This is a genomic window from Serratia sp. CY33802, from assembly GCF_052169095.1.
GTDB classification, from domain to species: domain Bacteria; phylum Pseudomonadota; class Gammaproteobacteria; order Enterobacterales; family Enterobacteriaceae; genus Serratia; species Serratia bockelmannii.
The window spans coordinates 396,455-627,140 of sequence record NZ_JBJNLL010000001.1 but is presented as its reverse complement, the minus strand read 5'-3'; the positions used below and the strand labels follow the sequence as shown (position 1 = coordinate 627,140).

The window sequence follows — 230,686 nt, the reverse complement described above, 5'->3', positions numbered from 1 at the left end:
GTCTTCCGCCAAAAGCGTGCCGTCGCGTTACAGTCTGGTGTTTGACGCTGACCGCCAGGTCAACGCCGCCGCCGGCGCGCAACCTGCGCCGATCAAAATTCGCGTGCTGCTGCTGCGCTCGGATGCGGAATTCATGGATGCCGACTTCTTCAGTCTGCAAAACGACGCCAAAAGCGTGCTCGGCAACAGCCTGCTGGACAGCGATCAGTTCTTCCTGACGCCAGGCCAGACCGGCAAGAAGCTCGGTGGGCAAAGCGCATTGGACGCACGTTACATCGGCGTGATCGCCGAATATCAAAATCTGGACGGCAAGACCTGGCGCATGTCACTGCCGCTGCCGGAACCTACCGAAACCAATTTCTACAAGGTATGGCAATTCTCGCCGGATGAGCTGGAAGCGCATATCGTCGCGGGCGTGAGTGGCCTGCGCCCCGTAAAAAAGGTCGACTGACCTACCGCTGCGCTGAAGCGAAGTAACTATAGGTGTGATGATGAAAGATGCTCATAAGGTTGTCTGGACTGAGGGGATGTTTTTGCGCCCTCACCATTTCCAGCAGGCGGAAAACTATCTCGAAGGCTATATGCGCAACTGGGGCCAGGCCCACAGCGGCTGTTTCTGGGGGTTCCTCACCCTGGATCTGGACCAAACGCTGCTGCGCCAGGGCAAGATTGCGCTCAACGCCGCCAGCGGCATCATGCCGGACGGCACGCCGTTTCGCTTCTCCGGCGCCCAGCAGGCGCCCGCGCCGCTGACCATCGCTGAAAACAAGACCGGTGAAAACGTGGTGCTGGCTCTGCCGACCTACCGCGCGGGGCGTGAAGACGTGATCTTTCAGGAAAGCCCGGAGGCGCTGGCGCGCTATCTGGCTTATGAGAACGAAGTCGACGATCTCAACGCCGTCTCGGTGGGCAGCGCGGCCTTGCAGTTCGGTCGCCTGCGCCTGCGGCTGATGCTGGAGAGTGAGCTCAACGCCGAATGGACGGCGCTCGGCGTTACCCGCGTGCTGGAAAAGCGCGGTGACAACAGCCTGCGTCTCGATACCACGCAGATCCCGCCGATGCTGAACTGCCAGGGCAACCCGGTACTGAAAACCTTCATCAACGATCTGCAGGGCCTGCTGCAACAGCGCAGCCAGCAGATGAGCCAGCGCCTGCTGCAGCCGGGCCGCGGCGGCAGTTCCGAAATGGTCGATTTCATGCTGCTGCAGTTGATCAACCGCCATCTCGGCCAGGTGAGCCACGCCTACCACCTCGATCATCTGCACCCGGAGCGCCTGTTCGCCGATTGGCTGCAGTTCGCCACCGAGCTCGCCAGCTTCTCGGCGCAGCGCACCCCGGAAGGCCGCCTGCCGGTGTATGACCACGACAACCTGGCGCTGTGCTTCGGCAAGCTGATGCTGTTGCTGCGTCAGGGGCTGTCGGTGGTGCTGGAAGACAACGCCATTCAGCTGACGCTGGTCGAACGCTCCCACGGGCTGAACGTCGCCACCGTGCAGGACGCCAAAATGATGCGCGACTTCGGCTTCGTGCTGGCAGTGCGCGCCGATGTGGCCGCCGAGGTGTTGCTGACCCACTTCCCGGCGCAGATGAAGATCGCCCCGGTCACGCGCATCCGCGATCTGGTGCAGCTGCAGCTGCCGGGCATCGGTCTGCGCACCATGCCCGCTGCGCCGCGCCAGATCCCCTATCACGCCGGCTACACCTACTTCGAGCTGGAAAAAGGCGGCGACCTGTGGAAACAGATGGAGAAATCCAGCGCCTTCGCCCTGCACCTGGCCGGCGAATTCCCGGGGCTGGATATGGAATTTTGGGCGATTCGCAGCCATACGGACCGGTAACCTATGACTCAGGAAAATAGCATGGCGCCGGCGGCCAACCCGCTGGTAGACGCCGCCAACCCGCTGCTGAACGCCATTTCGCAGATCCGCCAGTCGGCCACGCACGCCAACCCGGCGCAGCTGCGCCAACAGCTGATTGACGAAATGCGCCGCTTCGAGATCCGCGGCCAACGCGCCAACCTGCCTTACGAGGTGATCATCGGCGCGCGTTATTGTCTGTGCACCGCGCTGGATGAAGCGGCGGCGCTGACCCCGTGGGGCAGCAACAGCGTGTGGTCCGGCAGCGGGCTGCTGGTGACTTTCCATAACGAAACCTGGGGCGGCGAGAAGTTTTTCCAGCTGCTGGCCAAGCTGTCGCAAAGCCCGCGCGAGCACATCAACCTGCTGGAGCTGATCAATTATTGCCTGCTGTTGGGCTTTGAAGGCCGCTACCGGGTGATGGAAAACGGCCGCTCACAGCTGGAAACCATGAAGCAGCGCCTGCTGCAGCTGATCCGATCGGTGCGTGGCGGCTATGCCCCGCCGCTGTCGCCTCATGCGCTGGATCTGCCGGTACAGCAGAAGCTGTGGCGGCCGCTGGTGCCGCTGTGGGCCTGCGTGGCGCTGACCGGCTTCCTGGCTTCGCTGCTGTTCATCGCCCTCAACTGGCGACTGGGCGACAACACCAGCCCGGTGCTGGCGGCGATTTACCAAACCAATCTGCCGCAGGTGGCGATCGGTAACCCGGCGCCGGCTGCGCCGCCGACGCTGAGCCTGAAAAGTTTCCTGCGCAAAGAGATCGCCGAGGGGTTGGTGGTGGTGCGCGACGAAGCGCAGCAAAGCGTGGTGATCCTCAAAGGCGACGGGCTGTTCGACTCTGCCGCCACCACGGTACGCGCCAACTATATTCCGGTCATCGACCGCATCGCCGCCGCCATGAACGGCGTCAGCGGCAAGATCCTGGTCACCGGTTACAGCGACAACGTGCCGATCCGCAGCGCCCGTTTCGCCTCCAACTGGGAGCTGTCGCTGGCGCGCGCCGAAGCGGTCAGCGCCCGCTTGCAAAAACACCTCGCCAACCCGCAGCGGGTCAAGGCCGAGGGCCGCGGCGAGAGCAACCCCGTCGCGCCGAACGATAACAAAGTGAACCGCGCGTTGAACCGCCGGGTAGAAATTACGCTGTTGGTCGCCCCTGAAAACACCCAGGCGGAAATCAACGGCTTGCCGCAAGGAACCGGAAAGTAATGCTCAGTACGTTATTCTCCATCATCACCAGCCGCCTGCTGTGGGGCTTTGTCGGCATCACCGCGCTGGCGTTCATCATCTGGACGATCGGCCCGCTGGTGGCCATCGGCGACTATCGCCCGCTGGAGCCGGAACTCAACCGCCAGATCGCCATCGGCGTGATTTACCTGATCTGGTTCCTGTGCCGCCTGATCCCGCGCCTCTACAGTGCCTGGTTCAACAGCCGCCTGCTGAGCAATCTGCGCGCCGCCGAAGCGGTGCCGGCGGAAGACGGCAAGCCCGAGGTCAAACAAGACGATCAGTTGGCGCAGCGTTTCGACGAAGCGGCGCAGCTGCTGAAAAAGGCGCGCTTCGCACCGGGCCAGGGCGACGGTAAACATCGCTGGATGACCCGCTTCAGCCGTCAATATCTGTACCAGTTGCCGTGGTATGTGATCATCGGCGCACCCGGCGCCGGCAAAACCACCGCGCTGGTCAACTCCGGCCTGCACTTCCCACTGGCGGATCGCTTCGGCAAAGCCGCGCTGCGCGGCGTGGGCGGCACCCGCAACTGCGACTGGTGGTTTACCAACGACGCCGTGCTGCTCGACACCGCCGGCCGCTACACCACCCAGGAAAGCCAGCGCGAAGAAGACGCCGGTGAATGGCAAAGCTTCGTCGCGCTGCTGAAAAAATACCGCACCCGCCAGCCGATCAACGGCGTGATGGTGACCATCAGCGTCGCCGATCTGCTGAGCGACAGCGCCGAAGCACGCGCCGCCCAGGCCAGCGCACTGCGCAAACGCCTGATTGAACTGCACGAACAGTTGGGCATTCACTTCCCGGTCTATGTGCTGGTGACCAAAACCGACCTGCTCAACGGCTTTATGGCCTACTTCGGCAGCTTCGATAAAGCGCAGCGCGACCAGATCTGGGGATTCACCTTCCCTTACGAGCGCTCACGGCAGCCGGACTTCAACCTGAACGCCGCCTTCGAACAACAATACGCCCTGCTGCAACAACGGCTGGATGCGGCGCTGCCGGATACGCTGCTGATGGAGCACGACGCGCGCCAACGCGCCGAAAGCTACCTGTTCCCGCAGGAGTTCGCCGCGCTGCGCCCGCTGCTCGGCCAATATCTGGAACAGGTGTTCGCCACCTCCAGTTTTGAAACCCGCTTTACCCCGCGCGGCATCTATTTCACCAGCGGCACGCAGGAAGGTCTGCCGTTTGACCGGGTGATGGGCGAACTGAACCGCTACCTGCAGCTGCCGACGGCCAACTCAGGGGTGCAGGCCAACGCGGCCTGGGACAGCGTGGGGCAGGAAACGCCGATCCCGGCAGCCAAAGGCCAGAGCTTCTTCCTGAAAGAGACGCTGGAATCGGTGGTCTTCCAGGAGTCCGGGCTGGCGGGCAGCAACCGCTGGTGGGAATACCGCAACCGCGCCCTGCACTGGGCAGGGTACATCGCGCTGGCGGTGATCCTGGCGGTGCTGGCGATGTTGTGGTTCACCAGCTACGGCAACAACAAGGCCTATCTGGCGGAAGTGGCCGCCAAGGTGCCCGGCGTCGAGCGACAGGGGCAAAGCCTGACCCAGTTGGGCAACGGCGACATGTTCTCGCTGCTGCCGTTCCTCAACAGCCTGCTGCATCTGCCGGACAGCCAGAACTTTTCGCTGGACGATCCGCCGTTCACCTACCGCATGGGGCTGTTCCGCGGCGATCAGGTGGGCGACGCCGGCAATGCGTTGTACCAAAAAGCGCTGAAAGAGCTGCTGCTGCCGCAGGTGGCGCAACAGATCGCCACCACGCTGCGCAACGACAACCACGGCGACGCGGACTTCAGCTACGAAGCGCTGAAGGCCTATCAGATGCTGTATCTGCCAAAGCAGTACGACGGTAAATTCCTGCGCGCCTGGGTGATGCTCAACCTGCAACGCAACCTGCCGCAGGGCAGCACGCAGAAACAGCTGCAGCAGATCGAATGGCACCTCAGCCAACTGCTGGATGCGCAGATCCAGGCCTCGCCTTACGCCAAAGACGAACAGCTGGTGGCGCAGGCGCAGGCCGCACTCAATCGGGCGCCGCTGTCGCAGCGCGTCTATGGCCGCCTCAAGCGCCTGCTGCTGAAACAGACCGACATCAAGCCGGTCAGCCTGGTCGATTTGGCCGGCCCGCAGACCGAACTGGCGTTCAGCCGCAAAAGCGGCAAACCGGTCACCGACGGCGTACCGGGCCTGTTCACCTCACAAGGGTACTGGAAAGCGTTCAACGACAACATCGACCCGGTGACCGACACCTTGCGCAAGGAAGACGTCTGGGTGTTGAACAGCCAGACGCCGGAGCAGAAAAGCGCCGATCTGACCAAGACCATCCGCCAGCTGTACATGCAAGATTTCATCAGCGCCTGGGATGAGCTGCTGGGGGATATCCAACTGGCCAACATCGGCAACCTGACCCAGCGCATCAGCAGCGCGCGCCTGCTGTCCGGCAACCCGTCGCCAATGCGCAATCTGCTGGTCAACGTCAGCAAAAACGTCACCCTGCGCGACGAAAAAAACGACGCCGATTCGCGCTCGCTGCTGGCAAAAACCGAAGATAAGCTGAACCAAAATGCCAACCGCACGCTGGAAGCGCTGTTCACCAACCGGCCGGCCAACGCCGACGGTGACGTGTCGGCCCAGCCGGAACAGCTGGTGATGGCGCACTTCGCGCCGCTGCTGGAACTGGCGCAAAGCCAGGGCGAAGGCAATAAGGCGATCCCTTTCGACAGCGTGCTGAAACAGGTCGATGAACTGTACAGTTACCTGACGGCGGTGCAGGGCGCGGCCAACAGCGGCATGTCGGCGCCGCCGAGCGACATTATCCCGCGTCTGCAGGCCGAATCCGGCCGCTTGCCGGTGCCGTTCAAACAGATGCTGCTGTCGCTGGCGATCGGCGCCAGCAGCGATACCCAGCGCAAAGAGATGGAGAACGTGAAAAAGCGCATCAGCTTCGAGGTCGGTAGCTTCTGCCGCCAGGCGATCGCCGGCCGTTATCCGCTGGTGGCCCGGGCGCGGCAGGAAGTGACGCCGGACGATCTGGCGCGCATGTTCGCGCCGAACAGCGGGCTGATGGACAGCTTCTTCCGCGACAATCTGCAGGGCAAGGTCGATACCACCCGCGCCAACTGGCGTTTCACGCCCGGCGTGGACGGCAAGACGCTGCCCGGCGGCGAAGGCATCCTGCGGTCGTTCCAGCAGGCGCAGCGCATCCGCGACGCCTTTTTCGCCAACGGCACGGCGACGCCCTCCTACCGCGTGACCGTGCGGCCGGTGCGGATGGATAACGACATCCTCAACCTGACGCTGGATATCGACGGGCAGCTGTTCAAATACAGCCACGGCCCACAGGTACCGCTGGTGGTCAGTTGGCCGGGCACCCGCAATACCAACCAGGTGCATCTGCAGCTGGCGCTGGCCAACGGCACCACCGCCAGCCTGGTGACCAGCGGACCATGGGCGCTGAATCGCCTGGTCGACATGGCGCAATCGTCGGGCACCGGCGGCCTCGGCCGCCAGGCGACGTTCAATCTCGACGGCCACCGCGTCACGCTGGAGTTCACGCCCAACAGCATCCGCAATCCGTTCCAACTGCCGGCCTTCTCGTGCCCGTAGCCCCGAAAGGACATGACCATGAGCACTGATTCAAGCGCCCCGACGAGCATCGGCTGGTACGGCAAACTTCCTTCCGCCGGTGACTTCCTGCAACGCCGTTTGCCTGACCCGGTGGTCAACAACTGGGCCCACTGGTTCCATAACGGGCTGGTGAATTTACAGCGCGATGCACAGGGGCCGAACGGCCACCCGTTCAGCAACGCACCGGTGTGGAACTTCGTGATCCCCGCCACGCTCGGCAGCCCGTACGTGCAGATGGGTTGCCTGTTGCCGGCGCGCGATCGCGTCGGGCGGCGCTACCCCATCTGCGCACTGCGCCTGTTCAGCCTGCAAGAATGGCGCCCGCAACAGCTGAACATGGCGGCGAGCTGGTATCAACAGCTCGGCCATACCCTGCTGAACGGCGTGCGCAACGGTTTCTCCGTCGAGCAGATCGACCGCACGTTGCAGGCGATCCCGGCGCTGCCCAGCCCACCGGCGGAAGCGGATTCCGAGATATTGTCGATTATCGGTTTCCAGCATCCGGACGTACCGGGCCTCGGCTGGCAACAGGCCGCCGACTGCTTCGATCCGGCGCAGTACACCAGCTTCTGGTGGACCAATCAGGCCGACGGACATCCGCTCTACACCCACGTGCACAGCGGCAACCTCACCGTGCAGCTGTTTTCACTGCTGTTCGAACCCAACGGCTGGGCGCGCCCCGGCCGCGGCGGCCAGTACCCGCAAATGTTTGATTAACATCGTTCGTTGAAGGAAATTCTATGGCTATCGATACCGATACCCTGCTGGCCCCGGTTGACGCGGACAATCCCTGCGGCGACAACCTGGAATACGACGCCGACTTTCTGGCGATGGAACAAGCCGCCACCGGCAAGGCCGAACAACAGTTCGGCAGCACCATCATTCCGGAAGAAGCGCCGGATTGGGTGCAGGTCGAGCGCCTCGCGACCTCGCTGCTAACGCGCACCAAAGACCTGCGCGTCATGCTGTATCTCACCCGCGCCTGGACCCAGCTGCGCGGGTTGCCGGGCTACGCCGACGGGCTGACGCTGGTCCACCAGTCGATGACCCGTTACTGGAACACCCTGCAGCCGCCGCTGGAGTTCGATGGGGAAGCCGACCCGCTGTTTCGCATCAACGCGCTGGCCGACCTTGGCGACAAAGCGGCGCTGGCCGCCAGCGTACGCGCCGCGCCGCTGCTGAAAAGCGCCGCCGGAGAAATCTCGCTGCGCGATGCCGGTGCCCTGCTCGACGGCAGCAAACAGGAGTGCCCCAACTTTCCCGGCGGCCGTGCGCGGCTGCAGGATGAACTGGCGCAGCAGGATCGCCCCGAAGGCGCCCTGGTGACGCGCATCGCCAACACCCTGAGCGCCATTCGCAGCGAAGTGACCCGCCATCTGGGGGAAAGCGCGCTGCCGGAAATGAGCGCGCTGACCAAGGTGTTTTCTCTGGTGGCGCTCGCCGGCCAGAGCGATGCCCCGGCCGCCGACGAACCAGACGCGACGCCTGAAGCGGCTGCCATGCAGCAACCGGCCGCCGTACAAAGCGCCACCGCTCCACTCAACTGGCGCAGCGCGCAGATCCAGTCGCGCGACGACGCCCAGTTGATGCTGGACAAGGTGAAAAACTATTTTCGTCTTCATGAACCGAGCCACCCGGCGCCACTGATGATCGATCGGGTCCAGCGACTGATTACGCTGGACTTTATGCAAATCGTCCGCGATTTGGCGCCCGATGGGCTTAACCAACTGGAGACCATTCTCGGTCGCCCCGACAACGAGGAGAACAGCTAGCCGCCGACCTTTGTTCTCTTGACGCATCCGATACCGTCTGCCCTGCGCAGACCCGAATCAGAACCTGACTCTCCCAGCCGGACGAGGCGCGTTCCCAATCGCCATTAGATGGAGTAAATCATGTCAAACTCGAAATCCCGCAGCGGGCAGAAATTCATCGCCCGCAACCGCGCGCCGCGCGTACAGATTGAATACGATGTCGAAATTTATGGCGCAGAGCGCAAAATCCAGCTGCCGTTCGTGATGGGCGTGATGGCGGATCTGGTGGGGAAAGCGGTCGATCCGCAAGCCAGCGTGGAAGAGCGCAAATTCATGGAAATCGACGTCGACAACTTCGACGAGCGTATGAAATCGCTGAAGCCGCGCGTCGCTTACCAGGTCGACAACACCCTGACCGGCGAAGGCAAGCTGAACATCGATCTGACCTTCGAAAGCATGGAAGACTTCTCCCCCGCCGCTATCGCCCGCAAGGTCGACGCGCTGGACAATCTGCTGGACGCCCGCACCCAGCTTTCCAACCTGCTGTCCTACATGGACGGCAAGAACGGCGCCGAAGAGCTGATCTCCAAGATCCTGCAAAACCCGGCGCTGCTGCAATCCCTGACCGACGCGCCGAAGCCGGCGGTTAACGACGACAACAACGAGCGTGAGGATTAATCGATGAGCAACTCGCCTCAGCAACAGAATGCGTTGCAAACCACCGAGACTTTTTCCAGCGATGAGTTCAGCGCGCTGCTGAACAAAGAGTTCCGGCCGAAGACCGATCAGGCCAAAGAAGCGGTCGAGAACGCGGTGAAAACCCTGGCGCAGCAGGCGCTGGAAAACACCGTCACCGTTTCTTCCGACGCCTATCGCACCATCCAGGCGCTGATCGCGGAAATCGACGAAAAGCTGTCGCAGCAGATCAACCAGATCATTCACCACGACGACTTCCAGAAGCTGGAAGGCGCCTGGCACGGCCTGCATTATCTGGTCAACAACTCCGAAACCGACGAGATGCTGAAGATCCGCTTCATGAGCATTTCCAAGCAGGAGCTGGGCCGCACGCTGAAGCGCTATAAAGGCGTGGGTTGGGACCAGAGCCCGATCTTCAAGAAAGTCTACGAAGAAGAGTATGGCCAGTTCGGCGGCGAACCGTTCGGCTGCCTGGTGGGCGACTACTACTTCGATCACAGCCCGCAGGACGTGGAGCTGCTGGGCGAAATGGCCAAGATCGGCGCCGCCTCGCACTGCCCGTTCATCGCCGGTACCGCGCCGAGCGTGATGCAGATGGAGTCCTGGCAAGAGCTCTCCAACCCGCGCGATCTGACCAAGATTTTCCAGAACACCGAGTACGCCGCCTGGCGCAGCCTGCGCGAATCGGAAGACGCGCGCTACCTGGGGCTGGTGATGCCACGCTTCCTGGCGCGCCTGCCGTATGGCATCCGCACCAACCCGGTAGACGAGTTTGACTTCGAAGAAGACACCGACGGCGCGACCCACGGCAATTACACCTGGACCAACGCCGCCTACGCCATGGCCGCCAACATCAACCGTTCGTTCAAAGAGTTCGGCTGGTGCACCGCCATTCGCGGGGTGGAATCCGGCGGTGCGGTGGAAAACCTGCCGTGCCACACCTTCCCGAGCGACGACGGCGGCGTGGACATGAAGTGCCCGACCGAGATCGCCATCAGCGACCGCCGTGAAGCCGAGCTGGCCAAAAACGGCTTTATGCCGCTGGTGCATCGCAAAAACTCCGACTTCGCCGCCTTTATCGGCGCGCAGTCGCTGCAGAAGCCGGCGGAATACTACGACGCCGACGCCTCCGCCAACGCCCAGCTTTCCGCGCGTCTGCCGTACCTGTTCGCCTGCTGCCGCTTCGCGCACTATCTGAAGTGCATCGTGCGCGACAAAATTGGCTCCTTCCGCGAGCGCGACGACATGGAACGCTGGCTGAACGACTGGATCATGAACTACGTGGACGGCGATCCGGCCAACTCCTCGCAGGAAACCAAGTCGCGCAAACCGCTGGCCGCGGCGGAAGTGCAGGTGGAAGAGATCGAAGACAACCCGGGCTATTACAGTGCCAAGTTCTTCCTGCGCCCGCACTACCAGTTGGAAGGCCTGACCGTCTCCCTGCGCCTGGTGTCGAAGCTGCCTTCGCTGAAACAAAACGACGCGTCCTGATGGGCTGAAGTCAGGCCGCGGTAGTGCGGCCTGGCTGATACATTAACCTCATCACAGGGAAAGAAAGATGAAGACAAAACGGTTTTATCTGGCATCGCTGTTGGCAGTCGTCTGCTCGCTCTCCGCCGCGCCGCCAGCTTTCGCAGAGCAGACATCGATAGCGCATTTGACGTCCGATGATGTCAATCTGCCAGGCAGCGACTTTTTCCGTTTCTATCGCAGTGCAGATAAACAGGAAAAAGAGAAAGCGCGGATTTATTTGCTGGGCGTGCTGGACGCGACGGAAGGAAAAAGCTGGTGCCAATACAGCCAGCTACAAACCGTCACTCTGCAGGAGTTTGTGTTCGAATTCTTTAATAAACTTCCCGCTACGCGCCTGCACGAAAGGGCTGCCCCCCTGATTGAAGAGGCTCTGGCGACTCGCTTCCCCTGCAAAGGAGGCAAAGCATGAAACCTTTATATCGTCAGCTAAAAAGCAGCCATTACTCCTCTGATTACTCTAGCCCGGGATATTTGGCAGCAGAAGCCGTTTACGCTGAGATTGGCTATGAGCTTGATACGCTTCTAAAGCAAAATCCTGGTTATGCCAATACCTGTGCCGTCCGCATGAGCCTGGCGCTGTTGAAAACCGGTATCAGCTTCAAAGGCCGCCTGCCAATCAAGAAAGGCGCCTATAAGGGTAAAACGATTGAACCGGGAGCCAAATTGCTGGCCGATCAGTTGCATCGCTCCAGTAGTTTTGGCAAAGCCAAAATTTTCTTTAATGCTCCAGATGCAGAGAAAGGTATTGGCAATAAAAAAGGAGTCGTGTTCTTCAATAAGATCACCAACTATGATGGCGGACACATTGATCTTATCGAACCAGAAAACTCGCTATTAACCTGCCATTCCCATTGCTATTTTAACTGCAAAGAGGTCTGGTTTTGGGAGTTGAGCTAGTGTTCCATCGGCTTATCAGTAAATGCATGAGGTTTGGTTTAACTGCATGCTTGCTTATCACCTCATTAAGGCTGCAAGCAGCGCCGATTCAGGATCCGGTGGCATTTATCAAACAGATGCCTTATCACCAGGTCGTAAAAGAACTGGCATTGTCACGCTGCCTGGCACAGGTCTCCGATTCGGATAAAGCATTCTCTCTTGATGCAGCCAGAACGGCGAATGCGATGAGAGAATGGATGCCATTCGATATCGAATCAGGTGATGAGAAAATCAATGTTCTCATCGACAAATATAAATCCAGAATCAATGAGTTTCACAGCGAAACTAAAGACAAGAGTCAAGGTGTCACCCTAAACTGCCTGCGGTTGTACCATAGCCCTGAATTGGACAAGCTTTCTCGACAGCTCATAGCAGGCAACCCAGATCGCACGTGGAATCAAGATAACGCGAAATAATTAAGCATTGAGCCATTAGCACTTAATAGTGGCTCGGTAACCCGTACCGATAGTTTTCGGTATTTAAGAAGGTGCATGGCACAAGGATATAAATTGGTAATGCATTACCACACTTGCAATTCCTGCTGCTATTACCTGAGTTTTTCAACGTAACGTTAATACTACTGTTAACCCTTAATAAAGAGTGAAGAAACTATGGCTATTGATATGTTCCTGAAAGTTGAAGGTGCCAGCGGCGAATCTAAAGATTCGAATCACAAAGGCTGGACCGACATCACTTCTTTCTCCTGGGGCGCTTCTCAACCGGGCAATATGGGCGTTGGCGGCGGCGGTGGCGCCGGCAAAGTGTGCTTCAACGATCTGCACGTTAACGCGCTGGTCGACAAGTCAACCCCGGCGCTGCTGAAGCACTGCTCCAGCGGTAAGCACCTGACCAAGGTTGAGTTGTCTGTCTGCAAGGCGGGCGGTACTCAGGTTGAGTACGTTAAAATCACCCTGGACGACGTGCTGGTCACCGCCGTGCAGTACACCGGCGCAGGCGGCGAAGACACCGTGGGCGTCACCTACTCCTTCCAGGCGGCGAAAGTGAAACAGCAATACTGGGAGCAGAGCGACAAAGGCGGCAAAGGCGCCGAAAGCAGCGCAGGTTGGAACATCAAGGAAAACCGCGAAGCTTAATTGTTATACAACCTCCCCGTTATGGGGAGGTTTATTAGCAAGCAAAGGACAGTTCTCTGCAGAAAGAAGGGCATCACTCTATTGAAAAAAAATAAACTTCTAATCAGCGGCGTCTTATTATCGTTCAGTGCATATGCAGCAGAAAAAAACGTTAATGCCCCAACATCATCAACTATTGATGGCTTATGGCAAGTAACTCAGGTCAACATAGACAATGAGACTACCCGCACACTTAACTATCAACTCAACGACCCTCGATTACTAGGAAGGGTAATCACTATTTCCACTAAATCAATAGAAAACAATCTGCCGGAAAAAGACGTCTGCACAGCGCCAACCTTAAGTATTGAGAGAAGCACGCTAAATCAATTCATCGGCAAGTCGATGGGCGGAGATAAAAGCATCTCGGCTAAAAACTATTCATTGAAAGAAAACGGCCAAGCAGAAGTCTCTCTTTTCAAGATCGCGTGTCACTCCGGATCATTCGGCCCATCCGATAATGGTGTAGGCTCCAGTTTTGCTGCTCTCAATCCACAAAAAATGCTGGTTAATTGGTACGATGGCTCGCTACTGCAATTAGAACGGTTACCGAAAGCTCCTAAACCTGCAGCGTCTTTCGACTGCGCTAAATCTAAAAGTATTGTTGAAAAAACTATCTGCTCAGATTTCAATTTATCCGCCTATGATAAAAGCGTTTCCCAAGCTTGGCTGTTGGCAAAAAAGCAGGCGACCGATGCAGGAGATAAAAAGCTGGCAGCCTCTTTAAACAGCACGCAAAAATCTTGGTTACTGCAAAGGGATAAATGCCGAGATGACAAAGACTGCCTGGCCGATACGATGCAAAAACGAATCGATGAACTCACATCATACGATTAAAACTGTATTCCTACTCACGTTGGCGGTATTGAATACTGAAGCTTCCGCCAACGGAAAGTACTCCTCTGCCGAGTACCTCAAAAACTACGCGCTTAGCGTTTGCATCGCCGAGGGGTACTCAGCAAAAGAAGTCAAAAACGATGCCGCCGCCGCTCGGGGTTACACGGAATTCGGCGATTATTCTCTGGAAGCGCATACCGCCGTCAGGGCGCTGGCAAAAGAATTTCTGGCAAAGCCCTATGACAGTATGTCAGGGGAGCCGATGACGATGGCCAAGTGCATCGATCTTGTACACAGCCAAGCGCTGCAAGCCATCATCAAGAAATACCAAGGGAAAGACGACAACTGAGAGTAAATCCGCATCCCTTCACAGAGTAAATATTGGTATAAAGAATAGGAAAGGAATCCTTATGCAATACAAAACAAAAGTAGATCTGGATAGATCTATCGATGAACTCAAAAAACTATCAAGAACGTTTTCACGACAGTATCTATACACCAACGAATCAAGAGCTAATTTCTCACTGGAAATAGACCAACTTATTCAGTTTGCAAAAAGGGATATCAGTATACACTGCACATCCTACGCTGGGGCAATCAGTATAATCGAAGAAGAAATCAACAACCTCAGACGACAAGAATTCAACATTAATACAGGTAAAGCCAAGCTCTTTGTCGCAATAAAAAAAGAAAAAAGAGAAAGATTTTCAAACCTGGTGATGAAACAAGTTGGTTTTGTCAGTGGCGGCTCTCAGATATTTGCCGGAATCGGAACCTGTGCACTTTCTGCAGGCATGGCCTGCGGGGGCGTTGGCGTACCGTTAATGGCTCAAGGAGCAAATAATTTTTACGAAAGTGGCTATTATTTACTTTTCAGAAAAGATAAGGTTGGCAGTATAAGAGAGGCATACCACTACGCGGCTAACTATCTAGGCTATAATAAAAATGAAGCTGACATCGTTTATAGTTCCGTTGACATCTCACTATCTGGGTACGGTATATTTAGCAAGTCATTAAGACCAGACTCTTGGCGGTTGTTTAAACACATAAATAGCGATTATATTATTGGATGGAAAAAGCTTGGCACGGTTCCATTAGGCACAGAGGTTTTTTCCAATGCCATAACCGGCTATGGAATTTACAAATTAATCGATGAGGAAACAAAACAGTGAGCGATGACGTCACGCTTTCCACCTACTCTTACTCATTTGTGTTTTTATACTTTTTCCTGTCAGTTGTAGTTTTTGTCGGGCTGTATCACCTAAAAAAGAAAGTTAACAATAAAAAATCTTATTCTCTTTTTGTGATAGTTACCATAGTAAATCTATTTGCAAGCATCACCCAAGGTTTAATATTTAACTATGGTTCTGAGATACTGGATTCAATGCTCAATATAAAATTCCAAGATTATGACGAGGTATGGTACGCCAGTATTATATTCGCCCTAATTTACTTGTCTCAACTACCGACTAATCTCTATTACAAGAAAAAGGGTAAGAATAATGCTAGCAATAGCAAAGGCATCACCTGACACATACAGCCTCACGTTATTACATTGAAGTTTTCGACCATATAATGCGTTAACCAAAAAAAATTTAGTCACTCACGTTCAAAGTTCTCTCTTAGGAAAGAAATAAAGTCGAACTCATCCCGTTATTGAGTTCCACTGTCTAGCCATAAGATCTTATCAGCAGGAATGCCTTATGCGATTTTCCATTGTAAAAAATAAAAGCGGCCAGGTTCCGCCGCAGAGCAGTTGCGATTTTCTGCCGCCGGGCGGCACCATCGGCCGCAGCGTGGACAACAACCTGGTGCTGCCGGACGAAGAGCGCGCCATTTCCCGCCTGCAGGCGATCGTGCACATTTCCGCTGACGGCGAATGCCGCATCACCAACCGCGGCAACGTTACCCGCGTGCTGCTGAACGACATTCCGCTGGAACGCGGCCGCCAGGTTGAACTGCAGGATGGCGACGTACTCGGCATCGACGATTACCAGATTGAAGTCAGCGCGCTGCACCAGCACGCCGCGCCGCAGGCTCAACCGGTGGCCAAGGCCGCCGCCGTTGCCGCTGCTGCGGCCCCAACAGCCGCCGCCAAAGAAAAATCTGCTGCGCCAATCCCCAACGAAATCTGGGACAGCCTGGTGGAAGAATTTACGCCGAATGCGCCGGCCGCCGTCACGCCGCCGCCAGTCGCCAATCCAGACAGCCATCCACTGCTGGAGACCCCCGCTCGCGAGCTGAACCCGGCCGATCCGCTGGCGCAGCTGGCGGGCGATGTCGATCTGCGCCAATTGCAGCAACAGCAAACCGATCCGGCCGCCTTATTCAACACCGACACCACCTTTGAGCGTGAGCATATCCTGGCCGACACCACCCCCAGCGCGCTGCTGGCGGAGCAGGCTGCGCCACCGCGCCCTGCTCCCCCCGTCCAGAATGCGCAGCAACCGGAACAAGAGCTGGATCCACTGGCGCTGTTCGGCGGTTCATCCGCGCCCGCTTCGCCAGAGACGTTAAACAGCAACGATCCGCTGGGGCTGCTGATGGGCGGCGCCGTGCCGCTGGCCCAGCCGGAGGAGCCGGTACAGCCGCCCGCACCGCCGTCGCCGTCACCGGCGCCGATCGCCGCACAACCGGCGGCGCCGCGCCCACAGCCGACGCCGCCGCCCGTGCAGACGCCTGAGCCACAGCCCCAACCTGCGCCGCAGTTCAGCCAGCAGGAACCGCCTGCACAGCCGCCGCGCCCGCGCCAGGGCAACCGCCTGGGCATCGATCCAGTTGCCTACCAGTCTGCCCAGCGGCAGCACGCCGCCGCGCCAAGTGGCGACGCATTGGAAGGGCCGTTGCTGGCGGCGCTGCTGCAAGGCATCGGTCTCGACGATCTGCAACCGCAGCCGCACTTTGACGAACAACAGATCCGCCAGGCCGGTCGCCTGTTGAGCCTGTTCTCGCAAGGCACCGTCGCCCTGCTCTCATCCCGCTCGATCCTCAAGCGCGGCGTGAAGGCCGAGATGACCATGATCCTCGACGAAGCCAACAACCCGTTCAAGCTGCTGCCTTCGGGAAAAACGGTGCTGATGCAGATGTTCGGCAGCCAGATGCCGGGCTTTATGCCGCCGGAGCAGGCGGTGCGCGACGCGCTGATCGACCTGCAGGCGCACCAGCTGGGGATGATCGCCGGTATTCGCGCCATCATCGCCGCCATGCTGCAGTCGTTTAACCCGGAGCGTCTCGAAGAAGAAGCGCGCAAGGAAGGCGTGGCGCCGCGTCTGTCGCTGCCCGCCAACCGCAAGGCCGCGCTGTGGGACTACTTCGTAAAGAACTATCAGCAAACCTCCGGCGAAATCGAGGACGATTTCCACACCCTGTTCGGCGAAGCCTTCCTGCACGCCTATGACGTTGAAGTGAATCAATACAAAGACTCACAGACCAAACCGGACGCGTAATGAATATCACCATAGCCTCTACCTCCAACCAGGGCGGCCGCGCCTCCAACCAGGATCAGACCGGCGAGGTGCTCGGCAACCGCGCCGCCTGCTTCGTGGTGTGCGACGGCATCGCCGGTTTTCCGGGCGGCGATATCGCCGCCAAACTGGCACGCGACACCATTTTGCAAAACTTCGACGGCGAAAAGCACCTGAACGCCCAGAGCATTCGTCAGCACATCACCAGCGCCAACGCCGCCATCCACCAGCAGCAGCGGCAGTCGGACGAATACAGCAAGATGGGCACCACGCTGGTCAGTCTGTTTATCGATCGCGATTACCAGCTGGCCTACTGGGCGCACGCCGGCGACAGCCGCCTGTACCTGTTCCGCCGCGGCTACCTGCATACCGTCACCACCGACCACAGCCTGATCCAACAGATGCAGGACGCCGGCTACCAGACCAACGGCATCAACAGCAACCTGCTGTATTTCGCGCTGGGACTCAACGAAGAGCGCGACGCCACCTACAGCGACGTGCTGCAGCTGGAAGACGGCGACGTTTTCCTGCTGTGCACCGACGGCTTCTGGCACAGCTTCAGCCAGGCCGAACTGGAACAGTCGCTGCATATGGTCAACTCCCCCAGCGAGTGGATCGCCCTGATGCAGCAGGCATGGAAGAAAAACAATAACAGCGATAACTACAGCGCTATCGCCGTCTGGATTGGCTCACCGCAGGAAACCACCCTGCTGCATTCGCTGGCGGATGCGGAGCGGTTTCTGAGCCGCGACTGAGCAGCGCACATTCACAGCAAGGTTCACTATGAAATATTGGATGCCGGGGCTCGTCGCCCTGATGGCGGTGCCGACCGCGCAGGCGATGAACTATCGCCTGGTTTACTCCCCCAGCCAGAAGCTGGAAGTGTTTATCGATGACGTCAAAAACAGCAATCCGGCAAGCTGGTGCGGCAAGAGCATCCCGCTGCGCATCGTCTCGGCGCAAAGCCAGGATCCGGCGGTGCTGAACGACTTCCTGCCGCGCGTCGGCAATCTGTTGGAAAAGCAGTGCCCGAAAGCCGGCCACCTGCCCTGGACGCTGACCGACAAGCGCGGTGAGAAGCTGGCCAGCGGCGAAGCCGCCAAAGCGCGCGGCTGGAAACCGGTGGTCAAACAGGAGGCCGTCGAGCAGCCGGAAACCCCGCCGCAGCCGGCTATCCCTGCTGCAGTGGCCGTGACTTCTCCGCAGGCGGACACCGCGCCGCCTCAGCGTTTCAGCCTGCCGCAGGGCTGCCACTTCCGCACCTTCTGGGGTGACGAAGCCAACGGCGGCGCGCTATTCATTCCCGCTGGTGAAGCGCTGCGCTGCGGCGAGGACGGCTGGCTGCAGGGCAGCGGCGCGGTCACGCTGCAACAGGGCGGCCAAACCCTCTCGCCGACGCTGTGGTTCCTGCAAGGTTACCCGCTGGCGAAGGTGAACGGCGGCGATCGCGCGCTGACCGTCGTCAGCGCCAACGCCCAACGGCTGGTTTTGGGCGGCAACCCGCAGGCGCCGGGCAGCTTCCTGCTGCTGAGCTTCGAACCGAAGCTGCACGCCTGGGCGTTCAACGGTGAAGCGATCGTTGAAATGCCGCGTGTCGATGCCGCCGACGAGAACAAGGTCAAACAGCGCGTACAGCAGGCGCAAACCGCCTGGCAGCCGCTGCTAAGCGCCCCCGCCCCGCTGACCTTCAAGCTGGTGGAAAAGCTGGTCGCAGACCGCGTCGATCCTGCCAGCGGCAGCTACCTGTCGGTTAACGGCGCCACTCACTGATTATAAGGAAAGCCTGTGAAATCATTAGCAAGCATGCTGCAAGGCCAGTCGATCGCCGCGGCCATCACCGCCGTCGAAAACGATATCAAGGCGAAACCGGCGGATGCCGACCTGCGCGCTGCGCTGGTGCAACTGCTGTGCCTGAGCGGCAACTGGACGCGCGCCAACGCGCAGCTGAAATCCTGGCAGGCGCTGAAACCGATCGCTCAACCGACCACGCTGCTGCTGATGCAGTCGGTCAACGCCGAGCTGCAACGCCAGGCGGTGTTTGCCGGCGCGGCCGCGCCGGCGCTGCTGCGGCAGGATCAGCCCTGGCTGCAACTGCTGGTGCAGGCGCTGCATCAGGATGCGCAAGGGGCGGCCGAACAGGCCCAGACGCTGCGCGACGAAGCGCTGGAGGCCGCACCGGCCGGCGCCGGGCAGTTAACGCTGGCTGAAGGGAACCAAGAGCGGCAGCTGAGTTTCGACTGGCTGACCGACGGTGACGGCCGCCTCGGGCCGGTATGCGAGCTGGCGCTGAACGGCGTTTACTACTGGCTGCCGTTCGCCGATATCGCCGCGATCCAGTTCCAGGCGCCGCAGAGCGCCATCGATCTGGTGTGGAGCCATGCACTGGTGCGCCTGACCGACGGCCGCGAACAGGTATGCCAACTGCCCGCCCGTTACCCGCTGGCCGAAGGCAGCGACGACGCGCTGCTGCTGGGCAAACGCACCGAATGGCAACCGCTGGGCGACGGCACCCACTATGCGGGGCTAGGCCTGAAGACCTGGCTCAGCGAAAGCGACGAATTCCCGCTGCACAGCCTGCGGCAGCTGAGCTTCGACGCGAGCGCCTGAACATGAACGATAAACACCCACCCCACTACGACGGCGGCGATCTGCGCCGCCAGGGCTATCGCAATCGTCAGGACAGCGAGCGCCTGACTTCACGCGACAAAATGCAGCCGGTGCTGCTCGACATGCTGACCGACGACGAACCGCAGAAAAAACAGGAGGCGCAGGTGCGCAACCTGGTGTCGCACAGCGAGTTGCGCCGTCGGGTGCTGCGCGATTTGCAGTGGCTGTTCAACTGCGTCAACAGCGAATCCAATCTGGATCTCGGCGATTTTCCGCAGGTGCGGCGCTCCACGCTGAATTACGGCATCGCCTCGCTGGCGGGCAAGCGCATGTCGGACATCGAATGGCTCGACATTCAGCGCGCGCTGACCGATTCCATCCTCCATTTCGAACCGCGCATTCTGCCCGAAGGGCTGCAGGTGCGCTGCATCTCGGACACCGGTTCGCTGGAACTGCACAACGTGCTGTCGATCGAAATCAAGGGCCGCCTGTGGTGCGTGCCCTATCCGCTGGAGTTTCTGTTCCGTACCGACGTGGATCTGGAAAACGGCCACTTCGATCTGAAAGACATAGGGTAAGGCGATGGACAGTAAACTGTTAGACTATTACAACCGCGAGCTGGCCTATCTGCGTGAGATGGGCGCCGAGTTCGCCGAACAGTACCCGAAGGTCGCGGGCCGTCTCGGCATGCGCGGCATCGACGTGGCGGACCCTTATATCGAGCGCCTGATGGAAGGCTTCGCCTTCCTCACCTCGCGCGTGCAGCTGAAAATGGACGCCGAGTTCCCGCGCTTTTCTCAGCGCTTGCTGGAGATCATCTACCCCAATTACCTGTCGCCGACGCCGTCGATGGCGATCGCCGAGCTGCAGCCGGACAGCAGCAAAGGCGACATCAGCAACGGTTTCGTGGTGCCGCGCGGCACCATGATGGACAGCCAGACGCTGAAGAAAAGCGGCATCACCTGCAGCTACACCACCGCCCATGACGTCACGCTGCAGCCGGTGCGCATCGCCGGCGTCGAGCTGGGTGGCATTCCGGCCGATATCCCGCTGGCCTCGCTGGGGCTGCAGCACAGCGGCTGCGTCAGCGCGCTGCGCATTCGGCTCGAGTGCTACGAAAGCGTAACGCTCAACAACCTGCAGTTGGACCAATTGATGTTTTACCTGGCCGGGCCGGACATGCAGGCGCAGCAGCTGCTGGAGTTGCTGATGCAGCACAGCGTCGGGCTTGTCTGCCAAACGGTGGAGGCGCAACCGCAGCGGCGGGCGCTGGCGCTGGACGGGCTGCGGCAGGAGGGCTTCGCCGCCGAGCAGGCGCTGCTGCCCAACGACCTGCGCAACTTTGAAGGCTACCGGCTGCTGCAGGAGTATTTCGCCTTCCCGGCGCGCTTCCAGTTTTTCAGCGTCAACGGCCTGCGTCCGCTGCTGCAGAGCGTGCGCGAAGGGAAAAAAGCGCTGCGCCAGTTCGAGATCGTGGTGCTGCTGGATCGGCACGACGCCGCGCTAGAACGGGTGGTCGACGTTGCCCATTTGGCGCTGCACTGCACGCCGGTGATCAACCTGTTTCCGAAGATCGCCGAACGCATCGCGATCAACGAAAAAAACCACGAATACCATCTGGTGGTCGACAATATCCGGCCGCTGGATTACGAAGTGTTCTCGGTGCAGCGGCTCGGCGGCAGCGCCAGCGAAAAACGCTACGAGCAAGAGTTTCGGCCGTTTTACAGCACCCTGAGCGCGGACGACGGCAACTATGGCGCCTACTTCTCGCTGCGGCGCGAACAGCGCACCCTGTCGGAACACGCCCGCCGCTATGGCACCCGCACCGGCTATGCCGGTTCGGAAGTGTTCGTATCGCTGGTGGACGAACGGCAATCGCCGTGGCACAGCGATCTGAAATACCTCACCGCCGACGTGTTGTGCACCAGCCGCGACCTGCCGTTGATGTTGCTGCAGCAGGATCAGGGCAACTTCGTGATGCCCGATTCAATCCCGATCAAGCAGGTCTCGCTGCGCAAAGGCCCCACCCCGCCACGCCCGGCGCTGGCCGAAGGGATGATCACCTGGCGGTTGATCAGTCAGCTGCAGCTGAATTACCTCAGCATGATGGACGGCGATCCGGAACAGGGCGCCGCCAGCCTGCGCCAGTTGCTGGGGCTGTATGGCAACCTGAGCGAGCCGGCGATCGCCAAACAGATCCAGGGCGTGCGCCACTGCAACCTGCGGCCGGTCTATCGGCGAGTGCCTGAACCCGGCCCCATCGTGTTCGCGCGCGGCATCGCCATCGATCTGACGGTCGATGAGCAGGCGTTCTCGGGCAACAGCCCTTACCTGCTCGGCAGCGTGCTGGAGCGCCTGTTCTCGCGCCTGGTGGCGATGAACACCTTCACCGAGATGACGCTCTCCAGCCAGCAACGCGGCGAAATCGCCTACTGGCAGGCGCGCATGGGCAAAAGGACGCTGATATGAACGCGGAGATGATCGCCACCGAATTGGCGCCGCCGCAGATCAACGCGCTGTATCGCCTGCCGGACGACTTTTGGCCGCGGCTGCGCAGCGCGCCTTACAAGCACGATCTGTTTCAGCTGCTGCGCCGCATCGACGCCCAGGGCGGCCAGCCCTACCTGCTGGGACGCGCGCCGCTGCCGCGCCACGAGATGCTGCGCCTGGGGCAGGAACCTTCGCTGTCGTTCGCACCCTCCACGCTGGCGCAGGTGACGCCGCGCGCCAACAGCCCGCTGCACGACGTTTCGATCTTCAGTTTCGGTCTGTTCGGCCCCAACGGGCCGCTGCCGCTGCACCTGACCGAATACGTGCGCGAACGGGTGTATCACCATCAGGACACCACCCTGCTGGCGTTCACCAATCTGTTCCATCACCGGCTGACGCTGCTATTTTACCGCGCCTGGGCCGACGCGCAACCGACGGTATCGCTGGATCGCCCGGACAACCGGCGCTTCGACGAGTACCTGTCGAGCCTGATCGGCCTCGGCCAGCCGGCGCAGCAAGAGCGCGACAGCATCAACGCCCACGCTAAACATTTTATGGCCGGTCATCTGATTCGCCACAGCCGCGATCCGGAAGGCCTGAGCAAGATTTTGCAGCAGTATTTCAAGGTGCCGGTGCGCATCGTCGAGAACGTGCCGCACTGGCTGCGGGTAGAACCGCGCGAGCAGGCGCGGCTCAAGGCCGGACGCGGCGCGCCACGGCTCGGCGAGTCGGCTTTTCTCGGCATCGCGGTGCGGGATATCCAGCACAAGTTCCGCATCGAGCTGGGGCCGATGCCGCAGCGGGACTATGACCGCTTTCTGCCCGGCGCCGATCTGTGCCGGCAACTGCGCGACTGGGTGCGCCAATACTTGGGCATCGAGTTCGTCTGGGAAGTGCGCCTGATCCTGGCGAAGGAACAGGCGCACGGCATCCAGCTCGGCGGCGCGCAGCGGTTGGGCCTGAGCAGTTGGCTGGCCGACCATCGGCGACAGCGCGATCTCGACGATCTGATCTTCAGCCCTGAACCGCTGGAAAACCCGTTCTGACCCTATTTCGGCCGGCGCCCTGCGGTGCCAGGCCACTCTGAGACCTGAGGAAAACCATGTCTGAAATCAGCCGCTCGGTATTATTTGGCAAACTGGATAGCCTGTTATTCACCTCTCTGGAAAGTGCGACGGCGTTTTGCAAGCTGCGCGGTAACCCCTACGTCGAACTGGCGCACTGGCTGCATCAGCTGATGCAATCGCCGGACGGCGATCTGCAGCAAATCGTTCGCCACTTCGCGCTGGACGAGGCGCAATTGGCGCGCGACATCGTCGAGGCGCTCGATCGCCTGCCGCGCGGCGCCAGCGCCATTTCCGATCTGTCCGAGCACATCGACAGCGCAGTAGAACGCGCCTGGGTCTATGGCTCATTGAAATTCGGCGCGGCGCGCATCCGCGGCGGCCACCTGCTGCTCGGTATCCTGAAAACCTACAGCCTGCGCCATCTGCTGAAGGCCATTTCCCCGCAGTTCGAGCGCATCAACGCCGATCTGTTGATGGATCAGTTCGCCGCCATCACCGCTCACTCGGCGGAAAACGCCCAGGATGCGCCGGCGGAAAGCGGCGCCGAGAACGTATCCGGCGCGCCGCGCAGCGGTGAAAGCGTGCTGGCGCAGTATGCCCAGGATCTGACCGCCAGAGCGCGCAACGGCGAGATCGACCCGGTGGCCGGCCGCGATGAGGAAATCCGGCAAATCATCGATATCCTGATGCGCCGCCGCCAGAACAACCCGCTGCTGACCGGCGAGGCCGGCGTCGGCAAAACCGCGGTGGTGGAAGGCCTGGCGCTGCGCATCGTGGCCGGCGACGTACCGCCGCAGCTGCGCGACGTGAAACTGTGCCTGTTGGACATCGGCATGCTGCTGGCCGGCGCCGGCGTCAAAGGCGAGTTTGAAAAACGGCTGCAGGCGGTGATCGACGAAGTGCAGTCCAGCCCGACGCCGATCATCCTGTTTATCGACGAAATTCACACCCTGATCGGCGCCGGCGGCACCCAGGGCACCGGCGACGCCGCCAACCTGCTGAAACCGGCGCTGGCGCGTGGCCAACTGCGCACTGTCGGCGCCACCACCTGGTCGGAATACAAGAAATACATCGAGAAAGACCCGGCGCTCACCCGCCGTTTCCAGGTGGTGCAGGTGCACGAGCCAAGCGAAGACAAGGCGCTGCTGATGCTGCGCAGCACCGTCAGTCCGCTGGAACAACACCACCGCGTGCTGCTGCTGGATGAAGCGGTGGACGCCGCGGTGCGGCTGTCGCATCGCTATATTCCTGCCCGCCAGCTGCCGGACAAAGCGGTGGCGCTGTTGGATACCGCCTGCGCGCGCGTGGCGGTCAGCCAACACGCCGAGCCTGCCCAGGTCGAAGACTGCCGCCACCGCATCGATGCGCTGCAGATAGAGTTGGATATCGCCCGCCGCGAGGCCAAAGTCGGCATTGGCGATCCCCTGCGCCCGCAGGAAATTGAAACCCAGCTGACCGCGCTGCGCCAGGCGCTGGAACAGCTGACCGACCGCTGGCAGCAGGAGCTGGCGCTGATCCAAGAGATCATCACGCTACGCGCCCAGTTGCACCAGCAGGAAGCGGAGCCTACCGGCGAAGAAACAGAGGCGGCCCCTGACGCCGACGCGCTGCGCGCCCAGCTGGGCGAACTTCAGCAGCAGCTGAGCGCGCTGCAGGGCGAAGCGCCGCTGATCTTCGCCGCCGTCGACGCCAACATCGTGGCGGCGGTAGTGGCCGACTGGACCGGCATCCCGCTGGGCCGCATGGTGAAAAACGAGATTGAGGCGGTGCTGCAGCTCTCCGACACCCTGAACCAGCGTGTGATCGGCCAACGCCATGCGCTGGATCTGATCGCCCGCCGGGTGCGCACTTCGCGGGCGCGGCTGGACGATCCGAACAAGCCGGTCGGGGTGTTCCTGCTGGCCGGGCCGTCCGGCGTCGGCAAGACCGAAACCGCGCTGGCGCTGGCGGAAACCCTGTACGGCGGCGAGCAGAACGTCATCACCATCAACATGAGCGAATTCCAGGAGTCGCACACCGTTTCGACGCTCAAAGGCGCGCCCCCCGGCTATGTCGGCTACGGCGAAGGCGGCGTGCTGACCGAGGCGGTGCGCCGCCGCCCTTACAGCGTGGTGCTGTTGGACGAAATCGAGAAGGCGCACCCGGACGTGCATGAGATCTTCTTCCAGGTGTTCGACAAGGGCTGGATGGAGGACGGCGAAGGCCGCCATATCGATTTCCGCAACACCATTATCATCCTGACCTCCAACGTCGGCACCGATCTGATCGCCGGGCTGTGCAGCGATCCGGAGCTGCTGCCGGAGCCGGAGGCGCTGAGCGGCGCGCTGCGCCAGCCGCTGCTGTCGGTGTTCCCGGCCGCCTTGCTCGGCCGCCTGCTGGTGGTGCCGTATTACCCGCTGACCGACGCCACGCTGGGCAACATCGTGCGCCTGCAGCTGGGGCGCATCCAGCGTCGCCTGGCGGAGAATCACGACATCGTCTGCACCTTCGACGACGCGGTCATCGAGCAGATCGTCAGCCGCTGCACCGAGGTGGAGTCCGGTGGCCGCATGGTCGACGCCATCCTGACCAACACCCTGCTGCCGCAGATCAGCCACACCCTGCTGACCGGCAGCGCCAACGACCAGCGCTATCGCCAGCTGCATATCGCGCTGCAGAACCACGAATTCATTTGTCAATTTCAGGCATAACGCCGCGGCCGCCGAGACGGCGGCCCTTTGAACACAGAGAGTCATCACTATGTCGGGAACCGGGATAACCAAACCGAATTCGAACAGCCTGCCGAGCGGCTATCGATTCAATGAATTCGAGATCCAGGAAGCGATCGGCGAAGGCGGCTTCGGCATCGTCTACCGCGCCTACGATCACCAACTGGAACGCACCATCGCCATCAAGGAGTACATGCCAACCTCGCTGGCGAAACGCAACGACGATCTCAGCATCGGGCTGCGCGGTGAACGCTTCAGCAAAACCTTCCAGGCCGGGCTGAACAGCTTTATTCAGGAGGCGCGTCTGCTGGCGCGCTTCTCGCACCCCGGCCTGCTGCACGTGTTGCGCTTCTGGGAAGAGAACGGCACCGCCTACATGGGCACCCAGTTTTACAGCGGCACCACGCTGAAGAACCTGCAGGCGCAGCAACCGGAGAAAATCGACGAGGCGTGGATCCGGCGGCTGCTGCCGCCGCTGTTCAGCGCCATCAACACCATCCACCAGGAAGGCTATCTGCACCGCGACATTTCGCTGGATAACATCCAGATCCAGGAAAGCCAGCTGCCGGTGCTGCTGGACTTCGGATCGGCGCGTAAAGAGATCGGCAACCTGTCAGACGAAACGGAGATCATGCTCAAACCGGGCTTCGCGCCGATCGAGCAGTACACCGAGAACAGCGACGGCGAACAGGGGCCCTGGACCGATATCTACGCGCTGGGCGCCGTGCTGCACACGCTGATCGTCGGTTCGCCGCCGCCGGTCAGCGTGGTGCGCAGCATCGAAGACAGCTACCAGCCGCTGGCCGAGCGCCGCCCCGCCGGTTACTCGCCGGAGCTGCTGCGCACCGTCGATCGCGCGCTGGCGCTGAAGCCGGAAGACCGCCCGCAGACCATCGATGAAATGGCCGAGCTGCTGCATCTGCCAATCGCCGATGAGAACGAAATCATCAGCACCCCTGCGGCTGCGCCGGAGAACCTGCTGGTCGCCGCCAACCCGGCTGCCGCTGCGGCCGCCGCCGGCGCCGTTACCGCGCGCGGCACCCAATTCTCGCGGCCGATGATGGCCGGCGCCGGCGTCGCGGCGCTGCTGGTGATCGGTGCCGTCGCCTGGCTGAGCGGCGGCGAGGACGATACCCAGGCCGTGGCCCAAAACACTGAGGCGTCACCGGCGCAGAAAACCCTGGCGGAACAGCCGAGCGCGCCGCAAACCGCGCAGCCTGCAGCCGCGGAACCTGAAAAGGTGGCACCGCCACCGCAGCCGGTGGCGTTGGTGTACTTCAAACTGCAACCGGGCGAACAGGTCAGCCTCGACGGCAAGCCGCAGCAGGTGACGCCGGGCGCAAACGGCTTCGCCAGCCTGAACCTGGCGCCAGGCCGCTATCAGCTGGAAATCCGCCACGACGATCGACTCCGCCGCCAGCAGCTCAGCATCGACACCGCCGGCACCTGGCTGGTCAATCCGGCCACCGCCGGTTAATCCCGTTCTGAAACTCCGCCTCGGCGGGGTTTCCCTATTTCATGAGACTGACGCACCACTGCCCATCCTCATTGGCCGCGCGGCAAGGCCGCTGCAACGCCGGAGTATGCAGGGCATGACGTCAATCACAGAGGACGTTCTCATGTTGGACCGCATTATTGCGCACACGCCGCTGGGCCAGGAACAACTGTTGTTCCGCTCACTGGACGGTATCGAAGCGCTTTCCACCCCTTTTGACTTCTCTATTGAATTGCTGAGCACCGACGCGCGGCTCGATCGCAAAGCGCTGCTCGGCCAACCGCTGACGCTGGAGATCCCAACCCAGGGCTTCCTCAGCGCCCCGCGCTACCTGAACGGCAAGATCACCGCCATCGCCGTCAGCAGCGAAGAGATCGGCGGCACGCGCTACGCGGTGTATAACCTGCACGTGCAGCCGGATCTCTGGCCGATGACCAAGGACCGCAACTTCCGCATCTTCCAGGAACAGACGGTGCCGCAGATCGTCAAGACCCTGCTGGCGGAGCACAACGTGCAGCTGGAAGATCAGCTGACCGGTGACTATCGCCTGTGGGGCTACTGCGTGCAGTACAACGAAAGCAGTTTCAACTTCATCAGCCGCCTGATGGAGCTGGAGGGCATCTATTACTATTTCAAACACGAGATGGGCAAACACACGCTGGTGCTCGGGGACGCCCCCCACCACCACCAGCCCTATCCCGGCTATGAGATGATCCCCTACCACCTGACGCCGTCCGGCGGCAGCACCAGCGAGGAAGGCATCAGCCAGTGGACGTTGTCCGATCGCGTCACGCCGGGTATCTACAGCCTGGACGACTACGATTTCCGCAAGCCGAACGCCTGGCTGTTCCAGGCACGGCAAAACCCGGTCTCGCCGACGCCGGGGCAGATCGACGTTTACGACTGGCCGGGCCGCTACACCGAGCATCAGCAGGGGGAGTTCTACGCCCGCGTGCGCCAGGAGGCCTGGCAGGCCGAACATCAGCAGATCCGCGGTACCGCCACCGCGCTGGGCATTGCTCCCGGCAGCACCTTTACGCTGTATAACGCCCCGCACGCCGACGACAACCGCGAGTACCTGACGCTGCAGGCCAACTACCATCTGAAAGAGAACCGCTATGCCAGCGGCGACGATCAGAGCAGCGAACACCGTATCGACTTCATCGTGCTGCCGGCGGACGTGCCCTGGCACCCGCCGCAGCAGGCCACCTGGCCGAAAACCCACGGGCCGCAGACCGCCCGGGTGGTCGGCCCGGCCGGCGAATCGATTTGGACCGACAAATACGGCCGTATCAAGGTGAAGTTCCACTGGGATCGCTTCGGGCCGAAAGACGACGGCAGCTCCTGCTGGGTGCGCGTCTCCAGCGCCTGGGCCGGCCAAGGCTACGGCGGCGTGCAGATCCCGCGCGTGAACGACGAAGTGGTGGTGGACTTTATCAACGGCGATCCGGATCGGCCGATCGTCACCGGGCGCGTCTATAACGAAGCCAGCATGCCGCCTTGGGCGCTGCCGGCCGCCGCCACCCAGATGGGCTTTATGAGCCGCACCAAGGACGGCACCGCCGACAACGCCAACGCCCTGCGTTTCGAAGACAAGGCCGGCGCCGAACAGGTGTGGATCCAGGCGGAGCGCAACATGGACACCCAGGTGAAAAACGATGAAAGCCACACCATCGCTAACGACCACACGCATCTGGTGGGCGGCAACCAGATCAAACGGGTGGTGCTCAATCAGGCAACCGGCGTCAAAGGCGAATCCTCCGCGCTGACCGGCAAAACGCGCAGCGACGCCGTGGTTAACGCCTTTACCCTCGGCTCCGGCGAATCGCTGCGGCTCGAGTGCGGCGAAAGCGTGATCGAGCTGCTGGCGAACGGCCAAATCAACATCACCGGCACCAGCTTCAATATCACGGTGAAAGAGGACGGAGAGATCAATACCGGCGGCCAACTGGATCTCAACCAGCCTGGCGGCGCCGCGCGCACCGCCGCACCGGGCGGTGGCCATCAGGCGGCAATCCAGAGCGCCGTCGATCAGCTGTTCCCGAAATCCTGATGCCGACGCGGCCCTGCGCCGCGTCCTTTCCCCTGATTACTTGCAAGGACATCCATGGATTACCTTTTCCAGGAAGGCCATTTCACCCTCCCCGCCATCGCCTGGCAGGACTGCACGGTCAATATTCTCAAAAACCCGCAAACCGGCGCCTCGCTGGTCATCACCCGCGGCATCATTCCGCAAGGTGCCACGCTGGAGGACGAATTCGAGAAGCAGTGGCAAGCACTGCTGCCTCAGATCAGCGATTTGCAACAGTCGCCGCGCCGGCGCATCAGCGCCGGGCCGCAGGGCCATCTCAAGGCGATTGAAGTCACCAGTCGCTTTATCCGCGCCGGACACCACCATCATCAGCATCAGTTGGCGGTGCAGCCGGACGAGAGCCAGACGTTACTGATCGTCACCTATGCCGCCATGCGCCCCTTCACCCCCGAGGATGACGCTCACTGGCAGCAGGTGAAAGCGTCGCTGGTCTTGACCGAACACAGTGAACAATAGCCATGGCTGAGATCTGGGCAGCAAGAAAGGATGATGAACTGATCCACACCAGCGCGTTGGCGGACATCGCCAGCGCCGTCGCCGAAGTCGCGGTGTATGCGGTGGCGACCGCCGCCGTGTCCGCAGCAGCCGCCGCCGCAGCGCCGGCATTGGCAGGGGTGGCGGTGCTCGGCGCAGCGGCGACGGCGGCCTCCGGCTGCGTCGGCGCCGGGCTGATCGTCGGTTTTGCCACCAGCCTGACCGGCGTCGGAGAACATATCAGCAACGGCTGCGACGCCGTGGCCAACTGGCTCTTCCCGCCTTCCGTCTCCGGCGTCATTCTCACGGGCTCCCCCAACGTCTTCACCAACGCCAAACCGGCGGCACGCGCCGCAGGTCGTTTACTCACGCCCGCAGAGATCAAAGCGTTACCGGCGCCACAGCCGCCGCAAAGCTTCTGGGATTATGGCGCCGAGCTGCTGGCCGCCGGCGGTAATATCCTCTCGCAGCTATGGCAGCCCGGCGTCGCCGGCCCCAGCCAGCCCAGCCAACCGCTGGAAGAAGATAAAATCAGCTGCGACAAACACCCGCTTCCGCAATACCTGGCGGAAGGCTCCAGTAAAGTATTTATCAACGGCCAACCGGCCGTACGCAGCAATGACCGTTCAACCTGCGAGGCGAAAGTCTCGACCGACGTCTCCAAAAATGTGCAGATCGGCGGCGGCACGGTGGTGGTACGCGACATCAAGAGCGGCAAGCTGCCGGGTATCGGTTTGGCGCTGACCGTGCTGCCGCTGCTGCTCGGTAATCCGGCCAAGCTGGTTAAGAACCTGCCTTGCATGTTCGGCGGCGGTCTGGCGGCGGCGGGCGTTAACGCCCTCGGCGAAGCGATCCACGCCGCCTTTAACCCGGTGCATGCCGCCACCGGCGCCAAGGTATTGAACGACGAAGAAGATCTGGACCTGTTGCTGCCGGCGCGCTTTCCGCTGATCTGGCAGCGCAATTACAACAGCCGCAATGGCTATCAGGGACTGTTTGGCCACGGCTGGCGCACGCCTTTTGAAATTTGGGTCGATCTTAACGACCGGGACGGCGTCATTGAGTGTTGCCTGCATGATGAAACCGGTCGTGAGCTACGCTTCCCGCTGCCTGAGGTGAACCAGCCGAGCTTCAGCGCCGGTGAAGGGCTGATGTTCCGCCGCGGTGAAGAGGGACAGCTGCTGATCGCCGACACCGACGGCAGCGTCTGGCGGCTGTTCGTGCCGCTGCCGCAGACCCCTTCCCGCCTGAGGCTGGTGTCGTTGAGCGATGAGTACGATAATGCGCTGCTGCTGAACTACGACGAACGACAGCGCCTGAGCCACATCGTCGACAGCGCCGGCACCATGACATTGCGGCTGGAATACGGCGATCCGCGCTTCGACGATCGCGTCACCGCCTTGCGGCATAACGACGAACCACGCGTGCGCTACCGTTATGACGGCGGCGGCGATCTGCATCAGGTGATCGACGCCGGCGGCTTGGTCACGCGTGAATTTCACTATAACGCCCAACATCTATTGACCCGCCACCAACAGGCCGGTGGGCCCAGCTTCGCGTATCGCTGGGCGATGTTCGACGACTGGCGCGTGGTGGAACACCGCGACAGCGCCGGCGGCGGCTGTACAATCGACTACGATTTGGCCGCCGGGTTAACGACGGTCACCGAGTATGACGGCTTGCGGCACCAGCACCGCTGGAACGCCCAACGGCTGATCGTCGAATATACCGACGAGCGTGGTGAGGTCTGGCATTACCAATGGAATGACGAAGACATGCTGATCGCCACGCGCGATCCGCTCGGCCACGGCTGGCATTTCCGCTACGATGAAGCCGGTAATCTGGTCGAGGAAGAGGATCCGCTCGGCCATATCCGCCTCACCGGTTGGCTACCGCAGCGCGCACTGCCGATCAGCGTCAAGGAGCCCAACGGCGCCACACAGCATTTCTACTACGACGAGCGCCATGCCTTGATTGCCGAGATCGATGCGCTCGGCCATACCCAGCGCTACCTGCGCGATGGCTATGGCCAGGTGGTGCAAGCCGTCGACGCCAACGGCGGCATCAGCCATTTCGCTTATGATGAGCACGGGCAATTATTGCGCGCCCGCGATTGCTCCGGCAAACAAACCCTCTACAAATATACGGCTCAAGGCTGGCTCAGCGAGGTGACCGACGCCGCCGGCGAACGCGTCCATTACCGCTACGATGCCGCCGGCCGCCTGACACAGCTGCAGCGCGCCGAGGGCTGGCAAGAGACGCTGAGCTGGAACGCGCAGGGCCAGCTGGATCGCTATCAGGGGGCCGATGGGCGCCTGACGCATTATCGCTATGACGCAGCCGGCCGCCTGCTGGCCACGCGCAATCCGCTCGATGGCGAGGTGGTGCGCCACTACGACGCCCGCGGCAGATTAACGGCGCTGCGCAACGAGAATGCCGAAAGTTACCTGTTCCATTGGACGGCCTGCAATCTGTTGCAGGAAGAAATCGGGTTGGACGGCGTCAGCACCCGCTATCGTTACGACGAATGCCGCCGGGTCGTCGAGCGCCGCTTCGCCGCCAATACCTCCGCCGCCTTCTCGCACTATTTCAACCATGACGGCGCCGGCCAACTGGTGAGCAAACAGACGCCCGATGGAGAAACCCGCTGCCGCTACAGTCCGCTCGGCCAACTGCTGCATGCCGCCAGTGACCGCGGCAACGCATGGCATGACGAGCCGACAACGGCTCAGAGCGAGGTCAGTTTTGACTATGACTTGCTGGGGCGGGTAACCCGTGAACAAGGTGCCAACGGTACGCTGCGCTATGATTACGATCCGATGGGTAACCGCACGCAAACCACCTTGCCCGACGGACGCGCGCTGCGCGCGCTGTACTACGGCAGCGGCCACCTGCTGCAGCTGGCGCTGGACGATATCACCCTCAGCGAGTTCGAGCGTGACAATCTGCACCGCGAGCTGAGCCGTACGCAGGGTCGCCTGACCAGCCGAGTGCATTATGATCGGCTGGGGCGCAAAGACCGGCGGGAGATCTTCAATGACAACCGCCAGCGCCCGGCGCCGGCCAGCAGCTCGCGCCAGTGGTCCTACGACTATCAAAACAACCTGACGCGCGAAGAACACAACGCCAACCCGTTCTCCTACCAGCGTTATCAGTACGATGCCACCGGTCGATTGCTGAGCCGGGACGGCACGCTGCCGGATACCGAGCGCTACCGGTACGATCCGGCATCCAACCTGCTGGATGAGGGGCAATTCCGCCAGCGGCACAACCGCGTACTGCATTATCAGGGAATTGATTACCGATACGATGTCTTTGGCCGCACGGTGGAAAAACGCAAAGGCCACTACCGTTGGCAATATCTCTACGACGCCGATCATCGCCTCTGCGAGGTGGTGCGCTACAGCCAACATCGCAGCGAAGCCCAGCAGCATGTGCAGTTCCACTATGATCCGCTCGGGCGGCGCACGCAAAAGCGGGTGTGGCAGCAAAGTCAGGATCTGCGCCAACCGGCCGGCAAATGCCAAACCACCACGTTTTTGTGGGAAGGTTTCCGGCTGCTGCAGGAAACTCGCGACGGCATGCCCCTCACCTATGTCTATGCCGATCAGGGCAGCTATGAACCTTTGGCGCGCATCGACGGCCACACGCCGGCCCAAGTATTTTACTTCCACACGGCGCCGAACGGCGAACCGGAAAGCCTGACCGACAGCGACGGAACGCTGCGCTGGCAGAGTCACAGCAGCGCCTGGGGCCGCATAAAGTATGAGGAAAATCAGCAAGATCTGGATTATTCCCAAAACCTGCGCCTGCAGGGGCAATACCTGGATCGGGAAACGGGATTGCACTACAATTTGTTCCGCTATTACGATCCGGATATCGGCAGATTTACCCAGCACGATCCGATAGGTTTGGCCGGCGGGATCAACCTGTACCAATACGCGCCGAATCCGCTGGGTTGGGTGGATCCTTGGGGATGGAAGCCACGATGCGCAGCAACCAAAGCCAACGATCATAATCAGGCAGCTTTTGGTCGACAATGGCAAGGTCGAGGTATCTACAAAGGACGAGACTCTTGGTCAAATATCATGTTGAAAGAAGGTGACATTGTTTATGGCGGCGCTCCAGGGCAATCTGGTTTTTACTTCAACAAGGCGACGCTAGATGCTGCAGGTGGCAGTAGAGCCAAGCTATGGGAAAGTTTGCAGGTGCTTCCACATGAAAAATTTGGTTATAGATCTAAAATACAAGCATATAGAGTAAAAAGAGAAACGATTGCAGGAACAGGTAAAGCGATATCTCAAGACCCAACGAGATTCGGCGAAGGCGGAGGAACTCAATTTTTCCTTTCTAACTATAAAACTGTTCTTGAGCCAATTGATAAGCCTTTTGAAATTGGATTGTAAAATGCAACTAGATACTTATGACGGAACACTAGAACTCGCGGGAATAACGCTAGGTACAGCGACAACCCGAGAAATGCTAATAAAAGGCTCCAGATTGTGGGAGGGTTGGCCAGAAAAGTCAGATGGTAGGACTACATCATACAGAACAATAATCAGTACAAAAAAAGAAAAAGCCGGCGATATATATATAATTGCCGACTTCTCCGGGGCCTTCATTACAGATGCAGTGCTTTGCAGTTGGCGTTTTGCGCCTGAAAAACTCATGATGGGAATACAAAAAAAAGTAGAAGGTGCTATTACCAAAAATCTTCGAACATGGTTTTATGAAAAAACTCATATACAACTTCCAGTTAGTGGTTCATGGGGGCATATTGACGCTGCTTATGACCCACATAATTTAACGGGAACAATAGTATGCAACTATCGCAGTGCATTTCATACTGAGGATGAATGGCGAAAATATTGCAAAAGGAATAACATAATTTATTAAAAAAGAGGAAACTCATCCACATTATTATATAAAAATTCACACACTCATTCCATAATGCAGAGTGTGTGTGATTTTTCACCCCCCCTCGAATATCGCAAATAACTACATCTTCACTTCGCACACTAACAATCAATAAAGGCATGAATCATTTATTCACTAGATCTATTTAAATATTATGAACAAAGAGAAAATTGTCATTACCCCATCAAACAGGCAACTATTTGATGATAACGAAGAGCAGTTTCGTTTATTTAAAAAAGAAGTATCCATCCCTAACTCTAACGAAAAAGTACTTTATGATAACAGCTCTGCGATACCCATATGGGATATAGATGAAAACATCAGGAAGGCGATCGCAGAAAAAATAAGCGGGATAAAAGTCATAGAGTACCCATATGACCCAATACCTTCATATAAAAATGAAAATCTGGATATCTACATTCAGAATGTAGAGTCGGAAATGCACAAAAACAGAATAACAATAATCACGGCGACGGGTGAATCACAACCAGCAAGATATAAGATAAAGTTGCTGGGTTTCATTTTTCACTGGCGCTCTATTAGGGGCGCTTGCTGAAAACAGTAGGTTTATAAAAACCTTAAATATACATTCTATGATATAGACATGGAATAATTATCTTATGACTGTTCCTCTTTTAAATGAATCTTTAAATATCCCATCAAAAGGCTCCCAAAGAGCCTTTTGATACGCTACCGCGCCGTCTCACCACTTCTTCACCGTCTGGTAAATATCGAGGTCGAAATAGCCGTCGGCTTCGCAGTCGTTGAGATAGTGCTCATAGCTCACCCCCTCAACCGGCTGGTAGCCGCTGGCCGGCAGCAGCTTCTGATAGAACTCGCCCCACACCCGCTCGAAATCGCCATCGCTGATGCGCACGTGGTAGACCGCATACTGCCCGGCGGGCAGCGTCTGCACGGTCACGCCCTCGCTGCCCGCCGGCAGCGCGAAATCGTCCGCCACGCTTATCACTACGTCGGCACGCAGCTTTTCCGGCGCCACTTCCGCCGGATCGTCCCAATACAGCACCAGCCATTTGCCAAACGGCACGCCGTGGCGTTTCCGCCATGCCAGCAGTTGCTGCGAGCCCTGCGGGATGGTCTGCGGATACGGCCCCACGACTCTCACTCCCACCACCTTCTCCGCCGCTTTATCGATAATCCTCACGCTCATCGCCCTTATCCTCCCACGTTATTTCAGGCGCCGATTTCGGTGCGCACGTCCAGCAGCTCGGGGAAAAAGGTCAGATCCAACGCCTTTTTCAGGAAGCTGACGCCGCTGGAACCGCCGGTACCTGACTTAAAGCCAATGATCCGCTCCACCGTTTTCATATGGCGGAAACGCCACAGATGGAAACTCTCCTCGATATCCACCAGCTTCTCCGCCATTTCATAGGCTTCCCAGTAGGTCTGCGGGTTGTCGTAGATCACTTTGAACGCCGGCAGCAGATCCGGGTTGCGCTGGTAGGGCTGCGTCCAGTCACGCTCGAGGCACTCCTGCGGGATCGGCAGGCCGTGGCGTGCCAGGTACAGCAAGTATTCGTCGTACAGGCTCGGCGCTTCGAGGATCGCCTTCAGCGCGGCGTGCTTTTCCGCATCGCTGTTAAACACCGCCAGCATCGCCGCATTCTTGTTGCCGAGCAGGAACTCGATCGACCGGTATTGGTGCGACTGGAAGCCCGATGAGCTGCCCAGCACGTCGCGAAACTCGACGTACTCCGACGGCGTTAGCGTTTCCAGCACCGCCCACTGTTCGAACAGCAGCCGCTGGATCTGTTTGACGCGCGCGAGGATTTTGAAACAGTGGCTGAGTTTGTCCTGTTGCACCAGCCGCACCGCCGCCTGCAGCTCGTGCAGCATCAGCTTCATCCACAGCTCGGAGGTTTGGTGCTGTATCACGAACAGCATTTCGTCATGATGCGGCGGGTTGGAGAGTGGGTGCTGGCAGTCCAGCAGCGAGTCCAGGCACAGGTAGTCGCCATAGCTCATGCGTTTGGAAAAATCGGTGACAATCGCGCTTTCTAATTCCCGTTTGTTCATCTGTTCTCTCCGTTGCGCCCAGCGCCCCATCGGCCTGGAACGTGCCGCAAAGAGAAAACAATAGTACAGAACCCGCCGCCCCGAAGGGCGATAAACGAGAGGTGCTTCGCAGATCTCACTCATCTGCGTTAACACATTGCCCCTCTCCCCCTGTGTTGTTTAGTAAACAACACGGCTGCCGCCTGACGATTCTCACAAATGCGCAATCCCATGTGCGCAGCGCCCCGGTTCCAGCTTGCCTGCGGCCGGCTTCCCTTATAGATTGCAGGCTAACGGCAGGCAGCAAGGTATCGGTAAATGGCAAATATTCGTGATGTGGCGCGGTTGGCCGGCGTGTCCATCAGCAGCGTGTCGAACCTGCTGAACAATCGCAGCCACCAGATGAGCGCGCAGACCCGTGAGCGCATCGAACGGGCGATGGAAACCCTGGGATACCGGCCGGCCCGAGCGGCGGTGCCCGCGCCGCAGGCGAAGATCATCGGCCTGCTGCTGCCGTCGATCGTCAACCCGAGCTTTTCGGCGCTGGCGCATGCGGTCGACGGCGCGGCGCGGGTTCACCGTTACCGCGTTTTGCTCGGCAACGCCTACCGCCAGGAACAGGAAGAAGCCGCGTTTATCGACGATATGTTCCTGCACGGCGTGCGCGGCATCATCGTAGCGGCGAGCGACATTCGCCAGACTCATTTTGTTCGGGCCGCCGAGCGAGGCATGAAGATTGTCAGCTACGACAGCCCGTTCGCCGAGCCGATGGCCACCGATACCCGACTGTTCGACAGCGTGTCGATGGACAATATCGCCGCCGGGCGCCTGGCCGCGCAGCACCTGCTCGAGCGCGGCTGCCGACACATCGTGTTCGCCACCGAAGCGACGCTAACCGTCGGGCGCAGCCACAAGATCGACGGTTTTCTGAGCGCGCTGGGGCACAGCCTGAGCGAACGCCAACGGGTGATCGAAGGCAAAGCCAACAGCGCCTACGGCGACACGGAAATGTTCGAATTGGGGCTGACGCTGGCGCCGCGCGTTCTCGCGTTGGCACCGCGCCCGGACGGCATCGTGGCGATTAACGATGCGCTGGGCATCGGGCTGATGGTGGGCCTGCGTGCCGCCGGCATCCAGGTGCCCGCAGACATCTCGGTGATCGGCATCGATAATATCGCGCTGGCCGGCCTGGCCGAACCGGGGTTGACGTCGATTGGCCCACCGCTGGCGGAGATGGCGCAGCTGATGGTCGAACGCCTGATCGGCCGTATCAACAATGATTTGCAACCGCCCGGCGAGTTTCTCTTCCCGCCGTCGGTCATCAGCCGGCGCTCGGTCAAAGCCGCCGGTTAATACGGTAAAAAACGACTTTCCCAGACGATGCGCAGCCGGCATCGTCCGGATCGTCACAGCTAAAAGCAGAAAAAATAGAATCGTCGCAATAAATAAACGGCGCGACGCTTTTATGCACGCAACGTCGTTATTCAGCACGCCGCTCATGACTTTGAGCCGGGCCGCTATTATTCCGATTAACCACATGGGAAAAACCATGATGAAAAAAACAATGCCAACGGATATTGAACGCAGCGCTATCAGGAAGTTGACGTTGCATATCGTCCCCCTCATGATCTTATTGTATTTCCTGGCCTTTCTCGACCGCAACAATATGGCCTACGCCGCCAAAGCGTTGGAAGATAATCTGGGATTGACCGCCTCGGCTTTCGGCTTCGCCTCCGGGATTTTCTTTATCGGCTATTTCTTGTTTGAAATACCCAGCAACGCCGGCACCATTAAATTTGGCCCGCGCATCTGGTTCGCCAGAATATTAATTTCCTGGGGCATCTTCGCGACCCTGCTCGGTTTTGTGCGCACGCCGCTGGAGCTGTATATTTGCCGTTTTATGCTGGGCGTGTGCGAAGCCGGTTTCTTTCCCTCGGTGGTGTATTACTTCACGGTTTTCTTTCCGGAGAAATACCGCACCAAAATTCTCGGCATGTTTATCATCGTCCAGCCGCTGTCCAACGCGGTCGGCTCGCCGATTTCCGGCTTTATTCTCAATATTCAGCATGACTGGTTCGGGTTCGCCCCCTGGCAGCTGCTGTTTATCCTCGAAGGGCTACCGCCGATCGTCATCGGCCTGCTGATCCCGTTCCTGATCAAGAACTCCCCCAAAGACGTCGGCTATCTGAACGTGGAGGAAAAAGCCTGGCTGATGAGCAACGCCGGCCGCTCCAAATCCGGCTCTAAAATCACGCTGGCTGACTTCCTGAAGGGGATTAAAAACAAGAAATACCTGCTCTACGCGCTGCTCAACTTCGGCATGGTGTGCGGCATTTATGGCTTCGGCACCTGGCTGCCGTCGATCATCAGCGCCCTCTCCGGCGGCGATATCTTCCGCGTCAGCCTACTGGCGCTCATTCCCTACGGCCTGGCCGCGCTGCTGGTCTATCCGTGGAGCCTGTGGGCCAGCAAAACCAAAAAGCTCGGCGTATTTGCCGGCCTCAGCATGGTGGTTGCCGCCATCGGCCTGATGGGGGCGGTGACGTTTTTTAAATACGACCCGCTCGTCGCGCTGTCGTTCCTGTGCATCGCCGCCATCGGTATCTACACCGCCGTGCCGCCGTTTTTATCCATGCCCGCCAATATCTCCACCGGCGCGGCTGCGGCCGCCGGGCTGGCTGTGGTCAGCTGCATCGGCAATATCGGCGGTTTTGTCGCCCCCTATGCGGTGGGCGTGCTGAACGATCTGACCGGCAGCAGCGCGCCGGGGCTGTTTTTCCTGGCCTCGTGCCTGCTGGCCACCGGGCTGATCTGCATTTTCTACTGCGCCAAACAGCGTGAAGGCGTCATCAATTCTTAACGAACCAATAAGGAGTCAATCATGGGCGATCTTGCGGGCAAAAAGGTCTTTATCACCGGAGCGGAACAGGGCATTGGCCGCGCCACTGCGGAGCGGCTGATCAAGGCCGGTTGCGACATCTATTTTCACTATCACAGCGACGAAAGCGGCCCCAAGGCGCTGGTGGCGCTGGCCCATTCTCTGGGGCAAAAAGCCGCTTACGGCTACGCCGATCTCATCGATACCGACGAAACGCTGCGCTGCGTCGCGGCCGGCGCCGAGTTTCTCGGCGGCATCGATATTCTGGTCAATAACGTCGGCGGCATCGTCGGGCGCAAATGGCTGGGCGAGATCGACCGCGCCTTCTGGCAAACCGTGATCGACGTGAACATGACCACCATGCTGAACGTGACGCAGAGCGCGCTACCGTTCCTGAAGGCGGCGGCAAACGGCGCCAGCATCGTCAACCTGGCCTCGCAGGCCGGCCGCGCCGGCGGCCACTCCGGCTCGCTGGTCTATTCCGCCACCAAGGGCGCGGTGCTCACCTGGACGCGCTCGCTGGCGGCGGAGCTGGGCGAGCACGGCATCCGGGTAAACGCGGTGGCGCCCGGCCTGATCCTCGGCACCCGCTTCCATAATCGCCACACCACCCAAGAATCGGCGGAGGAAACCGTTCGCGCCATCCCGCTGGGCCGCGCAGGCACGCCGGACGACGTGGCGCGCGCCATCACCTTTCTGGCGGCGGAATACGACGGCTTCATCTCCGGCGCCACTCTTGATATCAACGGCGGCATCTACCGCATGTAATTCAGCTGCGGGCGGCACGGCTGCCGCCCCCTATTCAGGTATCGCCTTATGATTAAATCCGCCATCATCCACCCACCGCTGCTCGCCGCGCTGGCGCAATGCGGGCATAAAACCCAGGTGCTGATCGCCGACGGCAACTACGCCTGCGTGACCCACGCGCCGAAAGACGCCACCGTGGTCTATCTGAACCTGGCGCCCGGCACGCTCGCCGCTCCGCCAATCCTGGAAAAACTGCTGGCCTGCATCAACGTGGAAAGCGCGGCGCTGATGGCCTGCCCGCCGGACTTCACCAACGCTATCGAAGCCGAATACCGGCAGCTGCTGCCTGAACATTGCCCGATCGAATACCTGCCGCGCGAGGCGTTTTACGCCGCGGTCAAATCGGATCGGACGTTGCTGGTGATCGCCTCCGGCGAACAGCGCCGCTTCGCCAACCTGCTGCTGACGGTGGCGCCGGTGGTGTGATGACGCCATTGCGTTAATGGCGGTTGTGCCCCAACCGCCATACCTGCGCTTTACGCCAGCTGCTGATTCACGATATCCGCCACTTCTTTCGGCTGATGATTGATGAAGAAATGATCCGACGAAACGGTGTGCAGACCGATATGCGCGCTTGTATAGCGCGCCCAAGCCGCCATGTCCGTCTTGGAAACAGTGCTGTCGCGGCTGCCGTGAATCAACACCAAAGGATAATTGATTGTCTTCTCCTTCAACGCCCGTTTCATATGAAAATTAATCGACAGCTCGTTGCGTATAATAGGAAAAAATAAGCTTCTGAAATCAACGTCATCCAAAATATCAGGTTGAGTTCCGCCATAACGACGCAATACTTCGGCCATTTCATCATCATCTGAATGCATCGGATCATGCTTAAAATCCGTAATGTGCGGCGGTGCTTCTGCGGCGATAAAAATTCGCGCCGGCGGTTTATCCTGAGCGATAAAACGACTCGCCAATTCAAAGGCGAATAATCCGCCATTGCTGTGACCAAGAAATGAGTACGGTTTTCCCGACATCAGGCTCGTGGCTTCTCGTTCCACCTCATCCAAAATTTTGTAGACATCATTGCACAACGCCTCTGAAAAGCGGCGCCCATTGCCGGGCAGTTGCATGGCGTACACGGACGTATTGCTATTGACGTAGTGAGAGAATGGCACGAATACCTCGGCATTTCCGGCGGCATAAGGGAAACAAAATAAAATATGCTCATCATCCCCACCGGTACCCCTTTTTATTTGCTCAAACCACATACGGCTTCCTCTGCTTTGCAAGAATATGACGCTATCCGCCACCGCGGAGAACGGGAGCGGCGTAATCAAAATCAATACCGTAGCGGGATCAGCGGGATAGTTTATCCCGCTGATTTCCCCTCAGGTATAGCGAACACGCTGCGCCATCAAGCCAGCGTCCAATGCCCTAACCACGAAGTCATTTTTTCCGCCATCATTGCCGCGCCTTCTCCCGCGTTCATCGTCAGGTGGTTCCCCGGAATTACCTGCACCTCGAAGCGGCCCAACACCCAGGGATGCCAGAACTTGCTTTGATTTTCAGGAAAATCTGCAATCACCTCACGGTGAGAGAAAAACAGCACATCACTCATCAACGCATGCGGGTGGTAACGCTGCATCATCACGTTATGCCGTTGCCAGGTGCTCAAGTAACGAGGTAAGAACGCCGAGGAAAAGAGCGTTTCGGCCGCAGTTCCTTTGGTGATCTCAGATAAATAATGGATTTTATCCGCCATTTGGGTCATCGCCTTCCAGGCATCCCAATCAATGTCCAGTGACACCAGGCCAAATGAAAGCAGGTAGTCCAAAATCTGTTCATCCGTCATGGCCGCAGGCAGATTTCCCTGTCCTGGGGAATCAATCATCACTACCGGCAGAGACACATGTTTTCCCTCTTGGTACTGCCGCGCCATTTCAAACGCGATAATACCGCCGAACGAAGAACCGGCCAGGCAACATTCGCCTCGCTCAAGATGCGGCTTCAGCAAAGCCAGATACTCTCCCGCCAATTGTTCGATGCTCTCGAAGGCGCCCGAGCCATTCAGCAGAGGTGAACGTATGGCATAAATCGTTCTGCTGCTTCCCAAGCATTGAGCCAACTCCCGGTAGAAATAGATGTCGCCGCCGATGGGGTGGATCAACACAAGTGGCATCATCCCCTCATCCTCACCGTCGCGCAGCTTCACCAAACCGCTTTCGCCCTGAGGCTTCGCTGTCGCATGAGCCTCTAGCGATTGCGCTATTTGCACGACGCTCGGCTGTTCCATGGCCATAAGCTCAAGACGTATACCGGTCATTTTTTGCAGGCGGCCAATCAGTTGCAATGCGCTCAGCGAGTCGCCGCCCAGTTCGAAGAACCCGCGCTGTGGATCGACCGACTCACACCCCAGAACCTCGTTGAACAACATTGCCACCCGTTGTTGCATATCTCCTTGGTGCACGGCTGCCTCCGCCGGAACCGGGGCCGGCCGCGAATGAGCGGGTGAATTCATCACACCGAACCAATGCCGCTGAGGCGCGAAAGGATATGCCGGTAGACGCAAAGACGCTTGCCCCGTACACCGCCAGAAACGCTCCTGGTTGATTTCCACACCTGACATATGCAGCACGCCAACGGAACGCCACAGCATCTGCGCAGCCTGCCGCTCATCCGTAGCGTTGCGCGGTGAAGAAACGACAACGGCCGCATTCCCCAATGCCGGATGGCGCGACGCCAACGTACTCAGAATTTGACGCGGCCCTACTTCCAGCAATACCCAGTTGTCATCGGCACGGCGTTCAAGCAAGGTACGCAGGCCGGCGTCATATTGCACCGTATGCCGCAGGTGCTGCACCCAATATTCGGGCTGACAAACCTGTTCCGCCGTTGCCCACTGGCCGGTCAAATTGGAGATAAACGGTAACTGCGGCTCGTTGAAGGCAATTTCTTGCAGCGCGGCCTTAAACTCTGCCAACACAGGCTCCAATAAACGCGAATGGAACGCGTGCGAAACCTTAACCGGATGGCAAGATACCCCTTGGGCGATCAAGCTCGCCTGCAAAGAGGCGATTGCCGACGCCGCGCCGGAAATGACACAGCTTCCCGAATCATTAACGACGGCGATATCGACGCCCAACGCGGCAGCCTGTTCGCTTACGCCCTCCGCCGACTGTTTGATAGCCAGCATCGCCCCCGGTGCGGTGTGCGCCAATAGCGCACCGCGTTTGAGCATCAACTTGAGCGCATCCTCCAGTGAAAATACGCCGGCGATACATGCGGCAACATATTCGCCCAGGCTATGACCAATCATCACCGTCGGCTCAACACCGAGGAAGCGATACCACTGCGCCAACGCATATTCATACACAAACAGCGCCACTTGAGTGATTGCGGTGTGGTGTACGCTCTCCCCGTTCGCCAATACGTCTTCCCGCGTTATTTCACCGCCCATCATCGGCTCGAGCAATGCGAGGCAACGATCGACCTCCACTCGGAATTGCGGTTCGGCGTCATATAACGCCTGTGTCATGCCGACGAATTGTGCGCCCTGGCCCGGGAACATAAAGGCCACCTGCGCCTCGAACGCAGGTCGGGCCATCGTTTCGCCCTTCTCGCGCAACCGCGCGACGACCGCTTCCCGTGAATCTCCGGATACCCACCGTTGGCATGCATAGCGGTGTCGCTGCGCCATCAGGGCATAGCCAACCGCCTCCATCGAATGCTCAGGATGCGTTGCCAAATGATCGGCCAAAGCCTCACTCATCCGTTCGAGAGCTGCGTCATCCGCCGCAGAAACGCAAAGCATATTGCGCTGAGCGGACTGAGGTGCGGTTGTCGGCGTGTTCGGCGCCTGCTGAAGGATAACGTGCGCGTTGGTGCCGCCAATGCCGAAAGCGCTGACGCCGGCGGTGCGGAGCCCTGTGGCGCTTTCCCAGTTGCGGGTTTCAACATTCACATAAAACGGCCCTTCAGCCAGTTTTAATGCCGGATTCTCACGCTGCATATGTAGCGTGGGAACTAACGTGCGATGCTGCAGGCACAACGCCGTTTTAATCAAGCCGGCGATGCCTGCCGCGACATCCAAATGCCCCAGGTTACTTTTCACCGAGCCGATTGCGCAGGCGTGTTCCGCCTGTTGTCCGGCGAAGGCCGCTTTCAACCCGGCAATTTCAATAGGGTCGCCCAATGGCGTGCCGGTGCCGTGCGCTTCGACATAGGAAATGTCCGCCGGCGTGACATCGGCATCGGCCAATGCCTTGGCAATCACCGCCTGTTGACGGCTCTCGCTTGGCGCAGTGAATCCCATTTTATCCCGCCCGTCATTATTTACGGCCGACCCTTTCACAACGGCATACACAGCATCACCGTCCGCCAGCGCTTGCGCCAAAGGTTTCAGCACGACAACACCTACCCCTTGTCCTTCAATGGTTCCCGCCGCTTGCGCATCAAACGGACGGCAGTGACCATCAGGTGAGAAGATCATCCCTGGCTGGTACAGGTAACCACCGCGCGCTAATTGACCAATGGAGATGCCGCCTGCCAATGCGACCTGACAGTCGCCCGCCTGCAAGGCGCGACAAGCCTGATGAACAGCGACCAGCGAGGATGAACAAGCCGTTTGGATCGTCATCGCCGGCCCGGTCAAATTCAACTTGTACGCCGTTTTTGTCGCCAGGAAGTGGGATTGGTTATGAATCATCAACTGGTAATGATCGATCAAATCAGCCTGAGGCATGTTCGGTAGAACAACGTCTCTTTCGTAGTTGCTGTTGCCGATGGCCGCATAGACGCCGATATCACCGGCAAAGCGCTGCGGATCGCAGTTCGCATCTTCCAAAGCATGCCAGGCGCATTCCAGGAAAATTCGCTGCTGCGGATCCATCAGACGCGCTTCCTGAGCCGTACAGCCGAAGAAATCGGCGTCAAAGCGATCGATATCGTCGAGCATCCCCTGGGCGCGAACATAATGCGGATGATCCAGCAGTGCGGAGTCAACCGATGCCGCCAGCGCCTCGCGCGAGTAATGCGTAATAAACGCCTCGCCATCGCATAACCGTTGCCAGAATGCCGCCAGCGTTTGCGCGCCTGGGAAACGGCCCGCCATCCCCACAATGGCGATATCGTCCCGGGCATTGATCGGTCCAGTCGTCGGTGCCGGCGCCGCTTCATGTTGGCGACCTTCGATATGCGCGGCAATGCGGGCAATGGTCGGCAGACGGAAGAGATCTATCAGACCGATTTTTTGCTGAACCTGGTCGGGTAACATGCCATAGAGCCGGGTCAACATGATGGAGTTCCCACCCAGTTCAAAGAACGAGGTATTGACGCCCACCGCCTCGCAACCGAGCAATTCTTGCCAGATAACCTGCAACTGCTTCACCAGCGGCGTAGCGATTTCGCTCTGCGCCGCTGGTGATGCCTCACCGGCGTCAACCGACGGCAACGCACGCACATCCAGTTTGCCGTTAGCGTTTAGCGGCAAGGCAGACAACGCAATCCAATAGGCAGGCACCATATAATCCGGCAGTTGTCGACCGACGTGTTCATTCAACTGCCCGGCGTTAATTTCGCCCTGCGCCACATAATAGGCAACCAACGCCTGACCGACGTTCCCATCCCCCGCCACTTGGCATATTTGCACGGTAACCTGCAAGATCGACTCGTGCTGCAATATAACCTGCTCAATCTCGCCCTTCTCAATACGATGGCCGTGCAACTTGACTTGCTGATCCTGCCGCCCAAGGAATGCTATTTCACGATTTGGCAAAATGCGCGCGCGATCGCCGCTGCGATACCATATCCCCTCAGCAAACGACAGTGAGACAAAGCGTGAGGCGGTCAGCTCAGGCTGGTTGTGATAACCCTCGGCCACGCCGCTGCCCCCGATATAGAGCTCGCCGATGGCCCCGACAGGCAAAGGTCTGCCGGCCGGGTCCAACACCAGACAACGTTCTCCCGGCAAAGGGCGGCCTATCGTTAAAACGCGATCCGTCGCGGCACGCCGATAATGTTTACCGGTTGACCAAATGCAGGTTTCCGTCGGACCGTAGGCATTGACGAGCCCCGTGAAAACAGCCAGGGCCTTCTGCGCCAAATGCGGCTCAAGCTTTTCACCGCCGACCAGAAGTAAACATTCCTCGTCCCCCTGCAATACCGGTAGGACAATTTCCAGCATGCTGGGCGTTGACTGGATGAAATCGAACTTACGGCAATCCAGCCCAGTGACATGGTGAGTTCCCAAGGTAACGCAGCCGCCGCTCAATAACGGCAAACCGTATTCAAGACCGAAAATGTCGAAAACGGGGTTGGTCATGCTGTACGTTTTCAGCGCTTCCCTGCCCTGGAAGTACTGCTGCCAGAAACCTCGCAATGTGGCGAGCAGCGCCCCATGCCCCACGCTAACCCCTTTGGGTTTACCCGTCGTGCCGGACGTGTAAAGTATGTAGGCGGTCTTCTCCGCCGCAGGTGTGAACGTCGGCATCGTGGCCTGTTTGCGCCACAGCGCTTCTCCCGCGGTGCCGAACAAGGGAATAGACGGAATACCGTACTCGGCCCCTTCATCCCCAGACATCGTCAATACGGCGATAGCCTGGCTGTCACGCAGAATGAAATCGATACGCTCCTGCGGATAGTCTTTGTCCAGCGGCACATAAGCTGCGCCCAGTCGTCCTATCGCCAACAAGGCCATGACCGTCAAGACTTTGCTGTGCAGTCGCAAGGCAATAGGCGCGTGCGGCGTCTTCTCAAGGCGGCCGGCGATGAGATTGGCGAGTTGCGTCACTTCTGCGTCAAGCTGGGCGTAGCTCCAGCTGCGCTCGCCGTCACTCAGCGCCGAAGCGTCTGACCGGCTGCATGCATAGTGCGCCAACACCTGCGATAAGGTAGCGGCATTCCCCGGCGCAGGAAGCATCAAAGGTTGCTCCGGCTCACAATAAACCGGAGCTATCGCCACCGTCTCCGTACTCGCGTCTTTCGCCATGTGGCCGACGATGTCCTTTAACAGTGCCATCGCTTGCCGCATCATCGCCGCATCAAAGTACTCTGCCGCATATTCCAGCTTAATCAGCAGAACGTCCGGCTCCTCCTCCACGCTGACGACCAATGGATAATCCCTCTGCTCATTGCGACCGACGAATTGATGACGCAGTTCGCGGTGGCGGTCTTCATCAGGCTGCGGGTAATTTTCATAAATGAACAACGAGTCAAACAGGCGCTGGCCCGCAGGCTGCAGATGAGCCAGATCGACCAGGCATCGGGTATTGGCTTCATTAATATCTTGCTGCAACCGATGTGCCTGCTGAATCAGAGGCACATCGCTTTGATGCTCCACCTTCAACGGTAGCGTATTGAGGAACATGCCCAGCGTGTTTTCGATACCATTCAACGGCAGCATCCTTCCCGCCACCACGGTGCCCACCACGGTCACGGCAGCACCGGAGTAGAGTGCGAGCACCTTGTGCCAGGCGTATTGCAGCAAGGCGTTCAGGGTCATGCCTTGGCGCTGGGCAGCTTCGAGCGCGCACCGGCGCTCTTCGGCGCTCAGTTCACAGCGGCAAATCCCTGCAGCAGAGACGCTCTTAATGGCTGCTAACGCCGATGACTCCGCATCCGGACGGCGCCATCCGCTCAGATCCGGCGAGGTGTCGACCGATCTCAGGTAGTCGCGCCAGAAATCCGTGTCCCTATCGCGATGCCGTTGAATGTAGCGCTGCACTGAAGCAAAGAGATCCGGTCTGTCCGCCGGCTCACGTCCGTGAGAAAACGCCAGGTAAGCGTCATGCAGCGCCCCCACCAGCAGCGGACTGCTCCAACCATCGAGGATGGCGTGATGTACACAGAACAGGCAAGCGAAGTGATCATCCGCCAGTTTGACCAGGCAGACACGGTACAGTCCGCTTTGTTGGAGATCGAAGCTGGCCTGCTGCTCACTTTCCTGCAGCCTGTGCAAGGCGTGTTCCCGCTCTTCAGGCGACAGATGGCTGATGTCATGGACGTGCCAAGGGAAGCGCCCTTCATGATCCACGACCTGCACGATTTCACCGCGCCAATCGAACCGCAACCGCAGGCAGGAGAACTGCTGTTGCACCCATTGCCACGCCCGCTTGAACGTCTCGGGCTCGATCGCACAGTGATAATCCCAGCGCGTAGCCACGCGATACACCCGATCGGCGTCGCCAAAGGCCAGCGAATGGTGCAACATCCCTTGCTGCAGACTATTGGCCATGAAGACCGCATCAACCGCCTGCGCATGTTGCAGCCGATCCAGATGGGGTTGCGGGAGGGCGAAATCGACATCCGATTCGGTTAACCAACGCCAGGATGGCCAATTCATTGATACCAGGCCATCTTCCAACTCTCGAATAAGCCGCTGCGTCAACCAGGCCGCGTCATGCTCCCGCAGCCGGCTTTCGACCCGCAATTCAAGACGATCGCCAACGTTCAACACGACGATATCGATCAGATGCGTCCCTTCCTGGGAGGCATGGCGATGCAGCCCCACAAAGTGGTGATCCAGCGCCCAGTCTCCCGCCGCCTCCATCTTGCCCAGGTAGTTGATGCTGATGCCGTCCTCTTTCACCACGGGCAAACCACACAGGACACCGAAGTTTTCCGCCCGCTGCGACCAACGTCTCAGATTATTTTTCACCGCGAGCAAATGCTCCCTGGCATCGCGTTGATAGCTAAAACGCACGGGATAACGACTGGTGAACCAGCCCATCGTCCTGGAGATATCCAGCGTTCGCTCATCCGCTTGCCGACCGTGCCCCTCAAACCATAGGCTAAAGGCGGTTTGTCCGGTCAAATCATACAAAACGCGGCCAACCGCCCAGGCCACCATGTCCTGCGGCTGCATGCCGAACATGGCGAGGTGCTGCATCAAGCGACAGGATGGCCCTTCCCCCCACGCAAGGGCATGACGCGTCGTCGCGGTTCCGCCCAGCGCTTGCAACGCATGAACTTCGCTGCCCGGCAATTGCCCCAGCCACTCTTCACGTTCATGAGAGGTAATTTGCGCACGTTGCCGCAGATGGTTCACCCATTGGCGATAGCTGCTGGCCTTCTCCGGCAGCGTTTCCTCTTGGCTCAGGCGTCGTAAATCGTCGACGATCACCTGCAGACTGACCGCATCGACAATCAGGTGATGGCAAGCGACGAACACCCTGGCCTTGCCGTCCGCGTACCCTTCAAGAACGGCGAACGCGGCCAAAGGCCCGCTCTGCAGATCGAACGCCTGCTGCCAGTCGGCAAAACGCTGCAACAGCGCGGCGTCAAAATCCGGGTGGTCTTCCGGCAGCGACAATGCGCGAATGTCCAAAGCGTGGCATGGCGGCAGCGCAGCCTGCGGCTGGTAGCATTGGCGCCATTCTCCCTGGGTATCTTTTTCGAAGCGCAGATTGAACGCGTCGTGCTGCGCCACGAGGCGCGGCAACAGGCATTGCAGACGGGCCATTGTCATGCCAGGCGCCACCAACAGCCCGTACTGGTTCCACTGCTGCGGATGCGGCAGATCATGTGCCAGGAACCATTGCTGGATGGGCAGCAGCGGAACTGCGCCGCTCAAGGCCCCTGTTTCGCGCTGCACGGTCTGGATGCCGCCAACGGTTTGACGGCCGAGCAGAGTGTCGTAGAACGATGCGATGGTGCGATACGTCAGCAACTCTTTCAGCGTGACATCCAGCTGCAATTCGCGCCTTAACCGCCCCGCCATTTGGATACTGGCGATACTGTCGATGCCCAACTGGAACAAATCCGCCTGGGTACTGAGTTCATCCGCCGGCACGTGCAGGATCTCGCCCCACAGCCGACACAGTTGATGTTCACGGTCGTCACGCGGCGGGCAATAAGTCGCCTGCTCTTCGGCTGCGGGTAGCGGCAAGGCGTTGCGATCCAGTTTGCCATTCGCCGTCAGCGGCAAGGCATCCAAAGCGATAAGATGCGCCGGTACCATATACTCCGGCAATTGTTCAGCCAGTCGCGAACGGAGCATTTTCTCGTCAGCGTTCGCTTCGCCGACGTAATAAGCCACCAGCATCGGTGCCGGCTGCGCCATCACCAGTGCCACGGCCTGGTGGATCCCGCCGCATTGCAGAAGCCGGCTTTCAATCTCCCCGAGCTCAATGCGATGCCCGCGCAGCTTGACCTGGAAGTCGTTGCGCCCCAGGAATTCGACATAACCTGCCGCATGCCAGCGCCCTAAATCGCCCGTCTTGTAGAGGCGTCCGTGACGAGGGTGCGAAATGAAACGCTCCGCCGTGAGCTGTGGATTTCGCCAATAATTTAATGCCACCCCCATCCCGCCAAGATAGAGCTCACCGGTCACGCCAACCGGACACATCTGTCCCTGCGGATCCAAAACATAAAGCGCCTGATGAGGCATCGCAGTGCCATAAGGGATGGAGCGCCAGGCCGGATCGATCGCCTCTATTGGGTACCAAACGGACCAAATGCTGCCCTCAGTCGCCCCGCCCAGGCTGATGCAGTCAGCGTGCGGCCAAAGTGTGCGCAACGTCTCCGGCAGATTCAGCGGGATCCAATCACCGCTCATTAAAAATGCGCGCAGCCTTGGCAGTGAGCATCCCTGCCGTGCCACGGCATCGGCCAGCAGCCCGGCAAGCTGTGGAACGCTGTTCCAGACGGTGACTTCACGCTCAGCAAGCAGCGGCAACCACCGCTCCGGATCTTTTACGCTCTCTTGAGCCGGTAAGACGATCTCCGCACCGACGCTAAGCGCGCCGAAGATGTCATAGACGGAGAGATCGAAGCTCAATTCAGACAGCGCGAACAGGGCATCTTCAGCGGTCAGCGAGAGGCGTCGATTTACCGCTTGCAGCGTATTCACTGCGCCACGGTGATCGATGGTGACCCCTTTTGGCCGCCCGGTGGAACCGGAAGTGAAAATGACATAGGCCACATCGGCGGCGCTGACGTGCGGCAAGCCGAAACACGGTGGCAAAGCGGTCGCCTCATCCAGCATATCCTCGATGACCAGCAGTTGATAACCCGCTTCGCTCAGTGTCCGGATATCCACACGCGCCGACTGTGCCCGGGTCAGCCAAAGCTGTTCTACACCGGCCTGTTGTAAAATATCGGCGATGCGCCCCGCCGGCCACTCCACATGCAACGGTAGATAGCCCTTGCCGGCCTTCATGATCGCCAGACAGGCACAGACCTGGGCGTAGCTTTTTTCCGCCAATACGGCAATCAGCGGCGCAGATGAGCCCATCCCCTGCTGCGCCAACGCATCGCTGTCTTGTTTCAATTGGCCATAGGTCATGCCGATCGCCGCTTCCCCGTCATACACCGCGATAGTTTCTCGATGCCGTGCTTGCGTCGCCAACAGATCGAACGCGCTGAACAGGGTTTCTTCACTGAGAGGCTGAGTGACGGCATTTGCCCGCTGCATCATTTCTCTTTGCGCTTCAGGCAAATAGTTTTCGCATCCCACCGGCGTTTCCCAAGGCTGCTGCGCTAATAGCGAGATCAGACGGCAATAGGCGCGATTCAGATGCGCAATGGTTTCTTCATCAAACAGCTGTTCGACATAAAGCCACTTGCTCATAAAGCGGCCATCGACTTCAATAGCCTGCAGGTCGATCCAAGCCTGAGAGGTTTGCGCACACCAATATCGCTGCTCGCGCGCCTCGCTGTCTTCCAGATACGCCTGTTTATCCCAATCGCCGGTTTGTTGCCCTACGACGCCAGTGAAGACCAACGGCGACACCGCCGAATGGCGATCCAGGCCGTGCAGTTTCACCAGATCGCGCTGCACATCCAACCCGCTGTACAACGCATGCTGAATGTCGTCCCACATGCGCTTATGCGTCGTCTCGATGGTGGTGAACAGATCCTCGCCGGCATCGCGAAAGTGGAACAGGTTGGTCGAGGTAAAATCACCCAAAATGTCGTTTACGTCCTCGCAAACCGCGTAGCGGTTGAACAGCGTCATGGTAATGAGAAACTCGCTGTTGCCGGAATATCGCGCGATGAGGTAGCCATAGAGGCTCAGCAATACCGACGAGTATGAGACCTGATAATGCTGCGCTTGCCGTTTGAAATCCTGCCAAATTTGTTTGTCTATATATAGCGTATGCTCTGCAAAGTGCGGGTGTTCAACCGTGGCCGACGGTACCTTGAGCGGTAAGTTTGGCCGCAGCGGCATATCGGCCAGCTTGTCCTGCCAATAAGCGCAATCTCGTTGATACCAACGGGAGGCCTTCAGATGGGCCAGATGCTCCTGGTAGTCTTTGAAGTTCACGGTTGCCAGCGGCGGCAAGACATTCCCCCGATACAGCGCATTAAGCAGTTGATACAGCGCCAGACGGCTTTGCACATCCAGCAAAATCAGATCGAGACTGATATGCAGCACGTCGCGCTCGCGCAGCCGGCTGATTTCAAAAGTGAACAACGGGAAACGGTCGACCTGATAGACCTGATGGGACAGGCGCTTGCGCACGCGCGCCAGCGCGGTAGCCTCATCGTCGAGGCGCAGGTCATTCACCGCCAAGGCATAATGGCCGGCCTGCGACACCGAAATGAAGCGCTGAGTCATGCTTTCCGCGTCATACACGGTGCGCAGCACCGGACAGAGGGCGATCAATCGGTTAATCGCCAGCTCCAGACGTTCGTCATCAAGGCGCGGATACACGAACTCGTTGTAGATGTGGTTGGCGACGTTGCCGATCTCATAGTTTTCAAAGCGCCCAACCAGATAGGCTTTCTGAATCTCGGTCATGGCAAAGCAGTCGCCGTTTTCGGCACCGCCCTGCAGAGGTAAATGCTGTAAGTCGCGTTCATCCGCAACATTGATGAAATCGCCAAGGCCGTATTGGGTTCTTCCCTGCCGTTCACAGCACGCTATCAGCGTGTCTATAGCCGCCTCCCAGGCCTCCAGCAACTGTTGATTTTGCTCACCGGACAGACCGCTGACGACTTCGAGCTGCAACCGACCTTGCTCTATGTAGCTAAAGAGCGTAATACCGAAAGGCAAGCCGTTGTCAGGATGGCGCGTCTCACCGACCGGCGACATGACCAGCGCCCAATCCTTTTCATCCGGCGAAGTCAGCTGTCCCAGGTAGTTGAAACAAACATTGGGCAGCGGCAACCCTAGCTCACGGGCAAACGCGCCAAATCCTACGCCCTGATGAGGCACGCCGCGCAGTTGCGCTTTGGCCGCCTGCAAACGCATTGCCGGATCGGGAGAGGATGAGAGCGCACAGGGATAAAGTGACGTGAACCACCCGACGCAACGATGAACGTCCAGAGTGGCATCAATCTCTTCGCGTCCGTGCCCTTCAACGGTGACATGGGTCAGCTCTCCGTTAAACCAGTGAGCGAGCATGCCGTCTGCACACGCCAGCAAACATTCGTCGACTTTCGCATTGAAGGCACGTAAACCCTCGGTTTGCAGCGCCTGCGTCACTTTTATTGATAACGCGAGGCGGCTGCATGCCATCGTAGCGCCGCGCGCAGCCGGCAACGCAACGGGGCGGTAGTCCGCCATCCTGGCCCGCCAGTAAGACGCCTCTTCCGCGTGATTGGCACAATATTGCTCGAAGTGCTCAGTCCACTGACGATAACTCGTTCCCTTATCTCCAAGGCTTTCACCGTGGTAGGCGTTCGCCAGATCGCGGGCCAGAATGCCCCAGCTGACGCTATCGAGCACCAAATGGTGGCAAGCGCAGAAAATACGGGCTCGCCCCTCGTCGAACCCCGTGACATAACCAAAACGATAAAGCGGCCCGTCGGTCAGATCGATATCGCTTTGCCATTCGGTCAGCACGGCGGACAGGGCCTCTTGCCATTGCGGTGCCGAGCGTTCGACATGATGACACCGCAGTTCGATGGCGTCCGGCATCGGTTGATAGCCTTGGCGCCAATGCGACGAATCCTCAGACGTAAACGTCAGGCGTAGCGCATCGTGATGTTGAATCAATGCGTGCAGCGCTTCGCGCAGGCGTTCGACATCCAGCGCCGGCACATCCAGCAGAAACGCCTGGTTCCAATAATTCGGATAAGGGAATGCGCAGTCAAAGAACCAGCGTTGGACAGGCAGCAGCGGCAACTCGCCAACCAATACGCCCTGCTCCCGTTTGCCTTCAATCATCACCTGCTGCTGATGCTGAGCGAGACGTAAATGGAGTGCATGCACGGTTTTGCTGGCGAACACGTCTTTCACCCGGATCGATACGCCCATCGCCTGGCGCAATTTGCTCACCAGCTTGATCGCCATGATGCTGTCCAGCCCCAACTGATACAGGTTAGCCTCACAGCTGAAATGCGCTTCATCGATCCCCATCATTTCCGCAACAATGGCGGCGATCTGCGCTTCCCTCTCCGACTGCGGTGCGACACGTTCCTGTACGACCGGCAGAGACGGTTCAGGAAGCGCACGCCGATCCAGTTTGCCATTCACCGTGACGGGCCATTCTTTCAACCAGATAAAGGTCTCCGGCACCATGTACTCGGGCAAGGCGGCGGCAAGAAAGTGTTGTAGCGTCGCCTCCGGCAACGGTGCCTGCGCCGTGTAATAGGCCACGAGGCGGGGATGGGGCTGTTGATAAACCAGCGCCACCGCCTGGCGCACCAAGTCAAACGCTTCGAGACGCTGGGCGATTTCACCCAACTCAATGCGATATCCGCGTATTTTCACCTGAAAATCATTGCGGCCAACATAAACGATTTGCCCATCATTCCGCTGATACACCAAATCACCGGTTTTATACAAACAGGCATAGTCATCCGCCCGCTCATCCCATTCGGTGCAATACGGATTGACGATGAATTTCTCCGCCGTCAGCGCCGCTTTATTCAGATAGCCGCGCGCCAGTCCGACGCCGGAAAGGTAGAGTTCACCCACCGCACCGGGCGGCAAAAGCCGCTGCCCTTTGTCCAGGACCAACACTTTCATGTTATCAATCGGCCGCCCGATCAGGACGTTATCTATATCCGGATCGTTACAGTCGAAATACAGCACATCGATGGAGGCTTCGGTTGGCCCATAAAGATTGTGCAGGGCGATATGAGGCAAACACTGCTTAATCCCTTTGACCTGAGTCAGTTTGAGCTCTTCACCGCTGCAGAACACGTAGCGCAAGCTCGGCAAGCTGACGTTTCGATCGCGTTGAATGCCCTGTAATGTCTCGGTAAAAGCCGCCAGCATGGATGGCACAAAATGCAGTACGGTGATGGTTTCGCGCTCGATCAGCTCAATCAGATAATCCGCGTCCTTGTGGCCATCCGGATCGGCAAAAACGATGTTGGCGCCGTAAAGAGAGGCCCAAATCAGTTCCCATACGGAGACGTCAAAAATGTACGGCGTTTTTTGTAACACCCGATCGGCTGCCGTCAGCGGATAGGATTTATTCATCCATTGGATACGGTTGATCAAACCGCGGTGCGTGCACATCACGCCCTTGGGCTGCCCTGTGGTCCCGGAGGTATAGATGACATAGGCCAGATCGTTCGGTGATATCTGACGCGCCATGTTTTCATCGCTCAACAACTCAAGCTCGTGGCGCAGCGATTCATCATCCAACACCACCAGCCGCCGCCCTGGCGCCGCCACCCGGTGTCGGTAGGCCTGATGGCAGATAATTACGTCGGCCCGGCTATCCTGTAGAATGTAATCGAGACGATCGTCGGGGAATGCCGGGTCGACAGGCAAATAGGCGGCCCCCAATTTCAGGATCGCCCAAATACCGACCAACAGCTCGACGCTGCGATCCAGACACAGCGCAACGCAGGCGCCATGCCCCACCCCACGTGACGATAAGGCGGCCGCCAACTGATTGGCTTGTAGATTCAACTGGCGATACGTCAATTGCCGATGCCGATCCGCACAGGCGATATTGTCCGGCGTCAGCGCTACCTGCGCTTCCAATAAAGACGCGATATGCTCATCTTCTGAATAATCGCAGCGCGTGTCATTCCATTCAGACAGCACCTGCCGACGCTGGGCTGGCGTGATTAAATCGATTTGTTCGAGCGGCGTCTCCCAGGATTGCCGATCAAACTGGCCCAGCGCATAAACTAACGCCTCGAGAATATTGCGAACGTAGTCCTCTTCGTAACGATTCTCCGCCGCGGTTAACGTGAAATCGATTTGACCGTCTCGTTGAGCGGCAAATAAGGACATGCCAAACTTTTCCGCCAGATCGGGATAAGACTCCAGACGATATTCCACGCCGGGGACGGCGATATCGCCGTTTTCAAAGTTATGGAAGGTAAATAGCAGCTGAACCAGTTCATTGATGCGCACCGCGCCACCGTCGATCTCCGGCGCCAAGTGCCCAATGTTCACCCACGGATGTTCCTGCAACTGCAAAATATCGTGCTGAATGCTTTTGACATTGCTCAACACGCTTTGGTCTGCGCGCAATGCGGCGATGACCGGCAGGGTGCTGATAAACGGCCCAATGGCGCGGCTGAACGCCTCGGGGCGATTCATCACTGTCAGTCCAATAGGGAAATCGCTGTCCTGGCCGCTAAAGGTCCGTAATACATGGGCGAACGTCGTAAACAACAGAGAATAGAGCGTCAGTCCCCGTTCGCCGCATGCCTGCGTCAAACGCTCGACAACCTCCGACGTCAATCCTGCCTGCACGGCAAAGGCACGATTCTCCACGCCAGAGAGATGGCGCTGTCGCAATGCCGGCGGTTCCGCCTGATTCAAACGGGCGGCCAACGATGTTCTGAACGCCTGAACATCATCTTGCCGCACCCGCCACTGTTGATATGCGGAGTAATCCAGGTACCCCGCTTCAGGCTGCGCCGATACAGACGGTGTGGCGTACGCACTCAACAGTTGATGAGCAAAATGCTGGACGGAAGGGGCATCAGACAGCATATGATGGTGAACGCACGCCAAAACGGCCTCTTGCGTCTCAGCCCGCACCAGCAGCACAAAGCGCGCAAACTGCCCTTCCGGCATAGGGAAGGTTTGTTGTGCCAACGCCCGTTTCTTACTTTCCAGCTCGGACCAGGAAATCCTTTCTACTTCCAGTGCAAACTGCTCAGGCGCCAGAAAAACGCGCTTCATATCGCTATCAATCGACTGACGCAACAGGGGCTGATGCCGTAAAAAGGTTTGCAGCGCGTTTCGCAACCGCGCGATATCCACCTGCGGCAATCCAATGAACAAAGGTACCGTATAGGTATACGGCAAGCCGTCGATGTCGCTTTGCAGATACATGCCTTGCTGAATTGAGTCCAGCGCAAGTGGCCAGCTACTTGGCGGTAGCCTCAGAAAAGACGTTTCCTTCGCGAGTTGTTCGCTGGTCACGCCATTGTTCTGTAACAGCGTCAACAATTCGTCTTTGCGTGCCGCCACTTCAGCCTTCAGATCGGCATCAAAGCCGATATCCTTGTCGACAGAAAAACCCAACCGATCGTCCGCTTTAGCCCACAATAAAATGTTATTTTTTTTCAGGTTGTTCAATAAATCCGTCAACATCATTACAGCGCCCCTTCTTCTCTGCCGTTGCCACAAGGTTGCCCGGCGACCCACGCCGCCATTTCCTGAATCGTATTGTTGTTGTAGAGGTCTTCCAGACGCATCTCGGTTCCCGTCGCGAGGTTGATCTTGCGTACCAGTCGCATAGCCAGAAGCGAATTCCCCCCTTGAGTGAAGAAGCTTTGGTCACAACCGATTCGCTCTTCACGCTTGTCCAGAAGCTCCGCCCAAAGTCGGCGCATCCGTATCTCATCATCGCTGCGCGGAGCCAGACATTCGCTGTGCTTGACGACTTTCGGCAAGCATGATGTATCGACCTTACCGTTGTTAGACAAGGGGATTTCCGGGATCAAAGTAACGTGCTGCGGCAACATATAGTCCGGCAAACGACGCGCCAAATGCCGTCTGATCGCCTGGGTCATCGAGACAGTGAGCGCAGGAACGTCAAAGGCCGGTTCATCCTCGGCCCGCACATACCCTATCGCCATGCTGCACAACGTGTCCTCGGCCGGCGTGACGCCAAGAATGCAGCCGCCAATTCGCCGCTGGGCGGCGAGCGCGCCAAATCGCTGCATCATCCAGCCACTGGCCTGATAATGGCACGCGTTCTTAGCGCCATGGACCTGCAACAACACCTGAGACGACTGCAACACCCCGTACACGTCTGATGATTCGGCCAGCACGGAGGTCTCACCGAGGCAATAGTGTCGCCCTGACGCGCGAGCGACATAGGTTCCCCCCTCGTTTTCCATCACGCTGAAATCGACGCTGACTTGCGGTGGTGAAGTGACGGCGCAAACGCCGAGGTGGATCCGACACGCTAATGCCCCCTCGTCAGGTGAAACGGCGTCAGCGGGCTTGACGTAATAAGCGACGCCCAAAGACTGGAGATGCTCAGTCAGCAAGGCCAACATGTGGCCGACTTCTATCTGCGCCAAAGCGAATGCGCGCTCGGCATATAACGCGGTGATGGTTTCCCACCGAACCACCAAGTCCAGATAAGGCCCGGTGTGTTCTCCCGACGCTTCTGCCTGGTACAAATGCTGTTCCAGCGGATGGTAGTAGTAATAACCCGCGGCATATTCTCCCATCGCCGCCGGGAGCCCGAGATACACTTGCACCGCATAGAGGCTGCTGGCCGAAGGATAGCGATATTTTGGCAACGCGCGCTGCGGCGAACGGAAAGCGGCGCATACGGCCAACAGCCCGGCCAAAGACGCAGGCGGCAGCGCGCTTCCCTCTTGCGCCATCTGTTGCGTCAACCACCCCGGCAGCGCTTCGTACAGACTGCTGATGGTTTCGGCGGATAACGCCTCCGCGGTAAACTGGCGAGTGCTCTTGCGGGCACGGTAAACCGCTTCATCCAACGGATAGGGTATCGCTCGCGAAGGTTGCAGATCTTGACGTAACGCCGGCAGCGAAAGCACGAATGCGTCGCGGTTAGCAAAATAGAGCGGCACCGGCTGTTGCGCCTCGGGAACAACGTAAGCCATGAGGTCACCCTCGCTGAGCCGCACGATCGTCTGCCGGATCCCAGGTAATTGGCTCAAGTTATTCTCGATATCCTCCAGCTCCACGCGATAACCGTTAAGCTTGACCTGGGCATCTCTTCGGCCGAGGAACTCGATATAGCCTTCCGCCGACCAGCGGCCCAGATCGCCGGTTTTGTACAGGCGTCCATAGGTTGGATGATAAATGAAGCGTTCTCGAGTCAGCGTTTCAGCCTGCCAATATCCCTGAGCAACGCCGAGCCCACCGATATGTATTTCTCCGGTTACACCGAAAGGACAAGCACTCCCCCACTCATCCAGCACCCACATCTGTTGATTCGGCATGGCGACGCCATAAGGAATGCTTTTCCACCTCGCGTCTACCCGATCGATTTCATGCCAAATGGACCAGATGCTGCCCTCCGTCGCGCCCCCCAGGCTCACCATCTTGCTGTCTGGCGATTGGGTTTTCAGGCGATGAGGCAAATTGAGCGGCAACCAATCGCCGCTCAACAGGAACAGCCGTAACCGGGTTAGCGCCTGCGTCGCAGGTTCGACTTCGTCAACCAGCAGGCCCGCTAATTGCGGCACCGAGTTCCAGAGGGTCACGTTATGTCGGCGCAGCGCGGCCACCCAAGCTTGCGGCGCTTTGGTCTCACGCTGGGAAGGGATCACCACACCGCCCCCCACGGCCAACAAGCCAAACAGATCGTAAACGGACAGATCAAAGCTCAACTCGGACAGCGCCAGTATCCGGTCTTCCCGACCGACCGACCAACGTTGGTTAACAGCCAGGATGGTATTGACCGCCCCCTGGTGATCGATCGCTACCCCTTTCGGTTTACCGGTAGAGCCAGAGGTAAAAATAATGTAGGCCAGATCGTCAGCCCTGACGATCGGCCAGGCAACCTCCGTCGACGCACGTTCCTGCGCCGGCGCCACTATCTCGTCGAACACCAAAATCGTGATATCCGAAGGCAACGCCGACAGCTCATGTGCCAGGTCATGACGCTGCTGAGCAGAGAGCAGCAAGATATCGCACCGGGCTTGCTGCAGAATGTCGCGTATGCGCTCCCATGGCCATTCGATGTGCAACGGCAGATAAGCGCCGCCGCTTCTCATGATCCCAAGGGTTGAGACGGCCTGCGCATACCCTTTCTCCAGCAGAATAGCGGTAATACGTCCCTTTTCGCCCTTGGTATGCCGCAATAGCGCACGCCCCAGCGTGTTGCTGTCCTGTTCCAGCCTGGCGTAGGTAAAGTGGCGTTCGCCTTCGGTTTCGATCACCGCAATGCGCTCGGCCGTTTGCGGCGTTTCCAGACTGGAAAGGAACAACCCGTGCAGCGTTTGCTCCGACACCGTACTTTGCGTGGCATTCCAGCGCATGACCGCTTCCGCATGTTCCGCCGGCAGTTCAGGCTGCGGGAATGACATGGTTTCCCAATCGTGTTCTGCCACCCATCGAATCAGAGAACAATAGCCTTCGTGCATGGCCTTGATGGTTTTCTCATCAAATAATTGTTCGACATAATCCCACTCGGCAACGAACCCTTCATCGTTTTCGTAGGCTTTATGGTCGAGCCACACCTGAGACGTTTGGGAGATTGCGTATTGAACGCCGCGATATCCTTCATTAAGCGGCAATTCAAACATGCTCGCTTTATTGTTCATGCCAAGCACGCTGGTCAGCACCACCGGCGCGATAACCGTATTGGCGGGCAGATTCCGCCGCTGTTTCAATAAACGCTGTACGTCAATGCCGTCAAATAAATTATTATCGACGTCATTAAGCAAGGTGCGGTGGATAGCCGATAGCTGTTCGCTCATCGCAACGCCATTTTGACGTTGGTAATTGAACAGGCTTAAAACGGTAAAATCGCCAATAATTTGCTCGACCTGAGAATGTAACGGCAAACGGTTGAACAGCGTTAAATTAAGGCAAAGGCTCTCTTGACCAGACCAATAACATAACGTTCTGCTGTAGAGCTCAAGGATCAGAGCGGTCGGACTAATATTGAAGCGCTGGCATTTGTCGACGATCTTTTGCCAACTCGACATGGGTATCGTCGCAGACAAACGCCGGAAGCTCGGCTTATCGATCCTGGCGGGATGCGCGGCCAGCGGCAATCCGACCTCCAGCGTATAATCATCGATTTTCTGCAGCCAATATTGCTGCGCCCGCTCAAATAATGCGCTACCGCGCAGGCGCTCGTACTGCAGCTGATAATCGCGGTAGCTGATATCCAGCGGCGGCAGCGCCAGATTTTCGTCGTGATATAACGCAATCCACTCGCCGAATAATATTTCAAAACTGGTCATGTCAATGATAATGGCATCAAAGCTGACATGCAGAAGGTATTTCCCTTGATACTCGCTCAGGAAAATATCGAACAGCGGATAACAATCCGGTTTGTAAACCTTGTGCGAGTACTCGGCGCGCAAAGCCAATAGCTCGTCTTCATTTCTCAGGGGGTGGTAGCCTATTTTGTAATGCGCTGCCGCACTTAAAAATCGCTGTTCTCCCTCTTCAAATACGGTGCGCAACGCAGGATGGCGTGCAATAAGTTGATTATAGGCACGCTCCAATTTTTCGTGATCAATATGGTCGAAAACAAATTCATTATAAATATGGGTAGAGACCTCGCTGAGATCGAAACTTTTCATTCGTCCCAGATAATAAGATTGCTGAACATTATTCAGCGGGAAAGGATGGTACAGATGGGTCTCATCACATTGTGCAATCTGGTAGTCTTGGTAAAGAAAACTGCCGCGCCCGGCGGCCACCAATGGCGTTAACCTGGCCACATTTTTTCTTTCGAAAATATCTTTAACTTTCAGATCGCACTGAAGCGTACCGTTTATGCGATTTACCAAGCGAATGGCCGACAGGCTGTTGCCTCCCAAAGCAAAAAAGTCGTCGGTAATGCCGATTCGTCCGCTTTCGCTCCCCAATACATCCTGGAATAGCTGGCACAGGCATCGCTGGAACTCGTTTCCCGGCGCTACGTAATGCGCTTTATCTTGCGCTTGTACCTGCGGCAAGGCTTTACGATCCACTTTGCCATTCATATTCAAGGGGATCTCAGGCAGGTACATATAAGCGCTGGGGAGCATGTAGTCCGGAAGCAGCGTCACCAGATAATCCTGCAGTTGCTGGCGTGCCACCGGCGATTTGGCCTGATAATAGGCAACCAGGAACGCCTGTTGTTCTTCCTTGGCCGGCTGTAAATTTACAACAACCTGCTGCATCCCGGGGTAGGTTCGCAAAACCGACTCTATTTCACCCAGTTCGATCCGATGTCCCCGCAATTTTATCTGGTTATCCCATCGGCTGAGGTATTCAAATCTGCCGTCGGGCAAACAACGCACGCGATCGCCCGTCTTGTACATGACGCGACCGAACCAGGCTGACGGCGTGCTGGAACATATGTTCGGCAAAAAGCTTGCTTGCGTCTGACGCGCATTGCCGTAGTAACCGCGCGCAACGCCCAACCCCGAAATATACATTTCCCCGATCACGCCGGGAGGAAGTAAACGCCGCCGTTCGTCCAAGATAAAGCACTGGGTATTCGCCAGCGGGCGCCCAATGGTGACGCTATCAACCCCAGGCAACAGTTCATCCGCGGTAGACCAAACCGTCGTTTCGGTTGGCCCATACACATTCCACGCACGCTCGGTGTTTTCTGACAACCAACGCGCCACCGCATGCGGCACCGCTTCCCCACCGCACAATGCCCGAACGGGTAGCGTTGTCTCGGCATATTGCTGCGCGACCTGATGCCAAAAAGAAGGCGTCCCCTGCATCAGGCTCACGGAATGACTCGCGATAAAGTGCGGCAAGTCATTATTCGCCAACAACGTCTTCTGGTCGGTTAATACCACCGTGGCGCCAAACATGAGCGGCATAAATATTTCCAGAGTTGAAATATCAAATGCCAACGTCGTGATCGCCAGAAAACGATCCTGATGCGTCACAGACATGCGTCGAGAAATATCGCTGGCGATATTCACAAAGCTGCGATGTTCTACGGCAACCCCTTTAGGCTTACCTGTCGTTCCCGAGGTGTAAATAATATAGGCCAATGCTGAAGCCTCAGCCTGGGAGGGGAATTCGTTGCAACCGTCGGCCCCAGCGAAAGGAGAAGCGGCATATTCACGCCAATCCAAATAACTCAGCCCTTGCGGCAGGCTGCCAGCTGACTGAGCATGCGCACCGATGATTAACGCCGGCTGGGCATCGGCCAAAATAGAATAGGTCCTCACTACGGGCGCATTTTTGTCGATCGGAATATAGGCGCATCCCAGCTTAAGCACGGCCATCAGGCATACTGCCAACTCCGCCTCACGCGGCATCATCAAGGCAATTTTGTCGCCTGCCGCTACCCCATATTGCCGTTGCAGATAGTCGGCCAGGCGACTGGCCTGTTGCTGCAGCATTCGATAACTGAGCGTTTCATTTTTCGTTATCACTGCAGGGTGATCGTTAAGCGCCCTTGCCTGTTGTTCAAACATCCCGACGATAGTCTGTCTCGGATATTCACATTGCGTGGCATTAATTTTCGCATAATAACGTTGGTAGCTATTTTCAGACACGCCGGTCAACGCATCTATATCCCCTTCATTACGCATGAATGTGGCGAGCGCCGCCATAAACTCATCGATATTTGCGGCTACAACGTCGAAAAAGGGGTTTTCGCCGTAAAATTGCAAACTGAGCGTACAGCGCGTGCTGTTCCATACGATCCTGATCGGGGCCGCTGCCGCGTCGACCTCCCCCTCATCCATGATGACATCTACGCCAACCACAGATAAAAAACGGCCGTCATGATGGGATTCGTAGAATGGGTTCGCCGGGTCCCCCTGCAGTACCCGCACTAACCAAGGAGAGAGCTCGGGGTATGTTTCCGTTCCGTTGAGTAACCGTAATACTTTGCTGCTGCGTTGCCTATCTTGCAATTGCAGAGCATAAAGCCCAGGCCGCCGTGCATTGAGCAGAAACTGCAACTGGAAAGCCAACAGCAAAGCCTGTTGCGGCTGCGCAACGCCATCGATGGTCCGTTGAACCACTGCAACATCGTTAACGGCAGACACTTCATCCCTCAGGTTGAAGCAGCCATAACGCGGTTCATCGTTTTCCAGCGCTCGCTGCTCTTGCTGTACCCTCTGCTGGGCAACCAGCCAATCCGTAACTCGGTTTGGCCCTTCGGGCAGAGCAATATCCAGATCTTTCGCCTCACGGCTGAGCATGACCACGCCATCGATGAACAACTCGCCCAACACCGTCTGCGACAACGCTCGGCGGGCTTCCCGCCACGGCAGCTCACGCTCAGCTAACGCCCTGATATTCCCGTCTTCTTCAGCATGAATCTGGAACAACACATTTTGTCGATCGGCGAAAACGGCTAACCGGACGATGGGGCCTCTCACCGAGGCGCTTTCTTCGAGACAGAGCTCATAGTCGATACGCTGATCGCCAACGTCGGAATAGCAAAAGAGGTTGTGCTGCGAACCTGTCCAGCGCGTTCGCTCAGCGTCGCTCAGACCGATTAAGTAGACAAAGTGGCCGGCATCCAGCAAGTAACGGACAATATGGCTGCGCAACGGTTCTACGGTGTGGTTGACAAGAATGTTCAGAATCTTCATGGATATTACTCTTTTGGGTTATCAGGGTTTTACCGCCACGAGGATCGGCAACACGCCGCGTGAGCTGTAGTTGATATCTTTAACCGTGAACCCTGCCTGGGTTATCTGTTGCCTGATCTCTGCTTCTGAAGTGAAATTAAGGTAGGTAGCCTGAATAATGTCGCCAAAGATCGCGAACTCCTGCAAAAGGTCCGCCATTGGCGTTTCATATTTATCCCACTCCCCGGTGGGCGCGTTCTTTTCCGGCGGTGGCGTGAGGAAACTGAGCAACAAGGTTCCCCCTGGTTTTAATGCCTCGAAGAACCGACGATACAAAGCCACCAGCCTGTCCGGGTCAGACTCATACATATTCAGGCCGTTACTGGTAATCACATCGAAAGCGTTTTTTTCTTTTAACTCCCAGGCATTCTGCTGCGAGAATCGGCAACGGTTCGCCATGCCAACGCGCTTGGCCTTTTCGTTGGCGTGATAAAGTGACTCCGGGTCAAGATCAATGCCGGTCAATTGCACCGCGCCATGGCCGCTGTAATCCAAATCCAATAAATCATCCATCACACCGCACGGGATTGAAGCCAGCGTCTCCGCCTGCGTAATCAACTCAGCCAGCAAGGTCTGATAACGGTAGTAACGCTCGCGCGCCCGGCACAGCAACGAGCGATTCAGAAGCCAGTCTTCCAAAACATGTTCGGCGGGTTTTCCGGCGGGATGCTGGAAAATGTAAGACGTCCAGTAGCCATTGAGGCCGCGGTTATGCAGGAGGAAACGACCAAGCTCAAACTCCGTCAATTGATCGACCAGTTCAAGATTTCTCTCTAATGGAAGAATAAGCGAATTGCTATTCCGTAAACGCGCTTTTATTTCATCGGCCAACATCTTTGTTTCAGTCAAATAGGCCAGTTTAGAATGTGTTTTATGCGAGGCGAAACTATCCATACCCATCTCCATGATTAAATTATCCAACCAATATTTTCGAATCCCTGGCGCACTATCGGCGAATTCAGAATGCCGGTTCGTTTCAAAGCCATTAGCACGTTTTTAACAATGGGGACATCAGGCGTCACTTCAAAACCGCGATAAACCTTATTGATTGACTCCCGGCTGGCTTCGCAATCATGAGTTATCTTCGATAACAGCTCAATGTTAAACTGTTTCTCTGATTCAACATTCAAATACATTTTTACGAAATCAGCGATCTGCCCGCCGATCATCGCCTGATCGTTTTCATCCAACCTCGTCCAGATATAGCCAAGTAATTCGAGAAAGAAAATATAGTGTCTGGACTCATCGTTCATATGGTCATTAACATAGTATTTAATCGATGGATGAACGCCGTCACTATTAAAGAACTCCACCAGCTCTCTCACCAGGGTCGTTTCGAAAATGCACACCGCAATGATCTCGAAAATGTCATGGCAGCGCTCAGGTAACCGTTTCATCACCTCTGTAACGGCCACATAGGCGTCAGAATCCGGGTAACTCAGCGCACCGAGATCGGCATCATGCTCTCTAAGTTGATTGATCATATGTCTGGCGATATAAACATGGTAATACTCATCGATGATGACGGTATAGGCATTCAATTTAATCTGTTCGTCAAATTTGACAGCGAGATCGCCGTAGATAATTTTATTGCATGCTGAGTTAATGAGTTTGATCTCAAGATTAACGATATCATTGAGGTATTTAAACAATGACTGAGTAAGTATTTTTGACTTCCTCTCATTGTCCATGCCGCTCATCATGTCAGCCAAAAATATCGGCTGATTCTCCTCGGGGAAAAATGCGCCAGGAATAGTAAAGTCGATAAATTTACCGGGGCGGGTTCTTATTGATGCGCGCTGTTCCCATTTATCAGTATAGGCGGCAGACAAACCGCCCTTCGAAACCATGGTTTCATTTTCCATAGATATTCTCCAGATGAAGGAATACATGTATTTAAAAAAGTCATGCCGTTCCCGGCCAAATATAAATATTTAGCCGGGGGTCACGCGAAAACGATTATTTATTCTTCAGCTTTGCTTGGGGATGCCACGATACTCAACATAGACAACAACACGACAACGCCTATCACACTCGCCATCACATAGCTCATTTCCTCCGGCCGCCCGATAAAGACGTAGCTGGCCATCCCCGTGATAGCCACAACCAGCAGCGAGCGCATGCTCATGATATAGGAGGCCGCCACACCATAAATTTCCGGGTAGACACTCATGGAACGTGCGAACAGCGTCGGATAGCAGATAGAAAAACCGAAGCAGAACAGGCTCATCAGCAGGGTAATAGCCCAAGGCGTTGTCGCCGTCAGTAGAGCGAGAATGCTGACGATGGCTAACGCCATACCGATTTTCTCAGCGCGCCGATCGCCACCAAACGCGGCGATAATACGGGCGGAAAAGAGGCTGGGGATTGAAAATGACGCCACGATAATAAAAAAGTGAACGACAAATGCCGACAGCGAGAACGCAAAGGTTTCACGGTAAAGAAAAGCGCTGGAGGCGATGAATACCATATAAGCAGCAAAGAAAAGTGAAGGAATCAACGATAATCGCATGAATTGGAAACTCGCCGTCAGCCGGGCATAGCTTCCCACAATGGCTTTGAGATCGAATGGCGTTTTTTCTTTCTTCGTCTCCGGCAGGAACAACAATTCCAGCAGTACCGCCGCTGCGGTGATCACCGCGACAACCGCATAGTTTCCTCTCCACCCCCAATGCTCATTAATCCAACCACCGGCGATTGGCGCTAGCGACATGAAAATCGAGATACAGGCATTAACCAGACCGATCATGCTGTACATGGCCGCCCCTTGATAACGGTCTGCGATGATCGCGTAAGCCACTACCACCGGCGTGCAAGCCCCCAACCCCTGAATAAAGCGGGACAACATCAAAAGATCGATTGAAGTGGCGTAGGTACATCCCAGAGCACCTAACAGCATGATAGCCCCACCGATCAACATGGTTTTGCGTCGACCAATCGACTCTGACAGTGGGCCATAAATCAACGCGCCAAACACAAATCCCAAGAAGTTATAGGTGATCGTACGCTGAATATGCCCTTCAGAAACACCGAAACTGGCAGCCATATCCGGAAAGCTGGGAACGGACATATCCACTTCAATACACCCAGCCAATAAGGAAACCACAAGGATAAAGGGCAGAGGCACCCACTTTCCTGTCAACATATCCATACTCCAACAGAACATTAATCCGAATGTTAATAACCATGAACAAACTAGGAGAACAATTGTTATATGTAAATATCACTAATGAATAAAGGATGATAAATAGTGTTTTACGTGAAGAAAATCACATAACAGGAAGAAAAATAATGAAATTATCCGATGACGGGGAGATGGCTACATAAGACTAACTACACAGATAAAAATCATCAACTTAAGAACTACATGAGACATGCTAATGCATTGTTCAGGGCGCGTTCATACCCCATAAAAGAGGGGGCATGCCCCCTCTTCTGTCATGAGCTTGTTACATCTCGAGGATGAATTTTTCCAGTTCTCCTGCAAGGGCCGCATCGATATAGCTGGTGGCCCAGCCAAACAGGTAAGCGAAGGCGAAAATGCCCACCGTCGACGACACCAGCGTCGGCGCGAAAAACGCGGCGATAACGGAGAGCGTATACCCTGCGCCGATCGACAACCCGAGCGCTTCGAGCTGGTTGCGGAACGCTTTCCAATTGCCGGTAGAGAAACCTTCAATCGCGGCGTTTACCAGATCCGCGCCCTTGATCGCCCAGTCCACCCCGGTGAAGACCTTGCCCAATACCCGCGCATTGCGGGCATACTGTTCCGCATCGATCATTTTCAGCCAGGCGACAATCGCCGCTTTGTCCTGCGCCTTGAGCTTTTTGTTCAGGCCCTTCGTCAATTGCTCGTAGGTTTTCTCCGCATCTTGCACGTTGCGGATATATTTTCCTTGAATTCCCGCCTCCAAATCCTTGGCGAGTTTGGCGTATTTCGCGCCGATCTTTTCCGCGATATCTTTATTGATACCTGCGGCCAGGCTGACGCCATCCTTGATGGCTTTTAATTTCGCATTTTGATATTCGACGAAGTCCTTAACGATCGTTTTTACCGAGCCGGGCGATTTTACCGGCTTGCCGTTGGCATATTTCACCTCCATGGCATTCAGGTTATCCCCTCTCACCACGGCGATAAACGCGGGCCGGTTCTTATTGGCCTTATAGTAGAGGCTGTAGGTCGCCACTCCGTCTTGCTTTTCCACCTTCAAATGATGAAAACCGTAGTAACTCCCGGTCGTGCGGGTCGTCGAGAATTCGCCGGTTTTGCCGTTGCCATGCCAGCCGCTGACGGGCCGATCGCGATGCGAGTCTGTCACGAAACTGCCTAACGAAGAGGCGCCGATCTGCCCGGCATTCAGGCCATTGTTGCCGCCTTTGCCAGGGGTTGAGGGCTTGCGCGCATGGCCGGTTTCGATATCCCCGATCGCCACTGTCACCCCCTTGGCGTTGACCCCCATCACCAGTCCCCCCAGGCCAATGTGCTTCGCCTGATCGGCCGTCAAACCGGTGGCGGAAAGGCTCAGCGTGCCGGATGGGCTGACGCTTTCAATATGCAATTTCGCATCCGGGTTAATTCTGCGCGCCGCCTTAATCACCGCCGCCAGCTTCATGCGCAGCGCCGGATCGTTTTGGATCGCCGCTATCTGTTGCTGTTCCGGGCTGCTGCCAACGCCGGCGCCGCCGCGATCGCGATCGCCGGAATGGCCTTTATCGCCGCCCCCCGGCTCTGGGCCCGTACCGCGTTCAGAACTCCAATTAGTTCCATCCCCTTTACCACCATAATTAAATCCAGGCATATGCTTTCATCCTTATTTCGTTTTATTTTTAAGATGCCGATATCCTCGTTTAGCGTTCACTAACGCGTGCCTGAGTAATATCGGCAAACCGTTTTTAGCTGCCCGCCATTTATAAAAAACCGCAGAAATAAGGACAACGGATGACGGCTGTCTGGTCGGTGAAACAAATAGGCTCCCTTCCGCAGAACCTGAATATACCGGCGCAGGTCACGCCTGGACGGCGGCGGCCTGTTCAGAAGTCATTGGCATACGCCATGAATTGCAATTACAATCATCGCACTTGCAACTAAAAAAGGGTACTCCGCATGTCGCCTCAACGTATAACACTGCCCGCCGCTTCGGCCAGAACCCAAACCCTGGCCGAAGCCTGTATCCGCAAGATGACCTCCGTCAGTCAAAAAGCCGGCGCCTCGCGCCCTTCTTCCAGCGCCTGGACGGCGCAAACGCTGGACGAACTTAACGCCAGCGGCGACATCTGGCTTATCGACGGCAGAAGGCGCACCGAGCCACCGAGTTCCCACTACGCCACCGCCTGGCCGCTCTGGTTTGGCCATCAATCAGAGCGTTATGAGAAGCCGCTGTTTTACTTCGTCAACACGCCCTCGGTGGACATGCTTCGCGGGCTTGAGCCGGAAACCAATCGTAAAGGGATTTTCATCAGCGATGCGGATACTGGCAGTGCCGATTTGCCCAAAGGCGTTCAGGCCTGGTTCCCGCTTCAGCTCACGGCCATGCCGGGCTGGTTGCCTTTCGATCCGGCCAATGCCCGAGAAACCGGCGCGATACTCCATCACGCCCTCCACGCGCTCTATCTGGAGGGAACGAGGAAGATGGTGTATCTCGCGACCAACGCAGACAATGGCCCCCTCTCTTCAGGGGAACCGTTTGTCGCAGAACAGGCGTTCAAGGGAATGTATCGTGTCGCCGCCGCGGCAGACTCGCCGTTGCAGGTTCGTCTGTGCGGTGCTGGCCGAGCGCTCGCCCGCGTTCAGCAGGCGGCCAAAGTGTTGAAAAACTGGGGGATTGCGTCTGAAATCTGGAGTTGCCCCAGCTACACGCGGTTGGCGCAGGACGCCGAACTCGCCGACATGCAGCGCCAGGACAGCGGCGGCGAATGCCATCTGAAAACGTGCCTGGGTACCGGGAATGCCCCCGTCGTCGCCGTTACCGACTACTCGCACCTGATTGCCAATCAGCTCAGGCGATTCATTCCCGCGCGCTTTGCCGCGGTGGGCTCAGATTCACGGGTGCGCGGCGAAATCCACTACCCGCAGGCGGAATGGATTGCGCTCTGCGCCCTTAAACTGCTGGCCGACGAGCAGAAAATCCCTTCGGCGCTGATCGCCGATGCGCTGCGCGTTCTGCACATCACGCCCGATGCCTGATCACTCTCTGGCCAGCTGCATCGCATTGTTCAACGCGTCGGAGAAGCGTGCGACCTCTTCTTCGCTGAACTGGTTGAGAAAGTGGGTGTTGACCACCGAACGGTAGATCTCCCACATCTTTTTCCGCAGGGCCTTGCCTTCCTCGGTGATAGTCGCGAAGGAGGCCCGGCGATCGTCATCCGATCGAAAACGCGTGACCAGCCGCTCTTTTTCCAGGCGATCCATCAGGCGGGTCAGGTTGTAACGCTCAATCACCAACACGTCCGCCAGCTCATGCATGCGGCGTGTGCCGTTTTCCCCGCTTTCCAATCCCCATAACACGTCATACCAGGCGTAAACCGGCAGCCCCGCTTCCGACAACTTCGCCTCTATCTTTCTGATCATCGCCCGATGCGCGCGCACAAAGGAGAACCACAGGTCGGGTTGTTTATCTGTCATGTCATTTTTCTCGTCAAAACCGGTGAGTTGCAATTGCAATTGTAAAGGGATAGAGTGGCTTTCGCCATTGTTGCATTTGCAACTCTTGCACTTGCAATTCACTGAATCCCTGTATCGCTCAGCGCCTTATCAGGTAAGTACATTTGGAGCTTTTATGAACCAACCTGCGGTAAAAGCAGATCTCGACCCACAAGAGACGGCTGAATGGCTTGAGGCATTTGAAGGTGTCACTGACATCGACGGCCGTGAACGCGCGCATTTTTTGTTGGAAAGAATGGCCGAAGCCGATCAGCGAAAACACGGTGATTTCTTCAGCCTGGTCACCACGCCCTACGTGAATACGATCCCGGCCTATAAGCAACCGACGTATCCCGGCGATCTGGCCGCTGAAGCGCGCATCAATGCGTTTATTCGCTGGAACGCCATGGCGATGGTGCTGCGTGCCGGCAAACATTCCAACGTCGGCGGGCATATCGCCACCTACCAATCGGCCGCGGTGCTTTACGATGTGGGGTTCACGCACTTCTTCCGTGGGCGCACCGATGATTTCGCCGGCGACATGGTGTATATCCAGGGCCATTCCGCCCCCGGCATTTATGGCCGCGCCTATCTCGAAGGCCGCATCGACGAGGAGCTGCTCGACAACTTTCGCCGCGAATCCGCGCGCCGCGGCCTCTCCTCCTACCCGCACCCGCGGCTGATGCCGGATTTCTGGCAATATCCCACCGTTTCGATGGGGCTGGGGCCGCTGACCGCCGCCTACCAGGCGCGCTACATGCGCTATCTGGAATACCGCGAGTTGAAACCGCACCAGGGGAGAAAGGTGTGGGCGTTTCTCGGCGACGGCGAGATGGATCAGCCGGAATCGCTGGCGGCGATTGCGCTGGGCGGGCGAGAAAAACTCGATAACCTGATCTTCGTCGTGAACTGCAACCTGCAACGGCTGGATGGCCCCGTGCGCGGCAACGGCAAGATTATTCAGGAGCTGGAAGGCACCTTCAAAGCCGCCGGCTGGCAGGTGATCAAGGTGATCTGGGGCAGCGGCTGGGACAAACTGCTGCAAAAAGACCGCTCCGGGCTGCTGATGCAGCGCATGATGGAGTGCGTCGACGGCGATTACCAAACCTTCAAGTCGCAAAGCGGCGCCTATGTGCGGGAGCACTTCTTCGGCAAGTATCCGGAATTGCTCGAGCTGGTCGCCGACCTGAGCGACGATGAGATCTGGGCGCTGCACCGCGGCGGCCACGATCCGCAAAAGGTGTACGCCGCCTACCATCAGGCGGTGCATACCCCGGGCAGGCCGACGGTGGTGCTGGCCAAAACCGTCAAAGGGTTTGGCATGGGGGAAGCCGGTGAAGGGCAGAACATCAACCACCAGCTGAAAAAAATGAGCCAGGATGCGGTGAAAGCCTTCCGCGACCGTTTAGGGCTGACCATCTCCGACGCCCAACTGGCAGAGATCCCTTACCTGAAGCCCGAACCCGACAGCGCGGCGGCGAAGTACATCACCGCGACGCGCACCGCGCTGGGCGGCTACATCCCTGCCCGCTTCGGCCAATCCGCTCCGCTGGCGATACCGGAACTATCGCGCTTCGACGGCCTCCTGAAGGGCAGCGGCGAACGCAACATGTCGACCACCATGGCTTTCGTTAATATCCTCGGCACGCTGCTCAAAGACGTCAACATCGGCAAACTGATCGTGCCCATCGTGCCGGACGAGTCGCGCACGTTCGGCATGGAAGGCCTGTTCCGCCAGATTGGCATCCATTCCTGGCTCGGCCAGCTGTATACCCCGCAAGACGCCGGGCAGCTCAGCTACTATAAAGAGGCCAAAGACGGCCAGATTTTGCAGGAAGGCATCAACGAATCCGGTGCGATATCGACCTGGATCGCCGCCGGCACCGCCTACAGCAACCACGATGTCGCGACGATCCCGTTCTATATCTTCTACTCCATGTTCGGGCTGCAACGGGTGGGCGATCTCGCCTGGGCGGCGGCCGACGCACGCACCAAGGGTTTCCTGCTCGGCGCCACCTCCGGCAGAACCACCCTGATGGGCGAAGGCTTGCAGCATGACGACGGCCACAGCCACGTGCTGTCTTCGGTGATCCCCAGCTGCGTCTCCTACGATCCGACCTATGCCTATGAACTCGCGGTGATCGTCCAGAGCGGCATGCGCAGGATGTTCGTTGAACAAGAGGATATTTACTACTACATCACCTTGCTCAACGAGGGCTACCCGCAGCCGCCGATGCCGGCAGGCGTGGAGGACGGGATCATCCAGGGCGCCTATTTGCTCAAACAGAGCGAAACGACAAACCAAGAGAGCCCGCGCGCTCAGCTGGTCGCCAGCGGTGCCATCATGCGCGAGGCGCTGGCGGCGGCGGAGCTGTTGGCGGCGGACTTTGGCGTCGCCAGCGATATCTGGAGCGCCACCAGCCTGAGCGAGCTGCGCCGCAACGGCATGGCGGCCGAACGCTGGAACCTGCTGCATCCGGAAGATCCGCCGAAAGTTCCTTATATTCAGAGCCTGCTGGCGGCGCATCCCGGCCCGGTGGTGGTGGTGACGGACTATATGAAGATCGTCGGCGATCAGATCAAACCGTTCTTGCCCGACCGCACCTTTATCGCCTTGGGCACCGACGGCTTTGGTCGCTCGGACACCCGCGAGGCGCTGCGTGAGTTCTTCGAGGTCAACCGCCATTTCATCGCGCTCGCCGCGTTGAAACTGCTGGCTGACGAAGGCCGTATCGCCCGCAGCGAGGTCAACCGCGCCATGGCGCTGTATGGCATCGCCCCCGATAAGCCGGATCCGGCGGCGGTGAAGTAACACTCAGCCTACCCACGCCGCCGGTTGTCACCCGCGGCGTTTTTCTTCCTTCGATTCGGCGGAGCACGGCGCCCGCTCCCCCAGCCGCACCACCGGAATGTCCGCCAGCCGGGTGGTGTAGGCCGGCGACAGCATGTCGCGCTTCATTTGCCACGGCTTGACGATCCCCTGCCCGGCGAACCACACGCGCCCGCGTCCTTCCTGATTCAGGCGATCGAGGGTCGCCATCAGCCGCTCGCTGTTGCGGCGCGGCGGGCAGTCGTCGAACAGATCGATCTGCGCCATGGCGGCGGCGCTGAAATCCCCCAGCACCACGCCGCCCTTCAGGTAACGCCGTCCTTCCTGCCAGATGCTTTCCAGCGCGCGCACCGCCATGGCGATGATGTCGCGGCTGTCGTTGCTCGGCGTTTGCAGCCGGGCGGTGCCCATATTGCTGTAATACCCCTCGCCCGCCGAATGCGGGCTGGTTTTGATAAACACCGACACGTTGCGGCAGTAGCGCTTTTCCTGCCGCAGCTTTTCGGCGGCGCGTTCGGCATAGCTGCAGATCGCCTCGCGCATGTGCGGGTAGTGCGTCAGCCGCTGGCCGAACGAGCGGGAGCAGATGATCTGCTCTTTGGCGGCCGCCTCATCTTCCCACCGCAGGCACGATTCACCGCGCAGCTCGCGTATCGTGCGCTCCAGCACCACGCTGAAGGTTTTACGCGCCAGCTGGGTATCGCAGTCCGCCAGCTGCAGCGCGGTGTGAATGCCCATCGCCTGCAGCTGGCGAGTCAGGCGGCGCCCCACGCCCCATACCTCTTCCACCGGGATCAACGCCAGCAGCCTGCGCTGGCGCGCCGGATCGGATAAATCCACCACGCCGCCGGTGCCGCGCCATTTCTTGGCGGCGAAGTTGGCCAGCTTGGCCAGCGTTTTGCTCGGCGCAATGCCGACCCCGACCGTCAAATGCAGCTCGCGCCGGATGCGATCGCGCACCCGCTGGCCGAACGGCTCCAGCGCTTCGCAATGCGCCACGCCGTCCAGCCGCAGAAAGGCTTCGTCCAGCGAGTAGATCTCCACCGCCGGCGCCATCTCTTCCAGCGTGTCCATCACCCGGCGGGACATATCGGCGTACAGCGCGTAGTTGGAGGAGAACACCGCGACGTTGCGGCGGCGCATCTCCTCTTTGATTTTGAAATAAGGCGCGCCCATCGGCACGCCCAGCGCCTTCGCCTCGGCGCTGCGGGCGATCACGCAGCCGTCGTTGTTGGACAGCACGATCACCGGCCGCCCGCGCAGATCGGGCCGAAAGATGGTCTCGCAGGAGGCATAGAAGCTGTTGACGTCTACCAGGGCGAACATGGTTACCGACCTTTCATCGTCAGTGGGTTGTTATTCATAACGGCACCAAATTACTGTTCATAAATACAGTATTTGTATTTTTCTGGCGACGATCAAGTAGAAACCACCCCATCTCTGCTATCCGTTTGATGCGCTTTGGCTTTTAACTCAGCCCCCGTTTACCTGGAGCCGAGTTTTTCATTAACGGCGAACTTCACGCAGATCGAAACGAATCGGAATGGTCACGCTGAATTCCGCCTGCCCCGCTGCGATCTCGTTGCCGGGTGCGGGCAGTGGAGAAGCGCGCTGCGGTAACTGAAGCGCCTCCCGATCCAGCGAAGCCACTCCACTCGATCGCAATAGCTTCACGCCCAGCACGTTCCCCTGCCGATCCAACGTCACGGCAACCTGAACAACCCCCTGGCGCTGCTGGCGTACCGCCAGGGCCGGGTAGCGTTTGAAACGGCTCAAATGCGCCAACAGCAGGCCGCTCCAGACCGAGGCATTCTGGCTCGGCTGCGACGCCACGCTGGTTTGCGGCGCGGCAACACGCTTTCCGTCCAGAGACGGCGGCGCGCTGGTGCTTGATGCTCTTGAGCTTGCAGACGCTATTTTTTCCTGTTCCTCCTGCCTTGGGCGCGGCGGTTCCGTTTTCGGTCTGATGGGATCGTTCCGTTGCCCTTTAGCCTTGCTCTGCCGCTCCGTCGCACGCAGCGCATGAATCAGCGGAGGCATCGCCGCCTCCGGTTCCCGATTGGCCTGCCGTTGCGCCACCGCCTGCACCTGGCGCACGCCGGTCGGCATCGGCTCTGCGTTGGGGGTCGATTCCGCCTGCTCGGCAACCATCATCAACACCATCGGTTGCGCCGCGGGCAGCAACGGTGGTACCAGGTGATAACCAAGGCCAAGCAACAACGCACCATGCAGACCCAACGCCAACACATTGGCGGTAGCCCAGCGCAATCGCCCGCCTGTAGGCGGTAAAGATAAATCGGCAGGTAATACGTTGTGATTCAACATGGAAAACGATACTCAGGTTAAGCGTGAAACCGACCAACGTACGCAACGGTCACGACGGTCGGGGCATGTCAGAAAAGTCGTTTAGGCACGCGGTACCGGGCAGGGAAAGATAAAAAACAGGCCAATCAAGAAGAAAAAATACAAATAGCAGAGTAAAAAACTTTAGGATACGGTGATGAAGTATTTTGACAGCATATTTATCCTAACCGGCAGCGCACCGGGCAGAGCCGCAATGACGCGCTCGGGGTCAGCCAGCGGAAACGCGCCGGAGAGCCGCAGGCCGGCGACCTCCGGCCGGCAGCGAATAACGCCCTGACGATAACGCCCCAGCTCCATCAGGAAGTCGTCCAACCGCATGTTGTCGGCCAACAGCATGCCTTGCCGCCAACCGGGCTCTTGCGTCACGCGATACGGTTCGCCAATGCCTTGCCGGCTTAATCTGCCGCCCTGACCGGCGTTGAGCACCGCGTTCCGATGCGCCGGCGAAAGGATCGTGACTCGGCCAAGATAAACGGCGATATCACTGTAGGTTTCCCACAGGCGAACGCTGAAGCGAGCAGCCTGCGCCACGATCTCGCCCTGCGGCAGCCTCACCGTCAACGCGCCGCTTTCCGGCGGCAGATTCACCATCATTTCGCCTTCCAGCAATGCGGCCTGCTGACGGCTGACGTTGACCGCCGTTTGCGTGTTCAGCATCAACTGCGCGCCATCCGCCAACGCGACGGTTTGCTGCTCCCCCACCGCCGTGCGGTAATCCGCCAGCCAGGGGCGCCATGGCAGCGCGCCAGAACCGATGCCAACCGTCCCCACCACGCCGATGGCCGCCAGGCTTCTCAGCAACCGACGGCGCTGTGGGTTTGGCAACTGCGACAGACTACGCTGCGCCGCCGCCCCGTTAAGCAGAGAAAAACGGGATGAAAACGCGGCGATATGCCGCCAGGCGCGTTCATTTTCCGGTTTCGCCTGATACCAACGCCGCCAGTTTTCCCTATCCGCGTCGCTTGCCTCTTCCGACATCAGCTGGGTTAACCAGGCGGCGGCCTCACGCGCGCTCTGCCGATCGATATCCGATTCCATCATGGGCTCCGCACTTGCCGTTACGCCGCCAATGCAAAGAAACAGTGCAAATTGGCACGCTGCAGATATTGTTTCACCGAGCTGGTCGACACCCGCAAACGCTCAGCGATGTCGCAATAACGCATGCCCTGCAGATGCGCCAACAGGAAAGCCTCGCGGACGTGCGCCGGCAATCCGTCCAACGCCTGATCCAACTGTTCGAGCATTTCGAGGGTTTGTTGACGGACTTCCGGCGAGGGTGCCTCGATCGCCGGCAGCTCGCTCAAGGCCTGCAGATAGCTCTCTTCGATTGTTTTACGCCGGTAATAATTCGCCACCAGCCGGCGCGCCACGGTCGCCAGGAAGGGGCGTGGTTGCCGAATGGCAAGCAACTGCGGGCTCAGTAAAATACTGATGAACGTATCCTGCGCCAGGTCTTCGGCGTGATGCGCGCACCCGACCTTCTGTCTCAGCCAATGGCATAGCCAACTGTGGTGCTCAAGGTAAAGCTGTTGAGCAAACCCGTTGGCTGCCGCGGCCTCTTTCCTTGCCATTCGGTGACACCAATTGATAATGAGATTGAAAATGATAATTATTATTATTTTAAAATTGTAACTTCTGTGTCAAGCGATTGCTGATGATTTATAAACGGCGAAAAAGTAGGGAAATACGGGAGAGAAAACGTGAAAAGGGGCCGAAATGGCCCCTGTCAGCAGGATATTCAGAAACGTTGGCTAACGCTAAACTTGATGTTACGTCCTACGCCGGACACCGATTCGCCCAGGTAAGGGTAATAATCACGGTTGAACAGGTTGTCCACCGCGACGCGAGCTTCGAAGCCCTGCAAACCGCTGGGCTGCCACGAGGCGAACAGGCCGTGCAATGCATAACCCGACGTTTTCGGCAGCGCCCAGACAACGGCCATCGGATCGCCGTCGGCCGGTGAACGATCCTGTTTACGCACAAAATCGCCGGTCCAGCCGAAGGCCATGTCCCACTGCGGCACTTTCATGCCCAGCATCGCGTGTGCCGTAACGGGTGGAATTTCGGCAATCCAGGTTTCGCTGCCCCACGGATCGCGTGGTGAAGCGTCGCGTTTGCCGCGAATCGAGGAGAACGACAGGCTGCCGAACAGGCTTTCGCTGTCATAAAACGATTCGAGCTCCACGCCCTCAATGGTATAGCCCGGCAAGTTGCGATAGTTCGACAACGGTTGCCCACATTGGCCACCGTGCCGTGCGGCGTCGCACACTACGCCGCGACGGTAGAAAATCTCGTCCTTGCCGCGATTGCGGAACAGCGTAGTGCGGATCTGCAGGCTGTCTCTCGCCATCAACACATCGTTGAAGTCCAGCACCGCGCCGAGGCGAACGCCCGTCATGCGTTCCACCTGCAGACCGCGGCTGGTGCCGGGCACGCTGGAAGCGGCGTATTGCACTTCATACTGTTCGTCAATCACCGGGGCGCGCCAGGTGCGGCTGACGTCGGCAAACAGGGACAGATTCGACGTCGCTTTCCACATCACGCCCAAATGCGGCGACCAGCCGGTATAGGTCACGCTGCTGTAATCATGGCCCACGAGCGGGTCGCTGTCGTTATAGCGCGGAGCTCGGTTCGGTTGCCCGGTGTTGGTCACGTGATCGTAACGCACGCCCGGCGTCACGGTCAGGCTGCCGAAGCTGACCGCATCCTGCAGATAAACGCTGCGGGTTTCCTGTTCGCCCGCCGGCATGTAATACGGCTGAAAATAGCCGTAGTTGTAACTGGCGTTTTTCACCTGTGATGGGTAATACATCAGGGTATCGCGCTGATGTTTATGCCAACGCGCGCCGAGCAACAGCTTGTGCTCCAGCGGCCCGCTGGCGAAACGGCTTTCATTGCTGACGTCAAACTGCCGATCGGTATAGTTCACCCAGCTTTCATTGCCCAACGTACCGAGATAGCTGAACTTTGAAGCGGAATCCGGCCGCTTGTCATGCTGCTCGGTCTTCGAATAGGCGTAAGACAGCGTCAGATTCAGCAACGGCTGCGCTTCCGGCGCCAGATTCCATTTCACCGAGTAATTGGTGTCTGTCTGGTCGCGATACACCAGAATGCGGCGCCACGCTTCTTCCCGGCCATATTTATCGATATCCGCCTGGCTGGGCGCGGCGATATCGTCCCTCTTGGCGGCGAAAGGCTGCCAGCCATCGGAATCGGATCGCATCGCCGACAGCGTCAACGTTTGCGCCTCGCTCAGATAAATATTGGTTTTTAACAGGTAGGAAGCCTGATCGTTGGCGGAATAGGCAAAGCGCGTGCCGTCCGGCCGCTTCAGGTTGCCGCCGTCACGCTTGCTCATGTAGAGCAAACCGTCGGCGGCTCCTTCCGGCGTACGGCCGTACAACGCACCGCTGTAAATGCCCTGACGATCGTTGGTGTGGTAGCTGTACTTCAGCAAGCCGCCAAAATCTTCGCCCGGCAGCAGCATGTCCCCAGCATCTTTGGTCTCCAGCGTAATGGTCCCGCCAAAGCCGCCATTGCCGTTCAACAGGTTATGCGGCCCCTTATCGACCTCAACCTTTTTCAGCAGTTCGGGTTCGATGAATACCGAGCCCTGCCGATATTTCTCAAATCCCTTCGGCGCCCCGTCCAGCACCACCTTCACATCTTCCATGTCCCCCATGCCCCAGATATTCAGGCTTTGGCCGCCCGGGCGTGGCGAGCCCGCCATCCCTACGCCAGGCAAGCGATCAAGCAAACTGGCGATATTGTCTGCCTGCACGCGTTCGATGTCTTCTTTATCCAACACCGAACGGCCGGCGGCGACGCTGTCGGACAAACCGCCGACCACCGACAGTTCCGGTATCGTCAACGGCTGAACCGGCCCGGCGTCGACCAACCGATATCCCTGTGCGGTTTGCTGAGCGCGCAATCCGCTGCCCGCCAACAGCGTATCGAACGCGTCGGTGAGGCGATAATGCCCCTGCAGGCCCGCGGTGTTTTTTCCACGCGTCTGTTCGGGCGTGAAAATCACTATCACGCCGGCCTTAGCGGCCGCCGTCTGCAAGGCGGGCGCCAGGTCACCGGCGGGAATGGCGAAAGGCAGGATAGCGGACTGCTCGACCGCCGCCGGTGGCACCGACGCACCGGGCGCCGCCATCGCGGAGGTGAGCATGCCCGATAATGCGCACCCTACCCCGATAGCGACCCGCTTCCCGGCGGTACGTTTGGCTGATGTGAACGTACGCCCTGCGCCGTTCTTGTTTTTTATGGCCATGAAGGATTCCCCTGAGTGTAATGAACTGGAAACTCAGTAGAGAGGTCACGCCAACGAAAAGATCGGGCAGAAAAAAAATGAAAAAAAGGGCCGAAGTCACCGGGCCGCGTAGACGATAAAGGTCACCACGCCGAAGATCTCCAGTTGCGCTTCGTCGTCGAACACGATCGGCGCGTAGGCGGGGTTCATCGGCAACAGCCGCACATCGGGGTGACGCTGCAGTTTTTTGACGGTGAATTCGCCGTCCACCGCGGCGATCACGATATTGCCGTGCTCCGGCGTCAGGGCGCTGTCGACAATCAGCAGATCGCCATCCCGGATATTGCCGTCGATCATCGATTCGCCGCTGGCGCGCACGAAATAGGTGGCGTTGGGGTGCCGCACCAGCAGCTTGCCGATGTCCAGCCGACCTTCGACATAGTCTTGCGCCGGGGAAGGAAAACCGCAGGCCACGCGATCGGCAAACAGCGGTAACGTTAGGGGTTCACCTGGTGAAAAAGCATACAACCTTGAATTACTCAGCATAATCACAACCAAACTGTATATTTATACAGTAAAGCATAAACAAAACGCGAACGCGTGCAACCCCCTATCCCCCTGCGGATCGCGCTTTGCCGCGTAATATAATAATTTTCTGAGCGATTTTTTTTTACGCCTGCTAAGTGTTTTACTGCCCCTTGCACACACGTTATCCACCAAAACTGTGGATAATGCGGCACTCAGACCGTTGGCGTATCGATGGGCAGGATGAGTGAGGGATTGTCATTGCGAACGGCGCCGACGGCGGGCGATACCGGTTGCCAGACGAAATCCTCTGGTCAAATGCAGGCTGTACACGTCAGCCTGCATTTGACCAGAGGGCGGGACTAAGTGGGTGTCGAGCCAGTCGCGCGCGGCCGTCGGTCTCTGCTGCGTACAGCGCCGCAAAGAACAGCGGCAGGCCTTGCCTCAGCAAGAGCCCACAGGAGGAACGGCGGACGGCCTTACAAAATGACGCCAATAAAATTGCGACTGGCAATGGCATCAATGGGACGGCCAGAGACGAAAGTCAGTACGTTATGCCAGGAGCTTGGGATAACCCGACAAACGCTGTACCGCCACATTTCCCCTGATGGTCCACTGCGAGCTGACGGTATAAAGCTGCTCAACCGGGGATAATTTTAGCGGACGGAAAAATCTGGGGTTCCGGCGTAGAACCCCGAATAAGGAATAATCCTTAATTCATTTCAGGATTATTAATTCCATCTAAAACCTCTCGGCAATATTCTTTTTTATAGGCTTCATCATTACTTAATGACTTAACCAAAAAATCAGCATTTTTCCAACCATTATCCCAATGCGTATCGAATCCTGACTGTTCATACTTTAATGTTCTAGTTAATGAGTCTTTTATTTGTTTTTTATATTTATCAATTTTCTCATTGGTTGCCCCACAAACATCATGTGCAACACGAGCATTTGAGCCAGAAAAACCTATTGCTGAAATTGCCATCGCTTCATTTGATTTGTCGAAATCATTCGCATATGCCACAGCATTAGATAAAGCGAATATGACAAGAGCAGGTATGATTTTTTTGTATGAAATCATCTTTCACCTCTAACTCATTGATTGTTCATGGGGTCAGTTGGGATATCGAAAATTATTGTACATTAAGGCTGCTTTTTAATCAGTCTCAACTTCTTTATAGAAGGCCTGAATGCGACAAACTTGGGAAGTACTGTAGCCTGTCGCGTCTGCTGTTTCTCGGATGCTCAGTTTCTTAATCTGTCGGTAGTACAGGACTTTCTGATGTCGTTCCTGATCTGCCTGTTTTCCCCGGTATCTACCCAACGTATGCGCCCGTTCAATTCCCTGCTTTTGCCGTTGGCGGCGACTCAACCAGTCCTTATGTGACATCGCGGCCATCAGGTCGATTAGCATGTTATTGATGGCGGTTATTACTGCACGGGTGATCGGGCCCGCCTGTGAAGGATCTTTCTCTGACAGCGCCTGCCATGAGGTAGGGACATCCAGGCTGACAATCCGTAACTCATGCTGCTCAATCTGCTTTTTCAACGTCATCCAGTCACTGTTGCTGAGACGGGTCAGGCGGTCTATCTGCTCAACCAGCAAAATATCAGTTACCGTTTGGGGGCGGCCAGCACAATCAGCATCCGTCGCTGCAGCGGCGACGGCCGGCGAACGTTAACCGTTGCCATGATGTCACTCCTCTCTCTTATAGATGAGGACATGCAGGCGCAGCCGGTCGGCATCAACACGTTCATCCATTATTGTGCCCGGATAGCCCTGCAGCGCCAGACCGTACCAGAAACTCAGAATGACAGAAGCCTTACCCAACTCTAGGGTGTAACCCATCCCGCCCTGGTTCAGATTGCATTTTTTAATCGCATCTTCTGCTTCCCGGGTCAGCTGCGCATAGCTGAGTGAAAAATTCAGTGCCTGATCCATCCTGCTCGCTCCATCTCACCGCTGGCGCGCACGAAATAGATGGCGTTGGGGTGCCGTACCAGCAGCTTGCCGATGTCCAGCCGACCTTCGACATAGTCCTGCGCCGGGGAAGGAAAACCGCAGGCCACGCGATCGGCAAACAGCGGTAACGTCAGGGGCTCACCTGGTGAAAAAGCATACAACCTTAAAGTACTCAGCATAATCACAACCAAGCTGTATATTTATACAGCAAGGCATAAACAAAACGCGAACGCGTGCAACCCCCTATCCCCCTGCGGATCGCGCTTTGCCGCGTAATATAATAATTTTCTGAGCGATTTTTTTTACGCCTGCTAAGTGTTTTACTGCCCCTTGCACACACGTTATCCACCAAAACTGTGGATAACCTGGCACTCGCCCCCACGGTATATCGATAGCCATGGTGAGTCATGCACTGTCATGGCGAACGGTGCCGAAGACCGTGATATTCAGCGATTAATTGGCGTGTTATCCCGTACTGCGCCCTTCTTCGTAAGCCACGGCGCGAGCTGCTCGGTTATCCAATCCATGAATACGTTAACTTTACGGGACAAATTATGACGATGCGCGACGACGAACCAGAACTTCATCGGCTCAGGCTCACAATCAGGCAGAATCTGCAGCAGCTCGCCACGCTCGACGTGGTTATGCACGCCAAGCATCGGTGACTGGATTAAGCCAATCCCCGCCAACCCAGCAGCAATAAACGACTGCGCATTGTTCAGCTTCAGCGATCCTGGCAGATTTAAATATTCATATTTACCGTTTTTCAGGTAGTCCCAGCCCATCGGCTTACTACCAATATTCGGCGTATAGTGCACGGCCACATGCTGATACTTGAGAAGGTCATCGATACTGTATGGCGTGCCTTTTCTCGCCAGATAATCCGGGCTGGCGAGGTTGAATACGGGCATTTCTCCAATCAGTTTCGCCACCAGGTTCTTATCGTAAACGGCACCCGCCCGGACAACGCAGTCGAAGCCTTCCTGTACCAGATCCACCCGCCGGTCGGTGCAAGATAATTCCAGCGTAATGCCGGGATAGCGGGAAAAAAAATCGGGGAGTTTAGGGATAATAATGCTGTTGGCTATATCCGTAGGCATATCCACCCTCAGCTTGCCTTTCAGTTCTGTCCTTTCGACAAACATCGTCTGCAGGTCATCTACCGAAGAGAGTATTTCTACTGCGCGTTCGTAAAACGCCAAGCCGTCTTCCGTCAGATGCACTGCCCTGGTGGTTCGATGTAACAGGCGTACGCCAAGCACGTCTTCCAGCTGGCGGATAACAATGGAAATTCGACTCTTATTCACCCCCAGATCGTCTGCCGTTTTTGTGAAGCTGCAGGTCTGGGCCACACGCAAAAAAATCCTCAGATTTTCCAGGGTATTCATGCGATATCTCCTAACGTTTTGCATATTCATGGGGAGGTCCAGACGTTATGCCACCGCAAAATATTATCCAGAACGACTATTCCGTCACAACCAGAAATAAATATATTAATTGAATAACAAAAAAAAGAAAGAAAAGCACCGCCAAAACGAGCGATGCCCTAGGAGAATTCCGTGAAATAAAAAGGTGATGGTGAAATGCAGTTTTTATAACTCCATGTGGACACACTCACTTATTCATCACATTAAAAATAAATACTGCTTAAAAGATCCATTCACCCTCAGTTCATGTAATTATTGAACCAGTCCAACATCAGCTTTGGCTCGCGTTGGAAGTACAGATAACCATCCCAGCGGTGGGTGGTATTACGGATCCAGTGCAGCTGTTTCTCTTTAACCGGCATGCTGTCGAAAATGTTCTGCACATCGGATGGCCGGGTCATCACGTCGTCATGTACCTGATAGATGAAAGTGGGAACACTGGTGTTGGTCCGCGCAGGCACGGAAGGATCCATGTCATCCAGATGGAAACTGGTGACCATCGCCAGACGTTCGTCAATTTCATCAAGACGGTCCGGGATGCCGGCCAATTCCGTCGCGACGCCGACGGCGGCACGCATGGAAATCGGCTGTGGCATAACCACACAACGGACATCATTGAACTGCTCCGGATATTTCGCCATCGCAAAGAACGTCGCGTTACCGCCCATGCAGCGACTGAACAAACCGATTTTCTTTCCTTTCAGGTCAGGACGGCTGCGGACATAGTTCAATGACCCCACGACGTCGCGCGCTTCCAGCACGCCGATGCTGCCGATACCGCCGTTAGCTTCGCCGCTCAGACCCAGATTGCGCAGGTCGTAAGCCAGTACGTTGTAGCCTGCATCGTGCAGAATTTTATAGTCCGGCAGGAAGCTGAAAGCAAAATCGTTACCGCCTGCAGCGCCGATGGAACGCCACGGCTCGCGGTCGGCAGGCAGGCCAGTCCGGCTGCACCACACAGGGTGGTTACAGATGATGACCTTGTCGGAACCTACGCAAGGGATGAACCACGCTTCCAGCGGCACGCCGTCCAACGCTGGGAAAAAGACGTCTTCATACTGCAAACCGAAGTCAGTGGGTTTGCCGATGACCGGAGAACGGATAGGTTTACTGAAAATAGCAACCATGCTTTCAACGATGGCATCGGCTTCTTCACGGCTTGGCGTAGACGTTGTCTGTGTCATGATATTGTGCTCCATTTATAATATATTGGTTAAAGTGCATATTAGTTAATCAATAGTTCGCAGATGCGCTGTATTGCTTAGCTGAGATGGATACTAGTAAGGATATTGTTTGCGATAAATAGCAAAAATATAAACGTATTGTTTCACTAAACAACAACAATAGGGGACGATGAGAAAAAGACAGAAGCAGCAATCAGACAGAGGCTGACCTCAGCGATAATAAAAAAATCACTTACACCAATAACAAGTCACAAGTCACAAGTCACAAGTCACAAGTCACAAGTCACAAGTCACAAGTCACAAGTCATTATTAATAACGCCAAAAATTCCATGACGTAAAAACCCACATAAAATGCCGACAACGTTTCAATTTGATAAGTCAGCGGCTCATTTGAAATCACGGTGAATATATCGATAGGGTTATGTTCACTCTGGTGGCTTGTCAGAAGAAAAAGTGCCGCGGCTGTTCAAGCGCAGACTCGTCGCAATGCCGCATCGTCGAGTACCAATTTTGACATTTTTGCACCGGTGCTTAATCACGTAAGGCTCATTGCCAGAGCAAACGACGACAGGATAAACCTGCTGATTAAAAAATGCGCCTCTTCTCCATGCCCCCTGACTTTCTAAAGCACTGTATTTTAATACCGTCATTGTGTTCGTGGCGCAAAGCGGCATCCATCGCCAAAAGTCGCCATACGCTGCAGTCCTCTGCGTAATATAATAATTTTCTTAGCGATTTTTTTACGCCTGCTAACGGTTTCACTCTGCCTTGCACACACGTTATCCACCAAAACTGTGGATAACCTGCAGGGCGTGATTCCCTACGCGAGCGGGATCAGAATCCTGTATAATCCCCACACCTGCTAATAAGAATTCATCCCCGTCGGCGCCTCGTCACCGACAGTCACGAGAACGTTATGAACAAGCACCTACTCCTCGCAGAAACCGACGATATCAAACAGGAATGCCTGTCGCGCCACGCGGTCTGGCAGCGCAACGATCTGGCTCAGGCGCAACAGGATTGGCTGGCGGAAGAAGTACCGGTCGCCCTGGTGTACAACGGCATTTCCCACGTGGTGATGATGGCGACGCCGAAAGATCTGGCGGCCTTCGCCATCGGTTTTTCGCTGTCCGAAGGCATTATCGCCTCCCCCGACGACATCTACGACATCCGCCAGCAACCGGCCTGCAACGGCATTGAAGTGCATGTGGAACTCTCGAGCCGCCGCTTTATGCAGCTGAAAGAGAAGCGCCGCAGCCTGGCCGGCCGCACCGGCTGCGGCGTCTGCGGGGTGGAACAGCTGCAGGAGGTTGCTCAGCCCATCGCACCACTGCCTTTCACGCAACGTTTCGATTTGGCGCTGCTCGACCGGGCGTTAGCGCAGCTGCAGGAGGTGCAAACGGTAGGAAAACTGACCGGCTGCACCCATGCGGCGGCCTGGATCCAGCCGGACGGCGCGCTCAGCGGCGGATGTGAAGACGTCGGCCGCCACGTGGCGCTCGACAAGCTGCTGGGCTACCGCAGCCAACAGGCGTGGCTGCAGGGTGCGGCGCTGGTGTCGAGCCGCGCCAGCTATGAAATGGTGCAAAAATCCGCCATGTGCGGCGTCGAGATCCTGTTCGCCGTTTCCGCCGCCACCCGCCTGGCGGTGGAAGTGGCCGAACGCAGCAACCTGACGCTGGTGGGCTTCAGCAAACCGGGGCGCGCCACCGTCTATACACATCCGCAGCGGCTCTGGCAATCGACAACGGCGGCCTAACGCCGCCGGATAAGAATCGACTATTCTCAATAGCAGGACACCAGGAAGCACCCACGTCATGATAATTCGCCCGAATCAGAACTGGTTTTTTCGCCTGTTCGCCTGGCACGGTTCCGTGCTATCAAAGATCACCTTTCGCCTATCGCTGAACGTGCTGATGTCGATAGTGGCGGTGATCAGCTACCAATGGTACGAACAGCTCGGCGTGCATTTAACCATCGCACCGTTCAGCCTGCTGGGCATCGCCATCGCCATTTTTCTCGGCTTTCGCAATAACGCCGGCTACAGCCGCTTTGTCGAAGCGCGCAACCTGTGGGGCTCGCTGCTGATTACCGAGCGCTCCCTGCTGCGCCAGATCAAAAGCCTGCTGCCGGACGAATCGGCGGTGCAGCAAAAGGTTGCCAAGCTGCTGATCGCCTTCAGCTGGAGCCTGAAGCATCAGCTGCGCGGCACCGACCCGACCGCCGATCTGTACCACAATCTCAGCAGCCAAGAGCTGGCCGAGGTGATCGCCAGCCCGATGCCGACCAACCGCATCCTGCTGATGCTGGGCCAGGAGATCGGCAAGCTGCGCCGACAGGGGCTGCTGAGCGACATCACTTTCGAGCTGCTCGACAACAAGCTGAGCGAACTGTCCCACGCCCTCGGCGGCTGCGAACGGCTCGCCAGCACGCCGGTGCCGTTCGCCTATACCCTGATCCTGCAGCGCACCGTTTACCTGTTCTGCAGCCTGTTGCCTTTTGCCCTGGTGACCGACCTGCATTACATGACACCGTTTGTTTCAGTGTTCATTTCCTATACCTTCTTATCCTGGGACTCACTGGCCGAAGAGCTGGAGGATCCGTTTGGCGTGTCGGCTAACCATCTGCCGTTAAACGCCATCTGCAACACCATCGAGCGCAACCTGCTGGAAATGAACGACCAAAGCCCGCTGCCACCGCCGATGAAACCCGACGAGCACTTTAATTTGATCTGATCTATTTCACCCGAACACACTGGAGCCGAATGCAATGAATGCAAATAACCCTCTGCCGCAAGCCGTATTCACACCGGTGACGCGCCATGCCATCTTCATCGTCGCTACCCTGTCGCCCGTTCCCGCCCATCTGGCGGCGGTGCGCGCCTGGTGCGGCGACATTGCCGCCGTGGTGCGTTCGGTCGGCAAACGCGCGCCGGCAGGCAATCTCACCTGCGTCTGCGGCTTCGGCTCCGAAGCCTGGGATACGCTGTTCGGCGCGCCGCGCCCTCGCCAGCTGCATCCGTTCAGCCCGATCGGCAGCGGGGAGCGCGTCGCCGTCGCCACGCCCGGCGACATCCTGCTGCACATCCGCGCCGATGAAATGGATCTGTGTTTTGAACTGGCCTCTCAGTTGACCGCCAAGCTCGGCGACGCCGTGACGGTGATAGAAGAGGTGCACGGCTTCCGTTATTTCGATCAGCGCGCCATGATCGGCTTCGTCGACGGCACGGAGAACCCGGAGGGGCACGAAGCCTTCGACTACACGGTGATCGGCGACGAAGACGCGGCGTTCAGCGGCGGCAGCTATGTGCTGGTGCAAAAATACTTGCACGACATGCAGGGCTGGAACTCGCTCAGCGTGGAAACGCAGGAGAAGATCATCGGCCGCCATAAGCAGTCCAACATCGAGCTGGATGAAGCGGTCAAACCGTCGTCGTCGCACAGTTCGCTGACCACCATCACCAACGAGCAAGGCAACGAGGTGAAAATTCTGCGTGACAACATGCCGTTCGGCCGCCCCGGCCTGCGCGAATTCGGCACCTACTTTATCGGCTATGCACGCTCCCCGCAGCCGATCGAGCAGATGCTGGAAAACATGTTCATCGGCCGCCCGGCCGGCAACTACGATCGGCTGCTCGATTTCAGCCACGCGGTGACCGGCACCCTGTTCTTCGTGCCTTCCGCCCCGCTGCTGGAAGCGCTGGCCGACCGCAGCGGCGCCGAACTGCACTGATTGAATGAAATGCGGGGCCACAGCGATTAGCCGTTGGTTATCCTGTGGCCCTGCGCATCAATCACCGGCTCTCCGTCCTCTTTGCTGAAAGCGCCACGCTGCGGATCCGGCAGAATCTCCAACACCGCCTCCGACGGACGGCACAAACGCGTGCCAAGCGGAGTCACCACAATGGGGCGATTGATCAGGATCGGCTGTTGCAGCATGAAGTCGATCAGTTGATCATCGTTCCAACGAGTCTCGTCCAGTTTCAACTCGGCGTAAGGCGCGACGTTTTTACGCAGCAACGCGCGCGGCGTCATGCCCATCTCGGCCAGCAACGCAATCAACCGTTCGCGGCTGGGCGGCGTTTCCAGATACAAAATCACCTCAGGCTCAGCGCCGCTGTTGCGGATCAGCGCCAACGTGTTGCGCGACGTGCCGCAGGCCGGGTTATGGTAAATCTTGATACTGCTCATGACGGTTTCTCCGGTTAGGACAAAACGGACAGCCGCAGCGCCAGCGCGGCCAGGGTGACGAACAGGATCGGCAGCGTCATCACCAGTCCCACGCGGAAATAATAGCCCCAGGTAATGACGATGTTCTTTTTTGCCAACACATGCAGCCACAGTAACGTCGCCAGGCTGCCAATCGGGGTAATTTTGGGGCCGAGATCGCTGCCGATAACGTTAGCGTAAATCATCGCCTGTTTGATGACGCCTTCCGCACTGCTGCCGTCGATAGACAACGCCCCCACCAATACCGTCGGCATGTTATTCATGATGGAAGAGAGAAATGCGCTCAGGAAGCCGGTGCCAAACGTCGCTGCCCACAGCCCCTGCCGCGCCAATGCGTCCAGCACACCGGAAAGCCAATCGGTCAAGCCTGCGTTGCGTAGCCCGTAGATCACTAGATACATGCCCAGTGAGAAAATGACGATCTGCCAGGGCGCCCCGCGCAACACTTTACCGGTATCGATCGCTCGCCCGCGTTTCGCCACCGCCAGCAAAACCAGGGCGCCGCAAGCGGCGACCAAACTGACGGGCACGCCGAGCGGCTCCAGGGCGAAAAAACCCATCAACAACAGCGCCAATACGGCCCAGCCGGTCCGAAACGTCGTGCGATCGCGAATCGCTTCCCGTGGCACCGGTAAACGCGTCAATGCGTAGCGCTGCGGAATATCCTTGCGGAAGAACAGATGCAACATCACCAGCGTCGCCGCGACGGCGGCAAGGTTGACCGGCACCATCACCGCCGCATACTCCGTAAAGCCCAGCCGGAAGAAATCCGCGGAAACGATATTCACCAGGTTGGACACCACCAGCGGCAGGCTGGCAGTATCGGCGATAAAGCCCGCCGCCATGACGAAAGCCAGCACGGCAGCAGGTCGAAAACCGAGCGCCGACAGCATGGCGATCACGATCGGCGTCAGAATCAACGCGGCGCCATCGTTCGCGAACAGCGCCGCCACTACGGCCCCCAGTAGAAGCATATAGGTAAACAGCCATCGACCTTTGCCGTTGCCCCAACGTGCGACATGCAAGGCGGTCCAGGTGAAGAAGCCGCTTTCATCCAGCAACAGGCTAATGATGATGACGGCGATAAAGGTCGCGGTCGCATTCCAGACTATCTGCCACACCACGGGAATATCGCCGACGTGCACCACACCGCTCAATAATGCCAATCCCGCCCCGAACGACGCACTCCAACCGATGCCCAGCCCTTTCGGTTGCCAGATGACCAAGATCAACGTCAGAATAAAGATCGCCCCTGCCACTATCATCGCTGCTCTTTCGCCTTTTTAAGTTTACATATTCGATTTTTCATATGTATTTACGTAAATTTTTTTACCGTTACGGACAACCTTTCGCCACACGTTGCGCTAACTTCGTCATCTGTTCTGGCCGACACTGATAAGCCTGCTCAATAATCGCCGCGGCCCAAGCCGGCATATGTGGCGACAGGCGATAATGTATCCATTTACCATCGCGCCGATCGAGCAACAGCCCGCTTTCGCGCAGCATCGCCAGATGCCTTGAGATTTTGGGTTGCGGCAGCGCCAGTGCGCCCGACAACTCGCAAACGCACAGCTCGCCGGCGTGGCGCAGCAACAGCACCAGCGTCAGACGCGTCTCGTCAGACAGGTTTTTAAACAGCTTCAGCGGCGTCAATGACGTCATGTCGCACTCCCGTTAACCTTTATCTTCTCCACAAATCGCTCGTGAAGATACCATCTTCATATTCGAAAAAACAAATATAAAATGCAAAACGTTGCCCTCCTCACCGAGACATATACTTATCTTTATGCCGTTCTTGCAGGAAGGAGGTACCATGCCGCTCACATTCAAACGTTCGGAAAGGCTCTCCATCGGCACCGAAATAGAGTTACAGCTGGTCGATGCCGAGCACTACGATCTGGCGGATCGGGCCGACCGGGTGGTCAGCGCGGTCGGCGACCGCCGGCGCGTCAAGCATGAGCTCACCCAATCGATGGTGGAGCTGAACAGCTCGGTGCACCGCGATCTCGATGAGCTGCACGCCGAGCTGCGCGCCCTGACCCATACCGTCCGGCGCAGCGCGCAGCGCCTGGGCTGCGACGTCTGCGGCGGTGGCCGGCACCTGAGCAACGACTGGCGCAAGCAGGTTATCAGCGACAGCGCGCGCTACAGGCAGCTGGCCAGCCGTTTTGGCTATCTCTCCAAGCTGGCCTGCGTATTCGGCCAACACATTCACCTCGGCGTCAACGACGGGGACGAGGCGATGTACCTGTGCCATGCGCTGACGCCCTATTTTCCGCAGCTGATCGCGCTCAGCGCCTCGTCGCCGCTGTATCAGGGGGTCGACACGCGCTTTGCCAGTTCCCGCTTCAGCGCCCAGAATTCTTTCCCCAACTACGGGTGCCTGGAACACATCTACAGCTGGCGCGAATTCAACGCTTACTACGAACGGTTGAACGCCGCCGGCGTGATTGAAAGCGTCAAGGATATTTACTGGGATGCACGGCCGAAACCGGAGCTGGGCACGGTGGAGATCCGCATCTGCGATACGCCGCTGCGCCTCGCGCACGCCGTGCTGCTGGTCGGTTACTGCCGTCTGCTGGCCGATTTTCTGTTGCAACGCCGGACGCCGATCGCGCCGGAATACGATGCCTTCACCCACTACAACAAGATCAACGCCTATCGCAGCGGTTTCGCCGCCGAATACGTCGATCCCACGACGCTGCGCCGCAGCAGCCTGACCGCCCACATCCTGCACACCCTCGAGGCGCTGAGCGATTTCGCCGAGCAGCGGGAGGATCGGGCCGTGTTACAGGCCGTCGAGCGCCATGTCCGCCAGGGCATCAGCGATTCGGAGCATATCCGTCAGATGTTGCACAACGGCCTGCCGCAGGCTCAGGTGATCAAACGCCTGTGCGATGAGCTGTTGCAACCGGCAAGTTAAGTTTCGGCTATCGATTCCATACGCCAAAGCCACTGTTCATTATGTGCTCTTTCGCTACAATCGTGAGCACTGACATTCACCGTATCGAGGACACCATGTACAACTTCTCCCGCTATCAGGCAAAAGAACTGGCGCTGGCTTACATGAGCGGCAAAAAACACGATCTGTCGCCGCAGGAGTTTTTGCAACAGCTGAAAAGCAGCGAACGATCGTTTGAGCACCTGCTGAAGCACGGCAGCGAAATGCCGCGTGAAGTGCTGGTTAAAAGTTTCTGAACGGCCGGTTGCCGGCCATTTTCCCTCTACACCGCCGGTGGCGAGCCTGACAGGCCCGCGCATTCCCGGCCGTTCGTCCCCTTTCCTCACGCCACCGCATTTCGTTCTCACAGGCGAATTCCCTACAAATTCGTATCCAAAGACGAATTATTGACATATTCGTATCCAGGTGCGAATTTATAGTCATCCCTCGGTAAGCAACGGAACACGCTATGTCGACGCCAATCAGCGTAATCAGCGGCGATCTGGTCGATTCTCGCCGATCAGACACCGTCAACTACCTCAACGAGCTGCACAGCCTGCTCGATCGGCTGCAGCGCGACGGGCAGCTTCATCAGGTGGAAATCTTTCGCGGCGACGCCTTCCAGGCGCAGGCCGCCCCGGAGGACGGGCTGCTGCTGGCGGTATATATTCGCCTCGCGCTGCGGGCGATGGGCGCCGCGCACTGGGATGCGCGCGTCGCCGTCGGGCTGGGCAGCCAACGGCCCGACGCCGCGGGTTACGGCAGTGCCTTTATCAACTCCGGCAGCGCGCTGGACGCCATGGCGAAAAATTGCCGCCTGGCTCTGAAAACCGACAACGATCGGACAAACGCCATTGTCAGCGATCTGCTGCCGATGTTAGATCATGTGATTGGCCGCCTGTCGCAGACCGAAGCGCGCATCGTCCAGATGAGAATGTTCGCCGACAGCGGCGCCGCCGTGGCGGACCAGCTGCAAAAAGCCGCCTCCACGGTCTCCGCCGCACTGAAACGCGCGGCCTACGAGGAAATCATGCGGTTTATTCACGCCATTAACAGGATCGTCTGACTATGGATCTGACCTATGCGCCTTTGCTGGCCTGGCTGTTGCTCGTCCATCTGCTGGCGGATTTTCCGCTGCAGCCGCTGAGTTGGGTGGAAGACAAAATCCAACATCGCGCGCGTTCGCGTTTTCTGGTATTGCACGCGTTGCTGCACGGGGTGCTGGCCGCCTGGGTGGTGGCCGGGTTCGGCCTGCTGCACGGCGGGCTTTCTTCACTTCAGGTGCTGGTCAGCCTGCTGGTCATCGCCGTCAGCCATTACCTGATCGATTTGCTGAAAGTCACCGTCATGACCCGCCTGAGCCCGGCCCGCAGTTTCCTGCTCGATCAGGGGTTGCATCTGGCGGTGATCACCTTGCTGTGGCTGGGGCTGACGCCGAATGCCGGTGAACTGCTCGCCGCGCTGGGGCAGCAGTTGGGGCGTTGGCAAATTGGCCTGGTGCTGGTGGCCTACAGCCTGATTTATCTGCCGATGAGCCTGCTGATCGGGCAACTACTGGCGCACTGGACGCCGCAAATGCCGCCTTCGGCCAAGGCCGACAACGATTCGCTGCTGCGCGCGGGCAAACAGATTGGCTATCTGGAGAGAACGCTGATCCTGACCTTCGTGCTGCTGGGGCAAATTCCGGCGATCGGTTTTTTGCTGGCGGCCAAATCTATCTTCCGTTTCGGCGATCTGCGCCAGAGCGACGATAAGATGCGCACCGAGTATGTGCTGCTCGGCACGCTGTTTTCCTTCACGCTGACCATCATGCTCGGCCTGCTGGTCAACAAACTGCTGTAGTAGTGCAGGGGCGAAGAATTTCGCCCCCGAAGTGAACGCCGAGGCGGCTTACAGCCACTCGCCGAAGCGGCGGATGTAGAAACGCTTCATCAACTGCGCGACCACGCAGTAGCTGACCAGCGTAGCGGCCAACCACGGGAAGTATTCCCACGGCAGCGGCTGCAGGCCAACCAGGGCGCCGAGCGGCGAGAACGGAATGTAGATGCCGAGCGCCATCACCAACCCGGTGGTCAGCAACACCGGCAGCGCCGCGGTGCTCTGAATGAACGGGATCTTCTGGGTGCGCAGCATATGCACCACCAGCGTTTGCGACAGCAGCCCCTCAATGAACCAGCCGGACTGGAACAGCGCCTGGTGTTCCACGCTGTTGGCGGCAAACACGTACCACATCAACGCATACGTCGTGATATCGAAGATTGACGAGGTCGGCCCAATCCACAGCATAAAGCGCCCGATGTTTTTGGAGTCCCACTTGCGCGGTTTGCGCAGGAACTCTTTGTCCATCTTGTCCCACGGCAGCGACAGCTGAGAAATGTCGTACATCAGGTTCTGAATCAACAGGTGGATCGCCAGCATCGGCAGGAACGGGATGAAGGCGCTGGCCACCAGCACCGAGAACACGTTGCCGAAGTTGGAACTGGCGGTCATGTTCAGGTACTTGATGATATTGCCGAAGGTCTCGCGCCCTTTGATCACCCCCTCCTCCAGCACCATCAGGTTCTTTTCCAACAGGATGATATCCGCCGATTCCTTGGCGATGTCGGTGCCGGTGTCGACCGAGATGCCGACGTCGGCGTCGCGCAGCGCCGGCGCATCGTTGATGCCGTCGCCGAGGAAACCGACGGTATGGCCGTTGGCCTGCAGCATTTTCAGCACCCGCGATTTTTGCAGCGGTGTCAGCTTGGTGAAGACCGTGCGCTGTTCCACTTCGCGCGCCAGTTCTTCGTCATCCATCTGTTCAATCCGCAGCCCGGAGAGCGGCTCGCCCGGCTCCAGCCCGACGTCGCGGCAAATCTTGCAGGTGATCACCGGGTTGTCGCCGGTCAGCACCTTCACCGTCACACCGTTTTCCTGCAGCGCGGCGATCGCCTGCTGCGCGCTCTCCTTCGGCGGGTCGAGGAAGGTCAGCAGCCCTTGCACCACCATATCGCGCTCGTCGGCCACGCTTAGCGGTTCGGCCGGGCGCTGCGCATCCAACTCACGCGTCGCCAGCACCAGCACGCGGAAACCGTCTTCGTTGTACTCGCGGGCCAGCGCCTGCAACGCCGCACGGCGCGCGTCGTCCAGCTCCAGCATCTTGTCGCCTTCACGCACGTGGGTGGCGATCTCCAGCATCTCCTCCACCGCGCCCTTACAGATCAGCTGCTGCTTGCCATTCTCATCCGCCACCACGATCGACAGACGGCGGCGCACGAAATCGAACGGCAACTCATCCACCTTGCTGAAACGCCCCAGGGCTTCAATCCCCGGTTTGCCGCGCCCGAAACGGATCACCGCCTGATCCATCAGGTTCTTCATGCCGCTCTGATGGAAGCTGTTCAGCCAGGCCAGGTGCAACACTTCGTTATCCCTGGCGCCAGTGACGTCGATGTGGTGCTCGAGAATGATGCGGTCCTGGGTCAGCGTGCCGGTCTTGTCGGTGCAGAGCACGTCCATAGCACCGAAGTTCTGAATGGCGTTCAGACGCTTCACCACCACCTTGCGACGCGACATGGCGATCGCCCCTTTCGCCAGATTGGAGCTGACGATCATCGGCAGCATTTCCGGCGTCAGGCCGACCGCCACCGCCAGCGCGAACAGCGCCGCCTCGCTCCAGTCACCTTTGGTGAAACCGTTGATCAGCAACACCACCGGCACCATCACCAGCATGAAGCGAATCAACAGCCAGCTGACGCTGTTCACCCCGCGATCGAACGCGGTTTGCGCCCGCGAACCAACGATTGACTTGGCCAACGAGCCGAAGTAGGTGCGCCCGCCGGTCGCCACCACCACCGCCGTAGCGGTGCCGCTGGCGACATTGGTGCCCATCAGGCAGATGTTGGAGAGCTCAAGCAGCGCGTTCTCGCTGGACACTTCCCCTTCGCTCGACTTCTGCGCCACGTTGCCCATGGCATCGTATTTCTCGATCGGGATCGCTTCGCCGGTCAAAATCGCCTGGCTGATGAACAGATCGCGCGAGGCGATAAGGCGTACGTCGGCCGGCACCATATCACCGGCGGAGAGCTGGATGATATCCCCCGGCACCAGTTCGCGGATCGGCACTTCCAGCGTCAGCGGATGCGCGCTGTAGCTGCTGCGGCGCAGCACCGTGGCGGTGGTGCGCACCATCGACTTCAACGCTTCCGCCGCTTTGTTGGTGCGGTATTCCTGCCAAAAACGCAGCAGCCCGCTCAGCGTGACCATGGTCAGGATGATAATGACGCCGGTGAGTTCAGTTTCTTCACCGCTCTGGCGCGGCAGCCAATAATCGGTAAAGAAACTGATCGCAGCCAGCACCATCAGCACGAAGATAAACGGGTTGTTGAAGGCCTTGATCAGCTGGATCAGGGCATGCGGCGCCTTGTCATGGGCGACCTGATTGGCGCCGAACTGTTCCAGCCGCTCATCGGCGTCGTCCTGGGTCAAGCCGTTGCGGTTGCACTTCAGGTTCGCCAGCGTTTGAGCGATGCTGTTGGTCGCCTCTTGCGCAATGGCGTAGGTCACCGCGTCTTTATCACGGCGACGCGTTCTTTCATTAATCTGAGTCATAACGCTATTCTCTTATTTTCGTTCTGCGCACAGCGAAGCCCCGCCCGATAAACAGGTGACTCTGCGCAGCTTGGAATTTTTTATTAGCGTGACTAAATGGCGGAATTACCCTGTCAGCCACGCTGGAATCATTTTCCTTCCGGGGTCATCGTCCATAACGCCTCCTTAATGCTCCGCGTTATTCAGGCGAGCCCGAATAACCTGAGCATATAATCAAGTTAATAAATATTTATATAATTAATCAGACCGGTAATTCGGACGCGACGCGCCAGCGAACGGCACTCACGCTTTTCTCCAGGCTGACGCGGCAGACAATACCCTCAATTTCTTTTTGCGCGGCCGGCGTGGCGGTAATTTCCGCGCACACTTCCAATTGCCCCGGGCTGGAGATATCGGCGCTGCGCAAGGATTGCAGCCGCAAGGCCACGCCGTTCAGCGCCTGCAGAATCAGGGTGCGCACCAGAATTTCGTCCTGCTCACCGCAGGTCACCTGAATGCGATAGCACAGTTCCAGATCGGTTGCCTGCTGGTGCGGCTGCAGATTGATACGCTGCGCGGCTTCGCGCAGCAGGATATTGGCGCACAGGATCACCAGCGTAGCAACCACCGCATCCCAATGCTGGCCCAGGCCGCACAGGACGCCGATCCCCGCCGAACACCACAGCGTGGCGGCGGTGTTAAGGCCGCGAATGTTCAGCCCTTCACGCATGATAACGCCGGCGCCGAGGAAACCGATACCGGATACGATCTGCGCAGCCACCCGGCCGGCGCTGGCCGGATCGGTGGACATGGAGCTGAGAATAAAGACCGCCGCACCGGTCGCCACCAGCGCATTGGTGCGCAGGCCGGCCATGCGTTGGCGCCACTGGCGCTCGGCGCCAATGACCGCGCCCAGGCACATCGCCAGCAATAAATTTAAAACGAAAGGAGTCATAGCCATGACTGTCCCCTTAATTAACCGCAGGAGATAAAATCATGTGCTGTTTAGCACACGCGAAAGCGCGCTGAAAATAAATCAGCGAATCAGCGTGTCGTGCCTGGAGGGAAAAGGCTGTGGCTGCAAAATACCATAATAACGTCCAACTCGATTCACCTGAAACCGTCAGGCATCAGGAAACGTTTATTACTCGGGTATGCACAGCTCAGAAATAACTGGAGAGGGGTGCTGCCCGCCGATAACGGCAAGCAACAAATCAGAAGAGAATTGGTCAGCTTGCCTTATTTGTTTTATTACAACTACAACTGTCCAATTGAGTTTCTCCACCGAAATTTTGGCTGAGTATAGTGACGTCGGATAATGAAGTAAAGGCTAATTTATTAAACGAAAAATAAACTGGAATACGGCGATTATATTTCGATGTCACAAATAGAAGGTGGCGACATTGGGCGCCGACGCCGCCTTCCGGCCGCTGCATCAGGCTCTGTGGGACAAAGCGTTGTTGGACTTCCGCTGGCTCGATCGGGACGGCTGGGTGCAGCAGACGACCTTCAGCGACGGTTCGACGCTGGCCGCCAACTTTACGCGCAGCCTTTCACTGTCATCGCGGCCCACAGCCTGCGCGCCAAACTGGCCGACGGCCGCACATTCGACGTTACGCCTTAGCAAGGTCGCCGGCGGTGGGCTACGCTAGGCTATATTTCCGACAACCCGTAAGGAGTGGCCGATGACGCCTCTGATCCACACTCTGCTCGACGAGATTTGGCGAAGCCTGGGGCAGCGCCCCGCCCCTACCGACCGGTTAACCGTTAGCGGCGTCGGCGCATTGCCTTCGGCTTTTCCCGTCACAGAATTGGCGACCGCCGCCTGGAGCGCCGCCGGTTTGGCCTGCGCCGAGTTGCTTCGCTGCGAGGCCGCCGACGCGCCGCAGGTCTGGATAGATCAACGCCTGGCCTCGCTCTGGTTTGGCTGGACGCTGCGGCCGCTGGGATGGACGCTGCCTGCGGCCTGGGACGCACTGGCCGGCGACTACGCGACGGCGGATGGCTGGATACGTCTGCATACCAATGCGCCGCACCATCGGCGAGCGGTGGAACAGGTGCTGGGTTCGGCATCGGATAAAGGCACGCTGGCGGAACGTGTGCTGGACTGGAAAAAAAGCGAGCTGGAGGAAGCCGTGATCGAGGCCGGCGGCTGCGCGGCCCAAATGCGCTCGGCGGCCGCGTGGCGACAACATATTCAAGGCAAAAGCGTAGCGCTCGAACCGCTTATCCACGCCTCGCTGCAGCCGGAAGCGCCACCGCCGGGCTGGGCGCTACCCGTCGCCCGGCCGCTGCACGGCGTGCGGGTGCTGGATCTGACGCGCATTCTCGCCGGGCCGATCGCCACCCGTTTTCTTGCCGGTTTGGGCGCCGACGTGCTGCGCATCGATCCCTACGGCTGGGATGAACCCGGCGTCGAGCACGAGGTGATGCTGGGCAAGCGCAGCGCACGCCTCAATCTGACCAATGCGCGCGATCGCCATACGTTTGAACATCTGCTGAAAAACACCGACGTGCTCGTGCACGGCTACCGCGCCGGTGCGTTGGAGAAATTGGGCTATGGCGCGGAGGAAAGACGCGCGCTGGCGCCGGGCCTGATCGACGTCTGCCTGAATGCCTACGGCTGGAGCGGGCCGTGGCGGACCCGGCGCGGTTTCGACAGCCTGGTACAGATGAGCTGCGGGTTGGCGGAGGCGGGTATGGTTTGGCGCAGCGCCAGTTTGCCGGTGCCGCTGCCGGTACAGGCTCTGGATCACGCCACCGGCTATTTGATGGCGGCAGCGGTGCTGACCGGTATGACACAGCGCCTGAGCCGCGGTACCGGCTACCACGCGCGGCTGTCGCTGGCGCGCACGGCGCAACTGCTGCTGGCGCACCCCTGTTCGGCAGATTATCGACCGGAACCGCTGGCACCGGCCGGCCCCGCCGACGAGAACCCGGAAACAGAACTGACTTACTGGGGGGCCGCGCAACGCCTGCGCGCCCCGTTAAGCCTGCAGGGTACGGCGCTGCAATGGGCGCTGCCGGCGACTACGCTCGGCACCTCGCAACCGGAATGGCTACGCCGCTAAATCGCCGCCAACTGTCGCTGAAGCCACTGCAGCAAGCGGGTAACCGCCGGCGTCAACCCGGCGGTCTGCGGCCACACCAGGTAAACGTCGTCATCGCTCAGACGACGGGGCGCGGCCAACGCCACCAGTCTCCCCGCGTCAAGCGCATCCTGCACCAGCAGCTTTTTCGCCAACGCGATGCCAAACCCTTGCTCCGCCGCGCGAATCAACAATCCGGCATCGTTGAATAACGCCTGTTGTCGCCCGCATAACGGCCGCCCCTGCGCGTTGAACCAGTCGCGCCAGGGACTGACGTCGTGCTCGAGCAACGGAATATCGCCACCGTTCTCGAACGCCGCCCTCCATTCTCGCGCCATATCCGGCGAAGCGACCGGCAGCACGTCACCCGACGCGATGCGCTGCGCCTGCAGCCCCGTCCATTGACCGCTGCCGATACGGATCGCCGCATCGAACCCTCGCTGCGACAGATCCTGCAACGCCAGTGACGCATCAATATCCAGCGCAATATCGGCGCAGGCCTCATGAAAAGCAGGCAGACGCGGCAACAGCCAATAATGGGCAAAAGACGGCAACACGCTGATACGCAGCGTCTGGCTTGTCGCCGCACGCCGGGCGCGGGCGACGCCCTGCTGCAGTGCCTGCAGCGCCGGCTCTACCGCCGCCAACAACTCTCGCCCGGCGGCATTCAGGCGTACACCGCGCCCGCGCCGTTCAAACAGCGGATAGCCGACCGCCTGCTCCAGCAACTGAATTTGCTGGCTGACCGCGCCGTGCGTCAAATGCACCTGTTGCGCCGCAGCGCGCAAATTTTCCAACCTGGCGGCGATCGCAAAGGTCGGCAAGACATGCAAGGGAATGCGTTCATTCATCATTGGTTAACCAGGCTATCCAAAAAGGTTATTTTTCATCGATTTTGAGCGGCAGGCAAATGTTCTATGTTTACCCCATCATCCCTGACGCTTTCGGAGCCACCATGCACCCACGTTTGCAACAGGACCTCGCGCAGTTTCCGCAGATCCTCGACCACACCCGCCAGTTGGCGGAGGATTTCCTGGCCGGGCTGCAGCAACGCTCGGTCTGCCCACCGCTCGAGCATCAGCAGCTGCAACCGGGCGACGATCGGTTGGAGGAAAACGGCGAAGGCGCCCTGGCAGCGCTGGAGCGCTTTTGGCAACGTTATCAGGCCGGCATTTCCGCCAGCGCCGGCCCGCGTTATTTCGGCTTCGTCACCGGCGGCGGCACCCCGGCGGCGGTCGCAGCCGACTGGCTGGTTAGCGTGACAGACCAAAATAGCCTGCTCAGCCATGATACCATTGCAGCCACGATCGAGCTGGCGGCCGTGACGCAGTTGAAATCCCTGCTGGGCCTGCCGGAAACGTTCAGCGGCAGCCTGGTCAGCGGCGCGACCATGGCCAATTTCACCGGGTTGGCCATTGGCCGGCAGTGGCTGGGACAACAGCAAGGCGTGGATATCGCCCAACAAGGCCTGGCGGCGCTGGGCCCCATCCGGGTATTGGCGGCCAATCCGCATTCCAGCAGCGTGAAGGCGCTCAGCATGCTCGGCATCGGCCGCGAGGCGTTGACGATCGTCGCCAGCCTGCCGGAGTCTGAAGCCATGGATATGGAAGCGCTGGCGCGGCAGCTCGCCGCCGGCGCTGGCCAGCCAACGTTGGTACTGGCCAGCGCCGGTACGGTCAACACTGTCGCTTTCGACGATCTGCCGCAGCTGCTGGCGCTGCGGGAGCGTTATCCATTTTGGCTGCATGTCGATGCGGCATTCGGCGGCGTGGCGGCCTGCTCACCGCTATACGCCTCAAAGCTTGAGGGCTGGCAGCATGCCGATTCCATCACCGTCGATGCGCATAAATGGCTGAATGTGCCTTATGACAGCGCGATCCAATTTACCCGCCATTTGGATCTGCAAATGCAGGTATTTCAGAACCATTCGGCTTACCTGGAAGCACCGACGCTGCGGCCAGACAACTATCTGCATCTGACGCCAGAAAATTCGCGCCGCTTCCGCGCCTTGCCGCTTTGGCTGACGCTGAAAGCCTATGGCCGCAGCGGTATACGAGATATCGTCGAGCGCAACGTCGAACTGGCGCAGGCGCTGGGGGCGGCGTTAGCGGCCGATGACGGTTTCCATCTGCTGGCGCCGGTGAATTTGAACGTGGTGTGCTTCGCCCTCAGTCATCCACAGGGTGAGAGCGAAGCGGCGCGCGATCGCTTTCTCGAACGCCTTAGCCGGCATGGCGTGGTGCGTTGCACCCCTACGCGTTACAACGGCCAGCCGGGGATCCGCGCCGCGCTGGTCAACTGGATGACAGAGGAACAGGACATCCGCTTGACGTTGGACTCGCTGCGCCATTGCCTGGCGGAAACGGCCTAACGCGCGCGGCGATTACCCGAGTTGGAAGGCCTGCAAACGACGTTCTTGCCGCCCGTCATCGCTGATGTTATCCGGCGACAGCCAGGCGGCAAACGCCGCGTATCGTGCCGGCCATTCTCCATCAACGATCGACAGCCAGTCGGTGTCGCGCGAGCGTCCTTTAACAACGACGGCCTGGCGGAACGTGCCTTCATAGCGGAAACCCAAGCGCTCGGCGGCCTGGCGTGAAGGCAGATTGAGGCTATCGCATTTCCATTCGCAGCGCCGGTAGCCAAGATCGTCGAAAAGATGCCGCAGCATCAAGAAAATCGCCTCGCTGCCCAGCGCACTGCGCTTCATCAGCGGCGACCAGTTGATGGTGCCCAGTTCGGCCACGCCGTTGCCAGGATCGATGCGTAAAAAAGCGCAGGTTCCCACGGCGTGCCCGTTCGTCTGATCGATCACCACCATCGTGTTTCTGTCTGCGCTGGACACCTGTGCCTGAAGATAGCGCTGGAAATCTGCGTGCGACTGCGGCCGTTCCCAAAACAGATAGGTCCAGTCACGATCGTCCTCAGCGGTTTGGTAAGCCTGATAAAGCGCATCCCCCCAGCGCGCGAGGTTAAGCGGTTCGAGGCGGCAAAACCGCCCTTGCAGCGGCGTGTGCCCGGGTATGCCTGCCGGCTGCCAATGAGGAAGGGCCTCACCTATCGGCTGCCCATACTGATTCTGTCTCACCGCGACATCCTGTTTTTGAAAGGTGGAGAGGCAAGTTAAAACCAACGCGGGCCAGAGACAACTCCGACCTGCCATTCCTCCCCGTGGATCGGACTGCAGGATGATAGTTTAGAGAAATCACTCAATCACCGTTAAACATTCACGAAAACTATTTCATGCGAAATAAATATCTATATAACTCATTGTAAAACGGTGATTTATAGCAACAATTAAGCTACACATTCCGGTCATAATGTTAACTTTTGTTTGTTGTTATGATAAAAAAAGAAGTGCTTATCATTAGCATAGAGAGCAAAAACACCTATAAGATAATGATTTTTATATGTAAAAAGTCAAAAACACCAGAGGGAGCGCTTTTTGACCACTCAAAAAACGCGCTGAAAGACATCAAAAAAACGACACATGAATTTTTTTTAAGACTTTTCCTAGCAAACTAAAATTTTGTTTCGTGACATGATGAACAGATTAGCGGCAAGCAATGCAGACAGGCACGGGCGCCAAGCGCAAATCAGGCTCAACATGCCTAAGCTGGACGAGCAGCAGATCGCCCTGACTTAAGCCAAACTTATAGATTCATGCAATTAATAAGTTTAGTATGAAAATATCATTGAGTGCCGTCGTGTTTATTGATAGAACACTCGCTACACTGAATTATTGTTCCATTTTGCCTTTCGGCTTTTTAGGCTTTTTCTCATATTACCGCAGTAAAACGGATTTAAGTGGGGGTGCGATATGCCAACGATTATCATGGATTCATGTAGCTATACCAGATTGGGGTTAACCGACTATCTGACTTCGCATGGCGTGAAGAGGCGCCATATTAATGCCATCGAGGACATTGACAGCCTGCATGAAAAATGCAGCAAGTTAAATCCGAGCCTGGTGTTTATTAACGAGGACTGCTTCATCCACGAAGCAAACGCCACCGAGCGAATAAAACGGGTGATTTCACTGCACCCGGATACGTTATTCTTCATCTTCATGGCCATTACCAACGTACATTTCGACGATTATTTATATGTTCGCAAGAACGTCATCATATCGTCAAAATCCATCAAACCAGAGACTATGAATCAGCTACTTAGTCACTATCTCGAGAGAACGTCCCTCCGTACGGAGAAATCCTCTCTGGATCAAACGCCGGTAACGCTGAGCCAGACTGAATCAAACATGCTACGCATGTGGATGTCCGGTCAAGGTACCATCCAGATATCAGACCAGATGCAAATAAAGGCCAAAACGGTCTCTTCCCACAAGGGAAACATCAAGCGGAAAATAAAAACGCACAACAAGCAGATCATTTATCACGTTGTTCGTTTGACCGATACATTGACCAGTGGAATATTCGTCAATAGCCGCTGAACCACAGAGAACGCCCCCGCTCTGTTTTACCAGCCGTTAAATACCCGGTGATAATGTCATCTGGATAGCAGCCGCTGGAACCACAAAAAAATACCTGCTGCGTTATCCCCCGCTAGCGCAACGGGTATTTTTTTGCCGTCGATAAAAAAAATCTTACCGCAATGAAATAATCTCAAAATGGACAATTTCATTAGCAAATTAATGAGATTAACCTAAGTTACTGCCCGTGCTCGCGGCAGGGCTCCACAAACGTGCCGTCACGGCTGTCGATTTCATTAAAAAACCATACGCCCGCCGGGTAGTCGTCAAGAGAAACCAGATACATGGTGCCTTCGTTGAACACCTCTACGGCCAAAATCACGCCTTCACGTCGCGGGCCTCCGTCTGTTTTTACCGTCACTCGATCGTTAACCTGCATACCCTTCCCCATTATTTGCGATTGCCGTCAGTGTATTACAAAAGCGAGGGCGATGGACACCACTCCAGCCCTGCCGGCCTCTGCTATCAGCGTAGCAGCCGCCTGGATTTTCACTTTCTTAACGGTTTGGCCGCAGAATCTTAAGCCGGTCTCGCGTAGCCTGTCTTCAGGCGTTTCCCCCCCAGAGAAGCGCTCGCAAATGAAGTAACAAGGAACTTTTGCCCGCAGACTTGCGGGCTTTTTTTACGCGCTGCCAAATTGCAGGCATAAAAAAACCCGCCGCAGCGGGTTCTTTTCAATCAGCGGTAGACGCCAATTAGATAGCGGTAACGTTAGCCGCAGATGGACCTTTCGCACCGTTCTCGATAGAGAACTGTACGTTCTGGCCTTCAGCCAGGGTCTTGAAGCCTTGATCCTGGATAGCAGAGAAGTGTACGAATACGTCTTTGCTGCCGTCTGCTGGGGTGATGAAACCAAAACCTTTAGCTTCGTTGAACCACTTCACTTGACCTTTGATCATGTTGGACATGTCTAATTTCCTTCAATAATAATGTTAGCCGCCATGGGCGAGATAGCCGGTCATCAGTTACTTATGGAGGCACTGGAAAGGAAATTCGTCAGAGAAGGGCTATCCGGGATAACGCTTTAAATTTGAACTACTTTACTCAAAATGTCGTGCATAAATAGGTCTGTACCACAGGCCGACATCATTAACTCATGAGCGAGCGGCAATAGCAACCTTTTTCGCCGTGATGGGGCGTGAATCTCGGCTAAACGCACAGGATTTGACCCTGTCGGTCGATAGAATCACCGCCTGGCCCCCCGTAACAGCCAAGGTAAATGATAGTAATTCTCGTTCTGCTGTTTTATAGTTGCCTACAGAAATCATTCAGGGAGATTCATCATGCCGAGATGGCTTACCTTACCAACTGCCAGTGCCGCCGCCCTGCTGGCCTTTGCCGCTTACAGCGCTCCGCAGAGTGCACTGGAGCTGAATTATCAAGCTCCAGAACCCAGTGTGACTCCCGCTCCCAAGCCGACAGCACCGTCAGGGCCAGCCCCTAAGGCGGCGAAACCGCCGATTACTTGGGCAGAGGCACGCGACAAGAACGGCTTTCGCGTCGATATCGAATGCGATCATCCGGGCTGCAGCAAACCGCGCACCAAACCTTATCCCGCGTATGAAGGCCCGGTGATGAAAACCGATCGCCGCCGCCAATCCGATCCTTACTCCACCAACCAGGATCCCGATTACAACATCCAGTTGGGCTATGAGTGGTAGCACCGCTTTCGGAGTAATACCTATATCAGCCGCCCTCGCCGCTGCATAGAATAGCGCCAGTTCACCACTCCTCCTGGTGTTGAACACAACAAGCTGTGTTGCAAATCTTTATGCGCCTCCCTATAGGCGCTTTTTTTTTGCTCCTCCCTCATGCCAGTTTCCCGATTACAGATTGCTCTCATTGCCCCGTAAAGTGATGAATGTCACAAATACGCCTCCTTGCCATTCTTATTCGGAGGTGATGTTCATGGCCACAGGATCCCTTGCCCTCTTGGCTGTCTTAGCCGGCATTGCGGGCTATTCGCTCTATAAGCATTTCAAATCTCAGAAAAAAAGCACATTCGTTCGCCCGCACGATCGGTAATCGATAACGCATTTTCACCGCGAAGGCGCGGCACGCCGCACGCCGCACCTTCGTGGACCGTCATGTTTTCATCACAAAATTGTCACACTATGGCCATATGATGATTCGCGATTATCCGCTCTGGCTTAACACCAAGGATTTCGCCCATGACCATAATTAAAGCTGCAAACCATCAGGAAGCAGAAAAGCTCATCCGCGCCGGCACAGCCAAGAAAATCGAACTGGCCTACGATATCGGCAGCGATGACTTCTTCCAGCTTGCCAGCCTGTGGTGCGATAAAGGCGCCAAGATCTCCAAAGGGAAAGAACATTTTATCGTCTCGTTGAAAGGCTTCCGCATCCCCCCTAACGATTGATATCCAGCCGCCCATCGCGGCGGCGTCCTCTCCTCCTCGCAAAACCGCTCTATTCGACCACGCGCACCTCCTTCGATTTCGCTAAGCTAACAGCAGACTTTATTGCGGGCGTTCAGCCTGATAACCACGTCCGCCACGATGAGGAGAGTGACCATGTCAACAAATGCAGCGCAGCCCGGCACGATGAAAGCGATTGAGATTAGCCAACCGGGCGCCCCCGAGGTTCTGGTTGTCACCGAACGCCCGGTACCCGAGCCACAGGCGGGCGAACTGCTGGTGAAAATCGCCGCCGCTGGCGTTAACCGTCCCGACGTGCTGCAGCGCCAGGGGAACTATGCGCCACCGCCCGGCGCCTCGGATATCCCCGGCCTGGAAATTGCCGGCGAAGTGGTGGCCATCGGTGAAGGCGTGACCCACTTCGCGCTCGGCGATCGGGTTTGCGCCCTTATCGCCGGGGGGGGCTATGCGGAATACTGCACCGTGCATGAAAGCAATGCGCTACCGGTACCGGCGGGTCTGAGCCTGACCGAGGCCGCCGCACTGCCGGAAACCTTCTTTACCGTCTGGGTCAACGTGTTCCAGCGCGGTCATCTCAAAGCCGGCGAAACCGTGTTGATCCATGGTGGCACCTCCGGTATCGGCACGGTCGCCACCATGCTGGCGAAAGCCTTCTGCGCCCAGGTGATCACCACCGTCGGATCCGAAGAGAAACGTCAGGCCAGCCTGGCGCTGGGCGCCGACGTGGCGATTAATTACCGCAACGAAGACTTTGTCGCCCGCACCAAAGACGCCACTAACGGCAAAGGCGCCGACGTCATCGTCGATCTGATCGCCGGCGACTATGTGGCCAAGAACTATCAGGCCGCAGCGATGGAAGGTCGCATCGTGCAAATCGGCACGCAAAACGGCGTGGTGAAAGAGCTCAACCTGATGCCGCTGCTCTTGAAACGCTTGACCCATACCGGTTCGACGCTGCGTTCGCGCAGCGTCGCGGACAAAGCGCAGATTGCCGCCGAGCTGCGCGAGAAGGTTTGGCCGCTGCTGGAGCGCGGCGTGCTGAAACCGCAAATTTTTAAAACCTTCCCGCTTGAGCAGGCCGCCGCCGCGCATACGCTGATGGAGTCCAGCGAGCACATCGGCAAGATCATGCTGACGTTCTGAGGCCATTCCCCGCAGCCTGTGCTGCGGGGAAACCGATGCCACGCTCAGGGAATGATGCGGCGGCGGCGGAACTCCTCGAACAGCGAGAAAAACATGGCTTCGGTTTCGACAAACTGATGGAAACCGAAACGCCGCGCCTTGCTGCCATCCGCGAACATGTCATAGTCCCAGGAAAAGACGAAGTCGGCGAAACGCCAGCCGGCCACCGCGCGATAGTCCGGTTCGGTCAATTGGTGCCGTTGCACCAGCTCTCGCCACAGCGGCGCTTTGTCCGCCATCGTGCTCTCCAGCGGCATCGGCAGCGGCGGCGCGCATTCCAGCCCGAAGTAAGCGGCGATTTTCGGCCACATCTCGCTCCAGCGAAAGAGATCGCCGTTGTTGATATTAAACGCCTGATTGGCCGCCGCCGGCTCGGTCGCCGCCCAAAGCGTGGCGCGCGCCAACAGCCCGGCGTCGGTCATTTCCAGCAGACTGTGGTAAGCGCCTGGCTTACCGGGAAAGCGCAGCGGCAGCCCGAGCGCTTTACTGATTGAGGCATAAACCGCGATGCTCAACGCCAGGTTCATCGGATTGCCAAGAGAGAAGCCCCCCACCACGCTCGGACGAATGGCGCTCCAACGCCAGCGCTTGCCTGCCTGGCACAGCGCCAGATACTGCTGCTGCGCCACGTTAAACTCCGGCGGCATATGCCCGGCGTCGCTTTCGCGCGCCGGCGTTTTAAACGGCCCCAAATGCGCGCCATACACTTTGTAACCTTGCATTAGGCTGATATGCTCCAACGCCGGCGCGACCGGCTCCAGCCCCTCGACGACGTGTTGCAACATCTGCAGATTGGGCGCCACCAGCCCCGCCCAGTCCGGCGCATCCTGATAGGCGGCATAGAAAACGTGGCTAATCGCGCTCAGCGGCCGCAGTGCGTCCCGCGTCGCCGCCGCATCCAGCAGATCAACCTGAAGGTGGCGCACCCCAGATGCCGGTTCGCCCCCCCGGCGCGAGACGCCCACCACTTGCCAACCTTGATCAATCAGCTCCTCAATCAATCGGCGCCCAATCACGCCATTGGCGCCGATCACCAATGCCTGTCGCTTTGCATTCATCTTGCCACTCCTCAGGTTATCGATACCCTGAGTGTTATTGATTAGTAATACTTGCGGTAGAAGAGGATTTTCACTAACACTTATAAGAAAAATCTATAGGCAAGCTCGACATGGATAAGCTGAACGCAATGAAAACCTTTATGCGAGTGGCCGAACTGGGCAGTCTATCGGCCGCCGCTCGCGATCTGCGTTTGACGCAGCCGGCGGTCAGTCAGCAAATCGCCGGCCTGGAGCAGCAACTGGGGGCCCAGCTGCTGTTTCGCAGCACCCGGGCGGTCACGCTGACCGATGCCGGCAGCGGTTATTATCAGCGCCTCAAACCGATTCTGGCGGCGGTCGACGAAGCGGAAGACGCACTGCACGACCAGCACCACCAGTTGCAGGGCAATCTGCGCATTCACGCCCCTACCGGATTCGGGCAGTTGCACGTCACACCGCTGGCCATCGCTTTCCAGCAACGTCATCCGAACCTCGCCATCGAACTGCTGCTGGACGATCGCCGCGCCGACGTGATCGGCGAAGGCATCGACGTGGCGCTGCGCTTCGGTGAACTCCATGCGCCCGGCATGGTGGCGAAACGTTTGGGCGAGCTGCAACGCCTGCTGGTGGCATCGCCGGCCTATCTGGACAAGCATGGCACGCCCCGTTCGCCGGCGGAGTTGGCGAAACATGCGCACATTCGTTATAGCGGTTTGAACGACGGCGATACGCTCACTCTGTTCGGGCCGCACGGCCCCGAGATGGTTGCTCTGCGGCCCACGTTCCGCGCCAACAATACGCTATCGCTGCTGGCCGCCATCGAGGCTGGAGTGGGTATCGGCGGCGCCCAACGGCCTTTAATCGCCGAGCAGCTGGCGACGGGGGCGCTGGTGCCCGTTTTGCCGGAATACCGCTACCCGCCCATGGCGCTGCACGCGGTCTATCCCGCCTTACGATTTATTCCGGAGAAAGTGCGCGCCTGGGTGGCGCATCTGCAGCAAGCGTTGACGGCGATCGAGGGAATTAGCGGAGTGAATGCTCCCGGCCAGATGCCGGGAGCCTAATCATTATTTGAACAGTTTGCCGACCATGTCGCCCAGTTCGTTGCTGTCTTGCTGCACTTCACCATTTGGCGAGGCGGCATCCGCGACCGTTGGCAAGAACTGTGCAATGGTGCTGGAGGCTTGTGCAGGATCGATGCCCAGCTTTTCAGCCAGTTGGTTGATCGCATCGCTACCCAACGCCTGCTGCACATGATCGCCGGTAATCTGCTGATTTTCGCCATTGCCGAGCCAGGAACCGACGATATCGCCGAACTGCCCCTGACGGAATTTGTCCAAAATGGCCTGTAGGCCGCCTTGTTGCTCAACCCACTGCATAATGGCGATGTAGTCGATGCCTTTACCGTTGGCGCCGCCACCCAGAATGTTACCCAATACGCTATCGAACAGACCCATGATATTCCCCTTTCAGCCGGTACGGCCCGCGCCGCACCGCCGGATTGATTTCACGAAAAAGGGCCGCCGCGGCGACCCTGTTGAGCAACGGCTGCTTAGCCTTTGATCTTCCTGTAGACAAAAAGCACCACCAGGGCACCGATTACAGCCACCACAAAGCTGCCCAGGTTAAAACCGTCAACGCGGCCCATACCGAAGAAGGTGCTGATATAGCCGCCGACGACGGCGCCCACGATCCCCAATATAACGGTCACAATAAAGCCGCCGCCGTCTTTGCCCGGCATAATCCACTTGGCCAGGATACCGGCGATTAAACCAAAAATGATCCAGGAAATGATGCCCATCTTTACTCTCCCTATTACCTTTTGCCTAACAGAAATCCTATTACCAGGCCCACGACGGCGCCGGCGCCTATCCCCGCCCAAGGGTTATCCTTAAGGCAGGCACATGATTGCTCGAGCGCCGCTTTTACACCGCTGCGCACTTCGCAGGCGGTGGCTTTCACGTAGTCGCTCGGTTGCTCAACACCGTTTAGTTCGTCATTTTCATATGACATGTCAAATCCTTACAGACCAACCCTCTGAGAATCTCGTCACATGTTTCGCGCCAGGCGCCGTCCGCTCCGCGATCTTGCTCTGGGCAACCTGCCCGCTGCCGCTCAATGCAGAGGCGTACGCCGACAAACGCACAACTTCACACTATGACTATAGTAAAAAATCAGCGGTTTACCCATTTCCGTCCGTCTGAATTTCACCGTACAAAAAACGATCTAACTTCATCCTACCGTCATCTCGAGAGGCTAAACTTTAAACAAATCCTCATGGAGGAAACATCCATGTTCAATGCCCCCTTTGTCCTGATTCTCGCGCTACTGTACGCACTGGCCGCCGTTTGGGACGGTTCCATCGCGTTACTGTTTCATTAAGGTTACATAGCAGTTGTCACTTTTGCGATGCGCTTAATTGTGTCTTTATTTTTCAATTGCACCAGCCGGTTGAAATAGCGGAAAATATCTTCCCTTCCCTCGGTAAAAATCCTATCTCACTCCATTTTTCGCCTGCGCTTAAATAAAGTGAAAAAAAAGCATTAATGGAAAATCCTATTTAGCACGAAATGTTCTACTATTCGCCTTATAAAAATTTGGGTTAAGGTCCCATTGGGAAAGAAAAGGAATCATAGAAAAAATGCTTTCTAACCAACGCTTTGAGCGCAAATTCTTGCGCCCTCGTTATTGGTTGCTGTGGATAGGGCTGGGAATACTCTATCTCTTGGTGTTACTGCCCTACCCGCTCATTTATCGACTCGGACACGGCCTTGGCAGAATCGCCATGCGCCTGATGAAACGCCGGGTAAAAATAGCACGCCGCAATGTAGAACTCTGCTTCCCTGAGATGCTCGCCGCCGAGCGCGAGGCGCTGATTGTCAAAAATTTTGAGTCCGTCGGCATGGGCCTGTTCGAAGTCGGCATGGCCTGGTTCTGGCCTGACTGGCGCATCGCCCGTTGGTTTAAGGTGAGCGGCATGGAAAACATGCAGTTGGCGCGTCAGGACGGGAAAGGCGTGCTGCTGATCGGCCTGCATTTCCTCACTCTGGAGCTGGGTGCGCGCATCTTCGGCATGCAAAACCCCGGCATCGGCGTGCATCGCCCGCACAATAACAAACTGATGGAATGGGTGCAGACCCGCGGCCGGCTACGCTCGAATAAATTCATGATCGATCGTAAAGATATCAAAGGCATGATCCGCAACCTGAAACAGGGTGAAATCCTGTGGTATGCGCCGGACCACGATTATGGCCCGCAAAGCAGCGTGTTCGTACCGTTCTTCGCCGTGGAAAACGCCGCCACGACGACCGGCACCTATATCCTGGCGCGCATGGGGCGGCCGTCGATCGTGCCATTCGTGCCGCGCCGCCTGCCGCATGCGCAGGGTTATGAGCTGATCGTACAGCCACCGCTGACGGACTTCCCGCTGGACGATGAAACGCGCGCGGCGGCCATGATGAACCGCGTGGTGGAAGAACAGGTGCTGCTGGCACCCGATCAATACATGTGGTTGCACCGCCGCTTTAAAACCCGCCCACCCGGCGAACCTTCGCTGTATTAACCGCCTTCGCGCCTTCGCCCGCCCAGCCGGCGGCGAAGGCGCTCACCTCGCACGAGCATTCTGCGTCAGGGGAACTACACTAATAAGTCACCGACGGCAATTATTGCCGCCAGCAACCATTTCTTCCTGCCCGAGGGCCGGTCGTTGCCTGTCGGGCCACAACCGAGGTCAATGTCATGCTGGTACAACCCTATTTGTTTTTCAGCGGTAACTGTGAGCAAGCGATTAACTTCTATGTACAGCAGTTGAATGCCAAAATTGAAATGGTCATGCGCTTCAAAGACATGCCCGAAGAAGCCCGCCAAGGCGGGCCGCAGGACGCCAATCCTGAAGCGATCATGCATGCGCGTCTGCTGATCGGCGACGGTGTACTGATGGCCTCCGATGGCTGCCCACAAGATGACAGCGGCGGCGCTTCTCACAAAGGCTTCTCGCTGTCGCTGAACCCCAGCGATGCGGAGCAAGGACGCAAACTGTTCGACAATCTGGCGCAGGGCGGCCAGGTGACGATGCCTTACCAAGCCACCTTCTGGGCCAAAGGCTTTGGTATGCTGACCGACAAATTCGGCGTCAACTGGATGATCAACGTCGAATAACCCGTCATGGCGCCGCTAGCTGTAGCGGTGCCAGTCATACGCCACCTTGGCGAACAGCACGAACAGCAGCGCCAACAGCGCCAATCCCAACCGCCAATAGGGCGACCGGCGCCGCCGCCAGGCGAAGAACATCATCACCGCCAGGCCCCCCAGCGTGAGGGGGTAATACACCGCCAGCGTCAGTAAAGCGATAATGATGTAATCCGACATGGCCCTTTTACTCCTTCGCGTTCACGCCGCCGCAAATGCGGGTTGCGATCGCCCTTTCGCCTTATCGCCTCGTTAAGGGCTAGAGGTCTGGCGCGTTTATGCATAAAATATAAGATTGCTCTTAACTCGAACTAAATAGTAATCAAACAACAAGGGTGACATGACTCAGCAGCAACCCATACAGGATGCCGTGCCGCCGCGCAGCGTTAAAAGCTCCCCATTATTATTTCAGGCCGGCGTGTTTGTCATCATCGTTGCCGCCACGCTGATCCTCTTTAACAGCTGGCAAATCTGGAACGCGCACCAGCGCGATCTGCGCAGCGCCGAGCATGAATCCGCCAACCTCGCCCGTTCGCTGGCGCAGCATGCCGACGATACTTTCATGCAGGTGGACGGCAATCTGCTCGATCTGACCGAACGTCTCCAGAACGACGGGCTGGGTCCATCGCAGCTGACGCGGCTGCAGCGCGTCATGCAGACGCAGGTCGGCAACCTGCCGCAGCTGCATGGGCTGTTTCTCTACGATGCGCGCGGCCGCTGGCTGGCGACCTCCTCGGGCAAATTCATCAAGAACGCCAACAACGCCGATCGCGATTACTTCAAATACCATCAAAACCGCGACGGCGGCGGCCTGTACATCGGCAAGGTGATCCGCAGCCGCACCACCGGCGATCTGATCATTCCCGTTTCGCGGCGCTTCAACCACCCGGATGGCAGCTTTGGCGGCGTGGTGCTGGCGACGCTGTACGTCGATTATTTCCGCCAGTTTTACGACAGCTTCGCCCTCAACACTGACGCCTCGCTGAACCTGCTGCTGGCGGACGGCACCATCCTTTACCGCCGCCCCTACTCGGCGGCGTCGATCGGTAAAAACATCGCCAAGGGCGTGCTGTTCAGCGAAATTTTGCCGCATTCGGAATTCGGCAACGCCACCATCACCTCGCTGTACGACAAAGTGGAGCGCATCTACGGCTATTCGCGGGTCAACCGCTTTCCGCTGGTGATCGCCGCCGGGCTATCGAAACGCGACGCGCTGGCGGACTGGCGCACCGACGCCGGGCTGTTCGCCGCCGGTGGCCTCTCGCTGCTGATGATCCTGTTGGCGATGGGCATGGTGCTGCTGCGACAAATCAAGCACAGCATGCAAACCGAAGCCGAGCTGATGCGCACCCGCGATCAGCTGACCAGCATCAACCAGATGCTCGAAGAACTGGCGCTGCTGGACGGCCTGACCGGGCTGGCCAACCGCCGCCAGTTTGATATCGCGCTGAAGAACGAGCTGGCGCGGGCTTCGCGCAACTACCGCAGCGTGGCGCTGCTGATGCTGGATATCGACTATTTCAAACAGTACAACGACAGCTATGGCCACGTCGCCGGGGACCAGTGCCTGCAGCAGATCGGCCAAACGCTCAAAGGGTTGGCGTGCCGCAGCAACGACGTTTTAGCGCGCTACGGCGGCGAAGAGATGGGGATTATCCTGCCGGATACCGACATTCAGGGCGCACTGATTTTCGCCGAACGCGTCATCCAGGCGGTACGCGATCTGAAGATCCCGCATCAGGGCAACCCGCACGGTATCGTCACCATCAGCATCGGCATCTGCGCCAAAGTGCCACATATGTATAACGATACGCCGATCAGCTTTATCAATGAGGCGGACAGCGCGCTGTATCAGGCCAAGAAAAAAGGCAAAAACTGCATTTACGGTGCTTAATCAATAATCGGGTCTCCAAATTTGGCGGCCCGATTTATTCCCGACAAGATGAAATAATTCCACTCCGCAACATTATTTCCCCGGTTTGCCCTGCTATTTGAATGAAATAACGCCAATAAATAAGCAGCATATTTATTTCCATTACAATTCAATAAGATAAAAAATACACCATTCCGCAGACAATTCGTGCCATTTTTGATTATTCGTGCCTACGCGCAGCCCCGTTTAGCCCTCGTTTACTTTTCATTGGTATTGCCGGTGATATCCTTATTGGGAATATTCTCTCTATCAGGAAGCCATCGCACGCTTCGGCGCACTGCGCCCTGCTGATACATCCATAATAGAACCCACAAATTTCACGTTGCAATTGAGCGGCCTGCTGACGCCGCTCCAGCCAGCCACTGCGCAAGCCAGTGCAGCCAATCACGCGGCAACCTGAAAGACGGGAATAAAGCGATATAGATTTGCGAGGAGATCTCATGCCTACTGGCGATATTATGCGTGAACAGGCCGTCCTGACGCTGCCGTTGCGACAATGGGCGGCAGCGGAAGCATCCAGCGCGGTCAGCGAACTGGAACAGGGCAAGGTACTGTTTCTGCCTGAGCTGGCCTTCACCCTGTCTGAACAAGAAATGCCACTGCTGGATCCGACGTTGGTCGATCCGAAGCGCAAAAACATCAGCTATCAGCCGCTGTCCGGCAAGCTGACCGGCGTCGCCGTCGTGGAACGCCGGCAGCAGGTTCAGCAACTGCTGGAACGTTATTACCAGTCGTGCCGCCAGCTGATCGCCGGGCTGTTGCCCGAGTATCAGGAGGCGCTGCACCATCCGACCGGCAGCCTGCGTTTGCATCCGGTTTCGGCCTGGCGCGCAAGCAGCTCCTGGCGCAAAGACGACAGCCGGCTGCACGTCGACGCTTTCCCGTCGCGCCCGAACTACGGCGAACGCATTCTGCGCATTTTCACCAACATCAACCCGCACGGCGAGCACCGCCAATGGCGTGTCGGTGAACCGTTCCCTGAGCTGGCGGCACGCTTTATGCCGCGCCTCGCACGCTACTCCGCCCTCAGCAGCTGGCTGCAGCATCAGGTGCGCATCACCAAGACCCGCCGCAGCCATTATGACCACCTGATGCTGCAGTTGCACGACGCCATGAAGGCCGACGGCGATTATCAGCAGCAGGGGCCGCAGCTGGCGCTGGCGTTTCCGCCGGGCAGCAGCTGGATTTGTTTCTCGGATCAAACGCCGCACGCCGCGATGGGCGGCCAGTTTATGCTGGAACAGACCTTCCTGTTGCCGGTGAACAAGATGCAGGATCCGCAGCGCTCGCCGCTGAAAGTGCTGGAACAGCTGCGCGGTCAGCCGCTGATCTGAATAGATTGCCGCCGCCGGGGCTGCCGGCGGCGGCAAACGCGTATTACACCTCGAAGTCCCCCTGCTGGCGCGCCACCAGCGTCAGGATGCTGTACAGCGCCACCGGCTGCTGTTCCTGATTCAACACCTGCACATCCCACACCACCACGCCGTGCGGCCGATCCTCGGCGGTTTTTTGCGGCTTGCGGATTTTCTTCTTGCAGGTCAGCCGCACCTGAATGGTGTCGCCGATCTTCACCGGTTCGATAAAGCGCAGATTCTCCATGCCGTAGTTGGCGATCACCGGCCCGACGGCGGCATCGACAAACAGCCCGGCCGCGGCGGACACCACAAAGTAACCGTGCGCCACTCGCTCGCCGAACAGGGAATCGGCGGCGCCGATCTTGTCCATGTGCGCGTAGAAATGATCGCCGCTCAGGCAGGCGAAGTTGACGATATCCGCTTCGGTCACGGTGCGGCGCGCGGTCAACAGGCTGTCGCCCAACTGCAGCTGCTCGAAGTATTTACGGAACGGATGTACCGGATGCTCGGCGACCGGCGCGCCGCGCACCCATTCACCGCCGATGGCCGCCAGCATCGCCGGGCTGCCCTGGATCGCCGTGCGCTGCATATAGTGCTTCACCGCACGCAGTCCGCCCAGCTCTTCCCCGCCACCGGCGCGCCCCGGGCCGCCGTGTACCAGCATCGGCAGTGGCGAACCGTGGCCGGTGGACTCCGCCGCCGCCTGTTCATCCAAAATCAGCATTCGGCCGTGGGCGCAGGCCGCCGCGCGAATGAAGCGCTTGGCCAACGCCGGATCGGCGGTCACCAGCGATCCCGCCAGGCTGCCCTGCCCCAGCAACGCCAATGCGATCGCCTGCTCGGTATCCGCATACGGCATCAGCGTTGCCACCGGCCCAAAGGCCTCGGTGCCGTGCACCGCCTGATGGGTGAACGGATCGGCGCAATACAGCAGGGTCGGTGGATAAAACGCCCCACCGCGCGCGCCGTCGCCCAGGATCTCCAGCTTATCCAGCGCCGCGCCACAGAGCGGTTCGCAACCATTGCGCAGCAGGAACTCTACCTTGCTTTGCACATCCTCACGCTGCTCGTGGCTGACCAACGCCCCCATGCGCACCGGCTCCAGCTGCGGGTCGCCCACCGTCACCCCCGCCAGGCGCTGCAACAAGGCCTGACGCACCGCCGTCACCTGCGCCGCCGGCACGATGATGCGGCGGATCGCAGTACATTTCTGCCCCGCCTTGGCGGTCATTTCACGGCACACTTCTTTGATGAACAGCGCAAACTCCGGCATCTCCGGCGTCACGTCCTCCGCCAGCACGCAGCAGTTGAGCGAATCCGCCTCCATGGTGAAGGCGATCGATTTTTCCAGCAGGCGCGGATGCGCACGCAGCCGCTGCCCGGTCTGCGCCGAGCCGGTGAAAGTCACCGCATCCTGATAATCCAGGTGCGCAAACATGTCGCCGACGCCGCCGCAAACCAACTGCAACGCCCCTTCCGGCACCAGCCCGCTGTCGACGATCAGCCTGACCATCGCCTGCGTCAGCTGCGCGGTGGCGGTGGCCGGCTTGATGATGGCCGGCATGCCCGCCAGCCAGGTCGGCGCCAGTTTTTCCAGCATGCCCCAGCACGGGAAGTTGAAGGCGTTGATGTGCAGCGCCACGCCAGGGCGCGAAGTGAGCACGTGGCGGGCGGCGAACTGCGCCTGTTTCGACAGCGGGATCAACTCGTCTTCCGGCCACAGCGTATCATCCGGCAGATCGCGGCCGGCCATGCCGGCATAGGCGAACAGCGTGGCGATGCCGCCTTCGATATCGACCCACCCGTCGCTGCGCGTCGCACCGGTTTGATAGGAAATCTGATACAGCGCCTCTTTATGCGCCAGCAGGTGTTTCGCCACCGCTTTCAGCATCTGGGCGCGCTGCTGGAATGTCATGTTCGCCAGCGCCGGGCCGCCGTGGCTGCGGGCATAGCTCAGGCTCGCCGCTAACGGCAGGCCGTCGGAGCAGACCTGGTACAGCGCTTCGCCGGTCACGGCGTGACGGATCTCGCGGCCCTCTCCCTGCCCATACACCCAGGCGCCAGATAGATAACTGTGTAACTGCTGCATGTGCCCTCCAAAATTCATAAATTTTCACCCTAAAGCTTAATTACGTATCACATAAATACCAGTCAACGCCAAATCAAATTTTAACAAAAACAGAACAAAACCCGTTTTCAAGCCGCTTACCCTGTCATTAATACGGAATTGATGGTTTTATTTATCAAATTAAATCAACAAAATAACAAAAAACCTTGTGAGTGAACTCGCAAAACCACATGAATCTCGTTTGATCTTTTTGTTATCAATTTGTAGCCTTATGGTTAGTTAAAGTGATTCACATTTTTATATCTAATGTGAAAAACACGAATCACCAAGAGGCAAGCATGACAACTGACGCACAATATCAGCAGCATTTCGACGACAAGATCGCGGCGGATATCGCCATTGAGGCCAAAGACTGGATGCCGGACGCCTACCGTCAGAACCTGATTCGGCAGATCGGCCAACACGCCCACTCGGAAGTCATCGGCATGCTGCCGGAAGCCAACTGGCTGACGCGCGCCCCCACGCTGCGCCGCAAGGCGGTGCTGCTGGCCAAAGTGCAAGATGAGGCCGGCCACGGTCTGTACCTCTACAGCGCCGCCGAGACCCTCGGCTGTTCGCGCCAGGACATCTACCAAAAGATGCTCGACGGCAAGATGAAGTATTCCTCCATCTTCAATTACCCCACGCTCAACTGGGCGGATATCGGCGTGATCGGCTGGCTGGTCGACGGCGCCGCCATCGTCAACCAGGTAGCGCTGTGCCGCGCCTCCTACGGCCCCTATGCGCGGGCGATGGTGAAAATCTGCAAAGAAGAAAGCTTCCACCAGCGCCAGGGCTACGAGGCGGTGATGGCGATGGCCAACGGCAGCGACACGCAGCGTGCCATGTTGCAGGACGCTATCGATCGCTTCTGGTGGCCGGTGCTGATGATGTTCGGCCCGAGCGACGCCGACTCCCCTCATAGCGCCCAGAGCATGGCGTGGAAAATCAAACGCCACAGCAACGATGAGCTGCGGCAGAAATTCGTCGACAACACCGTACCGCAGCTTGAGGCGCTGGGCATGACGGCGCCAGACCCGAGTCTTACCTGGGACGAGGCCGCCGGCCACTATCGCTTCGGCGAGATCGACTGGAGCGAACTGCATGAAGTGATCAAAGGACGCGGCCAATGCAACCACGAACGCCTGCAGGCCAAACGCCGCGCCTGGGAAGACGGCGCCTGGGTGCGCGACGGCGCCATGGCCCACGCCGCGAAAAACGCCGCTTCCGCCGCATAGCCAACATAAGGAACCGAGATCATGAGCCACGTTGAATGGCCGCTGTATGAAGTGTTTATCCGCAGCAAACAAGGGTTGGCGCATCGCCACGTCGGCAGCCTGCACGCCGCCGACGACCAAATGGCGCTGGAAAACGCCCGCGACGCCTACACGCGCCGCAACGAAGGCTGTTCGATCTGGGTGGTGCAATCGCGCCATCTGATCGCCTCGCAGCCGGAAGATCGCGGCGCGTTCTTCGATCCGTCCGAAGACAAGATCTACCGTCATCCGACGTTTTACACCATCCCCGACGGCATCAAGAACATGTAGAGGCGACCATGACGGTTAACGATCCGCGCATCAGCTATTTGCTCCGCCAGGGCGACACGCCTCTGATCCTCGCCCAGCGTCTGTGCGCCTGGTGCGGCCACGCGCCCGAACTGGAAATCGATCTGGCGTTGGCCAACATCGGTCTCGATCTGCTCGGCCAGGCGCGCCACTTCCTGGGCTACGCCGCCGAACTGGCCGGGCCGCCCTGCAGCGAAGACAGCCTGGCCTTCGGCCGTGACGAGCGCCAGTTCCATAACCTGCTGCTGGCGGAACAGCCGAACGGCGGTTTCAACGACACGCTGGTGCGCCAATTCCTGCTCGACGCCTACCACGTGCAGCTGCACCAGGCGCTGAGCCGCAGCCGCGATGCGCAGATCGCCGCCATCGCCGCCAAATCGTTGAAGGAGGCCGATTATCACCTGCGCTTCAGCCACGGCTGGATGATCCGCCTCGGTGACGGCAACGACATCAGCCACGGCAAGATCCAACAGTCGCTGGATAACCTGTGGCGCTTTACCGCCGAGCTGTTCCACGCCGACGCGTTGGAACTGGCGTTGGCGGAACAAGGCATCGCCGTCGATCCGCGCACGCTGCAGGCCCCCTGGCTAGCGCAGGTGGAAGAGACGCTGCGGCAGGCGACGCTGGCGCTGCCCGCCGAGCAGGCGTTCCGTCACGGCGGCAAGCAAGGTCAGCACAGCGAACACCTCGGCCCGTTGCTGGCGGAGATGCAGTTCCTGCAGCGCGCCTACCCAAACAGTCAGTGGTAGGAGGCCGCGATGAACGTTACTCGTTTGCAACCCGCCGAAATCCCGCAGATTTGGCACTGCCTACAGCAGATCAGCGATCCCGAGCTGCCGGTGCTGTCGATCACCGATTTGGGCATGGTGCGCGACGTGGTACGCGACGGCATCGGCTGGCGCGTGACCTTCACCCCAACCTATTCCGGCTGCCCGGCCACCGAATTTTTGCTCAACGCCATCGAGCAGCGGCTGGCGGCCGCCGGTTTCAGCCCGGTGCAGGTGGACATTCGCCTCAGCCCGGCCTGGACCACCGACTGGATGAACGCCGACGCCCGCGAGCGGCTGCGGCAATACGGCGTAGCGCCCCCGCAGGGCCACACCTGCGATCGGCCGCATGCCCACGGCCCGGTCGCCTGCCCGCGCTGCGGCAGCACCCACAGCGAGAAGATCAGCGAGTTCGGATCCACCGCCTGTAAAGCGCTGTACCGCTGCTGCGACTGCCGGGAACCGTTCGACTATTTCAAATGCATATAGGAGCGCTGACACCATGACGGTCTTTCATCGCCTGAGCGTCGCCGCCATCGAGCGCGAAACGCCTGACGCCGTAGCCATCACCCTGCGGGTGCCCGAAGAGCTGCAAAACCAATACCGCTATACCCCCGGCCAGCACCTGACGCTCAAGGCGCTAGTCAACGGCGAAGAACTGCGGCGTTGCTACTCCATCTGCAGTTCGCCGCAGGAAGGCCTGCTGCAGATCGGCGTAAAAGCGATTGATCAGGGCCGTTTCTCCGGCTTCGTCAACCGCATGCTGAAAGTCGGCGACGCACTGGAGGTGATGGTGCCGCAGGGGCGCTTCGGCTACCAGCCGCAGGCAGAGCGCCACGGCAACCACCTGGCGATCGCCGCCGGCTCCGGCATCACGCCAATGCTGTCGATCATCAAGGCGACGCTGCTGCTCGAACCGGGCAGCAGCTTCACCCTGATCTACGGCAACCGCAACAGCCGTTCAATGATGTTCAAAGAGGCGCTGTCGGATCTGAAAAACCGCTACCCGCAGCGTTTTCAGCCGCTGTACCTGTTCAGCCAGGAAAGTCTCGACAGCCCGCTGCTCAGCGGCCGCATCGACCGTGAACGCCTGACGGCGATCGGCGGCGCGCTGCTGGATTTCCGCGACTATGACCACGCCTTTATCTGCGGGCCGGAATCGATGATGGACGACGCGCAAACCGTGCTGGAGCAGGCCGGCGTACCGGCCAATCACATCCACAGCGAACGCTTCAACACCAGCGGCCTGGTCACCCGCCCGCGCCACAGCGGCGATCGCAACGCTACCCGGGTGGCGATCCTGCTCGACGGCCGCCGGTTGGATATCGAGATCGGCGAACAGGACGACAGCATTCTCGATGCCGCGCTGCGCCAGGGCGCCGATCTGCCCTACGCCTGCAAAGGCGGCGTGTGCGCCACCTGCAAATGCCGTCTGAAGGCCGGCCAGGTGGAGATGGGCGTCAACTACAGCCTGGAGCCGGATCAGCTGGCGGCGGGCTACGTATTGAGCTGCCAGTCGTGGCCGAAAGGCGACGGCGTGGTGTTGGACTTCGACGTCTAGGAGCCGCGATGGATACCCCCTTTATTTTGCATCAGCAGCAACACCGCGTGGTCACGCTGACGCTGCACCGCCCGGAGGCGCGCAACGCCCTGAGCACGCCGTGCCTGGAACAGCTGGTTGCCCGTCTGGAGCAGGCAGATGCCGACAGCGGCGTGGGCGCCGTGGTGATCGCCGGCGCGGCGCGCTTTTTCGCCGCCGGCGCCGATCTGCGCGAACTGCAACAGCAGGATCTGCCGGCCGCGCTGGCGGATCGCCGTCCGCAGCTGTGGCAGCGGCTGGCGCAGTTCAGCAAGCCGCTGCTGGCGGCGGTGAACGGCTATGCCCTGGGCGCCGGCTGCGAGTTGGCGCTGGCCTGCGACATCGTTATCGGCGGCGAAAGCGCCCGCTTCGGCCTGCCGGAGATCACCCTCGGCCTGATGCCGGGGGCCGGAGGCACCCAGCGCCTGATCCGCTGCGTCGGCAAGGCGCGCGCCAGCCAGATGGTGCTGACCGGCGAAGCCATCGACGCCCGCACCGCGCTGCAGGCTGGCCTTATCAGCGAAGTGTGCGTCGATGCCCTGACGCTGGAGCGCACGCAGCAGATTGCCGATCGCATCAGCCGTCAGGCGCCGCTGGCGCTGCGCGCCGCCAAGCAGGCGCTGAAACAGGCCGAGGAAACCGGCCTTAGCCAGGGGCTAGCGATGGAGCGTCAGCAGTTCGTCACCCTGGCCGCCACCGACGATCGCCGCGAAGGCATCGCCGCCTTTTTCGAAAAACGTATGCCAAACTATCAGGGGCGCTGATTTATGGATAACGCATTGATTCTCAGCCATCTCGACGCCGGCGTGTTGACGCTGACCCTCAACCGGCCGGATCGGCTCAACAGCTTTAACGACGAGATGCATCGCCAGCTGAGCGAAGCGCTGACGCAAGCCGAGCGCGACGACAGCGTGCGCTGCCTGCTGATCGCCGGTGCCGGGCGCGGTTTCTGCGCCGGGCAGGATCTCAACGATCGCAACGTCAGCGCCGATCAACAGGCGCCGGATCTCGGCCTGTCGGTCGAACGTTTCTACAACCCCCTGATCCGCCGCCTGACCGCCCTGCCGAAACCGGTGGTATGCGCAGTCAACGGCGTGGCGGCCGGCGCCGGCGCCGCGCTGGCCCTGGCGTGCGATATCGTCATCGCCGCCGACAACGCCGGCTTTATTCAGTCGTTCTGCCGTTTGGGGCTGGTGCCGGATTCCGGCGGCAGCTGGTTCCTGCCACGGCTGGCCGGCCACGCCCGCGCGATGGGCATGGCCTTGCTGGGTGACAAAATCAGCGCCCAACAGGCGCTGGAGTGGGGCATGATCTGGCAGGTGGTGCCGGCGGATGAATTGGCCGACCGCACGCAAACGCTGGCGCGCCATCTGGCCACCCAGCCGACCTACGGTTTGGGGCTAATCAAGAAAGCCCTCTACAGCTCGGCCACCAACAGCCTCGATCAACAGCTCGATCTGGAGCGCGATCTGCAGCGATTGGGCGGCCGCAGCGACGACTATCGCGAAGGCGTCAGCGCGTTCTTCGCCAAACGCACGCCAAATTTCAGCGGGAAATAGCCATGAACGCGCCCCTTCTTAACGGCCAGGTGGCGGTGATCGGCGCCGGCACCATGGGCATCGGCATCGCCCAGGTGGCCGCTGCCGCCGGCCATCCGGTGCGGCTGTTCGACATCGCGCCCGCCGCCGCCCAGCACGCGATCGACGATCTCGCTCGCCGCCTACGGCAGCGGGTCGACGGCGGCAAGGCCGACGCCACAACCACCGAAGCGCTGCTGGCGCGCCTCGAACGCGCCGACTCGCTCGAGCAACTGGCCGACTGCGCACTGGTGATTGAAGCGGTGGCGGAAAATCTGGCGATCAAGCAGAGCCTGTTCCGCGATCTGGAAGCGGTCTGCTCGCCCACGGCGCTGTTCGCCAGCAATACCTCCTCGCTGTCAATCACCGCTATCGCTGGGGCACTGCAGCGCCCGGCGCGCATGGCCGGGCTGCACTTCTTCAACCCGGCGCCGCTGATGAAGTTGGTGGAGATCGTCAGCGGTCTGGAGACCGGCGCCGAGACCCTCGCCGCGCTGCAGGCCCTGGCGCAGCGCTGGGGTAAGCAGAGCGTTGTATGCCGCTCGACGCCGGGATTTATCGTCAACCGCGTAGCGCGGCCATTCTACGCCGAAACCCTACGCGCGCTGGAGGAACGGGTGGCCGACGCCGCCACCCTGGATGCAGTCATGCGCGACGCCGGCGGCTTCGCCATGGGCCCGCTGCAGTTGACCGATCTGATCGGCCAGGACGTCAATTACGCCGTGACCGACTCGGTGTATCAGGCCTTCTACCAGGATCCGCGCTTCACCCCCTCACTGGTGCAGCAGGAGCTGGTGGCCGCCGGACATCTCGGCCGCAAATCCGGCCGCGGCTTCTACCGCTACGACGCGCAACGCCCCGCCGCAGAGATGATCGCCTTTGCGCCGCCGGCGCAGTCCGCGCCGCCGCAACGCGTCACGCTGCACGGCGACTGGTCTTCGCTGGCCGATTTGGCGGAACTGTTGATCGAAAATGCGGGGGGGATCAAACAACCTGGCCAGACCAGCCCGTACCTCACGATCGACGACGTTACAATGATGTTAACCAATGGTAAAACCGCCGGCCAACTGGCCGACGAACGTGGAACGCCCGTGGTGCTGTTCGATCTCTGTGCCGACTATGCGCATGCCTCCGCCATCGCCATCAGCTGCGCGGCGCAAAACGGCGCGCAACACAATGCCAACGCGATTCGCCTGCTGCAGTCCCTCGGCAAGCAGGTCATTCAACTGCCGGATTATCCCGGCCTGCTGACGATGCGCACTCTGGCCATGCTGGCCAACGAAGCGCTCGACGTGGTGAACAAAGGCGTCGCCGGCGCCGAAGATACCGATCTGGCGATGCTGCGCGGCGTCAACTATCCGCGCGGCCCGCTGGCCTGGGGCGCCGCACTCGGCTGGCGCCACATTCTGACGACGCTGGAAAACCTGCAACGCTATTACGGCGAAGCGCGCTATCGCCCGATGCCGCTGCTGCGCCGCTACGCTTCCCCCGCCTCTTTCTCAGGAGCCGAACGATGAACGCCAATACGCCGCGCGCGCTGGCTCAGCGCTGCGCCGAACAGATGTTCCAGCAAGATACCTGCGCTCAGGCGATGGGGATGCATATCGACGCCGTCGATGCAGGGTACGCACAGGTCAGCATGACCGTCGGCCCGCAGATGCTCAATGGCCACCAGACCTGCCACGGCGGCCAGCTGTTCAGCCTGGCGGATACCGCCTTCGCCTACGCCTGCAACAGCCAGGGATTGGCGGCGGTGGCCTCCGGCTGCAGCATCGATTTCGTCCGCCCGGCACTGGCCGGCGATCGCCTCACCGCCAGCGCGGCGGTGCGCCACCAGGGCAAAGCCACCGGGCTGTACGACGTCGAGATCGTTAACCAACTGGGCAAAACCGTCGCCTGGTTCCGCGGCCGCGCGCACCGCCTCGGCCACAGTATTTAGGAGATCAGGCATGAATCAGGCATTTATCTGCGACGGCGTGCGCACCCCGATCGGCCGCTATGGCGGCGCGCTGGCCCAGGTGCGCGCTGACGATCTCGCCGCCCTGCCGCTGCGCGTGCTGCTGGAACGCCATCCGCAGGTGGATTGGGCGCAGCTGGACGACGTGATCCTCGGCTGCGCCAACCAGGCCGGGGAAGACAACCGCAACCTGGCACGCATGGCGCTGCTGCTGGCCGGAGTGCCGATCGGCGTTTCCGGCACCACGGTGAACCGCCTGTGCGGTTCGGGCCTGGATGCGCTGGCGATGGCGGCGCGCAGCATCAAGGCCGGCGACGCCGGGTTGCTGCTGGCGGGCGGCGCGGAATCGATGACCCGTGCGCCGCTGGTGATGGGCAAGGCCGACAGCGCCTTCAGCCGCCAGGCGCAGCTGTACGACACTACCCTCGGCTGGCGCTTCGTCAACCCGCGGATGCAGGCCGAGTTCGGCACCGATTCGATGCCGGAGACCGCCGAAAACGTCGCGGCGCAGTTCAACATCAGCCGCGCCGATCAGGACGCCTTTGCGCTGCGCAGCCAGCAGCGCGCCGCCCGGGCGCAGGCGCTGGGTCACCTGGCGCAGGAGATAGCGCCGGTCAGCCTCACCGGTAAAAAAGGCGCGGTCACCCTGTTCAGCCAGGATGAACACCCGCGCGCCGACACCACCTTCGAGCAGTTGCAGGCGCTGAAAACCCCGTTCCGTCAGCCCGGCAGCGTCACCGCCGGCAACGCCTCGGGCCTGAACGACGGCGCGGCGGCGCTGATCGTCGCCTCTGAAGCGATGGCGGCGCGCCAGGGGCTGACGCCGCGGGCGCGCATCGTCGCCACCGCCACCTGCGGCGTAGAGCCGCGGCTGATGGGCATCGGCCCGCTGCCGGCCACCCGCAAGGTGCTGGAGATCGCCGGGCTGAGCCTGGCGCAGATGGACGTCATCGAATTGAACGAAGCGTTCGCCGCCCAGGCGTTGGCGGTGATGCGCCAGCTTGGCCTGCCGGACGATGCCCCGCAGGTTAACCCCAACGGCGGCGCGATCGCTCTGGGGCATCCGTTGGGCATGAGCGGCGCGCGCCTGGCGCTAGCCGCCCTGTTTGAACTGGAACGGCGAGCCGGCCGCTACGCCCTGTGCACCATGTGCATCGGCGTAGGCCAAGGCATCGCCATGATCATTGAGCGTGTCTGACCCCTGAGGCTAACCATGACAATAAATCCACAGCCCCTTGAAACGATCGAATTCGCCTCGCGCGATGAGATTGAAGCGTTGCAGTTGGCGCGTCTGAAGTGGACGCTGCACCACGCCTACGACAATGTGCCGATGTACAAACGCAAATTCGATCAGGCCGGCGTACACCCCGACGATCTCAAACAGCTGAGCGATCTGGCGCGCTTCCCCTACACTACCAAGCAGGATCTGCGCGACAACTACCCGTTCGACACCTTCGCAGTGCCGATGGAACAGGTGGTGCGCATCCACGCCTCCTCGGGCACCACCGGCCGCCCGACGGTGGTCGGTTACACCCAGCGCGACATCGATAATTGGGCCGATATCGTCGCCCGCTGCCTGCGCGCCGGCGGCGCCACCGCCAAAGACAAGGTGCACGTCGCCTACGGCTACGGCCTGTTCACCGGCGGCCTCGGCGCGCACTACGGCGCAGAGCGGCTCGGCGCGACGGTGATCCCGATGTCCGGCGGCCAGACGGAGCGCCAGGCGCAGCTGATCCTCGACTTCAAGCCCGACATCATCATGGTGACGCCGTCCTATTGCCTGACGCTGATCGACGAACTGGAGCGCAAAATGGGCGGCGATGCGCGCGGCTGCTCGCTGCGGCTCGGCGTGTTCGGCGCCGAACCCTGGACCGAAGCCCTGCGCCACGAGATCGAAACCCGCATGGGCATCAAGGCGCTGGATATTTACGGCCTGTCGGAAGTGATGGGGCCGGGCGTAGCGATGGAGTGTCTGGAGAGCGGCGGTGGCCCGACCATTTGGGAAGACCACTTCCTGCCGGAGATCATTTGCCCGGAAACCGGCATTGCCCTGCCGGACGGCGAGCACGGCGAACTGGTGTTCACCACCCTGACTAAAGAGGCGCTGCCGGTGATCCGCTACCGCACCCGCGATCTCACCCGGTTGCTGCCGGGCGACGCGCGCCAGATGCGCCGCATGGGCAAGATCACCGGCCGTTCCGACGACATGCTGATCATCCGCGGTGTCAACGTCTTTCCGTCGCAGGTGGAAGAGCAGATCATGCAGTTCGAGCAGTTGTCGCCGCACTACCAGCTGCAGGTCAGCCGCAGCGGGCATCTGGACACGCTGGCGGTGCGCGTTGAGCTCAAGGAGTCGGCGCTCAGCCTCAGCCACCAGCAGCGTTGCGACATCTGCCACCAGCTGCGCCACCACATCAAATCGATCGTGGGCGTCAGCACCGACGTCAGCATCGCCAACTGCGGCGATATCCCGCGCTCAGAAGGCAAGGCGCAGCGCGTGGTCGATTTGCGGCCGCGCTGAAGCGCACGGCGTCACGGATGACGCCGCCTTAAATTATGGTAATGTTATGGCTCATCGAAGGCTAACCCATGGAAAAATATGGAACATAAACTGGATGAGTTCATTCGCCATGCCGTCGACGCGCAGCCGATCAGCGGTACCTCGCTGATCATTTCGCTGTACGGCGACGCGCTCAGCCACCGCGGCGGCGAAGTGTGGCTCGGCAGCCTGAGCGCGCTGCTGGAGGCCTTCGGTTTCGGCGATCGCTTCGTGCGCACCTCGGTGTTTCGCCTGCAGAAAGAGGGTTGGCTGGCGGTGGAGAAAATAGGCCGCCGCAGCTTCTACCGCGTGACCGAGCAGGGAATGCGCCAGTTCCGCCACGCCGAGTCGAAAATCTATCTGCGCGAGCAGCCTGCCTGGGACGGCAAGTGGGAGCTGTTGCTGCTGGAATGCGCCGAAAAAAACGCGCGCGCGCGGCTGAAAAAAGAGCTGGGCTGGCTCGGGTTCGGGCAGATCGCCAACAATCTGATGGCCGCCCCCACCCATGCGCAAACCGACGTGACGGCGCTGCTCGGCGAATTGAACGCCAGTGAGCAGGTGATCTACTTTCGCGCCGATTACCCCTACAATCGCTCCGAGCAAACCCTGCAAAAATTGGTGGCCGACTGCTGGTCGCTCAGCGATGTGGCGGCTGGCTATCACGAGTTTATCGTCTCCTTCCGGCCGCTGATGGCGCTGCTGCGCGAAGTCGACCCGGCGGCGCTGACGCCGCTGCGCGGTTTCCAGATTAAGCTATTATTGATTCACTTCTTCCGTCGCGTGGTGTTGAAAGATCCGCTGCTGCCGGACGCGCTGCTGCCCGCGCAGTGGGAGGGCCAAATCGCCCGTAATCTGTGCATCAATCTCTATCAGCAGGTCGATCGCGCCGCGACGGAGTACGTCAGTGCGCTGGCGGAGACCACCATCGGCGCCCTGCCCGCGCCGGCCGCCGGTTACTATCGGCGCTTCGGCGGCCTGCCGCGCGACCCTACATATTAAGGAACTCACGCTATGCCTGTGTATCAGATTGACGGCCTGACGCCGGTCGTTGACCCAAGCAGTTACGTGCACCCGACGGCGGTGCTGATCGGCGACGTGATCGTCGGCAAACACGTGTATATCGGCCCGAACGCCAGCCTGCGCGGCGATTTTGGCCGCCTGGTAATCTGCGACGGCGCCAACATTCAGGACAACTGCGTGATGCACGGCTTCCCGCAGCAGGACACGGTGGTGGAAGAAGACGGCCATATCGGCCACGGCGCCATCCTGCACGGCTGCCGCATTCGCCGCAACGCGATGGTGGGCATGAACGCGGTGGTGATGGACGGTGCGGAGATCGGCGAGAACACCATCGTCGGCGCGATGGCGTTCGTCAAAGCCGCGGCGGTGATCGAAGCCAACAAGCTGGTGGTCGGCAGCCCGGCGCGCGTGCTGCGCGATCTGACCGAACAGGAGCTGGCCTGGAAGATCGCCGGCACCCGCGAGTATCAGGATCTGGTACAGCGCTGCAAATCCTCGCTGCACGAAGTGGCGCCGCTGACCGAAATCGAACCGGGCCGCCAACGCCTGAGCTTCGGCGACCACCTGATCCCGAAAAGCCAGCTTTAATCCCCGGGGCTGAGATGCGCCTCAGCCCCTCCCCTTATTACTCCACCTCATTACTCCACCTCCGGCGCCTTGAACGGCGACGGTGTAGCCGCGCGGCGGCTCTGGAAGTGATAAGCCACCACCAGCAGCAAGGTGAACGGAATGCCGAACCACAGCGTCATGCGGAAGAATTCGGTAAACGCCGTCGAGATCATCAGCGCCGCCATCAGCCCGGCGCCGAGCAAGGTGGTATAGGGAAAGCCCCACATGCGGAACTTCAGGTGGGTCTGCCGATGCCGGCGGCGGAAGAACAGGTGGGTGACGAAAATCATCAGCCAGGTAAAGCAGGCGCCATACACCGAGATAGACATCATGGCGGCGAACGAGGTTTCCGGCGCCACCAGGCTCAGCACGATGGACACCACGATACCGATGCACGACATCGCCAACGCATTGACCGGAATGCCGCGCCGGCTGACGCGCCCCAATGCCGCCGGCGCCTGCCCGGCACGCGACAGCGAGAACATCATGCGGGTGGTGATGTACAGCTGGCTGTTCATTGCCGACAGCGCTGCCACCAGCACGATAAAGTTGAAAATACCGGCGGCGGCGGGCAGATGGATCACGTTCATCGCCATCAGGAACGGGCTTTCGCCGGTGCCGGACTGGCGCCAGGGCACGATGGCCAGCATCAGGGCGATCGACAGCATGTAGAAGATGAACAGCCGCACGATGGTGCCCTTGAACGCCGCCTTCACCGCAATCACCGGATTTTTCGCCTCGCCGGCGGCCACCGCAATCATTTCAATGCTCAGGTAGCTGAAGATGGACACGATCACCGCGAACCACATGCCCTTGACGCCAAACGGCATGAAGCCGCCGGCGGTCAGGTTGCGCAGGCCGTAGGCCGGGTTGCCCGAGAATGCCAGAATGCCGATGCCGATCAGAATAAACGCCACGATCGCCGTCACTTTGACGGTGGACAGCGCGTATTCCACCTGGCCGAACGACTTCACCCCGATCACGTTGACGACGATCACCGCCGCCGAGAACAGCAGCACCCACGGCCAGGTCGGCGTCGCCGGGAACCAGAACTGCATGTACATGCCGATGGCGGTGACTTCGGTACCCACCGCCAGCACCACACAGGACCAGTAAGAATAACGCACCAGAAAACCGAACAGCGGGCCGAGATAGAATTCGGCGTAGTCGCCGAACGAGCCGGGCGTTGGGTGTTCGGAGGTCATCTCCGCCAGGCTGCCCATCAGCAGCAGCGCAATGACGCCGCCGATCAGGTAGCTCAACAATACCGACGGCCCCGCCATCTGAATGGCGTAGGCGCTGCCGAGAAACAGCCCGGTGCCGATGGCGCCGCCGATCGCCAGCATCGACATCTGCCCGGCGGTAAGATGCTTGTTCAACCCGCCCTGACGGCGGGCGATATGCTCAAAATCATTCATCTGTGGCATGGCTGGGTTCCCGAGCGGAGTTAGGCGGTACGGGTGACGTCGAGAATGGCGGCGGTCACATAGTCAATGTTGCCGGGATTGAGCCCCGGCAGGCACATGCGGCCGGGCGAGACCAGATAGATGGCATAGCGCTGCCGCAGGGTCTGCAGCTGCGCTTCGTTCAGGCCGGTATAGCTGAACATGCCGCGCTGATCGCGAATACGCCGGTGATCCAGCGAAGAGCCACCCTGCGCCAGCCCGGCGGCCAGCTGTTCACGCATTTGCTTGATGCGCGAGCGCATTTCTGCCAGCTCATTGCGCCAAAGCTCGCCAAGTTCGGCGTCGCCGAGCAGGGTTTCCACGATCTGGCTGCCGTGCGTCGGCGGGCAGGAGTAGCTGCGGCGGATCAGCGTTTTTAACGCCCCTTTGACGTTGGCGGCATTTTCCGCGTCGGCGCAGCGCACCGACAGCGCGCCCAGACGCTGGCCGTACAGCGCGACGTTTTTGGAAAACGAATTGCAGACCAAAAACGGCAGATCGGTTTTCAGCGCTTCGCGCAACGCAAAGCAGTCCTCCTCCAGCCCGTCGCCGAAGCCCTGATAGGCGATATCGAACAGCGGCAGCAGGCTGCGTCGCTGCAGCACGGCGAGCGTGGCGCGCCACTGCTCCGCCGTCAGATCGGTGCCGGTCGGGTTATGGCAACAAGGATGCAACAGGACCACGCTGCCCGGCGGCAGGCTGTCCAACGCGTCGAGCATGGCGGCGAAACGCAGGCCGCCCGCCGCTTCATCAAAGTAGGGATAGGTATTCACCCGCAGCCCGGCGCCTTCGAAAATCGCCCAGTGATTGGCCCAGGTGGGATCGGACACCCAAATTTCACCGCGCGCCAGAAAGTGGCGCAAAAAATCCGCCGCCAGCTTCAACGCGCCGGAGCCGCCGACGGTCTGCACCGTGGCGATCTCGGCCGCCTGTTGCTCACCGAACAGCAGCGTCTGCACCTGGCGAGCAAACTGCGACGAACCCTCGATCGGCGGATAGCCATGTGGGCGACGCAGCGCCAACAATCGCTGTTCGGCCGCCTCAACCGCGCGCATCAGCGGAATATTCCCCTGTCGGTCGTAATACAGACCAATGCCTAAATTCACTTTTTGCGGATTGGGGTCCTGCAAATAGGCTTCCATCAGCGACATAATAGGATCGGCCGCGGAAGGTGCAATCTGTTTAAACATGACACATCCTTAACTCGTTATTGAATTAATATAAAGGCGAACTTAAGAAGAAATTAAATCAGGCGATGGCGCTGACGGTAATTTCTATTTTCATTCCCGGCACCACCAATTTTTCGACAATGACCGTGGAGCGATTGGGATAAGGATAATTAAAGTATTTCCGGTAAATATCATCGAGACATTTAACGTCGTTGACGTCGGTGAGATACACGATCACCTGCAGAACCTTATCGCTGTGGCTGCCCGCCGCCTTCAGCGTCTGCGCCAGATTATCGAAGGTCAGCGTAATCTGTCGCTCCGGCGCGCCGGTGTCGATGCTGCCGTCCGCCCGCACCGGGCCGTGAGCGGTAAACAGCATGCCGCCGCCCCGGGTGGCCCAGGAAAAAGGCTGGCCGATCTCCGGCAGCCCGGTATCTACGATCTCGCGCATGTCAGTGGTTCCCGTGGTGGTTAAGTTGGCGAAGCAGCGCGCCGTCGGCGGCGAACAACGCATCCAGAATGGTGAAATGATTGGCGCCGGGCACCGCGACCAGTTCTGCCGACAACCCGCGTTGGCGCAGCGCCGCATGATAGTGTTGCGACTGGCCTCTCAGTTCCGGCAGCTCCAATGCGCCGTAATACAGCGTAAGCGGCTTGCCGCGCGTCGGCAGGTGGCGCGCCGGGCTGAGCGTTTCAATTTGCCGCGCAGTCAGCTGCAGCGCCCGATTGACATAGCTTTGTTGCAGCGGCGCCAGCTCGAACAGGCCGCTGATGGGAAAGACCGCATCCACCAACGCATGCTGCTGCCAAAACGCCGCCAGATGGCCGCCGGCGGAATGGCCACACAGATGCACCGGATAGGCATAGTGCGGCGGCAGGCGGCGCTGAATGGCATTCAACGCCATACCGATCTGCCGGCATATTTCGTCGAGATCCACCGCCGGCGCGAGCGCATATTCCACCAACACCACGTCAAAACCCAACGCCAACGGCCCGGCGGCGATAAAGGCGAAATCTGCCTTATCGCAGAATTGCCAATAGCCGCCGTGAATAAAAATTAACGTCCCCTGATGCTGCTTTGCAGAATAGAGCCAATCCAATGTTTCGCGTTCGCCGTTGCCATAAGCAATATTGTTTTCATGGCGCGTCTGTTTATAAACAGCCGCACTGCGGGTTTGAAATGAAGTCAAAATAGCCGCTTCATTATCCACCGTGGCGCCGTTGTCATAACTCCCCGCAAGTGGTTTCATATATTAAACTTCGTTTATTATTTAAGATGTGAATTAACTATTAGCACCGGCAACATTATTGTCAAGACGGGCGCATCAGCAATGCGCGCCCGGTAAAATAAAACCTGATGAATAATGAAAAAGTTTAACCCATGAAACTTTTTGCGCTTATTTCCCCCGCACACCCGGATGAATTTGCGGCAAGGCGCTGAGCCGTTCAAATGCATAATCCCAAAAGGCGCGCACCTTCAGCGGCATGTGCTGCGCCTGCTGCGCCACCAGCTGTACCGGCATAGGCAACGGCTCGTGATCCGTCAACAGCCGCACCAGCGTACCGGCGGCCAAATCGTCCGCCACCTGATACGAGAGCAACCGGGCGACGCCCTTGCCGGCGCGCACCGCCAGCAGTTGCGCTTCCACGTCGTTGAGCAACAGCCGGGGAGCCAATCGCACGCGCTCGCCGTTTTCCTGCGGGCCGAAGCGCCATTCGCGCAGCGACGGCCGCTGGGTGCCGACGATGGTGGCATGATCCGCCAGTTGCGCCGGTGAGCTCGGTTCACCGCAGCGCGCCAGGTAATCCGGGCTGGCGACCGTCACCCGGCTGACCTGCCCCAGCCGCCGCGCCACGCGCGAAGAGTCCTGCAGATGACCGATGCGCACCGCGATATCCAACCCTTCGTCAATCAGATCGAGATTGCGATCGTTCAATACCATTTCGATCTGCATCTGCGGGTAATCATCGAGAAACGCCATCACCACCGGCGCCACGTAGCGGCGGCCGAACTGCACCGGCGAAGTAACGCGCAGCAAGCCGCTCAGCTGCGCTTCGGCGGTATCCTGCACCACCGCCTGATAATCCTGCAGCAGCTGTTGCGCACGTTCCAACAGCCGCATACCCGCTTCGGTGGGCGCCAGCCGCCGGGTCGTTCGCTCCACCAATCGGGTGCCGAAACGCTGTTCCAGCGCGGCGATCGCCCGGGTGATCGCCGGCGCCGAACGCCGCAGTTTGCGCCCGGCCGCCGCCAGGCTGCCTTGCTGCACCACCGCCACGAAGATCGCCAACTCGTCTAACCGATCCATAGATTCTTCCGAAAAGTGAAATTATCAATTTCCACATTGCCGGATTTCGCTCGTTCAACGCAAGAGTATGCTGACAAAAAGCACTGAGGAGAAACGCCATGTCCACCATCACACTCTACGGCACCCCGCTTTCCGGCCACGTTCATCGCGTGGCGTTGCTACTGCGTATGCTGGCGCTGCCCTATGCATGGGTCGAAGCCTCGGCGGACGTACGGCAGAGCGCAGCCTTCCGCCGGCTCAATCCGTTCGGCCAGATCCCGGTCTTACAGGATGGCGATCTGACGCTGGCCGACAGCAACGCCATTCTGGTCTATCTGGTGAAGCGCTATGCGCCGGACAGTCACTGGCTGCCGGAACAGCCGGCGGCGGCCGCGCGGGTGCAGGCCTGGCTTTCCAAAGCCGCCGGTGAAGTTCGCTACGGCCCGGCCTCTTGCCGACTGATCGCCCAATTCGCGGTGCCGGAGGATTATCAGGCGGCGCGGGCGGTCAGCGATCGTTTTCTGCCGCAGATGGAACAGCATTTGAGCGAGCGGGACTACCTGGCCACCGAACAGCCCACCATCGCCGATCTGGCCTGCCACAGCTACGTAGCGGTCGCGGCCGAAGGCGGCATTTCGTTGGCGCCTTACCCTGCGATACGGCGCTGGGCGGCGCGCATCGTTGCACTGCCCGGCTTCTTTGCCATGCCGGCCCTGCCGGAACCGGCGGCGAGCTGACGCCATGATCCCGCAACTGTTCCATCCGGATGAGCTGCGCGCACAGACGCTGGCCGGGTTTGGCGGCGTAGGCGGCGGCATCTACCCCACGATGCCGGATCAGCACCGCGCGTTTTTCGCCGCGCTGCCCTACCTGTTCGTCGCCACGCTGGATGAACAAGGCTGGCCCATCGCCACCCTGTTTACCGGCCCGCCCGGATTTTTACGCACGCCGGACGACACGCATTTACGCATCAGCGCGCCGCGCCGCAGCGACGATCCCGCCCAGGCGCTGTTGCTGCCCGGCAAGCCGGTCGGCGCGCTGGGGCTGGATTTCAGCAACCGGCGGCGCAACCGCGCCAACGGCGCCGTCAGCCGCACCGACAAAAACCGGGTGGAAATCCTCGTTCAGCAAAGCTTCGGCAACTGCCCGCAGTACATTCAGCGCCGAGAACTTTACCCGGTGGACAGCCGGCCGCAGCCGGTTGAGCATTTAGCCTCGCTGGATGCGGCGGCGCAGGCGCTGATCCGCGCCGCGGACACCTGCTTCGTCGCCAGCGGCGCGCACCTGGCACTGGCGCAGGGCGGCGTGGATATTTCCCATCGCGGCGGCCGCCCCGGCTTTATCCATCTGGAAGGCGACACGCTGTGGATGCCGGATTTTCGCGGCAACCGCTACATGAACACGCTGGGCAATCTGCTGGCCGAACCGCGGGCGGCGCTGCTGTTCATCGATTTTGAACGCGGCGACGTGCTGCATCTGCAGGGGGAAACGCAGATCCTCTGGCAAACGGAGGGGCATCCCGCCGTTGAAGGCGCAGAACGCTATTGGCGGTTTGACGTGCGCCGCGCCTGGCGTTTTGCGGCAGCGCTGCCGTGGCGGGGACGAAATCTGGAGTATTCGCCGGCAACGCTGGCGACCGGGGTGTGGCACCGCTGAAATGAAAAGCCCCGCTGCGGCGGGGCTGGATCGGAAATTACAGGCTGTGTTCGGCCGCCGATGCGGCCTGATAAAGCTGACGAAAATAATTCAACCGCGCAAAGAACAGGCGGCTTTGCTGCTCCGACATATTGCCGGCCACCTGCCCGGCGTCAATCTGCCGCCCTTGCCATTCCATCAGAGCGATGCTCGACGCCAAAAAATCCATTTCGCTGCCGTAGGCCGCGAGATGTCTGTCCACTGATTTCATCATTCGCACACTCCTTTTAATTACATCGAAAAGGGTCATATGCCTGCTCTTTCAGTATCGGCCCGACGGAGGATATTTTTTGTACAGAAGGTGCGCATAAAGAAAACGACCATCTTGTTGCCGCGCGGGCAAACGGCGGCGGCAAAATTTGCTAGGGTAAAGGGTAGCCGTATGGGATAGACCACTCTGTTGAACTCAGGAAAGAAGGAAGAGACTCATGAGCACCAGCATCTGCGCTACCCTCAAGGATCCCACGCTGTTCCGCGAGGCCAACTACATCGACGGGCAATGGTTGCCGGCCCAGGAAGGCCGTTCGATCGCCATTCATAACCCCGCCAACGGAGAACGGGTCGGCCACGTACCGGCCTTCGGCGCCGAAGAAACCGCTCGCGCCATCGCCGCCGCCAGAAAAGCGCTGCCCGCCTGGCGCGCGCTGACCGCCAAAGAGCGCGCCGGCAAGCTGCGGCGGCTGTTTGAATTGATGATGGAAAATCAGGAAGATCTGGCGCGCATCATGACGGCGGAACAGGGCAAACCGCTGGCCGAAAGCCGCGGTGAAATCGCCTATGCCGCCTCCTTTATCGAATGGTTCGCCGAAGAAGGCAAACGGGTATATGGCGACACCATTCCACAGCCGCAGGCCGGTCGCCGCATCATCGTGCAAAAAGAGCCGATCGGCGTGTTCGCGGCCATCACCCCGTGGAACTTCCCGGCGGCGATGATCACCCGCAAAGCCGGCCCCGGCTGGGCCGCCGGCTGCACCGGGGTGATCCGCCCCGCCAGCCAGACCCCGTTCTCGGCGCTGGCGATCGCCGTGCTGGCGGAGCGCGCCGGGCTGCCAGCCGGGGTATGCAACGTGATAACAGGCCCCAGCAAAGGCATCGGCGGCGAACTCACCGCCAACCCGGACGTGCGCAAACTCTCCTTCACCGGCAGCACCGAAGTCGGCGCGCAGCTGCTGGCCCAGTGTGCGCCCACCATCAAGAAAACCAGTATGGAGCTGGGCGGCAACGCGCCGTTTATCGTGTTTGATGACGCCGATCTGGACGCCGCCGTAGCCGGCGCGGTCGCCTCAAAATACCGCAACGCCGGCCAGACCTGCGTCTGTACCAACCGTTTTCTGGTGCAGGACGGCGTATACGATGCGTTCGCCGCCAAGCTGAAAGCCGCCGTCGCCAAGCTGAAAGTCGGCAACGGCCTGGATGATGGCGTCACCATCGGCCCGTTGATTAACTCGGACGCGGTGGAGAAAGTGCGCGAGCATATCGCCGACGCCGTCGAGCACGGCGCCTCGGTGCTGTTGGGCGGCAAGCCTGACGCGCTGGGCGGCAATTTCTTCACCCCGACTATCCTGACCGATGTGCCGCGCACGGCGAAAATCTTCCGTGAGGAGACGTTCGGCCCGGTGGCGCCCTTGATCCGCTTCAGCCAGGAGGCCGACGCCGTCGAACTGGCCAACGACACGCCGTTCGGCCTGGCCGCTTACTTCTACAGCCGCGACATCGGCCGGGTGATGCGCGTGGCCGAAGCGCTGGAGTACGGCATTGTCGGCATCAACGAAGGGCTGATTTCCACCGAAGTGGCGCCGTTCGGCGGCATGAAGCACTCCGGTTTGGGCCGCGAAGGCTCAAAATACGGCATCGAGGACTATCTCGAAATCAAATACCTGTGCCTCGGCGGTTTGGGCGCCTGATGTGATGGCCCCCCGCGCCTGCGGGGGCCCTGTCTGGCGGTTTTGGGGAGCTTTTGCTACCTTTAGGCATCTTTTCAGCGGTTAAAAGGAATTGCCTCTATGCAGCCCCTCTCGGTACACCTGCCCGATTTTTACGTCGCCGGCCAGACAATCAGAACCACCAATCAGGACGAAACCCAGCCCGAGACGGCTAAAATCCCCGCGCTGTGGTCAGACTTTTTCGCCACCTCGCCCGCCATGCCGGTTTACGGGGTCTACTCCAACTACGCCTCCGACGCCAGCGGGCCGTTTGATGTCACCGCCGGCAGTGAGGCACAGAGCGGTTTGCACATCCAACCTGGCCGCTATCTGGTGTTCCAGGCCCGAGGCGCCATGCCGGCGGCGGTCATCGAAGGCTGGCAAACCATCTGGGCCTACTTCGAGCAACACCCGGAAATCGAACGTCGCTTCCTGACCGACTTCGAAGCCTATACCGGCCCCGACGCGGTCGATATCCATATCGGCTGCCGCTAACGCGACAGTGAGGTCAACAATGATGACGCTCTCCCCCGCCATTCCGATCCTGCGTATCTTTTCCGTCGACAAGGCCAAAGAGTTTTATCTGGATTTTCTCGGTTTCACGCTGGCGTGGGAGCACCGCTTCAGCGAAGACCTACCGCTGTACATGCAGATGACCCGCACCGGGCTGACGCTGCACCTGAGCGAACACTACGGCGACAGCACGCCCGGCGCCGCCATTTTCATCCCGGTGCACGATATCGACGCGCTGCACCGGGAGCTCACGGCCAAAAACTATCGCTATGCCCGGCCGGGCCTGGAGATTGTCGACTGGGGCAAAGAGCTGAACCTCACCGATCCGTTCGGCAACCGGCTGCGGTTTTGCGAACAGAGCCCCTCGGCCTGATCGGCGTTATGGCCGATATTCCGCCTCGCTGACCGGCTCAAGCCAGGTCACCGGGCTGCCGTCCACCGCTTCGGCGATGGCGATATGGGTCATGGCGGTGTCCGATGTCGCACCGTGCCAGTGTTTGACGTCGGCCGGTATCCAAACGATATCGCCGGGATGCATCTCCTGCGTCTTCTCGCCCCACATCTGGATGCACCCGCGCCCCTGAGTGACGATCAGCGTCTGGCCGAGCGGATGCGTATGCCAGGCCGTGCGGGCGCCGGGTTCGAAGGTGACGGTCGCGCCGCCCACCCTGGCCGGCGCGTCACCGGCGAAGGGGGCATCGATGCGTACCTGCCCGGTAAAGTAATCCGCCGAACCGCACTGTGATGGGATAGAACCGCTGCGTTGTATTTTCATCTGTCGTGTCCTCCACGTCGGCTTTCCAACCGACGCTGATAGTTATAAGTCAGCGATGCCAAGATAGCGCCATGCTTTTCCGGTGACTAGCGGGTAAAATGCGCAAGGAGCTATGAGCTCAATTCATAAATCTACGCGCGGCAGCGCCCCAACTTTGCTCTCCGGTGCCGGTATGTTGAAAGAAAACTTTAACGATCTGATCGCTTTCCTGATGGTGGCCAGGGAGCGCAGCTTCACCAAAGCGGCGGCGCAGCTTGGGGTTTCCCAATCGGCACTCAGCCACGCTATTCGCGGCCTGGAAGAACGCCTGGCGCTGCGCTTGCTCACGCGCACCACTCGCAGCGTCGCCCCCACCGAGGCCGGTGAGCGGCTGCTCAACAGCATTGGCCCGCGCTTGGCGGAGATTGAAAGCGAGCTGAACGCGCTGGGTGAAATGCGCGATCGGCCCGCCGGCAACATCCGCATCACCGCCGGCGAACACGCGGTGGATGCAGTACTGTGGCCGGTGCTGCGCACTTTTCTCGTCGATTACCCGGATATCAACGTGGAAATCACCGTCGACAACAGCCTGACCGACATCGTCGCCGGGCGATTCGACGCCGGAATCCGGCTGGGGGAACAGGTGGCGAAGGACATGGTCGCGGTGCGCATCGGGCCGGACATGCGCATGGTGCCCGTCGCCTCCCCTGACTATTTCGCCCGTTACGGCCTCCCCGCTACGCCGCAAGCGCTGCAAAACCATCGCTGCATCAACATGCGCCTGCCCACCCTCGGCGGGCTGTACGCCTGGGAATTTGCCCGCGATGGCCGGGAGATTAAAGTGCGGGTGGAGGGGCAACTGACCTTCAACAGCCTGCGCCAGCGAATCGACGCCGCGCAGCTCGGCCTCGGCATCGCCTTTGTGCCGGAAGATACCGTCGCCGAGCCGCTGGCCGACGGTCGGTTGCTGATGGCGCTGGACGACTGGTGCCCGCCGTTTCCCGGTTATTACCTCTATTATCCAAGCCGCAGGCAACACACTACCGCCTTTGCGCTGCTGATTGAGGCGCTGCGACGCGGGGCTTAACGCCCGACGTTCTTCTGCAGATACGCCGGGTAACGATCGCCGATCACGTCGATAGCGGAGAGCGCACGCTCGATCGCGCCCAGTTCGTCCGCCGCCAACACCACCGACGCCGCCGCAAGGTTTTCTTCCAGCCGGTGACGCTTGGTGGTTGCCGGGATCGGCACGATCCACGGCTGCTGGGCCAGCAGCCAGGCCAGGGCGATCTGCGCCGGCGTCACGCCTTTGCGCTGCGCTATCTGCCCCAGCACGCTCACCACCGCCTGATTGGCCCGGCGCGCTTCGGCGCTGAAGCGCGGCACCAGGTTGCGAAAATCGCCGCTGTCAAAGGGGGTGTCCTCGGTAATGGCGCCGGTGAGAAAGCCTTTGCCGAGCGGGCTGAACGGCACCAGACCGATGCCCAGCTCTGCCAGCGTCGGCAAGATTTCACGCTCCGGCTCGCGCCACCACAGCGAATATTCGCTTTGCAGCGCCGTGACCGGCTGCACCGCGTGAGCTCGCCGAATGGTTTGCGCGCCGGCTTCCGACAGGCCGAAATACTTCACTTTCCCTTCGCGAATCAGTTGCTGCACCGTACCGGCCACCTCCTCGATAGGCACCTCAGGATCGACACGGTGCTGATACAGCAAATCGATCGTCTCTATCCGCAGGCGCTTCAACGAGCCTTCCACCGCCTGGCGAATATGCTCCGGACGGCTGTTCAACACCTGTTGCCCCGCCGGCTGCGGCAGATCGAAACCGAACTTGGTGGCGATGACGACCCGGTCGCGCACCGGCGCCAGCGCTTCGCCCAACAATTCCTCGTTGGTGAACGGACCATAAATCTCGGCGGTATCGAAGAACGTCACGCCCTCGTCAACCGCGGCACGGATCAGATCGACCGCCTGCCGTTTGTCGGTGGCCGGGCCGTAGCCAAAGCTCAGTCCCATACAGCCCAACCCCAACGCCGAGACTTCCAGCCCTTCGCGCCCTAATTTGCGTGTTTGCATCTTCACTCTCCCACTGATTGATACCGGCCCCGCCTGACGCGGAGCCGTTCCGGTGTGGTGACTGTAAAACGCGACTGCCGCCATGACTATGGGGCGAAATACGCTTGAGCTTATGAGCCAGGCTCATGAATCCGTTAACCGTCGCTGGGACCGGAGTTTTTGCGGGAACGTTCCTGCCCGAGATACTCTATACTGATATCAGGATGCCTTACCCTTTTCGTTTAGCGTCATGTAGATGGAGCGACAGATGGCTAACTCTGAATCGACTTGCAATTCCCTTTCAATACCAGTGGCAGATTTATTCCATGACCAATAAGAAAAGCGCCGTGCTTACCCCGGCTGCAATGCTATTGCTACATCCCATGTTTGCCAGTCAGGCGCTGGCGGCAGAAAATAATGAAGAGAAAAGCGACACCCTGGTGGTGATGGCGCAACCCACCGGATTGACCGAGCTGGGATCGCCGGTGTCCGTCAGCGTGATCGACGGCCAGGACCTGCGCAACGCCGCACCGCAGATTAACCTGTCGGAAAACCTCGGCAGCGTGCCGGGCCTGCAGCTCCAAAACCGGCAAAACTATGCGCAGGATCTGCAGCTGTCGATACGCGGATTCGGTAGCCGATCGATGTTCGGCGTGCGCGGGGTGCGCATGTACGTCGACGGCATTCCCGCCACCATGCCCGACGGCCAGGGACAAACCTCCAACATCGACATCAACTCCGTCGAGCGCATCGAGGTGCTGCGCGGCCCCTATTCCGCGCTGTACGGCAACGCTTCGGGCGGGGTGATCAACGTTGACACCCAGACCGGCACCCAGCCGCCAACGCTGGAGGCCGGCGGCTATTTCGGCAGCGACAATACCTGGCGCTATGGGGTGAAAGCGACCGGCGCCACAGGCGACGGTACCCAGGCCGGCGACGTCAACTACGCCATCTCGGGCACCCGCTTCACCACTCAGGGCTACCGCGATCACAGCGCCGCGCGGAAAAACCTCGGCAACGGCAAGCTCGGCGTGCGGCTGGACGGCGTCAGCACCCTGACGCTGATGTTCAACAGCGTCTCAATCGACGCCGGCGATCCGGGCGGCCTGACCGCAGCGGAATGGAAGGAAAACCCGCGCCAGGCGCCGCGCGCGGATCAATTTAACACCCGCAAGTCGCTCGATCAGACCCAGGCCGGCCTGCGCTATCAGCGCCAGATGAGCGAGCGCGACGAACTGACGCTGACTGCCTACCACGGCGAGCGCCACACCACGCAGTACCAGTCCATCCCGATGGGGCCACAGCTCAACCCCACCCACGCCGGCGGGGTGATCGTGCTGGAAAGAAAATATCAGGGCATTGACACTCGCTGGAAGCATGAGGATACTCTCGCATCGTTACCGGTAACACTGATCGGCGGTCTGGATTATGAAACCATGACCGAACGCCGCCAGGGGTTCGAAAACTTTATTCTGCGAGACGGCACTGTGGACTACGGCGAGAAAGGCGACCAGCGGCGCAACGAGAAGAACCGTATCTGGAACCTGGATCCTTACCTGCAAACCTCCTGGCAACTGACGCCGCGCTGGACGCTGGACGCCGGCCTGCGCTACAGCACCGTCAGCTTCGACTCGACCGACTATTACATCACGCCGCGCAACGGCGACGACAGCGGCAGCAAACGCTACCACCAGTGGCTGCCGATGGGCTCGCTCAACTACAAGATCAACCCGGCGTGGAACGTTTATCTCTCCGCCGGCCGCGGCTTTGAAACCCCGACCATCAACGAACTCTCCTACCGCCCCGACGGCCAGACGGGCCTCAATATCGGCCTGCAGCCGTCCACCAGCGATACCGTCGAACTGGGCAGCAAGCTGCGCCTCGGCAACGGCCTGGTGAGCGCTGCGCTGTTCCAGACCGATACCGACAACGAGCTGGTGGTGGCGGAAAGCAGCGGCGGACGCACCAGCTACGCCAACGCCGGCAAAACCCGGCGGCGCGGCCTGGAGCTGGCGCTGGATCAAGAGTTCGCACTGGACTGGCGCCTGCATATGGCCTGGACGCTGCTGGACGCCACCTACCGCAGCGAAATGTGCGGTAAATCCGGCTGTACCCCCGCCGGCAATCACCTGCCAGGCATCGCCCGCAACATGGGCTACGCCTCGCTGGCCTTTGCACCGCCGGAAGGCTGGCACGCCGGCGCGGAGCTGCGCTACATGAGCGACATTCAGGCCAACGACGCCAACAGCGCGCAGGCCCCCTCTTACACCGTGGCCGGCGTAAACGCCGGTTATCGCTTTACCTGGAACCGCTGGGCGCTGGACGTGTTCAGCCGGGTGGACAATATTTTCGACCGCCGTTACGTCGGTTCGGTGATCGTCAACGAAGGCAATGGCCGCTATTTCGAGCCGGCGCCGGGTCGCAACTGGGGTGGCGGCGCCACCTTGTCTTACCGCTTTGAATAAGGCAAAGCACCTTAAGGTTAAAAGACGGGATGGGTTTTACGTCACCCTAGCGGCTTCCCGCTGAAATAATAGGGAGAAACCGCGTGTTTTTTCCGATTTGGCTTAATCTCTAAATCGGGGACTTTCATTTTTGGTAAGGGTATTGCTATGCAAAATAAAGCGTCACTATCGCCGCTTATCGTCATAACGGCGCTGTTTGCCGCGCTGAGCGGGCTTTATCTGCTCGGCGGCGGCATCTGGCTGGCCAAGTTGGGCGGTTCGCTGTATTACATCATCGCCGGGCTGGTGCTGCTGGCGACCTCCTGGCTGCTGTTCCGCCGCCGCGCCACCGCGCTGCTGCTGTACGCGGTGTTCCTGCTGGGCACCACTATTTGGGCCCTGTGGGAAGTCGGCCCGGACTTCTGGGCGCTGACGCCGCGCCTGGACGTCACCTTCTTCTTCGGCCTGTGGCTGGTGCTGCCGTTTATCTACCGTAAGCTGGTCGCCAACGGCAAATTCGCCTACGGTGCGCTGAGCGCGGCGCTGGCGATCACCGTCATCGCACTGGCCTATGCCGTATTCAACGATCCGCAAGAGATCAACGGCACCCTTGACGCCGCGCAGGTCCAGCCGAAAGACGCCACCGGCGCCGACTGGCCGGCCTATGGCCGCACCCAGGAAGGCACCCGTTACTCGCCGCTGAGCCAGATCAACGACAAAAACGTTGGCCAGCTGCAAGAAGCCTGGCGTTTCCAGACCGGCGATCTGAAGACCGCCAACGATCCGGGTGAGATCACCAACGAAGTCACGCCGATCAAGATCCGCGATACCCTTTACATGTGTACGCCGCACCAGAAGCTGTTCGCGCTGGATGCCGCCACCGGTAAAGAAAAGTGGAAATTTGATCCGCAGCTGAAGTACAACCCGACCTTCCAGCACATCACCTGCCGCGGCGTGTCTTACCACGAAACCGCTGCAGCCGCGGGCGCCGCCGGCGATGCCGCACCGGCGATGTGCGCACGCCGCATCATTCTGCCGGTCAACGACGGCCGCCTGTTCGCGCTGGACGCCGAAACCGGCAAACCGTGCCCGGACTTCGCCAACAACGGCGAGCTGAACCTGCAGAGCAACATGCCGTATGCGACGCCGGGCCACTACGAGCCGACCTCGCCGCCGGTGATCACCGATAACGTGATCGTCGTTGCCGGTGCCGTGACCGACAACTACTCCAACCGTGAGCCTTCCGGCGTGATCCGCGGCTTCGACATCAACAGCGGCAAGCTGCTGTGGGCCTTCGATCCGGGCGCGAAAGATCCGAACGCCATCCCGGCGGACGAGCACCATTTCGTGCCGAACTCGCCGAACTCTTGGGCGCCGGCCGCCTATGACGCCAAGCTGGATATCGTCTATCTGCCGATGGGCGTCGCCACGCCGGACATCTGGGGCGGCAACCGCACCCCGGAAATGGAGCGCTACGCCAGCGGCCTGCTGGCGCTGAACGCCTCCACCGGCAAACTGGCCTGGTTCTATCAGACGGTCCACCACGACCTGTGGGATATGGACGTGCCGGCGCAGCCGACCCTGGCGGACATTACCGACAAGAGCGGTAAAAAAGTGCCGGTGATCTATGTGCCGACCAAAACCGGCAACATCTTCGTGCTGAACCGCACCAACGGCGAGCTGGTGGTGCCGGCGCCGGAGAAACCTGTACCTCAGGGCCCGGCCAAAGGCGACCGCCTGTCACCGACCCAGCCGTTCTCCGAGCTGACCTTCCGTCCTGAGAAGAAGCTGACCGGTGCGGACATGTGGGGCGCGACCATCTATGACCAGCTGGTCTGCCGCGTGATGTTCCACAGCCTGCGCTATGAAGGCACCTTCACCCCGCCTTCCGAGCAGGGCACGCTGGTGTTCCCGGGTAACCTGGGCATGTTCGAGTGGGGCGGCCTGGCCGTCGATACCGATCGCGAAATCGCCATCGCCAACCCGATCGCGCTGCCGTTCGTCTCCAAACTGATCCCGCGCGGCCCAGGCAACCCGATTGAGCCGCCGGAAGGCGACAAAGGCGGCAGCGGCACCGAGTCCGGCGTACAGCCGCAATATGGCGTGCCGTTCGGCGTTACCCTGAACCCGTTCCTGTCACCGTTCGGCCTGCCGTGCAAACAGCCGGCCTGGGGTTACATTTCCGCCGTGGATCTGAAAACCAACGACATCGTGTGGAAAAAACGCATCGGCACCGTGCGCGACAGCTCACCGCTGCCACTGCCGTTCAAAATGGGCATGCCGATGCTGGGCGGCCCGGTAACCACCGCCGGTAACGTGTTCTTCATCGGCGCCACCGCAGACAACTACCTGCGCGCCTTCAGCGTGACCAACGGTGAAAAACTGTGGGAAGCGCGCTTGCCGGCCGGCGGCCAGGCGACGCCGATGACCTATGAGGTCAATGGCAAGCAGTACGTGCTGATCTACGCCGGCGGCCACGGTTCCTTCGGCACCAAGCTGGGCGACTATGTGATCGCTTACGCCCTGCCCGATCAGAAGTAACCACCGCCGTTAGTACCTCGCAAAGCACGCCGCAAGGCGTGCTTTTTCTTTTCCCTCCCCGCTGACACCCCTCTCGCAATACCCTTAATTTTTTCACTTTCATTATTGATAATGGTTATCATTCGCAATATTATGAATACATGGCCCCGGCAGCGGCCTGCAATCCTACTCCAGCTTAATGGTAATACTACGATCAGCCGCCTGCGGGCGGCCTTATTCGGAGGCGCATGGTCGACCATACTCGGAAGCATAGAAAGAAAATTCTGCAAGCGGCGGTGAACACGCGGCGCGCCGGCCTGCCGTTCGCAGCGGATCCCCCTGTCGCCCCGACCTTTATTGGCTTGGCCCATCAGACGGAGGCGGTGCTGGTGCACCTAGTCGGCCATGATGACGTACAGGAGAAGCATAAATGAACCTGCAACCCTTTACCGCCATGCTGATGTTCGCCTACGTGCTGCTGATGGTGCCGCTGCTCTACGTCATCGACAGCCGACTGAGCGCCAGCAGACTGGTGCGCAAGGCCACGCAAAACGTCATCATTATCGCGTTGACGCTGTTGTTCTTCAGCGCGATGACGCTTTTATACTGAGGCCATCTCGCCGGTGCCCCGCGGCCGACGTTACTCGGCCTCCCGGCGTTTGGCCCGCGGATATTTCCACAGCCAGCGCCCGCTGATCATGCGCCAGTAGAACAAGGCGCCGCGCACCGCCCAATCGAAGAACATCCCCAACCAGACGCCCACCACGCCCATGCCCAGTTCGATACCCAGCACATAGCCAGCCACCACGCGGCAGCCCCACATGCCGAGCATCGTCACCCACATGGCAAAGCGGGCGTCGCGCGCGCCTTTCAGCCCGGCAGGCAACACCCATGAAGCGGCCCAGATCGGCATAAAGGCGGCGTTGAGCCAAATCAGGGTTTTCACCACCGTTTTCACATCATCCTGCGAGGTATAAAACGCGGCGAATACCCCGGCCAGCGGTGCCGTGCCCCAGGCGATGGCGGTCAGCCCAAGGGTCGATAGCCAGAAAATATGGCGCAGTTGCCGCTCCGCCTGACCGATCTCGCCCTTGCCGAGCCGCCGACCGACGATGATGGTCGAGGCCGATCCCAATGCGTTGCCCGGCAAGTTAATCAACGAAGCGATGGAGAAGGCGATGAAGTTGCCGGCGATAACGTTGGTGCCCATGCCGGCGACGAACATCTGCGTCAACAGCTTGCCGCCGTTGAACAGCACCGATTCGACGCTGGCGGGAATGCCGATCCCCAACACTTCCCACAGGATGCTCATCTTGAGCGGCGTGAAATAACTTTTCAGCGTAATGTGCAGCGCCGGATTAAAGCCGATCGCCAGCACATAGAGGATGGCGATGGCGCCGATATAGCGGGAAATCGTCAGCCCCAGCCCGGCGCCGACAAAGCCCAGCCCGTGCCAGCCGAGCATGCCGTAAATCAGGATGCTGCTGATGATGATATTGAGGATATTCATGCCACCATTGATCAGCAGCGGGATCTTGGTATTACCCGCGCCGCGCAACGCGCCGCTGCCGATCAGCGCAATCGCCGCCGCCGGGTAGCTCCACACCGTGGTCTGCAGGTAAGAGAGCGCCAGCGCTTTCACCTCCGGCGACGCCGCGCCGGCGATCACATCGATGATCGATTCGCCCGCCAGGTGAATGCCCGCCGCCAACAGCACCGCCACGCCGGTCATCAAGACCAGCGACTGACGCGCCGCCGCCCGCGCACGCCGGCGATCGCGCTTGCCGAGGCTGAAGGCCACCACCACGGTGGTGCCGAGATCCACCGCGGCAAAAAAGGCAATGATCACCATGTTGAAGCTGTCCGCCAGCCCCACCCCGGCCATCGCCTCTTTGCCGAGCCAGCTCACCAGAAAGGTGCTCAGCACCCCCATCAGCAAAACGCAGGCATTCTCCAGAAAGATCGGCACCGCCAGCGGCGTGATCTCGCGCCAGAACAGCACGCGGTAGCTTTTCCGTTTGGCGTACCAGGGCGTATTTTCCACGCGCTGACGCAGTGCGGCATACAGATTCAAGGTGGGCTCGATGGATAAAAGTGAAACATCATTTCAAATGATGATCGATAAATCGTTATCCTGCAAAGAATTTTTAGGCGCCCGTAACGAGCGCCCGACAGGCTTACCCAACGCTACTCCATGTAGTCTTCCTGATCGGCCTGCGCCGCCGCGATAAAACGCGCGGTACTGCGGCTGAGCGTGGCGCATTTGTCCGTCAGCAGCTGATTGTCCTGCTGCAGAGTCAGGTAACGCGCCTGGGTGAGCGTCGGCAACTGTCGATACCCTACCGCATGCGTATCCCAGCCGCGATGCTGCGCCGCACGCATCGCGGTGCGTTGCAATTTCACGTCGTCCGGCACGTCGCTGCGCCCGCAGTCCACGCGCAGGAAATGCCCGCCGGCCAGCATCAGAGCGATGTGATCCAATTGCGCCAGCAGCGGCGGCGCCGGTCGATGCGCCGTCTGCTGACAACCCGCAAGCAGCAGCAACGCCACCGCGCCGCAAAGAAACGTGCGAAACAGAGTAGACATGGGCGCTCCCGGAAACCTGTGGGTGATGCAATTATCTTAGGTGAGCGGATGCCGGGCGGCAAGGCGGGCAGCGCGCTTAGCGCCGGCCGCTGCTGACCTTGGTGGCGCGAGCGGGGTTGCCGGCGACGAATTCCAGCGTAGGGGAATAATAAAACGGCAGCCAGGCGTTATAGCCGCTCTCCCACTCCCATTTGACCGGGCAGGGCCACAGCATGTCTTCATGCAGGATGTAATAAATCCACCGCCCGGGCGGACGACGGGGTTTGCGCATTTTCATAGCGAGTACGACGGCCTGATGACGTGCGATAAGGTGAACTGCTGCATTTTACCGCGATTTGGGTCGCGGGGACAGCAGCTAAAACTACCATGACACCTAAGCATCTGTACCTGTACAGCGAAAATACTGTTTGTAAATACAGTACTCAGTATGGCATTATTATTTAAAACCCAAGGAGGGAATATGAAGATTATTGAGATAATTTTATATACTTTAAAACCTAATAGTGGATTACGATTTCATAACATCATGAAAGATATTAGTATACCGCTACACATACGCTACGGAATAGATGTCATCGATTATGGGAATTCCCTACACGCTACTGATTCTTATTATTTAATACGCGCTTATGACAGTTTGGAGCATCTCAAATCCGCCCAAGAAGAGTTCTATAATAGTTCTGAGTGGAGAAATGGTCCGCGAGAATCCATCATCGAATTGATTGTCGTCAGTGTTAAATCAGTGATGGAGTGGGAAGATAGAGTTATCAACCAATTACGAGCCGATCAATAGAGTCACTTTACCCACTAAATATAGGAGATAGTCTGATGGAGACAGGCCCAGAGAATTCATTCGAAAAACTAATTAACATAATAAAGAAAAACTATGGATGGATTATAGGTATCTTGTCACCGATATCAATTCTACTATGCTTCCTAACCTTGTGGACTTACACCCGGTACATTGGCAGACCTGATATATTTGGTGAATCTATTGAGGCAACCCCACAAACGATATTAATACTTTTCACTGCAACACTCTCTTTGATGGCTTTTACTTTCTTGATTTTCGCCCCCTCTATCTTTCTTGTACAAGGCAGATTAGGATTGGTCATAAGCAATAATAACAGAAAAAAAATCAGTCTGGTATATTTTAGCTATTACAGTAGTAAATATGATTTTACTCGCCCTATCTTTGTTAAACTCCTGGACATCAAATAACTCTGCGCTCTGGCTAGCTCCAGGTGCCATATCATCGTTACTTTTAACTTGGTTGTTATTGAAAAAAAATCCTTATCTCACCACTGGATTTTGGACAAGCTTGTTTATCACGGGAAGTTCTTTATTTATATCAGCCGCCTGTTCTACGTCTTCATTACTACTGATATATGCCGACAATCAAGATAGCGCCCCCTTCTTACTGATATTACTGTGGCTTTCCATTATGTTCCTGTCTCTTACACCTGGACTGATCTATCTTTATTCCGAAAGCAATAGCACTGCCATTAAAATGAAACGAATCTCTCTTGGTATAAGCACCGTCACAATGTTGATCATTTTATTCGCGCCATCATTAATTAATCATGTTTCTCATAGGGCTATGAGCATTGCCCGGTTAATTGACCTTCAACCCAGATATTATCAAGTATCTCAAAGTAGCTATAACACCTCCAACCTTGACAAAGTAGAATGGAATATTGACAACATCAACAAAAACAGCTATCGAATTATAGCGTTTAGTCTATATAGTTTTGGCAGCAAACGTTTATTATGTCCATTCCCCTTGAATAAAAAACCCATACCAGAATTGAGAAAATATACTCACCAATGCATACTCTTTGATAAATCCGCACTTAAAACGTTGAATAGATTTATATAAAAATAGAATAAAAGGTGTTTAACCAAAACGTAAAAAAAACCAAATAAATTATTAACCAGCCACCAACCACATGTAGTTAAATAACGGCTACAACATCAGCTTTGATATTTTTATCGCCAAGCTTATTGGCTTTGCATCGCATAAATAAATGCGAAATAAAGTATTTAACTTCTGAACAAGTAACCAACCAGTCATCAACTCTCGGCCAGGCGGTACACTGGGACCTTGCGCGTCGTGCCGGTCAGGGTGTCGAAGATCTCCGTTTCCGCCGTCACGATCGCCATGCCAGTTTTTCTTAGCCTGCGCACCTCGGCAGCAATGCGCTGGATGCCGAACCAAAACAAGCCATCCAGCGCCGTCACCGGCAACCCTTGCTCCAGCGCCAGCTTAAGCCGCTCACGCGGCGCCTTGAGCGCTTTGGCAATTTCCCGGTAAGGCTGCGCGTCCACGCCCGACGCAGATGTTCGGTGAATACGGGTCGACAGGCCGTATTGGAAAGCCTCCGGCACGCCGCTCAAATCGCTTTTCAGGCTGTAGACACAGCCAAAGCGCTTGCCGTTGAACACCACATTTTTTTGACTGATCGACAACTCATCGCGCAGGCCGGCAATCAGCTGCGGCGCCCGCACCAGCAATAAGCGAAACGGCAATTCGAAACTGGTCACGTAGTCTACATTGAGCAGCGCAATGCGCAGACGCTCTTCCGCCCCGGCCTGCGTCTCGCGGCACTCGTTCAACACCTCGCTCCACTGGTGCGCGAGCCGCGGGGCTTCATCCAGCGGCGCGAAATGGTATTTCTCGATGTGGTAGTCGATTCTTTCGTTCATGTCCGTTGCCCCCGCGTCAGTCATCATTGCCATCAGCAAATTACCTTACCTGCGGTCAACAGTACAACACCGCATCGTGCAGCAGAATGCGGTCAAGCGGGATAAAACGGCGCCCCCGCCACCGAGCGTTTTCTCCGCAACTGGGACCGGAATAGCTAAGGGGTATCGATAAACAACATCATGCGTTGCAAAGCGTCATCCAGGGCACTGAGCCCCGCGTCATCCAGGCAGGCCATCAGCTGGGCGTCATAATCCGCCACCCATTGCCTCGCCTGGTCAAAAATGGGGCGAGACGCCGGCATGACGCGCAGATATACCGCGCGCTTATCTTCCGGATCGGGGAAACGCGCGACCCACCCCCGATTAACCAGTTGGGTGATCGTACGGCCTAGCGCGGTGCGATCGGTCTGCGAATGCGCTATCACCTCGCTCATGGCCACGTCGCCCGGAAAACTGTAGAGAATACGCAACGCGCGCCACTCATGGAGGCTGAGCCCTTGCAATGCGAGTAACGCAGACAGCCGTTTTTCGCGGTGACGCACCACCTCCGTCATCCTGTAAAGCGCACCGTCGGGCAATCCCATTCCCTGTCGGCCGCTATGCCTGTCTTTTTTTTCAGAACCCATACTGTTTCCAATTAGCCTCGACTTTTACCCTGACCTGTTCCGGATACGAGTGCCTGAAAGAGGCGGTACCCGCACGTGTTACGCCGCTGAACTGCTCGGGGAACAGGCAGTTGATGATGGCTTTGCCGCCGCTGCCGCGCGCCTTGTCTTCTTCCGACAGGTACGGCACCATCGGGAACTCGCGTACGTCCGGGAAAATAAAATGATCGCGCGCCGGATGTGAGCGCGTAGCCAACGCCCAAACCACCTGATTGATATCGACAATATCAATGTCATTGCCGACCAAAATCAGTTTGGGGATCAAGTAGCCCGCATGCGAACCGAAGACTACTTCCGCCACCTTGCCGGCAAAATCCGCCGCGGTGGTATTCATTCCGGCCAGTTTTTCGATATCGACGGAGACCACCGCCCAACAGGTCGCCGCCTCATAGGAACACCAGACAAAGTCGACGGGCAATGCCGCGCTCTCCAGGGTTTCCAGCAGTTGGGCCGATATCATGGTGCCCCAGATCGTATGATTTTCTTCCGGCGGCGTGCCGGCGACGCAAATCGGCAAAATGGGGTCATCGCGAAACGTCACCGCACGCACATGGAACACCGGCTGTTCATGGCCCTGCTGGTGTTGATAGCCGTGATACTCCCCCATCGGCCCTTCCAGCGCCGTCTCCGTCAGGCTGATTTCACCTTCCAGCACAATTTCCGCATTGGCCGGCACCCAGAGATCGTTGGTTTCCGCTTGGGTGAGCGTGACACTTTTACCGAGCAACGCGCCGACATAGTCAGGCTCACTGACGCCGGCCGGCAACGGCATCCCCGCGACCGCCACCGCGGCAGGCGGCGCCCCGAGCACCATCGCCCACGGCGTAGGTTTCCCTTCCCGACGCCACATTTCACGGATCATGCCGATGTGCTGGGTGGGGATTGCCGGGCCGGTGAGACGATTGCGATCGAGCATCATGAGCCTGCCGATGCCCCAGCTGTGCCACTTCCCGTCCGGGGATTGCACGACATGGAACCCGTAGGTGCCAAAATAGCGCCCGCCATCCCGTTCATGCAGCAGAGGCACCGGGAAGCGTGCCAGATCAACCTCGTCACCTCGCCAAATATTCTCTTTCACCGGGCCGGTCGAACAATAATCGGGGGCAAGCGGTTCCGCCTTCACCGCCCGGCGAATCGCCGCCACGATATCTCGCGGGGAGCTCTCTGGCGGTAGGCCAAAATGGAGGGCGAGGCGAGAATAGGCATGTTCCGCAGAAGCGAGCATGCCGGCCGGCGCGCCGAGAATGCGAGCCCCCGGCATCGCGCCCGCCACATGATGAAATAGCGGAGCCGAAAGCCGTTGCTCATAGACCCGGCGGCAGACAGCCGCTATCTCCAGGTCGGCGGAAACTTGCTGATGCACGTCGACCAAATCGTTTCTGCGACGCAACTCCTCAATGAAGTGACGAAAATCCAGTGCGCAATCGAGCAAACTCATGGCAAATCCTCCAGTTTCCGGGCGTTCAGTCCCTTCTATTCCCATCGCGGCGGAGAGGAGACCGTTTTTATGTGCATGTGCACACATATTAGTGCACGAAAAATCGCGTGTAAATACACGCTACCCTGGAGATGTTGGGCATGTTGTCAGTCTGGCAAACTCTTCAAGGGATAGCGGAGTCAGGCCATGCACGCCCCTGCCGGCAGGCATTATCACCGTGGCGGTTTCACACCTTCAGCATGATTGGCCTGCGCCTGGCACTGGGCTTACCACAAGCGCCGCACCGGGTTTAAGCGCAACATGGCTCACAAAATGAAGAACATAATCGCAAAATGCTATTCGTTGATATTGCACGGGTTATAATGCGGAAAAGGATCTCGGCCAACGCAAACCGGTTTCAGATCGAACGGTTTACAAGCATTAGCGAAAGAAAAGGATTTTGATTCGATAGGGAACAACGAGGGGTAAAGTGGCGGAGAGAGGGGGATTTGAACCCCCGGTAGAGTTGCCCCTACTCCAGTTTTCGAGACTGGTCCGTTCAGCCGCTCCGGCATCTCTCCTAACAACGCTTGCTATCATGCCCGCTTTTACGGCATTTTTACAGCATTAGCACACCGCTGAACGTTCAAGTGACGACTTTACGAGCAACCTGATGATTAAATGGCCGTGGAAAGCGACTCAACCCTCTCAACCCCAGGCAGACACTCAGGCCCAGTGGCAGGACGCGCTGGCGATCCCGCTGCTCTCGCCGCTGAATGAGCAGGAGCAGCAGCGGCTGGTGGCCGTTGCCGGGCAGATCTTGCAGCAAAAGCGCATCGTGCCGCTGCAGGGGCTGCAGCTCACCTCGCAAATGCAGGCGCGCATCGCCCTGCTGTTCGCCTTGCCGGTGCTGGAACTCGGCGCGGAGTGCCTCGACGGCTTCAACGAAATTCTGCTCTACCCCACCCCGTTCGTGGTGGAAGACGAATGGCAGGACGAGATCGGCCTGGTGCACTCGGGGCCGGTGGTACAGTCCGGCCAAAGCTGGGAACAGGGGCCGATCGTGCTCAACTGGCAAGACGTGCAGGACTCTTTCGATCTCTCTGGTTTCAATCTGGTGATCCACGAAGCGGTGCACAAGCTGGATATGCGCAACGGCGGCGTCGCCACCGGCGTACCGCCGATCCCACTGCGCGAGGTGGCCGCCTGGGAGCACGATCTGCACGCCGCGATGGAAAGCCTGCAGGACGAGATCGACATGGTCGGTGAAGAGGCCGCCAGCATGGATGCCTATGCCGCCACCGATGCGGCCGAGTGCTTCGCCGTGCTGTCGGAGTATTTCTTCAGCGCTCCCGAGCTGCTGGCCGAACGCTTCCCGGCGCTGTATCAGCACTTTTGCCGCTTCTACCGCCAGGATCCGCTGGCGCGCCTGTTGCGCGGCCAGGTGGAAAACGACGCGCAATGGGCTGATTGACGGGCTTATTGCTCAGATACCGAGCAGTCGCACCGCCTGGGGCAATTTAGCGTTGACACACCCGGGGCCGCTGGATATCATGCGCCCCGTTCACACGATTCCTCTGTAGTTCAGTCGGTAGAACGGCGGACTGTTAATCCGTATGTCACTGGTTCGAGTCCAGTCAGAGGAGCCATATTTAGAGAAGCCCGCTTAAGGAAAATTAAGCGGGCTTTTTGCTATGGGGCGTTTACAGCCCGCGTTTTTCCATCAGCAGCGCCAGATCGACCAACCGATTGGAGAAGCCCCATTCGTTGTCATACCAGGCGAGCACTTTCACCAGATTGCCGCCGATCACCAGCGTGGACAGCCCGTCGATGATCGACGAACGCGCATCACCCCGGTAGTCGCTCGACACCAGCGGTTCATCGCTGTAGCCCAGGATCCCTTTCAGCGGGCCGGATGCCGCCGCCGCGCGGAAAGCGGCGTTAATCTCTTCCACCGTCGCCGGGCGTTTCAGCGTCACCGTCAGATCGACGATCGAGACGACCGGCACCGGCACCCGCAGCGAGTAACCGGTCAACCTGCCGTCGAGATCCGGGATCACCTTGCCGAGCGCCTTGGCCGCGCCGCTGGAATAAGGCACGATCGATTCCGCCGCCGCCCGCGCGCCGCGCAGATCTTTTTCCGGCTGATCGTGCAGCGCCTGGCTATTGGTATAGGCGTGAGTAGTGTTCATCAGCCCGTATTCGATGCCGAACGCCTGATGCAGCACCTGCGCGGCGGGCGCCAGCCCGTTAGTGGTGCAGCTGCCGTTGCTGACCACTTTATGCAGCGCCGGATCGTAGAGCTGGTCGTTAACCCCCATGACGATGGTGATGTCGTCGTTCTTGGCCGGCGCCGAGATAATCACCCGCTTGGCGCCGCCGTGCGTGATGTGCACTTCCGCCTTGGCCTTGTCGGTAAAGAAGCCCGTCGCTTCGATCACCACGTCAACGCCCACGCTGCTCCAGGGGATCTCGGCGGGATCGCGCTGCGAAAACACCTGAATCGGCCGGCCGTCCAGCAGCAGCTGGTTGTCGCCGGCTTCCACCCTGGCCGCCAGCGTGCCGGAAAGCGTGTCGTATTTCAGCAGGTGCGCCAGCGTTTTGCTGTCCGTCAGATCGTTGATCGCCACCACTTCAAAATCGCTGCGCCCCAGCGCCGCGCGCAGCACGTTGCGTCCGATCCTGCCAAATCCATTAATGCCTACTCTCACCATGATGCACTCCTCGTTTTGGGCTTTGCCTCGACTCTAGCCCTGCCCCGAGGCGGCGTAAATGACGTTTACCGATCAATTTACGCCAAATTGCGCGCATGGAAGCGTTCGCGGTATTCGCTCGGGGTCAGCTGCAGTTTGCGCTCAAACACCCGCCGTAGGTTAAGGCCGTTGCCAAAGCCGGTGGCCAGGGCGATCTGCTCGATGCCTTGCGCACTCTGCTCCAGGCGCTGCCTGGCGGTATGCAACCGGCCTTCTTCGACGAATTTGGCGGGAGAAATGCCCGTCTCGCGGGTGAATACGCGGGTAAAGTTGCGCGGGCTCATCGCCACGCGTTCGGCCAACCGTTCGACGCTGAGATCGTCGGCGAGGTTTTCCAGGATCCAGGACTGCAGGTCGCGGATCGGGCCCGGCGATTTGGCCTGGTTGAGCGGGTAGCGGCTGAACTGCGCCTGCCCGCCGGGGCGGCGCAGAAACATCACCAGATCCTGCGCCACTTCGCGCGCCTGCACGAAGCCGTAATCATCCTCCACCAGCGCCAGCGTAAGATCGAAGCCGGAACTGACGCCGCCGGAGGTCCAAATCGGCCCGTCCTGCACGTAGATCGGGCCGTTTTCAACCTGCACCCGCGGGAAGCGCGCCTGCAGCGTTTCCGCCAGCCGCCAGTGGGTAGTCGCCCGCCGCCCGTCCAGCAATCCGGCTTCGGCCAGCAGCAGAGCCCCGCCGCAAACGGAAGCGATACGGCGCGTCTGCGGCGCCGCGCGGCGCAGCCAATCCGCCACCAGGGCGCCCTCTTCTTCGGTTGCCCCCTTGCCGGCAACAATGACGGTATCGCGCGGCTGGGCCGGATCGAGATCCGCCAGGCGATGGTCAGCCAACAGGCTCAGCCCGGACAGGCCGTGCACCACCCGGTGAGATTGCGTAGTGGCGACCGCGATCTGATACAGCGGCGTCTCGGCGGAACTCAGGCGATTAGCCTGCATCAGGATATCGGCGATGCCCGCCGCTTCGAACAGCATGCCCCCTTCAGGGACGATAATCAGGAATGTATGCATGGCGATAATTACAAGAAAGAGCAAAACAGGCCAGACAACCACTGTATAAGAAAAGCGCCGCGGGTTCACCCTGCGGGCATAAAAAAGCCCGCCGATAACCTCGACGGGCCTGGAAGGAATAGCCATTCAAACCTGCGGCAAGCTCACCCCGCCGGCGCGCGCCAATTGCGCCAGCAGCGCCGTTTGAAACGCCTCGTCGTGTACCGCTGCATGGGGTTCGAGGCGCTGCTGATGGTGCCAATAGCCGCCGGACGCCGGGGCCTGCGGTTCATCGCTGCTCACCAGCCACGCCTGCGTCACATGCCCCAGCGCCAGATCGTCGGGCGCGTCCGCGCCGCCCATTTTGGTTGGCACCCAACCGGGATCGACCGCGCTGCTGATCACGTCAGGCCACAGGCGCGCCACGGCGGCGGCCAGCACGGTGACGAACAGTTTGCTGTCCGAATAAGAGCCTGCGGCGCCGCCAAGCCAATCCACGCCGTTCAGTTCCGCCACGCCGTCAAAGTGCATACTGCTGCTCAGATAGACGATACGCTTGGGGCGTTCGATCAGGGCCGTCAGCAGGTAGGGCGCTATGACGTTCACCGGCATCACCTGCGGTCCGGTAAACATACCGGCATTGTGGATCACCGCGTCCGGGCGACCGAGGCGATTGACCTGCTCGGCGAGCTGCCGGATCTGCTGCACATCGGACAGATCGCCGATCGTCGCCTGTGCACCGCGATCCAGCAGATCGCGCACCGCGTCCAGACGGCCGGGCTCACGCGCATGCAGAATCACCTGATGCCCTTCGTCCAACAGCGTTTGCGCGGCGGCGCGGCCCAGCCCGTCCACCGAGCCGGTAATGAAAATGCGTGACATCCAGCTCCTCCGTTTAGCGCCAGCCGAGCGCCGGCGCGACATGGGTTAAAATCGATTCGATAACGTGGGCGTTGTAATCCACGCCCAGTTGGTTAGGCACGGTCAGCAGCAAGGTATCCGCTTCGGCGATGGCCTCGTCCTGCGCCAGCTGTTCGATCAACGCGTCAGGTTCTGCGGCGTAACTGCGGCCAAAGATCGCCCGGGTTTGCGCATCGATATACCCCAGTTGGTCGCCTTCCTTACCGCTGCCGCCGAAGTAGTTGCGATCCCGCTGATCCACCAGCGCGAAGATGCTACGGCTCACGGAAACCCGCGGCTCATGCGTGTGGCCGGCCTCTTGCCAGGCGGCGCGGTAGGCGCGGATCTGCTTGGCTTGCTGGATGTGGAAGGGTTCGCCGGTCTCGTCGTTCTTGAGCGTCGAGCTTTGCAGGTGCATGCCGAGCTTCGCCGCCCAGACGGCGGTGGCATTGGAGCCGGCGCCCCACCAGATGCGGTCGCGCAGCCCGGCGGAAAACGGTTCCGGCCGCAGCAGCCCGGGCGGATTCGGGAACATCGGCTGCGGATTGGGCTCGGCGAACCCTTCGCCGCGCAGCGCTTCCAGGAACACTTCGGTATGGCGGCGGGCCATGTCCGCATCGGTTTCGCCGTCGGCCGGGGCATAGCCGAAATAGCGCCAGCCGTCGATCACCTGCTCCGGCGAGCCGCGGCTGATGCCGAGCTGCAGCCGCCCGCCGGCGATCAGATCCGCCGCGCCAGCGTCCTCCACCATGTACAGCGGATTTTCATAGCGCATGTCGATCACGCCGGTGCCGATCTCGATGCGTTGGGTTTTGGCGCCGATGGCGGCCAACAGCGGGAACGGCGATCCCAGCTGGCGCGCGAAGTGGTGCACGCGAAAATAGGCGCCGTCCGCCCCCAGATCTTCGGCGGCGACCGCCAGATCGATGGACTGCAGCAGCGCATCCGCCGCGGAACGGGTGCCGGACTGGGCGGAAGGCGACCAGTGGCCAAACGAGAGAAAACCAATCTTTTTCATCGGGCATCATCCTCAGAGGCAAAACATGGGCCTACAGTGACAAAAACCGCGCGCCTTGCGCCAGCAAAATCACCCTCGATCGCACTAAACGAACCGATTGCCGCCGCACCGCCCGGCGATTGTAATCAAAAAACAAATGTCGTATAACAAGCAGCTCCGAGGGGTGTCCTGTTACGGGCTGAGATGGCGCAAGCCGAACCCTTTGAACCTGATCTGGGTCATGCCAGCGAAGGGACGGTTAGGCAACAACGCTCTCACCCGTTGCCTGTTCATACCCCAGCGTGCCCGGATCTCCACTGACTCAAGGAGGTCCCATGTCCATCACCACCCTGTTCGAAAGCGGTCTTTACGGCCGGCTGCGCCACCATGCCGGCAGCCACTGGCAAGATTATGTCGATCATCCATTTCTGCAGCAGCTGGCCGCCGGCACCTTGCCTGAACGCGCTTTTCGCCGCTACCTGACCCAGGACTATCTGTTTCTGCTGCACTTCGCCCGCGCCTACGCGCTGCTGGTCAGCAAGCTACGCACCCTGCCGGAGATGCGCGCCGCCACCGCCTCGCTCAACGGCATCGTCGCCGAACTGCCGTTGCACGTGGCCTACTGCGCCGAATGGGGGCTGAGCGAAGCGCAGATCGCCGCCCAGCCGGAAGCGGCGGAAACCATGAACTACACCCGCTACGTGCTGGATATCGGCCATGCCGGCGACGCCCTCGATCTGCTGGCCGGCCTGCTGCCCTGCGTGGCCGGCTATGCCGAAATCGGCCTGCGGCTGCTGCACGATCCCGCCACTCAGATGGAGGGCAATCCTTACGCCTCCTGGATCCGCAACTACGGCGACGAGGGCTATCTGGCCGGCGTGCGTGCCGCCATCGAACTGCTGGAAACCGTCGGCCACCAGCGCGGCGCACAAGGCCGCTTCACCGAGCTGGCGCAGATTTTCACCACCGCCACCCAGCTGGAATCGGCATTTTGGCAGATGGGGCTGAACGCCTCATGACCTCCCCGCTTCTCCCACCCGGCATCCAGGTGCGGGATCTCAGCCTGCGTTTCGGTCAGCAAATCGTCTTCGACCAGCTGAGCTTCGACATCGCCGGCGGCAGCTTCGTCGCCCTGCTCGGCGCCAGCGGCGCCGGCAAAACCAGCCTGCTGAAGATCATCGCCGGCCTGGCGCAGGCCAGTTCGGGTACGGTGACCGGCAGCGACGGTTTGCCGATCGCCGGGCGCATCGCCTACATGGGGCAAAAAGACCTGCTCTACCCGTGGCTGACCGTCGAAGAGAACGTCGCCCTCGGCTCGCGGCTGCGCGGCGAAGTGGCGGATCGGGCGTGGGTGGCGCATCTGCTCGAACGCGTAGGCCTGGCCGCGCATGGCCGCAGCCTGCCCGCCGCGCTGTCCGGCGGCATGCGCCAGCGCGCCGCCATCGCCCGCACGCTCTACGAACGCCAGCCGATCGTGCTGATGGACGAACCCTTCTCCGCATTGGACGCCATTACCCGCGCCGAGATCCAAAGCCTGGCCGCCGAGCTGCTGGCGCAAAATACCGTACTGCTGATCACCCACGATCCGATGGAGGCCTGCCGCCTGAGCCACCGGCTGCTGGTACTGTCGCCCTGGCCGCTGGGCCTCGACGATACCCACCGTATCAGCGGGCAACCGCCGCGCGCGCCGGATGACGCCGACCTGCTGAAAAGCCAGGCCGAGCTGCTGCAACAGCTGGTGAGGGCCGCGCAATGAAGATTGCCGAAGAGCGTGGCCTCACCCGCCTGCGGCGTGGGCTGACGGTGTTTGCTGGCCTGCTGCTGCTGTGGTGGCTGGCGGCGCAAAGCGGCATTCCGGCCTTTCTGCTGCCCACGCCGGGCGCGGTGGCGCAGGCGCTGTGGGACGGGCGCGGCTATCTCGCCTGGCACACGCTGGTCACGGCTTCGGAGATCGTCAGCGGGCTGGTGCTGGGCGTGCTGCTCGGCGCGGCGCTGGCGCTGTGCATGATCTTCTCGCCGCGGCTGCAGCGCTGGCTGATGCCACTGGTGCTCACCAGCCAGGCGATACCGGTGTTCGCCCTGGCGCCACTGCTGGTGCTGTGGTTCGGCTTCGGCATGAGCGCCAAGGTGGCGATGGCGGTGCTGGTGATTTTCTTCCCGGTAGTGTCGGCCTTTTTCGACGGGCTGCGCCGGGTCAACAACGACTATCTCGATCTGGCGCGCACGATGCGCGCTTCGCGCTGGGCGCAGCTGCGGCACGTGCGGCTGATGGCGGCGCTACCGGCCTTCGGCTCCGGCCTGCGCATGGCCGCCGCCGTCGCGCCGATCGGCGCCATCATCGGCGAATGGGTCGGCTCGGCCGAAGGGCTGGGCTACGTGATGCTGAACGCCAACGCGCGCATGCAGACCGACGTCTGCTTCGCCGCGCTGTTTATTTTGGTGCTGATGACCGTGCTGCTGTGGGCCGCGGTGGATGCGCTGCTGCGGCGTCTGATCGCCTGGGCGCCGGAAAACGACTGATGATTGCAACCATAACCAGGGATAAAGGAACGACCATGATCAAACAAACCGTTTGCGGACTGCTGCTGGGCGCTGCCCTCACCGGCCAGGCCGGTGCGGCCGAGAAGCTGACGCTGGTGCTCGACTGGTACATCAACCCCGATCACGCGCCAATTATGGTGGCCGAGCAGATCGGCGCCTTCAAGGCCGCAGGGCTGGACGTCAAGATCGTGCCGCCGTCCGATCCGGCGCTGCCGCCGCGGCTGGTGGCCGCCAAACAGGCCGACCTCGCCATTACCTATCAGCCGCAGCTGCACTTCTTCGCCGATCAGGGCCTGCCGCTGATGCGCGTCGGCACCCTGATCAACACGCCGCTGAATACGGTGATCGCGCTGGACAAAAACATCACGTCGCCGGCGGATCTCAAGGGCAAAACGGTGGGTTACTCGGTCAGCGGCATCGAACAGGCGACGCTGGCCACCATGGTCGAACACGAGCACCTCAAGCCGCAGGACATCAAGCTTATCAACGTCAACTTCCAGCTGACCAGCGCCCTGCTGGCGGGCCAGGTCGATGCGGTGATCGGCGGCTACCGCAACATCGAAGCGCTGGAGCTGAAGCTACAGGGTAAAGAACCGGTGGTGTTCAACGTCGAAGACTACGGCGTGCCGGCCTATGACGAGCTGATCATCGTCGCCAACCGCGATGCGGTGAACGAGCCGAAAATCCGCAAATTTCTCGCCGCGCTGAAGCAAGGCAGTGACTACCTGCACGCCCACCCGCAGGACACCTGGCTGGCATTCGCCAAGGCGCACCCAGAGCTGAATACCGAGCTGAACAAACAGGCGTGGCAAGCCAGCCTGCCGCTGTTCGCCCGCGATCCGGCCAAGTTGGATCGCGCGCGCTACCAGGCTTACGAACAGTTCCTGTTCGACAACAAGCTGATCAAGAAAATCACCCCGGTGGAACAGTACGCGGTGGAGCTCGACTGATCACGCCGAGGCGGCCGGCGGCGCCACCGTCACCTCGCCCTGGCCGCTGCGCTGCAAGGCCGCCTTCACCAGCCCGTTGGCCTTGCAGCGTTCGATAAACGCGTTCACGTAGGCGGCGCCCTGCGTTTTTTGCCGCGGTACCGCCATCGCCTGGCGGATGGCGGTGAAATGCCCGTCCAGCACCCGGTAGCCGGGATGGGCGGCCGCGGCGGCCAGCAGCGGTTGACGCACGCCGGCCGCCGCCTCCAGCCCCCGTTCGAAAAACAGCGCGATCGCCTCGGCGGAGGTTGCCGCCCGCACCAGCTGCGCCTGCTGCAGCGTGCGCGATAAAAACAGATCGTACGCCGCCCCCTGGCCGACCGCGATGCGCACCTCCGGCCGGTCGAGCTGCGCCACCTCAAAGTAAGGCGCGTCGTTCGCCACCAGGTAAGTCCCCTCGATGATCACATAGGGTTCGCTGAAGGCGATTTGCGCCGCACGCACCGGCTCGATAGCCATAAACGCCAGGTTCCAGGCGCCGCTGTCCAGGTCGGCAAACACCTTGCCCGCCGCGTCATAGGTGACCAGTTCGAGCGCCACGCCCAGCTCCTGGGCCAGCGCGGCGGCCAGCTCCACCGAAGCGCCTTGCGGTTTACCGCCGGCCCCGGCCTGCGCCAGCACCGGATTGCCGTAGTTGATCGCCGCGCGCAACACGCCTTGCGGGGCCAGATCGTCGAGTACCGCGGCGGGAATCGTCTGCATACTTCCTCCTGTGAAGGGCTGATGGGCGCACCGTCGTGGCGCTCATTAAGCGTAGAGCGAAACCTCCGACCAGCAAGCTTTCGCCGCCGAGGCCGCCGTCGGCGTGATTAACGTCACACTATTGTCATAAAAATGTACAATAGCCGCCGTTCGTCGGCCGTAGCGGGAGATCGCGCGTTGTTCCGCCGCCGGCAATAGGCTATACCCTTCACTTTTCGCGCCGCGGCACGGTCGGCGGCGCAGACCAGGGCAGCAACGTTTTTTCAATCAGACAGGGTTTGGCGGATGGTTTTAGCAGTCGTTTCTTTTGTTCTCTTTTTGGCGTCGATTTTGATTTATCGCACCCGGGCCGCCGCCAACCGCTGGTGGTTCGCCATTCTGCTGACGCTGCTCGGCAGCTATCTGGTGCTGAACGTCATCCTGATCGCCAGCAACTACTTCACCGGCGACGGCATCACCGACGCGGTGATTTACACCGTCACCAGCAGCCTCAAAGGCGCGGGCATCAGCAAATACGTGCTGCCGTTCATCGGCCTGCTGGCGGCGTTGGGGCTTATCTTCGCGGTGCTGGCCCGCAGCCTGCTGCGCCGCAAAGCCAAAGGCAGCAGCGTGGCCTACAGCCTCGTCGCCGTGCTGCTGGCGCTGTTTTCGGTCGGCACCACCCCGGCATTTCAGGACATCTCGCTGCTGGTCAAGAGCCAGATCGTCGGCGATACCGCCGATTTCACCACCTACTACAAGGCGCCGAAAAAGACCGTGCAGGGCAAGCGGCCGAACCTGGTGTACATCTATGCCGAGAGCCTGGAGCGCACCTACTTCGATACCGAGCTGTTTCCCGGCCTGGCCGACGAGCTGAACGCCCTGCGCGCGGACAGCATCGATTTCAGCAACACCCAACAGCTGCCGGGCACCGGTTACACCATCGCCGGCATGGTCGCCTCACAGTGCGGCATTCCGCTGTTCGCGCCCTTCGACGGCAACGCCTCCAGCGCGGTCTCCACCTTCTACCCGGAGAACGTCTGCCTGGGCGACGTGCTGAAGGCCGCCGGCTACAGCAACTCTTTCTATCAGGGCGCCGAGCTGGCGTTCGCCGGTAAAGACACCTTCCTGAAATCCCACGGCTTCGACCACGTTTATGGCTTCAAAGAGCTGCGCGAACAGGTCGCCGATCCGAGCTACAAAAACGACTGGGGCTGGTACGACGACAGCGTGCTGGACGTGGTGTACGGCAAGTTCGTCGAGCTGTCCAAACAGCGCCAGCCGTTCTCGCTGTTTACCCTGACCGTCGATACCCATCACCCGGACGGCTTTATCTCCGCCGGCTGCAGCAAGAAGAGTTACGCCTGGCAGAACAAGGAAAACCGCTCGCTGAGCGCGGTGGCCTGCAGCCAGCAACACATCGCCGCGCTGATCGACAAAATCAAACGCTCGCCCTATTTCAGCAACACCGTGATCGTGGTGTCCTCCGATCATCTGGCGATGAACAACACCGCCTACGACATCCTGACCAAACAGAAGCGCCGCAACCTGTTCTTCATCATCGACGGCACCCGGCCGCAGGCGGAGCAGCGCAACGAGAAGCGCAGCACGCTGGACAACGGCGCCACGGTGCTGGACGTGATGGGCGGCGACAACTACATCGGCCTCGGCCGCAGCAGCCTGTCGGCGCCGTCGCTGTCTACGGTGTTCCTGAATATCGAAGAGAAAATTAACGGCTGGAAACCGGCGGTGATCAACCAGTGGGGCCTGCCGAACCGCATCAGCGACTACAGCGTGGACACGCGCCAGCGCAGCTTCAGCTTCTCCGGCGTCACTTACAAGGTGCCGTTCATCCTGCGGGTGGGCGACAACCGCATCGAACCGATGTTCAACGTCTACCTCTCCACCCCGCTGCGCAAACAGCTGGCCGGGCTGGGCGCGGGGGAGAAATTCGTCTGGGTCGATAAATGCTACGAGATCGGCCGGGTCTGGGCGCCGCAGCTGGCGCGGAGCACCGACATCTGCGTGGCCTCCGGCACCCTGGCCTCGCCGCCGCAGATCGCGCAGGCCAGCGGCGAACGCTTCAACGGCAAGGTGAACTTCACCGGCCCGGCGACGGACAGCGTCGCCGATTACCAAAACGCCGTCGCTCGCCTGCAGGTGGACGACGCGGCGGTGAAATACCGGGCGGACGCCATCGAGTTCATGCTGCCCGGCCTGCCGGAACAGGTGAAAGCCATTACCGGCGTTTCCGCCGTCGAGGAGTGGGGCCGCTGGTCCGACGCCAACCTGGCGCCGGCGGTCGACATCGATTACGTCGACCCGCTGCCGAAGACCTTTGATCTGGTGCTGCGCGCCCGCGCCTACGGCAACAACGTCGGCGAACCGATTTCGGTGCGCGTCGGCGACGAAGAGCGCTTCGTGTCGCTCGGCGAGCAGGACAGCACCGTCACCCTGCGCTTCGACAACCCGCGCGGCGCGCAGAAGATCAGCATTACCCCGCCGGCCCCCACCGAGCCGAAAGAGAGCGCCAGCGGCGGCTTCACGCCGAAGAAGCTGGGCATCGGGCTGGTGTCGCTGAAGGTCGAAGCGGCCGCGCCCGCCTCCTGACCCCCGGCACGCTACGGGCGCGGCGTTTTCTTTGCCGCGCCCGTCATTTCGACCAAGCTTTTACGCACTTCTTCGGCTAACCTGTGACGGTGAAACGCCGCCAATCCCGCCAGAGCCGGGACATCGAAGGAGAAAGTATGAGCTATGCCCCACCTCGCAGCGGCCTCAGCGCCGATCAGGCACTCGATCAACTGGAAGCCCTGTATGACGCCGCGGTAGACGCGCTGCGTCAGGCGGTCAGCGACTTTATCAACCACGGCACCCTGCCGAATGCGCAGGCGCGCGCCGCGGGGCTGTTCGTGTATCCCGAGCTGCGCGTCAGCTGGGACGGGCAGCAATCCGGCCCAAACAAAACCCGCGCCTTCGGCCGCTTTACCCATCCCGGCAGCTACAGCACCACCGTGACCCGGCCGCAGCTGTTCCGCCACTATCTGGCCGAACAGCTGGCGATGCTGGAACACGACTACGCCGCCCATATCGAAGTGGCGCCGTCGCAACAGGAGATCCCGTTCCCTTATGTGATCGACGGCTCCAGCCTGGCGCTCGATCGCTCAATGAGCGCCGGTATCGCGCAGCATTTCCCCACCACCGAGCTGGCGCAGATCGGTGACGAGACCGCCGACGGCCTGTATCACACCACCGACAACCATTTCCCGCTGTCGCATTTCGATGCGCTGCGCGCGGATTTCTCGCTGGCGCGTCTGCGGCACTACACCGGCACCCCGGTGGAGCATTTCCAGCCGTTCGTGCTGTTCACCAACTACACCCGCTATGTGGACGAGTTCGTGCGCTGGGCCTGCGCGCAGATCGCCGATCCGGCCAGCCCGTACATCGCGCTCTCCAGCGCCGGCGGCACCTACATCACGCCGGAAACCAGCGCGCCCGAACAGGCGGTGTCCGATCTGGCGTGGAAAAACCACCAGATGCCGGCCTATCACCTGATCTCGCGCACCGGCCAAGGGATCACGCTGATCAACATCGGCGTCGGGCCGTCCAACGCCAAAACCATCTGCGATCACCTGGCGGTGCTGCGCCCGAGTGCCTGGCTGATGATCGGCCACTGCGGCGGCCTGCGCGAAAGCCAGAAGATCGGCGATTACGTGCTGGCCCACGCCTATCTGCGCGACGACCACGTGCTGGATGCGGTGCTGCCGCCGGATATCCCGATCCCCAGCATCGCCGAGGTGCAGCGCGCCCTGTACGACGCCACCAAGATGGTCAGCGGCATGCCCGGTGAAGAGGTCAAACAGCGTTTGCGCACCGGCACCGTGGTCACCACCGACGATCGCAACTGGGAGCTGCGCTACTCCGCTTCGGCGCGGCGCTTCAACCTCAGCCGCGCGGTGGCGGTCGATATGGAGAGCGCCACCATCGCCGCCCAGGGTTACCGCTTCCGGGTGCCGTACGGCACGCTGCTGTGCGTCTCCGACAAACCTCTGCACGGTGAAATAAAACTGCCGGGCCAGGCCAACCGCTTCTACGAAGGGGCGATCTCCGAGCACCTGCAGATTGGCATCTGCGCCATCGATCTGCTGCGCGCCGAGGGCGATCGTCTGCACTCGCGCAAGCTGCGCACCTTCAACGAACCGCCGTTCCGGTAACGGTGCTCAGGCCCGCTGCGGCGGGCCGTTTTTTCCTCAACGCACCAGTGCCAGTGCGCGTTTTTCCTGGCTGCGGCCGCCAGCGATCGACAGCAGCAGGTCTTTGACCAGCAGCGCCGGGGCGGACAGCGCCTGTTGACCCGACATGCACAGCGCCAGCGGCACCGACATCGTCGGCGCATTGATGCGCGCCATCCAGGCCTTGGCCGGGCCGATCATCGCGCGCGCCACCGATTCCGGCAGCACGGTCGCCCCCAGCCCGCTGGCGATCGCGGCGCTCAACGCACCCGAGGATTCGATCTCCCCCACCACGTTGGCAGCCAGCTTGCGCAGCGCCATCGCCTCCTCCAGCTGGTTGCGCACCGCATCGCCCTCGCGCGGCAGGAACAGGTTCAGCCGCGCCACGTCCAGCAGCTCGACGCTGTTGCCGGGATGCGGCACCGCGCGCGTCGCCACCAGATAAAGATCTTCGCGCATCAATGCGATGGCGTGCAGCCCGGCGGGCATCTTGGCGCCGTAGACCATCGCCATGTCCAGCGTCTGGTTAGCCACCTGCCCGGTGAGCGTCGTGCCGCCGTTTTCATGCAGGCTGAGCAGGATGCCCGGCTGCTGATCGCGCAGAGTCTGCAGCAACGGCAGCGCCAGCTGCGCCGCGGTGCTGCCCGACGCCAGCCCGAGCGACACCTGGCCGCTCATCGCCTGTCCGGCGCTGTTAACCGCGCTCTGCGCCTGCTCGCACTGGCGCAGAATGGTCTGCGCATGGGCATAGAGAATGTTGCCGGCCTCGGTCGGCTGTACGCCGCGCTTGGTGCGGATCAGCAGCTGTTGCTTCAGTTCCCCTTCCAGCGTCGCCAACTGCTGGCTGAGCGCCGGCTGGGCGATGTGCAACACTTCCGCCGCCTGGGTCAGGCTGCCAATATCGACGATTTTCACGAAGTACTTCAGACGTCTGAAATTCATAGTGCCTCCAGCGAGCCGCTAAATTGAGAATGCCGAAATCCGGTTATTCAAGCGCAGCAAGATCCGGGCCAGAGTCGGTAAACGGCCACGGAGGCGGGATACACGGCGGCAAACGGCCGTTCGCCGGACGGCGCGCGCCACAACGTAGGGCAGGCGTTGCACCATCGGCAGGCAAATGCGCCAAACAACGGGCAACCCGGCGGTGCTGCGCGCGGGATAAGCGATAAAAGCGAGAAAAAGCAGCAGGTTGGGTAATCTTGCAGCAAACGGACGCATCGGGCATTTTCGCGCTTTACAAGCCGCAACCGCCCCGCTATTATTCGCCCCGTTCACACGATTCCTCTGTAGTTCAGTCGGTAGAACGGCGGACTGTTAATCCGTATGTCACTGGTTCGAGTCCAGTCAGAGGAGCCATATTTAGAGAAGCCCGCTCAGGGAAACCTGAGCGGGCTTTTTGCATGTCAGCCGCCGTCAAAAGCTGCGTTTCGCCACCAGATAAGCGCCCGCCACCAGCAGCAGGGCGCCGAACAGCGCCGGCAGATTCTCGCGCAGCGCCGCCGGGCCGGCGTGGTAGACGTCCACCAGCAGCCCCATGCACAGCTGGCTGGCGACCAGGATCGAGATGGTGGCCGCCGCGCCCAGTTTTTGGTAGCCCAGGATGCCGGCGAACACGAACAGCGATCCCAGCAGCCCCGGTAACAGCATCCACCACCTGGCGGCGCCGGTCACTTCCGCCACCGCGCCGAGGCCGTTTTTGGCCAGCAGCAACCCCACCAGCAGCAACAAACCGACGCTGGAGTTGATCACCAGCGTGATAAGGATGGTCGAAACGCTTTCGGTAATACGCACCATCAACAGATTCTGCACCACCAGCCCCATCCCCGCCGCGATCAGCAGTAACAGCATATTCATCGCCCTGCCTCCCGGGGTCAGCGCGTCGGCGGCGCTACCCGCTCGTCGAGCGTCAGCTGCAGGAACGTCAGATCCAGCCATTGGCCGAATTTGGCGCCCACCTGCTCCATGCGCCCCACGTCGCGGAACCCCAGCGCCAGATGCAGCTTAATCGACGCCTGATTGCCGGATTCGATGCCGGCCACCATCACATGCTTGCCGATCTCCCGCGCCCGTGCAATCAAGGCGATCAACAGCGCCTTGCCAATCCCGGCGCCGCGATGCGCCTGATGGACATACACCGAGTGCTCTACGGTATGGCGATAGCCGTCCCAGGCGCGCCAATCGCCGAACGACGCGTAGCCGATCGCCTCGTCCGCGCCGTTCACCGCCACCAGCACCGGGTAACCTGCCGCCTGCCGCTCGCCGATCCACGCCGCGCGGTTGGCCGCATCCACGGTTTGTTCATTCCAGATGGCGGTGCTGTTCAACACCGCGTCGTTATAGATAGCGGCAATCGCCGCGCTATCGTTGAGCGTCGCATTTCGTATAATCATGGTTTACCCCGGCCAATTGTCCACTATAATACTACGATATGAATATTAAATTAGACAATCTAAATCAGCTGATCGGCGCACGCATTCGCATTGAGCGCGAGGCGCGCCACTGGTCGCTGTCCGATCTGGCCGAACGGGCGGGCGTCTCACGGGCGATGGTTCATAAGATCGAGCGCGGCGAGAGCAGCCCGACGGCGATGCTGTTGGGCAGGCTGGCGGGGGCGTTCGGCCTCAGCATGTCCAAGCTGATCGCCCGGGCGGAAACGCAGGAAGGCCGGCTGCTGCGCCGGGAAGATCAACCGGTCTGGGTCGATCCGGAGAGCGGCTACGTGCGGCGCCACGTGTCGCCGCGTACCGATCTGCCGCTCGATCTGGTGCGCATTGAACTGCCGGCCGGCGCGGCGATCCCGATGCCGGCTTCGGTGTACGCGTTCAAACGTCAGCTGATCTGGGTTTTATCCGGCGAGCTGGTCTTTCTTGAGGGTGAGGCGCGCCATGAAATGGCCGAAGGCGACTGTCTGGAGCTCGGCCCACCGGCGGACTGCCGCTTTGAAAACCAGAGCGACCAACCGTGCGTGTATATGGTGGCGGTGCTGAGCGCCGCCTGACGGCTCGTCTGCGCTACCCCTGCGCCGGTCGGTTATAGCCGGCGCGGAAAAACTTCTCCGCCAGCCGGCTGTCGCCGCCGGAAAAGAACTCGCACATCGGCTCACTGCCAAGGCCATAGGCACGGCTCAGCTGACCGGCTTCGAACGCCGCCCGGTTCTCGTCGCCGCAGCGCTGCGCTAAATGGTGCGCATAGCCGAGCACGAAGCCGCGCTTGTAGTCGGAGCAAAAGCGCGACAGCTCCGCCTCCGGCTTCAGGTTCTCCGCCTTTAACCCCGCCAACAACCCTTTGCCAAAATGATCTCCCACGGGTTCCTCCTCATTACGCAATCGCTATATAACAAAATATACAGCGAATAAGCGAACGCGAACATACTCCCAAAGTTTTACTCGCCGCATAAAAAAGGCCCGCCAAGCGGGCCTCGGCGAGAACGCGGGCAATCACAGCGTGAAATTCAGCCCTTCGCTGACGGTATTGCCCAGCGGCAGGCGGCCCGACGGCGCCTCTTTTTCCTGCAGGAAATCCGGCAGGCGGGCTTTGTCGCCCGGTTTGCCGATCGCCACCATGGCGTGCACCGCATAGTCGTCCGGCAGCTGCAACGCCGCTTTGATCTTGTCGTGGTGAATGCCGCTCATGCAGTGGGTCAGCCAGCCTTTCAGGTGCGCCTGATGCGCCAGGTTGGCCCAGGCTGCGCCGGTGTCGAACGCGTGGGTCGGGTTGTCCACCAGCCGCTCGCCGTTCAAGCTGGTGGTTTTGGAGACGATCACCACCAGCGCCGAGGCGTGCTGCGCCCAGCCGCGGTTGAAGTCGATCAGGAACTCCAGGTAGTTCTCCCAGCTGTCGGAGCCGTGCTTGCTGTAGGCAAAGCGCCACGGCTGAATGTTGTAGGCCGAAGGCGACCAGCGCGCCGCTTCAAAGAAGCTCAGCAGCGTTTGATCGTCGATGGCGTCGTTGGTCATCGCGCGCGGCGACCAGCGCTCGATAAATTGCGCGTCAATCGGGTAATCGGAGGTTCTTGGCTGGCTCATGATAGGTTCTCGCAGTGAAGTAAAAACAAAAGTTCGCTGATATTCCCACAGCTTAGGACGGTAAAACTTTTATTTCGTGCCATTGCCTTGCGGCAGTTCCTGCTGCAGCCAGGCGAGAAACGCCCTGACCGGCGGGTGCCGCTCGCGTCCCGGCGCGCACAACACGCTGTACGCGGCACCCGGAACGCGCACCTCCGGCCGGTACGCCACCAGCAGACCGTTGTCCACCATCTCGGACACCATCACCGAGCTGGCGAGCACCAACCCCTGCCCGGCCACCGCCGCCTGCAGGGCGTAATGTTCCTCGTGATAGCTGCGCATCGCCGCATGGCGCTGCCACCAGTCCACGCCGGCGGCCCGGCACCAGTCATGCCAGCCGCTGTCGTACAGCGCCGAATCTCCCCATTTGACGGTGATCAGCACCGGATTTTCCGGCGGAGCGGCGGCCAGCCCCGGCGCGGCATAGACGCCAAAGCTTTCCTCCAGGCGCGCCGTCTGATGCAACGCGGGATAATGCGCGCGGCTGTAGCGCACCGCCACGTCCACGCTGGCGTCCTGCTGCAGATCGATCACCTCGGCGCAGGCCTCCAGGCGCACCAGATAGTGCGGGTACGCCTGGTAGAAACGCCCCAGGCGCGGCACCAGCCACAGCGCCGCGAAAGAGTGCGTGACCGAGACGCACAGCGATCCGGTGCTGGGCTGCGGCCGCAGACCCTCGAGCGTGGCGGCGACGTCCAGCAGCGCGCCGTGCACCCCGGCAAACAGGGTTTCTCCCTTCGGTGTCAGCCGCACGCCGCGCGGCACCCGCTCGAACAGCGCAAACCCCAACTGTTGCTCCAGCGCTTTGATCTGGTGCGAAATCGCCGTCGGCGTCACCGCCAGTTCGGCCGCCGCCAGCTTGAAACTGCGCAGGCGAGCGGCGGATTCAAAGGTGCGCAGTGCGTTGACGGGCAGCGTGGCGAACATGGCGAAACCTCTTGAGATGAGTTGATTTCATCCTGGCAGAAAAGCCGTCATTTGTCGCCTGCCGGTGCTTGTTTCTAGAGTAGGACTGAATCCACTTCACACCAAGGAACATGACATGAATACAACTCATCAATCCAAACGTCTGGTGGTGCTGGTCGGCAGCCCGCGCCGCGACGGCAACAGCGCCACGCTGGCGCAGGCGATCCTGGCGGGCGCCGCCGAAGCCGGCACCGTCGCCAGCCTGCATTTTCTCGATGATTACCTGAGCGGTTTTCTGAGCGATGAACGCCATACGCCGCCGCCGGGCGATCGCTACGCCGAGCTGTTCCTGGAGCACTTCCTGCCGGCCGACGGCGCGGTATTTTGCACGCCGATTTACTGGTACGGCATGTCGGCGCAAACCAAGGCCTTTTTCGATCGCTCGTTCAGCTTCTATTCCAACGCCTACCCTCAGGCGGAACAGGTGCACCAACGCATGAGCGGCAAACGCATCGGGCTGGCGGTGGCGTCGGAAGAAACTTATCCTGGCGCGGCTCTGGGCATCGTGCATCAGATCCAGGAGTTCAGCCGTTACACCCATTCCGCCTTCGTCGGGCTGGTGCACGGCGCCGGCAACCAGCGCGCTGAGATCGCCCGCGATCCGCGCAACCCGCTGCAGGCCGCCCGCGAGTTGGGGCGCGAGTTCTTCACCCGCCCCTATTCGGATTATCAGATGGACAGCCCGCGCAGCACGCAGGTTTGGACGGAATAGCCCCGGCCTCAACCGCCACTGCCGATTTGCCAGATAAAGGTCGGCGTATGGCGGTTAATTTCCCAGTCACCGATATTGCGCGCCTTGTAGATCACCGGATTATGTGAAGAGAGCGTGCGCGCATTGCGCCAGTGGCGATCCAACGCCTTGCCGGTACGGGTATCTGAAGCGCCGAGCGCATTGAACAATTCACCGGCGGCGCGCTGCACCCACTCCCCGGCGATGACCTGCGCCCTGGCGGCGTCCAGTTCCGCCGTCACGTTAAGCGCCTGCAGCAGCGCTTCATCGCCGGATCGATGCGCCTCGTAAGCCTGCTGCAGCGAGGAAGTCGCTTTTAGCACCGTCGCCTCAACCGCATAGGCCCAGGCGCTGATTTGCCCCACCACCTGCTGGATCTGCACGTCGTCCTTCACCCAACCGGCGTTGCCGTGGCTATAGATCCTTTTACGTTGCCTCACGCCCTCGCCGACGTCTCGCAGCACCGCGCGGCCGATCCCCGCCAGCGTCGCCAGCAACACATGCTGATAGAACGCAGTTTGGTAACGGAAGCGCTCGGCAAAGGCGTAGACGTGCGCCTGCTCGACCTGCGCATCAATAAAACGCGTGGTGCCGCTGCCGGTAGTGCGTTGGCCAAATCCGTCCCAGTCGTCGTCGCGCTCTACGCCCGGCTGGGTGACGTTCACCAAAGCGATCACCGGGCCGCCGTTGTCGCTACGCTCGGCATACACGTCGATCCAATCGGCAAACAGACTGCCGGTGCTGTAAAATTTCTCGCCGTTGAGCGACCAGCCGTCGGCCTGTGGCGTTACCCGGGTATTGACCTGCCCCAGCTTCACGCCGCCGATCTCGGTCCAACCGCTGCCGACCAGCTCGCCGTCGAGAAAGCGTTCGAACCAGCGATCGCGCTCCGGGCCGTCCGGCGCGTTCAGCCGATCTTCCACGAAGGCGAAATGCGCCCGCAGCGCCTGCGGCAGGTTAGAGTCCGCCTCCGCCAGTTCGGCCAGCAGTTCGAACAGCTGCGGCAACGAAGCGCCGTCGCCGCCCTTTTCACGCGGGAGGCGCACCTTGCCGAACCCCGCCTCTTTCAGCCAACGGATCGGTTCATGCGGCAGCGTGCGCGACAGCTCTCGCTCCACCGCCCCGGCGGCGATTTCGGCGAAGATCGGCCGAAAACGCGCGGCCAGCTGTGCGTAGTCTGCTCCGGTGGATAACAGGTGTTGCGTCATGTCAGTGTCCTCTGTGGTTAAGCGCGATCGGCCAGATCGTCGATATCGTGCGCCGTCGGTTCAAAGCGAATGATCAGCAGGAAGACGATGGGGATCGCCGCCGCCAGTGAAACAATCCAAAACATGTCGGTGCCGAAGCGCGCCTGCAAAATCGGCAGAATAAACAGCGCCAGCGCGCTGCCGATACCGGACAGCGAACGGCCGAAACCGACGCCGGTGGCGCGGATCGCCGTCGGGTAAGAGAGCGCCGGATAAATCATCATCTGCGCGCCGGGGCCGAATCCTTCGGCGAACAGCCATAGGCCCAACATCAGGATCGCCAGCCCAACGCCGAACGCCGCCTGCGGATGTCCGATCAACGCCAGGGCAATCAGCGCGATAAACTGCAGCGCAAATCCGGCGATCGCCACCTGGCGCGACGGATACTTCCATGCCAGACGCATGCCGAGCAGGCCACCGGTAAAGGCGAACAGCACGTTCAGCCCGAGCGAAGCGGAGATAGTTTCAAACACCCCGGCGCCGAGAAACTGCGCCAGAATCGACGGCAGAAAGAAGGCGATGGCGGTGTATTCAAAGGAAATGCAAACGTTCATCACGCTGGTGACCAGCGTGCGCTCGCGGTACGGCTTGCGGAACAGCACGCGGAAGCTGACCTTCGGCGGCGCCGCCGGTTGGGCGGCGTCAGGTTCCGCCTCATGGGCGGCAATGCCGTATGACTCGCGCAGGATGCGCGCCGCCTCTTTCAGATCGCCCTGGTTAGCGGCCCACAGCGGCGACTCGTTCATAAACTTGCTGCGCACCATGATGATCAGCAACGCCGGCACGGCGCCGAAAATCAACGAGGCGCGCCACAACCAGTTCGCATATTCGGCCGGCAATAGAAAATAGAGCGCAAAGATGATCAGAAAACACACCGACGAAGCGGCGTACCACATCGGGCACCAGGCCGCCAGGCGCGACGCCTTGTTGGCCTTGCCGGTGAATTTGGAGAATTCGGCCAGATAGGCCATCGCCACCGGCAAATCGATGCCGACGCCGATCCCCATCAAAAAGCGCGCGCCTATCAGCACCCAGACGTTGGGCGCCAGCCCGGCGGCGATGGCGGAAACCACAAAAAACAGCATATCGGCCATAAACACCTGATAGCGGCCGTACTTGTCGGTCAACCAGCCGCCGACCAGGTTGCCGAGAATGGTCCCGACCATGATCGAAGAAGTTACCACCCCGGTCAGCAGCGGGCTGAGGCTGAATTCACGCACCACGTCATCGATGCCGTAAGACAGCGTGGTCAGGTCATAGGCATCGAGAAAAACACCGCCCAGCGCCAACAGCACGATCATGCGCGCATGGGTATTTTTCTCGCTGCGCTGGTTAATCAAACGCGCCACATCGCTGGCCGAGCCGATGGGCGCAGATAACGGCGGCGCGGTATCGATATTTAAGGTACTCATAGCTTCCTCGTTGTAATTGGCAGGTGACACCTCGTTTATAGGGTGAAAAAATTACGCCGACAAACAACAATTTCTTCTATAAATATCATTAATATCAATAAATTAAACACAGTTACAGCGTAACAAAAACGCCGGATTAACGCGCGTTAATCCGGTCTTTATCACGGTCATTTCGGGCGGGGATTATTCTGCCGAGACCGGCACCAGCACGCCTTTCACCAGCGGGTCGTCGGTGCTTTTCAGCCACGCCTGCAACCTGGGATCGGCAAACGCCCGCTGCAGCTTGCGAATATTTTCGTCCTGCAGATAGGGCGTGCCAATCACCAGCTGCGAGGCGAAGGTTTTCGGCGCCGGTGGGAACAAGATGCCCTTCTCACGCGGCACCTTGCCGGCGTCGAACTGCGACACATAGCCAATGGCCGCATCTACCGAATTCAGCGCGCGCGGCATGGTCAGCAAATCCAGCTCCTTGAAGTTAAAATGGCGTTTGTTCTCGCGAATGTCTTTCAGCCTGGCGGTGCGCGCCTCGATCGCCGGATCCAGCCCGATCAGTCCAATGCGCTGCAGCAGCCACAACGCCTGCCCCTGATTGGCGCCGTCGTTGGGCACCACGATCTCCGCGCCGTCCGGCAACTCCGCGATCGACGTATAGCGGTCGGAATAAATGCCAAACGCCCACTGAAACACCGGCAGCGTCGGGGTCAGCTTAAAACCATTGGCATCTACCACCTGCTTTAGCCACCATTGGTGCTGGTAGATCGTGGCGGCGTACTGCCCCTGCGCCACCGCACGATCGGCCTGCACCGGATCCTGCAGGCCAACCGCCTCCAGCCTAAGGCCGTAATCCGGCGCGATATGGTCGCCGACGTACTCGATCACCCGCTGCTCTCCGGCCATCGCCGGCTCAAAGTGCACTTTCAACGTGCTGCCGAACTGCACCGTCTGCTGCTGGCCGGCGCTGAAGTGCCAAACCGCGGCGGCGACAATCGCCACCGCCGCGATACCCACCGGCCACGGCCAGCGTTTCTTCTTCACTATCTCAAAATCGTGATTAGGCATGATTAAAAGGTTTCCTGATGATGACGCAACGCGGCGACCAGGCGGTCACCAATAAACTGAATCAGTTGAATCGTGGCGATCAGCACCACAATGGTGGCGATCATGATGTGATTGTCGAAACGCTGGTAGCCGTACACCACCGCCAGATAGCCGATGCCGCCCGCGCCAATGGTGCCGGCGATGGCCGAATACTCGATCATCGAGATGACGTTCAGCGTGATGGCGGCGACGATCGCCGGCAGCGCCTCGCTGAGCTGCGCGCGGGTGACTATCTGCCAGATCGAACCGCCGGACACCAGCCCCACCGCCGTCACCTCCGGCGGCAGTTCGCGCAGCGCGTTCTCCACCAGCCGGCCAAAGAACGGAATGCCGGCGACGATCATCGGGATCACCGCCGCCGGAATGCCGATGGTGGTGCCGGTCAACCAGAAGGTGAACGGAATAATCGCCGCCATCAGCACCAGAAACGGCAGCGAACGGCCCATGTTCACCAACCAGCTCAGCGCGCGATTCAGCGCCGGGCGCGGAAACAAGCCGCGCGATGAGGTGTTGAACAACACCACGCCGACGGCGCCGCCGATCGCCACCACAAACAGCATCACGATGCCGACCATCAGCCAGGTTTCGCCGTAGGCCGGCAGCATCAACCGATGGATCTCGCGCCAGGGTGTGTCCTGGCTCATCACGCTGTCAGACAGATTTTTCATACCGCCTCCTGCAAGGCCGCCGGCTGTTCCAGCACCTCGGCGAGAATGCCCAACCGTCGCAGCTCGCCCTGCAGTTCAGCCACCGAACGCGAACCGCCGCCAAAACGCACCGCAATCTCTAACCGCCCGGCCAGGCTGCCGCCCACCACTTCAACGTGGCCGCCCAGCAGATCGATCTGCAGGTCGAGTTGGCGGCTGATGCGGCTGATCCAGTCGGTGGCCGCCGGCTGACGGGCGGAATAGGTCACCTGCAGCCGCAACGCGGCATCGGACGCCAGCGTCTTCAGCGGGAACAGCTGGCGGCCCAGCGAGGAATCGGGCGCCGCCAACAGCTCGCGCACCGGCCCTTGCTGCACAATCACGCCGTCGCGGATCTCGGCCACCGCGTCGGCGGCGTCGCGCACCGCATCCATCTCGTGGGTGATCAGGATGATCGACAGGCCATACCGATCGCGCAGCTGTTTAAGCAGGCTGAGAATGGCCCCGGTGGCGTCCGGATCCAGCCCGGAGGTGGCCTCATCCGCCAGCAGCACCGACGGATTCAGCGCCAGCGCGCGGGCGATGCCGACCCTTTGGCGCTGGCCGCCGGACAGCTGAGCCGGGTAAAACGCCGCCTTGTCCGCCAACCCTACCGCTGCCAGCAGGCTCTTTACCCGCTTGTCGATATCGCGCGGCACCACGCCCAGATAGGTCAACGGCAGCGCCACATTCTGCCAGGCGGTTTTACGCTGCAGCAGCGCGGAAGACTGGAACACCGTGCCTATCGCCCGCCGCTCCCTGCGCAGCGCCTCGCCCGCAAGCCGCGACAAGTCCTGGCCGTTCACCCGGATACTGCCGCTGCTCGGCCGCTCCAGCAGGCTGATGCATTTCGCCAGCGTCGATTTGCCCGCCCCGCTGGGGCCGACCACGGCGGTAATCGATCCGGCCGGCACCTGCAGCGAAACGCCCTTCAGCACCTCAATCCGTCGCCCGTCCGGCGCGCGGTAAGCCTTGTGCAATCCTTCAATCTCTATCATCGCATCCTCACTTGACGCTCAGTGCATCGGCCAAGAGCGCGCCGGCCGGCCAGCGGTAGCCCACCGCCGGGTGCGGCTCTGCCAGGCGCGGCCCCTGATTGAACAATTTTTCTCGCAGAGTGCCCGCTGTGTAGTCGCGCTTATACACTCCGCGTTTTTGCAGCTCGGGGATAAGCAGTTCCACCACGTCGGTGAAGGTTTCATGGGTAACGGCGTAGGCCAAATTGAAACCGTCAACATCCGTTTCCTCCACCCACGCCTGCAGTTCGTCGGCCACGGTTTGCGGGCCGCCCACCAACAGCGGGCCGAAACCGCCGATGCCGACCCATTCGGCGATGCCCTGTACGGTCCATTCACGGCTGGGATCGGCGCTGGAGAAAGTTTCCACCGCCGACTGAATGGCATTGGTGTGCAGATGCTTCAGCACCTGATCCGGCTGATACTGACCGAAATCGATGCCGGTCCAGCCGGACACCAGCGCCAGCGCGCCTTCGTAGCTGGTATAGGATTTGTATTCCCGCCATTTTTCCTGCGCCTGCCGGTCAGTTTCACCGACGATCACCGTCTGCAGGTTGAAGATCAGGATGCTGCGCGGGTCGCGCCCGGCCTCGGCGGCGCGGCGGCGGATATCGGCCACGGTTTTTTTCAGCAAGGTTTTCGAAGGAGAGGCGACAAACACGCATTCGGCGTGCTCCGCGGCAAATTGCTTGCCACGGCTGGAAGCGCCGGCCTGATACAACACTGGCGTGCGCTGCGGCGAAGGCTCGCTCAGGTGAATGCCCGGCACCTGGAAGAACTCGCCTTTGTGGTTGATCGGATGAATTTTCGCCGGATCGCTGAAGATGCGCCGCTGACGATCGCGCAAAATCGCGCCGTCTTCCCAACTGCCCTCCAGCAGCTTGTAAACCACCTGTAGGTATTCATCGGCGTAGTCGTAGCGCGCATCGTGATCGGTCTGCGCCCGGTGGCCAATATTGCGCGCGCCGCTCTCCAGGTAAGAAGTGACGATATTCCAACCGATACGCCCCTTGGTCAGGTGATCAAGCGTCGACAATCTGCGGGCGAAAGGATAAGGGTGCTCAAATGACAGCGAGGCGGTCAACCCGAAGCCGAGATGTTCGGTAACCAGCGCCATCGGCGTCACCAGCGCCAGCGGATCGTTAACCGGCACCTGCGTCGCCTGGCGGATCGCCGCGTCGCCGCTGCCGTTAAGCACGTCGTAAATCCCCAGCACGTCGGCGATAAACAATCCATCGAACTTGCCGCGTTCCAGCAGGCGCGCCAGATCGGTCCAATATTCGAGATCCTTATACTGCCAGGAACGGTCGCGCGGGTGCGCCCACAGCCCCGGCGACTGATGGCCGACGCAGTTCATATCAAAAGCGTTAAGACGAATTTCACGTTGCGATGACATAGCGAGCTCCACAATTATCTGCCGGCCACGGGCGGAGCCGGGCCGGATGGGGGGTCTTAGGGTGTTAAAAACGGGAATGGACGATCAGTTTGCAGCCGGACATCGCGCCAGCAGATATTGCGCGACGCTTTGGGCGTGTTCCGCCACCTGCGGCAGCCCCATCAGTTCGCCGAAGCGGCCACGCGCCGCCGGGCCGGCCACCAGCAGGCGCGGGTTGGCAAGGCCGTCGCCGCCGATCGCCTGGCTGTCGGCATTGACCCACAGCCCCAATCCCAGCGGATCGGCGCGCAGCGCCCCCTGCTCCGCCAGCGAGCTGAGCAACGGGCTGGCGGCGATCAGGCCGGCATGGGCCGGACCCGTAGCGATCAGCAGCCGCTGCGCCTGCAGCGCCCGCTCTGCGCCCTGGCGCGGCAGAATCGTCAAACGCACGCCCTGCGGCGTGGGTTCTGCCCGCCGCAAACGAGCGGCCAATACCTGCAGCGTGCCCGCCGCCTGTTGCTCCGCCAGCAACGTGCTCACCTGCGGCGCAATGCGATAGCGGTGCACGTCCCAATAGGCGCGCAGATGCCGCAGAAAGCGCTGCTGTTCGGTCGGCGTCAATGCTTGCCACAGACGCTGGCCCTGGGCGCGCACCTCGTCCAACACCGCCTGCCACGGCACCCGTTGCCCAGCGGCGCGCGCCACTTCAAGGCGCACCTGCCGCACCCCGTCACACAGTCCGGATGGCGGGGTAAACGACCACGTCGGGTACTCCCCTTCGGCATTGGCACGCGGCAACAAGCCATGACGAGAGAACGCGGTAATCGGCCCACGATGCCCGCGGCGGTGCAACGCCGCCACCGCATCGGCCATCGTCAGCCCGCTGCCGACGATCGCCAATGATTCATCGGGTTCAATCTCATCCAGCGCCCCCTCCGCCCAGGGATTGGCGATTAACCGCGCGTCGCGCGCCAGTTCCGGGGCGATCTGCCGCGGCAGCGCGGGCGGCGGATGGCTGGTCGCCAACACCACATAATCGCCCCACAGCCGTTCGCCGCCGGCGGTGATGACAGACGCGCCCTGCGCCTGCGGCTGCAGGTACTGCGCCCGATCGCGCAGGTGCCGCAAGCGGGCCTGGCCCGACTGCGCCGCCTGATGAAAACGTTCCTCGACATAGCGGCCGAAGGCGCCGCGCTGCGGATAGGCCTTACCGTCGCGCCATAACGCCTGCGGATCGGCCGTCAGCCCGCCGCCCTGACGGAACCAGCGGTCAAAATCCCCCGCGTGCTCATCCGCCAGCTGCATCCTATCGGCCGGGACGTTGATGCGGTGGGTCGGCTCGGTGGTCGAATACGCCACGCCATAGCCCGGCGCGGCGCGCGGTTCGATCACCGTGACATCCACCGCTCCGTGCGCCAGCTGGATCGCCAGCGCCGCGCCGGTGAAACCGCCGCCGATAACGATAATATGGGCACGCTTCGCCATCAGCCCTCCCGCTGCGCCGGGCCGGGACGACGATCGCCGCCGATGGTTTCGCCAAACGGGCCGGTATTGATCGTGCGAGCCGTCTGATGAGCCGACTGCGCCAGCGGCAGCAGCGGCATCACCAGCTCGGCGAAGCGGTGAGCCTCTTCCAGATGCGGATAGCCGGAAAGGATGAAATTGTCGATGCCCAGCGCCTGATACTCGCGTATGCGCGCCGCCACCTGCTGCGGATTGCCCACCAATGCGGTGCCGGCGCCACCGCGCACCAGGCCGACGCCGGCCCACAGGTTGGGGCCGATGCGCAGACTCTCGCGCGAGCCGCCGTGCAGCTCGCTCATGCGGCGCTGGCCGGTGGAGTCCATGCGCGCAAAAATCTGCTGCGCCGCCGCGATGGTGTCGTCATCCAGATGCGCGATCAGTCGCTCGGCCGCCGCCCAGGCTTCGTCTTCAGTTTCGCGCACGATAACGTGTAGGCGAATGCCATAGCTGAGTTTACGCCCCTGCCGCTCGGCGCGCTGGCGCACCGCCGCCAGCTTTTCCGCCACCTGAGCCAGCGGTTCGCCCCAGGTCAGGTAGGTGTCGATCTGCCCAGCGGCGATGTCGATCGCTTCCGGCGATGAGCCGCCGAAATAGAGCGGCGGGCCGTTTTCCTGCACCGGCGGGAACAGCAATTCGGCGCCTTCGACGCGAATATGCTTACCGCTGAAATCCACCTTCTCCCCTTGCAGCAGCCGTTGATACACCGTGAGAAATTCCTGTGTCACTTCGTAACGTTCGGCATGGCTGAGGAAGATGCCATCCCCTTTGTTTTCCACCGGATCGCCGCCGGTCACCACGTTGATCAGCAGGCGTCCGTCCGACAGCCGATCCAGCGTCGCCGCCATGCGCGCCGCCAGGCTCGGCGGCTGCAGGCCGGGGCGCACCGCCACCAGGTAGCGCAACCGGCGGGTGATCGGCGCCAGCGCCGCCGCCACCAGCCAGGAATCCTCGCAGCTTTTACCGGTTGGGATCAGCACGCCGTAATAGCCGAGGTTGTCGGCAGCCAGCGCCACCTGCTGCAAATAAGGCAGGTCCACCGGGCGCCCGCCCTGCGCCGTGCCCAGATAGCGGCCGTCGCCGTGGGTCGGCAGAAACCAGAAAACGTTGATGCGCTCTTTCACTGACTCAGTCATTTATGCCTTTCCTATATAACTATTTTCAGTATTTATCGATAGAAAAACCTTGCTTGGTTATAAAAAGAAAAGCAGGATGCATGCCACATTGCAGATTTTAAAAAACCAATACATATCAATATATTGATGAAATATCGACGTCAAAACACTGCTGCATTGGCAGCAGGCAGCGGCGGAAAGCTGTTGCCAATGCAGCACCGTGCGCCTTTTATCCTCTCGCGGCTGCCCATTGGCTGGGATAAGATTTTTTTCCCATCGTCGTAGACAGGAGACGCCCATGTACGATCCCCAACCGTTCGCCGCCGACAAGCCGGTGCTGATCGATCCGGCGTCGCTCGCTCTGCAAAGCGTGCTCGATCGGCTGGCTCCCACCGACGCCACCGTGCTGATCGTCGGTGAAACCGGCACCGGCAAAGAAGTGGTGGCGCGCTATCTGCACCACCACAGCGCGCGCCGCCATCAACCTTTCCTGGCGGTCAACTGCGGCGCGCTGACGGAAAGCCTGGCGGAAGCCGAACTGTTCGGCCATGAGAAAGGCGCCTTCACCGGCGCCGTCGGCACTCATCAGGGCTGGTTCGAAGCGGCGGAAGGCGGCACCCTGCTGCTGGACGAGATCGGCGAGTTGAACCTGTCGCTGCAGGTCAAGCTGCTGCGCGTGCTGCAGGAACGGGAGATCACCCGCGTCGGTTCGCGCAAACCGCTGAAGATCGATGTGCGGGTCATCGCCGCCACCCACGTCGATCTGGCCGGCGCGATTCGCCAACGGCGGTTCCGTGAAGATCTCTATTACCGCCTGAACGTGGCGGCGGTGACTTTACCGCCCTTGCGCCAGCGGCCGGAGGATATTCCGGTGCTGGCCAGACATTTTCTTGCGCTGTACGCCCGCCGTCTGGAACGGCCACTGCCGCGGTTGACGGCGGAAGCGCAGCAGGCGCTGCTGGACTACCCTTGGCCTGGCAACGTGCGCGAGCTGGAGAACACGCTGCATAATGCGGTCTTGCTGAGCCAGGAGGGGGCGATCGCACCGCAGCAACTGCAGCTCACCCATCGCCTGACGGATAACGACGGCGGCAGCGACGACGCCATCGACCGCTTTGTGCAGCGGCAGTTGCAAGGCGACAGCGCACAGCTTTACCAACGGGTGCTGGATGCGCTGGTGCGCAACGCCTTCGAAAGCAGCGGCGGCAACCAGCTGCAAGCGGCGTCGTTGCTTGGCGTCAGCCGCAATACCCTGCGCACCCATTTGGCACATCTTGGTCTGATCAAACCGCGCCGTCGCAGCGCCGGCGCACCCGCACATTCACCGGCCATCGCCGCAGCGTCTCTGCCCGAACGCGAACTGCGCATCGGCTATCAAAAGTTCGGCAACCTCGGGGTGCTCAAGGCGCGGCAAAGCCTGGAACAGCTCTTCGCCACACAGCGCATCAGCGTGTTGTGGAGCGAGTTTCCCGCCGGGCCGCAGCTGCTGCACGCGCTCGACGGCGATGAGATAGACTTCGGCACCACCGGCGAAGTGCCGCCGATCTTCGCCCAGGCACAGGGCAATGCGCTGGTGTACGTCGGTTTTGAGCCGCCTGCGCCGCAGAGCGTGGCGATGGTGGTGCCGCAAGACAGCCCAATACGCAGCGCCGCCGATCTGCGCGGCAAACGCATCGCGCTCAACAAAGGCTCCAACGTGCACTATTTATTGCTGCAGATGCTGGACGAACAGGGATTGACGTTGAACGACGTGCGTATCGTCTACGCGCCGCCGAAGTATCCGCTGTCGGCGACCGACCTGCAGGCGGTGGACGCCTGGATGATGTGGGATCCGCTGCTCAGCGACGCGCAGCGCAACGGGGAACTGCGCGTGCTCGCCGACGGCACCCAGCGGGTGCTCAATCAGCAATTCTACCTGGCGCGCCGCGGCTTCGCCGAGCGTTCGGACGATCTGTTGCGGCCGCTGATGCAGGCGCTGCAGCACACCGGCCGCTACATCGCCGCGCAGCCGAGAGAAGCCGCTCGTCACCTTTCCAACGAACTGGGGCTGGCGAGCGCCTCACTGGAACTCGCGCTGTCGCGCCGCAGCCACGAGGTTCGCGCCATGGATTTACAGGTGATCCGCCAGCAGCAAAGCATCGCCGACCGCTTCTACGCCCTCGGGCTGCTGCCCAGAGCGATCGCCGTGCGCGAGGCGGTTTGGCCGATGTGACTCCCTCTCGCCGGAGGCTCCGGCGCGGCGAGATCGGCCGCCCCGCGCAGGCCCGGGCGGAATAAACGCGACCGTAGACCTAGCTTAGCCGCAACAGGTAAGGCGGCAAGGCGGGTTCCGGCAATACCGAAATGACCTTCAGCCGTTGCAAGGTACGCATCTGTGCGCGGCGCAGATGCTCCTGCAACCCCAGCGCAGCCGCGTCGTTAGCGCCCTGCAACAACATCTGCAACACCAGGCGGTGTTCATTCAACATCGCTTCCTCAATCTTAATCCCCAGCATATCGTAGAAAATACGCGTGACGATGAGCGGCGACTGGCTTTGACGCAACACCCCCAGCAGGGTTTTATTCCCCGCCGGCGCCAGACAATGAATATGCAAGTCTTCCTCTACCCGCTCCAGGCTCGCCAGGGAAAATGTGCCTTGTTCCAGCTGAGTCAGGCGTTCCAGGCTGTCTAACACATGCTGGCGCGAGAGATGGGGTGCCGCCTTGAGCAAGGCGGCGGGCTCCAGACAGGCCCGAATTTCATAATGATCGGTGATTTCTCGGGCGGTGAGTGGCCCGGCCAGCCATTGCGCATAGGGCTCTTTCTCTACCAGCCCTTGATCGCGCAGTCTCATCAACGCTTCGCGAATGGCGCTGCGGCTGACATTATAAAATTCCGCCGCGCTGGCTTCATTGACCTGGTAGTGACCAAACACCATGCAGGTAGACAACGCCTCCTGCAAATCGCTGAATACCTTCTCACTCGTGCTACGGGTATCCACCAATTCTTCCTGCGGGCACAATCCCAACACGGCTCGGTTAAGCGGCAAACGCTGCGGCTCTACTTCACCCCCTTCAGGCGTCACGATGAAACCTCGGCCTTCGAAACGCGCTATCAGCCCCTCTTGATGGAGCAGCCCCAACGCTTTGCGAACCGGCACCCTGCTGGTACCGAACATGTCCGCCAGCGGCCCTTCAAGCAATACCAACCCTGCGGGCACCGACCCCGCACGAATGGCCTCATCCAGGGTTTGTCGGATCATTTCATAACGCGCGCCGGCGCGTGTTTCACCGCTGCTTTTCTCCACTCTCGTTTTTTCCATTAGCTCGTCACTCAACCACCGTTCCCCATGGAGTGACTGGCATTATGGCACACTCCACCCACCAAATTGGCGCTCACTCGTTCTTATCCCGTCATTGCCCTTTCTAAGGGCAATTGCCCCCCGGCATGCACCATAACGGCTAATTTAAATAAAAATACATTTTCAATACCGTGCTAGACCAACGAAAAACGTGCCCCACATCACCATTTTCAGCTTAAATAACACGTTATTTATCATTTCGATCACAACTCAGCACGAATTTTAACCAAGGGTAATGACAACCTGGCATCCAGCTTGCTACCTTAAAATGTATATTTTAATAAAAGATACATTTTAAGGTCATCCTATGAATCACACCCCTGGGCATGCCTTCCCTGATGCCATCCAACTGACGAGCGCGTTTCGCGAAGGAACGCTGACACCGAGCGAACTCGTGGAACACGCTTTGTCATCAGCCGCCGAAGCGCCAACGGTTTTCATCTGCCTGACCCCGGATCGCGCCCGTCGCGAAGCGGCTGAAGCGACCCGGCGTTGGCGCAGCAATGCGCCGCTCAGCGAGCTGGACGGGATTCCCATGGCCGTGAAAGATCTGCTCGATATGGCCGCAACGCAAACCAGCGCCGGTTCCGCGACCCTAGCCACCGCCCCGCCGGCGACACACGATGCGGCGACGATCGCGCAGCTTCAGAAGGCCGGGCTGGTCAGCATCGGCAAAACCAATCTCAGCGAGTTCGCCTATTCCGGTCTTGGCCTCAACCCACATTTTGGCACCCCTGCGCTCTTGGATCGCCACGGCACGGCTCGCGCACCAGGCGGATCGTCCAGCGGTTCGGCCAGCGCGGTCGCACGCGGTATCGTCCCCATAGCCATGGCGACCGATACCGCCGGTTCCGTTCGCATACCCGCCGCCTTTCACGGACTGATTGGCTACCGCAGCAGTAGCCAACGCTATAGTCGACGCGGCGTTTTTCCGTTATCCCCCAGCCTGGATACCCTCGGCCCCCTCTGCCGCAGCGTTCGCGACGCGATCGCTTTCGATCGGGTGCTGGTACCCGCGTCCCATCCGCTGTCGCCCTATCCGCTCACGGGCATGACGCTGCGGGTCGATCCCGATGTCTTGCACGATCCGCACGTACAACCTGCAGTCCGTCAAAATTTGCAGGCTGCTCTGGCGCGCCTGAGCGCGGCCGGCGCACATATTGACGAGCGCCCGGTCGCCACGCTGCGTCAGGCGCTCATCTGGGTAGCCGAACGAGGGTGGCCGGGCGCCGCAGAAGCGCTGGAACAGCATCGGGAACGTCTGCACAGCCCCTTGGCCGAGAGTATGGATCCGCGCGTGCGCAGCCGCTTACTGGCGGCGGAAACGCTCCCCGCCGATCTGCTGGCGCAGTTTTTGCGCCAGCGCGCCGGCTGGCAGCAGCAAATGCACGATGAATTGGCCGGTGCGCTGCTGATAACGCCGACCGTCGCCCACGTTGCCCCTCCGCTGGCCGCACTGGAAAACGACGCTGCGCTGTTTGCCCAAGCCAATCTGGCCACGTTGCGGCTCACCATGCCCGGCAGCCTGCTGGACATGCCGGGGATTGCCATGCCTACCGGCCATGATGGCGATGGTCTGGCGACCAGCGTACTGCTGTCGCTGCCGGCCGGCGACGATGAGCGTCTGCTCCGGATGGCTCTCAGTATCGAATATCGGTTGACGCAACAGAATTAACCCACGCAGGCCGCTGCTGTTGCGGCCGGCTCTCGCGATTGTTCGCACACTCAGGAGATAACAACATGGCTAAAGAAATACTTTGCGCATTCGGCGTCGATGTGGACGCCGTTGCCGGTTGGCTGGGGTCTTACGGCGGCGAAGATTCACCCGACGATATTTCACGCGGTATGTTTGCCGGTGAGGTAGGTGCGCCGCGCTTGCTTAAGCTGTTCGCCGATCACAACCTGCGCACTACCTGGTTTATACCCGGCCACTCCATCGAAACCTTCCCGGCACAGATGAAAGCGGTCGCGGATGCCGGGCATGAAATCGGCGTGCATGGCTACAGCCACGAAAACCCGATCGCCATGACCCCGGCGCAAGAAGAGGCAATCCTCGATCGCTGTATTGAGCTGGTGACACAATTATCCGGCAAGCGCCCTACCGGCTATGTCGCGCCCTGGTGGGAGTTCAGCAACGTCACTAACGAACTGTTGTTGAAGAAAGGCATCAAGTATGACCACAGCCTGATGCACAACGACTTCCACCCTTATTATGTCCGCGTCGGCGACAGCTGGACCCGCATCAACTACAGCCAGCATCCCGACAGCTGGATGAAACCGCTGGTGCGCGGTGAAGAGACCGATTTGGTGGAGATCCCAGCCAACTGGTATCTGGACGATTTGCCGCCCATGATGTTCATCAAAAAATCCCCCAACAGCCACGGCTTCGTCAACCCTCGCCATCTCGAAGAGATGTGGCGCGATCAGTTCGACTGGGTCTACCGCGAGCACGACTACGCCGTCTTCACCATGACCATCCACCCCGACGTCTCCGGCCGCCCGCAGGTGCTGTTGATGTTGGAACGCTTGATCAAACACATCCAGAGCCATCAAGGGGTTCGCTTCGTGACCTTTGATGAAATCGCCGACGACTACCTGCGCCGCATACCGCGCAAAGTCTGAAACTGCCGCTTTCCACCGCATGAGTGACAGCAAACATGAGCCTCTATAAAAAGACAACGGTCAACGGCTGGCAACCCCAGCAATTAACCATCAGGGACGCCAAATTCGCAACATGGATCGCTTTCTTCGCCTGGGTCTTCGCCGTCTATGATTTCATTCTTTTCGGCACATTGCTGCCGGAAATCGGCGATCACTTTGGCTGGAGCGAAGTAGAACAGGCCGAACTGGCCACCTGGGTGGCGGTAGGCGGCGCGATCATCGCGCTGGCTATCGGCCCGTTGGTCGACAAACTCGGCCGGCGGCTGGGCATCGTCGTTACCGTCGGTGGAGCCGCCGTTTGCTCGCTGCTGACTGCGATCGGCGGTGCCTGGGGGAAAGGCGCGCTGATCGGCATCCGTTCCGTAGCCGGGCTCGGTTACGCGGAACAAACCGTTAACGCCACCTACCTCACCGAGATCTACGCCGCTCTCGACGATCCGGCCCTCAATCGCCGCAAGGGATTCATCTACAGTCTGGTCCAGGGCGGCTGGCCGGTCGGCGCGCTGGTCGCTTCGGCGCTGACGGCATTGCTGATGCCGATCATAGGCTGGCAAGGCAGTTTTATTTTCGCCGCGCTGCCGTCGTTTATCATCGCGTTGCTGGCGTTGAAACTGAAAGAGACTCCGCAGTTTCAAATCCACCAGCACATTCATCAACTGCGCCATCTCGGTGATATCGAGCAAGCTCGGCAGGTCGCTCGCGATTACCAGGTCGATTATGACGCTCATCAGCAGGCCGGGCTGTCAGCCGCATTCCGCGGCGCTTCGCTGCGCGCCACATTGGTGCTGGGCGGTGCCGTGCTGATCAACTGGTTCGCTATCCAAATCTTCAGCGTGCTCGGCACTACGGTTCTTACTAAAGTGCACAGCGTCTCCTTCGCCAACTCGCTGCTGATTCTGGTGCTGTCCAACCTGGTGGGCTATTGCGGCTACCTGACGCACGGCTGGTTGGGCGATCGTTTCGGTCGCCGCAATACCATCGCCGTCGGCTGGATGATCGGCGGGGTGTCATTCGCCGTGATGCTTTTCTGCCCCAGCAACCTCCCGACGATCGTCGCGCTGTACAGCATCGGTTTGTTCTTTCTGATCGGCCCCTATGCGGCGGCGCTGTTTTTCATCAGCGAAAGCTTCCCTACCGCCATCCGCGCCACGGCCGGCGCGCTGATCGGCGCGATGGGGCCGATCGGCGCCATTATCGCCGGCATCGGTACCACCACCGTACTCAGCGACGGCGGCCACTGGCAAACCGCCGCGCTGTGGTTCGGCGCCGTACCCTGCTTCGCTTCCGGCGTCATCATGCTGTTCGCCCGCCATGTGGCGCCGCACAGCGTGCACTAAGTGCTCGAGGGGGGGAGCCCCCTCATGTTCGAGGAATCGTTTATGACTGAAAAATTATCTTCATCTCAACCGGTGGCGCTGATCAGCGGTGCGGCCAGTGGCATAGGATTGACCCTGGCGGAAGAGTATGCCCGCCGTGGCATCAGGATCGCCGCCGGCTATTTTCCCCAGGATCCGCACGACTATCGGCAAGCGGCGGAGCGCGTCGCCAACGCCGGCGGTGATGCCTTGTGGCTGGAATTGGACGTGGCCTCCACCGCCTCGGTGGAAGCCTTTGCCCTGCGCGCGGCAGAACACTTCGGCCGCGTCGATTATGCGGTGGCCAACGCCGGCCTGCTGCGCCGCTCACCGCTGGAAGAGATGAGCGACCAACAGTGGCACGAAATGCTCAATGTTGATCTCAGCGGCGTGATGCGACTGTTTCGCGCGGCGATCGGCCAGATGCGCGGCGGCGGCAGCCTGGTGGCGGTATCTTCCATCGCCGGTGGGGTCTACGGCTGGCAAGATCATGCTCACTACGCCGCCGCTAAAGCCGGCATCCCCGGCATCTGTCGTTCACTGGCGGTGGAATTGGCCCCACGCGGCATTCGCTGCAACGCGGTGATCCCCGGTTTGATTGAAACGCCGCAGTCGCTGGATGAAACCCACTCGCTGGGGCCGGCGGGCCTGGCCAAAGCCGCACGAGGCATTCCGCTGGGACGCGTAGGACGGCCGCAGGAGGTCGCCGCCCTGATACGTTTCTTGACCAGCGACGAGGCCTCGTACATCACCGGACAAAGCCTGATTATCGACGGCGGCCTGACGGTTCGCTGGCCAGAGTGAGCGGGGAGGAAAATATGATGCTGAAACACCGCCGCGCAACGATCACCGGCGCCGCCAGCGGCATAGGCGCCGCGATTGCCCTGTTGTTTGCCAGGGAGGGGGCAGCGCTGATGCTGAGCGACCGCGACGGCACCGGGCTGAACGTTATCGTCGAACGCTGTCGGGCTGAGGGCGCAACCTGCCATGGCACCGTCGCCGACGTCGGCAAACCGGACGGCGCCCGACGGGGCGTGGAGGCCTGCCTGCAACGGTTAGGCGGTATCGACATTCTGGTTAATAACGCCGGCATGCTTACCCAGGCGCCCTGCAGCGAACTGACGCTGGAGATGTGGGACGAGATGATGGCGGTCGATCTGCGCAGCGTTTTCCTCGCTTCGCAGCACGCACTGCCTTATATGCGCCGACAACGCTGGGGCCGCATCATCAATATCGCGTCGCAATTGGGCATTAAAGGCGGCGCCGAACTGAGCCACTATGCCGCCGCCAAGGCCGGGGTGATCGGCTTCACCAAGTCGCTGGCGCTTGAAGTCGCCTGCGACAATGTGCTGGTAAACGCCATTGCACCCGGTCCGATCAAGACCCCGTTGGTGGCCGGCATCAGCGATGCCTGGAAAGAGGCCAAAGCAAATGAGCTGCCGCTGGGACGGTTCGGCCTGGTCGAGGAAATCGCGCCGGTGGCGCTGCTGCTGGCCAGTGAGCCGGGCGGCAACCTGTTTGTCGGCCAAACGCTGGGGCCCAACGCCGGCGATGTGATGCCCTGATAGGAGAACCCCGAACGATGTGCGGACTCTGCGGACTATTGAACGACACGCCGCAATGGAGCGATCCGTTGCGACATTCTGACCTGCCCATGCGCCAGCGTCGGCTGCAACAGCTGGCGATACTGAATCGCGCTCTGGCCCCCTTAAAGCTGACGCTAAGCGATATCCACGGCAGCAGTTGGCTACTGGCCGGCGCTACCGGACAGCAGGCGATCGTTACCCGCCTGGATCAGCTTTGGCAAGAGGCCGAACGGCTGCTGAAACGGCCGATTGACCCGCTCGATGAACGCTATCTCACCGCCCTCATCTCTGCGGAGGCGCCATGAGCCCAGAAGATAAACTGCCGGTACACGTGTTGAGCGGTTTCCTGGGCAGCGGCAAAACCACCTTGCTTCAACGTTTGCTGGCAGGGCAGAACCTGGATGATGTCGCTCTGCTGGTCAACGAATTCGGTGAGGTCGGCATCGACCATTTGCTGCTGGGGGAGATCGCACCGGACACCGTGCTGTTGCCCGGAGGATGCGTCTGCTGCGCGATCCGCGGCGAGTTGAAACAGGCGCTGTTGGCGCTGTATGAACGCCGTCAACGTGGCGAGGTGCCGCCATTCAGCAAAGTGATCCTGGAAACCACCGGCCTGGCGGATCCGGCACCGATATTTGCCACATTGCTGCAAGACCGGCAGTTACAGTACCATTTCACCCCCGGTACCATGGTCACGCTGATCGACAGCGAACATGCCTGGCAGCAAGCCAACCATCATCCCGAATGGTTGGCCCAGGTCAGCGCCGCCGACTGGCTGGTGCTGAGTAAGACCGATCGTGTGCCGGCCGGCGAAGGGCCTGCGTTACTGGCGTACCTGCAGCAATTGAATCCGCTCGCGCAAACCGCCATGAGTCATCAATTGGCCAATGGCGATCTCAGCCTGTTCGATACCCCATGCTCGCCTCAGGTGCCTACGCGTTTTCGGCGTTGGCCGGCCGTTCCGGCCAAACAGGGGGCAGCACCTTACAGCAAGCCTGGGCAGCAGACGCACCCTACCACCGAGACCTGTATCATCACCTTCGAGCAACAGATAAACTGGTCGGCTTTCACCGTCTGGCTGTCGATGCTGCTGCATTGCCACGGACAATCTATACTGCGGATAAAAGGCATGCTGAACGTGCTGGAAAGCGATACGCCGGTGGTGATCCACGGCGTGCAGCACAGTCTGCATCCCCCGGAACATCTTGCCGCCTGGCCGGACGGCCGGCGGCGCACGCAGTTGGTCTTCATTCTGCGCGGCCTTGACCCCAAGCGGCTGCAGAACGCTTTTCAACGTTTTCTACACCCTTTTACGCAGCCATCCTTCTGATGGCTCCCCTTTGACGGAGCTGCCACCTCATGACCTCGACACCTTCACCCCGCGGTCGCCCCACGTTACGGGTATTGGGTACTTCGGTGACCTTGCTCGAACTGTTGCGTCAACGGGCAGAGCAGGATCTGGGATTGCATATCGAATATCACATTCACGATGTGCAAGACGCCCAGCGTATCGCCGTTATGCACCCGGAGCGTTACGATCTCTACGACCAATGGTTTCACAACGTGGATTTTGTCTGGCCGGCGCGAGCCATCCAGCCGTTGGAGATTAAGAGGTTGGCTTACTGGGACGAGATTAACGATTTACCTAAACTCGGCGCCCTGTTTCCCGGTGGGCGGTTGGGTGACGGCAGCGTGCCGGTAAACCGCCTGTATGTGCAACATGACCGTAGTCTGAACAGCCGGCCCACCGATCACATCAGCATGCTGCCGCTGACGCATAACGCCGACAGCTTCGCCTATCATGAAGCTCGCTTGCCGCCCGCGCTGCACGAAGAAGAAGAAAGCTGGGGATGGTTGCTGCACCCGGCATTTTCCGGCCAGTCGGCGCTGCAGGACGATGCGGCGATGGGCGGACTGGATGCGGCTCTGGCTGCGCAAGGCGCAGGGCTCACGCGTTTCGCCAACGTTGGCAACCTCAGTCTGGAGGAGATAGACAGCCTGACCGACGCGCTGTCCCTGCTGCATCGCCAGGGGCACTTCGCCGCATTCTGGACCAGCCAGGACGAAGCCTGCCGATTGATTGACGATCCGCGCGTCAATATCCAAAGCCTGTGGGCGCCAACGTATTTTCGTCATCACTCGCGGCAAAAAGATTACCGGCTGGCGACGCCGCGTGAAGGCTACCGCGCCTGGTATGGCGGTCTGTCGCTTTCACGCTGCGCCACCGGTAAAACACTCGACGCCGCCTATGCTTACCTTAACTGGTGGCAATCCGGATGGCCGGGCGCAGTGATGGCCAGGCAGGGATACTATATTTCCAATCCTCAGCGCAGCCGGCCTTACCTGTCTGCCGCCGAATGGGATTACTGGTATGCAGGCAAAGCCGCCAGTGAAGATTTGCCGGACGCTTACGGCAACCCGCTCATCGCTAAGGGGGAAATCCGCGATGGCGGCAGCTATGAGCAGCGCATGAGTCACATTGCCGTCTGGAATTCCGTGATGGATGAACATAACTATCTGGTACGACGCTGGCAGGATTTTCTTCGCGCCTGACCGGCGGCGCCCGAAGGCAATTGCAAGCATAACGTTAGCATCTGTCGCAATCTGTTGCGGGCCATTGGCCTGCCGTGGCCGCGCTTGTATGATACGACGCGGCGCCAGACGGTGGCCACCGAACTCAAGCGGAAGCGAACGGCAATGTCTAAACAGTGGAAAATAGCGGCGGCCAACGCCGGTTTGCGTCTCTATACCCGCATCGCGGGCAATTTCCGGCCCGCAGCGAGCTTCGATCCGCAGCAATCCTTTGAACGCATCGTGATTTTCTCCACCAGTGCCCTCGGCGATCTGATGTTCAATACGCCCGCCATCCGCGCACTGTGTGAGCGCTATCCCGGTGCGCAAATCACGTTGGTCTCCAGCCACAAAAACCGGCAGCTGGTCGAAGGCAGCCCCTGCTTTCATGACGTAATTTACTGGGATCATAAGGCTAAAGACATGTTGGGCGTTATCCGGCGCCTGCGAAAAAACCGGCCGCAGCTGGCGGTCATCCTGCACTCGAAGGCGCCTTATGACGTGCTGGTCGCCATCACCGCCGGCTGCCAATACCTGTTCAAAGACATTTATGGCAACAAACCGAGCGGCATGGAACGCTGGCTGACCGGCGTCAGCCGCAGCACCGGCGGCCATTTGATTCAGCGCAAGCTGGATATGGTGGGGCAATTGGGATGCCGTACCGACAATCCTGACATGTTCATCCCGGTCGCCCTACCCGCACTGGCGAAACCGACGGGCAAGATCCCGATCGGCTTTCAGATGGGCGCCTCCGAAACGCTGCGTCGTTGGCCGGTCGAACGCTTTGTTCAGCTGGCGCAACGGCTGCTGGCGCACTCCCCCGACTGCCAGATCGAGTTGATTGGCAGCAAGGCGGAGCGCAGCCTCGAGCGGGAATTTATGGCGGGTTTGAGTGAGGAACAGCAACAGCGGGTGGTAAGCCATATCGGCGCGACCACGTTACCGCAACTGCTGGCGACCATCGCCAATCTGCAGGTGCTGGTGACCGGCGATACCGGCCCGCTTCACCTCGCCGTGGCGTTGAAAACCGCCACCGTCAGCCTGTTCGTCACCGCTAACCCGCGGCATACCGGCCCCTATCAGGACAGCGAGCGGCATCAGGTGATGCACGTGCCGGTTGATAGCGCCGCGCTGGATACGGCCCAGCGCAGCCAACCGCTCAGCCTCATCGCGGCGGAACAGGTGCTGGAGAAGACCCTGGCGGCGTTACCGCCGGTACACCCCTGATCGGCAACCGCTTAGGCTGCGACAGCAGCATCGCCAGCGGCAGCCAAAACAGGTACCAAAACTCCGCCGGATTGGCGATCACAAACATGCCCTGCGAACTGTAGAACACCAGCATAAACAGAAACATGGCCGCTTCCCAACGCCGCCCTGCGCGCCAGTGCGCGATGGCGAGCCGCGCGCCATATCCCAGCAGCGCCAGCAGCAGCAGGAAACCCACGCAGCCGCCCTTCAGCAACGCGCCGAGGTACAGGCTGTGCGTGGTGTGGTTCAGCTCGCCGGTGTAATTGAGAAAGTTAAGCTGCTTATCAAAGCCGTAGCCGAAGAACGGCGCCTGTCCGATCAGCGCCAGGCTGTGGCGCCAGATGCTGATGCGAACAAAGCTCTGTTGATACAGCTCGCCAAAACGCGTCAGCAACATTTCGCCGATCGCGCTGTAAACGACGACAAGAACCACAGCCAGCACACCGGGCAACAGAAACCACAGCCACCGTCCCGGCCGGTGTCGATAAGGCATCGCCACTACCACCGCGAGCGCCAGTGCGATCAGCGGGCCGCGGCTTTGCGTCAGCACCATGAATGCCAGCAGAGGCGGGATAAAGCACAGCGCCGCTTTTTGCCCGGTATCGCGGAAAATTATCAGGCTCAACAAAATGGCGATGGCGGCGTAACCGGCCAGATCGATCACGTTGCTCGGCCCCGGATTGCGGGCGGTGGTTTCCCGCAGATGATAAATCGACGGGGCGTCTACCAGCGTCAGATACAGGCACAGCGCCGTCATGCCGGCCAGGATCGCCCACAGCAGTTGATGACGCCGCTCACCGTCGAGCAGCGTCACCAGCCAGGCGAGATAGAGCAGGATATAGGCGCTGTGGGTCAGGGCCGACGGCATGTCGCCCGGCGTCTCGCCCCACAGCGCACTGAGGGAATAATAAAGCAAAAACATCAGCGCCAGCCCGCCGCCCCAGCGCGCCTGACGATTGGCCCACAGCTGCCGCCGCAGCGGCGGCCAGGTGAACACGGCGGCCAGCCACAGCAGCGCCGCCAAATGAAACAGGTTGTTGACGCGGGTCTGCCCGCAAAAGATCGCGCTGAAAAACGCGAAGGCTAAAAACAGCGCGCTGCCGAAGCGATAACACCGCTCAGGCTTGCTGAAAGTAAACATTGCCGTCCACCTTCTCGAAGATATCGCTGCCGATAGCGCTGTGCAGGGAGAGGTTTTTAATCGCGATCTGCTGCTTTTTCATGATCGCGCCGGCGTGTCGAAAAGCGGGGATCACCAGCGACGCCACCTTGTCCGCCAGGAACGTCGGCAAGCGATCCTGCTCGGTTTCGTAAAAGCGCGGCTGGTGGAAGTTGTTCATGTCCAGTCCGGCGATAAACAGCTGCCTGAAGCCGAGATAGGCGATGATTTGCAGCGCCCAATAGGCCACGGTGCCGGCATCGAAAATGCCGCAGCGGATATCCTGGCTAAAGCCGAGCATGCGGCTCTCGGCGGCAAAGACCACGCCGTTTTCCCGGCAGTAGTGATCCCACAGCGCGCCGCTGTCGATCCGAGGGCGGTAAATCTTGCAGGCCGCGTCTTCGACGATCGCCAATCGGCAACCGATCGCCGCCGGGCCAAAGCGATCGAGAATGCGCGCCACGCCGTGCACGGTGGTGAACAGCGTCAGCTCAGGCCGTTGAATGACGTCGCGCACGATCTCTGGGCGGCTGTCGATAAACCCCATGTCCACGATGACGTAGAAGCGAAAATCCACCTGCCGATGCAGAAAATAGGCGCCGTTGACCCCGATGGCGGGCATGGCGGGAATATTTTCGAAGCGCAGCGCCTTCACCGACGGGCCGGTAGCCGTCAGCAGCACCTCTCCCCGGCAACTGCTGCGCAGTTCGCTCAGCGGGACGATCGGCACCGCCCGGTGCTTGTACCATAAGGCGGCGATTTCACCGCCTTCGCCGCGCGCGATCTTCACGTAGGGCCAGAGGTTTTCGTTATGCCGATAAGGGCGCGCGTGGGAATAGCGGTAGATCTGCTTAAAAAAAGAGCCCATGGTGGCGATGTCCTGTCCAGAGTGCGTGACGATACCTACAGAGGCATCTTTCTGTATGCTCAGAATTTAAAAACGTGTCAGCACTGGCCAGGCTGCCCAGCGAGTATCTAAATATTCGTTTAGTCGGGCAATTTTTGTAATTTGAATTATCTGTCTGCGTATCGGCAAAAGATGCGTCAAAATGTTAATCGGGTGAGAAACTGTTACAGCGCGTAACAATAACGTCAATGGCAATACCCGAGCGCGTTCAGGCGGCAGCCAACGGCGCTGCCGCCTGAACGGTTAAGAGGATCAGAGATAAGGTTCGCCCAGCGTCAACATCAACCGGTTGGCCCAGGCAAAAAACGCCGTCGCCTGCACCAAATCCAACAGCGCCAGCTCATCCAGGCCCTGAGCGCGCAACGCCGCCAGCTGCCCGGCGTCGGCCTGCGGCGGCGTTGCGGATAGTGCGGCGGCAAAGGTTATCTGCGCTTGCCAGGCGTCATCCTGCCCCTGGCTCAACGCGCCGCCCGGCGCCACCGCCAGCAACCGATCTATCTCGGCTTCGCGCTTCGACAGCTGCGCCGCCTTGCGCGCATGCACCGAGGCGCAGTAGATGCAGCCGTTCACCTTGCTGGCGACCGTTGCCGCCAGCTCGCGATCCTGCCGCGCCAACCCGCCGGAGGTATAAAAAATCGCCCGGTCCGCCAGCGTGCGTTGTTCCAGCACCGGATGGTTGCGCGCCAACAGGCGGAAGTAATCGGAATCGGCGTGGCCAAACCGCTCTAGCAACGCCCGGCCGGCGTCATCGAATTCCGCCAACGGTTTGGCGGCGATCCACGGCTCCCACCCCAGTTCTTGCCGGGTAAACGCCGGCGGCGCGTGACGGCCGCCTCGCGTCGTGCGCTCCGTACGCCAGCGGCCGGCCGTTACCGGCTGATGCGCCGCAGCGTCGTCCGTCTTGCCGCCCAACAGCCGGTAGCCCCGCAGCAAGCGGCTTTGGAAACTGACAAAGGCGATTAACTGCGACAATGTGACGATGGCGTCCAGCGACCAGCCGGCCTGCCGCAGCGCCTGCAAGTGCTGGGCGTTGGCGTTGGCCGGTTGAAACGCCAACCGTTCTGCATGCGCCAACGCCAGCGGCAGCCGCTCGTCTTCCGGCGCGTCGCCCTGACGTTCCAGCAGAGCAGCGTAGTGCGCGGCCAAGCGCGGCTCGCCGTGCCATTCACTGATGCGCTGAGCCAAGCGCAGCCGCTGCGCCAGCGGAAAATCGCCGGCGTCCGCAGGCGCAAACAGCGCCAGATAGCTGGACTGAACGGCATCGGTCGCCGCCTGACGGGTGGCTCTGGCCTGCGCCAGCGTGGAATCCGGCGCAATCTCGGCCAGTTCGGCCAGCAGATCGACCTGGTGCGATAATGTCGTCATAGCTTTTCCTCAACGTGATATTCATAAGCAGCGGCAGGCGTGCCGCGCCGCCAGCCCAGTTCAGGGGCCACGTGGCGGGCGATAAGATCGATAGAACGCAGAATATGGGCGTGCGGTGGATCGATAGAGTGCACCTGAAACGCCAGATCGGTGACGCGCGCCAGCGCGCTGTCCCGTTGCAGCGAGGCTATCACCTGATCTGGCGTGCCCAAGTGCACGTCGAAAGCGCGGATCAGGCCGTCGAGCGACGTATCGGCCAACCGGTGGCCGCTGGCGCGCATACGCTCCAGCCCACGGCTCAACCCGGCCGTGGCGAAGTCGCGCGCCTGCTGGCCGTTCTCGCTGACAAACGCGGTGCGCGACCCCATGATGCGCGGTGCCACCCCTGGCGGCAGCGCCGCCAGATAAGCGTCAATGATCGGATTCTGCAGTTCGTCCAGCGGCAGGTCAGGCGCGTCCGCGGGGCGCGGCTGCGTGCGCGACAGCATCAGGCCGTCACCGGCGCGGCCTGCCCGTTCCCCCCCTTCCACCGAGAACGTGGCCTGCCAGACACGTTGCGCCAGCTGCGGCGCCGCCGGGTACAGCCGGTTGTCTTCGCCGCCCAACGCCTCTGCGCGCCAGGCACTCAGCAACGTGCGCAAATTCTCGGCGAATGCCGTGTTGCGCTGACCGGCGTCGAGACCGAAAGCGGCGAAAGAAGACGGCGTGCCGCCGCCGGCCACGCCCACCTCCAGTCTGCCGTCGGACAACAGATCCAGCACCGCAGTGTCTTCCGCCACCCGCAGCGCCGACTCCATCGGCAACGTGATCACCCCGGTGCCCAGCCGGATACGGCGGGTGCGTGCCGCCGCCTGCGCCAAAAACACCAGCGGTGATGGCAGACCGCCCTCATCAGCATGAAAGTGGTGCTGCGCCACCCAAGCGGTGTCGAACCCGGCTCGTTCGGCGTGCACGATCTGTTCGATCGCCAGCCGGTAGCGCTCCTGCGCGCTGCCCTGATCCAGCAATCGGGTGAAGAAACCGAGTCTTTTTCCGCTCATATCGCCTCCTCAAATTTTGGCTGTCCGGCATGCGATGCGCGGCCGGGAATGGCGGCGATCAATTGACGGGTGTAATCGCTCCCCGGCATGGCGAACAGCTCGGCGGTGGCGCCGCCGTCCACCCGTTCACCGCGGTGCAATACCGAAACGCTGTGCGAAATCCGCCGCACCGTCGCCAGATCGTGAGAAATAAACAGGTAGGTCAGGTCCCGCTCCTGCTGCAACTCTTGCAACAAATGCAGGATCTGCGCCTGCACCGTGACGTCGAGCGCCGACGTGGCCTCATCCAATACCAATATTCGCGGTTGCAGCACCAGCGCGCGGGCAATCGCCACCCGCTGACGCTGGCCGCCGGACAACTCGTGCGGCCTGCGGTTCAGCAAATCGGGCGGCAGCGCAACCCGTTCGAACAGCTCACGCACCCGCCGATCGCGCTCCGGTTTGCCGATCGGCGCGAAATTCAGCAGCGGTTCTTCAATCACCCGATAGAGAGTCTGTTTGGGATCGAGCGAGCTGAACGGATTCTGATAAACCAGCTGAATGCGCTGCCGAAACTGACGCAGCGCTTCGCCCCTGAGACCGATAACGTTGACGCCGTCGATCAGGATCTGCCCGGCATCCGGCCGCTCGAAGCCCAGCAGGCAACGCGCCAGCGTGCTTTTGCCCGACCCAGACTCTCCTACCAACGCATGGGTGGTGCCGCGCGGCACGCTAAACGACACACTATCCAGCGCGCGGAACCCCTGGCCGCCGGACAGCCGAAAATCCTTCACCAGCGCCTGAACCACGATCGCCGGCGGCTGCCCGCTGCGTTTCGGCGGCGGCGCAACGGCGCCGCTCAATGAAGGCACATCGGCAAACAGTTTGCGGGTGTATGCGCTGGCAGGCGCGCGCAGCACCTCGGCGGTAGCCCCCTGTTCCTGCACCCGGCCGTGGCGGAACACCAGCAGTCGATCGGCGCGTTCCGCCGCCACGCCCAAATCGTGCGTCACCAGCAACACTGCAGTGCCAGATTCGCGCCGCAGCTCGTCGATCAGATCGAGAATGCGTTTTTGCACCGTCACGTCCAGCGCGCTACTCGGTTCGTCGGCAATGATCAACGCCGGCTGCAGCGCAATAGCGATGGCGATCAATACCCGCTGCTTCATGCCGCCGGAAAGTTGATGCGGAAACTGGCGCGCCCGCAGTTCCGGGTGCGTCAGCCCGACGCGGGTCAACAGTTCCGTCACCCGCTGTTGTACCTGCGCGCGCGGCAACCGGCGGTGAATATTGACGATCTCCGCCACCTGCTCGCCGATGGTTTTTACCGGGTTGAGCGAGCTGGCGGGATCTTGCGGGATCAGGCTGATTTGCGCCCCTCTCACCGCATCCAGCCGCCGCGATGACCAGCCGGCGATATCGGTGCCGTGCAGCCGGATGGTGCCCTGTTCAAGGTGGCCGTTGTCGGCCAGCAAGCCGATGATCGCCTGCGCCGTGGTGGTTTTGCCGGAACCAGATTCGCCAACCAGCGCCACCACCTCGCCCGGCTCAATCGTGAACGACACCTCATGCACCACCCTTCGCCTGCCTTCGTTGCCCTCATAGGCGATGGAAACCTTGTCCAGCGCCAGTACCGGCGGCCGCGCCGCCCGTTGCCATGCCGCTTGCATGCTCATCGCGCTTTTCCTCCCAGCGAACGGCTGATGTGGTTAGCCGCCAACACCACCGCCACCACCACAATGCCCGGGAAGGTGGTCAGCCACCAGGCGGTGGAAATGTAGTTGCGCCCTTCGGCGATCAGTAGCCCCCATTCCGGGGTTGGCGGCGGAGTGCCGTAACCGAGGAAACTCAGGGTGGCGATCGCCAGGATCGCGCTGCCGAACTGCAGCGCCGAGAAGGCGATCACCGAAGTCAGCGAGTTCGGCAGGATATGCCGCCACAGCACCGCCCAAAAGCTACCGCCGCTGCCGTAGGCCGCTTCAACGTAATCGCTGTGCCGCACTCGCACCACTTCCGCCCGTGCCAGACGGGCAAAGTTGGCAACTGAAGTGACACCCACCGCGATGGCGGCGTTGACCGTACCGAAACCAAGCAGGATGATAATGCTCAGCGACAGCAGCAGGCCGGGGATCGACAACAGCACATCGACGACGCGCATCACCGCGTCGTCCGCCACGCCGCCCAACGCACCGGCGATCAGGCCGAGCGCGGTGCCGAACACCAACCCCAGCGCCACCGCCACTACCGCGCCGGCCAGGGTTTGCGACGCGCCGTACACCATGCGCGCATACAGGTCGCGTCCCAGCTGATCGGTGCCAAGCCAATGGTCACCGCCGGGCGCCAGCCGCTGCGCGCCGGCAATGCCTTCGGTGCCGCTATAGGCGGTAAACAGCTGCGGCGCCAACGCCCACAGCACCACCAGCGCAATGACCGCCCAGGCCAGAAAAAGCGTCAGGGGGACACGGCGGCGGCTCGGACGACTGGCGGGCAGCGCGCCTTCACTTTCAGCGCCGGACAGATCGCGCTCAGGAACCGTGGCTTTTTCAAAGGAGATACTGCTCATAGGGATGCTCCTGCCTGGGTTTTCAGCCGCGGATCCAGCAGTGGGAACAGCAGATCCACCAGCAAATTGATGATGACGAAAGCGGTGGCCGAGATCAGCACTATCGCCTGCAGCACCGCCACATCCTGGTTGACCACCGCTTGCTGGGTTAATTGCCCCAGGCCGCTGCGGCCAAACACGGTTTCGGTGATCAGCGCCCCGGCGATCAGTTCGCCGAACAGCATGCCGGCGATGGTCAGCGCCGGCAGCATGGCGTTGCGCGCCACATGCCGCCATAGCACCCCGCTGCGGCTGGCGCCCTTGGCCCGCGCCACCGCGACGAACGGCTGGGTTTGCACCGCATCGATGCTGCGGATCAGAATTTGCGCCAACGGCGCAGAGATCGGCAGCGCCAGCGTCGCGATCGGCAAAATCAACCCCTGCCACTCGCCGGGGTTAATGATCGGGATCAGCTTCAGGCGGAACGAAAAGAGCTGAATCAGCACAATGCCCAGCCAGAAGGTGGGCACTGAAACGAACAGCGACGGCAGCATCTGCAGCGCCGAACGCAGCCAGCCGAAGCCGGTCAGGTTGGAAGCAAAAGCGATAATCAGCGCCAGCAGCAACGCCACCGCAAAGCCCAGTACCGCCAACTGCAGCGTGGCGGGCAGATTAGCCGCCAGCAGCGCGGTAACCGGCACCCCGGCCTGCATTGAGAAGCCCAAATCGCCATGCAGCACGCTGCCCAGGGTATGCAGATACTGCCGCCACAAGGGGACATCCGCGCCATAGGCCGCGCGCATGTCGGCGATCTGCGCCGGGCTCAGCCCCATGTCCGGGTTCTGGAATTTGATCAGGATCGCATCGCCCGGCAGCACCTGCAGCAGGAGGAACGACAGGGTAAAGGCCGCCCACAGCACCAATGCCGCCTGCCCGATGCGCCCTGCCAGATATCGCTTCATTGCGCCCCCTTAATGTTTCTCTAACCAGGCGCCGTAGAAGCTCGGGCGGCCGACCGCTTCGAAGCTCACCCCCTTCAAATAAGGCGCGCCGGCGAACACCTGCGGCTCCTCAAAAAACGGGATCACGTAGGCCTGGTCAATCAGGTAGTTTTGCGCCTCACCGGCTGTCTGCAGGCGCTTTTGCGCGTCAACCTCGGAGGCAATGCCGAGCAGCAGGGCGTTCAGCTTGTCATCGCTAAAATTGCTGTTGCTGCTGGTACCGCCCTTCTGCAGCAGCCCATCGCGATTGGTTGGATAAAACTGACTTTTGATCACGTCCGGATCGGCGCGCCCCACCTCCACCACCGTCGCCGGGGTTTTCTGTGGGTCGAGATTATCCGCCACCCGGCTGCCGGCGTCGCCCGCCAGAATGTTCAGCCGCGCGCCGACCTTCCCCCACTGCTGAGAAACCAGCTGCAACACCGCCTTGTTCTGCGGCTGCGGCAACGATTCATACACCGTCAGCACCAGCTTCTTGCCGTCCTTTTCCCGCAGCCCGTCGCCGCCCTTTTTCCAACCCGCTTCATCCAACAGCCGGTTAGCCTGCTGCGGGTCAAATTTCAGCTTGTCGGACAGATCGACAAAGCCGGCGGCCGAGGAGGCGATCACCGATTTGGCCTGCGGGTAGTTGGCGGAGAACAGCGTATCGACGATCTGTTTGCTGTCGGTGGCATGCAGCAGCGCCTGACGCACGCGCAGATCGGCCACCAGCGGGTTATCCGGCCGGAAAGCGATGCTGTCGTTGACGCCGCGCGTCGGTGCGGCATAAATGATAAAGCCCTGATCCTGCGTTTGCTTCTCGTCATAGGCCTGGATCTGGCGGATAAAATCCGCCTGCCCGGCCTGCAGCGCACCGATGCGCACGCTGTCCTCACCGGTGACGATCACCTTGATGCCGTCCAGATTAGCTCGCCCTTGTTGGGGCGATTTGGCCGGCCCCCAGTCATAATCCTTGCGGGCGCTGAGCTCGACCTCACGCCCCAGCGTTTCGCCGCTGACCACAAACGGACCGGAACCGATGATATGGCGCGCATCGCCCAGTTCGTCGTAGCTGCGGTTCAACGTGCCGAGCGATACCAGCCCGGAGCCAATAGTGGCGGTGCCCTGCAGGAAACCCGGCGACGACCGCGTGAAGTAGAATTTAACCGTCAGCGGATCCACCACTTCGCTGCGCTGGTAGTTATTGATTACCTCGGAAACCGGCTGGCGTTTCTCCTTGTTGCCCAGCCCGTAAGTGTCGAAGTTCTTCGCCACCGCGTTGGCGTCCAGTGGCGTGCCGTCGGAGAAAGTCACGCCGGGGCGCAGCTTGAAGGTATATTCGGTTTTGTCGGCGTTGCTGCTCCAGGACTCGGCGATCCAGGGTTCAATTTCCAGCGTCTTGGGGTTCTGGTAAGTCAGCTTATCGGTGATCTGATTGAGAATACCGCCGTTGGGGTAAAACCCACCGGAAGGCGGATAAAGATTGGTGTGCGCCTGCTGTTCGAGGTAGATCAGCGTGCCGCCCTGCACCGCCGCCAACGCCGGGCTCATCGCCGCCGCCCCTCCTAACGCCACCGCTATTCCACCGGTTAATACCTTGAAAGAAAACTTAAACATTCGCGCCGCACCCATATTATTTCTGAAAGTTATGGGTTAGATAACAAACCAAATCGGCGGGGAATTGAACGAACTAATTTCGCTAACCAATGGTATAAATCGCACAAGACGCGTCGCTTGGCGACGAATGCATTTTGTTATAAAGTATCAAAACCTCAGCCAAAGGAAGACGACGATGAAAATCCAGCTGTCGCTGCTGTTTCTCAGCCTGTTGGCCGGCAAGGCCGCGGCGTTTCAGTCAAAAGTGCCCGAACCGCGCCCGGAACAGGCGCGCGCGGCGGAACAAAACATCGAAAATCTGTTTTACGGCTTTCACGCCATGGACGCCCAGCCGGTGAACATCGGCAGCTGCGCGGCAGTGCCGGTAGCGGGATGTCAATGCGCATTCTGCACCCAGCTGCGGCAGGCCGGGCGTTGAGCCGCACTCCCTTATTCAACCCAGCTCATACTGCACATTCAACTGCCCTTTCTTCATCTTTATGCCGGTGATCGCGATCGCGCCCACCTCGCCCAGCGCGGCGACATGGGTGCCGCCACAGCCGTAGGCGGGCAGCTCGCCGAAACCGATCTGGCGCAAACCGTCCACCGCCTGCTGGCGGCGCGGTAAATCGGCGGCTATCAAGCGCGCCAGCTCCGCCTGCAAAAAGTCCGCTTCTATCGTCTGCGCATCCGATCCCGGCGCGAAAGTGATGCGCCCTTCCCCCGGCCAATGATGCGCCTTGACCGGCCGCCACCCCCGGGTTTCGCCCAGCCAGCCGATCAGATGCCCGCCGGAGTGCCAACGGGCGTGCAGCCGACGCTGCGCTTCATCGATTTGCATCGTGACCGGCCCGATCGGCAGCGGCGCGGCGGTAAAGTGCACCACGGAATCCCCCTGCTGCTGCACCCGTAGCACGGTGACGCCGTCTAACGCTCCCACATCGGACGGCTGGCCGCCGCCCTGCGGGTGGAACAGCGTGGCGTCCAGCTCCACGGCGTAAGCGCCCGCCTCGGCCGGCGCGCAGCTCAACACCCGTGCCTGGCCCTGTAAATCGTCGCTGTAGTAATAACGTCGTTCGGTCATCATTTTTCTCCTCGGTTCGAAGAGCCATTATATTCATGTCATAATCGGAGCATAATCCGCCGCCATCACAATGGACCTTTGCGTCATGAGCACAAATCTTTCTTACGCGCTGTTGCCCGAAATGGCCATTTTCGTTCAGGTGGTAGAGAGCGGCAGTTTTTCCGCCGCCGCCCGCAAGCTGGGCACTTCGCCTTCCGCCGTCAGCCGCAGCGTGGCGAAGCTCGAGCAGGCGCTGGCGCTGCAGCTGCTGCACCGCACCACCCGCAAACTGCGGCTGAGCGAAAGCGGCGAAGAGGCGTTTGCGCACTGCCGCACCCTGCTGGCGGCGGCCGACGCGGTCATGGCGATCGGCGGGCGCGGCGCCGTGGAGCCCGAAGGTCTGGTCAGCGTCAGCGTACCCAAAGCGGTGGGCCGCTTTGTGCTGCATCCGCACATGCCGGAGTTCCTGCGCCGCTACCCAAAGGTGGACGTGAGGCTGCGGCTGGAAGATCGCTACATGGATTTGATCGACGATCGGGTCGATCTGGCGCTGCGCATTACCGATCGCCCGTCGCCCGGGTTGATCGGCCGCCAGTTGATGAGAATAGACCATCTGCTGTGCGCCACGCCGCACTACCTGGCGCAGCACGGCACGCCGCAGCACCCGCACGATCTGGCGGCGCACAGCTGCATCTATCTGGGAGAGACGCCGAGCGATGCGCAATGGAAGTTCCGCCGCAGCGGCAAAACGGTGACGGTCAACGTGCGCGGTCGCTACGCCGCCAACCACACCGGCGTGCGGCTGGACGCGGTGAAACGGCATATCGGCATCGGCAGCCTGCCGTATTTTACCGCTCGCCAGGCGCTCGACGACGGCGAGATCGTGCAGGTGTTGCCGGAATGGGATTTCCTCAGCAGCTATCACGGCGGCCTGTGGTTGCTTTACGCGCCCAACCAGTATCTGCCGCCCAAACTGCGGGTGTTTATCGACTATCTCGTCGCCTGCCTGGCGCAGGAGCCGCCGTTAAAGCGCCTTGCGTAGCGTGATGTTGATGCGGTGCGGCCCCACCAGCGAGTGGTAGCCTTCCTTGACCGGCAGAATGCCGTGAAAACAGAGCCGCGATGGGCCGCCCCACACCACCACGTCGCCGTGCGCCAATGGGATGCGCTGCGCCCGGTCGCTGCGTTGCAGGCCGCCGAACTGAAACACCGCCGGCAGCCCGAGCGATACCGAGACGATCGGCGCGCCGAAGTCGTGTTCGTCTTTATCCTGATGCAGCGACAACTTGCTGCCCGGATCGTAACGGTTCATCAAACAGGAATCCGGCACGAAGGGGCCAAAGCCCGCCTGCTGCGCGGCTTCGTCCGCCAACGCCATCAGGATCGGCGGGATCGGCGGCCAGCGTTTGCCGCTGCGCGTGTCGCGTTCCGAATAGCGGTAGCCGCGGCTGTCGCTGGTCCAGCCGTTGCCGCACCAGCTCATCGCCACCGACATCACGTGCCCGCCGGGCGTGGTCAAATGCCGCCACGGCACCTGGGCCACCACGCCCTGCACCGCCGCCAGCAGTTCCGGCCCGTGATCGCGCACGAAGCCGTGCATCACCACCGCGCCGGGGGCGATCTCTTCGCGCCACGGCGGCGGCAGCGCGTCTTCAAAAAGATCGATTGTCATCGCCATATCCTGTATGAATACACAGTAGTCATTGTAACCCGCCGCCGCCGATTGTCCAGCGCCCGGCAACGCCATTGTCGTTAGCGGCAAATTTCTCTACAGTAGCCGCCATAAAATCAATCACTCACCAGGAATGCGTGTGATTAAGGGCATCACTCTTTCGGTCGTCGCCTCCATCTTGTTCGGCGCGATGTATTACTTCACCTCTACCCTCACCCCGCTGAACGGCGAGCAGGTCTACGGCTGGCGCACGCTGCTGACGCTGCCGTTCCTGACGCTGTTCATGGCGCTGTCCGGCGATTGGCGCAGGGTGAGCGACACGCTGGTCGGGATCGGCCAACGGCCGCAGCGCCTGCTGGGCCTGCTGCTCACCTCGGCGCTGCTGGGGGTGCAGCTGTGGCTGTTCCTGTGGGCGCCGCTGCACGGCAAGGCGCTCGACGTATCGCTCGGCTATTTTCTGCTGCCGCTGACCATGGTGCTGGCGGGCCGTTTGATCTACCGCGATCGGCTGTCGCTGCTGCAAAAGCTGGCGGTGGCGTGCGCCATGGTGGGGGTGGGCAATGAGCTGTATCAGGCGGGCGGCGTATCATGGCCGACGCTGGTGGTGGCGCTGGGCTATCCGCTCTACTTTATTTTGCGGCGGCGTTTCGGCACCGATAATCTCGGCGGGCTGTGGTGCGAGCTGGCGCTGATGCTGCCGGCGGCGGCCTGGTTCGCCTTCGGCGACGGCGGCGCGGCGGCGTTGCCGATCAATGCCGAGCTGTATTGGCGCATTCCGCTACTCGGCGTCATCAGCGCCGTGGCATTGGTGTGTTATATCCTCGCCAGCCGCCTGCTGCCGTTCAGCCTGTTCGGCCTGCTGAGCTATGTGGAACCGGTGCTGCTGGTGATCGTCGCGCTGCTGCTCGGCGAGAGCATCAGCCAAAGCGAATGGCCAACCTATCTGGCGATCTGGCTGGCGGTGCTGCTGCTGGCGGCGGAAGGCGCGCAGCACCTGCTGCGCCGCCAGCGGGTCTGACTCAGGCGGCCAGCGTGGCGCCGCCGTCGATCACGATGTCCTGCATGGTGATGTGGCTGGCCAGGTCGGAGGCCAGGAACAACACCGCGTTGGCGATCTCGTCCGGGCGAGCGATTTTACCCAGCGGGATCCCCAGCTTGAACATCTCGGGGAAGCCGGCGATGGTGCGTTGCTGTGCATCGTCGGTTTGCCACATGCCGCGCTGCATCGGCGTGTCGGTCGAGCCCGGCGACACCAGATTGCACCGCACGCCGAACGGCGCCATTTCCAGCCCCACGCAGTGGTTCAGGCTGGTCAGCGCCGCCTTGGAGGCGCAGTAGGCCGCCATCTGCGCGCGCGGTACGTGCGCGGCGTTGGAGCCGATGCTGACGATCGCTCCGCTGCGCTGCGCCTTGAAGTGCGGCAGCACGGCGCGGAACAGGTAAAACGCCCCCGAGGCATTGACGTTGATGCACTGGTGCCAGTCATCCACGCTCAGATCTTCGGTATTGCCCATGCGCAGAATGCCGGCGGCGTTGACCAACACGTCCAGTTGCGGGTTCTCCGCCAGCTGTTGGCGGCACACCGCCTCCACCTGCTCCGGCCGGCTGATGTCCAGCGTCACGCAAGGGTAAGGCAGATCCGGATTGGCAAACTCGCGGTCAAACCCCACCACCTCGGCACCCTGCGTTAAAAAATGCCGGGCGATCTGCTCGCCGATGCCGCGCGCCGCGCCGGTCACCCACACGCGTTTGCCGGTGAAATCCATCTGAATACTCATGCGCACACCGCCATCCGGGCGCACAGCCGGGTCATGTTGTTGTTCATCGTTGTCTCCTGCGAAAAGGATAGGATGCGGCGCGCGCTGCGCCGCAAAGAGGCCCTACAGCGCGCCGCTGTTCAGGCCGAAAGCGTTGAGCATGGTGCCCAGTTTGGCGGCGGTTTCCAGCCACTCGGACTGCGGCGTCGAGGCGGCGACGATACCCGCGCCGGCGAACAGCCGCACCTGGTTGCCGCGCAGCAGGCCGCTGCGGATGACGATCGCCCACTCGCCGTCGCCGTTGGCGTCGCACCAGCCGACGATGCCGCTGAACAGGCCGCGATCGTACGGTTCCAGATCGGCGATCAGTTGGCGGGCGCTCTCGGTCGGGAAGCCGCACAGCGCCGGCGTCGGATGCAGCAGACAGGCCAACTGCATCACGTTGAGATTCGGGTTCAGCAGCTCGCCGCGAATGCGGGTGGACAAATGCCACATGGTGCCGGTACTGAGCAACGACGGGCCGCTGGGCACGCTCAGGCTGGCGCACAGCGGTGCCAGGTGCCGACGGATGTCGTCGATCACCAGCTTGTGTTCGTATTTGTCTTTGGTCGAGCGCATCAGGCGCTCGCTGCCGAGGCGATCCTGCTGCGGATCGTCCTGACGGCGCGCCGAACCCGCCAGCGGGTTGGTGTGGATCTCGCCGCCCTGCTTGCGGATCAGCAGCTCCGGGCTGGCGCCGATCAGCACGCCGCCATCGGCCAACGGCAGGGAAAAGTGATAACCGGTCGGGTTCTGCACCATCAGGTTATTGAGGATCTGGTGACCCGCCACCGGCTGCTCCAGCTCGATGTCGAGGATGCGCGACAGCACCGCCTTGTCCAGCTTGCCTTGTTTAAAGCGGCTGACCGCTTCCGCCACCGCGTGCTTGAAGCGCGGTTCGTCCGGAATGCTGGTGCAGGCGGCCAGGCGATGCGGCTGTTGCAGCATCGGGCGCGCGGCGCGGGTAAAGCTGTCGTTGGCGACAAACTGGCAGTTTTCAGGCACGTACAGGCAGGAAGGCCGGCGCGTATCGAACGGAATGGCGCCCACCACCACCGGCGTCTCTTGGCCGGCGGCTTTGGCGCGCGCCAGCGCCTGGCGAATATGCTGCGCCAGCGCGCTGCCTTCCTGCTCGCCGCCGAACGCCGGCGTCTCGATACGCTCAAACACGCCGTCGGCGGAGAGGGACCGGAATTCGGACCGGTACAAAAAGGTCGATTGTTCGGCGTACTCAAACCCGGAGAAGGTTTGGTTTTCTGTCGTCAGTGTCGCCACAAGACCACTCCTTTGTTGCGCCCCACCAATGATAATGTTTATGCGAATAATTATCATTAGCTATAAAAGGAGAATAAATTACACCGGATCCCCACCGTGGGTCAATCTCCGATGAATGAATCTTTCCGCCCGCCGCGGCACATCCGCGTTACGGCGAAGCAAGAAATAACACACTGTTATTATTGTGTTTTAGCAAAAAATAAAGGTCGTGACATCGTCACCTTCACGCCAAAAACGCCCGTTAAACCGGCGGCCGGCGGGGCAATTTGGCGTCAAGGTCTTAAGCAACGCTAATACAAACGTCTGTCTCTGCACATCCACGGCGACCATGCGCGCATCGAGAAAATCGAAGTAACAGCGCACCTGCGGATAAAGCGCCTTGAACAGGCTCTCTTTGGCGGAAAACGTCAGCGTCAGCAGTTCGTTGAACGGCAGCGCCTCGCGCAGCAACGCCTCGCGCTCCCCCGCCGAAACGATCGCCCCCCACAGCTCCTCCGCCCGCACGTAGGAGAGCAGCGTCTCCACATCCAACCCAACGCCACCCAGCCCGCGCTCAGGGTGTACGGCACACAGCGCGGTATGCGAATTATGGCTCAGCGCCCCGGCGATGCCCGGCGGCCACTGCGGCGCGCGATCTTCGCCGCGCGCCAGGGTGAAGTCGGCGAAACCGAGCGGCGCCAGCAGCTGCCGCGCCAGAACACGCCCGGCCAGATACTCCGCACGGCGTTTCGGCACCGCGCGCGCCAGGTGGTCCGGCAGCGCAAAGCCCGCCTCGGGAAAACTCTCGTCGCGATACTCCGCCAGCGCAAAATGGCAGCGCGCGACCTGGCCCGGATAGCCGTCCGGCGTGAAAAATTCGATATTGCGGATAAAAGTGGGCAACGGCGATATCCATGATAAGCAGGCAGGCTGATGATGTTAGCCCCCGAACCGGCCTGCAACAATGACCCTGGGCAAAATAAATGGCGTTAAGGCCGGCATGGCGGCGCGTTATCCGGGATGGGGAGAAGCCTCTCCCCCGCGATCGGAAGAGAGGCCGGGCATTACAAGATGCCTTTCATGGTCTTTTCGAAATCGCTCCAGGCACAGAAGCCGTCTTTGTCGATCGGGCAGCCTTTCAGCGCCAGCTTCACGCGCTGCGGCGGGGTTTGCAGCGTCAGCGGCGTCGCCTTGCGCAGCTGTTCGGTGGACTGATAGACGTACTCAATCTTCAGCAATTCACGGTCGTTCTGCGCGTCGCGCCAGCGCTGGAACACCAGTTTGCCGCCGATCGGCGTTTTCTCGTACTGCTGCGGCAGCTGATACGGCTGGAACTGCATGGCCGACAGCAGCGAGGCGATATTGGAGTCGTGGCCGACCAGCACCGTCAACTTCGGCGCGTCCGGTTTGCGCTCGCCCAGCAGCGCGTTGTTGATGTAGGTCAGCAGCGGTTTGGCGACGTTTTGCGCCACCACCGGCGAGGTGAACAGCGAATCCTGATAGCCGTCTTTCAACTGCGCCAGCTGCTGCCACTGATGCGGGGTGGCGATTTTGCCCCAGGCCACCTCTTTCATCGGGAAACCTTCGTAATACTGCAGCATAAAGGCGTCCACCAGCGAGTTGCCCACCCGCAGCGGGCCGGAGACGCCCGGCTCTTTGCCCGGCACCGCGCTCATCACGCTGGCTTCTTTGGTCAGGTCACAGTGTTTGTCGGTCTTGCAGGCGGCGGAATCCTTGTAGTCGATGATCTTCGCCAGCTGTTGGTAAGCCGCGTCCAGCTTCAGCGATCCCAGCGCGGCGTTCATCGCCGCCAGCGCCTGCTGGTTGAAGGCTTCGCTGGTGTCAGTGATGATCGGGTTGAAGGTCGGATCCATCTCGCCCATCTTGTCCTGATGGTGCACGCTGACGTCGCAGCCAGGGAACGCACCGTTGCTGAAGAACTGCGCAGTGGCCACCGTGCGCTGCAGGCTGTTGGCGTAGACGTACACGCTGCCGGCGGTCGGGCAGCCCTCTTGCGGCAACAGGCCGGTCTGCTTCAGCCAGGCGTTGAAGTAGTGCCCCATATACACTTCCAGCACCCCGCCCTTGGTGGTCAGCTGGCCGCCCGGCGTTTCCCAGGCCGGCCAAGCCTTCGGCGTGGACTGCGCCAACACGCTGCCGTTGTTGGCCAGCGGCGCACGCAGGTTATGGCGGCTCATCACCAGCACCTGCTCCAGTTGATAACCGCCGGCGTCCGCCAGCGCATTCCCGGTGAATAACAAAGGCAGGCACAGCAATAACGTTTTTTTTCTCATCCGCAGAGGCTCCCGGAAAATGATTATTTTTAAGGTGTTAGCGTTTGCCTGCGTATGATGGCGGGGTTAGTGTGACAAGTGTGTGACAGGGTTCACGGGAAAGGATCGTAACCGCGGCCACCGGGCGGTGGCCGCGTGGCTTCAACTCAGTACCACAGGCTCATGATCGGCCAGCCGATCAGCAGCAGCGCGGCGATGTACACCACGCCGAGAATGCCGCCCAGGCGCCAGTAGTCTTTCGATTTCACGTAGCCACAGCCGTAGATGATCACCCCCGGCCCGGTGGCGTACGGCGTCAGCACGCCCATGATACCGATCGACAGCACCAGCAGCATCGACAGCTGTTCCATCGGCACGCCCGGCAGCCCTTTGCCGACCGCCAGGATCACCGGCAGCATGGTGGCGGTGTGCGCCGACAGGCTGGCGAACAGGTAGTGGGCGAAGTAGAACACCAGCACCAGCGCCACCACCGTCATGTTCGGCGAGAAGCCGTCCAGGTGGGTGCTCATGGTCTGGGCGAACCAGTCGATAAAGCCGGAACGCGTCAGGCCGTTGGCCATCACCACCAGCGTCGCCAGGTTAACCAGCGTATTCCAGGCGCTGGAGTATTTGGTGATCTCTTTCCACGACACCACGTGCAGCGCCAGCATCAGCGACACCGCCAGCAGGCATACCGCGGTGGCGTCCAGCATTTTGCCGCCGAACACCCACAGACACAGGCTGAGCAGCACCAGGCCGATCAGGGTGTACTCCTTGCGCGTCAGCTTGCCCATTTCCCCCAGCGCGGTATCCGCCCAGGCGGCCACTTCGCTGCTGTGGGTCACGCCCGGTTTGTACAGGTAGTAGGAGATCAGCGGCGCGATGATCAGCAGCAGCAGGCCGACCGGCAGGAACGCCAGGAACCACTGCATCCAGCTGATGTGCACCCCGGCAATCTTGCCGACGAACTCGATGCCCAAAACGTTCGGCGCGGCGCCGGTGACGAACATCGAGGAGCTGATGCTGGTGCCGACCACCATCATCCACATCAGGTAACCGCCGATGCGGCGCGAGGAGGGATCGTTAGGGAAAGAATCGAACAGCGGCGGCAGGTTTTTCACCACCGGGAACACCGTGCCGCCGGTGCGCGCGGTGTTGGACGGCGTGAACGGCGCCAGCAGGATATCGATGATCACCACCGCATAGCCCAGCGTCAGCGTGCGCTTGCCCATGAACTTCACCAGGAACAGCGCGATGCGCCGCCCCAGCCCGGTGGCCTCGTAGCCCAGCGCGAAGATAAAGGCGCCGAACACCAGCCAGACGGTGGTGCTGGAGAAGCCCGCCAGCCCCCATTTCAGCGCCTCTTTACCGGCCTTGAAGCCCGGCTCCGCCAGCTCCTGCGCGCCGAACAGCACCCAGTTGGCGCTGAGCACGCTGACGGTCACCGCGATAAAGCTGATGGCGGTGGCCGGGATCGGCTCCAGAATCATGCCGACGATCATCGCCACGAAGATGGCGAAGTAGTGCCAGGCCTGCGGCGGCATGCCGTCGGGCACCGGTATCAATAACAGGATCGCGAGCACCGCCAGCGGCGCTATCGCTTTCCAGATCTTTTCCTGGGTTTGGGACATAGGGACTCTCCTGAAGGCTTGGTTATTATTCTTGGGCACCCAGCTGCGCCAGCAGCCAGGTCACTATCAACAGGTCGGCGCTGCCGCCGGGGCTGAGGTTACGGGCGATGCAGTCGGCATCGAAGCGTTGCAGGCGCGCCAGGCCCGCCTCCCCGGCCGAGCCGCCCTGCGCCAGCAGCCAGGCCGCCCGGCGCCGCAGCCAGCGCAGCCCGTGCAGGCCGCCGCGCGAGGCGACGTTGGTGTCGTCGTTGTGGGCCATCAGCCACAGCAGGCTGTCCAGCAGCGCCCGCTGTTCGTCGCCATCGGCGGCCAGCCGTTGCCGATACAGCGGCAGCGCGCCGTCAAGCACCAACCGAAAACCGGACTCCGCCTCGCCGCGTGCGCCGCTCAGCCCGTGCGCGGCGAACAGCCGCTGGCCGGCGGTCTGCCCGGCGTTGTTGCGCCGCAGCTCACGCTCCACCAGCCCCCTGCACATCGCCGCCACCTCGGCGCACAGCGCCTCCGCGCCGATGGCTTGCCCTTGCTGCTGCAGGCGGCCGAAGGCGGTGCACAGCAACCCGAGTGAGAACACGCTGCCCTTGTGGGTGTTAATGCCGCCGGTGGCGCGAAACATCTGGTTTTCGCAGGCCAGGCCAAGCGGCCGCAGCCGCGCCAGCTGCTGCTCTGCCGGCAAAACGGCGTCTTCGCGCCCGCGTTGGATAAAGCGCGGCAGCCACACGCCGATGGCGCGGGCGCTGCGGTAGAAGTGCCCGAGATCCATGTCGCGGTGAGCGCCGGTGTTATGGCGATCCACCAGCCCCGGTTTGGGCGTGAGGTTGACCTCCACCAGCAGCGCGCGGAAAGCGGCGCGGGCGAAGCCGCAGGCCGGCTCGGTGTGACGGGCGGGTGGATTAATCGGCAGAGATCGCATCGTTGAACATCCTTTCCATTTCATGCAGCAGCTGCTCGCTGCTATGCCTCCGCTGGCGGGCGCAGATCTTGGCCGGTTGGCCGCACAGCAGGCAGCGCCGTTCCGGCAGGCCGATGTCGCGGCGCGACAAAATGCGCCCCTGCGTATCCAGCACGTCGATATCCCACAGTCGGCCGATCGGGCGGCTCACCTCCAGCTGCATGGCGCAGTCTTTCACCCGCTGGGCATCGGCGCGCAGCGCCACAAACCCTTCGCAACCGGTGGCGAGCGCCAGCGCCTCGGCCTGCGGGCTGGGCCAACCCTGTTCGGCGCACAGCCGCAGCAGCGCCGCCCACCCCAGGTTGAAGATGCCGCGCGTCAACGCGCTGTCCTTCACCGGGCCGGGCACCACCAGCGTCAGCACCAGCAGCGTGCACTCGTGCTGCGCCAGCCACGCCTGCTGGCGCGCTTGGCGGCATTCGCGGCTGGTGAGCAGCTCCGGCAGGCTGACCGCGCGTTCGGCGGCCAGTTGGTGATCGACGGCGGCCATCGGTTACTCCGCCACCTGATGCACCACGTCGATCACCGAGCCGTCGCGGTAGCGCACCACCGCCACCACCTTGTCGGTAAACGCGATCGGCTGCGGTTCGCCGGTCAGCTGCAGCGCGCGGGCGCGCAGCCAGTCAATGCTCACCACCTCGAGCCCAGCCTCCCGCAGGCGCTGCGCCAGCTCCGGCCGCGCCGGGTTGACGGCGATGCCGTGGTCGGTCACCAGAATGTCGATGCTGGAGCCCGGCGTGACGCAGGTGGTCACCTGCTCCACCAGCGTCGGGATGCGCCCGCGCACCAACGGCGCGACAATGATCGCCAGCCGCGCGGCGGCGGCGGTGTCGCAGTGGCCGCCGGACGCGCCGCGCAGCACCCCGTCGGAGCCGGTCAGCACGTTAACGTTGAAGCCGGTGTCGATTTCCAGCGCGCTCAGCACCACCACGTCGAGCCGATCGACCGACGCGCCCTTGGAGCTGAAGTTGGCGTACTGGTTGGCGCTGATTTCGATATGGCGCGGGTTGCGCGCCAGCGAGGTCGCCGCCGCCCGATCGAAGCTCTGCACGTCCAGCAGCTTGCCGATCAACCCTTTCTCGTGCAGATCCACCATGGTCGAGGTGATGCCGCCGAGGGCGAACGCGGCGCGAATGCCGCGGGCGCGCATCTTATCCTCCAGGAACCGGGTCACCGCCAGCGAGGCGCCGCCGGTGCCGGTTTGCAGCGAGAACCCTTCGGTGAAGTAGCCGGAACCGGCGATCACCTCGGCGGCGCGGCGGGCGATCAGCAGCTCGCGCGGGTTCGAAGTCATGCGCGTGGCGTCGGCGCCGATTTTGTCGGCATCGCCCACCCGCTCCAGCTGCACGATCAGATCCACCCGATCCTGCGCCAGGCTGGCGGGATGATGCGGATACGGCACCAGCTGCTCGGTCAGCAGCACCACGGTGCCCGCCGCCTCGGCGTCCACCCGCGCATAGCCGAGCGAGCCGCAGCAGGCTTCACCGCTGTAGCCGTTGGCGTTGCCGAACTCATCGCAGGCCGGCACGCCGAGGAAGGCCACGTCTATCTTCAGCTCGCCGGACTCGATCAGGTTGACCCGGCCGCCGTGCGAGTGAATTTGCACCGGCTCCGCCAACAGGCCGCGCGAAACGGCGTCCGCCAACGGGCCGCGCAGCCCGGAGGTGTAAATGCGGCTCACCACGCCGTGGCGGATATGCTCAACCAGCGGCGCATGGCAGTCGGTCAGCGAGCTGGAGGCCAGCGTCAGGTTGCGGAACCCCATCGCCGCCAGCGTCTCCATCACCTGATTGAGGGTCAAATCGCCACCGCGAAACGCATGGTGGAAGGAGATGGTCATGCCGTCCTGCAGTCCGCTGCGGCGCACCGCTTCCTGCAAGGAGTCGCACAGCTTGAGATCGCGCGGTTTGCGCGCCTGCAGGTTGGCTTTGGACACGTCCTGATAGCCCGGCAGATCCGCCGGGTTGGCGAAGGTCATCAATCGTTGTTGGCGGTTCATCATGCTTCCTCCCCGTGCTGCGCCGGTTCTTCCCGCAAGCCGGACAGCGCGGCGCGCTCCAGCACCAGCCGGGCGCGTTCAATCACCGGGCTGTCGACCATTTTTCCGTTGAGCGACACCACGCCGCGCCCTTCCCGCTCCGCCGCTTCGGCGGCGTCCACCACCCGCTGCGCGTGCGCCACCTCTTTGGCGGTCGGCGCGTACAGGTTGTGCAGCAGCTCAATCTGGCGCGGGTTAATCAGCGATTTACCGTCGAAGCCGAGCTGTTTGATCAGCGCCGCTTCCTGCAGGAAGCCGGCTTCGTTATTGGCGTCGGAATAGACGGTGTCGAACGCCTGAATGCCGGCGGCGCGCGCCGCCTGCAGCAGCGAACAACGGGCGAACAGCAGCTCGATGCCCTCCGGCGAGCGCTCGGTGCGCAGGTTGCGCACGTAGTCTTCCGCCCCCAGCGCGATGCCGATAAGCCGCGGCGAAGCGTGCGCGATCGCCACCGCGTTGGTGATGCCCTGCGCCGATTCGATCGCCGCCAGCAGCCCGGTGCTGCCGACCGGCCGGCCGCAGGCCGCTTCGATGGCGGCAATCTCGCGCTCCATGTCGACAACGTCCTGCGCGCTGTCGGTCTTCGGCAAGCGCACGATGTCCGCGCCGCCGCGCACCACCGCCTGCAAGTCCGCCAGGCCGTAGGCGGAGTCGAGCGCATTGACGCGCACGATGGTTTCCACCTCCTGGTACAGCGGGTGCTGCAGCGCGTGGTACACCAGCCGGCGCGCCGCGTCTTTTTCACGCAGGATCACCGAGTCTTCCAGATCGAACATCAGGGCGTCGGCCTGGTAGATAAAGGCATTGCTGACCATCGCCGCATTGGCGCCGGGAACGAACAGCATGCTGCGGCGCAGCCGGGTTTTATTCAGCGTTTTCATCTTTCGCCTCCCACGGCAGTTGGCCGCCCTCGCAGGCGCGCATCAGCGCGGTTTCCAGCCGGGCGCGCAGCACGCAGTCCAGCGCCCCCTTGTCGTCGACGATCACCTGCACCGGCTCCACCTCATAGCGCTGCAGCACCTCCAGCAGGGTGTGGCGTATCGCCGCGCCGAACTGTTTTTCCACGCTGCTGGCGATCAACAGATCGTGCTGCGGCCCCTCGGCGGGCGCGATGCGCACCATGACATCGCTGGATTCCAGCGTGCCGGCCATTGCTTCTCGGATAATTTTCATCATTCACCTGATTGTGCGGACTCAAAAGGATGCGGGGCCGCCTTGGCCCGGCGCTGCGTTTGCAGATCCTGCAGGTAGTACAGGGTGTCCGGCGGTACCAGCGGCGCGGCGGCGTGGAAGTCCCCCGCCGCCAGCAGCTTGCGCACCCAGGAGGCGGAGATCGCCGTGCCCTGATATTGCAAACGCTCGATTTCCACCAGCGCGATCGGCGGGCTGGGCAGCGCCGGCGTTTCCAGCCAGTAGCGCATGTCGCGGTTGTACTTCGCGGTCACCGCGCAGAACGGCTCGTTGCCGACAAAGCGGTGGGTAATGCCCAGCGCGGGCGCCAGATACTGGCGGAAGATCTTCAGATCGATTTCGGTGTAACAGTCGTCGGCCACGCCCTGATCCTTGATGAAGTAACAGGGGAAGGTGGCGCGCGAGATCACGTACTGCGAGCCTTCGTGTACCGTGAGGTTGGGAATATCGGCGGTGCCGGCCAGCACCAGCCGGCGCCGGTCTTCATAGCTGAAGCGCGAGGTGTTTTCCTTCACCAGAAACAGGTGCAGCCAGTCGCAACGTTTGGCCGCCTGACGCACCAGATACTGATGCCCGCGGGTGAAGGGGTTGGCGTTCATCACGATGCTGCCGATGGTATCGCCCGGCCGACGTTGGCTCGCCAGTTGGGCGGCGTAGCGCTTCAGGCGACACGGGCTGTTTTCCATCAGCACCACGATGCCCGGCACGGTGGCGATCGGGTAGAAACCGCACTGGCGGAACAGCGGCTCGTTCTGCACCTTGGTGTAGATAAACAGCTGAGTGTGATGGCGCTCGTAGGCCAGGTTCACCAGCTCGGTCGCCAGCGCCAGCGCCAACCCTTCGCCACGCATCAGCGGACTGATGGCGACGCATTTGATAATATTGTCGGCGATACCGCCGCAGGCGACCAATTTGTCGTGCTGGGTAACGGTAATAAATATTTCAACCGTGGTGTCGATATTCAGATCGTTACTGCGCAAGAAGGCGCTTATTTCCGAAATCGCTTTATGATCCGATCGCTTTACCCGATTAAATACGGCATCGCCTAACATAACACGCTCTCTGGGTTAACTGACAAACAACAAGTTAAATACAAAAAGGCATTTTAATTAACATCAACAAGGATAATTAAAACCTTAAAAACCATGGAGATAAACGCCGCTTCGCGTTCGATAAAGCAATGGTAAACAGAAAAAAAACGCCGATTATTGACCTATTTCACAAACCGTTCCCGGTTAATAAGTTATTTAATGTTCTTTATTTGCTTAATTAATCTTATGGTGTTTATTATTGAGATAATCTTTATTTGGCGCCGCAGTTTACTTACATTCATTTAGCATCTTGATTGCAATAGTAGGTTTCATTATGGAATGGCTGAACATCCTGATCGTTGAAGACGAAACGCCGCTGGCGGAAATGCACGCGGAGTTTATCCGCCAGAACGGCGGCTGCCGCCAGATTTGGCTGGCCGGCACCCTGGCGCAGGCGCGCGCCATGACCGAGCGCTTCAAGCCGGACCTGATTCTGCTGGACAACTTTCTGCCGGACGGCCAGGGCATCACCCTGCTGCGCGAACTGACGCTGAGCGGGTATCGCGGCGGCATCGTGTTCATCACCGCCGCCAGCGACATGGCCACCGTGGCCGAGGCGTTGCGTTACGGCGTGTTCGACTACCTGATCAAACCGCTGGCCTATGACCGGCTGAGCCAGACCCTGCAGCGCTTCAGCCAACGCCGCGAAGCGCTGAAGGACAAAGCGCGCCTCAACCAGCGCCGCATCGACGAGATGTTCAACACCTATGCCCGCGGCGAGCAGCAGGCGGCGCTGCCCGCCGGCATCGACGAGCTGACGCTGGGCAAGATCCGCGCGCTGTTCGCCGAACCCGCCGCGCGCCACACCGCTGAAAGCGTTGCGCAAAAAATGGGGCTCAGCCGCACCACCGCGCGCCGTTATCTGGAGTTTTGTACCGCCGCACAGCAGCTGCGCGCCGAGATCATTTACGGCAAGGTCGGCCGCCCACAGCGGATCTACCGCGCCGGCGAACCGCATTAACGGTTATTTGATCGCCCTTGCAAGGTTGCGTGTAACCGCTTTACTTTTTATGCGCCGGTCAGCATCTTGGTGAGCATCACCTAGCCGACAGGACGATCGCCGATGCCCGCTGCGCCCCTTGCTTCCCTGACCGAGATCCTCGCCCGCCGTGACTGGCAAAACCCGGCCTGCACCCACTACCGCCGGCTGGACGCTCACCCGCCGTTCGCCAGCTGGCGCACGGTGGAAGACGCGCGCGACGATGCCCCCAGCGCCAGCCGCCGGTCGCTGAACGGCGAGTGGCGCTTCAGCTATTTCCCGCGCCCAGAGGCGGCACTGGAAGGCTGGCTGCAGCAGGATCTGCCGGACGCCGCCCCGCTGACGGTGCCAGGCAACTGGCAGCTCGCCGGCTACGATGCGCCGATCTACACCAACGTGCGCTACCCGTTCCCGGTCGATCCGCCGCGCGTGCCGGAAGACAACCCGACCGGCTGCTACTCGCGCACCTTCAGCGTCGATCCGGCCTGGCTGGCCGCCGGCCAGACGCGCGTTATCTTCGACGGCGTCAACTCGGCGTTCTATTTATGGTGCAACGGCCACTGGGTCGGCTATTCGCAGGACAGCCGCCTGCCGGCGGAGTTCGATCTCAGCCCGTGGCTGCGGCCGGGTGAAAACCGGCTGGCGGTGATGGTGCTGCGCTGGTGCGACGGCAGCTATCTGGAAGATCAGGACATGTGGCGCATGAGCGGCATCTTCCGCGACGTCAGCCTGCTGCACAAACCCGCCGCGCACCTGAGTGATGTGCGCATCACCACGCCGCTGCATGACAGCTTTACCCGCGGCGAACTGGTGGTGACGGCGCGCGCCAACCGGCCCGGCCCGCTGCAGGTGCAGGTTCAGCTGTGGCGCGATGGCGCGCGGGTGGCCGAACGCACCCAGCCGCTCGGCAGCGAGATCGTGGACGAGCGCGGCGCCTATGACGATCGCGCCACGCTGCGCCTGCCGGTGGAACGCCCGGCGCTGTGGAGCGCCGAAACGCCCGCGCTGTATCGCGCCACCGTCGCCCTGCTCTCGCCCGAGGGGGAGATTATCGAGGTGGAGGCCTATGACGTCGGCTTCCGTCAGGTAGAAATCAGCGGCGGGTTGCTGAAGCTCAACGGACAGCCGCTGCTGATCCGCGGCGTTAACCGCCACGAGCATCATCCGCGCCACGGCCAGGTGATGGACGAGGCGACGATGCGCCACGACATCCTGCTGATGAAGCAGCACAACTTCAACGCGGTGCGCTGCTCGCATTACCCCAATCACCCGCTGTGGTACCGGCTGTGCGACCGTTACGGGCTGTACGTGGTGGACGAAGCCAATATCGAGACCCACGGCATGCAGCCGATGAACCGGTTGGCTGACGATCCGCTGTGGCTGCCGGCGATGAGCGAGCGCGTCACCCGCATGGTGCAACGCGATCGCAACCACCCTTGCATCATTATCTGGTCGCTGGGCAACGAGTCCGGCCACGGCGTAAACCACGACGCGCTGTACCGCTGGGTGAAAAGCCAGGATCCGACCCGCCCGGTGCAATATGAAGGCGGCGGCGCCGACACCGCCGCCACCGACATCATCTGCCCGATGTATGCGCGAGTGGATCAGGATCAGCCGTTCCCGGCGGTGCCCAAATGGGCGATCGGCAAGTGGATCGGCCTGCCGGAGGAGCCGCGCCCGCTGATCCTGTGCGAATACGCCCATGCGATGGGCAACAGCTTCGGCGGCTTTGAGCGTTACTGGCGCGCGTTCCACCATTACCCGCGCCTGCAGGGCGGCTTTGTCTGGGACTGGGTCGATCAGGCGCTGATCAAACGCGACGAGCGCGGCGAAGAGTTCTGGGCCTACGGCGGCGACTTCGGCGACTCCCCCAACGATCGCCAGTTCTGCCTGAACGGGCTGGTGTTCGCGGATCGTACCCCACACCCGGCACTGTTCGAAGCGCAGCGGGCCCAGCAGCTGTTCCGCTTCGCCTTCGACGCCGCCTCGCTGACGCTGACCGTCACCAGCGATTACCTGTTCCGCCACACCGACAACGAACAGCTCAACTGGCGGCTGGAGCTGGACGGCGTGGAGCGCGCCAGCGGCAGCTTCGATCTGGCGCTGCCGCCGCAGGGCAGCACTCGCTTCACCCTGCTCGACCGGCTGCCGATGCTGCATCAGCCCGGCGAGCTGTGGCTGAACGTGGAGGTGGTGCAGCCGCAGGCCACCGACTGGTCCGAAGCGCACCACCGCTGCGCCTGGGATCAGTGGCGGGTGCCGCGCGCGCTGCATCCCGCCCCGCCGCCGGCGCAGGGCCTGCCGCCCACACTGACTGAAGACGAGCAGGGGCTGACGCTCACCCACGGCGACCAGCGCTGGCGCTTCGAGCGCAGCAGCGGCCACCTGACGCAGTGGTGGCAGAATGAACAGCCGCAGCTGCTGACGCCGCTGCGCGACGGCTTTGCGCGCGCGCCGATCGATAACGACATCGGCGTCAGCGAAGCGGACCATATCGATCCCAACGCCTGGGTCGAACGCTGGAAGCTGGCGGGCCTGTACCGGCTGGAGGAGCGCTGCACGCGGCTGCAGGCGGATGCGATGCAAAACGGCGTGCAGGTGGTGAGCGAACACCAGTTCGGCGTGGACGGGGAGATTTTGCTGATCAGCCGCAAACAGTGGCTGTTCGACGCGTTGGGCGCGGTGAGCGTGAACGTGGAGGTCGAGGTGGCCGACGCCCTGCCGCCGCCGGCGCGCATCGGCCTGCACTGCCAACTGGCGACGGTGCAGCCGCAGGCGGAATGGCTGGGCCTGGGCCCGCACGAGAACTACCCGGATCGCTGCCTGGCCGCGCAACACGGGCGCTGGCGCCTGCCGCTGGCGGATCTGCACACGCCGTATATTTTCCCCGGCGAGAACGGCCTGCGCTGCGACACCCGCAGCCTGCGCTACGGCGGCTGGCGCATCGACGGCCGCTTCCACTTCTCGCTCAGCCGCTACGGCCTGCAACAGCTGATGGCCTGCAGCCACCAGCATCTGCTGCAGCCGGAAGCAGGCACCTGGCTGCATCTGGACGGCTTCCATATGGGGGTGGGCGGCGACGATTCCTGGAGCCCGAGCGTGCACCGGGATTACCTGCTCACCGCCGGCGTTTACCGCTATCAGCTGCGCCTGCAGCGGGCGCCCGAGGGCTAAATCTGCCAAAAAACTCAACGGGTTGCGCATTCTGTAAGCAAACAGTCACAGAATGTGTAATCCGCCTTTGACATGCCGACGGCGCCTCGCTATTATTCGCCCCGTTCACACGATTCCTCTGTAGTTCAGTCGGTAGAACGGCGGACTGTTAATCCGTATGTCACTGGTTCGAGTCCAGTCAGAGGAGCCATATTTAGAGAAGCCCGCTCAGGGAAACCTGAGCGGGCTTTTTGCTGTTGGGCGGATCATAATCGGTGATCCCCTACACTCTCTCTACCCGACACCGTTCAGCCATCCGTTGAACGGGTGAGTTTCTCCCATTGTTCAATTTCCTTACCTAGCGCCTCGAGCTTTTGCCGCACCAAACTTAATGCGTCACTGCCTAACAACAGATGCGTTGGCGGGTTCCCGCTCTCGATCAATGCCAGCATGGCGTGAGCCGCCTTAACCGGATCGCCGAGTTGCTTGCCGCTTTTTTCCTGGCGCGCCTGACGAACAGGTTCAAATAGCGCGTCATAGTCAGGGACACGGCGAGGGCTGCGTACCATTGAACGCCCGGCCCAGTCCGTTCGAAACGAACCGGGCGCCACGGCGGTCACGTGTAGGTTGAACGGGGCAAGCTCTTTACTTAAGGTTTCTGATATTCCTTCCAGTGCAAATTTGCTGCCGCAGTAATAGCTGATACCGGGCAAGGTAATGAAACTGCCCATTGAGGTGATATTGATAATGTGGCCGCGACGGCGCTGGCGCATGCCCGGTAGCACGGCTTTGATCATCGCCACCGCGCCAAACACATTGACGTCAAACTGGCGGCGCAGCTCTGCAAGCGGGGATTCTTCCAGAATGCCTTCATGGCCGTAACCGGCATTGTTCACCAGCACATCTATCGGACCGACGGCGGACTCTATCTCTCCAACCACCTCATCAATACGTTCATCGTCCGTGACATCAAGCAGATAGCCAAAAGCCCGCTGCGTATCGAGCGCGGCGAAAGCCTGCAGTGCTTCGCTGTTGCGCACCGTCCCTACAACCCGATGCCCCACGGCGAGGGCTTCTCGCGCCAGCGCCTGACCAAAGCCACTGCTGACGCCGGTAATTAAAATCGTTTTTGCAGATGCCATAAAAAGAACTCCCATGAACCATGAAGGTTGCATGGTATTCTCTTCCCTGCCGTATTTTTAGGCCGTATTTTCTCTTTTTCTTGCCTGATTTTATGAGGTGGTGGGATGTCCGACATGATTGCACTGATGAATAGACTTGCGGTGCAAGAGGGATACAACCTCACTGCCCTACCTGATGTGCGAATTTTGCGTTCCGATCGCCCGCTTGCCAGAACGCCGGTGCTTTACGATCCGGGGATCGTGATCGTCTGCCAGGGCAGCAAACGCGGCTATTTCGGTCAACAGACCTATTTATATGATGAGCAGCACTACCTGGCGGTTTCGGTGCCGGTGCCGTTTGTGATGGAAACCGACGCGTCGGCAGCACATCCGCTGCTGGCGATTTATATGCATCTGGATTTTCAGCTTGCCGCGGAACTGATGTTGCAGATTGAACAGCATGGCGCCCCGCATCCTCCCGTCGCGCCGCAAAGCATGATGTCGAGCCCCATGGACAGCGCGGTAAAAATGGCCGTACTTCGCTTACTTGAAGTCCTGGCTAACCCACTTGAGGCGGCGATCCTCGGCCCGGCGCGGGTGCGTGAGCTTTATTTCCGCGTGCTGACAGGCGCACAGGGCAATGCAATGCGTGCCGCGCTGGCCTTGCAGGGGCAGTTTGGCAAAATCGGTAAAGCGTTGCAGCACATCCATGCCGCTTACGCGGAGCCGTTAACGCTGACACAGCTGGCGATGATGGCCGGCATGAGCGTGCCAACCTTTCATAGCCATTTCAAGGCGATAACGCAGATGCCGCCAATGCAGTATGTGAAATCGGTACGCCTGCACCAGGCACGGATGCTGATGGTGCGCCAACAAATCACCGCCGCCGCCGCGAGTTACGCCGTTGGCTATGAAAGCCCATCGCAATTTAACCGCGAATTCAAGCGTCTGTTTGGCCTGCCACCGGCAGAGGAGATAAAGCGTATGCAGCATCACTTTGCCATTCCGCCCGCGCAGCCTGCGTCGGTATTTGTTTCATCGCACTGAGGCTTATTCAGTATGGCGAACGCGACCTTGAGGTATAGAGTACTAACGTTTTTGGTGACCGATACCAGCAGCTTAGCTATCAAGCAACGCTCGCCCTTTTGCAGTTCACCAGCCGCAAGGAAGTGGAAGAATTGCATACCCTTTGCCGAGGACGGTTGCGTCTTTATCAAAGTACGCGCCGCCGATACCGAATCGCTGGAGAATTTCCTGATGGAGATCCAGAGCTTTGAGGGCGTACGCTCTGTGCGCAGCGACATCTCGCTTTCCACGTTTCTGGCGCGCGGGCCTTCGCCGGATTAAGGCGCACTGCTCTTCTGGCGTGAGGTGAAAAACGTCAACACTCCGGCGCAAAGCAGCAGCATGCTACTGATGGCAAAGGCGCTCTGCCAGCCGAGATGGTCAAACACCATGCCTCCTGTCGTTGAACCAAGCGCAATCGAGAGCTGAATCACCGCAACCATCAGTCCGCCTCCGGCTTCCGCATTGTCGGGAAGCGTGCGGGCAATCCATGTCCACCATCCCGTTGGGGCGGCGGTGGCCAGCATGCCCCAGAGACCTAACAGCAGCGAGACAGCCCAAACGTGATGCCCGGTAAGAATCAGGGCGACGGCAATGACGGCCATCAGCCCAGGGATAACCATCAACGTTAGGTAGAATTTCCTGTTGAGGAATGCCGAGACAACCAGCGTGCCAATAAAACCGGCCATGCCGATAATCAGTAAAATCAACGACAAGCCAGAGGAATCAACACGCGTCACCGTCTCCAGGAATGGGCGCACATAGGTAAATAGCGCAAACTGCCCCATAAAGAACAGGCCACAGGCCAGCATGCCAAGAGAGACAACAGGACGAGCGAACAGGCGGAGTACGGTTCCACGTGATGCAGGAGCTTTATTGCCGTTCATACCAGGCAAACTAACGCACTGCCAGATAAAGGCCACCACCGCGATAGGAACCAGGCACAAGAAAGCGCCTCGCCATCCGACAGTGGCGCCAAGGTAGCTCCCCAGCGGGGCTGCCACTACCGTCGCCAGCGCATTGCCGGCGTTGAAAATAGCCAGGGCACGCGCGACTTGATGTTGTGGCACCAGACGAATCGCCGTTGCCGCAGACATCGACCAGAATCCCCCGATCGCAATACCTATCATCGCGCGACCGGCCATATACACCAGATAACTGGAGGCCAGTGCGATAACGAGCCCCGACACGGCCATCAGAAACGTCATCCCCAGTAACAGGGACTTGCGATCCCTGTTTCCAGCCAGCGCCGAAAGCGTCAGGCTGGTCAGGACGGCCAGCGCGCCGGAGATGGCAATCCCCTGTCCTGCCAGTCCCTCCGTCACGCCTAAATCACGGGCAATCGGCGTAAGCAGGCTGACGGGCATAAATTCCGATGCAATCAGCACAAAGACGCACAGGGTCATGGCAAAAATGCCGCTCCAGTGAGCGTGCTGATTATTCGGTGATGGTGTTTGGCTAAGTATAGACATAGTCAGATTTCACAAAAGTCAGAATAAAGCCACCGCGTAGACAGGTGGCTTTTAATGTTGTCAGTAGAGGGTTTATTTCAGATTGGCTTTGAAAAATTGTTCGAACTTAGCGAAAGGTATTTTTCCGGCAACGTTATCGTACAGGTCCACATGATTTGCACCGGGGACAATCACCAGCTCTTTGTCTTTACTGCCGACCGCCTTATAAGCATCTTCGGCAAAATAGCGTGAATGCGCTTTCTCGCCGGTCACGATAAGCGTCGGGATGGTGATTTCACTGGCGTAGCTCAGCAGCGGCATATTCATAAACGACAGCGGCATCGTTGCCGTCCACGCTCCCGTAGAGTTAACGGAACGCGCGTGGAAACCGCGCGGCATGCGGTAGTAATCAAAGAACTCCTTCAGCACCGGATGCGGATCGGCCGGCAGGGTTTCTGGCAGAATGCGCTGACCCGCGCTGACCTTGCCATTTCTGTCGACGTTAATATCATGAGCGCCGTGAGCGAACGTTCCACTTTCCGCATCCTTCCAGCGCTGTTCATTCAGATACTGCAGAACGGCACGACGGTCAGCGGTGGAGTAACGGTCTTTGCCATCTCCCACGC

General features: G+C 60.1%; 196 protein-coding genes, 4 tRNA genes, 3 pseudogenes and 1 riboswitch (2 of these 204 cut by a window edge). Of the genes and pseudogenes, 106 read left to right on the top strand and 97 right to left on the bottom strand.

Annotation, left to right across the window (positions count from 1 at the left end; all coding sequences use genetic code 11):
- The 29 genes from tssJ to ACJ8HA_RS02775 form a co-directional block, all read left to right on the top strand.
- Window positions 1–451 carry the 3' portion of a type VI secretion system lipoprotein TssJ gene (tssJ, locus tag ACJ8HA_RS02915; RefSeq protein ID WP_049209066.1) on the top strand. 80 nt of this gene lie to the left of the window's left edge, so the window shows 451 of its 531 coding nt (coding positions 81–531); its start codon lies off the left edge, out of view; the stop codon is at window positions 449–451.
- 40 nt (window positions 452–491) lie between these two features.
- Window positions 492–1,838 (top strand): type VI secretion system baseplate subunit TssK, encoded by a 1,347-nt coding sequence (gene tssK, locus ACJ8HA_RS02910; protein WP_025303287.1) that lies wholly within the window; start codon window positions 492–494, stop codon window positions 1,836–1,838.
- 21 nt (window positions 1,839–1,859) lie between these two features.
- Window positions 1,860–3,062: a DotU family type VI secretion system protein gene (locus ACJ8HA_RS02905; RefSeq protein WP_049272050.1), complete on the top strand. Its 1,203-nt coding sequence runs from the start codon at window positions 1,860–1,862 to the stop codon at window positions 3,060–3,062.
- Window positions 3,062–6,697, top strand: a complete 3,636-nt coding sequence (gene tssM / locus ACJ8HA_RS02900; RefSeq protein WP_025303289.1) for a type VI secretion system membrane subunit TssM — start codon at window positions 3,062–3,064, stop codon at window positions 6,695–6,697. Before ACJ8HA_RS02905 ends, tssM begins: the two co-directional genes overlap by 1 nt.
- A gap of 18 nt (window positions 6,698–6,715) precedes the next feature.
- On the top strand, window positions 6,716–7,435 hold the full coding sequence (gene tagF / locus ACJ8HA_RS02895; RefSeq protein WP_049295867.1) for a type VI secretion system-associated protein TagF: 720 nt from the start codon (window positions 6,716–6,718) through the stop codon (window positions 7,433–7,435).
- Between the two features lie 23 nt (window positions 7,436–7,458).
- Window positions 7,459–8,490, top strand: a complete 1,032-nt coding sequence (gene tssA / locus ACJ8HA_RS02890; protein WP_049206021.1) for a type VI secretion system protein TssA — start codon at window positions 7,459–7,461, stop codon at window positions 8,488–8,490.
- Between the two features lie 120 nt (window positions 8,491–8,610).
- Complete coding sequence (gene tssB, locus ACJ8HA_RS02885) at window positions 8,611–9,147, top strand: type VI secretion system contractile sheath small subunit (RefSeq protein ID WP_016927260.1); 537 nt, start codon at window positions 8,611–8,613, stop codon at window positions 9,145–9,147.
- Between the two features lie 3 nt (window positions 9,148–9,150).
- Window positions 9,151–10,656, top strand: a complete 1,506-nt coding sequence (gene tssC, locus ACJ8HA_RS02880; protein WP_016927259.1) for a type VI secretion system contractile sheath large subunit — start codon at window positions 9,151–9,153, stop codon at window positions 10,654–10,656.
- A 67-nt stretch (window positions 10,657–10,723) separates the two neighbouring features.
- Window positions 10,724–11,107, top strand: coding sequence for a Rap1a/Tai family immunity protein (locus tag ACJ8HA_RS02875; protein WP_043138684.1), 384 nt, complete (start codon window positions 10,724–10,726; stop codon window positions 11,105–11,107).
- Window positions 11,104–11,595, top strand: coding sequence for a T6SS effector amidase Tae4 family protein (locus tag ACJ8HA_RS02870; protein ID WP_025303293.1), 492 nt, complete (start codon window positions 11,104–11,106; stop codon window positions 11,593–11,595). Before ACJ8HA_RS02875 ends, ACJ8HA_RS02870 begins: the two co-directional genes overlap by 4 nt.
- A gap of 26 nt (window positions 11,596–11,621) precedes the next feature.
- Window positions 11,622–12,050 carry a T6SS amidase immunity protein Tai4 family protein gene (locus ACJ8HA_RS02865; protein WP_025303294.1) on the top strand — a complete coding sequence of 143 codons (429 nt, stop codon included), beginning with the start codon at window positions 11,622–11,624 and terminating at the stop codon, window positions 12,048–12,050.
- Between the two features lie 195 nt (window positions 12,051–12,245).
- Complete coding sequence (locus ACJ8HA_RS02860) at window positions 12,246–12,728, top strand: Hcp family type VI secretion system effector (RefSeq protein WP_004961372.1); 483 nt, start codon at window positions 12,246–12,248, stop codon at window positions 12,726–12,728.
- 81 nt (window positions 12,729–12,809) lie between these two features.
- A complete protein-coding gene (locus ACJ8HA_RS02855; protein WP_043138771.1) occupies window positions 12,810–13,604 on the top strand; it encodes a lysozyme inhibitor LprI family protein in 795 nt (264 codons plus the stop codon).
- Window positions 13,582–13,953, top strand: a complete 372-nt coding sequence (locus tag ACJ8HA_RS02850; RefSeq protein WP_350430028.1) for a T6SS amidase immunity protein Tai4 family protein — start codon at window positions 13,582–13,584, stop codon at window positions 13,951–13,953. The genes ACJ8HA_RS02855 and ACJ8HA_RS02850 overlap by 23 nt, the downstream gene beginning before the upstream one ends.
- A 61-nt stretch (window positions 13,954–14,014) precedes the next feature.
- Window positions 14,015–14,776, top strand: coding sequence for a DUF4225 domain-containing protein (locus ACJ8HA_RS02845; protein ID WP_043138696.1), 762 nt, complete (start codon window positions 14,015–14,017; stop codon window positions 14,774–14,776).
- A gap of 531 nt (window positions 14,777–15,307) precedes the next feature.
- Complete coding sequence (gene tagH, locus ACJ8HA_RS02840) at window positions 15,308–17,050, top strand: type VI secretion system-associated FHA domain protein TagH (RefSeq protein WP_049295874.1); 1,743 nt, start codon at window positions 15,308–15,310, stop codon at window positions 17,048–17,050.
- The gene (locus ACJ8HA_RS02835) at window positions 17,050–17,823 is read left to right on the top strand and encodes a PP2C family protein-serine/threonine phosphatase (RefSeq protein ID WP_025303297.1); all 774 of its coding nucleotides are present in this window, start codon (window positions 17,050–17,052) and stop codon (window positions 17,821–17,823) included. Before tagH ends, ACJ8HA_RS02835 begins: the two co-directional genes overlap by 1 nt.
- 28 nt (window positions 17,824–17,851) lie before the next feature.
- Entirely contained in the window at window positions 17,852–18,838 is a 987-nt protein-coding gene (locus ACJ8HA_RS02830; protein WP_442515198.1) for a type VI secretion system-associated protein, read from the top strand.
- 15 nt (window positions 18,839–18,853) lie between these two features.
- Window positions 18,854–19,675 (top strand): type VI secretion system accessory protein TagJ, encoded by an 822-nt coding sequence (locus ACJ8HA_RS02825; protein WP_043138708.1) that lies wholly within the window; start codon window positions 18,854–18,856, stop codon window positions 19,673–19,675.
- 2 nt (window positions 19,676–19,677) lie between these two features.
- Window positions 19,678–20,253, top strand: coding sequence for a type VI secretion system baseplate subunit TssE (locus tag ACJ8HA_RS02820; protein ID WP_442515197.1), 576 nt, complete (start codon window positions 19,678–19,680; stop codon window positions 20,251–20,253).
- Window positions 20,254–20,257: 4 nt separating this feature from the next.
- Entirely contained in the window at window positions 20,258–22,144 is a 1,887-nt protein-coding gene (gene tssF / locus ACJ8HA_RS02815; RefSeq protein WP_025303301.1) for a type VI secretion system baseplate subunit TssF, read from the top strand.
- Window positions 22,141–23,211: a type VI secretion system baseplate subunit TssG gene (gene tssG, locus ACJ8HA_RS02810; RefSeq protein ID WP_049206010.1), complete on the top strand. Its 1,071-nt coding sequence runs from the start codon at window positions 22,141–22,143 to the stop codon at window positions 23,209–23,211. The genes tssF and tssG overlap by 4 nt, the downstream gene beginning before the upstream one ends.
- Before the next feature lie 56 nt (window positions 23,212–23,267).
- Window positions 23,268–25,922: a type VI secretion system ATPase TssH gene (tssH, locus tag ACJ8HA_RS02805; protein WP_442515196.1), complete on the top strand. Its 2,655-nt coding sequence runs from the start codon at window positions 23,268–23,270 to the stop codon at window positions 25,920–25,922.
- Window positions 25,923–25,971: 49 nt separating this feature from the next.
- Window positions 25,972–27,417, top strand: a complete 1,446-nt coding sequence (locus tag ACJ8HA_RS02800; protein WP_049209073.1) for a serine/threonine protein kinase — start codon at window positions 25,972–25,974, stop codon at window positions 27,415–27,417.
- Between the two features lie 142 nt (window positions 27,418–27,559).
- The gene (locus ACJ8HA_RS02795) at window positions 27,560–29,488 is read left to right on the top strand and encodes a type VI secretion system Vgr family protein (protein WP_025303305.1); all 1,929 of its coding nucleotides are present in this window, start codon (window positions 27,560–27,562) and stop codon (window positions 29,486–29,488) included.
- A 54-nt stretch (window positions 29,489–29,542) separates the two neighbouring features.
- On the top strand, window positions 29,543–29,983 hold the full coding sequence (locus tag ACJ8HA_RS02790; RefSeq protein ID WP_025303306.1) for a DcrB-related protein: 441 nt from the start codon (window positions 29,543–29,545) through the stop codon (window positions 29,981–29,983).
- 2 nt (window positions 29,984–29,985) lie between these two features.
- Complete coding sequence (locus tag ACJ8HA_RS02785; RefSeq protein ID WP_442515195.1) at window positions 29,986–34,407, top strand: RHS repeat-associated core domain-containing protein; 4,422 nt, start codon at window positions 29,986–29,988, stop codon at window positions 34,405–34,407.
- 1 nt (window position 34,408) lies between these two features.
- A complete protein-coding gene (locus ACJ8HA_RS02780; RefSeq protein ID WP_071826121.1) occupies window positions 34,409–34,897 on the top strand; it encodes a hypothetical protein in 489 nt (162 codons plus the stop codon).
- Between the two features lie 175 nt (window positions 34,898–35,072).
- Window positions 35,073–35,474, top strand: a complete 402-nt coding sequence (locus ACJ8HA_RS02775) for a hypothetical protein (protein ID WP_442515194.1) — start codon at window positions 35,073–35,075, stop codon at window positions 35,472–35,474.
- 147 nt (window positions 35,475–35,621) lie between these two features.
- Here ACJ8HA_RS02775 and sbmC read toward each other — a convergent pair whose 3' ends face one another.
- Window positions 35,622–36,089 carry a DNA gyrase inhibitor SbmC gene (sbmC, locus tag ACJ8HA_RS02770; protein WP_089196003.1) on the bottom strand — a complete coding sequence of 156 codons (468 nt, stop codon included), beginning with the start codon at window positions 36,087–36,089 and terminating at the stop codon, window positions 35,622–35,624.
- Window positions 36,090–36,112: 23 nt separating this feature from the next.
- Window positions 36,113–36,955 carry a tryptophan 2,3-dioxygenase gene (kynA, locus tag ACJ8HA_RS02765; RefSeq protein WP_089196004.1) on the bottom strand — a complete coding sequence of 281 codons (843 nt, stop codon included), beginning with the start codon at window positions 36,953–36,955 and terminating at the stop codon, window positions 36,113–36,115.
- Between the two features lie 297 nt (window positions 36,956–37,252).
- Between kynA and ACJ8HA_RS02760 the strand changes: the two genes are divergently transcribed.
- The 4 genes from ACJ8HA_RS02760 (at window position 37,253) to ACJ8HA_RS02745 (ending at window position 41,045) form a co-directional block, all read left to right on the top strand.
- Entirely contained in the window at window positions 37,253–38,287 is a 1,035-nt protein-coding gene (locus ACJ8HA_RS02760) for a LacI family DNA-binding transcriptional regulator (protein WP_149570421.1), read from the top strand.
- A gap of 271 nt (window positions 38,288–38,558) precedes the next feature.
- The gene (locus ACJ8HA_RS02755) at window positions 38,559–39,794 is read left to right on the top strand and encodes an MFS transporter (RefSeq protein ID WP_016927236.1); all 1,236 of its coding nucleotides are present in this window, start codon (window positions 38,559–38,561) and stop codon (window positions 39,792–39,794) included.
- A gap of 21 nt (window positions 39,795–39,815) precedes the next feature.
- Window positions 39,816–40,580, top strand: coding sequence for an SDR family NAD(P)-dependent oxidoreductase (locus tag ACJ8HA_RS02750; protein WP_025303314.1), 765 nt, complete (start codon window positions 39,816–39,818; stop codon window positions 40,578–40,580).
- Between the two features lie 48 nt (window positions 40,581–40,628).
- The gene (locus ACJ8HA_RS02745) at window positions 40,629–41,045 is read left to right on the top strand and encodes an RbsD/FucU family protein (RefSeq protein ID WP_148123539.1); all 417 of its coding nucleotides are present in this window, start codon (window positions 40,629–40,631) and stop codon (window positions 41,043–41,045) included.
- A 50-nt stretch (window positions 41,046–41,095) separates the two neighbouring features.
- Here ACJ8HA_RS02745 and ACJ8HA_RS02740 read toward each other — a convergent pair whose 3' ends face one another.
- From ACJ8HA_RS02740 to ACJ8HA_RS02710, 7 genes are all read right to left on the bottom strand, one after another.
- Window positions 41,096–41,830 (bottom strand): thioesterase II family protein, encoded by a 735-nt coding sequence (locus ACJ8HA_RS02740; RefSeq protein WP_075201387.1) that lies wholly within the window; start codon window positions 41,828–41,830, stop codon window positions 41,096–41,098.
- 146 nt (window positions 41,831–41,976) lie between these two features.
- Window positions 41,977–58,023, bottom strand: coding sequence for an amino acid adenylation domain-containing protein (locus ACJ8HA_RS02735; RefSeq protein ID WP_442515193.1), 16,047 nt, complete (start codon window positions 58,021–58,023; stop codon window positions 41,977–41,979).
- A complete protein-coding gene (locus ACJ8HA_RS02730; protein ID WP_442515192.1) occupies window positions 58,023–65,153 on the bottom strand; it encodes an amino acid adenylation domain-containing protein in 7,131 nt (2,376 codons plus the stop codon). The genes ACJ8HA_RS02735 and ACJ8HA_RS02730 overlap by 1 nt, the downstream gene beginning before the upstream one ends.
- Before the next feature lie 21 nt (window positions 65,154–65,174).
- The gene (locus tag ACJ8HA_RS02725) at window positions 65,175–66,086 is read right to left on the bottom strand and encodes a class I SAM-dependent methyltransferase (protein ID WP_025303319.1); all 912 of its coding nucleotides are present in this window, start codon (window positions 66,084–66,086) and stop codon (window positions 65,175–65,177) included.
- 14 nt (window positions 66,087–66,100) lie between these two features.
- Entirely contained in the window at window positions 66,101–67,057 is a 957-nt protein-coding gene (locus tag ACJ8HA_RS02720) for a diiron oxygenase (RefSeq protein WP_025303320.1), read from the bottom strand.
- Between the two features lie 98 nt (window positions 67,058–67,155).
- Window positions 67,156–68,337 carry an MFS transporter gene (locus tag ACJ8HA_RS02715; RefSeq protein ID WP_049209473.1) on the bottom strand — a complete coding sequence of 394 codons (1,182 nt, stop codon included), beginning with the start codon at window positions 68,335–68,337 and terminating at the stop codon, window positions 67,156–67,158.
- 304 nt (window positions 68,338–68,641) lie between these two features.
- Window positions 68,642–69,805, bottom strand: a complete 1,164-nt coding sequence (locus ACJ8HA_RS02710) for a colicin-like pore-forming protein (RefSeq protein WP_262237333.1) — start codon at window positions 69,803–69,805, stop codon at window positions 68,642–68,644.
- Between the two features lie 491 nt (window positions 69,806–70,296).
- Between ACJ8HA_RS02710 and ACJ8HA_RS02705 the strand changes: the two genes are divergently transcribed.
- On the top strand, window positions 70,297–71,376 hold the full coding sequence (locus ACJ8HA_RS02705) for a transketolase-like TK C-terminal-containing protein (RefSeq protein WP_038876720.1): 1,080 nt from the start codon (window positions 70,297–70,299) through the stop codon (window positions 71,374–71,376).
- On the opposite strand, the gene ACJ8HA_RS02700 is transcribed toward ACJ8HA_RS02705, so the two are convergent.
- Window positions 71,377–71,814 carry a MarR family winged helix-turn-helix transcriptional regulator gene (locus ACJ8HA_RS02700; RefSeq protein ID WP_025303324.1) on the bottom strand — a complete coding sequence of 146 codons (438 nt, stop codon included), beginning with the start codon at window positions 71,812–71,814 and terminating at the stop codon, window positions 71,377–71,379. It lies immediately after the preceding gene.
- A 154-nt stretch (window positions 71,815–71,968) separates the two neighbouring features.
- Here ACJ8HA_RS02700 and aceE point away from each other — a divergent pair, with 154 nt between their 5' ends.
- Window positions 71,969–74,644 carry a pyruvate dehydrogenase (acetyl-transferring), homodimeric type gene (aceE, locus tag ACJ8HA_RS02695; RefSeq protein WP_049204966.1) on the top strand — a complete coding sequence of 892 codons (2,676 nt, stop codon included), beginning with the start codon at window positions 71,969–71,971 and terminating at the stop codon, window positions 74,642–74,644.
- 27 nt (window positions 74,645–74,671) lie between these two features.
- On the opposite strand, the gene umuC is transcribed toward aceE, so the two are convergent.
- The 13 genes and pseudogenes from umuC to ACJ8HA_RS02630 form a co-directional block, all read right to left on the bottom strand.
- The gene (gene umuC, locus ACJ8HA_RS02690; protein ID WP_442515191.1) at window positions 74,672–75,988 is read right to left on the bottom strand and encodes a translesion error-prone DNA polymerase V subunit UmuC; all 1,317 of its coding nucleotides are present in this window, start codon (window positions 75,986–75,988) and stop codon (window positions 74,672–74,674) included.
- Window positions 75,989–76,168: 180 nt separating this feature from the next.
- A complete protein-coding gene (locus tag ACJ8HA_RS02685; protein ID WP_442515190.1) occupies window positions 76,169–76,930 on the bottom strand; it encodes an energy transducer TonB in 762 nt (253 codons plus the stop codon).
- 219 nt (window positions 76,931–77,149) lie between these two features.
- Window positions 77,150–78,067 carry a FecR domain-containing protein gene (locus ACJ8HA_RS02680; RefSeq protein ID WP_149571178.1) on the bottom strand — a complete coding sequence of 306 codons (918 nt, stop codon included), beginning with the start codon at window positions 78,065–78,067 and terminating at the stop codon, window positions 77,150–77,152.
- Window positions 78,068–78,084: 17 nt separating this feature from the next.
- A complete protein-coding gene (locus ACJ8HA_RS02675; protein ID WP_025303329.1) occupies window positions 78,085–78,597 on the bottom strand; it encodes a sigma-70 family RNA polymerase sigma factor in 513 nt (170 codons plus the stop codon).
- Between the two features lie 167 nt (window positions 78,598–78,764).
- Window positions 78,765–81,302 carry a TonB-dependent hemoglobin/transferrin/lactoferrin family receptor gene (locus ACJ8HA_RS02670; protein ID WP_442515189.1) on the bottom strand — a complete coding sequence of 846 codons (2,538 nt, stop codon included), beginning with the start codon at window positions 81,300–81,302 and terminating at the stop codon, window positions 78,765–78,767.
- Between the two features lie 96 nt (window positions 81,303–81,398).
- Window positions 81,399–81,827 carry a translesion error-prone DNA polymerase V autoproteolytic subunit gene (umuD, locus tag ACJ8HA_RS02665; protein WP_049209475.1) on the bottom strand — a complete coding sequence of 143 codons (429 nt, stop codon included), beginning with the start codon at window positions 81,825–81,827 and terminating at the stop codon, window positions 81,399–81,401.
- Between the two features lie 194 nt (window positions 81,828–82,021).
- Window positions 82,022–82,205, bottom strand: a pseudogene (locus tag ACJ8HA_RS02660) (SOS response-associated peptidase family protein); the annotation flags it as partial.
- Between the two features lie 313 nt (window positions 82,206–82,518).
- A complete protein-coding gene (locus tag ACJ8HA_RS02655) occupies window positions 82,519–82,890 on the bottom strand; it encodes a hypothetical protein (RefSeq protein WP_126502249.1) in 372 nt (123 codons plus the stop codon).
- A gap of 75 nt (window positions 82,891–82,965) precedes the next feature.
- Window positions 82,966–83,421, bottom strand: a pseudogene (locus ACJ8HA_RS02650) (recombinase family protein); the annotation flags it as partial.
- Between the two features lie 84 nt (window positions 83,422–83,505).
- Complete coding sequence (locus ACJ8HA_RS02645; protein ID WP_049295892.1) at window positions 83,506–83,751, bottom strand: hypothetical protein; 246 nt, start codon at window positions 83,749–83,751, stop codon at window positions 83,506–83,508.
- A 14-nt stretch (window positions 83,752–83,765) separates the two neighbouring features.
- A pseudogene (locus ACJ8HA_RS02640) lies at window positions 83,766–83,951 on the bottom strand (DNA polymerase V); the annotation flags it as partial.
- 267 nt (window positions 83,952–84,218) lie between these two features.
- Window positions 84,219–85,160 carry a LysR family transcriptional regulator gene (locus ACJ8HA_RS02635; RefSeq protein WP_025303334.1) on the bottom strand — a complete coding sequence of 314 codons (942 nt, stop codon included), beginning with the start codon at window positions 85,158–85,160 and terminating at the stop codon, window positions 84,219–84,221.
- A gap of 278 nt (window positions 85,161–85,438) precedes the next feature.
- Window positions 85,439–86,383 (bottom strand): alpha/beta hydrolase family protein, encoded by a 945-nt coding sequence (locus tag ACJ8HA_RS02630; RefSeq protein WP_025303335.1) that lies wholly within the window; start codon window positions 86,381–86,383, stop codon window positions 85,439–85,441.
- Between the two features lie 917 nt (window positions 86,384–87,300).
- Here ACJ8HA_RS02630 and fdhD point away from each other — a divergent pair.
- The 3 genes from fdhD to ACJ8HA_RS02615 are packed head-to-tail and all read left to right on the top strand — an operon-like array spanning window position 87,301 to window position 90,116.
- Entirely contained in the window at window positions 87,301–88,143 is an 843-nt protein-coding gene (fdhD, locus tag ACJ8HA_RS02625; RefSeq protein WP_025303336.1) for a formate dehydrogenase accessory sulfurtransferase FdhD, read from the top strand.
- 58 nt (window positions 88,144–88,201) lie between these two features.
- Entirely contained in the window at window positions 88,202–89,119 is a 918-nt protein-coding gene (locus tag ACJ8HA_RS02620; RefSeq protein ID WP_025303337.1) for a bestrophin family protein, read from the top strand.
- Window positions 89,120–89,153: 34 nt separating this feature from the next.
- Entirely contained in the window at window positions 89,154–90,116 is a 963-nt protein-coding gene (locus tag ACJ8HA_RS02615; protein WP_442515188.1) for a Dyp-type peroxidase, read from the top strand.
- Window positions 90,117–90,142: 26 nt separating this feature from the next.
- Here the strand turns inward: ACJ8HA_RS02615 and arsC are convergent, their stop codons facing one another.
- The 3 genes from arsC to ACJ8HA_RS02600 all read right to left on the bottom strand — a co-directional run bounded on the left by arsC (window position 90,143) and on the right by ACJ8HA_RS02600 (window position 92,275).
- Window positions 90,143–90,574, bottom strand: coding sequence for a glutaredoxin-dependent arsenate reductase (gene arsC / locus ACJ8HA_RS02610; protein ID WP_025303339.1), 432 nt, complete (start codon window positions 90,572–90,574; stop codon window positions 90,143–90,145).
- A gap of 14 nt (window positions 90,575–90,588) precedes the next feature.
- Complete coding sequence (locus ACJ8HA_RS02605) at window positions 90,589–91,878, bottom strand: arsenic transporter (protein WP_442515187.1); 1,290 nt, start codon at window positions 91,876–91,878, stop codon at window positions 90,589–90,591.
- 70 nt (window positions 91,879–91,948) lie between these two features.
- Window positions 91,949–92,275, bottom strand: a complete 327-nt coding sequence (locus ACJ8HA_RS02600) for a metalloregulator ArsR/SmtB family transcription factor (RefSeq protein ID WP_025303341.1) — start codon at window positions 92,273–92,275, stop codon at window positions 91,949–91,951.
- Between the two features lie 151 nt (window positions 92,276–92,426).
- On the opposite strand from ACJ8HA_RS02600, the gene ACJ8HA_RS02595 reads away from it, so the two are divergent.
- The 4 genes from ACJ8HA_RS02595 to ACJ8HA_RS02580 all read left to right on the top strand — a co-directional run bounded on the left by ACJ8HA_RS02595 (window position 92,427) and on the right by ACJ8HA_RS02580 (window position 95,396).
- Window positions 92,427–93,536 (top strand): YbdK family carboxylate-amine ligase, encoded by a 1,110-nt coding sequence (locus tag ACJ8HA_RS02595; RefSeq protein WP_049203958.1) that lies wholly within the window; start codon window positions 92,427–92,429, stop codon window positions 93,534–93,536.
- Between the two features lie 95 nt (window positions 93,537–93,631).
- The gene (locus ACJ8HA_RS02590; RefSeq protein WP_019453520.1) at window positions 93,632–93,811 is read left to right on the top strand and encodes a hypothetical protein; all 180 of its coding nucleotides are present in this window, start codon (window positions 93,632–93,634) and stop codon (window positions 93,809–93,811) included.
- A gap of 212 nt (window positions 93,812–94,023) precedes the next feature.
- Entirely contained in the window at window positions 94,024–94,620 is a 597-nt protein-coding gene (locus ACJ8HA_RS02585) for a hypothetical protein (protein WP_025303343.1), read from the top strand.
- 2 nt (window positions 94,621–94,622) lie between these two features.
- Window positions 94,623–95,396 carry a DUF3307 domain-containing protein gene (locus ACJ8HA_RS02580; RefSeq protein ID WP_025303344.1) on the top strand — a complete coding sequence of 258 codons (774 nt, stop codon included), beginning with the start codon at window positions 94,623–94,625 and terminating at the stop codon, window positions 95,394–95,396.
- Between the two features lie 48 nt (window positions 95,397–95,444).
- Here ACJ8HA_RS02580 and mgtA read toward each other — a convergent pair whose 3' ends face one another.
- Entirely contained in the window at window positions 95,445–98,144 is a 2,700-nt protein-coding gene (mgtA, locus tag ACJ8HA_RS02575) for a magnesium-translocating P-type ATPase (protein ID WP_043140563.1), read from the bottom strand.
- A 241-nt stretch (window positions 98,145–98,385) separates the two neighbouring features.
- Window positions 98,386–99,084: an MgtC family protein gene (locus ACJ8HA_RS02570; protein WP_025303346.1), complete on the bottom strand. Its 699-nt coding sequence runs from the start codon at window positions 99,082–99,084 to the stop codon at window positions 98,386–98,388.
- A gap of 433 nt (window positions 99,085–99,517) precedes the next feature.
- Here ACJ8HA_RS02570 and ACJ8HA_RS02565 point away from each other — a divergent pair, with 433 nt between their 5' ends.
- Window positions 99,518–99,775, top strand: a complete 258-nt coding sequence (locus tag ACJ8HA_RS02565) for a glycoside hydrolase (protein ID WP_230201393.1) — start codon at window positions 99,518–99,520, stop codon at window positions 99,773–99,775.
- Window positions 99,776–99,808: 33 nt separating this feature from the next.
- On the top strand, window positions 99,809–101,194 hold the full coding sequence (locus ACJ8HA_RS02560; protein ID WP_197769102.1) for a CoA transferase: 1,386 nt from the start codon (window positions 99,809–99,811) through the stop codon (window positions 101,192–101,194).
- Here ACJ8HA_RS02560 and ACJ8HA_RS02555 read toward each other — a convergent pair.
- The gene (locus ACJ8HA_RS02555) at window positions 101,191–102,066 is read right to left on the bottom strand and encodes a LysR substrate-binding domain-containing protein (RefSeq protein ID WP_043140557.1); all 876 of its coding nucleotides are present in this window, start codon (window positions 102,064–102,066) and stop codon (window positions 101,191–101,193) included. The two genes, ACJ8HA_RS02560 and ACJ8HA_RS02555, sit on opposite strands and share 4 nt — an antisense overlap.
- 101 nt (window positions 102,067–102,167) lie before the next feature.
- Here ACJ8HA_RS02555 and ACJ8HA_RS02550 point away from each other — a divergent pair, with 101 nt between their 5' ends.
- Window positions 102,168–103,583 carry a pyridoxal phosphate-dependent decarboxylase family protein gene (locus ACJ8HA_RS02550; protein WP_049296076.1) on the top strand — a complete coding sequence of 472 codons (1,416 nt, stop codon included), beginning with the start codon at window positions 102,168–102,170 and terminating at the stop codon, window positions 103,581–103,583.
- A gap of 12 nt (window positions 103,584–103,595) precedes the next feature.
- Here ACJ8HA_RS02550 and ACJ8HA_RS02545 read toward each other — a convergent pair whose 3' ends face one another.
- On the bottom strand, window positions 103,596–104,237 hold the full coding sequence (locus ACJ8HA_RS02545; protein ID WP_080350772.1) for a GNAT family N-acetyltransferase: 642 nt from the start codon (window positions 104,235–104,237) through the stop codon (window positions 103,596–103,598).
- A gap of 795 nt (window positions 104,238–105,032) precedes the next feature.
- Between ACJ8HA_RS02545 and rcsA the strand changes: the two genes are divergently transcribed.
- Window positions 105,033–105,662 carry a transcriptional regulator RcsA gene (rcsA, locus tag ACJ8HA_RS02540; protein WP_025303351.1) on the top strand — a complete coding sequence of 210 codons (630 nt, stop codon included), beginning with the start codon at window positions 105,033–105,035 and terminating at the stop codon, window positions 105,660–105,662.
- A gap of 217 nt (window positions 105,663–105,879) precedes the next feature.
- Here rcsA and dsrB read toward each other — a convergent pair whose 3' ends face one another.
- Both dsrB and cspE read right to left on the bottom strand, forming a co-directional pair.
- Entirely contained in the window at window positions 105,880–106,080 is a 201-nt protein-coding gene (gene dsrB / locus ACJ8HA_RS02535) for a protein DsrB (RefSeq protein ID WP_004935117.1), read from the bottom strand.
- A 316-nt stretch (window positions 106,081–106,396) separates the two neighbouring features.
- Window positions 106,397–106,609 (bottom strand): transcription antiterminator/RNA stability regulator CspE, encoded by a 213-nt coding sequence (gene cspE / locus ACJ8HA_RS02530; protein WP_004935122.1) that lies wholly within the window; start codon window positions 106,607–106,609, stop codon window positions 106,397–106,399.
- A 375-nt stretch (window positions 106,610–106,984) separates the two neighbouring features.
- Here cspE and ACJ8HA_RS02525 point away from each other — a divergent pair, with 375 nt between their 5' ends.
- The 3 genes from ACJ8HA_RS02525 to ACJ8HA_RS02515 all read left to right on the top strand — a co-directional run bounded on the left by ACJ8HA_RS02525 (window position 106,985) and on the right by ACJ8HA_RS02515 (window position 109,243).
- The gene (locus ACJ8HA_RS02525) at window positions 106,985–107,362 is read left to right on the top strand and encodes a hypothetical protein (protein ID WP_148123554.1); all 378 of its coding nucleotides are present in this window, start codon (window positions 106,985–106,987) and stop codon (window positions 107,360–107,362) included.
- A 510-nt stretch (window positions 107,363–107,872) separates the two neighbouring features.
- Window positions 107,873–108,082: a hypothetical protein gene (locus tag ACJ8HA_RS02520; protein ID WP_004935132.1), complete on the top strand. Its 210-nt coding sequence runs from the start codon at window positions 107,873–107,875 to the stop codon at window positions 108,080–108,082.
- Between the two features lie 153 nt (window positions 108,083–108,235).
- Window positions 108,236–109,243, top strand: a complete 1,008-nt coding sequence (locus tag ACJ8HA_RS02515) for an NAD(P)H-quinone oxidoreductase (protein ID WP_442515186.1) — start codon at window positions 108,236–108,238, stop codon at window positions 109,241–109,243.
- A 44-nt stretch (window positions 109,244–109,287) separates the two neighbouring features.
- On the opposite strand, the gene ACJ8HA_RS02510 is transcribed toward ACJ8HA_RS02515, so the two are convergent.
- Window positions 109,288–110,340, bottom strand: coding sequence for an SDR family oxidoreductase (locus tag ACJ8HA_RS02510; RefSeq protein ID WP_060433450.1), 1,053 nt, complete (start codon window positions 110,338–110,340; stop codon window positions 109,288–109,290).
- 110 nt (window positions 110,341–110,450) lie between these two features.
- Here ACJ8HA_RS02510 and ACJ8HA_RS02505 point away from each other — a divergent pair, with 110 nt between their 5' ends.
- A complete protein-coding gene (locus tag ACJ8HA_RS02505; protein ID WP_043140541.1) occupies window positions 110,451–111,383 on the top strand; it encodes a LysR family transcriptional regulator in 933 nt (310 codons plus the stop codon).
- 3 nt (window positions 111,384–111,386) lie between these two features.
- Here the strand turns inward: ACJ8HA_RS02505 and ACJ8HA_RS02500 are convergent, their stop codons facing one another.
- From ACJ8HA_RS02500 to ACJ8HA_RS02490, 3 genes are all read right to left on the bottom strand, one after another.
- Window positions 111,387–111,776 (bottom strand): YidB family protein, encoded by a 390-nt coding sequence (locus ACJ8HA_RS02500; RefSeq protein ID WP_025303356.1) that lies wholly within the window; start codon window positions 111,774–111,776, stop codon window positions 111,387–111,389.
- A gap of 95 nt (window positions 111,777–111,871) precedes the next feature.
- The gene (locus ACJ8HA_RS02495) at window positions 111,872–112,120 is read right to left on the bottom strand and encodes a GlsB/YeaQ/YmgE family stress response membrane protein (protein WP_004935146.1); all 249 of its coding nucleotides are present in this window, start codon (window positions 112,118–112,120) and stop codon (window positions 111,872–111,874) included.
- Between the two features lie 14 nt (window positions 112,121–112,134).
- Complete coding sequence (locus tag ACJ8HA_RS02490) at window positions 112,135–112,332, bottom strand: glycine zipper domain-containing protein (protein ID WP_025303357.1); 198 nt, start codon at window positions 112,330–112,332, stop codon at window positions 112,135–112,137.
- Window positions 112,333–112,960: 628 nt separating this feature from the next.
- On the opposite strand from ACJ8HA_RS02490, the gene ACJ8HA_RS02485 reads away from it, so the two are divergent.
- The gene (locus ACJ8HA_RS02485; protein WP_060447860.1) at window positions 112,961–113,881 is read left to right on the top strand and encodes a Kdo(2)-lipid IV(A) acyltransferase; all 921 of its coding nucleotides are present in this window, start codon (window positions 112,961–112,963) and stop codon (window positions 113,879–113,881) included.
- 176 nt (window positions 113,882–114,057) lie between these two features.
- Window positions 114,058–114,477, top strand: coding sequence for a VOC family metalloprotein YjdN (gene yjdN, locus ACJ8HA_RS02480; protein ID WP_025303359.1), 420 nt, complete (start codon window positions 114,058–114,060; stop codon window positions 114,475–114,477).
- A gap of 15 nt (window positions 114,478–114,492) precedes the next feature.
- On the opposite strand, the gene ACJ8HA_RS02475 is transcribed toward yjdN, so the two are convergent.
- Window positions 114,493–114,687: a hypothetical protein gene (locus ACJ8HA_RS02475; protein ID WP_043140533.1), complete on the bottom strand. Its 195-nt coding sequence runs from the start codon at window positions 114,685–114,687 to the stop codon at window positions 114,493–114,495.
- A 160-nt stretch (window positions 114,688–114,847) separates the two neighbouring features.
- On the opposite strand from ACJ8HA_RS02475, the gene ACJ8HA_RS02470 reads away from it, so the two are divergent.
- Together ACJ8HA_RS02470 and ACJ8HA_RS02465 are read left to right on the top strand one after the other, a co-directional pair.
- Window positions 114,848–116,401: a sensor domain-containing diguanylate cyclase gene (locus ACJ8HA_RS02470; protein ID WP_025303360.1), complete on the top strand. Its 1,554-nt coding sequence runs from the start codon at window positions 114,848–114,850 to the stop codon at window positions 116,399–116,401.
- Between the two features lie 479 nt (window positions 116,402–116,880).
- Window positions 116,881–117,774 carry a Kdo hydroxylase family protein gene (locus ACJ8HA_RS02465; RefSeq protein ID WP_169540981.1) on the top strand — a complete coding sequence of 298 codons (894 nt, stop codon included), beginning with the start codon at window positions 116,881–116,883 and terminating at the stop codon, window positions 117,772–117,774.
- A gap of 43 nt (window positions 117,775–117,817) precedes the next feature.
- On the opposite strand, the gene paaZ is transcribed toward ACJ8HA_RS02465, so the two are convergent.
- Window positions 117,818–119,884, bottom strand: coding sequence for a phenylacetic acid degradation bifunctional protein PaaZ (gene paaZ / locus ACJ8HA_RS02460; RefSeq protein WP_442515185.1), 2,067 nt, complete (start codon window positions 119,882–119,884; stop codon window positions 117,818–117,820).
- A gap of 317 nt (window positions 119,885–120,201) precedes the next feature.
- On the opposite strand from paaZ, the gene paaA reads away from it, so the two are divergent.
- The 13 genes from paaA to paaY all read left to right on the top strand — a co-directional run bounded on the left by paaA (window position 120,202) and on the right by paaY (window position 131,494).
- The gene (gene paaA / locus ACJ8HA_RS02455) at window positions 120,202–121,140 is read left to right on the top strand and encodes a 1,2-phenylacetyl-CoA epoxidase subunit PaaA (protein WP_033647856.1); all 939 of its coding nucleotides are present in this window, start codon (window positions 120,202–120,204) and stop codon (window positions 121,138–121,140) included.
- 21 nt (window positions 121,141–121,161) lie between these two features.
- Complete coding sequence (gene paaB, locus ACJ8HA_RS02450; protein WP_004935173.1) at window positions 121,162–121,449, top strand: 1,2-phenylacetyl-CoA epoxidase subunit PaaB; 288 nt, start codon at window positions 121,162–121,164, stop codon at window positions 121,447–121,449.
- Between the two features lie 8 nt (window positions 121,450–121,457).
- Complete coding sequence (gene paaC / locus ACJ8HA_RS02445; RefSeq protein ID WP_043140519.1) at window positions 121,458–122,216, top strand: 1,2-phenylacetyl-CoA epoxidase subunit PaaC; 759 nt, start codon at window positions 121,458–121,460, stop codon at window positions 122,214–122,216.
- Window positions 122,217–122,225: 9 nt separating this feature from the next.
- Entirely contained in the window at window positions 122,226–122,723 is a 498-nt protein-coding gene (gene paaD / locus ACJ8HA_RS02440; protein ID WP_442515184.1) for a 1,2-phenylacetyl-CoA epoxidase subunit PaaD, read from the top strand.
- Window positions 122,724–122,736: 13 nt separating this feature from the next.
- On the top strand, window positions 122,737–123,795 hold the full coding sequence (gene paaE / locus ACJ8HA_RS02435; RefSeq protein ID WP_025303366.1) for a 1,2-phenylacetyl-CoA epoxidase subunit PaaE: 1,059 nt from the start codon (window positions 122,737–122,739) through the stop codon (window positions 123,793–123,795).
- Window positions 123,796–123,803: 8 nt separating this feature from the next.
- Window positions 123,804–124,577 (top strand): 2,3-dehydroadipyl-CoA hydratase PaaF, encoded by a 774-nt coding sequence (paaF, locus tag ACJ8HA_RS02430; RefSeq protein WP_442515183.1) that lies wholly within the window; start codon window positions 123,804–123,806, stop codon window positions 124,575–124,577.
- Between the two features lie 3 nt (window positions 124,578–124,580).
- Window positions 124,581–125,372, top strand: a complete 792-nt coding sequence (paaG, locus tag ACJ8HA_RS02425; RefSeq protein ID WP_025303368.1) for a 2-(1,2-epoxy-1,2-dihydrophenyl)acetyl-CoA isomerase PaaG — start codon at window positions 124,581–124,583, stop codon at window positions 125,370–125,372.
- A 2-nt stretch (window positions 125,373–125,374) separates the two neighbouring features.
- Window positions 125,375–126,907: a 3-hydroxyacyl-CoA dehydrogenase gene (locus ACJ8HA_RS02420; protein WP_442515182.1), complete on the top strand. Its 1,533-nt coding sequence runs from the start codon at window positions 125,375–125,377 to the stop codon at window positions 126,905–126,907.
- Complete coding sequence (gene paaI / locus ACJ8HA_RS02415; RefSeq protein ID WP_442515181.1) at window positions 126,904–127,329, top strand: hydroxyphenylacetyl-CoA thioesterase PaaI; 426 nt, start codon at window positions 126,904–126,906, stop codon at window positions 127,327–127,329. Before ACJ8HA_RS02420 ends, paaI begins: the two co-directional genes overlap by 4 nt.
- 10 nt (window positions 127,330–127,339) lie before the next feature.
- A complete protein-coding gene (gene pcaF / locus ACJ8HA_RS02410; protein WP_025303370.1) occupies window positions 127,340–128,545 on the top strand; it encodes a 3-oxoadipyl-CoA thiolase in 1,206 nt (401 codons plus the stop codon).
- A 15-nt stretch (window positions 128,546–128,560) separates the two neighbouring features.
- Window positions 128,561–129,868, top strand: a complete 1,308-nt coding sequence (gene paaK / locus ACJ8HA_RS02405) for a phenylacetate--CoA ligase PaaK (protein WP_016927188.1) — start codon at window positions 128,561–128,563, stop codon at window positions 129,866–129,868.
- Window positions 129,869–129,946: 78 nt separating this feature from the next.
- Window positions 129,947–130,885, top strand: coding sequence for a phenylacetic acid degradation operon negative regulatory protein PaaX (gene paaX / locus ACJ8HA_RS02400; RefSeq protein WP_025303371.1), 939 nt, complete (start codon window positions 129,947–129,949; stop codon window positions 130,883–130,885).
- 12 nt (window positions 130,886–130,897) lie between these two features.
- The gene (gene paaY, locus ACJ8HA_RS02395; RefSeq protein ID WP_021505794.1) at window positions 130,898–131,494 is read left to right on the top strand and encodes a phenylacetic acid degradation protein PaaY; all 597 of its coding nucleotides are present in this window, start codon (window positions 130,898–130,900) and stop codon (window positions 131,492–131,494) included.
- 50 nt (window positions 131,495–131,544) lie between these two features.
- On the opposite strand, the gene ACJ8HA_RS02390 is transcribed toward paaY, so the two are convergent.
- From ACJ8HA_RS02390 to ACJ8HA_RS02370, 5 genes are all read right to left on the bottom strand, one after another.
- Window positions 131,545–132,942 carry an amino acid permease gene (locus tag ACJ8HA_RS02390; RefSeq protein ID WP_025303372.1) on the bottom strand — a complete coding sequence of 466 codons (1,398 nt, stop codon included), beginning with the start codon at window positions 132,940–132,942 and terminating at the stop codon, window positions 131,545–131,547.
- Between the two features lie 20 nt (window positions 132,943–132,962).
- Window positions 132,963–134,150: an amino acid aminotransferase gene (locus tag ACJ8HA_RS02385; protein ID WP_025303373.1), complete on the bottom strand. Its 1,188-nt coding sequence runs from the start codon at window positions 134,148–134,150 to the stop codon at window positions 132,963–132,965.
- A 58-nt stretch (window positions 134,151–134,208) separates the two neighbouring features.
- Window positions 134,209–134,580, bottom strand: coding sequence for a RidA family protein (locus tag ACJ8HA_RS02380; RefSeq protein ID WP_025303374.1), 372 nt, complete (start codon window positions 134,578–134,580; stop codon window positions 134,209–134,211).
- A 1-nt stretch (window position 134,581) separates the two neighbouring features.
- Window positions 134,582–135,379, bottom strand: coding sequence for an alpha/beta hydrolase (locus tag ACJ8HA_RS02375; RefSeq protein ID WP_151429327.1), 798 nt, complete (start codon window positions 135,377–135,379; stop codon window positions 134,582–134,584).
- A gap of 147 nt (window positions 135,380–135,526) precedes the next feature.
- Window positions 135,527–136,438 (bottom strand): LysR family transcriptional regulator, encoded by a 912-nt coding sequence (locus tag ACJ8HA_RS02370; RefSeq protein WP_151429328.1) that lies wholly within the window; start codon window positions 136,436–136,438, stop codon window positions 135,527–135,529.
- Window positions 136,439–136,536: 98 nt separating this feature from the next.
- Here ACJ8HA_RS02370 and ACJ8HA_RS02365 point away from each other — a divergent pair, with 98 nt between their 5' ends.
- Window positions 136,537–137,154, top strand: coding sequence for a glutathione S-transferase family protein (locus ACJ8HA_RS02365; protein ID WP_049203978.1), 618 nt, complete (start codon window positions 136,537–136,539; stop codon window positions 137,152–137,154).
- A gap of 4 nt (window positions 137,155–137,158) precedes the next feature.
- A complete protein-coding gene (locus ACJ8HA_RS02360; RefSeq protein WP_151429329.1) occupies window positions 137,159–138,073 on the top strand; it encodes a pyridoxamine 5'-phosphate oxidase family protein in 915 nt (304 codons plus the stop codon).
- Window positions 138,074–138,110: 37 nt separating this feature from the next.
- Here ACJ8HA_RS02360 and ACJ8HA_RS02355 read toward each other — a convergent pair whose 3' ends face one another.
- On the bottom strand, window positions 138,111–138,326 hold the full coding sequence (locus ACJ8HA_RS02355) for a glycogen synthase (RefSeq protein WP_004935234.1): 216 nt from the start codon (window positions 138,324–138,326) through the stop codon (window positions 138,111–138,113).
- Window positions 138,327–138,540: 214 nt separating this feature from the next.
- Between ACJ8HA_RS02355 and gabD the strand changes: the two genes are divergently transcribed.
- The 3 genes from gabD (at window position 138,541) to ACJ8HA_RS02340 (ending at window position 140,920) form a co-directional block, all read left to right on the top strand.
- On the top strand, window positions 138,541–140,016 hold the full coding sequence (gene gabD, locus ACJ8HA_RS02350) for an NADP-dependent succinate-semialdehyde dehydrogenase (protein WP_025303379.1): 1,476 nt from the start codon (window positions 138,541–138,543) through the stop codon (window positions 140,014–140,016).
- 99 nt (window positions 140,017–140,115) lie between these two features.
- Window positions 140,116–140,529 carry a GyrI-like domain-containing protein gene (locus tag ACJ8HA_RS02345; protein WP_151429330.1) on the top strand — a complete coding sequence of 138 codons (414 nt, stop codon included), beginning with the start codon at window positions 140,116–140,118 and terminating at the stop codon, window positions 140,527–140,529.
- Between the two features lie 22 nt (window positions 140,530–140,551).
- On the top strand, window positions 140,552–140,920 hold the full coding sequence (locus ACJ8HA_RS02340; protein WP_089181684.1) for a glyoxalase superfamily protein: 369 nt from the start codon (window positions 140,552–140,554) through the stop codon (window positions 140,918–140,920).
- A gap of 6 nt (window positions 140,921–140,926) precedes the next feature.
- Here ACJ8HA_RS02340 and ACJ8HA_RS02335 read toward each other — a convergent pair whose 3' ends face one another.
- On the bottom strand, window positions 140,927–141,322 hold the full coding sequence (locus tag ACJ8HA_RS02335) for a (R)-mandelonitrile lyase (RefSeq protein WP_442515180.1): 396 nt from the start codon (window positions 141,320–141,322) through the stop codon (window positions 140,927–140,929).
- A 172-nt stretch (window positions 141,323–141,494) separates the two neighbouring features.
- Between ACJ8HA_RS02335 and ACJ8HA_RS02330 the strand changes: the two genes are divergently transcribed.
- Window positions 141,495–142,388 (top strand): LysR family transcriptional regulator, encoded by an 894-nt coding sequence (locus tag ACJ8HA_RS02330; RefSeq protein WP_043140030.1) that lies wholly within the window; start codon window positions 141,495–141,497, stop codon window positions 142,386–142,388.
- On the opposite strand, the gene ACJ8HA_RS02325 is transcribed toward ACJ8HA_RS02330, so the two are convergent.
- The gene (locus ACJ8HA_RS02325; RefSeq protein WP_442515179.1) at window positions 142,385–143,374 is read right to left on the bottom strand and encodes an aldo/keto reductase; all 990 of its coding nucleotides are present in this window, start codon (window positions 143,372–143,374) and stop codon (window positions 142,385–142,387) included. The two genes, ACJ8HA_RS02330 and ACJ8HA_RS02325, sit on opposite strands and share 4 nt — an antisense overlap.
- Before the next feature lie 305 nt (window positions 143,375–143,679).
- Here ACJ8HA_RS02325 and pqqU point away from each other — a divergent pair, with 305 nt between their 5' ends.
- The 3 genes from pqqU (at window position 143,680) to ACJ8HA_RS02310 (ending at window position 148,927) form a co-directional block, all read left to right on the top strand.
- The gene (gene pqqU, locus ACJ8HA_RS02320) at window positions 143,680–145,818 is read left to right on the top strand and encodes a TonB-dependent receptor PqqU (protein ID WP_436410187.1); all 2,139 of its coding nucleotides are present in this window, start codon (window positions 143,680–143,682) and stop codon (window positions 145,816–145,818) included.
- 147 nt (window positions 145,819–145,965) lie between these two features.
- Window positions 145,966–148,338, top strand: a complete 2,373-nt coding sequence (locus ACJ8HA_RS02315) for a glucose/quinate/shikimate family membrane-bound PQQ-dependent dehydrogenase (protein ID WP_025303386.1) — start codon at window positions 145,966–145,968, stop codon at window positions 148,336–148,338.
- Between the two features lie 409 nt (window positions 148,339–148,747).
- A complete protein-coding gene (locus ACJ8HA_RS02310; RefSeq protein WP_019453466.1) occupies window positions 148,748–148,927 on the top strand; it encodes a hypothetical protein in 180 nt (59 codons plus the stop codon).
- Between the two features lie 30 nt (window positions 148,928–148,957).
- Here ACJ8HA_RS02310 and ACJ8HA_RS02305 read toward each other — a convergent pair whose 3' ends face one another.
- The 3 genes from ACJ8HA_RS02305 to ACJ8HA_RS02295 form a co-directional block, all read right to left on the bottom strand.
- Entirely contained in the window at window positions 148,958–150,391 is a 1,434-nt protein-coding gene (locus ACJ8HA_RS02305) for an EmmdR/YeeO family multidrug/toxin efflux MATE transporter (protein ID WP_025303388.1), read from the bottom strand.
- A gap of 113 nt (window positions 150,392–150,504) precedes the next feature.
- Window positions 150,505–150,903, bottom strand: a complete 399-nt coding sequence (gene gspS / locus ACJ8HA_RS02300; RefSeq protein ID WP_442515178.1) for a type II secretion system pilot lipoprotein GspS — start codon at window positions 150,901–150,903, stop codon at window positions 150,505–150,507.
- Window positions 150,904–150,979: 76 nt separating this feature from the next.
- The gene (locus ACJ8HA_RS02295) at window positions 150,980–151,180 is read right to left on the bottom strand and encodes a hypothetical protein (protein ID WP_016927170.1); all 201 of its coding nucleotides are present in this window, start codon (window positions 151,178–151,180) and stop codon (window positions 150,980–150,982) included.
- Between the two features lie 183 nt (window positions 151,181–151,363).
- Between ACJ8HA_RS02295 and ACJ8HA_RS02290 the strand changes: the two genes are divergently transcribed.
- The gene (locus ACJ8HA_RS02290) at window positions 151,364–151,696 is read left to right on the top strand and encodes an NIPSNAP family protein (RefSeq protein WP_060447869.1); all 333 of its coding nucleotides are present in this window, start codon (window positions 151,364–151,366) and stop codon (window positions 151,694–151,696) included.
- Window positions 151,697–152,976: 1,280 nt separating this feature from the next.
- On the opposite strand, the gene ACJ8HA_RS02285 is transcribed toward ACJ8HA_RS02290, so the two are convergent.
- From ACJ8HA_RS02285 to ACJ8HA_RS02270, 4 genes are all read right to left on the bottom strand, one after another.
- The gene (locus tag ACJ8HA_RS02285) at window positions 152,977–153,609 is read right to left on the bottom strand and encodes a helix-turn-helix domain-containing protein (protein WP_060433484.1); all 633 of its coding nucleotides are present in this window, start codon (window positions 153,607–153,609) and stop codon (window positions 152,977–152,979) included.
- Between the two features lie 155 nt (window positions 153,610–153,764).
- On the bottom strand, window positions 153,765–154,235 hold the full coding sequence (locus ACJ8HA_RS02280; RefSeq protein WP_025303393.1) for a MarR family winged helix-turn-helix transcriptional regulator: 471 nt from the start codon (window positions 154,233–154,235) through the stop codon (window positions 153,765–153,767).
- On the bottom strand, window positions 154,225–155,712 hold the full coding sequence (locus tag ACJ8HA_RS02275) for a UbiD family decarboxylase (protein WP_442515177.1): 1,488 nt from the start codon (window positions 155,710–155,712) through the stop codon (window positions 154,225–154,227). The genes ACJ8HA_RS02280 and ACJ8HA_RS02275 overlap by 11 nt, the downstream gene beginning before the upstream one ends.
- Window positions 155,713–156,182: 470 nt before the next feature.
- Window positions 156,183–156,272 (bottom strand) — tRNA-Ser (locus ACJ8HA_RS02270).
- Between the two features lie 92 nt (window positions 156,273–156,364).
- On the opposite strand from ACJ8HA_RS02270, the gene mtfA reads away from it, so the two are divergent.
- Together mtfA and ACJ8HA_RS02260 are read left to right on the top strand one after the other, a co-directional pair.
- Window positions 156,365–157,165, top strand: coding sequence for a DgsA anti-repressor MtfA (gene mtfA, locus ACJ8HA_RS02265; protein ID WP_025303395.1), 801 nt, complete (start codon window positions 156,365–156,367; stop codon window positions 157,163–157,165).
- A gap of 99 nt (window positions 157,166–157,264) precedes the next feature.
- Window positions 157,265–157,340 (top strand) — tRNA-Asn (locus ACJ8HA_RS02260).
- 54 nt (window positions 157,341–157,394) lie between these two features.
- On the opposite strand, the gene gap is transcribed toward ACJ8HA_RS02260, so the two are convergent.
- The 4 genes from gap to ACJ8HA_RS02240 all read right to left on the bottom strand — a co-directional run bounded on the left by gap (window position 157,395) and on the right by ACJ8HA_RS02240 (window position 161,354).
- Entirely contained in the window at window positions 157,395–158,405 is a 1,011-nt protein-coding gene (gene gap, locus ACJ8HA_RS02255; RefSeq protein WP_025303396.1) for a type I glyceraldehyde-3-phosphate dehydrogenase, read from the bottom strand.
- 77 nt (window positions 158,406–158,482) lie between these two features.
- On the bottom strand, window positions 158,483–159,457 hold the full coding sequence (locus ACJ8HA_RS02250) for a GlxA family transcriptional regulator (RefSeq protein ID WP_043140017.1): 975 nt from the start codon (window positions 159,455–159,457) through the stop codon (window positions 158,483–158,485).
- A gap of 126 nt (window positions 159,458–159,583) precedes the next feature.
- Window positions 159,584–160,318 carry an SDR family NAD(P)-dependent oxidoreductase gene (locus tag ACJ8HA_RS02245; protein WP_442515176.1) on the bottom strand — a complete coding sequence of 245 codons (735 nt, stop codon included), beginning with the start codon at window positions 160,316–160,318 and terminating at the stop codon, window positions 159,584–159,586.
- Between the two features lie 13 nt (window positions 160,319–160,331).
- Entirely contained in the window at window positions 160,332–161,354 is a 1,023-nt protein-coding gene (locus tag ACJ8HA_RS02240) for an LLM class flavin-dependent oxidoreductase (protein WP_025303399.1), read from the bottom strand.
- Window positions 161,355–161,503: 149 nt separating this feature from the next.
- Window positions 161,504–161,606: riboswitch (TPP riboswitch) on the top strand.
- Between the two features lie 62 nt (window positions 161,607–161,668).
- Here ACJ8HA_RS02240 and ACJ8HA_RS02235 point away from each other — a divergent pair.
- Genes ACJ8HA_RS02235 through ACJ8HA_RS02220 form a run of 4 tightly spaced genes read left to right on the top strand, consistent with a single transcriptional unit; the run spans window position 161,669 to window position 164,824 of the window.
- Entirely contained in the window at window positions 161,669–162,352 is a 684-nt protein-coding gene (locus tag ACJ8HA_RS02235) for a TenA family protein (protein WP_043140011.1), read from the top strand.
- Window positions 162,349–163,089 (top strand): ABC transporter ATP-binding protein, encoded by a 741-nt coding sequence (locus tag ACJ8HA_RS02230; RefSeq protein ID WP_442515175.1) that lies wholly within the window; start codon window positions 162,349–162,351, stop codon window positions 163,087–163,089. Before ACJ8HA_RS02235 ends, ACJ8HA_RS02230 begins: the two co-directional genes overlap by 4 nt.
- Window positions 163,086–163,853: an ABC transporter permease gene (locus tag ACJ8HA_RS02225; RefSeq protein ID WP_043140003.1), complete on the top strand. Its 768-nt coding sequence runs from the start codon at window positions 163,086–163,088 to the stop codon at window positions 163,851–163,853. Before ACJ8HA_RS02230 ends, ACJ8HA_RS02225 begins: the two co-directional genes overlap by 4 nt.
- Before the next feature lie 35 nt (window positions 163,854–163,888).
- Entirely contained in the window at window positions 163,889–164,824 is a 936-nt protein-coding gene (locus ACJ8HA_RS02220; protein ID WP_043139999.1) for an ABC transporter substrate-binding protein, read from the top strand.
- Here ACJ8HA_RS02220 and ACJ8HA_RS02215 read toward each other — a convergent pair whose 3' ends face one another.
- Window positions 164,825–165,565, bottom strand: a complete 741-nt coding sequence (locus tag ACJ8HA_RS02215) for a transporter substrate-binding domain-containing protein (RefSeq protein WP_089181065.1) — start codon at window positions 165,563–165,565, stop codon at window positions 164,825–164,827.
- Window positions 165,566–165,850: 285 nt separating this feature from the next.
- Between ACJ8HA_RS02215 and opgB the strand changes: the two genes are divergently transcribed.
- Complete coding sequence (opgB, locus tag ACJ8HA_RS02210; RefSeq protein WP_442515174.1) at window positions 165,851–168,154, top strand: phosphatidylglycerol--membrane-oligosaccharide glycerophosphotransferase; 2,304 nt, start codon at window positions 165,851–165,853, stop codon at window positions 168,152–168,154.
- Between the two features lie 137 nt (window positions 168,155–168,291).
- Complete coding sequence (locus tag ACJ8HA_RS02205; RefSeq protein WP_197759114.1) at window positions 168,292–169,755, top strand: AMP nucleosidase; 1,464 nt, start codon at window positions 168,292–168,294, stop codon at window positions 169,753–169,755.
- A 36-nt stretch (window positions 169,756–169,791) separates the two neighbouring features.
- Here the strand turns inward: ACJ8HA_RS02205 and nac are convergent, their stop codons facing one another.
- Entirely contained in the window at window positions 169,792–170,715 is a 924-nt protein-coding gene (gene nac / locus ACJ8HA_RS02200) for a nitrogen assimilation transcriptional regulator NAC (RefSeq protein ID WP_043139985.1), read from the bottom strand.
- Window positions 170,716–171,053: 338 nt separating this feature from the next.
- Here nac and ACJ8HA_RS02195 point away from each other — a divergent pair.
- Window positions 171,054–171,129, top strand: a tRNA-Asn gene (locus ACJ8HA_RS02195).
- Between the two features lie 57 nt (window positions 171,130–171,186).
- Here ACJ8HA_RS02195 and ACJ8HA_RS02190 read toward each other — a convergent pair.
- Window positions 171,187–171,627 carry a DMT family transporter gene (locus ACJ8HA_RS02190; protein ID WP_442515173.1) on the bottom strand — a complete coding sequence of 147 codons (441 nt, stop codon included), beginning with the start codon at window positions 171,625–171,627 and terminating at the stop codon, window positions 171,187–171,189.
- 17 nt (window positions 171,628–171,644) lie between these two features.
- Window positions 171,645–172,163 carry a GNAT family N-acetyltransferase gene (locus tag ACJ8HA_RS02185; protein ID WP_043143185.1) on the bottom strand — a complete coding sequence of 173 codons (519 nt, stop codon included), beginning with the start codon at window positions 172,161–172,163 and terminating at the stop codon, window positions 171,645–171,647.
- Between the two features lie 38 nt (window positions 172,164–172,201).
- Here ACJ8HA_RS02185 and ACJ8HA_RS02180 point away from each other — a divergent pair, with 38 nt between their 5' ends.
- The gene (locus ACJ8HA_RS02180) at window positions 172,202–172,771 is read left to right on the top strand and encodes a helix-turn-helix domain-containing protein (protein ID WP_025303413.1); all 570 of its coding nucleotides are present in this window, start codon (window positions 172,202–172,204) and stop codon (window positions 172,769–172,771) included.
- A 13-nt stretch (window positions 172,772–172,784) separates the two neighbouring features.
- On the opposite strand, the gene ACJ8HA_RS02175 is transcribed toward ACJ8HA_RS02180, so the two are convergent.
- The 3 genes from ACJ8HA_RS02175 to ACJ8HA_RS02165 form a co-directional block, all read right to left on the bottom strand.
- On the bottom strand, window positions 172,785–173,078 hold the full coding sequence (locus ACJ8HA_RS02175; RefSeq protein ID WP_049207145.1) for a DUF2623 family protein: 294 nt from the start codon (window positions 173,076–173,078) through the stop codon (window positions 172,785–172,787).
- Between the two features lie 132 nt (window positions 173,079–173,210).
- Entirely contained in the window at window positions 173,211–173,798 is a 588-nt protein-coding gene (locus ACJ8HA_RS02170; protein ID WP_049208748.1) for a nitroreductase family protein, read from the bottom strand.
- Window positions 173,799–173,867: 69 nt separating this feature from the next.
- Complete coding sequence (locus tag ACJ8HA_RS02165) at window positions 173,868–174,764, bottom strand: LysR substrate-binding domain-containing protein (protein WP_264383641.1); 897 nt, start codon at window positions 174,762–174,764, stop codon at window positions 173,868–173,870.
- Window positions 174,765–174,879: 115 nt separating this feature from the next.
- Between ACJ8HA_RS02165 and ACJ8HA_RS02160 the strand changes: the two genes are divergently transcribed.
- Complete coding sequence (locus ACJ8HA_RS02160) at window positions 174,880–175,515, top strand: flavodoxin family protein (protein ID WP_442515172.1); 636 nt, start codon at window positions 174,880–174,882, stop codon at window positions 175,513–175,515.
- An 8-nt stretch (window positions 175,516–175,523) separates the two neighbouring features.
- On the opposite strand, the gene ACJ8HA_RS02155 is transcribed toward ACJ8HA_RS02160, so the two are convergent.
- The 8 genes from ACJ8HA_RS02155 to ssuD form a co-directional block, all read right to left on the bottom strand.
- Window positions 175,524–176,741: an acyl-CoA dehydrogenase family protein gene (locus ACJ8HA_RS02155; RefSeq protein WP_049203556.1), complete on the bottom strand. Its 1,218-nt coding sequence runs from the start codon at window positions 176,739–176,741 to the stop codon at window positions 175,524–175,526.
- 17 nt (window positions 176,742–176,758) lie between these two features.
- Window positions 176,759–178,192 carry an MFS transporter gene (locus ACJ8HA_RS02150; RefSeq protein ID WP_319868759.1) on the bottom strand — a complete coding sequence of 478 codons (1,434 nt, stop codon included), beginning with the start codon at window positions 178,190–178,192 and terminating at the stop codon, window positions 176,759–176,761.
- A 183-nt stretch (window positions 178,193–178,375) separates the two neighbouring features.
- Window positions 178,376–179,251: a MetQ/NlpA family ABC transporter substrate-binding protein gene (locus ACJ8HA_RS02145; protein ID WP_089196030.1), complete on the bottom strand. Its 876-nt coding sequence runs from the start codon at window positions 179,249–179,251 to the stop codon at window positions 178,376–178,378.
- Between the two features lie 2 nt (window positions 179,252–179,253).
- A complete protein-coding gene (locus ACJ8HA_RS02140; protein WP_016927110.1) occupies window positions 179,254–179,958 on the bottom strand; it encodes a methionine ABC transporter permease in 705 nt (234 codons plus the stop codon).
- A complete protein-coding gene (locus ACJ8HA_RS02135; protein WP_043143177.1) occupies window positions 179,955–180,974 on the bottom strand; it encodes a methionine ABC transporter ATP-binding protein in 1,020 nt (339 codons plus the stop codon). Before ACJ8HA_RS02135 ends, ACJ8HA_RS02140 begins: the two co-directional genes overlap by 4 nt.
- Before the next feature lie 7 nt (window positions 180,975–180,981).
- Window positions 180,982–182,388: an LLM class flavin-dependent oxidoreductase gene (locus ACJ8HA_RS02130; protein WP_025303423.1), complete on the bottom strand. Its 1,407-nt coding sequence runs from the start codon at window positions 182,386–182,388 to the stop codon at window positions 180,982–180,984.
- An 84-nt stretch (window positions 182,389–182,472) separates the two neighbouring features.
- Window positions 182,473–183,852, bottom strand: coding sequence for an FAD/NAD(P)-binding protein (locus ACJ8HA_RS02125; protein ID WP_442515171.1), 1,380 nt, complete (start codon window positions 183,850–183,852; stop codon window positions 182,473–182,475).
- A complete protein-coding gene (ssuD, locus tag ACJ8HA_RS02120; protein ID WP_043143175.1) occupies window positions 183,852–185,024 on the bottom strand; it encodes an FMNH2-dependent alkanesulfonate monooxygenase in 1,173 nt (390 codons plus the stop codon). Before ssuD ends, ACJ8HA_RS02125 begins: the two co-directional genes overlap by 1 nt.
- 277 nt (window positions 185,025–185,301) lie before the next feature.
- On the opposite strand from ssuD, the gene ACJ8HA_RS02115 reads away from it, so the two are divergent.
- The gene (locus ACJ8HA_RS02115; RefSeq protein WP_049203568.1) at window positions 185,302–187,215 is read left to right on the top strand and encodes a sigma-54-dependent Fis family transcriptional regulator; all 1,914 of its coding nucleotides are present in this window, start codon (window positions 185,302–185,304) and stop codon (window positions 187,213–187,215) included.
- A 79-nt stretch (window positions 187,216–187,294) separates the two neighbouring features.
- Here ACJ8HA_RS02115 and ACJ8HA_RS02110 read toward each other — a convergent pair whose 3' ends face one another.
- Entirely contained in the window at window positions 187,295–188,305 is a 1,011-nt protein-coding gene (locus tag ACJ8HA_RS02110; RefSeq protein WP_025303427.1) for a GntR family transcriptional regulator, read from the bottom strand.
- Between the two features lie 346 nt (window positions 188,306–188,651).
- On the opposite strand from ACJ8HA_RS02110, the gene ACJ8HA_RS02105 reads away from it, so the two are divergent.
- The 9 genes from ACJ8HA_RS02105 (at window position 188,652) to ACJ8HA_RS02065 (ending at window position 197,744) form a co-directional block, all read left to right on the top strand.
- Entirely contained in the window at window positions 188,652–190,019 is a 1,368-nt protein-coding gene (locus ACJ8HA_RS02105; RefSeq protein ID WP_197813515.1) for an amidase, read from the top strand.
- Between the two features lie 65 nt (window positions 190,020–190,084).
- Window positions 190,085–190,966 (top strand): polysaccharide deacetylase family protein, encoded by an 882-nt coding sequence (locus ACJ8HA_RS02100; RefSeq protein WP_127146057.1) that lies wholly within the window; start codon window positions 190,085–190,087, stop codon window positions 190,964–190,966.
- A gap of 35 nt (window positions 190,967–191,001) precedes the next feature.
- Window positions 191,002–192,342: an MFS transporter gene (locus ACJ8HA_RS02095; protein ID WP_060447883.1), complete on the top strand. Its 1,341-nt coding sequence runs from the start codon at window positions 191,002–191,004 to the stop codon at window positions 192,340–192,342.
- A 42-nt stretch (window positions 192,343–192,384) separates the two neighbouring features.
- Window positions 192,385–193,164 (top strand): SDR family NAD(P)-dependent oxidoreductase, encoded by a 780-nt coding sequence (locus tag ACJ8HA_RS02090; RefSeq protein ID WP_025303433.1) that lies wholly within the window; start codon window positions 192,385–192,387, stop codon window positions 193,162–193,164.
- Between the two features lie 14 nt (window positions 193,165–193,178).
- Complete coding sequence (locus ACJ8HA_RS02085) at window positions 193,179–193,925, top strand: SDR family NAD(P)-dependent oxidoreductase (RefSeq protein ID WP_025303434.1); 747 nt, start codon at window positions 193,179–193,181, stop codon at window positions 193,923–193,925.
- Window positions 193,926–193,993: 68 nt separating this feature from the next.
- Entirely contained in the window at window positions 193,994–194,251 is a 258-nt protein-coding gene (locus ACJ8HA_RS02080) for a hypothetical protein (protein ID WP_225735623.1), read from the top strand.
- Window positions 194,248–195,276 carry a CobW family GTP-binding protein gene (locus ACJ8HA_RS02075; protein WP_164067420.1) on the top strand — a complete coding sequence of 343 codons (1,029 nt, stop codon included), beginning with the start codon at window positions 194,248–194,250 and terminating at the stop codon, window positions 195,274–195,276. Before ACJ8HA_RS02080 ends, ACJ8HA_RS02075 begins: the two co-directional genes overlap by 4 nt.
- Before the next feature lie 29 nt (window positions 195,277–195,305).
- Window positions 195,306–196,499, top strand: a complete 1,194-nt coding sequence (locus tag ACJ8HA_RS02070) for an ABC transporter substrate-binding protein (protein ID WP_164067422.1) — start codon at window positions 195,306–195,308, stop codon at window positions 196,497–196,499.
- A gap of 144 nt (window positions 196,500–196,643) precedes the next feature.
- Window positions 196,644–197,744, top strand: a complete 1,101-nt coding sequence (locus ACJ8HA_RS02065) for a glycosyltransferase family 9 protein (protein ID WP_025303438.1) — start codon at window positions 196,644–196,646, stop codon at window positions 197,742–197,744.
- Here the strand turns inward: ACJ8HA_RS02065 and ACJ8HA_RS02060 are convergent.
- The 8 genes from ACJ8HA_RS02060 to ACJ8HA_RS02025 form a co-directional block, all read right to left on the bottom strand.
- Complete coding sequence (locus ACJ8HA_RS02060; protein WP_442515170.1) at window positions 197,683–198,906, bottom strand: O-antigen ligase family protein; 1,224 nt, start codon at window positions 198,904–198,906, stop codon at window positions 197,683–197,685. The genes ACJ8HA_RS02065 and ACJ8HA_RS02060 overlap by 62 nt on opposite strands.
- The gene (locus ACJ8HA_RS02055; protein ID WP_025303440.1) at window positions 198,884–199,792 is read right to left on the bottom strand and encodes a sugar glycosyltransferase; all 909 of its coding nucleotides are present in this window, start codon (window positions 199,790–199,792) and stop codon (window positions 198,884–198,886) included. Before ACJ8HA_RS02055 ends, ACJ8HA_RS02060 begins: the two co-directional genes overlap by 23 nt.
- Window positions 199,793–200,083: 291 nt before the next feature.
- Window positions 200,084–201,196, bottom strand: coding sequence for an alkylhydroperoxidase domain protein (locus ACJ8HA_RS02050; protein WP_049203570.1), 1,113 nt, complete (start codon window positions 201,194–201,196; stop codon window positions 200,084–200,086).
- Window positions 201,193–202,236, bottom strand: coding sequence for a putative FMN-dependent luciferase-like monooxygenase (locus ACJ8HA_RS02045; protein WP_043143170.1), 1,044 nt, complete (start codon window positions 202,234–202,236; stop codon window positions 201,193–201,195). The genes ACJ8HA_RS02050 and ACJ8HA_RS02045 overlap by 4 nt, the downstream gene beginning before the upstream one ends.
- Window positions 202,233–203,891 carry a dipeptide ABC transporter ATP-binding protein gene (locus tag ACJ8HA_RS02040; protein WP_049203573.1) on the bottom strand — a complete coding sequence of 553 codons (1,659 nt, stop codon included), beginning with the start codon at window positions 203,889–203,891 and terminating at the stop codon, window positions 202,233–202,235. Before ACJ8HA_RS02040 ends, ACJ8HA_RS02045 begins: the two co-directional genes overlap by 4 nt.
- The gene (locus ACJ8HA_RS02035; protein WP_060447887.1) at window positions 203,888–204,778 is read right to left on the bottom strand and encodes an ABC transporter permease; all 891 of its coding nucleotides are present in this window, start codon (window positions 204,776–204,778) and stop codon (window positions 203,888–203,890) included. The genes ACJ8HA_RS02040 and ACJ8HA_RS02035 overlap by 4 nt, the downstream gene beginning before the upstream one ends.
- Entirely contained in the window at window positions 204,775–205,719 is a 945-nt protein-coding gene (locus ACJ8HA_RS02030) for an ABC transporter permease (protein ID WP_049208728.1), read from the bottom strand. Before ACJ8HA_RS02030 ends, ACJ8HA_RS02035 begins: the two co-directional genes overlap by 4 nt.
- 9 nt (window positions 205,720–205,728) lie before the next feature.
- On the bottom strand, window positions 205,729–207,288 hold the full coding sequence (locus ACJ8HA_RS02025; RefSeq protein ID WP_421117544.1) for a TIGR04028 family ABC transporter substrate-binding protein: 1,560 nt from the start codon (window positions 207,286–207,288) through the stop codon (window positions 205,729–205,731).
- 241 nt (window positions 207,289–207,529) lie between these two features.
- On the opposite strand from ACJ8HA_RS02025, the gene ACJ8HA_RS02020 reads away from it, so the two are divergent.
- Window positions 207,530–207,772 carry a hypothetical protein gene (locus ACJ8HA_RS02020; protein WP_025303447.1) on the top strand — a complete coding sequence of 81 codons (243 nt, stop codon included), beginning with the start codon at window positions 207,530–207,532 and terminating at the stop codon, window positions 207,770–207,772.
- Between the two features lie 15 nt (window positions 207,773–207,787).
- On the opposite strand, the gene ACJ8HA_RS02015 is transcribed toward ACJ8HA_RS02020, so the two are convergent.
- The gene (locus tag ACJ8HA_RS02015; RefSeq protein WP_442515265.1) at window positions 207,788–208,417 is read right to left on the bottom strand and encodes an alanyl-tRNA editing protein; all 630 of its coding nucleotides are present in this window, start codon (window positions 208,415–208,417) and stop codon (window positions 207,788–207,790) included.
- Between the two features lie 85 nt (window positions 208,418–208,502).
- On the opposite strand from ACJ8HA_RS02015, the gene ACJ8HA_RS02010 reads away from it, so the two are divergent.
- Window positions 208,503–209,438, top strand: coding sequence for a LysR family transcriptional regulator (locus ACJ8HA_RS02010; RefSeq protein ID WP_049208721.1), 936 nt, complete (start codon window positions 208,503–208,505; stop codon window positions 209,436–209,438).
- On the opposite strand, the gene alkB is transcribed toward ACJ8HA_RS02010, so the two are convergent.
- Complete coding sequence (gene alkB / locus ACJ8HA_RS02005) at window positions 209,421–210,068, bottom strand: DNA oxidative demethylase AlkB (protein WP_043143158.1); 648 nt, start codon at window positions 210,066–210,068, stop codon at window positions 209,421–209,423. The genes ACJ8HA_RS02010 and alkB overlap by 18 nt on opposite strands.
- 139 nt (window positions 210,069–210,207) lie before the next feature.
- On the opposite strand from alkB, the gene rarD reads away from it, so the two are divergent.
- A complete protein-coding gene (gene rarD / locus ACJ8HA_RS02000; protein ID WP_049204989.1) occupies window positions 210,208–211,086 on the top strand; it encodes an EamA family transporter RarD in 879 nt (292 codons plus the stop codon).
- A 1-nt stretch (window position 211,087) separates the two neighbouring features.
- Here the strand turns inward: rarD and dhbA are convergent, their stop codons facing one another.
- The 11 genes from dhbA to citC all read right to left on the bottom strand — a co-directional run bounded on the left by dhbA (window position 211,088) and on the right by citC (window position 222,252).
- Complete coding sequence (gene dhbA, locus ACJ8HA_RS01995; RefSeq protein ID WP_025303452.1) at window positions 211,088–211,846, bottom strand: 2,3-dihydro-2,3-dihydroxybenzoate dehydrogenase; 759 nt, start codon at window positions 211,844–211,846, stop codon at window positions 211,088–211,090.
- Window positions 211,847–211,948: 102 nt separating this feature from the next.
- On the bottom strand, window positions 211,949–213,139 hold the full coding sequence (locus ACJ8HA_RS01990) for an isochorismate synthase (protein WP_197813519.1): 1,191 nt from the start codon (window positions 213,137–213,139) through the stop codon (window positions 211,949–211,951).
- 189 nt (window positions 213,140–213,328) lie between these two features.
- Entirely contained in the window at window positions 213,329–214,021 is a 693-nt protein-coding gene (locus ACJ8HA_RS01985; RefSeq protein WP_197813521.1) for a 4'-phosphopantetheinyl transferase family protein, read from the bottom strand.
- A gap of 161 nt (window positions 214,022–214,182) precedes the next feature.
- On the bottom strand, window positions 214,183–215,412 hold the full coding sequence (gene agp, locus ACJ8HA_RS01980; protein WP_442515169.1) for a bifunctional glucose-1-phosphatase/inositol phosphatase: 1,230 nt from the start codon (window positions 215,410–215,412) through the stop codon (window positions 214,183–214,185).
- Window positions 215,413–215,558: 146 nt separating this feature from the next.
- Window positions 215,559–217,022, bottom strand: coding sequence for an anion permease (locus ACJ8HA_RS01975; RefSeq protein WP_004940821.1), 1,464 nt, complete (start codon window positions 217,020–217,022; stop codon window positions 215,559–215,561).
- 25 nt (window positions 217,023–217,047) lie between these two features.
- Entirely contained in the window at window positions 217,048–217,932 is an 885-nt protein-coding gene (gene citG / locus ACJ8HA_RS01970; protein WP_197813523.1) for a triphosphoribosyl-dephospho-CoA synthase CitG, read from the bottom strand.
- Window positions 217,913–218,461, bottom strand: a complete 549-nt coding sequence (gene citX / locus ACJ8HA_RS01965) for a citrate lyase holo-[acyl-carrier protein] synthase (protein ID WP_142590231.1) — start codon at window positions 218,459–218,461, stop codon at window positions 217,913–217,915. Before citX ends, citG begins: the two co-directional genes overlap by 20 nt.
- Window positions 218,462–218,464: 3 nt before the next feature.
- The gene (citF, locus tag ACJ8HA_RS01960) at window positions 218,465–219,970 is read right to left on the bottom strand and encodes a citrate lyase subunit alpha (protein ID WP_004940815.1); all 1,506 of its coding nucleotides are present in this window, start codon (window positions 219,968–219,970) and stop codon (window positions 218,465–218,467) included.
- A complete protein-coding gene (gene citE / locus ACJ8HA_RS01955; RefSeq protein ID WP_016927085.1) occupies window positions 219,970–220,890 on the bottom strand; it encodes a citrate (pro-3S)-lyase subunit beta in 921 nt (306 codons plus the stop codon). The genes citF and citE overlap by 1 nt, the downstream gene beginning before the upstream one ends.
- Window positions 220,874–221,182: a citrate lyase acyl carrier protein gene (citD, locus tag ACJ8HA_RS01950; RefSeq protein WP_019452464.1), complete on the bottom strand. Its 309-nt coding sequence runs from the start codon at window positions 221,180–221,182 to the stop codon at window positions 220,874–220,876. Before citD ends, citE begins: the two co-directional genes overlap by 17 nt.
- Window positions 221,182–222,252 carry a [citrate (pro-3S)-lyase] ligase gene (gene citC / locus ACJ8HA_RS01945; protein WP_004940809.1) on the bottom strand — a complete coding sequence of 357 codons (1,071 nt, stop codon included), beginning with the start codon at window positions 222,250–222,252 and terminating at the stop codon, window positions 221,182–221,184. Before citC ends, citD begins: the two co-directional genes overlap by 1 nt.
- 313 nt (window positions 222,253–222,565) lie before the next feature.
- Between citC and dpiA the strand changes: the two genes are divergently transcribed.
- From dpiA to ACJ8HA_RS01930, 3 genes are all read left to right on the top strand, one after another.
- Complete coding sequence (gene dpiA / locus ACJ8HA_RS01940) at window positions 222,566–223,252, top strand: two-component response regulator DpiA (RefSeq protein ID WP_004940807.1); 687 nt, start codon at window positions 222,566–222,568, stop codon at window positions 223,250–223,252.
- A gap of 102 nt (window positions 223,253–223,354) precedes the next feature.
- Complete coding sequence (locus ACJ8HA_RS01935) at window positions 223,355–226,444, top strand: beta-galactosidase (protein ID WP_197813525.1); 3,090 nt, start codon at window positions 223,355–223,357, stop codon at window positions 226,442–226,444.
- A 114-nt stretch (window positions 226,445–226,558) separates the two neighbouring features.
- Window positions 226,559–226,634 (top strand) — tRNA-Asn (locus ACJ8HA_RS01930).
- 97 nt (window positions 226,635–226,731) lie between these two features.
- On the opposite strand, the gene ACJ8HA_RS01925 is transcribed toward ACJ8HA_RS01930, so the two are convergent.
- Window positions 226,732–227,565, bottom strand: a complete 834-nt coding sequence (locus ACJ8HA_RS01925; protein ID WP_197813478.1) for an oxidoreductase — start codon at window positions 227,563–227,565, stop codon at window positions 226,732–226,734.
- A gap of 105 nt (window positions 227,566–227,670) precedes the next feature.
- On the opposite strand from ACJ8HA_RS01925, the gene ACJ8HA_RS01920 reads away from it, so the two are divergent.
- Both ACJ8HA_RS01920 and ACJ8HA_RS01915 read left to right on the top strand, forming a co-directional pair.
- Window positions 227,671–228,591, top strand: a complete 921-nt coding sequence (locus ACJ8HA_RS01920) for an AraC family transcriptional regulator (protein ID WP_033643719.1) — start codon at window positions 227,671–227,673, stop codon at window positions 228,589–228,591.
- A 54-nt stretch (window positions 228,592–228,645) separates the two neighbouring features.
- Window positions 228,646–228,891: an Lrp/AsnC ligand binding domain-containing protein gene (locus tag ACJ8HA_RS01915; protein WP_225735628.1), complete on the top strand. Its 246-nt coding sequence runs from the start codon at window positions 228,646–228,648 to the stop codon at window positions 228,889–228,891.
- Here ACJ8HA_RS01915 and ACJ8HA_RS01910 read toward each other — a convergent pair.
- On the bottom strand, window positions 228,888–230,015 hold the full coding sequence (locus ACJ8HA_RS01910; protein ID WP_123867417.1) for an MFS transporter: 1,128 nt from the start codon (window positions 230,013–230,015) through the stop codon (window positions 228,888–228,890). The two genes, ACJ8HA_RS01915 and ACJ8HA_RS01910, sit on opposite strands and share 4 nt — an antisense overlap.
- 138 nt (window positions 230,016–230,153) lie before the next feature.
- Window positions 230,154–230,686 carry the 3' portion of an alpha/beta hydrolase gene (locus tag ACJ8HA_RS01905; protein WP_123867415.1) on the bottom strand. It continues 526 nt past the right edge of the window, so only the last 533 of its 1,059 coding nucleotides appear in the window; the start codon falls outside the window, past its right edge — the gene reads right to left on this strand; the stop codon is at window positions 230,154–230,156.

Coding starts and splice junctions, on each gene's coding strand:
- alkB (WP_043143158.1), bottom strand. CDS start 210,068: ATGACAATCGATCTTTTTGAAGACGCGCTGCCGCCGCCGTGGCGCGAA.
- gabD (WP_025303379.1), top strand. CDS start 138,541: ATGAGCACCAGCATCTGCGCTACCCTCAAGGATCCCACGCTGTTCCGC.
- ACJ8HA_RS02875 (WP_043138684.1), top strand. CDS start 10,724: ATGAAGACAAAACGGTTTTATCTGGCATCGCTGTTGGCAGTCGTCTGC.
- ACJ8HA_RS02600 (WP_025303341.1), bottom strand. CDS start 92,275: ATGACGTCATTGACGCCGCTGAAGCTGTTTAAAAACCTGTCTGACGAG.
- paaZ (WP_442515185.1), bottom strand. CDS start 119,884: ATGCAGCAGTTACACAGTTATCTATCTGGCGCCTGGGTGTATGGGCAG.
- ACJ8HA_RS02160 (WP_442515172.1), top strand. CDS start 174,880: ATGAATACAACTCATCAATCCAAACGTCTGGTGGTGCTGGTCGGCAGC.
- citD (WP_019452464.1), bottom strand. CDS start 221,182: ATGAAAATTATCCGAGAAGCAATGGCCGGCACGCTGGAATCCAGCGAT.
- ACJ8HA_RS02730 (WP_442515192.1), bottom strand. CDS start 65,153: ATGAAGATTCTGAACATTCTTGTCAACCACACCGTAGAACCGTTGCGC.
- ACJ8HA_RS02715 (WP_049209473.1), bottom strand. CDS start 68,337: ATGTTGACAGGAAAGTGGGTGCCTCTGCCCTTTATCCTTGTGGTTTCC.
- ACJ8HA_RS02655 (WP_126502249.1), bottom strand. CDS start 82,890: ATGATTTCATACAAAAAAATCATACCTGCTCTTGTCATATTCGCTTTA.
- ACJ8HA_RS01920 (WP_033643719.1), top strand. CDS start 227,671: ATGTCCGACATGATTGCACTGATGAATAGACTTGCGGTGCAAGAGGGA.
- ACJ8HA_RS02245 (WP_442515176.1), bottom strand. CDS start 160,318: ATGTCACGCATTTTCATTACCGGCTCGGTGGACGGGCTGGGCCGCGCC.
- tssF (WP_025303301.1), top strand. CDS start 20,258: ATGGACAGTAAACTGTTAGACTATTACAACCGCGAGCTGGCCTATCTG.
- ACJ8HA_RS01935 (WP_197813525.1), top strand. CDS start 223,355: ATGCCCGCTGCGCCCCTTGCTTCCCTGACCGAGATCCTCGCCCGCCGT.
- ACJ8HA_RS02015 (WP_442515265.1), bottom strand. CDS start 208,417: ATGACCGAACGACGTTATTACTACAGCGACGATTTACAGGGCCAGGCA.
- ACJ8HA_RS02470 (WP_025303360.1), top strand. CDS start 114,848: ATGACTCAGCAGCAACCCATACAGGATGCCGTGCCGCCGCGCAGCGTT.
- ACJ8HA_RS02135 (WP_043143177.1), bottom strand. CDS start 180,974: ATGATAGAGATTGAAGGATTGCACAAGGCTTACCGCGCGCCGGACGGG.
- ACJ8HA_RS02235 (WP_043140011.1), top strand. CDS start 161,669: ATGTCCATCACCACCCTGTTCGAAAGCGGTCTTTACGGCCGGCTGCGC.
- ACJ8HA_RS02185 (WP_043143185.1), bottom strand. CDS start 172,163: ATGATTATACGAAATGCGACGCTCAACGATAGCGCGGCGATTGCCGCT.
- dsrB (WP_004935117.1), bottom strand. CDS start 106,080: ATGCAGGTTAACGATCGAGTGACGGTAAAAACAGACGGAGGCCCGCGA.
- ACJ8HA_RS02090 (WP_025303433.1), top strand. CDS start 192,385: ATGACTGAAAAATTATCTTCATCTCAACCGGTGGCGCTGATCAGCGGT.
- ACJ8HA_RS02555 (WP_043140557.1), bottom strand. CDS start 102,066: ATGATGAATGAACGCATTCCCTTGCATGTCTTGCCGACCTTTGCGATC.
- ACJ8HA_RS02190 (WP_442515173.1), bottom strand. CDS start 171,627: ATGAATATGCTGTTACTGCTGATCGCGGCGGGGATGGGGCTGGTGGTG.
- ACJ8HA_RS02595 (WP_049203958.1), top strand. CDS start 92,427: ATGCCGCTCACATTCAAACGTTCGGAAAGGCTCTCCATCGGCACCGAA.
- ACJ8HA_RS02475 (WP_043140533.1), bottom strand. CDS start 114,687: ATGTCGGATTACATCATTATCGCTTTACTGACGCTGGCGGTGTATTAC.
- ACJ8HA_RS02500 (WP_025303356.1), bottom strand. CDS start 111,776: ATGGGTCTGTTCGATAGCGTATTGGGTAACATTCTGGGTGGCGGCGCC.
- ACJ8HA_RS02070 (WP_164067422.1), top strand. CDS start 195,306: ATGACCTCGACACCTTCACCCCGCGGTCGCCCCACGTTACGGGTATTG.
- ACJ8HA_RS02295 (WP_016927170.1), bottom strand. CDS start 151,180: ATGAAAATGCGCAAACCCCGTCGTCCGCCCGGGCGGTGGATTTATTAC.
- ACJ8HA_RS02130 (WP_025303423.1), bottom strand. CDS start 182,388: ATGTCATCGCAACGTGAAATTCGTCTTAACGCTTTTGATATGAACTGC.
- ACJ8HA_RS02230 (WP_442515175.1), top strand. CDS start 162,349: ATGACCTCCCCGCTTCTCCCACCCGGCATCCAGGTGCGGGATCTCAGC.
- ACJ8HA_RS02830 (WP_442515198.1), top strand. CDS start 17,852: ATGAAATATTGGATGCCGGGGCTCGTCGCCCTGATGGCGGTGCCGACC.
- gap (WP_025303396.1), bottom strand. CDS start 158,405: ATGGTGAGAGTAGGCATTAATGGATTTGGCAGGATCGGACGCAACGTG.
- ACJ8HA_RS02835 (WP_025303297.1), top strand. CDS start 17,050: ATGAATATCACCATAGCCTCTACCTCCAACCAGGGCGGCCGCGCCTCC.
- tssM (WP_025303289.1), top strand. CDS start 3,062: ATGCTCAGTACGTTATTCTCCATCATCACCAGCCGCCTGCTGTGGGGC.
- ACJ8HA_RS02870 (WP_025303293.1), top strand. CDS start 11,104: ATGAAACCTTTATATCGTCAGCTAAAAAGCAGCCATTACTCCTCTGAT.
- ACJ8HA_RS02155 (WP_049203556.1), bottom strand. CDS start 176,741: ATGACGCAACACCTGTTATCCACCGGAGCAGACTACGCACAGCTGGCC.
- ACJ8HA_RS02420 (WP_442515182.1), top strand. CDS start 125,375: ATGAACGCGCCCCTTCTTAACGGCCAGGTGGCGGTGATCGGCGCCGGC.
- ACJ8HA_RS02560 (WP_197769102.1), top strand. CDS start 99,809: ATGACGCCTCTGATCCACACTCTGCTCGACGAGATTTGGCGAAGCCTG.
- paaI (WP_442515181.1), top strand. CDS start 126,904: ATGAACGCCAATACGCCGCGCGCGCTGGCTCAGCGCTGCGCCGAACAG.
- pcaF (WP_025303370.1), top strand. CDS start 127,340: ATGAATCAGGCATTTATCTGCGACGGCGTGCGCACCCCGATCGGCCGC.
- ACJ8HA_RS02035 (WP_060447887.1), bottom strand. CDS start 204,778: ATGAGCAGTATCTCCTTTGAAAAAGCCACGGTTCCTGAGCGCGATCTG.
- arsC (WP_025303339.1), bottom strand. CDS start 90,574: ATGAGCAGTATCAAGATTTACCATAACCCGGCCTGCGGCACGTCGCGC.
- ACJ8HA_RS02750 (WP_025303314.1), top strand. CDS start 39,816: ATGGGCGATCTTGCGGGCAAAAAGGTCTTTATCACCGGAGCGGAACAG.
- ACJ8HA_RS02110 (WP_025303427.1), bottom strand. CDS start 188,305: ATGGAAAAAACGAGAGTGGAGAAAAGCAGCGGTGAAACACGCGCCGGC.
- ACJ8HA_RS02580 (WP_025303344.1), top strand. CDS start 94,623: ATGGATCTGACCTATGCGCCTTTGCTGGCCTGGCTGTTGCTCGTCCAT.
- ACJ8HA_RS02790 (WP_025303306.1), top strand. CDS start 29,543: ATGGATTACCTTTTCCAGGAAGGCCATTTCACCCTCCCCGCCATCGCC.
- ACJ8HA_RS02370 (WP_151429328.1), bottom strand. CDS start 136,438: ATGGATCGGTTAGACGAGTTGGCGATCTTCGTGGCGGTGGTGCAGCAA.
- ACJ8HA_RS02345 (WP_151429330.1), top strand. CDS start 140,116: ATGCAGCCCCTCTCGGTACACCTGCCCGATTTTTACGTCGCCGGCCAG.
- ACJ8HA_RS02630 (WP_025303335.1), bottom strand. CDS start 86,383: ATGACACAGACAACGTCTACGCCAAGCCGTGAAGAAGCCGATGCCATC.
- paaX (WP_025303371.1), top strand. CDS start 129,947: ATGGAACATAAACTGGATGAGTTCATTCGCCATGCCGTCGACGCGCAG.
- ACJ8HA_RS02795 (WP_025303305.1), top strand. CDS start 27,560: ATGTTGGACCGCATTATTGCGCACACGCCGCTGGGCCAGGAACAACTG.
- tssH (WP_442515196.1), top strand. CDS start 23,268: ATGTCTGAAATCAGCCGCTCGGTATTATTTGGCAAACTGGATAGCCTG.
- gspS (WP_442515178.1), bottom strand. CDS start 150,903: ATGTCTACTCTGTTTCGCACGTTTCTTTGCGGCGCGGTGGCGTTGCTG.
- ACJ8HA_RS02495 (WP_004935146.1), bottom strand. CDS start 112,120: ATGGGCATCATTTCCTGGATCATTTTTGGTTTAATCGCCGGTATCCTG.
- ACJ8HA_RS02860 (WP_004961372.1), top strand. CDS start 12,246: ATGGCTATTGATATGTTCCTGAAAGTTGAAGGTGCCAGCGGCGAATCT.
- ACJ8HA_RS02760 (WP_149570421.1), top strand. CDS start 37,253: ATGGCAAATATTCGTGATGTGGCGCGGTTGGCCGGCGTGTCCATCAGC.
- ACJ8HA_RS02315 (WP_025303386.1), top strand. CDS start 145,966: ATGCAAAATAAAGCGTCACTATCGCCGCTTATCGTCATAACGGCGCTG.
- agp (WP_442515169.1), bottom strand. CDS start 215,412: ATGAGAAAAAAAACGTTATTGCTGTGCCTGCCTTTGTTATTCACCGGG.
- ACJ8HA_RS02275 (WP_442515177.1), bottom strand. CDS start 155,712: ATGAGTTTGCTCGATTGCGCACTGGATTTTCGTCACTTCATTGAGGAG.
- ACJ8HA_RS02055 (WP_025303440.1), bottom strand. CDS start 199,792: ATGGGCTCTTTTTTTAAGCAGATCTACCGCTATTCCCACGCGCGCCCT.
- ACJ8HA_RS02585 (WP_025303343.1), top strand. CDS start 94,024: ATGTCGACGCCAATCAGCGTAATCAGCGGCGATCTGGTCGATTCTCGC.
- ACJ8HA_RS02065 (WP_025303438.1), top strand. CDS start 196,644: ATGTCTAAACAGTGGAAAATAGCGGCGGCCAACGCCGGTTTGCGTCTC.
- ACJ8HA_RS02250 (WP_043140017.1), bottom strand. CDS start 159,457: ATGCATACATTCCTGATTATCGTCCCTGAAGGGGGCATGCTGTTCGAA.
- kynA (WP_089196004.1), bottom strand. CDS start 36,955: ATGAACAAACGGGAATTAGAAAGCGCGATTGTCACCGATTTTTCCAAA.
- ACJ8HA_RS02590 (WP_019453520.1), top strand. CDS start 93,632: ATGTACAACTTCTCCCGCTATCAGGCAAAAGAACTGGCGCTGGCTTAC.
- ACJ8HA_RS02150 (WP_319868759.1), bottom strand. CDS start 178,192: ATGAGTACCTTAAATATCGATACCGCGCCGCCGTTATCTGCGCCCATC.
- tssC (WP_016927259.1), top strand. CDS start 9,151: ATGAGCAACTCGCCTCAGCAACAGAATGCGTTGCAAACCACCGAGACT.
- ACJ8HA_RS02105 (WP_197813515.1), top strand. CDS start 188,652: ATGAATCACACCCCTGGGCATGCCTTCCCTGATGCCATCCAACTGACG.
- nac (WP_043139985.1), bottom strand. CDS start 170,715: ATGAATTTCAGACGTCTGAAGTACTTCGTGAAAATCGTCGATATTGGC.
- ACJ8HA_RS02505 (WP_043140541.1), top strand. CDS start 110,451: ATGGATAAGCTGAACGCAATGAAAACCTTTATGCGAGTGGCCGAACTG.
- ACJ8HA_RS02215 (WP_089181065.1), bottom strand. CDS start 165,565: ATGCAGACGATTCCCGCCGCGGTACTCGACGATCTGGCCCCGCAAGGC.
- ACJ8HA_RS02800 (WP_049209073.1), top strand. CDS start 25,972: ATGTCGGGAACCGGGATAACCAAACCGAATTCGAACAGCCTGCCGAGC.
- ACJ8HA_RS02735 (WP_442515193.1), bottom strand. CDS start 58,023: ATGATGTTGACGGATTTATTGAACAACCTGAAAAAAAATAACATTTTA.
- ACJ8HA_RS02025 (WP_421117544.1), bottom strand. CDS start 207,288: ATGAGCCCGGCGTTGGCGGCGGTGCAGGGCGGCACGCTGATCTACCTC.
- citG (WP_197813523.1), bottom strand. CDS start 217,932: ATGCGATCTCTGCCGATTAATCCACCCGCCCGTCACACCGAGCCGGCC.
- ACJ8HA_RS02050 (WP_049203570.1), bottom strand. CDS start 201,196: ATGACGACATTATCGCACCAGGTCGATCTGCTGGCCGAACTGGCCGAG.
- ACJ8HA_RS02700 (WP_025303324.1), bottom strand. CDS start 71,814: ATGACAGATAAACAACCCGACCTGTGGTTCTCCTTTGTGCGCGCGCAT.
- ACJ8HA_RS02725 (WP_025303319.1), bottom strand. CDS start 66,086: ATGGATAGTTTCGCCTCGCATAAAACACATTCTAAACTGGCCTATTTG.
- opgB (WP_442515174.1), top strand. CDS start 165,851: ATGGTTTTAGCAGTCGTTTCTTTTGTTCTCTTTTTGGCGTCGATTTTG.
- ACJ8HA_RS02390 (WP_025303372.1), bottom strand. CDS start 132,942: ATGCCACAGATGAATGATTTTGAGCATATCGCCCGCCGTCAGGGCGGG.
- ACJ8HA_RS02865 (WP_025303294.1), top strand. CDS start 11,622: ATGAGGTTTGGTTTAACTGCATGCTTGCTTATCACCTCATTAAGGCTG.
- ACJ8HA_RS02720 (WP_025303320.1), bottom strand. CDS start 67,057: ATGGAAAATGAAACCATGGTTTCGAAGGGCGGTTTGTCTGCCGCCTAT.
- ACJ8HA_RS02490 (WP_025303357.1), bottom strand. CDS start 112,332: ATGTCATATGAAAATGACGAACTAAACGGTGTTGAGCAACCGAGCGAC.
- ACJ8HA_RS02675 (WP_025303329.1), bottom strand. CDS start 78,597: ATGGCAAGGAAAGAGGCCGCGGCAGCCAACGGGTTTGCTCAACAGCTT.
- ACJ8HA_RS02570 (WP_025303346.1), bottom strand. CDS start 99,084: ATGGCTATGACTCCTTTCGTTTTAAATTTATTGCTGGCGATGTGCCTG.
- ACJ8HA_RS02485 (WP_060447860.1), top strand. CDS start 112,961: ATGCTTTCTAACCAACGCTTTGAGCGCAAATTCTTGCGCCCTCGTTAT.
- ACJ8HA_RS02335 (WP_442515180.1), bottom strand. CDS start 141,322: ATGAAAATACAACGCAGCGGTTCTATCCCATCACAGTGCGGTTCGGCG.
- ACJ8HA_RS02780 (WP_071826121.1), top strand. CDS start 34,409: ATGCAACTAGATACTTATGACGGAACACTAGAACTCGCGGGAATAACG.
- ACJ8HA_RS02755 (WP_016927236.1), top strand. CDS start 38,559: ATGATCTTATTGTATTTCCTGGCCTTTCTCGACCGCAACAATATGGCC.
- ACJ8HA_RS02010 (WP_049208721.1), top strand. CDS start 208,503: ATGAGCACAAATCTTTCTTACGCGCTGTTGCCCGAAATGGCCATTTTC.
- ACJ8HA_RS02820 (WP_442515197.1), top strand. CDS start 19,678: ATGAACGATAAACACCCACCCCACTACGACGGCGGCGATCTGCGCCGC.
- ACJ8HA_RS02510 (WP_060433450.1), bottom strand. CDS start 110,340: ATGAATGCAAAGCGACAGGCATTGGTGATCGGCGCCAATGGCGTGATT.
- pqqU (WP_436410187.1), top strand. CDS start 143,680: ATGACCAATAAGAAAAGCGCCGTGCTTACCCCGGCTGCAATGCTATTG.
- tssB (WP_016927260.1), top strand. CDS start 8,611: ATGTCAAACTCGAAATCCCGCAGCGGGCAGAAATTCATCGCCCGCAAC.
- tssG (WP_049206010.1), top strand. CDS start 22,141: ATGAACGCGGAGATGATCGCCACCGAATTGGCGCCGCCGCAGATCAAC.
- umuC (WP_442515191.1), bottom strand. CDS start 75,988: ATGTTCGCCCTGGTAGACGTCAACAGCTTCTATGCCTCCTGCGAGACC.
- ACJ8HA_RS02030 (WP_049208728.1), bottom strand. CDS start 205,719: ATGAAGCGATATCTGGCAGGGCGCATCGGGCAGGCGGCATTGGTGCTG.
- ACJ8HA_RS02670 (WP_442515189.1), bottom strand. CDS start 81,302: ATGGCCATAAAAAACAAGAACGGCGCAGGGCGTACGTTCACATCAGCC.
- ACJ8HA_RS02240 (WP_025303399.1), bottom strand. CDS start 161,354: ATGAAAAAGATTGGTTTTCTCTCGTTTGGCCACTGGTCGCCTTCCGCC.
- ACJ8HA_RS02040 (WP_049203573.1), bottom strand. CDS start 203,891: ATGAGCATGCAAGCGGCATGGCAACGGGCGGCGCGGCCGCCGGTACTG.
- paaB (WP_004935173.1), top strand. CDS start 121,162: ATGAGCCACGTTGAATGGCCGCTGTATGAAGTGTTTATCCGCAGCAAA.
- paaY (WP_021505794.1), top strand. CDS start 130,898: ATGCCTGTGTATCAGATTGACGGCCTGACGCCGGTCGTTGACCCAAGC.
- ACJ8HA_RS02125 (WP_442515171.1), bottom strand. CDS start 183,852: ATGGCGAAGCGTGCCCATATTATCGTTATCGGCGGCGGTTTCACCGGC.
- ACJ8HA_RS01910 (WP_123867417.1), bottom strand. CDS start 230,015: ATGACCCTGTGCGTCTTTGTGCTGATTGCATCGGAATTTATGCCCGTC.
- ACJ8HA_RS02355 (WP_004935234.1), bottom strand. CDS start 138,326: ATGATGAAATCAGTGGACAGACATCTCGCGGCCTACGGCAGCGAAATG.
- ACJ8HA_RS02075 (WP_164067420.1), top strand. CDS start 194,248: ATGAGCCCAGAAGATAAACTGCCGGTACACGTGTTGAGCGGTTTCCTG.
- dpiA (WP_004940807.1), top strand. CDS start 222,566: ATGGAATGGCTGAACATCCTGATCGTTGAAGACGAAACGCCGCTGGCG.
- ACJ8HA_RS02140 (WP_016927110.1), bottom strand. CDS start 179,958: ATGAAAAATCTGTCTGACAGCGTGATGAGCCAGGACACACCCTGGCGC.
- citF (WP_004940815.1), bottom strand. CDS start 219,970: ATGAACCGCCAACAACGATTGATGACCTTCGCCAACCCGGCGGATCTG.
- ACJ8HA_RS02285 (WP_060433484.1), bottom strand. CDS start 153,609: ATGAACGAAAGAATCGACTACCACATCGAGAAATACCATTTCGCGCCG.
- ACJ8HA_RS02060 (WP_442515170.1), bottom strand. CDS start 198,906: ATGTTTACTTTCAGCAAGCCTGAGCGGTGTTATCGCTTCGGCAGCGCG.
- paaE (WP_025303366.1), top strand. CDS start 122,737: ATGACGGTCTTTCATCGCCTGAGCGTCGCCGCCATCGAGCGCGAAACG.
- ACJ8HA_RS02775 (WP_442515194.1), top strand. CDS start 35,073: ATGAACAAAGAGAAAATTGTCATTACCCCATCAAACAGGCAACTATTT.
- ACJ8HA_RS02520 (WP_004935132.1), top strand. CDS start 107,873: ATGACCATAATTAAAGCTGCAAACCATCAGGAAGCAGAAAAGCTCATC.
- ACJ8HA_RS02465 (WP_169540981.1), top strand. CDS start 116,881: ATGCCTACTGGCGATATTATGCGTGAACAGGCCGTCCTGACGCTGCCG.
- paaG (WP_025303368.1), top strand. CDS start 124,581: ATGGATAACGCATTGATTCTCAGCCATCTCGACGCCGGCGTGTTGACG.
- umuD (WP_049209475.1), bottom strand. CDS start 81,827: ATGCTGAGTAATTCAAGGTTGTATGCTTTTTCACCAGGTGAACCCCTA.
- sbmC (WP_089196003.1), bottom strand. CDS start 36,089: ATGAGCGTGAGGATTATCGATAAAGCGGCGGAGAAGGTGGTGGGAGTG.
- paaA (WP_033647856.1), top strand. CDS start 120,202: ATGACAACTGACGCACAATATCAGCAGCATTTCGACGACAAGATCGCG.
- ACJ8HA_RS02710 (WP_262237333.1), bottom strand. CDS start 69,805: ATGAAGCTGGCGGCGGTGATTAAGGCGGCGCGCAGAATTAACCCGGAT.
- ACJ8HA_RS02905 (WP_049272050.1), top strand. CDS start 1,860: ATGGCGCCGGCGGCCAACCCGCTGGTAGACGCCGCCAACCCGCTGCTG.
- ACJ8HA_RS02740 (WP_075201387.1), bottom strand. CDS start 41,830: ATGTGGTTTGAGCAAATAAAAAGGGGTACCGGTGGGGATGATGAGCAT.
- dhbA (WP_025303452.1), bottom strand. CDS start 211,846: ATGAGTATTCAGATGGATTTCACCGGCAAACGCGTGTGGGTGACCGGC.
- ACJ8HA_RS02850 (WP_350430028.1), top strand. CDS start 13,582: ATGAACTCACATCATACGATTAAAACTGTATTCCTACTCACGTTGGCG.
- mtfA (WP_025303395.1), top strand. CDS start 156,365: ATGATTAAATGGCCGTGGAAAGCGACTCAACCCTCTCAACCCCAGGCA.
- aceE (WP_049204966.1), top strand. CDS start 71,969: ATGAACCAACCTGCGGTAAAAGCAGATCTCGACCCACAAGAGACGGCT.
- ACJ8HA_RS01925 (WP_197813478.1), bottom strand. CDS start 227,565: ATGGCATCTGCAAAAACGATTTTAATTACCGGCGTCAGCAGTGGCTTT.
- ACJ8HA_RS02615 (WP_442515188.1), top strand. CDS start 89,154: ATGAATGCAAATAACCCTCTGCCGCAAGCCGTATTCACACCGGTGACG.
- ACJ8HA_RS02705 (WP_038876720.1), top strand. CDS start 70,297: ATGTCGCCTCAACGTATAACACTGCCCGCCGCTTCGGCCAGAACCCAA.
- mgtA (WP_043140563.1), bottom strand. CDS start 98,144: ATGACTCAGATTAATGAAAGAACGCGTCGCCGTGATAAAGACGCGGTG.
- ACJ8HA_RS02020 (WP_025303447.1), top strand. CDS start 207,530: ATGAAAATCCAGCTGTCGCTGCTGTTTCTCAGCCTGTTGGCCGGCAAG.
- ACJ8HA_RS02680 (WP_149571178.1), bottom strand. CDS start 78,067: ATGATGGAATCGGATATCGATCGGCAGAGCGCGCGTGAGGCCGCCGCC.
- ACJ8HA_RS02180 (WP_025303413.1), top strand. CDS start 172,202: ATGAATATTAAATTAGACAATCTAAATCAGCTGATCGGCGCACGCATT.
- tssA (WP_049206021.1), top strand. CDS start 7,459: ATGGCTATCGATACCGATACCCTGCTGGCCCCGGTTGACGCGGACAAT.
- ACJ8HA_RS02100 (WP_127146057.1), top strand. CDS start 190,085: ATGGCTAAAGAAATACTTTGCGCATTCGGCGTCGATGTGGACGCCGTT.
- ACJ8HA_RS01975 (WP_004940821.1), bottom strand. CDS start 217,022: ATGTCCCAAACCCAGGAAAAGATCTGGAAAGCGATAGCGCCGCTGGCG.
- ACJ8HA_RS02525 (WP_148123554.1), top strand. CDS start 106,985: ATGCCGAGATGGCTTACCTTACCAACTGCCAGTGCCGCCGCCCTGCTG.
- fdhD (WP_025303336.1), top strand. CDS start 87,301: ATGAACAAGCACCTACTCCTCGCAGAAACCGACGATATCAAACAGGAA.
- ssuD (WP_043143175.1), bottom strand. CDS start 185,024: ATGACTGAGTCAGTGAAAGAGCGCATCAACGTTTTCTGGTTTCTGCCG.
- ACJ8HA_RS02340 (WP_089181684.1), top strand. CDS start 140,552: ATGACGCTCTCCCCCGCCATTCCGATCCTGCGTATCTTTTCCGTCGAC.
- ACJ8HA_RS02385 (WP_025303373.1), bottom strand. CDS start 134,150: ATGTTTAAACAGATTGCACCTTCCGCGGCCGATCCTATTATGTCGCTG.
- ACJ8HA_RS02375 (WP_151429327.1), bottom strand. CDS start 135,379: ATGAAACCACTTGCGGGGAGTTATGACAACGGCGCCACGGTGGATAAT.
- paaD (WP_442515184.1), top strand. CDS start 122,226: ATGAACGTTACTCGTTTGCAACCCGCCGAAATCCCGCAGATTTGGCAC.
- ACJ8HA_RS02785 (WP_442515195.1), top strand. CDS start 29,986: ATGGCTGAGATCTGGGCAGCAAGAAAGGATGATGAACTGATCCACACC.
- citE (WP_016927085.1), bottom strand. CDS start 220,890: ATGAAAACGCTGAATAAAACCCGGCTGCGCCGCAGCATGCTGTTCGTT.
- tssK (WP_025303287.1), top strand. CDS start 492: ATGAAAGATGCTCATAAGGTTGTCTGGACTGAGGGGATGTTTTTGCGC.
- ACJ8HA_RS02085 (WP_025303434.1), top strand. CDS start 193,179: ATGATGCTGAAACACCGCCGCGCAACGATCACCGGCGCCGCCAGCGGC.
- yjdN (WP_025303359.1), top strand. CDS start 114,058: ATGCTGGTACAACCCTATTTGTTTTTCAGCGGTAACTGTGAGCAAGCG.
- ACJ8HA_RS02325 (WP_442515179.1), bottom strand. CDS start 143,374: ATGCAAACACGCAAATTAGGGCGCGAAGGGCTGGAAGTCTCGGCGTTG.
- ACJ8HA_RS02605 (WP_442515187.1), bottom strand. CDS start 91,878: ATGATAGTGGCAGGGGCGATCTTTATTCTGACGTTGATCTTGGTCATC.
- ACJ8HA_RS02645 (WP_049295892.1), bottom strand. CDS start 83,751: ATGGATCAGGCACTGAATTTTTCACTCAGCTATGCGCAGCTGACCCGG.
- ACJ8HA_RS02290 (WP_060447869.1), top strand. CDS start 151,364: ATGAAGATTATTGAGATAATTTTATATACTTTAAAACCTAATAGTGGA.
- paaK (WP_016927188.1), top strand. CDS start 128,561: ATGACAATAAATCCACAGCCCCTTGAAACGATCGAATTCGCCTCGCGC.
- paaF (WP_442515183.1), top strand. CDS start 123,804: ATGGATACCCCCTTTATTTTGCATCAGCAGCAACACCGCGTGGTCACG.
- ACJ8HA_RS02115 (WP_049203568.1), top strand. CDS start 185,302: ATGTACGATCCCCAACCGTTCGCCGCCGACAAGCCGGTGCTGATCGAT.
- ACJ8HA_RS02635 (WP_025303334.1), bottom strand. CDS start 85,160: ATGAATACCCTGGAAAATCTGAGGATTTTTTTGCGTGTGGCCCAGACC.
- tagF (WP_049295867.1), top strand. CDS start 6,716: ATGAGCACTGATTCAAGCGCCCCGACGAGCATCGGCTGGTACGGCAAA.
- ACJ8HA_RS02845 (WP_043138696.1), top strand. CDS start 14,015: ATGCAATACAAAACAAAAGTAGATCTGGATAGATCTATCGATGAACTC.
- ACJ8HA_RS02225 (WP_043140003.1), top strand. CDS start 163,086: ATGAAGATTGCCGAAGAGCGTGGCCTCACCCGCCTGCGGCGTGGGCTG.
- ACJ8HA_RS02165 (WP_264383641.1), bottom strand. CDS start 174,764: ATGTTCGCCACGCTGCCCGTCAACGCACTGCGCACCTTTGAATCCGCC.
- ACJ8HA_RS02360 (WP_151429329.1), top strand. CDS start 137,159: ATGATCCCGCAACTGTTCCATCCGGATGAGCTGCGCGCACAGACGCTG.
- ACJ8HA_RS02095 (WP_060447883.1), top strand. CDS start 191,002: ATGAGCCTCTATAAAAAGACAACGGTCAACGGCTGGCAACCCCAGCAA.
- paaC (WP_043140519.1), top strand. CDS start 121,458: ATGACGGTTAACGATCCGCGCATCAGCTATTTGCTCCGCCAGGGCGAC.
- ACJ8HA_RS02280 (WP_025303393.1), bottom strand. CDS start 154,235: ATGGGTTCTGAAAAAAAAGACAGGCATAGCGGCCGACAGGGAATGGGA.
- citX (WP_142590231.1), bottom strand. CDS start 218,461: ATGGCCGCCGTCGATCACCAACTGGCCGCCGAACGCGCGGTCAGCCTG.
- ACJ8HA_RS02365 (WP_049203978.1), top strand. CDS start 136,537: ATGTCCACCATCACACTCTACGGCACCCCGCTTTCCGGCCACGTTCAT.
- ACJ8HA_RS02330 (WP_043140030.1), top strand. CDS start 141,495: ATGTTGAAAGAAAACTTTAACGATCTGATCGCTTTCCTGATGGTGGCC.
- tagH (WP_049295874.1), top strand. CDS start 15,308: ATGCGATTTTCCATTGTAAAAAATAAAAGCGGCCAGGTTCCGCCGCAG.
- ACJ8HA_RS02380 (WP_025303374.1), bottom strand. CDS start 134,580: ATGCGCGAGATCGTAGATACCGGGCTGCCGGAGATCGGCCAGCCTTTT.
- citC (WP_004940809.1), bottom strand. CDS start 222,252: ATGTTAGGCGATGCCGTATTTAATCGGGTAAAGCGATCGGATCATAAA.
- ACJ8HA_RS02045 (WP_043143170.1), bottom strand. CDS start 202,236: ATGAGCGGAAAAAGACTCGGTTTCTTCACCCGATTGCTGGATCAGGGC.
- ACJ8HA_RS02620 (WP_025303337.1), top strand. CDS start 88,202: ATGATAATTCGCCCGAATCAGAACTGGTTTTTTCGCCTGTTCGCCTGG.
- ACJ8HA_RS02220 (WP_043139999.1), top strand. CDS start 163,889: ATGATCAAACAAACCGTTTGCGGACTGCTGCTGGGCGCTGCCCTCACC.
- ACJ8HA_RS02550 (WP_049296076.1), top strand. CDS start 102,168: ATGCACCCACGTTTGCAACAGGACCTCGCGCAGTTTCCGCAGATCCTC.
- ACJ8HA_RS02145 (WP_089196030.1), bottom strand. CDS start 179,251: ATGCCTAATCACGATTTTGAGATAGTGAAGAAGAAACGCTGGCCGTGG.
- ACJ8HA_RS02515 (WP_442515186.1), top strand. CDS start 108,236: ATGTCAACAAATGCAGCGCAGCCCGGCACGATGAAAGCGATTGAGATT.
- ACJ8HA_RS02170 (WP_049208748.1), bottom strand. CDS start 173,798: ATGAGCCAGCCAAGAACCTCCGATTACCCGATTGACGCGCAATTTATC.
- cspE (WP_004935122.1), bottom strand. CDS start 106,609: ATGTCCAACATGATCAAAGGTCAAGTGAAGTGGTTCAACGAAGCTAAA.
- ACJ8HA_RS02205 (WP_197759114.1), top strand. CDS start 168,292: ATGAGCTATGCCCCACCTCGCAGCGGCCTCAGCGCCGATCAGGCACTC.
- ACJ8HA_RS02745 (WP_148123539.1), top strand. CDS start 40,629: ATGATTAAATCCGCCATCATCCACCCACCGCTGCTCGCCGCGCTGGCG.
- rcsA (WP_025303351.1), top strand. CDS start 105,033: ATGCCAACGATTATCATGGATTCATGTAGCTATACCAGATTGGGGTTA.
- ACJ8HA_RS02310 (WP_019453466.1), top strand. CDS start 148,748: ATGAACCTGCAACCCTTTACCGCCATGCTGATGTTCGCCTACGTGCTG.